The sequence below is a fragment of the Acidovorax sp. IB03 genome (assembly GCF_016406015.1).
GTDB lineage: Bacteria > Pseudomonadota > Gammaproteobacteria > Burkholderiales > Burkholderiaceae_C > Acidovorax > Acidovorax temperans.
Map to the genome: position 1 here is coordinate 1 of NZ_JAEFCH010000002.1, position 225715 is coordinate 225715.

210 protein-coding genes and 1 pseudogene (1 of these 211 cut by a window edge) are annotated in these 225715 nt (G+C 63.7%); 104 read left to right on the top strand and 107 right to left on the bottom strand.

Features of this window, described 5'->3' with window-relative positions:
* The first annotated feature begins 131 nt into the window (after positions 1–131).
* From IHV84_RS01110 to IHV84_RS01120, 3 genes are all read left to right on the top strand, one after another.
* Positions 132–545, top strand: coding sequence for a hypothetical protein (locus IHV84_RS01110; RefSeq protein ID WP_044395477.1), 414 nt, complete (start codon positions 132–134; stop codon positions 543–545).
* A gap of 51 nt (positions 546–596) precedes the next feature.
* Entirely contained in the window at positions 597–1142 is a 546-nt protein-coding gene (locus IHV84_RS01115; RefSeq protein ID WP_198845474.1) for a hemerythrin domain-containing protein, read from the top strand.
* A gap of 187 nt (positions 1143–1329) precedes the next feature.
* The gene (locus IHV84_RS01120; protein ID WP_198845475.1) at positions 1330–2409 is read left to right on the top strand and encodes an AbrB family transcriptional regulator; all 1080 of its coding nucleotides are present in this window, start codon (positions 1330–1332) and stop codon (positions 2407–2409) included.
* Between the two features lie 123 nt (positions 2410–2532).
* On the opposite strand, the gene IHV84_RS01125 is transcribed toward IHV84_RS01120, so the two are convergent.
* From IHV84_RS01125 to IHV84_RS01135, 3 genes are all read right to left on the bottom strand, one after another.
* Positions 2533–2829, bottom strand: a complete 297-nt coding sequence (locus tag IHV84_RS01125; RefSeq protein WP_066699186.1) for a DUF3567 domain-containing protein — start codon at positions 2827–2829, stop codon at positions 2533–2535.
* 192 nt (positions 2830–3021) lie between these two features.
* Entirely contained in the window at positions 3022–4263 is a 1242-nt protein-coding gene (locus IHV84_RS01130) for a DUF3108 domain-containing protein (RefSeq protein ID WP_198845476.1), read from the bottom strand.
* A gap of 46 nt (positions 4264–4309) precedes the next feature.
* Positions 4310–5092 (bottom strand): IclR family transcriptional regulator, encoded by a 783-nt coding sequence (locus IHV84_RS01135; RefSeq protein WP_066693290.1) that lies wholly within the window; start codon positions 5090–5092, stop codon positions 4310–4312.
* A 121-nt stretch (positions 5093–5213) separates the two neighbouring features.
* On the opposite strand from IHV84_RS01135, the gene IHV84_RS01140 reads away from it, so the two are divergent.
* On the top strand, positions 5214–6230 hold the full coding sequence (locus IHV84_RS01140; protein ID WP_066693293.1) for a fumarylacetoacetate hydrolase family protein: 1017 nt from the start codon (positions 5214–5216) through the stop codon (positions 6228–6230).
* Between the two features lie 221 nt (positions 6231–6451).
* On the opposite strand, the gene IHV84_RS01145 is transcribed toward IHV84_RS01140, so the two are convergent.
* Positions 6452–7474, bottom strand: a complete 1023-nt coding sequence (locus IHV84_RS01145; protein ID WP_198845477.1) for a zinc-binding alcohol dehydrogenase family protein — start codon at positions 7472–7474, stop codon at positions 6452–6454.
* 131 nt (positions 7475–7605) lie between these two features.
* On the opposite strand from IHV84_RS01145, the gene IHV84_RS01150 reads away from it, so the two are divergent.
* From IHV84_RS01150 to IHV84_RS01160, 3 genes are all read left to right on the top strand, one after another.
* Positions 7606–8523: a LysR family transcriptional regulator gene (locus tag IHV84_RS01150; protein ID WP_067512313.1), complete on the top strand. Its 918-nt coding sequence runs from the start codon at positions 7606–7608 to the stop codon at positions 8521–8523.
* Positions 8524–8723: 200 nt separating this feature from the next.
* Positions 8724–9887: an iron-containing alcohol dehydrogenase gene (locus tag IHV84_RS01155; RefSeq protein WP_198845478.1), complete on the top strand. Its 1164-nt coding sequence runs from the start codon at positions 8724–8726 to the stop codon at positions 9885–9887.
* Positions 9888–10003: 116 nt separating this feature from the next.
* The gene (locus tag IHV84_RS01160; RefSeq protein WP_198845479.1) at positions 10004–10684 is read left to right on the top strand and encodes a type 1 glutamine amidotransferase domain-containing protein; all 681 of its coding nucleotides are present in this window, start codon (positions 10004–10006) and stop codon (positions 10682–10684) included.
* Positions 10685–10814: 130 nt separating this feature from the next.
* Here IHV84_RS01160 and IHV84_RS01165 read toward each other — a convergent pair whose 3' ends face one another.
* The gene (locus tag IHV84_RS01165; RefSeq protein WP_198845480.1) at positions 10815–12896 is read right to left on the bottom strand and encodes a molybdopterin-dependent oxidoreductase; all 2082 of its coding nucleotides are present in this window, start codon (positions 12894–12896) and stop codon (positions 10815–10817) included.
* Positions 12897–13029: 133 nt separating this feature from the next.
* Here IHV84_RS01165 and IHV84_RS01170 point away from each other — a divergent pair, with 133 nt between their 5' ends.
* Positions 13030–14178 (top strand): ABC transporter substrate-binding protein, encoded by a 1149-nt coding sequence (locus IHV84_RS01170; protein ID WP_198845481.1) that lies wholly within the window; start codon positions 13030–13032, stop codon positions 14176–14178.
* A gap of 101 nt (positions 14179–14279) precedes the next feature.
* On the opposite strand, the gene argE is transcribed toward IHV84_RS01170, so the two are convergent.
* The gene (gene argE, locus IHV84_RS01175) at positions 14280–15437 is read right to left on the bottom strand and encodes an acetylornithine deacetylase (RefSeq protein ID WP_198845482.1); all 1158 of its coding nucleotides are present in this window, start codon (positions 15435–15437) and stop codon (positions 14280–14282) included.
* A gap of 96 nt (positions 15438–15533) precedes the next feature.
* Between argE and IHV84_RS01180 the strand changes: the two genes are divergently transcribed.
* The 3 genes from IHV84_RS01180 to IHV84_RS01190 all read left to right on the top strand — a co-directional run bounded on the left by IHV84_RS01180 (position 15534) and on the right by IHV84_RS01190 (position 18365).
* Positions 15534–16745: a M20 aminoacylase family protein gene (locus tag IHV84_RS01180; RefSeq protein WP_066783268.1), complete on the top strand. Its 1212-nt coding sequence runs from the start codon at positions 15534–15536 to the stop codon at positions 16743–16745.
* A gap of 44 nt (positions 16746–16789) precedes the next feature.
* Positions 16790–17890 (top strand): M14 family metallopeptidase, encoded by a 1101-nt coding sequence (locus tag IHV84_RS01185; RefSeq protein ID WP_198845483.1) that lies wholly within the window; start codon positions 16790–16792, stop codon positions 17888–17890.
* 220 nt (positions 17891–18110) lie between these two features.
* Complete coding sequence (locus IHV84_RS01190) at positions 18111–18365, top strand: acyl-CoA-binding protein (RefSeq protein WP_066783264.1); 255 nt, start codon at positions 18111–18113, stop codon at positions 18363–18365.
* An 80-nt stretch (positions 18366–18445) separates the two neighbouring features.
* Here the strand turns inward: IHV84_RS01190 and IHV84_RS01195 are convergent, their stop codons facing one another.
* The 5 genes from IHV84_RS01195 to IHV84_RS01215 are packed head-to-tail and all read right to left on the bottom strand — an operon-like array spanning position 18446 to position 24994.
* Positions 18446–20815 carry an ATP-dependent DNA helicase gene (locus tag IHV84_RS01195; protein ID WP_198845484.1) on the bottom strand — a complete coding sequence of 790 codons (2370 nt, stop codon included), beginning with the start codon at positions 20813–20815 and terminating at the stop codon, positions 18446–18448.
* Complete coding sequence (locus IHV84_RS01200; RefSeq protein ID WP_233099639.1) at positions 20812–22548, bottom strand: VRR-NUC domain-containing protein; 1737 nt, start codon at positions 22546–22548, stop codon at positions 20812–20814. The genes IHV84_RS01195 and IHV84_RS01200 overlap by 4 nt, the downstream gene beginning before the upstream one ends.
* Before the next feature lie 29 nt (positions 22549–22577).
* Positions 22578–23501, bottom strand: coding sequence for a hydroxymethylglutaryl-CoA lyase (locus IHV84_RS01205; RefSeq protein ID WP_198845485.1), 924 nt, complete (start codon positions 23499–23501; stop codon positions 22578–22580).
* A gap of 10 nt (positions 23502–23511) precedes the next feature.
* Positions 23512–23823: a polyhydroxyalkanoic acid system family protein gene (locus tag IHV84_RS01210; RefSeq protein WP_198845486.1), complete on the bottom strand. Its 312-nt coding sequence runs from the start codon at positions 23821–23823 to the stop codon at positions 23512–23514.
* Complete coding sequence (locus tag IHV84_RS01215) at positions 23816–24994, bottom strand: aminopeptidase (protein WP_198845487.1); 1179 nt, start codon at positions 24992–24994, stop codon at positions 23816–23818. Before IHV84_RS01215 ends, IHV84_RS01210 begins: the two co-directional genes overlap by 8 nt.
* A 96-nt stretch (positions 24995–25090) precedes the next feature.
* Here IHV84_RS01215 and IHV84_RS01220 point away from each other — a divergent pair, with 96 nt between their 5' ends.
* Positions 25091–25759 (top strand): DNA-3-methyladenine glycosylase I, encoded by a 669-nt coding sequence (locus IHV84_RS01220; RefSeq protein WP_198845488.1) that lies wholly within the window; start codon positions 25091–25093, stop codon positions 25757–25759.
* Here IHV84_RS01220 and arsC read toward each other — a convergent pair whose 3' ends face one another.
* The 3 genes from arsC to IHV84_RS01235 form a co-directional block, all read right to left on the bottom strand.
* Positions 25760–26182, bottom strand: a complete 423-nt coding sequence (gene arsC / locus IHV84_RS01225; protein ID WP_198845489.1) for an arsenate reductase (glutaredoxin) — start codon at positions 26180–26182, stop codon at positions 25760–25762.
* 152 nt (positions 26183–26334) lie between these two features.
* Entirely contained in the window at positions 26335–27018 is a 684-nt protein-coding gene (locus tag IHV84_RS01230) for a DUF1045 domain-containing protein (protein ID WP_198845490.1), read from the bottom strand.
* 89 nt (positions 27019–27107) lie between these two features.
* Positions 27108–27596, bottom strand: coding sequence for an Lrp/AsnC family transcriptional regulator (locus IHV84_RS01235; protein WP_233099640.1), 489 nt, complete (start codon positions 27594–27596; stop codon positions 27108–27110).
* A 70-nt stretch (positions 27597–27666) separates the two neighbouring features.
* Here IHV84_RS01235 and IHV84_RS01240 point away from each other — a divergent pair, with 70 nt between their 5' ends.
* Entirely contained in the window at positions 27667–28638 is a 972-nt protein-coding gene (locus IHV84_RS01240; protein ID WP_198845491.1) for an EamA family transporter, read from the top strand.
* A gap of 359 nt (positions 28639–28997) precedes the next feature.
* Positions 28998–29342 (top strand): DUF1840 domain-containing protein, encoded by a 345-nt coding sequence (locus IHV84_RS01245; protein WP_198845492.1) that lies wholly within the window; start codon positions 28998–29000, stop codon positions 29340–29342.
* A gap of 44 nt (positions 29343–29386) precedes the next feature.
* Here the strand turns inward: IHV84_RS01245 and IHV84_RS01250 are convergent, their stop codons facing one another.
* The 9 genes from IHV84_RS01250 to IHV84_RS01290 all read right to left on the bottom strand — a co-directional run bounded on the left by IHV84_RS01250 (position 29387) and on the right by IHV84_RS01290 (position 41180).
* Positions 29387–30388 carry a tripartite tricarboxylate transporter substrate binding protein gene (locus IHV84_RS01250; protein ID WP_233099648.1) on the bottom strand — a complete coding sequence of 334 codons (1002 nt, stop codon included), beginning with the start codon at positions 30386–30388 and terminating at the stop codon, positions 29387–29389.
* Between the two features lie 301 nt (positions 30389–30689).
* Positions 30690–31676 (bottom strand): tripartite tricarboxylate transporter substrate-binding protein, encoded by a 987-nt coding sequence (locus IHV84_RS01255; RefSeq protein ID WP_198845493.1) that lies wholly within the window; start codon positions 31674–31676, stop codon positions 30690–30692.
* A 272-nt stretch (positions 31677–31948) separates the two neighbouring features.
* Positions 31949–33196 carry a phenylacetate--CoA ligase family protein gene (locus IHV84_RS01260; protein ID WP_198845494.1) on the bottom strand — a complete coding sequence of 416 codons (1248 nt, stop codon included), beginning with the start codon at positions 33194–33196 and terminating at the stop codon, positions 31949–31951.
* 229 nt (positions 33197–33425) lie between these two features.
* Positions 33426–34235, bottom strand: coding sequence for an ABC transporter ATP-binding protein (locus tag IHV84_RS01265; protein WP_066691827.1), 810 nt, complete (start codon positions 34233–34235; stop codon positions 33426–33428).
* 227 nt (positions 34236–34462) lie between these two features.
* On the bottom strand, positions 34463–35791 hold the full coding sequence (locus IHV84_RS01270; protein WP_198845495.1) for an ABC transporter substrate-binding protein: 1329 nt from the start codon (positions 35789–35791) through the stop codon (positions 34463–34465).
* Positions 35792–35991: 200 nt separating this feature from the next.
* Positions 35992–37068 carry a branched-chain amino acid ABC transporter permease gene (locus IHV84_RS01275; RefSeq protein ID WP_044395549.1) on the bottom strand — a complete coding sequence of 359 codons (1077 nt, stop codon included), beginning with the start codon at positions 37066–37068 and terminating at the stop codon, positions 35992–35994.
* A gap of 151 nt (positions 37069–37219) precedes the next feature.
* Entirely contained in the window at positions 37220–38149 is a 930-nt protein-coding gene (locus IHV84_RS01280; protein ID WP_044395551.1) for a branched-chain amino acid ABC transporter permease, read from the bottom strand.
* Between the two features lie 279 nt (positions 38150–38428).
* Positions 38429–39214 (bottom strand): ABC transporter ATP-binding protein, encoded by a 786-nt coding sequence (locus IHV84_RS01285; protein ID WP_044395553.1) that lies wholly within the window; start codon positions 39212–39214, stop codon positions 38429–38431.
* 19 nt (positions 39215–39233) lie between these two features.
* Complete coding sequence (locus IHV84_RS01290) at positions 39234–41180, bottom strand: long-chain fatty acid--CoA ligase (protein ID WP_066786646.1); 1947 nt, start codon at positions 41178–41180, stop codon at positions 39234–39236.
* A 218-nt stretch (positions 41181–41398) separates the two neighbouring features.
* On the opposite strand from IHV84_RS01290, the gene IHV84_RS01295 reads away from it, so the two are divergent.
* On the top strand, positions 41399–42133 hold the full coding sequence (locus IHV84_RS01295; protein ID WP_198845496.1) for a Crp/Fnr family transcriptional regulator: 735 nt from the start codon (positions 41399–41401) through the stop codon (positions 42131–42133).
* A gap of 66 nt (positions 42134–42199) precedes the next feature.
* Here the strand turns inward: IHV84_RS01295 and IHV84_RS01300 are convergent, their stop codons facing one another.
* On the bottom strand, positions 42200–43666 hold the full coding sequence (locus IHV84_RS01300; protein WP_198845497.1) for a methyl-accepting chemotaxis protein: 1467 nt from the start codon (positions 43664–43666) through the stop codon (positions 42200–42202).
* A gap of 278 nt (positions 43667–43944) precedes the next feature.
* On the opposite strand from IHV84_RS01300, the gene IHV84_RS01305 reads away from it, so the two are divergent.
* The 7 genes and pseudogenes from IHV84_RS01305 to htpG all read left to right on the top strand — a co-directional run bounded on the left by IHV84_RS01305 (position 43945) and on the right by htpG (position 52260).
* Positions 43945–44718: a DUF4394 domain-containing protein gene (locus IHV84_RS01305; RefSeq protein ID WP_370541154.1), complete on the top strand. Its 774-nt coding sequence runs from the start codon at positions 43945–43947 to the stop codon at positions 44716–44718.
* Entirely contained in the window at positions 44715–44888 is a 174-nt protein-coding gene (locus tag IHV84_RS20705; protein WP_370541155.1) for a hypothetical protein, read from the top strand. Before IHV84_RS01305 ends, IHV84_RS20705 begins: the two co-directional genes overlap by 4 nt.
* A 24-nt stretch (positions 44889–44912) precedes the next feature.
* Complete coding sequence (locus tag IHV84_RS01310; RefSeq protein WP_341274946.1) at positions 44913–45347, top strand: methylamine utilization protein; 435 nt, start codon at positions 44913–44915, stop codon at positions 45345–45347.
* Positions 45344–47678: pseudogene (locus IHV84_RS01315) on the top strand (putative bifunctional diguanylate cyclase/phosphodiesterase). The gene IHV84_RS01310 and the pseudogene IHV84_RS01315 overlap by 4 nt, the downstream one beginning before the upstream one ends.
* Positions 47679–48095: 417 nt before the next feature.
* On the top strand, positions 48096–48896 hold the full coding sequence (locus IHV84_RS01320; RefSeq protein WP_233099650.1) for a pseudouridine synthase: 801 nt from the start codon (positions 48096–48098) through the stop codon (positions 48894–48896).
* 193 nt (positions 48897–49089) lie between these two features.
* The gene (locus tag IHV84_RS01325; protein ID WP_198845499.1) at positions 49090–50025 is read left to right on the top strand and encodes an exopolyphosphatase; all 936 of its coding nucleotides are present in this window, start codon (positions 49090–49092) and stop codon (positions 50023–50025) included.
* Between the two features lie 258 nt (positions 50026–50283).
* The gene (htpG, locus tag IHV84_RS01330; protein ID WP_198845500.1) at positions 50284–52260 is read left to right on the top strand and encodes a molecular chaperone HtpG; all 1977 of its coding nucleotides are present in this window, start codon (positions 50284–50286) and stop codon (positions 52258–52260) included.
* A gap of 145 nt (positions 52261–52405) precedes the next feature.
* Here the strand turns inward: htpG and IHV84_RS01335 are convergent, their stop codons facing one another.
* A complete protein-coding gene (locus IHV84_RS01335; RefSeq protein WP_198845501.1) occupies positions 52406–55291 on the bottom strand; it encodes an ATP-binding protein in 2886 nt (961 codons plus the stop codon).
* A gap of 169 nt (positions 55292–55460) precedes the next feature.
* On the opposite strand from IHV84_RS01335, the gene IHV84_RS20710 reads away from it, so the two are divergent.
* Positions 55461–55655, top strand: coding sequence for an exosortase H-associated membrane protein (locus tag IHV84_RS20710; RefSeq protein ID WP_341239300.1), 195 nt, complete (start codon positions 55461–55463; stop codon positions 55653–55655).
* Here the strand turns inward: IHV84_RS20710 and IHV84_RS01340 are convergent.
* The 8 genes from IHV84_RS01340 to IHV84_RS01375 form a co-directional block, all read right to left on the bottom strand.
* Positions 55577–56359, bottom strand: a complete 783-nt coding sequence (locus IHV84_RS01340) for a response regulator transcription factor (protein WP_198845502.1) — start codon at positions 56357–56359, stop codon at positions 55577–55579. The genes IHV84_RS20710 and IHV84_RS01340 overlap by 79 nt on opposite strands.
* A 254-nt stretch (positions 56360–56613) precedes the next feature.
* On the bottom strand, positions 56614–57669 hold the full coding sequence (locus IHV84_RS01345; protein WP_198845503.1) for a serine/threonine protein kinase: 1056 nt from the start codon (positions 57667–57669) through the stop codon (positions 56614–56616).
* A 49-nt stretch (positions 57670–57718) separates the two neighbouring features.
* Positions 57719–58810 (bottom strand): DUF2855 family protein, encoded by a 1092-nt coding sequence (locus tag IHV84_RS01350; RefSeq protein WP_198845504.1) that lies wholly within the window; start codon positions 58808–58810, stop codon positions 57719–57721.
* 96 nt (positions 58811–58906) lie between these two features.
* Positions 58907–60337: a bifunctional serine/threonine-protein kinase/universal stress protein gene (locus tag IHV84_RS01355; protein ID WP_198845505.1), complete on the bottom strand. Its 1431-nt coding sequence runs from the start codon at positions 60335–60337 to the stop codon at positions 58907–58909.
* Positions 60334–61104: a metallophosphoesterase gene (locus IHV84_RS01360; protein WP_066695658.1), complete on the bottom strand. Its 771-nt coding sequence runs from the start codon at positions 61102–61104 to the stop codon at positions 60334–60336. The genes IHV84_RS01355 and IHV84_RS01360 overlap by 4 nt, the downstream gene beginning before the upstream one ends.
* Positions 61105–61245: 141 nt before the next feature.
* Positions 61246–61662 carry an organic hydroperoxide resistance protein gene (locus IHV84_RS01365; RefSeq protein ID WP_044395577.1) on the bottom strand — a complete coding sequence of 139 codons (417 nt, stop codon included), beginning with the start codon at positions 61660–61662 and terminating at the stop codon, positions 61246–61248.
* 80 nt (positions 61663–61742) lie between these two features.
* Complete coding sequence (locus IHV84_RS01370) at positions 61743–62207, bottom strand: MarR family winged helix-turn-helix transcriptional regulator (protein WP_044395579.1); 465 nt, start codon at positions 62205–62207, stop codon at positions 61743–61745.
* A 273-nt stretch (positions 62208–62480) separates the two neighbouring features.
* Entirely contained in the window at positions 62481–63329 is an 849-nt protein-coding gene (locus IHV84_RS01375) for a 3-hydroxybutyryl-CoA dehydrogenase (protein ID WP_198845506.1), read from the bottom strand.
* A 155-nt stretch (positions 63330–63484) separates the two neighbouring features.
* Here IHV84_RS01375 and IHV84_RS01380 point away from each other — a divergent pair, with 155 nt between their 5' ends.
* Positions 63485–65077 carry a GMC family oxidoreductase gene (locus tag IHV84_RS01380; protein ID WP_198845507.1) on the top strand — a complete coding sequence of 531 codons (1593 nt, stop codon included), beginning with the start codon at positions 63485–63487 and terminating at the stop codon, positions 65075–65077.
* A 15-nt stretch (positions 65078–65092) separates the two neighbouring features.
* Here IHV84_RS01380 and IHV84_RS01385 read toward each other — a convergent pair whose 3' ends face one another.
* Positions 65093–65941, bottom strand: coding sequence for an ABC transporter permease (locus IHV84_RS01385; protein WP_198845508.1), 849 nt, complete (start codon positions 65939–65941; stop codon positions 65093–65095).
* A 154-nt stretch (positions 65942–66095) separates the two neighbouring features.
* Here IHV84_RS01385 and purT point away from each other — a divergent pair, with 154 nt between their 5' ends.
* The gene (purT, locus tag IHV84_RS01390; RefSeq protein ID WP_198845509.1) at positions 66096–67298 is read left to right on the top strand and encodes a formate-dependent phosphoribosylglycinamide formyltransferase; all 1203 of its coding nucleotides are present in this window, start codon (positions 66096–66098) and stop codon (positions 67296–67298) included.
* Between the two features lie 111 nt (positions 67299–67409).
* On the opposite strand, the gene IHV84_RS01395 is transcribed toward purT, so the two are convergent.
* The gene (locus tag IHV84_RS01395) at positions 67410–68375 is read right to left on the bottom strand and encodes an ATP-binding cassette domain-containing protein (RefSeq protein WP_198845510.1); all 966 of its coding nucleotides are present in this window, start codon (positions 68373–68375) and stop codon (positions 67410–67412) included.
* A 197-nt stretch (positions 68376–68572) separates the two neighbouring features.
* Between IHV84_RS01395 and IHV84_RS01400 the strand changes: the two genes are divergently transcribed.
* From IHV84_RS01400 to IHV84_RS01420, 5 genes are all read left to right on the top strand, one after another.
* A complete protein-coding gene (locus IHV84_RS01400) occupies positions 68573–70387 on the top strand; it encodes an alpha/beta hydrolase (RefSeq protein WP_066695599.1) in 1815 nt (604 codons plus the stop codon).
* Positions 70377–70814 carry a hypothetical protein gene (locus tag IHV84_RS01405; RefSeq protein WP_198845511.1) on the top strand — a complete coding sequence of 146 codons (438 nt, stop codon included), beginning with the start codon at positions 70377–70379 and terminating at the stop codon, positions 70812–70814. Before IHV84_RS01400 ends, IHV84_RS01405 begins: the two co-directional genes overlap by 11 nt.
* A gap of 67 nt (positions 70815–70881) precedes the next feature.
* Positions 70882–71661, top strand: coding sequence for an enoyl-ACP reductase FabI (gene fabI / locus IHV84_RS01410; RefSeq protein WP_198845512.1), 780 nt, complete (start codon positions 70882–70884; stop codon positions 71659–71661).
* Positions 71662–71880: 219 nt separating this feature from the next.
* Positions 71881–73317, top strand: coding sequence for a bifunctional enoyl-CoA hydratase/phosphate acetyltransferase (locus tag IHV84_RS01415; protein WP_198845513.1), 1437 nt, complete (start codon positions 71881–71883; stop codon positions 73315–73317).
* Between the two features lie 12 nt (positions 73318–73329).
* On the top strand, positions 73330–74547 hold the full coding sequence (locus IHV84_RS01420) for an acetate/propionate family kinase (protein WP_142082303.1): 1218 nt from the start codon (positions 73330–73332) through the stop codon (positions 74545–74547).
* Positions 74548–74587: 40 nt separating this feature from the next.
* On the opposite strand, the gene IHV84_RS01425 is transcribed toward IHV84_RS01420, so the two are convergent.
* Both IHV84_RS01425 and IHV84_RS01430 read right to left on the bottom strand, forming a co-directional pair.
* Positions 74588–75748, bottom strand: a complete 1161-nt coding sequence (locus tag IHV84_RS01425; RefSeq protein WP_198845514.1) for a GGDEF domain-containing protein — start codon at positions 75746–75748, stop codon at positions 74588–74590.
* Between the two features lie 9 nt (positions 75749–75757).
* Positions 75758–77257, bottom strand: a complete 1500-nt coding sequence (locus IHV84_RS01430) for an AMP nucleosidase (protein ID WP_198845515.1) — start codon at positions 77255–77257, stop codon at positions 75758–75760.
* Between the two features lie 83 nt (positions 77258–77340).
* Between IHV84_RS01430 and IHV84_RS01435 the strand changes: the two genes are divergently transcribed.
* From IHV84_RS01435 to dtd, 4 genes are all read left to right on the top strand, one after another.
* A complete protein-coding gene (locus IHV84_RS01435) occupies positions 77341–78594 on the top strand; it encodes a DUF4010 domain-containing protein (RefSeq protein ID WP_198845516.1) in 1254 nt (417 codons plus the stop codon).
* Between the two features lie 27 nt (positions 78595–78621).
* Positions 78622–80034 carry an ATP-dependent RNA helicase DbpA gene (dbpA, locus tag IHV84_RS01440; protein ID WP_198845517.1) on the top strand — a complete coding sequence of 471 codons (1413 nt, stop codon included), beginning with the start codon at positions 78622–78624 and terminating at the stop codon, positions 80032–80034.
* Between the two features lie 88 nt (positions 80035–80122).
* Positions 80123–81331 carry a YbfB/YjiJ family MFS transporter gene (locus tag IHV84_RS01445; protein ID WP_198845518.1) on the top strand — a complete coding sequence of 403 codons (1209 nt, stop codon included), beginning with the start codon at positions 80123–80125 and terminating at the stop codon, positions 81329–81331.
* A gap of 77 nt (positions 81332–81408) precedes the next feature.
* A complete protein-coding gene (gene dtd, locus IHV84_RS01450) occupies positions 81409–81879 on the top strand; it encodes a D-aminoacyl-tRNA deacylase (RefSeq protein ID WP_198845519.1) in 471 nt (156 codons plus the stop codon).
* A 55-nt stretch (positions 81880–81934) separates the two neighbouring features.
* Here dtd and IHV84_RS01455 read toward each other — a convergent pair whose 3' ends face one another.
* Complete coding sequence (locus IHV84_RS01455) at positions 81935–82909, bottom strand: DEAD/DEAH box helicase family protein (protein ID WP_198845520.1); 975 nt, start codon at positions 82907–82909, stop codon at positions 81935–81937.
* A 43-nt stretch (positions 82910–82952) separates the two neighbouring features.
* Here IHV84_RS01455 and IHV84_RS01460 point away from each other — a divergent pair, with 43 nt between their 5' ends.
* A complete protein-coding gene (locus IHV84_RS01460; RefSeq protein WP_066787173.1) occupies positions 82953–83195 on the top strand; it encodes a ParD-like family protein in 243 nt (80 codons plus the stop codon).
* Positions 83192–83473, top strand: coding sequence for a type II toxin-antitoxin system RelE/ParE family toxin (locus IHV84_RS01465; RefSeq protein WP_066787174.1), 282 nt, complete (start codon positions 83192–83194; stop codon positions 83471–83473). The genes IHV84_RS01460 and IHV84_RS01465 overlap by 4 nt, the downstream gene beginning before the upstream one ends.
* Before the next feature lie 125 nt (positions 83474–83598).
* On the opposite strand, the gene IHV84_RS01470 is transcribed toward IHV84_RS01465, so the two are convergent.
* Both IHV84_RS01470 and IHV84_RS01475 read right to left on the bottom strand, forming a co-directional pair.
* Complete coding sequence (locus IHV84_RS01470) at positions 83599–84138, bottom strand: hypothetical protein (protein ID WP_156445217.1); 540 nt, start codon at positions 84136–84138, stop codon at positions 83599–83601.
* A complete protein-coding gene (locus tag IHV84_RS01475; RefSeq protein WP_066787178.1) occupies positions 84135–84494 on the bottom strand; it encodes a hypothetical protein in 360 nt (119 codons plus the stop codon). The genes IHV84_RS01470 and IHV84_RS01475 overlap by 4 nt, the downstream gene beginning before the upstream one ends.
* A gap of 146 nt (positions 84495–84640) precedes the next feature.
* Between IHV84_RS01475 and IHV84_RS01480 the strand changes: the two genes are divergently transcribed.
* Positions 84641–85066, top strand: coding sequence for a helix-turn-helix domain-containing protein (locus tag IHV84_RS01480; RefSeq protein ID WP_066694963.1), 426 nt, complete (start codon positions 84641–84643; stop codon positions 85064–85066).
* Between the two features lie 72 nt (positions 85067–85138).
* On the opposite strand, the gene IHV84_RS01485 is transcribed toward IHV84_RS01480, so the two are convergent.
* The 8 genes from IHV84_RS01485 to cyoA all read right to left on the bottom strand — a co-directional run bounded on the left by IHV84_RS01485 (position 85139) and on the right by cyoA (position 92879).
* On the bottom strand, positions 85139–85879 hold the full coding sequence (locus IHV84_RS01485) for a sulfite exporter TauE/SafE family protein (RefSeq protein ID WP_198845521.1): 741 nt from the start codon (positions 85877–85879) through the stop codon (positions 85139–85141).
* Between the two features lie 168 nt (positions 85880–86047).
* The gene (locus IHV84_RS01490; protein WP_044395609.1) at positions 86048–86581 is read right to left on the bottom strand and encodes a response regulator transcription factor; all 534 of its coding nucleotides are present in this window, start codon (positions 86579–86581) and stop codon (positions 86048–86050) included.
* Positions 86571–87914, bottom strand: a complete 1344-nt coding sequence (locus IHV84_RS01495) for an ATP-binding protein (protein ID WP_198845522.1) — start codon at positions 87912–87914, stop codon at positions 86571–86573. Before IHV84_RS01495 ends, IHV84_RS01490 begins: the two co-directional genes overlap by 11 nt.
* Entirely contained in the window at positions 87892–88674 is a 783-nt protein-coding gene (locus tag IHV84_RS01500; protein WP_198845614.1) for an SURF1 family protein, read from the bottom strand. Before IHV84_RS01500 ends, IHV84_RS01495 begins: the two co-directional genes overlap by 23 nt.
* 68 nt (positions 88675–88742) lie before the next feature.
* Positions 88743–89180 carry a cytochrome o ubiquinol oxidase subunit IV gene (gene cyoD, locus IHV84_RS01505; protein WP_142082291.1) on the bottom strand — a complete coding sequence of 146 codons (438 nt, stop codon included), beginning with the start codon at positions 89178–89180 and terminating at the stop codon, positions 88743–88745.
* A complete protein-coding gene (gene cyoC / locus IHV84_RS01510; protein ID WP_044395617.1) occupies positions 89181–89816 on the bottom strand; it encodes a cytochrome o ubiquinol oxidase subunit III in 636 nt (211 codons plus the stop codon).
* On the bottom strand, positions 89809–91812 hold the full coding sequence (gene cyoB / locus IHV84_RS01515) for a cytochrome o ubiquinol oxidase subunit I (RefSeq protein ID WP_198845523.1): 2004 nt from the start codon (positions 91810–91812) through the stop codon (positions 89809–89811). Before cyoB ends, cyoC begins: the two co-directional genes overlap by 8 nt.
* 8 nt (positions 91813–91820) lie before the next feature.
* Positions 91821–92879, bottom strand: a complete 1059-nt coding sequence (gene cyoA / locus IHV84_RS01520) for a ubiquinol oxidase subunit II (protein WP_198845524.1) — start codon at positions 92877–92879, stop codon at positions 91821–91823.
* Between the two features lie 276 nt (positions 92880–93155).
* Between cyoA and IHV84_RS01525 the strand changes: the two genes are divergently transcribed.
* Positions 93156–94493 (top strand): MFS transporter, encoded by a 1338-nt coding sequence (locus IHV84_RS01525; protein WP_198845525.1) that lies wholly within the window; start codon positions 93156–93158, stop codon positions 94491–94493.
* A gap of 76 nt (positions 94494–94569) precedes the next feature.
* Here IHV84_RS01525 and ybeY read toward each other — a convergent pair whose 3' ends face one another.
* Entirely contained in the window at positions 94570–95028 is a 459-nt protein-coding gene (ybeY, locus tag IHV84_RS01530) for an rRNA maturation RNase YbeY (protein WP_198845526.1), read from the bottom strand.
* Positions 95029–95088: 60 nt separating this feature from the next.
* Positions 95089–96039: a PhoH family protein gene (locus IHV84_RS01535; RefSeq protein ID WP_066784519.1), complete on the bottom strand. Its 951-nt coding sequence runs from the start codon at positions 96037–96039 to the stop codon at positions 95089–95091.
* A gap of 88 nt (positions 96040–96127) precedes the next feature.
* Between IHV84_RS01535 and ruvA the strand changes: the two genes are divergently transcribed.
* The 6 genes from ruvA to IHV84_RS01565 all read left to right on the top strand — a co-directional run bounded on the left by ruvA (position 96128) and on the right by IHV84_RS01565 (position 103225).
* Positions 96128–96700: a Holliday junction branch migration protein RuvA gene (ruvA, locus tag IHV84_RS01540; protein ID WP_198845527.1), complete on the top strand. Its 573-nt coding sequence runs from the start codon at positions 96128–96130 to the stop codon at positions 96698–96700.
* Positions 96701–96864: 164 nt separating this feature from the next.
* The gene (locus IHV84_RS01545; RefSeq protein WP_198845528.1) at positions 96865–98802 is read left to right on the top strand and encodes a trypsin-like peptidase domain-containing protein; all 1938 of its coding nucleotides are present in this window, start codon (positions 96865–96867) and stop codon (positions 98800–98802) included.
* A gap of 21 nt (positions 98803–98823) precedes the next feature.
* Positions 98824–99882 (top strand): Holliday junction branch migration DNA helicase RuvB, encoded by a 1059-nt coding sequence (gene ruvB / locus IHV84_RS01550; RefSeq protein ID WP_198845529.1) that lies wholly within the window; start codon positions 98824–98826, stop codon positions 99880–99882.
* Entirely contained in the window at positions 99879–101213 is a 1335-nt protein-coding gene (locus IHV84_RS01555; protein WP_233099643.1) for an efflux RND transporter periplasmic adaptor subunit, read from the top strand. The genes ruvB and IHV84_RS01555 overlap by 4 nt, the downstream gene beginning before the upstream one ends.
* A gap of 10 nt (positions 101214–101223) precedes the next feature.
* Entirely contained in the window at positions 101224–102471 is a 1248-nt protein-coding gene (locus tag IHV84_RS01560; RefSeq protein ID WP_198845530.1) for an ABC transporter permease, read from the top strand.
* A gap of 7 nt (positions 102472–102478) precedes the next feature.
* A complete protein-coding gene (locus IHV84_RS01565) occupies positions 102479–103225 on the top strand; it encodes an ABC transporter ATP-binding protein (RefSeq protein WP_198845531.1) in 747 nt (248 codons plus the stop codon).
* 106 nt (positions 103226–103331) lie between these two features.
* On the opposite strand, the gene IHV84_RS01570 is transcribed toward IHV84_RS01565, so the two are convergent.
* Complete coding sequence (locus tag IHV84_RS01570; protein ID WP_198845532.1) at positions 103332–105086, bottom strand: lysoplasmalogenase family protein; 1755 nt, start codon at positions 105084–105086, stop codon at positions 103332–103334.
* Between the two features lie 355 nt (positions 105087–105441).
* On the opposite strand from IHV84_RS01570, the gene IHV84_RS01575 reads away from it, so the two are divergent.
* Both IHV84_RS01575 and IHV84_RS01580 read left to right on the top strand, forming a co-directional pair.
* Positions 105442–106827 carry an ATP-binding cassette domain-containing protein gene (locus tag IHV84_RS01575; protein WP_198845533.1) on the top strand — a complete coding sequence of 462 codons (1386 nt, stop codon included), beginning with the start codon at positions 105442–105444 and terminating at the stop codon, positions 106825–106827.
* A gap of 26 nt (positions 106828–106853) precedes the next feature.
* Complete coding sequence (locus IHV84_RS01580; protein ID WP_044395640.1) at positions 106854–107258, top strand: hypothetical protein; 405 nt, start codon at positions 106854–106856, stop codon at positions 107256–107258.
* A 144-nt stretch (positions 107259–107402) separates the two neighbouring features.
* On the opposite strand, the gene IHV84_RS01585 is transcribed toward IHV84_RS01580, so the two are convergent.
* From IHV84_RS01585 to IHV84_RS01620, 8 genes are all read right to left on the bottom strand, one after another.
* Positions 107403–108572: a DSD1 family PLP-dependent enzyme gene (locus IHV84_RS01585; protein ID WP_198845534.1), complete on the bottom strand. Its 1170-nt coding sequence runs from the start codon at positions 108570–108572 to the stop codon at positions 107403–107405.
* On the bottom strand, positions 108556–109194 hold the full coding sequence (locus tag IHV84_RS01590) for a histidine phosphatase family protein (protein WP_198845535.1): 639 nt from the start codon (positions 109192–109194) through the stop codon (positions 108556–108558). The genes IHV84_RS01585 and IHV84_RS01590 overlap by 17 nt, the downstream gene beginning before the upstream one ends.
* 6 nt (positions 109195–109200) lie before the next feature.
* Positions 109201–109815, bottom strand: a complete 615-nt coding sequence (locus tag IHV84_RS01595) for a DUF4136 domain-containing protein (protein ID WP_370541156.1) — start codon at positions 109813–109815, stop codon at positions 109201–109203.
* A gap of 132 nt (positions 109816–109947) precedes the next feature.
* Positions 109948–110916 (bottom strand): tRNA 2-thiocytidine(32) synthetase TtcA, encoded by a 969-nt coding sequence (gene ttcA / locus IHV84_RS01600; RefSeq protein ID WP_198845536.1) that lies wholly within the window; start codon positions 110914–110916, stop codon positions 109948–109950.
* A gap of 4 nt (positions 110917–110920) precedes the next feature.
* On the bottom strand, positions 110921–111310 hold the full coding sequence (locus IHV84_RS01605; RefSeq protein ID WP_370541162.1) for a dihydroneopterin aldolase: 390 nt from the start codon (positions 111308–111310) through the stop codon (positions 110921–110923).
* A gap of 8 nt (positions 111311–111318) precedes the next feature.
* Complete coding sequence (locus IHV84_RS01610; RefSeq protein ID WP_198845537.1) at positions 111319–111732, bottom strand: dihydroneopterin aldolase; 414 nt, start codon at positions 111730–111732, stop codon at positions 111319–111321.
* Positions 111732–112523 carry an SDR family oxidoreductase gene (locus tag IHV84_RS01615; RefSeq protein ID WP_142082268.1) on the bottom strand — a complete coding sequence of 264 codons (792 nt, stop codon included), beginning with the start codon at positions 112521–112523 and terminating at the stop codon, positions 111732–111734. Before IHV84_RS01615 ends, IHV84_RS01610 begins: the two co-directional genes overlap by 1 nt.
* Positions 112520–113305: a hypothetical protein gene (locus IHV84_RS01620; protein WP_142082266.1), complete on the bottom strand. Its 786-nt coding sequence runs from the start codon at positions 113303–113305 to the stop codon at positions 112520–112522. The genes IHV84_RS01615 and IHV84_RS01620 overlap by 4 nt, the downstream gene beginning before the upstream one ends.
* A gap of 38 nt (positions 113306–113343) precedes the next feature.
* Here IHV84_RS01620 and IHV84_RS01625 point away from each other — a divergent pair, with 38 nt between their 5' ends.
* Positions 113344–114441 carry a class I SAM-dependent methyltransferase gene (locus IHV84_RS01625; RefSeq protein WP_198845538.1) on the top strand — a complete coding sequence of 366 codons (1098 nt, stop codon included), beginning with the start codon at positions 113344–113346 and terminating at the stop codon, positions 114439–114441.
* A gap of 15 nt (positions 114442–114456) precedes the next feature.
* Entirely contained in the window at positions 114457–114651 is a 195-nt protein-coding gene (locus tag IHV84_RS01630; RefSeq protein ID WP_015015883.1) for a DUF2905 domain-containing protein, read from the top strand.
* Between the two features lie 51 nt (positions 114652–114702).
* Here the strand turns inward: IHV84_RS01630 and otsA are convergent, their stop codons facing one another.
* The 3 genes from otsA to otsB are packed head-to-tail and all read right to left on the bottom strand — an operon-like array spanning position 114703 to position 118671.
* Positions 114703–116082: an alpha,alpha-trehalose-phosphate synthase (UDP-forming) gene (gene otsA / locus IHV84_RS01635; RefSeq protein WP_198845539.1), complete on the bottom strand. Its 1380-nt coding sequence runs from the start codon at positions 116080–116082 to the stop codon at positions 114703–114705.
* 49 nt (positions 116083–116131) lie between these two features.
* Complete coding sequence (locus IHV84_RS01640; RefSeq protein ID WP_198845540.1) at positions 116132–117937, bottom strand: glycoside hydrolase family 15 protein; 1806 nt, start codon at positions 117935–117937, stop codon at positions 116132–116134.
* Positions 117934–118671: a trehalose-phosphatase gene (otsB, locus tag IHV84_RS01645; RefSeq protein ID WP_198845541.1), complete on the bottom strand. Its 738-nt coding sequence runs from the start codon at positions 118669–118671 to the stop codon at positions 117934–117936. The genes IHV84_RS01640 and otsB overlap by 4 nt, the downstream gene beginning before the upstream one ends.
* Positions 118672–118859: 188 nt before the next feature.
* Between otsB and trxC the strand changes: the two genes are divergently transcribed.
* The gene (gene trxC / locus IHV84_RS01650; RefSeq protein WP_198845542.1) at positions 118860–119297 is read left to right on the top strand and encodes a thioredoxin TrxC; all 438 of its coding nucleotides are present in this window, start codon (positions 118860–118862) and stop codon (positions 119295–119297) included.
* A gap of 10 nt (positions 119298–119307) precedes the next feature.
* Here the strand turns inward: trxC and IHV84_RS01655 are convergent, their stop codons facing one another.
* Genes IHV84_RS01655 through IHV84_RS01670 form a run of 4 tightly spaced genes read right to left on the bottom strand, consistent with a single transcriptional unit; the run spans position 119308 to position 121704 of the window.
* On the bottom strand, positions 119308–119781 hold the full coding sequence (locus IHV84_RS01655; protein ID WP_198845543.1) for a DoxX family protein: 474 nt from the start codon (positions 119779–119781) through the stop codon (positions 119308–119310).
* A gap of 10 nt (positions 119782–119791) precedes the next feature.
* Positions 119792–120565 carry a DNA-binding domain-containing protein gene (locus IHV84_RS01660; RefSeq protein WP_198845544.1) on the bottom strand — a complete coding sequence of 258 codons (774 nt, stop codon included), beginning with the start codon at positions 120563–120565 and terminating at the stop codon, positions 119792–119794.
* Complete coding sequence (locus tag IHV84_RS01665; protein ID WP_198845545.1) at positions 120556–121407, bottom strand: DUF692 domain-containing protein; 852 nt, start codon at positions 121405–121407, stop codon at positions 120556–120558. Before IHV84_RS01665 ends, IHV84_RS01660 begins: the two co-directional genes overlap by 10 nt.
* A gap of 3 nt (positions 121408–121410) precedes the next feature.
* Positions 121411–121704 carry a DUF2282 domain-containing protein gene (locus IHV84_RS01670; protein WP_198845546.1) on the bottom strand — a complete coding sequence of 98 codons (294 nt, stop codon included), beginning with the start codon at positions 121702–121704 and terminating at the stop codon, positions 121411–121413.
* A 211-nt stretch (positions 121705–121915) separates the two neighbouring features.
* Here IHV84_RS01670 and IHV84_RS01675 point away from each other — a divergent pair, with 211 nt between their 5' ends.
* Together IHV84_RS01675 and IHV84_RS01680 are read left to right on the top strand one after the other, a co-directional pair.
* Positions 121916–122461 carry a sigma-70 family RNA polymerase sigma factor gene (locus IHV84_RS01675; RefSeq protein ID WP_198845547.1) on the top strand — a complete coding sequence of 182 codons (546 nt, stop codon included), beginning with the start codon at positions 121916–121918 and terminating at the stop codon, positions 122459–122461.
* Positions 122458–123099 (top strand): NrsF family protein, encoded by a 642-nt coding sequence (locus IHV84_RS01680; protein ID WP_198845548.1) that lies wholly within the window; start codon positions 122458–122460, stop codon positions 123097–123099. The genes IHV84_RS01675 and IHV84_RS01680 overlap by 4 nt, the downstream gene beginning before the upstream one ends.
* A 20-nt stretch (positions 123100–123119) precedes the next feature.
* Here IHV84_RS01680 and IHV84_RS01685 read toward each other — a convergent pair whose 3' ends face one another.
* On the bottom strand, positions 123120–124391 hold the full coding sequence (locus IHV84_RS01685) for a multifunctional CCA addition/repair protein (RefSeq protein ID WP_198845549.1): 1272 nt from the start codon (positions 124389–124391) through the stop codon (positions 123120–123122).
* Between the two features lie 71 nt (positions 124392–124462).
* Here IHV84_RS01685 and IHV84_RS01690 point away from each other — a divergent pair, with 71 nt between their 5' ends.
* Positions 124463–124918 (top strand): hypothetical protein, encoded by a 456-nt coding sequence (locus IHV84_RS01690; protein ID WP_066785782.1) that lies wholly within the window; start codon positions 124463–124465, stop codon positions 124916–124918.
* Between the two features lie 30 nt (positions 124919–124948).
* Here IHV84_RS01690 and IHV84_RS01695 read toward each other — a convergent pair whose 3' ends face one another.
* Positions 124949–125632, bottom strand: coding sequence for a glutathione S-transferase family protein (locus IHV84_RS01695; RefSeq protein WP_198845550.1), 684 nt, complete (start codon positions 125630–125632; stop codon positions 124949–124951).
* A 357-nt stretch (positions 125633–125989) separates the two neighbouring features.
* On the opposite strand from IHV84_RS01695, the gene IHV84_RS01700 reads away from it, so the two are divergent.
* The gene (locus IHV84_RS01700) at positions 125990–127198 is read left to right on the top strand and encodes a J domain-containing protein (protein WP_198845551.1); all 1209 of its coding nucleotides are present in this window, start codon (positions 125990–125992) and stop codon (positions 127196–127198) included.
* Positions 127199–127224: 26 nt separating this feature from the next.
* Here IHV84_RS01700 and IHV84_RS01705 read toward each other — a convergent pair whose 3' ends face one another.
* Positions 127225–127797, bottom strand: a complete 573-nt coding sequence (locus IHV84_RS01705; RefSeq protein WP_044395672.1) for a 5-formyltetrahydrofolate cyclo-ligase — start codon at positions 127795–127797, stop codon at positions 127225–127227.
* 14 nt (positions 127798–127811) lie between these two features.
* Here IHV84_RS01705 and IHV84_RS01710 point away from each other — a divergent pair, with 14 nt between their 5' ends.
* Positions 127812–129797: a lytic transglycosylase domain-containing protein gene (locus IHV84_RS01710; RefSeq protein WP_198845552.1), complete on the top strand. Its 1986-nt coding sequence runs from the start codon at positions 127812–127814 to the stop codon at positions 129795–129797.
* A 135-nt stretch (positions 129798–129932) separates the two neighbouring features.
* A complete protein-coding gene (locus tag IHV84_RS01715; RefSeq protein WP_198845553.1) occupies positions 129933–130529 on the top strand; it encodes a DUF4124 domain-containing protein in 597 nt (198 codons plus the stop codon).
* 89 nt (positions 130530–130618) lie between these two features.
* Here the strand turns inward: IHV84_RS01715 and IHV84_RS01720 are convergent, their stop codons facing one another.
* Both IHV84_RS01720 and IHV84_RS01725 read right to left on the bottom strand, forming a co-directional pair.
* Positions 130619–131548, bottom strand: coding sequence for an MBL fold metallo-hydrolase (locus IHV84_RS01720; RefSeq protein ID WP_198845554.1), 930 nt, complete (start codon positions 131546–131548; stop codon positions 130619–130621).
* A 102-nt stretch (positions 131549–131650) separates the two neighbouring features.
* Entirely contained in the window at positions 131651–133339 is a 1689-nt protein-coding gene (locus IHV84_RS01725) for an AMP-binding protein (protein ID WP_198845555.1), read from the bottom strand.
* 237 nt (positions 133340–133576) lie between these two features.
* Between IHV84_RS01725 and IHV84_RS01730 the strand changes: the two genes are divergently transcribed.
* Positions 133577–134500: a triacylglycerol lipase gene (locus IHV84_RS01730; RefSeq protein ID WP_198845556.1), complete on the top strand. Its 924-nt coding sequence runs from the start codon at positions 133577–133579 to the stop codon at positions 134498–134500.
* Here the strand turns inward: IHV84_RS01730 and phhA are convergent.
* The 4 genes from phhA to IHV84_RS01750 all read right to left on the bottom strand — a co-directional run bounded on the left by phhA (position 134490) and on the right by IHV84_RS01750 (position 138547).
* Positions 134490–135332, bottom strand: coding sequence for a phenylalanine 4-monooxygenase (gene phhA, locus IHV84_RS01735; RefSeq protein WP_198845557.1), 843 nt, complete (start codon positions 135330–135332; stop codon positions 134490–134492). The two genes, IHV84_RS01730 and phhA, sit on opposite strands and share 11 nt — an antisense overlap.
* A 17-nt stretch (positions 135333–135349) precedes the next feature.
* Positions 135350–136471 (bottom strand): 4-hydroxyphenylpyruvate dioxygenase, encoded by a 1122-nt coding sequence (gene hppD / locus IHV84_RS01740; RefSeq protein WP_198845558.1) that lies wholly within the window; start codon positions 136469–136471, stop codon positions 135350–135352.
* A 164-nt stretch (positions 136472–136635) separates the two neighbouring features.
* Entirely contained in the window at positions 136636–137595 is a 960-nt protein-coding gene (locus IHV84_RS01745; RefSeq protein WP_198845559.1) for a lipase secretion chaperone, read from the bottom strand.
* A gap of 13 nt (positions 137596–137608) precedes the next feature.
* A complete protein-coding gene (locus IHV84_RS01750) occupies positions 137609–138547 on the bottom strand; it encodes a triacylglycerol lipase (protein WP_198845560.1) in 939 nt (312 codons plus the stop codon).
* A gap of 269 nt (positions 138548–138816) precedes the next feature.
* On the opposite strand from IHV84_RS01750, the gene IHV84_RS01755 reads away from it, so the two are divergent.
* The 6 genes from IHV84_RS01755 (at position 138817) to fabB (ending at position 144795) form a co-directional block, all read left to right on the top strand.
* Positions 138817–139299, top strand: a complete 483-nt coding sequence (locus tag IHV84_RS01755; protein ID WP_044395684.1) for an Lrp/AsnC family transcriptional regulator — start codon at positions 138817–138819, stop codon at positions 139297–139299.
* Positions 139300–139529: 230 nt separating this feature from the next.
* Complete coding sequence (locus IHV84_RS01760; RefSeq protein WP_198845561.1) at positions 139530–140261, top strand: GNAT family N-acetyltransferase; 732 nt, start codon at positions 139530–139532, stop codon at positions 140259–140261.
* 117 nt (positions 140262–140378) lie between these two features.
* Entirely contained in the window at positions 140379–141254 is an 876-nt protein-coding gene (locus tag IHV84_RS01765; protein WP_066789118.1) for a transporter associated domain-containing protein, read from the top strand.
* Positions 141255–141319: 65 nt separating this feature from the next.
* Positions 141320–142894 carry an apolipoprotein N-acyltransferase gene (gene lnt / locus IHV84_RS01770; RefSeq protein ID WP_198845617.1) on the top strand — a complete coding sequence of 525 codons (1575 nt, stop codon included), beginning with the start codon at positions 141320–141322 and terminating at the stop codon, positions 142892–142894.
* Positions 142895–143053: 159 nt separating this feature from the next.
* Positions 143054–143575 (top strand): 3-hydroxyacyl-[acyl-carrier-protein] dehydratase FabA, encoded by a 522-nt coding sequence (gene fabA, locus IHV84_RS01775; protein WP_044395689.1) that lies wholly within the window; start codon positions 143054–143056, stop codon positions 143573–143575.
* On the top strand, positions 143572–144795 hold the full coding sequence (gene fabB / locus IHV84_RS01780; protein WP_198845562.1) for a beta-ketoacyl-ACP synthase I: 1224 nt from the start codon (positions 143572–143574) through the stop codon (positions 144793–144795). The genes fabA and fabB overlap by 4 nt, the downstream gene beginning before the upstream one ends.
* 139 nt (positions 144796–144934) lie before the next feature.
* Here the strand turns inward: fabB and IHV84_RS01785 are convergent, their stop codons facing one another.
* The gene (locus tag IHV84_RS01785) at positions 144935–146854 is read right to left on the bottom strand and encodes a choice-of-anchor I family protein (RefSeq protein WP_233099644.1); all 1920 of its coding nucleotides are present in this window, start codon (positions 146852–146854) and stop codon (positions 144935–144937) included.
* A gap of 243 nt (positions 146855–147097) precedes the next feature.
* Between IHV84_RS01785 and glyQ the strand changes: the two genes are divergently transcribed.
* The 6 genes from glyQ (at position 147098) to IHV84_RS01815 (ending at position 153477) form a co-directional block, all read left to right on the top strand.
* Complete coding sequence (gene glyQ, locus IHV84_RS01790; RefSeq protein ID WP_005799952.1) at positions 147098–148003, top strand: glycine--tRNA ligase subunit alpha; 906 nt, start codon at positions 147098–147100, stop codon at positions 148001–148003.
* A 188-nt stretch (positions 148004–148191) separates the two neighbouring features.
* Positions 148192–150345 (top strand): glycine--tRNA ligase subunit beta, encoded by a 2154-nt coding sequence (gene glyS / locus IHV84_RS01795; protein WP_198845563.1) that lies wholly within the window; start codon positions 148192–148194, stop codon positions 150343–150345.
* A gap of 72 nt (positions 150346–150417) precedes the next feature.
* Positions 150418–151008, top strand: coding sequence for a D-glycero-beta-D-manno-heptose 1,7-bisphosphate 7-phosphatase (gmhB, locus tag IHV84_RS01800; protein ID WP_198845564.1), 591 nt, complete (start codon positions 150418–150420; stop codon positions 151006–151008).
* A 66-nt stretch (positions 151009–151074) separates the two neighbouring features.
* Positions 151075–151860 carry a 1-acyl-sn-glycerol-3-phosphate acyltransferase gene (locus tag IHV84_RS01805; RefSeq protein WP_198845565.1) on the top strand — a complete coding sequence of 262 codons (786 nt, stop codon included), beginning with the start codon at positions 151075–151077 and terminating at the stop codon, positions 151858–151860.
* Positions 151861–151977: 117 nt separating this feature from the next.
* On the top strand, positions 151978–152976 hold the full coding sequence (locus IHV84_RS01810; RefSeq protein WP_198845619.1) for a M48 family metallopeptidase: 999 nt from the start codon (positions 151978–151980) through the stop codon (positions 152974–152976).
* Positions 152977–153051: 75 nt separating this feature from the next.
* Positions 153052–153477 (top strand): rhodanese-like domain-containing protein, encoded by a 426-nt coding sequence (locus tag IHV84_RS01815; protein WP_082753246.1) that lies wholly within the window; start codon positions 153052–153054, stop codon positions 153475–153477.
* Positions 153478–153616: 139 nt separating this feature from the next.
* Here IHV84_RS01815 and lysM read toward each other — a convergent pair whose 3' ends face one another.
* Positions 153617–154117, bottom strand: coding sequence for a peptidoglycan-binding protein LysM (gene lysM / locus IHV84_RS01820; protein ID WP_066694149.1), 501 nt, complete (start codon positions 154115–154117; stop codon positions 153617–153619).
* 225 nt (positions 154118–154342) lie between these two features.
* On the opposite strand from lysM, the gene IHV84_RS01825 reads away from it, so the two are divergent.
* On the top strand, positions 154343–155119 hold the full coding sequence (locus tag IHV84_RS01825; protein WP_044395704.1) for a type III pantothenate kinase: 777 nt from the start codon (positions 154343–154345) through the stop codon (positions 155117–155119).
* A 50-nt stretch (positions 155120–155169) separates the two neighbouring features.
* Here the strand turns inward: IHV84_RS01825 and IHV84_RS01830 are convergent, their stop codons facing one another.
* The 3 genes from IHV84_RS01830 to IHV84_RS01840 all read right to left on the bottom strand — a co-directional run bounded on the left by IHV84_RS01830 (position 155170) and on the right by IHV84_RS01840 (position 157368).
* Positions 155170–155949 (bottom strand): M48 family metallopeptidase, encoded by a 780-nt coding sequence (locus IHV84_RS01830; protein ID WP_198845566.1) that lies wholly within the window; start codon positions 155947–155949, stop codon positions 155170–155172.
* Positions 155950–155990: 41 nt separating this feature from the next.
* Positions 155991–156662 (bottom strand): TetR/AcrR family transcriptional regulator, encoded by a 672-nt coding sequence (locus IHV84_RS01835; protein WP_044395707.1) that lies wholly within the window; start codon positions 156660–156662, stop codon positions 155991–155993.
* Between the two features lie 175 nt (positions 156663–156837).
* Positions 156838–157368 carry a phasin family protein gene (locus tag IHV84_RS01840; protein ID WP_370541157.1) on the bottom strand — a complete coding sequence of 177 codons (531 nt, stop codon included), beginning with the start codon at positions 157366–157368 and terminating at the stop codon, positions 156838–156840.
* Positions 157369–157572: 204 nt separating this feature from the next.
* Between IHV84_RS01840 and rfbB the strand changes: the two genes are divergently transcribed.
* The 8 genes from rfbB (at position 157573) to IHV84_RS01880 (ending at position 167122) form a co-directional block, all read left to right on the top strand.
* On the top strand, positions 157573–158655 hold the full coding sequence (rfbB, locus tag IHV84_RS01845; protein ID WP_198845567.1) for a dTDP-glucose 4,6-dehydratase: 1083 nt from the start codon (positions 157573–157575) through the stop codon (positions 158653–158655).
* Positions 158652–159542: a dTDP-4-dehydrorhamnose reductase gene (gene rfbD / locus IHV84_RS01850; protein ID WP_198845568.1), complete on the top strand. Its 891-nt coding sequence runs from the start codon at positions 158652–158654 to the stop codon at positions 159540–159542. The genes rfbB and rfbD overlap by 4 nt, the downstream gene beginning before the upstream one ends.
* A gap of 66 nt (positions 159543–159608) precedes the next feature.
* Entirely contained in the window at positions 159609–160505 is an 897-nt protein-coding gene (gene rfbA / locus IHV84_RS01855; protein WP_198845569.1) for a glucose-1-phosphate thymidylyltransferase RfbA, read from the top strand.
* Positions 160505–161050 (top strand): dTDP-4-dehydrorhamnose 3,5-epimerase, encoded by a 546-nt coding sequence (gene rfbC, locus IHV84_RS01860; RefSeq protein WP_198845570.1) that lies wholly within the window; start codon positions 160505–160507, stop codon positions 161048–161050. The genes rfbA and rfbC overlap by 1 nt, the downstream gene beginning before the upstream one ends.
* Positions 161047–161874, top strand: a complete 828-nt coding sequence (locus IHV84_RS01865) for an ABC transporter permease (RefSeq protein WP_198845571.1) — start codon at positions 161047–161049, stop codon at positions 161872–161874. The genes rfbC and IHV84_RS01865 overlap by 4 nt, the downstream gene beginning before the upstream one ends.
* A complete protein-coding gene (locus tag IHV84_RS01870) occupies positions 161864–163264 on the top strand; it encodes an ABC transporter ATP-binding protein (RefSeq protein ID WP_198845572.1) in 1401 nt (466 codons plus the stop codon). The genes IHV84_RS01865 and IHV84_RS01870 overlap by 11 nt, the downstream gene beginning before the upstream one ends.
* 7 nt (positions 163265–163271) lie before the next feature.
* On the top strand, positions 163272–165857 hold the full coding sequence (locus IHV84_RS01875) for a class I SAM-dependent methyltransferase (protein ID WP_198845573.1): 2586 nt from the start codon (positions 163272–163274) through the stop codon (positions 165855–165857).
* On the top strand, positions 165857–167122 hold the full coding sequence (locus tag IHV84_RS01880; protein ID WP_198845574.1) for a glycosyltransferase: 1266 nt from the start codon (positions 165857–165859) through the stop codon (positions 167120–167122). The genes IHV84_RS01875 and IHV84_RS01880 overlap by 1 nt, the downstream gene beginning before the upstream one ends.
* A 122-nt stretch (positions 167123–167244) precedes the next feature.
* On the opposite strand, the gene IHV84_RS01885 is transcribed toward IHV84_RS01880, so the two are convergent.
* The gene (locus IHV84_RS01885) at positions 167245–168174 is read right to left on the bottom strand and encodes a glycosyltransferase family 2 protein (protein WP_198845575.1); all 930 of its coding nucleotides are present in this window, start codon (positions 168172–168174) and stop codon (positions 167245–167247) included.
* A gap of 801 nt (positions 168175–168975) precedes the next feature.
* On the opposite strand from IHV84_RS01885, the gene IHV84_RS01890 reads away from it, so the two are divergent.
* A complete protein-coding gene (locus IHV84_RS01890) occupies positions 168976–170742 on the top strand; it encodes a hypothetical protein (RefSeq protein ID WP_198845576.1) in 1767 nt (588 codons plus the stop codon).
* Between the two features lie 477 nt (positions 170743–171219).
* On the opposite strand, the gene IHV84_RS01895 is transcribed toward IHV84_RS01890, so the two are convergent.
* The 13 genes from IHV84_RS01895 to IHV84_RS01955 are packed head-to-tail and all read right to left on the bottom strand — an operon-like array spanning position 171220 to position 183784.
* Entirely contained in the window at positions 171220–172356 is a 1137-nt protein-coding gene (locus IHV84_RS01895; RefSeq protein WP_255523440.1) for an acyltransferase, read from the bottom strand.
* Positions 172337–174943, bottom strand: coding sequence for a secretin N-terminal domain-containing protein (locus IHV84_RS01900; RefSeq protein ID WP_370541158.1), 2607 nt, complete (start codon positions 174941–174943; stop codon positions 172337–172339). Before IHV84_RS01900 ends, IHV84_RS01895 begins: the two co-directional genes overlap by 20 nt.
* A 30-nt stretch (positions 174944–174973) precedes the next feature.
* A complete protein-coding gene (locus IHV84_RS01905) occupies positions 174974–175543 on the bottom strand; it encodes a hypothetical protein (protein WP_198845579.1) in 570 nt (189 codons plus the stop codon).
* A gap of 3 nt (positions 175544–175546) precedes the next feature.
* Positions 175547–176197 carry a hypothetical protein gene (locus IHV84_RS01910; RefSeq protein WP_233099645.1) on the bottom strand — a complete coding sequence of 217 codons (651 nt, stop codon included), beginning with the start codon at positions 176195–176197 and terminating at the stop codon, positions 175547–175549.
* Entirely contained in the window at positions 176194–177318 is a 1125-nt protein-coding gene (locus IHV84_RS01915) for a PilN domain-containing protein (RefSeq protein WP_198845581.1), read from the bottom strand. The genes IHV84_RS01910 and IHV84_RS01915 overlap by 4 nt, the downstream gene beginning before the upstream one ends.
* The gene (locus IHV84_RS01920; RefSeq protein ID WP_198845582.1) at positions 177293–178321 is read right to left on the bottom strand and encodes a type II secretion system protein GspK; all 1029 of its coding nucleotides are present in this window, start codon (positions 178319–178321) and stop codon (positions 177293–177295) included. Before IHV84_RS01920 ends, IHV84_RS01915 begins: the two co-directional genes overlap by 26 nt.
* Positions 178318–178959 (bottom strand): type II secretion system protein, encoded by a 642-nt coding sequence (locus tag IHV84_RS01925; protein ID WP_198845583.1) that lies wholly within the window; start codon positions 178957–178959, stop codon positions 178318–178320. The genes IHV84_RS01920 and IHV84_RS01925 overlap by 4 nt, the downstream gene beginning before the upstream one ends.
* Entirely contained in the window at positions 178956–179429 is a 474-nt protein-coding gene (locus IHV84_RS01930) for a prepilin-type N-terminal cleavage/methylation domain-containing protein (RefSeq protein ID WP_198845584.1), read from the bottom strand. Before IHV84_RS01930 ends, IHV84_RS01925 begins: the two co-directional genes overlap by 4 nt.
* The gene (locus IHV84_RS01935) at positions 179426–179878 is read right to left on the bottom strand and encodes a prepilin-type N-terminal cleavage/methylation domain-containing protein (RefSeq protein ID WP_370541159.1); all 453 of its coding nucleotides are present in this window, start codon (positions 179876–179878) and stop codon (positions 179426–179428) included. Before IHV84_RS01935 ends, IHV84_RS01930 begins: the two co-directional genes overlap by 4 nt.
* Entirely contained in the window at positions 179856–180302 is a 447-nt protein-coding gene (gene gspG, locus IHV84_RS01940) for a type II secretion system major pseudopilin GspG (RefSeq protein ID WP_198845586.1), read from the bottom strand. Before gspG ends, IHV84_RS01935 begins: the two co-directional genes overlap by 23 nt.
* A gap of 13 nt (positions 180303–180315) precedes the next feature.
* Complete coding sequence (locus IHV84_RS01945; protein WP_198845587.1) at positions 180316–181563, bottom strand: type II secretion system F family protein; 1248 nt, start codon at positions 181561–181563, stop codon at positions 180316–180318.
* Between the two features lie 8 nt (positions 181564–181571).
* Positions 181572–183281 (bottom strand): GspE/PulE family protein, encoded by a 1710-nt coding sequence (locus IHV84_RS01950; protein ID WP_198845588.1) that lies wholly within the window; start codon positions 183279–183281, stop codon positions 181572–181574.
* Positions 183278–183784: a hypothetical protein gene (locus IHV84_RS01955; protein ID WP_198845589.1), complete on the bottom strand. Its 507-nt coding sequence runs from the start codon at positions 183782–183784 to the stop codon at positions 183278–183280. The genes IHV84_RS01950 and IHV84_RS01955 overlap by 4 nt, the downstream gene beginning before the upstream one ends.
* 642 nt (positions 183785–184426) lie before the next feature.
* Here IHV84_RS01955 and IHV84_RS01960 point away from each other — a divergent pair.
* Positions 184427–185074, top strand: coding sequence for a glycosyl transferase (locus IHV84_RS01960; RefSeq protein WP_370541160.1), 648 nt, complete (start codon positions 184427–184429; stop codon positions 185072–185074).
* Between the two features lie 5 nt (positions 185075–185079).
* Positions 185080–186183, top strand: coding sequence for a glycosyltransferase family 4 protein (locus IHV84_RS01965; protein ID WP_198845591.1), 1104 nt, complete (start codon positions 185080–185082; stop codon positions 186181–186183).
* Between the two features lie 25 nt (positions 186184–186208).
* Here the strand turns inward: IHV84_RS01965 and IHV84_RS01970 are convergent, their stop codons facing one another.
* From IHV84_RS01970 to IHV84_RS01990, 5 genes are all read right to left on the bottom strand, one after another.
* Positions 186209–188041 (bottom strand): nitric oxide reductase activation protein NorD, encoded by a 1833-nt coding sequence (locus IHV84_RS01970; RefSeq protein WP_198845592.1) that lies wholly within the window; start codon positions 188039–188041, stop codon positions 186209–186211.
* Positions 188041–188922, bottom strand: coding sequence for a 4Fe-4S binding protein (locus IHV84_RS01975; RefSeq protein ID WP_233099646.1), 882 nt, complete (start codon positions 188920–188922; stop codon positions 188041–188043). The genes IHV84_RS01970 and IHV84_RS01975 overlap by 1 nt, the downstream gene beginning before the upstream one ends.
* A 115-nt stretch (positions 188923–189037) precedes the next feature.
* On the bottom strand, positions 189038–189880 hold the full coding sequence (locus tag IHV84_RS01980) for a CbbQ/NirQ/NorQ/GpvN family protein (protein ID WP_066783103.1): 843 nt from the start codon (positions 189878–189880) through the stop codon (positions 189038–189040).
* Between the two features lie 2 nt (positions 189881–189882).
* Positions 189883–191313 (bottom strand): cbb3-type cytochrome c oxidase subunit I, encoded by a 1431-nt coding sequence (locus IHV84_RS01985; protein WP_198845594.1) that lies wholly within the window; start codon positions 191311–191313, stop codon positions 189883–189885.
* A gap of 48 nt (positions 191314–191361) precedes the next feature.
* Positions 191362–191787, bottom strand: coding sequence for a cytochrome c (locus IHV84_RS01990; RefSeq protein ID WP_044395751.1), 426 nt, complete (start codon positions 191785–191787; stop codon positions 191362–191364).
* A 232-nt stretch (positions 191788–192019) separates the two neighbouring features.
* On the opposite strand from IHV84_RS01990, the gene IHV84_RS01995 reads away from it, so the two are divergent.
* The 16 genes from IHV84_RS01995 to IHV84_RS02070 all read left to right on the top strand — a co-directional run bounded on the left by IHV84_RS01995 (position 192020) and on the right by IHV84_RS02070 (position 208378).
* Positions 192020–192610, top strand: coding sequence for a cytochrome c oxidase subunit 3 family protein (locus IHV84_RS01995; protein WP_142082188.1), 591 nt, complete (start codon positions 192020–192022; stop codon positions 192608–192610).
* A gap of 22 nt (positions 192611–192632) precedes the next feature.
* The gene (locus IHV84_RS02000) at positions 192633–192905 is read left to right on the top strand and encodes a cytochrome C oxidase subunit IV family protein (protein ID WP_240485268.1); all 273 of its coding nucleotides are present in this window, start codon (positions 192633–192635) and stop codon (positions 192903–192905) included.
* Between the two features lie 164 nt (positions 192906–193069).
* Positions 193070–193960: an acetylglutamate kinase gene (gene argB / locus IHV84_RS02005; RefSeq protein WP_044395884.1), complete on the top strand. Its 891-nt coding sequence runs from the start codon at positions 193070–193072 to the stop codon at positions 193958–193960.
* Between the two features lie 13 nt (positions 193961–193973).
* Entirely contained in the window at positions 193974–194669 is a 696-nt protein-coding gene (locus IHV84_RS02010) for a response regulator transcription factor (protein ID WP_066690180.1), read from the top strand.
* 152 nt (positions 194670–194821) lie between these two features.
* On the top strand, positions 194822–196270 hold the full coding sequence (locus IHV84_RS02015; RefSeq protein ID WP_198845595.1) for a sensor histidine kinase: 1449 nt from the start codon (positions 194822–194824) through the stop codon (positions 196268–196270).
* Between the two features lie 268 nt (positions 196271–196538).
* Entirely contained in the window at positions 196539–197198 is a 660-nt protein-coding gene (gene slmA / locus IHV84_RS02020; RefSeq protein ID WP_142082180.1) for a nucleoid occlusion factor SlmA, read from the top strand.
* A 324-nt stretch (positions 197199–197522) separates the two neighbouring features.
* Positions 197523–198287: a TetR/AcrR family transcriptional regulator gene (locus IHV84_RS02025; protein WP_198845596.1), complete on the top strand. Its 765-nt coding sequence runs from the start codon at positions 197523–197525 to the stop codon at positions 198285–198287.
* A gap of 4 nt (positions 198288–198291) precedes the next feature.
* Positions 198292–200088, top strand: coding sequence for an acyl-CoA dehydrogenase C-terminal domain-containing protein (locus tag IHV84_RS02030; protein ID WP_044395765.1), 1797 nt, complete (start codon positions 198292–198294; stop codon positions 200086–200088).
* Between the two features lie 53 nt (positions 200089–200141).
* Positions 200142–200579, top strand: coding sequence for a DUF2147 domain-containing protein (locus IHV84_RS02035; protein WP_066692984.1), 438 nt, complete (start codon positions 200142–200144; stop codon positions 200577–200579).
* Between the two features lie 66 nt (positions 200580–200645).
* A complete protein-coding gene (locus IHV84_RS02040) occupies positions 200646–203048 on the top strand; it encodes a 3-hydroxyacyl-CoA dehydrogenase/enoyl-CoA hydratase family protein (RefSeq protein ID WP_198845597.1) in 2403 nt (800 codons plus the stop codon).
* A gap of 154 nt (positions 203049–203202) precedes the next feature.
* On the top strand, positions 203203–203715 hold the full coding sequence (locus IHV84_RS02045; RefSeq protein ID WP_198845598.1) for a DUF4442 domain-containing protein: 513 nt from the start codon (positions 203203–203205) through the stop codon (positions 203713–203715).
* Between the two features lie 12 nt (positions 203716–203727).
* Complete coding sequence (locus IHV84_RS02050; RefSeq protein ID WP_198845599.1) at positions 203728–204927, top strand: acetyl-CoA C-acyltransferase; 1200 nt, start codon at positions 203728–203730, stop codon at positions 204925–204927.
* Positions 204928–205236: 309 nt separating this feature from the next.
* Positions 205237–206067, top strand: a complete 831-nt coding sequence (locus IHV84_RS02055) for an acyl-CoA thioesterase II (protein WP_198845600.1) — start codon at positions 205237–205239, stop codon at positions 206065–206067.
* Between the two features lie 45 nt (positions 206068–206112).
* Positions 206113–206889 carry an enoyl-CoA hydratase gene (locus IHV84_RS02060; protein WP_066697239.1) on the top strand — a complete coding sequence of 259 codons (777 nt, stop codon included), beginning with the start codon at positions 206113–206115 and terminating at the stop codon, positions 206887–206889.
* 297 nt (positions 206890–207186) lie between these two features.
* Complete coding sequence (locus IHV84_RS02065) at positions 207187–207675, top strand: thioesterase family protein (protein ID WP_198845601.1); 489 nt, start codon at positions 207187–207189, stop codon at positions 207673–207675.
* A 148-nt stretch (positions 207676–207823) separates the two neighbouring features.
* Positions 207824–208378: a polymer-forming cytoskeletal protein gene (locus IHV84_RS02070; protein ID WP_142082174.1), complete on the top strand. Its 555-nt coding sequence runs from the start codon at positions 207824–207826 to the stop codon at positions 208376–208378.
* A gap of 25 nt (positions 208379–208403) precedes the next feature.
* Here IHV84_RS02070 and IHV84_RS02075 read toward each other — a convergent pair whose 3' ends face one another.
* Positions 208404–208832, bottom strand: a complete 429-nt coding sequence (locus tag IHV84_RS02075) for an acyl-CoA thioesterase (protein WP_044395885.1) — start codon at positions 208830–208832, stop codon at positions 208404–208406.
* Between the two features lie 40 nt (positions 208833–208872).
* Between IHV84_RS02075 and IHV84_RS02080 the strand changes: the two genes are divergently transcribed.
* The 3 genes from IHV84_RS02080 (at position 208873) to IHV84_RS02090 (ending at position 212110) form a co-directional block, all read left to right on the top strand.
* Positions 208873–210699 carry an ABC transporter ATP-binding protein/permease gene (locus IHV84_RS02080; RefSeq protein WP_198845602.1) on the top strand — a complete coding sequence of 609 codons (1827 nt, stop codon included), beginning with the start codon at positions 208873–208875 and terminating at the stop codon, positions 210697–210699.
* Between the two features lie 27 nt (positions 210700–210726).
* Positions 210727–211659 carry a 2-hydroxyacid dehydrogenase gene (locus tag IHV84_RS02085; protein ID WP_198845603.1) on the top strand — a complete coding sequence of 311 codons (933 nt, stop codon included), beginning with the start codon at positions 210727–210729 and terminating at the stop codon, positions 211657–211659.
* Positions 211660–211759: 100 nt separating this feature from the next.
* Positions 211760–212110, top strand: coding sequence for a nucleotide pyrophosphohydrolase (locus IHV84_RS02090; protein WP_370541161.1), 351 nt, complete (start codon positions 211760–211762; stop codon positions 212108–212110).
* A gap of 15 nt (positions 212111–212125) precedes the next feature.
* Here IHV84_RS02090 and dld read toward each other — a convergent pair whose 3' ends face one another.
* The 7 genes from dld to IHV84_RS02125 all read right to left on the bottom strand — a co-directional run bounded on the left by dld (position 212126) and on the right by IHV84_RS02125 (position 220859).
* The gene (dld, locus tag IHV84_RS02095) at positions 212126–213880 is read right to left on the bottom strand and encodes a D-lactate dehydrogenase (protein ID WP_198845604.1); all 1755 of its coding nucleotides are present in this window, start codon (positions 213878–213880) and stop codon (positions 212126–212128) included.
* Positions 213877–215016 carry an FMN-dependent L-lactate dehydrogenase LldD gene (gene lldD, locus IHV84_RS02100; RefSeq protein ID WP_198845605.1) on the bottom strand — a complete coding sequence of 380 codons (1140 nt, stop codon included), beginning with the start codon at positions 215014–215016 and terminating at the stop codon, positions 213877–213879. The genes dld and lldD overlap by 4 nt, the downstream gene beginning before the upstream one ends.
* The gene (lldR, locus tag IHV84_RS02105; protein ID WP_198845606.1) at positions 215013–215798 is read right to left on the bottom strand and encodes a transcriptional regulator LldR; all 786 of its coding nucleotides are present in this window, start codon (positions 215796–215798) and stop codon (positions 215013–215015) included. Before lldR ends, lldD begins: the two co-directional genes overlap by 4 nt.
* A 22-nt stretch (positions 215799–215820) precedes the next feature.
* Positions 215821–217521 carry an L-lactate permease gene (gene lldP, locus IHV84_RS02110; RefSeq protein WP_198845607.1) on the bottom strand — a complete coding sequence of 567 codons (1701 nt, stop codon included), beginning with the start codon at positions 217519–217521 and terminating at the stop codon, positions 215821–215823.
* 447 nt (positions 217522–217968) lie between these two features.
* Positions 217969–219003 (bottom strand): DctP family TRAP transporter solute-binding subunit, encoded by a 1035-nt coding sequence (locus IHV84_RS02115; protein ID WP_198845608.1) that lies wholly within the window; start codon positions 219001–219003, stop codon positions 217969–217971.
* A gap of 27 nt (positions 219004–219030) precedes the next feature.
* Complete coding sequence (locus IHV84_RS02120; RefSeq protein ID WP_142082162.1) at positions 219031–220329, bottom strand: TRAP transporter large permease; 1299 nt, start codon at positions 220327–220329, stop codon at positions 219031–219033.
* On the bottom strand, positions 220326–220859 hold the full coding sequence (locus tag IHV84_RS02125; RefSeq protein WP_044395803.1) for a TRAP transporter small permease: 534 nt from the start codon (positions 220857–220859) through the stop codon (positions 220326–220328). Before IHV84_RS02125 ends, IHV84_RS02120 begins: the two co-directional genes overlap by 4 nt.
* A 390-nt stretch (positions 220860–221249) precedes the next feature.
* Between IHV84_RS02125 and IHV84_RS02130 the strand changes: the two genes are divergently transcribed.
* The 5 genes from IHV84_RS02130 to IHV84_RS02150 form a co-directional block, all read left to right on the top strand.
* Positions 221250–222188: a LysR family transcriptional regulator gene (locus IHV84_RS02130; RefSeq protein ID WP_198845609.1), complete on the top strand. Its 939-nt coding sequence runs from the start codon at positions 221250–221252 to the stop codon at positions 222186–222188.
* 197 nt (positions 222189–222385) lie between these two features.
* Positions 222386–223273, top strand: coding sequence for an amino acid ABC transporter substrate-binding protein (locus IHV84_RS02135; RefSeq protein WP_198845610.1), 888 nt, complete (start codon positions 222386–222388; stop codon positions 223271–223273).
* Positions 223274–223381: 108 nt separating this feature from the next.
* Positions 223382–224281 (top strand): amino acid ABC transporter substrate-binding protein, encoded by a 900-nt coding sequence (locus tag IHV84_RS02140; protein ID WP_066695037.1) that lies wholly within the window; start codon positions 223382–223384, stop codon positions 224279–224281.
* 108 nt (positions 224282–224389) lie between these two features.
* A complete protein-coding gene (locus IHV84_RS02145) occupies positions 224390–225148 on the top strand; it encodes an amino acid ABC transporter permease (protein ID WP_066696305.1) in 759 nt (252 codons plus the stop codon).
* Between the two features lie 2 nt (positions 225149–225150).
* A protein-coding gene (locus tag IHV84_RS02150; RefSeq protein ID WP_044395812.1) for an amino acid ABC transporter permease crosses the window boundary here: on the top strand, positions 225151–225715 show its 5' portion. The gene runs 101 nt beyond the window's last position; the window shows 565 of its 666 coding nt (coding positions 1–565); the start codon lies at positions 225151–225153; its stop codon lies off the right edge, out of view.

Here is a 225715-nt window from a genome sequence, read left to right on the forward strand (position 1 = left end):
CGGGCCACCTTGGATGAATGTGGGCCGCGCGCTGCGCCTAGCAGCCCATCCCCGCAAGACACTTGTGCAACTCCAAAAAGACTTTGAACAGGTTCTAACCCATTGATTGATCGCACTTCAAAAGACTACCCATGGACATCTCCAGCTTTGACGATTTGCTGCATGCCGCGCGGCTGCAACCCGAGCCCCAGCGCCTGCTGTTTGTGTTTGTCGGCGTGGAGCTGCCCGATGACGCCACCCCTGCCCAGCGCGCGCGCTTTGAGCAAGGGCAGGGCGGTGCGCTGGTGCCCCTGATGTGTGTGGACAAGACCCCACAGGAGCTGCCATCGTTTGCCGCCCTGGTGACCGAAGCCCAGCAGTTCACCGCACCGGGGCATGACTGGGTGATGGTGTTTGCTGCCGCCATGTCGGGCACGCTCAACCAGGCCCCCACCAGTGCGGACGCCGAAGCCCCACTGCAACGCATGGTGGATGCGATCAAGCGCGGCGCCATCGAGGCCTTCATTCCGTTTGACCGCCAAGGGCACCCCGTGCGCCTGGGCTGAGTCAGGTCGCGGCATTCATCAGACGACCTGCCACTCCACCTGTTCACCCACATGACCACGTCCGCCGGCTTGCCCGGATTCAACACCCCCGCCGTAGGGTTCGAGCAGCCCTTCGCGATGCTGGAGGCTTGCCACGAGCGCGTTGAGCGCACCCTGACCCTGCTGTCGCGGCTGCGCTCCTACCTGCGCGAGCAGGCGGTGGACGATGCGGCCCGCCAGGCGGCCCGCGACGTGCTGCGTTACTTCGACATTGCTGCGCCCTTGCACCATGAAGACGAAGAACTGCACGTCTTTCCGCTGCTGCTGGAGCGGGGGGCGCCGTCGGTGGTGGCGCTGGTGCGGCAGCTCCAACAAGACCATGTGCACATGGCGGCCGATTGGGCCGCCGCCCGGGGCGCACTGGCGGCTCTCGCCGATGGCAGCGCTGCGGGCCTGAGCGCTCAGGACGAAGCGCTGCTCGAGCAGTTTGCCCAGCGCTACGGCCAGCACATCCAGGCAGAAGAAGGCACCGCCTACCCCAGCGCACAGGCCCTTTTGGGCGAGGGCGACCTGCGCACCATGGGGCTGGAGATGGCGGGCCGCCGCCGCGCTTCGTAAATAATTGCTACTGAATTGATAGCTGGTAGCGCTTTCTTTATAAGCGCTGGAGGCACTTTTGGCTTCAAACAGGCCGTCCACACTCCTTCTTAGGGTGGACGGCTTCGGTTGGCAAGACTGCCTCGCCACCGGCCCCGGCAGCGCGATACTCGGCAGCTTGCTCTTTTCTGCGCTCTTCTTGTCCCCGATGTCTGCGAAATTTCTGCTCCGCGTTGCGGGCACCCTGCTGCTGGCCTGGGCCGCTGCTGCTGCCTGTGTGGCGCTGCACACCCCACTGCCCTGGATGCTGGGTCCCCTGGTTGCCACGTCCGTGCTGTCCATGGCCGGTGCGCCCACCGAAAGCTGGGGGCCGTTGCGCAATGGCGGGCAGTGGGCGATTGGCGCCGCGCTGGGCCTGTACTTCACGCCCGAGGTGTCGGCGCTCGTGGGCAGCCTGTGGTGGGCCATCGTGCTGGGCATTGGGTGGGCGCTGCTGCTGGGCTGGGGCTTTGGTGCGTGGCTCTACCGCCTGCACGCGCCGCGCATGCACGGCGTGCCCGCCCCCATGCTGCGGTCTACCAGCTACTTCGCGGGGGCGATTGGGGCCGCGTCTGAGATGACCCTGCTTTCCGAGCGGGAGAACGCCCGCACCGATCTGGTGGCTGCCAGCCACAGCCTGCGCCTGCTCATCGTCACGATCACCATTCCATTTGCCCTGCAGTGGAGCGGTCTGCAGGGGCTGGACATTCTGACCCCCACCGTGCGCGAGGTGAGCTGGCCGGGCCTTGCGCTGCTGGCCTTGCTGACCGGCGCGGGTGCTTTGGTGATGGACCGCCTGGGCCGCGCGAACCCGTGGTTCATGGGGGCGATGCTGGTGTCCATGGCGGTCACCATGGCGGGGTTGCATCTGTCGGCAGTGCCCCAAGCGGTGGTCAATGCCGCGCAGCTCGTGATCGGCGTGAGTCTGGGCGTGCGCTTTCGCGCGGAATTTCTGCACACGGCGCCGCGCTGGCTGGCGTCAGTGGCCGTAGGCACGTTCGGCTTGATGGGGATTTGCGCAGCGTTTGCCGCCGTACTGGCGTGGGCCACGGGGCTGCCGTGGGTCACGCTGCTGCTGGGCACCTCCCCCGGCGGCATCACCGAGATGGCCATCACGGCCAAGGTGCTTCAGCTGGGCGTGCCCGTGGTCACTGCGTTTCAGGTGTGCCGGCTGATTGCCGTGCTGATGCTGGTGGGGCCGATGTTCCGCAGGATCTACCCGCCAACCGAGGGTGGTTCTGCAATCTGAAAAAAGAACCGCCCTCTTTGACACTGGCGCGCGGCCGTCGCGCAGGACGACAAGCAAGGGCCGCCCCGCAGCAAGGTCGTCGTCCCCCTTGGGGGGGAAGGCGCGCAGCGCCTCAGGGGGGATTCAATGAACCACCACCGGGTTTTGTGCCAGGCCAGCGTACCGGTCCAGCGCGTCTTCCACTTCTTCCTGCGTGGGCGTGTCGCGCTGCCAGGCCAGGATTTGCTGCTGGAACATCTCGGCCCAGGAGCCATCCAGGTACACCTCTTTGCCCGAGCGCTTGTCCACGATTTCAAAGCCGTGGCGCGCCAGTTGGGGGCGGGGTGGCGCTGTGTCGTTGAGCGCCTGGGTTGATGTCTCCACGGCGTCGGGCAGCATGTGGAGCACCACAAAGGATTCAGAGTCGTAGAGCATTTGCATGGTGTTACCCCAGTCGATACCCAGATCAGATTGCAGCGGTTGCGTAGAGTTCAAGGGGGATGCCCCTGAACCTTCTTCCTGGGTCGCAATCAGTATTTCACGAATTCCGCAGGTGCGCGGCCTGGCAGGGCTTTTTTGCAGGGGTGGCGCGCGGGCGCAACAGGCCTTTGAGCAGACTCTCGCAACAGGCTCTCAGGGCGGGCCGCTGCTGCGCAGGCGCAGGTCGGCAAAGTCGCCATTGGCCTGGGTGATCTTGATGCGCACGGGCAGGTAGCCCATGTCCGGGGCCAGCCACAGCTCGGCCTTCTGGTCGTAGTCGCGCCGGGGCAGGCGCTGCAGCTTGAGGGTGGGCAGCGTGCCTGCGGGCAGGTTCAGGGTTTCGGTGGCTTCCACGGTGAAGGTCCAGCGGTCGGCGCCGGTGGCGCTCACGGTGGTCAGCGTCAACTGGGTGCCGGGCACAAAGCGGTCGGGCGTGGCGGCCAGAAGGCCGGCCAGCTGGATGAAAACGCTCAGGCGGTCTTGTGCGCCAGGGCCAATGGCTGCTTCGGGCGTGTTGGCGCTGAAGGTGACGCGGCCGCGCTGGTAGTCGAAATGGGCGGCGCGCTCGCTCCGGTTGCGGTCGCCAAAGCGCTCGGGCTGCAGGCCCTGCGCCGTCACCAGGCCGGTGCTGCGCTGGGTGCGTGAGCCCACCAAGAATGCGCTCACTTCCTGCCGCGCCTCGTAGCGGGCGCCATCGTGCTGCCACACCAGCTCTGCCCGGGCCTGGTAGTCAAACTTTTTGGCTTGCCCCGCCACGTCAAACGCCAGCTTGATAGGCGCAGGCAGGCGCACGGGGGGCGCGGAAGTGCTGGTGCCTTGCCCAGGGGGGCCGCCCGGTGGGGTGATGTCTACGCCCGAGCCATCGGCCACGGGCGAGGGGGGCGGGGCGCTGGCCGCCGCCGCTGGTGCCGCAGCCACCGCTGCGGAAGCCTCTGGCGCAGGCGCTTCGGCAGCGGAAGCGGTGGCGCTGTCCGTCCCCTGTTCTGTGTTGCCCGTCGGCTCGACCACCGCTGGTTCTGCGATGGCCACTTCGGCGGGCTCACTCGGTGCGGGCGCTGGCTCTGTGACTGCAGGGCGCGCGGGCGCTGCCTTGCGCGGTTTGGCGGGCTTGGGCGGTTTGGCGGGCTTGGGCGGTTTGGCGGGCTTGGGCGGTTTGACGGGCTGGGGCGGTTTGACGGGCTGGGGCGGCGCAGCCGCAGGTGGCGCGGCGGCAGGGCTGGGTGATGGCGCGGGGGCTGCCGCTACCGCAGGCGGCGGCGCTGCCACGCTGCGGGTGGTGAACACCTTGCCTGCTGGCGCAGCCGAGCCGTCCCACGCCAGGGGCACGCCTTGCAGCACCAGCCAGTGAACGGCCAGCACCAAGGCGGTCAGGATCCACAGGGTGCGCCGTGGCATCAGCGGGCCCTGGCAGTGCAACGGGCCTGGGGGCAGGCATAGCGGCTCATGCGCTGCCAGCGCCCAGGTCGGTGGAAAGCTGGGCGGCGGCAGCGCGCAGCGGCACCTCGATGGCGCCACCCCATTCCGGGTCGAACGTGGCCACCGAGCCCAGCGTGGTGATGCCCAGCGCCAGATGGCCGCCCGCATCAAACACCGGGGCGCAAAAGGCGACGATGCCGGGCAGCAGCGTGTCCACCACCCGGGCCATGCCGCGCTCGCGCACATCGGCCAGCACATCCTGCGCCTGCTCCAGCGTGGCGGGCAGGTCGGTGCGCCGCAGCTTGGCGGCCTGGGCCAGCTCCTGTTGCAGCAAGGGCGCCACGGCTTCGGGCGGCATGTAGGCAGCAAAGCAGCGCCCGGTGGCGGAAGACAGCAGCGGCATCACATCGCCCAGGCGCAGGTTGGCCGTGACGGCCTGGGGCGATTCCTCCCAGTGCACGATGGTGGGGCCGTGGTTACCCCACACCGCCAGCGCCAGGGTGTGGCCGATCTGCTCCATCCAGCCGGGCACGCGCTCGCGCGCCAGCCGCATGGCATCGAGCCGGGCCAGCGAGGCCAGCCCCAGCTTGAGCGCGGCGGGGCCCAGGTCGTAGCGCGCGGTGCGCGCGTCTTGCGTGACCAGCCCCAGGCGCTGAAAGCTCACCAGGTAGCGGTGGGCCTTGGCCGCGCTCATGCCGGCCGCAGCCGCCACGTCTTTGAGCATGAGCGGCCCGCGCGCGCGGGTCAGCCCTTCCAGCAGGGCAAAACCGACTTCCACCGACTGGATGCCTGCGCGTTCTTTGTCCATGTGCACTAGAATTTGCGAGTTTTGTTTAGTTAAATCAATTTACCAAATCGTAATTTGGCCAGGGCTTCCAGCCATTCGGTTTGGTGCCTTGCCACTCTGAGAGACAAAGGTCCCCGCCACCATGAAACTCGCTACGTACAAAGACGGCTCGCGCGACGGCCAGCTGGTTGTGGTCTCCCGTGATCTGGGAACAGCCCATTATGCGACTGGCATTGCCAGCAAGCTGCAGCAGGTGCTGGACGACTGGAGCTTCCTCTCGCCCCAGTTGCAAGACCTGTATGACCAGCTCAACAGTGGTCGTGCGCGCCACCCCTTCCCGTTCGATCCGGCCCAGTGCATGGCCCCGCTGCCCCGCGCCTACCAGTGGGCCGATGGCTCGGCGTACATCAACCACGTCGAACTGGTGCGAAAAGCGCGCAACTCCGAGGTGCCTGAGAGTTTTTACACCGACCCGCTCATGTACCAGGGCGGCAGCGACGACTTCATTGGCCCCTGCGACCCGGTGGTGGTGCCTAGCGAATCCATGGGTATCGACTTTGAGGCCGAGATCGCCGTCATCACCGGCGACGTGAAGATGGGCGCCACGCCTGAGCAAGCGCTCGAAGGCATCCGCCTGGTGATGATTGCCAACGACGTGAGCCTGCGCAACCTGATTCCGGCCGAGCTGGCCAAGGGCTTTGGCTTCTTCCAGAGCAAGCCCGCCACTGCGTTCAGCCCCGTGGCCGTGACGCTGGACGAGCTGGGCGACGCCTGGGACAAGGGCCGCGTGAACCTCACCGTGCAGTCCACCTGGAACGGCCGCAAGGTCGGCATGTGCGACGCCGGGCCCGAGATGACCTTCCACTTCGGCCAGTTGATTGCCCACATTGCCAAGACGCGCAACGTGCGCGCTGGCTCCATCGTGGGCAGCGGCACCGTCAGCAACAAGGGCGTGGAGCAGAACGGCCGCATGGAATGGCCCAAGGGCTACAGCTGCATTGCCGAAAAGCGCTGCATCGAAACCATCCAGGACGGCAAGCCCACCACCGAGTTCATGAAGTTTGGCGACACCATCCGCATCGAGGTCAAGGGCAAGGATGGCGCCAGCATCTTCGGCGCCATCGACCAGGAAATTGCCGCACCCGGCGCTGCAACCTAAGGTTTGAAGCCAAAAGTGCCTGATTAGCTACTTACCTCAGAAACGCGCAGCAGACTCCAAGGCAGCGGCCCAGTAGTCACCAATGCCTTCAACAGCACCTAGCTGGCGTTGGTTCTGCTCAGTCTGAGATATGTCGCTAATCAGGAAAAAGAGCTTCCAGCGCTTGTCTGTCAAGCGCTGGAAGCTCTTTTTTTAGGAGCAATGACTGGTGGGCACCTTCCTCAGTTCCAACCCTCCAGCACCAGCTTGCCCCGCGCCTTTCCGCTCTCGATGAGTGCATGTGCGCGCTTCAGATTCTCCGCATTGATGGTGCCAAACCGCTGGTCCAGCGTGGTGCGGATCAGTCCGGCGTCCACCAGCTGCGCTACTTCGGTCAGCAGGCGGTGCTGGCCGATCATGTCGTCGGTGCCGAACAGCGCACGGGTGAACATCAGCTCCCAGTGCAGCGACACCGACTTGCGCTTGAGCTTCGTCACGTCGAGCGACACCGGGTCGTCGATCAGCGCGAACTGGCCCTGCGGCGCGATGGCCTCGACGATCTGGTCAAAGTGCGCGTCGCTCTGCGTGAGACTCACGATGATGTCTACCGTAGGGTGGCCGATGCGCGCCAGCTCTTCAGTGAGCGGTTTGCTGTGGTCAATGACGTGGTGCGCGCCCAGGTCGCGCACCCATTGCTGCGTTTCGGGGCGCGATGCGGTGCCGATGATCGTGAGGCTGGTCAGCCGCGCCGCCAGCTGCGTGAGGATGGAGCCCACACCGCCGCTCGCGCCAACGATGAGCAGGGTCTTTTGCGTGGGCTGCTTGCCGGGTGCCACGCGCAGGCGGTCAAACAGCAGCTCCCACGCGGTGATGGTGGTCAGCGGCAGCGCGGCGGCCTCGGCAAAGTCCAGCGACTTTGGCGCGTGGCCCACGATGCGTTCATCCACCAGGTGCAGCTCGCTGTTGGTGCCCTGGCGGGCAATGGAGCCTGCGTACCAGACGCGGTCGCCGGGCTGGAACAGCGTGACATCCGGCCCCACGGCGCGCACGATGCCGCTCGCGTCCCAGCCCAGCACCTTGTAGTCGGGCCCGTCGCCGCTGCGCGAACTGCTTTTGCGCACTTTCGTGTCCACGGGGTTCACCGAGACGGCATGCACTTCCACGAGCAGATCGCGGCCGGTGGCCACCGGGTCGGGCAGGGTGATGTCGAGCAGAGACTCGGGGTGGTCGATGGGGTGGGCGGTTTGGTAGCCAACGGCTTTCATGGGGAGGTCCTGGAGGTAAACAAAGGGTGCTCCAATGATGGGTCTTGCAAAATTGCTTTTAAATAGGTCGATGATTGAATCTATCTTCAATCATTGTTTGTAAATAAACCCCCACGCACCCAAGGCACGCCATGAAAAGCCTGCAAGACCTCGACATCTTTGTGCGCACCGTGGACAGCGGCAGCCTCTCGGCCACGGCCCGTGCGCTGGACCTCACGCCCGCCGCTGCGAGTGCCGCGCTCAAGCGGCTGGAGGCCGAGCTGGGCGTGGCGCTGTTCGTGCGCTCCACGCGCAGCCTGCGGCTCACGCAGGAGGGCGCACTGTTCCTGGAGCACTGCCGCCCCGCGCTGGCGGCGCTGCAGCAGGTGCAAGGCCAGCTGGCAGGCGGGCGCGCCGGTGGCTTGCGCGGCACGCTGCAGCTGGCCGCGCCGTCGGACCTGGGGCGCAATGTGCTGCTGCCCTGGCTCGATGCCTTCCAGGCCGAGCACCCGGGCATCGACATCCGCCTGCAGCTGGCCGACCGCGTGGCCAACGTGTACAGCGAGCCGGTAGACGCTGCCTTCCGCTACGGCAAGCCGCAGGATTCGAGCCTGGTCGCACTGCCGCTGGCCGCTGACCACCGGCGCGTGCTCTGCGCAGCGCCCGCCTACCTGGCAGCGCACGGCATGCCCGACACGCCCCACGCACTGGCCGAGCACCAGGGCCTGTGCTTCATGCTGGGCGAGGACGTGCACGACCGCTGGCGCTTCTGGGATGCCGCAGGCCAGGAGGTGGTGGTGCGCGTGCGCAGCCGCAACGTGGCCAACGATGGCGATGTGGTGCGCCGCTGGGCGGTGCTGGGCCGGGGCATTGCGTACAAGTCGTACTTCGACGCGGCCGATGATCTGGCCGCCGGCCGGCTGGTGCCGCTGTGCCCTGGCTGGACCACCGAGGCCGTACCGCTCTTTCTGGTGGCGCCCAGCCGCCGCCAGTTCACGCCGCTGGTGCGGGCGCTGCGCGACTTCGTGGCCGGGCGCCTGCAGGCGCTCATGGCGCGGGCGCCACGCTGAGCGCTAGCAGCAACCGCATGGGCTGTGCCCGATGTGCCGCACGAGGCTCTGCCAGCAGCAGGGGTAATGCACACGCGACCGGCGCCGCGCACCCGTGCGCCGCACAATCGCGCCCTTGCTGCCGCCACCGAGCGCGGCGCACCCTCTGCGCAGCCCAGTGCCCGGTGCCGCGGCAACGCCATTGACGGAGAAAGACGATCATGCTGAATTTCGACTTCCACAACCCCACCCACATCGTCTTCGGCCAGGGGCGCATTGCCGACCTGGACAAGCAGGTGCCCGCTGCCGCCAAGGTGCTGATCCTGGTGGGCGGCGCGAGTGCTGAAAAAAACGGCACCCTGGCTGAAGTGCGCGCCGCGCTGGGCAGCCGCCAGCACGCCACCTTCACCGGCATTGAGCCCAACCCCAGCTACGAAACCTCCATGCAGGCCGTGGCGCAGATCCGCGAAGGCGGGTTTGACTTTCTGCTGGCCGTGGGCGGCGGCTCGGTCATCGACGCCACCAAGTTCATCGCCGCGGCCGTGCTGTTTGAAGGCGGCGACCCCTGGGCGATTCTGGAAAAGTTTGGCCGCAACGTGCAGCGCGCCATGCCGTTTGGCGCCGTGCTCACGCTGCCCGCCACGGGTTCGGAGATGAACAACGGCAGCGTCATCACCCACCGCGCCAAGGGCGCCAAGCTGCCCTTCAGCAGCGAGCACACCTACCCCGTCTTCTCGGTGCTCGACCCCACCAAAACCTACACCCTGCCGCCCCAGCAGCTGGCCAACGGTGTGGTTGATGCCTTTGTGCACACGGTGGAGCAGTACCTGACTTACCCCGTCAACGCCCTGGTGCAAGACCGCTTTGCCGAAGGCATCCTGCACACGCTGATAGAAGTGGGGCCGCGCCTGCTCACCGCCACCGAGCCCGTGTACGACGACCGCGCCAACCTGATGTGGGCCGCCACCATGGCGCTCAACGGCCTGATTGGCGCGGGCGTGCCGCAAGACTGGGCCACGCACATGATTGGCCACGAGCTGACGGCGCTGCACGGCATTGACCACGCCCGCACCCTCGCCATCGTGCTGCCCGCGCTGCTCAACGAGCGCCGTGGCCCCAAGCGCGCCAAACTGCTGCAGTACGCCGAGCGCGTGTGGGGCATCACCACCGGTAGCGAGGACGAGCGCATCACCGCCGCCATCGAACGCACCCGCGACTTCTTTGAAAGCATGGGCATCCGCACCCGCCTGTCCGGCTACGGCCTGGGCGCAGAGGTGATTGAGAAAGTGATTGCCCAGCTCGAAGCCCACGGCATGGTCAAGCTGGGTGAGCAGCGTGAGATCACGCCTGCGGTCAGCCGCCGCATCCTCGAAGCAGCGCTGTAAGCCAGCGCCGCGATTTGGCGCGCCGCAGTACCCAGCAGCCTTGGTTGGGGGTACTGTGGCGTTTTGGTTTTTTACAACCAGTTTTTAGATTCCCCTGAACAAAGAAAGCGACCCCCATGGCACACATCCTCATGGTTCTGACGTCCCACGACCAACTGGGCAACACCGGCAAAAAGACCGGCTTCTGGCTGGAAGAGTTTGCCGCGCCGTACTACGTGTTCAAAGATGCTGGCGTGCAGATCACGCTGGCATCGCCCCAGGGCGGCCAGCCGCCGCTGGACCCCAAAAGCGATGACGAGAGCGCCCAGACGGACGCGACGCGCCGCTTCAAGGCCGATGCCGAAGCGCAAAAGCAACTGGCCAGCACGGTGCCGCTGTCGAGCGTGAAGGCCGATGCGTTTGACGCCGTGTTCTACCCCGGCGGCCACGGCCCGCTGTGGGACCTGGCGGAAGACGCGCAGTCCATCGCACTCATCGAACAGACCTTTGCCGCTGGCAAACCGCTGGCGCTGGTGTGCCACGCGCCGGGCGTGCTGCGCCACACCAAGGCACCCGATGGAACCCCACTGGTGAAGGGCAAAAAGGTGACGGGCTTTACCAATACCGAAGAAGACGCAGTGCAGTTGACCGACGTGGTGCCCTTCCTGGTGGAAGACATGCTCAAGGCCAACGGCGGCGTGTACTCCAAAGGCCCTGACTGGGCGCCCTATGTGCTGACCGATGGCACGCTGATCACAGGGCAGAACCCCGCCTCGTCCGAGCCGGGCGCCCAGGCGGTGCTGCAGTTGCTGGGGTAACCCCACTGTGCAGAGCTCTCGCCTGCCAGCGGCGTCAGCGCTGGGTTTTTAGCAAAAATGGGCGCCAGCGCTTTATCTAAAAGCGCTGGTAGCTATCAAATCAATAGCATTTCGCAGGCCTGCGTTCTGCTCAGGCTGCGGCGTTTGGGCTGGCTTCCACCTCCACCAGGCAGTCATAAAACGTGGGTGCACGGCCCAGGTCGGTCAGGGCCTGGCTGGTCACCTCGTTCACGTTGGTGCCGTTCAGCCCCAGCTTGCGCCACCAGATGCCCAGGCCGTTCACCACGCCGGGGCGGGCGCGGGTGGACACTTCGGCGTGGCATTCGTAGCTGCCCCGGTCGTTGAACACGCGCACGGTGCTGCCGTCGGCAATGCCGCGTGCGGCGGCGTCGTCGGGGTGCATTTCCAGCAACGGGCGGCCTTCGATGGTGCGCAGGCTTTTGACGTTGACGAAGCTGGAGTTGAGGAAGTTGCGCGCGGGTGGCGAGATCATGGCCAGCGGGTAGCGGGCGTCGGTGCCCTGCAGTTCGTGGTTGGGAACGTGGTCGGGCAGGCCGTCCATGCCTTGCGCGGCCAGCCGGGCGCTGAAGAATTCGCAGCGGCCCGAGGGCGTGGGGAAGTGGCCTTCGGCAAATGGCGCATCGGGCACGCTCAGCGTGGCAAAGCCCTGGCGTTCGAGCAGGGCGTAGTCCACCGCGTTGCCAAAGGCCTGGCGGCACAAGGCCTCGTCGCTGTCGGTAAAGCAGGGGTCGGCAAAGCCCATGCGCGCCGCCAGGTCGCGGAAGATTTGGGCGTTGCTGCGCGCCTCGCCCACGGGGGCAATGGCGGGGCGGTTGAGCATCACGTCGGTGTGGCCGTAGGCCAGGTGCACGTCCCAGTGCTCGAGCTGCGTGGTGGCGGGCAGGATGTAGTCGGCGTAGTCGGCCGTGTCGGTGTGAAAGTGCTCCAGCACCACGGTGAACAGGTCTTCGCGCGCAAAGCCTTGCACCACCTTGCCCGAATCGGGCGCCACGGCCACGGGGTTGCTGTTGTAGACCACCACGGCTTCGACCTTGGGGCCGAAGGTGGGCGAGGCCTCGCGCAGCAGGTCGTCGCCAATGGTGGACATGTTGATGGTGCGCGGTGTGCGCCCGGCCAGCAGGTCTGGGCGGTGCAGCGCGGCGCGATCCACCGGAAACTGGCCCGAGCTGGACAGCAGCAGCCCGCCCGCCCGGTGCCGCCACGCACCGGTGAGCGCGGGCAGGCAGGCCACGGCGCGCACTGCGTTGCCACCGCCGCGCACGCGCTGCATGCCGTAGTTCAGGCGGATAGCGGCGGGCTTGGTGGTGCCGTAGTCGCGGGCCAGTTGGCGGATTTGTTCGACCGGAATGCCGCACACCTCGGCCGCGCGCTCGGGCGGCCATTGCAGGGCGCGGTCACGCAGCTGCTCCCAGCCCAGGGTGTGCTGGGCGATGTAGTCGTGGTCCAGCCAGTCGTTTTGGATCAGTTCGTGCATCAGCGCCAGCGCCAGGGCGGCGTCGGTGCCAGGGCGCAGGGCGATGTGTTCATGGCACTTGTCGGCGGTTTCGCTCTTGCGGGGGTCGATGCACACCAGCTTGGCACCATTGCGCTTGGCCTGCTGGGCGTAGCGCCAGAAGTGCAGGTTGCTGCCAATCGAATTGCTGCCCCAGATGAGGATGAGCTGGGATTCGGCAAAGAACTCCACCTTCATGCCCACCTTGCCGCCCAGCGTCTGCACCAGCGCTTCGCCACCGGCGGACGCGCAGATGGTGCGGTCCAGCAGCGAAGCGCCCAGGCGGTGGAAGAAGCGCCGGTCCATGCTTTCGCCCTGCACCAGGCCCATGGTGCCCGCGTAGCTGTAGGGCAGGATGGCTTCGGGCGCACGGGTGGCAATGGCTTGCAGGCGCTGGGCAATGTCGGCCAGGGCTTCGTCCCAGGTCACGGGCGTGAATTGGCCGCTGCCTTTGGCGCCGCTGCGCTTGAGCGGCGTGAGGATGCGCTCGGGGTGGTAAGTGCGCTCGGTGTACTTGCTCACTTTCGCGCACAGCACGCCATCGGTGTGGGGGTGGTCCGGGTTGCCTTGCACCCGGGTGGCCACGCCGTTTTCCACAGTGGTGACCAGGCCGCAGGTGTCGGGGCAGTCATGCGGGCAGGCGCCGCGAACGCTTAGAACCTGTCCCGGTGTAGGGTTTACGCTAATAGATGCAGACATTTGTTCGTGGCCGTCTGAAAATTCGACTGTAATGATTTGTGGACGCAAGCTCGCGACTTGCCCGCGCTGCAGCAAGGGCCGGTGTGGCGGTTATACGTTGCCCCTGACACAAAACCAACCCTCAACACCCACCATGCAACCCTCCGTTTTGAACCGCAGACAGTTTTCCCTAGGCATTGGCGCTACCGCGCTGGCCGGTTTTGGCGTGGCACGGGCCCAAAGTGAAGGCCGCATTGTGCTGGGACAGTCTGCCGCATTTTCAGGCCCTGCCGCGCAATTGGGTATCCAGTTCAACCAGGGGGCCAAGCTGTTTTTTGACCAGCTCAACGCTGCCGGTGGCGTGGGCAAGCGCATGGTGGAAATCCGCACGCTGGACGATGGCTATGAGCCCGACCGCTGTGCGGAAAACACCCGCAAGCTCATCGCTGACGACGTGTTTGCACTGTTTGGCTATGTGGGCACACCCACCAGCCTGGCGGCAGTGCCCCTGTTCAACCAGGCCAAGGTGCCGTTTTTCGCCCCGTTCACGGGGGCTGAGTCGCTGCGCCAGCCGTTCAACCGGCTGGTGTTCCATGTGCGCGCCTCGTACTACGACGAAACTGCGCTCATCGTGCGCCAACTGGTCAATCTGGGCGTCAAGAAGATTGCCGTGTTCCACCAGAACGATGCCTACGGTAAGGCCGGGCTTGACGGCGTGAACAAGGCGCTGGCCGAGCACAAGCTGCCCCTGGCAGGCGCCGCCACGGTGGAGCGCAACTCGGTGGACGTGGCTGCCGCCGTGGAAAAGCTGGTGGCCGCCAAGCCCGATGCGGTGGTGCAGATTGCCGCCTACGGCGCCAGCGCCGCCTTTGTGCGTGCCGCCCGCAAGGCAGGTTTCGGCGGCACGTTCTACAACGTATCGTTCGTGGGCACGCAGGCGCTGGCCGACGAGCTGGGCAAGGATGGCGCCGGTGTGGTGGTGTCGCAGGTGGTTCCGTCGCCCTACCAGCCCTCGCGCCAGATCACCCGCGAGTTTCTGGATGCCATCAAAAAGGCAGGCGACAAGGTGCAGCCCAACTACTCCAGCATGGAAGGCTTTCTGGCCGCCCGCATCTTCACCGAAGGCCTGCGCCAGGCAGCAGCCAGCGGCAAGATCAGCCGCGACAGCTTCATCTCTGGCATGGAAGGCCTGGGCTCCCAGGTGATTTCGGGCTTCCCGGTATCGTTTGGCCCGAATGACCACACGGCATCCAGCTTTGTGGAGATGTCCATGCTCACCGGCGACGGGCGGGTGAGAACCTGACACGTTGCGCAAGCACTGCAATCACCATTCAAGCCCGGCGCGAAAGTGCCGGGCTTTTTTTTATGTCTGATTTTTTGCCCGATGGTGGGGCAGGTGCGGCGTCAGTCCATGGACTGGGTATTCGCCAGCCCCTGCATGAACGCCTCGCAGCGCCCCAGCTGCTCCAGGGTCACGAACTCGTCGGGCTGGTGGGCTTGCTGGATGCTGCCGGGGCCGCACACCACGGTGGGGATGCCGGCGTTCTTGAACAGCCCGGCTTCGGTACCGAAGGCCACCAGCGTGGTGCCGGCTTCGCCGCTCAGCCGCTGGGCCAGACGGGTGACGGCGTCGTCCTTGCTGCCCAGGAAGCTCGGGATCTCGCAGATGGTCTCAAAGCCAAAACCTGCGTCTGGCGCCACCTTCTTCATCGCGGGCTCCAGCGACTTGGCATAGGCCAGCACCTCGGCTTGCATCTGGGCGGCGTTGGCCGTGGGCAGGTCGCGGAATTCGTAGCGGAATTCAGCGTCGCGCGGCACCACGTTGTCGGCAATGCCACCGTGGAACTGGCCGACGCTGGCGGTGGAAAAGGGCACGTCAAAGCCTTCAAACCGGGGCTCGTGCTGCTCAAAGCCCTCGGCCATGTCGCGCAAGCGACCCACCACGCGGGCCGCCATTTCAATCGCGTTGACGGAGTGCGGGGTCAACGACGAGTGCGCCTCTTTGCCGCGCACGCAGCACTTGTAGCGGTACACCCCCTTGTGGGCAATGGCGGGCACCATGAGCGTGGGCTCACCCACAATGCAGGCCAGGGGCTTGATGCCGGCGTCGCGCAGGTCGGCAATCAGCTCTTTCACACCAAAGCAGCCCACTTCCTCGTCGTAGCTGAAGGCGAAGTGCACCGCGAACGGGGCCTGGCTGTTCAGGAAGGCTTCTGCGTGGGCCAGGGCCAGGCCGATGAAGGCCTTCATGTCGGCACTGCCGCGGCCGTAGAGCTTGCCGTCCTGTACCCGCGCGCTCAACGGGTCCATGCTCCAGTCCTGCCCCGTCCAGGGCACGGTGTCGGTGTGGCCCGAAAGAATGATGCCGCTGGGCTTGCCCTCGCCCAGCGTGGCAAACAGGTTGGCCTTGGTCTTATCGGCGTTGTAGGTGAGGCGGCTTTTCACGCCCAGTTGGGTCAGGGTGTCGCGCACAAAGTGGATCAGCTCCAGGTTCGAGTTCTGGCTGACGGTGTTCATGCGGACCAGGGTTTGTGCAAGTTCGAGGGCGTGGGGTGAGAGCATGGCGTGCCTTGGCTGGGGGCAAAAGAACCGATAAAAACCCGCACTGGCCCCCGTGTTGCTCACGGGCTAGACTGCAGGATCGTAAGGACACATATCATGAACGTTATCGACTCCATCGTCACCCAGGCCGCGGGTATTGCAGCGGTGCGCCGGGACATTCACGCCCACCCCGAGCTGTGCTTTGAAGAAGTACGCACCGCCGATGTGGTGGCGGGCAAGCTCACCGAATGGGGCATTCCCATCCACCGCGGGCTGGGCAAGACGGGTGTGGTGGGCATCGTGCATGGCCGCGACGGCGGTGCCTGCGGGCGTGCCATTGGCCTGCGCGCCGACATGGACGCCCTGCCCATGCAGGAGTTCAACACCTTTGAGCACGCCAGCAAACACCACGGCAAGATGCACGCCTGCGGCCACGATGGCCACACGGCCATGCTGCTGGCAGCGGCGCAGCACTTTGCCAAGCACCGCAACTTTGACGGCACGGTGTACCTCATCTTCCAGCCTGCGGAAGAGGGCGGCGGCGGTGCCCGCGTGATGATTGAAGACGGGCTGTTTGAAAAATTCCCCATGCAGGCCGTGTACGGCATGCACAACTGGCCGGGCATGCCCGCAGGCACCATGGCCGCCAGTGCGGGGCCGGTGATGGCATCGACCAGCGAATTCAAGATCACCGTGCGCGGCAAGGGCGGCCACGCTGCCATGCCCCACATGGGGGTGGACCCGGTGCCGATTGCCTGCCAGATGGTGCAGGCCTTCCAGACCATCATCAGCCGCAACAAGAAGCCGGTGGATGCGGGCGTGATCTCGGTCACCATGATCCACACCGGCGAGGCCACCAACGTGGTGCCCGACAGCTGCGAGTTGCAGGGCACCGTGCGCACCTTCTCTTTCGAGGTGCTCGACCTGATTGAAAAACGCATGCGCCAGGTGGCCGAGCACACCTGCGCCGCGCACGACGCGGTGTGCGACTTTGAATTTGTGCGCAACTACCCGCCCACCATCAACACCCCGGCCGAAGCGCAGTTTGCCCGCAAGGTCATGGCCAGCATCGTGGGCGAAGACCGGGCGCTGGACCAGGAGCCCAGCATGGGCGCGGAAGACTTTGCCTACATGCTGCAGGCCAAACCGGGCGCCTACCTGTTCATTGCCAACGGCGATGGCAGCCACCGCGAAATGGGCCACGGTGGCGGGCCTTGCACGCTGCACAACCCCAGCTACGACTTCAATGACGACCTGATCCCGCTGGGCGGCACGTTCTGGGTGCGGCTGGCCGAAGAATGGCTGGCGGCCCAGGCCAAGGCTGCCTGAGAGACCACCCCACCTGCCCTGCCGTTGACTGAAAGAACCGCTCCATGATTGGTATCCCCGAAGCCTTTTCGCCCACCTACGCGGTAGCCCGCCGGAAGTTTCTGGAGGCCGCCGCCGCAGGCGGGCTGGAGGTGGAGTCTCACACCCATCCGCTGGCTGGGCGTGACGGCGAGGTGCTGGCCATGGACGTGGCTTTGGACGGCCCCCGTGGCGCAGACAAGCTGCTGATGGTGAGCAGCGCCTGCCATGGGGTGGAGGGCTACTGCGGTAGCGGCGTGCAGGTGTTTGCGCTGCACGACACCGAGTGGCGAGCCAAGGCGCGCGATGCCGGCGTGGCGGTGCTCTACATCCATGCGCTCAACCCGTACGGCTTCTCGCACATTCGGCGTGCCACGCACGAAAACGTCGATCTCAACCGCAACTTCCACTCCTTCACCGGGCCTTTGCCGGACAACGCTGCCTACCGCGAGGTAGCTCCCCTGCTGCTGCCCGATGTGTGGCCGCCCAACGCCGCCAACGTGCAGGCCGTGCAAGCGTTTATCGCCGAGCGCGGCGAGTCTGCCTGGCAGGCCGCCATCACCCGCGGGCAGCACGAGTTTGCGCAGGGCTTGTTCTATGGCGGCACCGCACCTACCTGGAGCAACCAGACCCTGCGCCAGGTACTGCGCGAGCACGGTACCCGTGCGCAGCGCCTGGCCTGGATCGATCTGCACACCGGCCTGGGCCCGAGCGGCCTGGGCGAGCGCATCTACGCGGGCAAGGATGATGCCGCCGCCGTGCAGCGCGCCCGCCAGTGGTGGGGCGGCGGCGGTGCCACGCCCGTGACCTCCATCTACGACGGCTCATCCACCTCGGCCTTCCTCACCGGCCTGATGTGGACGGCCATCTACGACGAGTGCCCGCAGGCCGAATACACCGGCATTGCCATGGAATACGGTACCGTGCCTGTCACCGATGTCATCCAGGCCCTGCGCGCCGAGCACTGGCTCAACATCCACCCCGAAGCCCCGGCTGCGCTGGCCGCACAGATCAAGGCCCAGATGCTGGCGGCCTTCTACACCGACACCGATGCGTGGAAGGGCCAGATCATCAGCCAGGCGCGGCAGTCGCTGTTCCAGGCGGTGGATGGTTTGACGGGTTGTTGATAAAAAAGCCCTGCAGCGCTTATCTGGCAAGCGCAATGCGCTATCAAAATATGAGCATTTTGGTGAAGGCCCATGCGTTACTGGCGCAGCCGGGGAGTGTCGTGTGGACGTCGCTCGCCGGCCGCCGCACTGGGCAGTGGCGGGCAGAGGCTCTAAGATGGCGCGGTTCATTTTTTGCGCTTTTTTGCATCCTTTTCCCATCCGATACGGAGACAACTGCATGTCCGACCTGAACGCCGCTTTTGAAGCCGCCGTCGCCAATTCCAAGAACCTGTCCGAGCGCCCCGATAACGCGACCCTGCTCAAGATCTACGCCCTCTACAAGCAAGCCACCGTGGGCGACAACACCGAGAAGAAGCCCAGCTTCTCCGACATGGTGGGCCGCGCCAAGTGGGACGCCTGGGAAAAGCTCAAGGGCACCGCAGCCGATGCCGCCAAGCAGCAGTACATCGACCTGATTACCGAGCTGAGCTGATCGCAGTTTTCAAGGCGCCACCTTCCGTGGTGCCTTGCCCTCCAGCGGCCTGCGGGCCGCTTTGTTTTTGGGGCCGGCGTTTACCCGCCAGGCTGGTGCGGCGAAGCCCGATCCAGTGCCCACCACGCGGGCAGTAGGGCCCGCACTGCGGCGCGGCGGTAGCGGTCGTCGATCAGGAACACCACGCCCTGGTCCTGCTCGGTGCGAATCACCCGGCCCGCCGCCTGCACCACCTTGCGCAGACCCGGAAATAGGTAGGTGTAGTCATACCCCTTGCCCGCGCCAAAGTGCCGGTCCATTGCGCGGCGCATTTCTTCGTTCACCGGGTTGACCTGCGGCAGCCCCAGCGTGGCGATGAAGGCGCCAATGAGCCGGTGGCCGGGCAAGTCCACCCCTTCTGAGAACGCCCCGCCCAGCACGGCAAAGCCAATGCCCTGGCCGCCTTCCTGAAAGCGGTCCAGAAACGCCTGGCGTGCCGCGTCGTCCATGCCCGCGGTTTGCTGCCACTGGGGCACCTCGGGGTGGGCCTGCTGCAGCTGCGCCGCAATGCGCTGCAGGTAGTCAAAGCTGCTGGCAAAGCACAGGTAGTTGCCTGGCAGGCGCGCAAACTGCTCGGCCATCAGGTGGGCGATGGGCACCAGCGACTGCGCCCGGTCGGCAAAGCGGGTGGACAGGTGCCCCACCGTGTGCACCGCCAGCTGCCCGCTGTGAAAGGGCGACTCCACATCCACCCAGCCCGTCTCGGGCGGCAGGCCCAGCAGGTCGCGGTAGAACGCGGGCGGTGTGAGCGTGCCGGAGAACAGCACGCTGCTGTGCGCCGCCGAGTGGCGGGCCGCCAGGTGCGGGGCGGGCACCACGTTGCGAATGCACAGCGTGCTGGAGCGACCCCGGCGCCCGTAGCGCGGCGGGTCCAGCGTCACGTCCAGCAGCGCGTGGCTGCCAAACTGCTCAGCCATGGCGGCAAAGTGCAGCGCGTCCAGGTACAGCGCCAGCACCGGGTCGCCGGGCATCAGGGGCACATCGGTCTGCGCCTCGGCCACAGCGCCAATGGCGCGCTGCAGTGCTTGCACAAAGGCTTCGGGCAGGGCCGGGTGGGCGCAGTACGCGTCCACCTGATCGCGGTGGATGGCGTTCCACTGCCGTTGCAGGGCGTCCAGCGCCTTGCGCACGGGGCCGGTGGCGGCCGCGCGAGCATCGGCCAGCGTGCCCTGGTGCAGCTCGGCGGTGTACATGCGGCGGGCGCGGTCGGGCAGGTTGTGGGCCTCGTCCACCAGCACGCCCACCTTCCAGCCATGCGCCACCGTCAGTGCATACAGCATGGCGGCGCTGTCGTAGAAGTAGTGGTAATCGGCCACCGCCACATCGCACCAGTGCGCCATCTCCTGCGCCAGGTAATAGGGGCAGATGCCGTGCGCAAGCGCCGTGGTGCGCACGGCGGGGCCATCCCACAGGCTGGTGTGCTGCGCCAGGGCCTGGCGCGCGGCAGGCAGCCGGTCGTAAAAGCCCTGTGCCAGCGGGCAGGATTCACCGTGGCAGGCCTTGTCGGGGTGCTCGCAGACCTTGTCGCGTGCCAGCACGTCCAGCACGCGCAGGGGCGGGATGGGGGAGGATGTGCGCAGTTGCTCGTGCACACGGGCCAGGGCATCGAGGGCCAGCGCATGGCCGGTGCCCTTCGCGGTCAGGAAGAACAGTTTGTCCAGCCCCTTGCGCGCGCTGGCCTGCAGCAGCGGGAACAGCGTGCCCAGCGTCTTGCCGATGCCCGTGGGGGCCTGCGCCAGCAGGCAGCGGCCGCCGTCTTCGTTGCCATCCTTGTCGTCCCGGTGGCCAGGCCCCACGTTGCGGTACACGGCCACGGCCAGCTCGCGCTGCCCGGCGCGAAAGCTGCCGTGCGGAAAGGTCAGCGCCGCCAGCGCTGCATCGCGGGCTTGGCGGTGCTGCTGCTCGCTGTGGGCCCAGGCCAGGTAGCGCGCGCACAGCGCCTCAAAGTGCGCCTGTAGATCGGCGGCGGTGTGGGTTTCGACCAGCTCGGTCTCTTGCCCCGTGCCGGTTTGCACGTAGACCAGCGCCACCTGCAGGCGCGTGAGCCCCCGGGCCTGGCACAGCAGGTGGCCGTACACGCGGGCCTGGGCCCAGTGCAGGGCGCGCTGGTGGGGGCGCACCCCGTCGAGCTGGCCCCGGTAGGTCTTGATCTCTTCGAGCTGCTGGCGGTTAGCGTCAAAGCCATCGGCCCGCCCGCGCACCGTGAGCTGCTGGAACAGCCCGCTCAGCGCCACCTCGGCCTCGTAGCCATCGCCCCGGCGGCCTTGCACCAGGCGGTGGCTTTCCATGCCCTCCAGCGCGCTGGGGGCGGGGGTGAAGCGCAGGTCCAGGTCGCCCGTGCGGGCCGTGAAGGCGCAAAGGGCACGCACCGACACTGTCAGCGGAGCCGAGGTTGGAAGGGGTGTGGTCATGCGGCCGCCGTGCCCATGAGGGGCTCCATGCCAGGCGCATCCTGCCAGCGCACATGGCACACGCTGGCGGGCAGGCCATGGGCGTGGCAATACTGCAGCCAGCGGATCTGGTTGTCTTGCAGCTTGTCGCCCGGGCCTTTGACTTCGACCAGTTCGTAGCGCTGTTCGACCGGACGTGTGGGCCAGAACCGCACCAGGTCCGGCAGGCCGCTGCGGTGGGCCACCGGGGCTTGCAGCAGGCGCTCAAAAAACAGTCGCAGGTGCGCGGCGGGAATGCAGTGCAGGGCCAGCTCCAGCAGTGGCTCGCTCAGCGCCCCCCAGAACACATGGGGAGACTGCCGTCCTTGCTTGGTGGCAAACCGCTCCCGGATGAGAGCGCGGTAGCGGCCATCGTTCAGCGCGAGCAGGCATTCGGCAAAGAGGGCTGCGCGGCGCTCCACAAAGTCGGGCGCATTCAGGTCGGCGGGCGCACCCTGGAAGGGGTGGAAGAACGCCCCCGGCAGTGGCGCGAACACGGCGGGCCAGCACAGCAGACCAAACAGGCTGTTGATGAGCGCATTCTCGGTGTAGAACACGGGCGCTTCTTCGGTGTGCCAGTGTTGGCGCAGCGCCCATTCCACCGAGGTAGTGGCGCCTGGGTGGGGCAGGGTGAGCGTCTGGGTGGCCTGCTGTGCAACCGCTTGGCGGGCAGGCTTTTTGGGGCGCGCCACGGCGCCCGCCTGTACCCCGGCAGCGCGCTGCAGGCGCGGCAGCATGCGTGCCAGGCGCTGGCTTTCCTCATCGCTTTCGGGCGCGGCCAGCGCCAGCAGGGCCAGTGCCAGCGCGTCGGCATGGCGGCCCATGCGCTCGTGCACGCGGATGCGCCGGTGCCGTGCGCCGGGGTGCTGGCTGTGGGCATAGGCCTGCTCGGCCAGTGGCCAGTCGGCCGCTTTTTCGCAGGCCTCACCCAGGCGCATCAGCAGTTTGGCGCGGCGGCGTTCCAGCCAGGGGTTGGGGCTGGTGGCTTGCACTGCGGCGGCCAGCAGGGGCGGGCGTTCTGCGCCATCGTCCAGCGCCTGGCGCAGGGCGTGCAGCGCAAGGTAGTGATCCACATCGGCGCGGCATTGAAACGCCCTCGATTGCGCATCAAACGGCACCACTTCGTACTGGAACAGCCCCAGGTCGGCCAGTACGAATTCCGACCAACTTTGGTGCAGGTTGCCAAAGAACATGAGCCGCAGCCGGGTGCACAGCTCCGTCACCTCTTGTGCCACGCGCCACACGGCCTCGGTGCTGGTGGGGTGCCATTGGCGATAGGGTTGGGCGGTGGTGTGGTGCGGTTGCAGGGCTTGCAGCAGCGCGGCCTTGGTTTGCGATTTGGCGGTGGCTTGGTGCGTGCAGGTGGCGGCAAACAACGTCGCCACCTCGCGATGCGTGTGTACCGCAAACAGCTCGGCCAGCGTCATCGGGGCCGTGGCATCGAGCCAGCCCAGGGCCAGCAGCGGCGCGGCGGCGGTGTGGATGTCGCCAATCTCTTCGTACGCCAGCTTGCCCGCGCGAAACCACGGGCCGCGCCGCATCACCAGCCGCACCAGCAACGCCTGCGCGGGCTCGGGCAGTTGCGCAAAGCGGGCGAAGAAGTCCTGCTCCGGCGCGCCCAGCACATCGGCATAGCGGGTGCGCAGCCAGTCGAGCGCACGCACAAAGTTGTGCAGGTAGTACAGGCGGTGCGGGGGCAGGGCGGTGGTGCCCAAAAGGCGGTCTCCGTCGGGGCTTGGCTGGGTCAGGCGGCGGGCTGCCAGCCCTTGGGCAGACCGGCCAGGGGGGTCATGCCGTACAGGGGCTCGTCAGGCAGGCCTGCTTGCAGTGCTTCGCGTGCGGCCATCAGCAGGTTGTAGTCCACGCCGGTGGCGATGCCCATGGCTTCGAACATGAAAACCAGGTCTTCGGTGACGACGTTGCCTGAGGCTCCGGGCGCGTAGGGGCAGCCGCCCAGCCCGCCTTGCGAGGCGTCGAACGTGCGCACACCCACGTCGTAGGCGGCCAGGCAGTTGGCCAGGCCCAGGCCGCGTGTGTTGTGCATGTGGGCCGCGCCCGCCTTGGGGCCCAGTTCGGCACGCAGGCGGGTGAACAGGCGGCGCACCTGGGCCGGGTTGGCCATGCCGGTAGTGTCAGACAGGCCCACCTCGTCCACACCCGCTTCGGCGCATTGCACGGCCAGGCGGATTACGTCGTCCTCGGGCACCGCGCCTTGCAGCGTGCAGCCAAAGGCGGTCGACAGACCCACTTCAATCAGCGCCTGCGGTGCGGTGTCGGCGCGCAGTTGCACCACGGCCTGCAGCTCCTGCACCATGGCGGCGGGTGTTTTGCGCACATTCGCCAGCGAATGCGCCTCGCTGGCCGACACCGGCAGCGTCACCTTGTGCGCCCCGGCCTGCAGGGCGGCCTCGGCCCCACGCAGGTTGGGCGCCAGCGCCATCACGGTGATGTGCGGGTGCCGGGCCACGGCGTGGCGCACCACCTCGGCCACATCGGCCATTTGCGGCAGCAGTTTGGCGGGCACGAAAGAGCCGACCTCGATCTCGCGCAAGCCAGCGGCCACCAGCGCATCGACCCAGCGCAGCTTGTGCGCGGTGGGCATGGTGGTGGCGATGGACTGCAGCCCGTCGCGCGGGCCGACTTCGCTGATGAGGACGCTGGGGGCCATGCTGGGCACGTCAGGCCACCGAAGTGGTGCTGGGCGTGCCCAGCAGCTCGTCGAGCTGGCCGCTGATTTCTGTTTCGATGCGATCCTTGAAGGCACTGAACAGGAAGCCGAGCTTGGCCGTCATGTCGAATTGCTGTGCGTCCACCAGCAGGGTGCCGGTGACGCCTGAACGGGTGAAGCGCAGGGTGTCCTGCGTGTCGCCTTCTTCGTAGGTGCATTCCATGTCGAATTTTTCCTCGGCCTTGCGGGCCCAGGCACGCGCCACTTCGCGGGCGCGGGGCAGGCCCAGGTGGTGGTCGCGTTGGATGTGAAGGTCAGACACCGGGTTTCTCCTTGGATGGGGTCAGAGACTGAGAGGTTTTTGCCAGTGCCCGCAGCGCGGCGTGGCGCTCGGGCTGGGGCAGTTGGGTGAGTTGTCGCACGGCATCATAAAACCGGGGCCAGTCGCGGCCCTCGCGTTCGAACAGGGCTTCAAACGCGGGCACCAGTTCGTCGTACGCCGCCTGGGCTGCAAAGCTGGCATTGTTGGCCTTGGCCACCCAGCGGTCGTAGCCCGCCAGCTGGGTGTGGGGCGTATTGCCGGGCATGGCCGCCAGCCACTGCGTGCGAAGCTGGTCATAGCTGGCCCGAAAACGCTGCATTGCTTCTGATTTGATAGCTGCTAGCGCTTGTGTATCAAGCGCTGCGGCCTGATTTTGTTCATAAATGGCTTGCAACTCGGCGCGGGTGGCGCGGGTCAGGGCGCGCCACTGGGCGCGGCGCTGCTCGCTGGCGGCCAGGGCGGCGCGGGCCTCGGGGGTGCTGTGCTCGGCCATCCAGCGGGCGCTGCCCAGGCGCTCTACCGCCGTGGCAAACGATTCGTTGAACACCGTATCGCCCTGGGCGTACACCACCTGGTGCGCCAGCTCGTGGAACAGCAGGCGCACAAAGTCGCCCTCGGGCCAGCCCACAAAGGTGCTCAGCAGCGGGTCGCCCCCGGCCCAGTTCATGTAGCCCAGCGTGGAGTAGGCGGGCACGCCGTACACATCCACCTCCAGCCCCTGGGCGGCCAGCCGGTCGGCCTCGGCCTGCGCATCGGCTTGGGCAAAGTAGCCCCGGTAGCCAATGCAGCCCGTCACCGGAAAGCACCAGGTGTGCAGCTTGAGGGCATCGGGCGGTGCGGCCACCACGTTCCAAACGGCGGCGGGGCGCTTGAGGTCGGCATAGCGGCGGTAGCTGGCGTTGTCGGGCAGGTGCAGCTCGGCCACCGCAAAGGCGCGGGCGCGCTGGGCCAGCTGCAGGCGCGTGCGCAGGGCGGGTGGGGTGCCCGGCTGGGCGATCCATTCGTCCAGCGGCCGGGCGGCTTGAATGAGCTGTGCGTGGCCGTGAGCCGACTGCCAGTAGTAGCCCAGGGCATCGCGCGTTTGTGCGCAGCCCAGCAGCAGGGCTGGCAGCACCAGCGCGCAGGCCAGTGCGATACAGCGGGAACGGGAAAAGCGAAAACGCGGGCGCATGGTGTCAGAACAGGTGCTAAGGGTACGACATGGCGCGTCCTGGTGGGTGGGCGGGGTTGTCAGCAGCGTGGCGCGGCCCCTTCCTAGAATGGCCGCATGCACGAAGCCCTTTCACCCGACAGCGCGGCCCCCTTGCCCCAGGGCCTTTTTGCGGATGACGCCGCCTGCCCGCGCTGCGCCTGGTGCAAGGCCAGCCCGCTGTACCGCCACTACCACGACCACGAGTGGGGCTTCCCGGTGGCGGACGAGCGGCGTCTGTTTGAAAAAATCTGCCTGGAAGGCTTTCAGTCAGGCCTGAGCTGGCTGACCATCCTGAACAAGCGTGAGGGCTTTCGCGCCGCGTTCGCCCAGTTCGACGCCGAGCAGGTGGCCGCCTTCGATCAGGTCGATGTGGAGCGGCTGGTGCAGGACGCCGCCATCGTGCGCCACCGGGGCAAGATCGAGTCCACCATCCACAACGCCCGCCGCGTGCTGGCGCTGCGCCGCGAGTTCGGTTCCATGGCCCGCTACGTGTGGCAGTACGAGCCCGGCCCTGCCGACCGGCCTGCGGTGCTGACGCTCGAAGCCGCGCGCACGCTCACGTCCACCGCGGCGTCGGTGGCCTTGTCCAAAGACCTGAAAAAGCGCGGCTGGAGCTTTGTAGGCCCCACCACGGTGTATGCCTTCATGCAGGCCATGGGCCTGGTCAATGACCATCTGGAAGGCTGCCACGCCCGAGCCAAGGCGTTGCAGGCGCGCGCCGCCTTTGTCGTGCCGCGCGGTTGATCAGGCCCGCTGACCCTGTGCGTTGACCACCACCTCACCATCTTCCTTGGTGAACGCGCCTTGTTGCGGGGCGGGCAGGATGTCCAGCACCAGCTCGGAAGGGCGGCACAGCCGCGTGCCCAGTGGGGTGACGACGATGGGCCGGTTGATGAGGATGGGGTGCGCCAGCATGGCGTCGATCAGCTGCGCATCGGTCACGCCCGGCGCGCCCAGCTGCAGTTCGGTGAACAGGGCTTCCTTGGTGCGCACGGCGTCGATGACGGGTTGGCCCGTGGCGGCGATCAGCGCCTGCAGCGTGGCGCGATCAGGGGGAGTCTTGAGGTATTCGATGACCAGGGGCTCCGCGCCGCTGTTGCGGATCATGGCCAGGGTGTTGCGCGAGGTGCCGCACTTGGGGTTGTGATAAATCGTGATGTCAGACATGGTGTTGGAGCTGGTACTGATGGGCAGGCCGGGGCAGAAGTGTGCCACTGGTGCCTGCTGCCAGATGGCCGCCCATTGCTGATTGTCCTGCGGCATTCAGCGCAGCGGCGTCGCGCGCCGTCAGAGGCCCGAGCCCTGGGCCAAGCGCGTGCTCAGGAACCCAGCTCCAGGTGGTCGAGCAGCACGAAGTCTGCGCCAGGCGCGGGTTCGGCGAACAAGGCCAGCTGGTTGAACTGGAGTGTGGGCAGGTCCGAGAAGAACTGCTGCGCTGCGTCCAGCACCAGGGCCTGTGTGTTGTCATCGACCAGCGACAACGGCCCCGTGAGCGGCATGTGAAAGCGGAACTCCTCTGCTGCGCGGCGCTGGGCCAGCTCATCGCCAGACGGGCGTGCCGCGAGCGGTTGCAGTTGCGTGACGCAAGCGGCCGCTGCCGCGTTGAGGGCTGCGTTGGCTGGGTGCGATGGCATGGGCACCAGCGCCAGGAAGTCGTCGATGCGCTGCACCTGCATGGGGGGCATGGTGAAAGGCGTCAGGCTGCGCGCTACCTGCTGCACGGCGTGGTGCAGCGTGAGCCAGTCGGTGCCCGGTGCCAGGGCGAAGGGTGCCTTCAGCGTGGCATGCCAGCCATGGCGTCGCGGCGCTGCCGTCAGGCGCTGCAGGTCGGCAGGGGCCACGCCGTGGATGTTCAGTTGCGGCAGGGGCCGCAGTTGTGCCGCACAGCGCCCGAGCCAATGGCTGCCGGCCAGCCAGCCCAGGGTGCCGGGGCTGGGGGCGAAGTACACCGCGTAACGGTGGGCGGTGGTGGCTGCCCGTGGGGTGGTGGATTCAGTGTTCATGGGTGTCCGTGGTGGGTGCCGTGCAACAGCCCGCCTTTCAGGTTCAGAAGCGATGCGGCTTTGCAAGGGGCTGCGCGCCCTCACGCGCTTCAGTCGGCCTTGGCGGCATTCACCCAGGACAGGTCCAGCGGCCGGTCTTCAAATTCGGTGTTGAGCACCACGGTGCTGGTGGTGCGGGCCACACCGGCAATGGCCTTGATTTCGTAGATCACGTCTTCCAGCGCCCGCGCGTGTGTGGTGCGGATCTTGGCCAGGAAGTCGTATTCCCCCGCCACGCTGTGCAGCTCTTCCACCTGCGGCATGGCCCGCAGCCGGGGCGCCACGTCGCGGCAGTGGATGCCGCCGTCGTTCCGGATGGCCACAAACGCCGTGAAGTTCAAACCCACGCGCTCCGGGTCCACGCTGATCGAGAAGCGGCGAATCACGCCCTTGTCCAGCATCTTCTTCACCCGCTCGTGCACCGCTGCGGTGGACAGGCCCACCTCGGCCCCCACATCGGCGTATGAACGTCGGCCATCAGCCCCCAGGGCCGAAATAATTCTGGCGTCGATGTCATCTGTCTGAATATTTGCTTGCATTGGCGCCTGTTTTTGGTAAAAATTCCGAAAACCTCAAGGTTTCCATAAATTATTCGGTAAGGTGAAGAATATGCCGGCAAATTTCAATGTGCAAGCGCGTTCCCGTGGCTCCTGGGCGGTTGCCACGGCCCTGCTGCTGGTTTACGTGGTGTGGGGCACCACGTATTTCGCCACCAGCATCGCCCTGCAGACCATGCCCCCGTTGCTGATGAACGCGGTGCGCTTTCTGTGCGCGGGCGTTGTCATGTTGCTCATTGCCTTGGCGCAGGGCCACGCACTGCCCACGGCGCAGCAGTGGCGCAACTCGGCGCTGGTGGGCGGGCTGATGGTGTTTTTGGCGATGAACTTCATCGGCTTTGCGCAGAAGCTGGGCATTGGCTCGGGCTTGATGGCCACCGTGGTCACCACCATGCCCATGTGGCTAGCGCTGTGGACGCGCTGGGGTGGCGAGCGTGTGCCCCTGACGAGCTGGATCGGCCTGGGCCTGGGCGTGGTGGGCGCGCTGTTGCTGGCGATGGAGGGTGACTTCTCTGCCACCTGGGTGGGCGCATTGCTGGCTTTTGCCGCGCCCCTGTGCTGGAGCCTGGGCTCCTACGCCTCACGCAAGCTCTCCCTGCCCGCACCGGCCATGGCGGCGGCGGCCCAGTGGTTTGTGGGTGGGGCGATGGGGCTGGTGGTGGCGCTGTGCGTGGAGCCTGTGCCCGCGCTGTCGCAGATCAGCGCCAAGTCGTGGGCTGCCTGGCTCTACCTGCTGGTGTTTGGCACCATGGTGGCCCTCAATGCCTACCTGTGGCTGCTGCAAAACACCACGGCCGCGCTGGCGGGCAGCTATTCGTTTGTGAACCCGGCCGTGGCCCTGTTGGTGGGCGTGGCGCTGGGGGGCGAGCTGCTCACCGGCTGGGTGTTTGCGGCCTTGCCGCTGATTGCTGGCGCGCTGGGCTGCATCCTCTACGGGCCCATGGTGCTGGGCTGGTGGCAGCGCCGCGTGCTGCCCCGCCTGCGGGCTGCCTGGGCGCCCACGGGCTGCCAGGAGCAGGGTTGATGCTATTGAAAATATAGCTGCTAGCGCTTGATGGATAAGCCCTAGGGATCCTCTGCACGAATTGAGCGGAAAGTGTGCGCTGCGGATCGGGATGGGCTGCAAGGCGCAAAGCGCAGCAATAGCCGCAGCTATTGCGAGCATTTGCAACGCCGCAGACCGCTCGAGTCCGCAGATGCACACGGCGCGGTGATTCGTGCAGAGGCTCCCTGAAGGCGCTTTTGAATCAAAATTGAATCAGAGTGTATTTGTCTGGCTCCTAGGGCGTTGATCGGTATACGCTGACACGCTCCCGCGCAGAGGCGGTTAAGCTAATGCTTCGGTTGCCTCACCGAGCAACCCGCCATTCGGAGTTCTGCGCCATGTTGTACAAATTCAAATCCCGCGCTGCGGCGGACCTCATCCTGCTGGAGCCGCAAGGCCGGCAAATCCTGGAAATCATCGGCAAGACGCCGGGGCCCACCGGCATCGTGACAGCGGCGCAAATCCCCGCCGCCCTGGCCGCGCTGGAGGCCGCCGTGGCCCGTGACGAAGCCCGCCTGCGCGCTGCCCAGGTGGCCGCTCAGCAAGAGCCGGGTTCTGCCGATGCGAACCCGGCTGAAGACGAGCCCAACGACACCATCCACCTGCGCCAGCGCGCCACGCCTTTCATCGACCTGCTGCGCCGCAGCCAGCAAGAGGGCTGTGACGTGGTGTGGGGGGTGTAGCGGCTGACGCGCCCTGACGCAGAGGGCGGCGTCAGCGCCCAATATCAATCGACCTTTGCGCCGGAGGCTTTCACCACCCCGGCCCATTTCTGGTGTTCGTTGTCGATGTGCCGCGCAAACTCGGCCGGTGTGTTGCCGCCAGGAATGGCGCCCTGGGCCATCAGCCGCTCTTTCACAGCCGGGCTGGCCAGTGCCTTGGCCGTTTCTTGCTGAATGCGGTTGACGATGTCGGCAGGGGTGCCGGCCGGGGCGAGCAGGCCAAACCAGGAACTGGCTTCATAGCCCTTGAGGGCAGGGCCGCCAGCCTGTTCCACCGTGGGCACATCGGGCAATGCGGTAGAGCGCTGGCTGCTGGTCACGGCCAGGGCCACCAGCTTGCCCGCTTTGATTTGCGCCATGGACGAGGGCAGGTTGTCAAACATCACATCGGCATTGCCCGCCACCATGTCCATCAGCGCCGGGCTCGACCCGCGGTAGGGCAGGTGCAGCATGTAAGTGCCAGTCATGCTCTTGAACAGCTCGCCCGCCAGGTGGATGGAGGTGCCGTTGCCGCTGGAGGCCATGTTCAGCTTGCCAGGGTTGGCCTTGGCCGCCTTGATGAAATCCTGCACGTTGGTCACGCCCAGGGCCTTGGCCTTGTCGGGGTTCATCACCATCACGTTGGGCACAGCGGCTACCAGGGTGATGGGGGCGAAGTCCTTGATCGGGTCGTAAGGCAGCTTGGCGTACAGCGCGCGGTTGATGCCGTGCGTGCCCACGGTGCCCATGAGCAGCGTGTAGCCGTCGGCGGGCGACTTGGCCACCACTTCAGCCCCCACGTTGCCGCCCGCGCCCGCGCGGTTGTCCACGATGAACTGCTGCCCAAAAGCGCGGCTCAGCTCGGGCGCCATGGCGCGCGCCAGGATGTCAGTGGTGCCGCCGGGTGCAAACGGCACCACGATGCGCACCGGCTTGGTCGGCCAGCCCGCAGTGCTGGGCGCGGCTTGCGCGTGCGCGTTGCCCGGTGCCAGCAGGGCGGCAGCCGCAGCCAGCGCCATGGCGCCCATGGCCGTGACGGTGAGGCCCAGCGCCAGGGCCTTGCGGCGGCTGCGTGCCTGGCTGCGGGCCAGGATTTGTGCGCGGGAGCTGGCGGGGGTGCGGAAGTGGTGCTGCAATGTCATGGGGCCATTCCTTCTCGAATCGGGGGCGTTGCTTGTGCGCTACCTTGCGCCCTCAGTTCTACGCGCGCGGGTGCTGCAAGGGCAGATGGATTACCCGAACACGCGGCCGCCAACCCATGAAAAAAGCCACCGGGCCGGGAGGCGCGGTGGCTGGTGTGGCTCGGGCAACTCCTGCCCAAGACAGGGCTTAGTCGGCGTAGGTGCCGGCGGCCTTGATCACAGCGCCCCACTTGTCGATTTCAGACTGCACAAACTTCTTGTGCTCGGCAGGCTCGATGCGTTTGTCGGTGGCGACCACGGCACCCAGGCCTTCCTGCTTCTTGATGAACTCAGGGTCCTTCAGCGCGGCCTTGATGGCATCGTTCAGCTTCTTGAGCACGTCAGCCGGTGTGCCCTTGGGGGCGTACACGCCGTGCCAGATGGTCACATTGAAGTCCTTCAAGCCCGACTCGGCCAGTGTGGGCAGGTCTTTGAGCGCAGGCGTGGTGAGGCGCTTGGTGGTGGTCACGGCGTAGGCCTTGACCTTCTTGCCTTCGATCTGGCTGGTGGTGTTGGTGGTCTGGTCGCACAGCAGGTCGATCTGGCCGCCGATCAGGTCAGTAATGGCGGGGGCGGTGCCCTTGTAGGGCACGGGGGTCATGTCCACCTGCAGCGCGCTTTGGAACATCAGGCCGCACAGGTGCGAGGCAGAGCCCTGGCCGGCGTTGCCCAAGTTGATCTTGCCCTTGTTCTGGTTGATCCAGGTGGACAGTTCCTTGTAGTTGTTGGCCGCCATGCTGGGCTTGGCGATCAGCGTCATGGGGACATCGTTGATGATGCCCAGGTATTCAAAGTCGTTCACCACGTTGAAGGCCAGCTTGCGGTACATCGTGGGCATGGTGGACATGCTGATGTGGTTGAGCAGCAAGGTGTAGCCATCGGGCGTGGCGCGTGCAGCCTTGGCGGTGCCGATGGTGCTGCCTGCACCTGCCGCGTTGTCCACCACCACGCTCACACCCAGGGGCTTGCGCAGGGCTTCGGCCAGGTCACGGGCCACGCGGTCTGTGGGGCCACCCGCTGCATAGGGCACGACCAGGGTCACCGTCTTGTCTTTGGACGGGAACTCTTGCGCTTGCGCACCAAAGGCTGTGATAACGGCAGTGGCGGCCAGCGAGAGTTTCAGCAATGTTTTCATGGATGCTCCTTTGATTGACGGCGCGATGATAACGAGGGCGTTTTTTCTGGGTAATGCGGGTTGTACGTAGCCGCCACGCTGTAGTGTCTTTAACGAAAAATAGCTGCGGCGCTTGTGTATCAAGCGCTGGCAGCTATGTATTTGGTAGCGTGTGCACGGGTTATCCCTGACGCAGGCGGGCGTCTGCAGCCCGCCGGGCATCGCTTCAGGTGCCCGGCATTTGTGGCAAATCAACAGCGCTGGCGGGGTATGCGCTGCCGCACCACGCGCAGTCAGCGGTAGCTGCGAGCGTCTTCAATCACCTTGCCATCGTTGGGCAGGGTGCCGGGCGGCACCATTTCCACATCGCCGCGCAGCTTGGTCACTTCGCGAATGGCGTCGCCCAACTGGTGGGCCAGGCCCTCGGCCGTTTCGGTGGTTTCCACCCGCAGCACCATCTGGTCGTTGGCCATTTCACCGCTGACCACCAGCCGCGCGCGCTGTACCTGCGGAAAGCGCTTGGCGATGGCGGCCACCTGACCGGGGTGCACAAACATGCCGCGCACCTTGGTGGTCTGGTCGGCCCGGCCCATCCAGCCCTTGATGCGGGTGTTGGTGCGGCCCGTGGGACACTGGCCGGGTAGCACGGCAGACAGGTCGCCAGTGCCAAAGCGGACGAGCGGGTAGTCGGGGTTGAGCGTGGTGATGACCAGCTCGCCCACCTCGCCCTCGGGCACCGGGTCACCCGTGCCGGGGCGCACGATTTCGACGATGACGCCTTCATCCAGCACCAGGCCTTCGCGGGCCGAGGTTTCATAGGCAATCAGGCCCAGGTCGGCCGTGGCATAGCACTGGTAGCCCGCAATGCCCTGCTGCGCAAACCAGTCACGCAGGCTGGGCGGAAACGCCTCGCCAGAGACCAGGGCCTTGGTCACGCTGGGCAGGGGCACGCCCAGTTCTGCGGCCTTCTCGATGATGATCTTGAGGAAGCTGGGCGTGCCGATGTAGCCCGCCGGTTTCAGCTCGGCCATGGCGTGCACTTGCTGTTCCGTCTGGCCCGTGCCGCCGGGGAACACGGTGCAGCCCAGCGCGTGGGCGCCGGTTTCCATCATCGAGCCCGCAGGCACAAAGTGGTAGCTGAAGCTGTTGTGGATCAGCTCGCCGCGCCGAAAGCCCGCCGCGTAAATGGCCCGCGCCATGCGCCAATAGTCGGGCCGCGTGCCCTCGGGTTCGTAGATGGTGCCGGGGCTGGCAAACACACGCGCCATGCCCGGCCCAAAGTTCAGCGCGCTGAAGCCGCCAAACACATTGGTGGCGCGGCCGGCCTGCTGGCGCTCCAGCAGCTCGTACTTGCGCGTCACGGGCAGCTTGGCCAATGCCTCGCGGCTGGTAACTGCACCAGCATCCACCCCCGCCAGAATGCTGGCGAACGCGGGCGATGCCTTTTGGGCATGTGCGATCTGCTGCGGCAGCGCCGCCATCAAGGCCGCTTCGCGCTCGGCGGGGCTGCGCGTTTCCAGGGCGTCATAAAACGTGCTCATGCCTGGGTTTCCTTGTGAGGTGGTGGTTTTGAATGAAATCGGCCTCTAGCGCTTATCCATAAAGCGCAAGCAGCTATCAAATTAAGAGTAATTTCGTCCAGCGTCTGAAAAGGATGACTGCCCGGGGCGCCCGCGCTGCCGAAGGCCAGCGCACCCGTGGAACTGGCTTTGCCAGGCCACCGGGTGCGTCCCCCTGAGGGGGATGGCGCGCAGCGCCACAGGGGGCATGTCAGGCAAGCCAGCGCTTGCGCCGCTTGTAGCTCTTCACATCCTTGAAGCTCTTGCGCTCGCCGCCGCCCATGCCCAGGTAGAACTCTTTCACGTCCTCGTTGCTGGCCAGGTCGCTCGCGGCGCCGTCCATCACCACGCGGCCACTTTCCATGATGTAGCCGTAGTCCGCGTACTTGAGCGCCATGTTGGTGTTCTGCTCCGCCAGCAAGAAGGTGACCTTCTCCTTGGTGTTCAGGTCTTTGACGATGTTGAACACCTCTTCCACGATCTGCGGGGCCAGGCCCATCGAGGGCTCGTCCAGCAGCACCATGCTGGGGTTGGCCATCAGCGCGCGGCCAATGGCACACATCTGCTGCTCGCCGCCCGAGGTGTAGGCCGCCTGCGAGGTGCGGCGCGTTTTCAGGCGCGGGAAGTAGTTGTAGACCTTCTCCAAGTTGGCCTCGATCTCGCCCTTGCTGGTGCGGGTGTAAGAGCCTGTCATCAGGTTCTCTTCAATCGTCAGGTGGGCAAAGCAGTGACGGCCTTCCATCACCTGCACCACGCCGCGCTTGACCAGATCGGCGGGCGACAGGTTTTCAATCCGCTCGCCGCGCAGCTCGATGCTGCCCTTGGTCACCTCGCCGCGCTCGCCCTTGAGCAGGTTGGAGATGGCCCGCAGCGTGGTCGTCTTGCCCGCACCGTTGCCACCCAGAATGGCCACGATGCTGCCCTCAGCCACCTGCAACGAGACGCCCTTGAGCACCAGGATCACGTGGTTGTAGATGACCTCGATGCCGTTGACGTTGAGAACAATGTTTTTAGAGTCCATGGTGTTGCCTTCGCTGTGCCAATCGAAAAGATTGCGATGCAACCCTTTCGATTGGCGGCTGCCCAGAAAAGCAGCCGCTTCGTCACTGGCCCTTGATACGGTCGCGGCCCAAATACCAGGGCCACCGTGCAAGGGCCGCCCCGCCGCACCGGTGGCGTCCCCCTTCCCGAGTCGCGCTAGCGATTCGAGAGAAGGGGGAAGCGGCAAAGCCGCTCAGGGGGATGTACTTAGCTGTTGCAATCAGCAGGATCGCGTCGTGTCATCTTCTTGTCGGCCAGGTACTTGTCTGCACCGGCCTTGATCATGGGCTTCAGGATCTGCTCGTCAGCCTGGTACCAGTCAGACGAGAAGTTCCACTTCTTGCCGTCCCAGGTGTGCACGCGCGACCAGGTGGAGCCCATGTGGTCTGCGCAGCTGGTGGACAGCGGGCGCATCACATCGTTGAAACCCAGTGCGTCCAGCTTCTTCTGGTCCAGGGCCAGGTTCTCCATGCCCCAGCGCACTTGCTCACCGGTCATGACCTTGCCCTTGCCAAAACGCTCTTGCGCGCGGCGCACGGCTTCCACAGCCAGCATCTGGATGATCACGCCACGTGTGTACAGCACCGAGCCCACTTCGTCCTTGGGCCCCGTGCCCTGGCCCTTGTCGTGCACGTGTTTCAGGATGTCCTGGATCACCTTGGACTGCGTGCCGTAGCCGTTCAGAGCCAGCGCGTTGTAGCCCTTGGCGCCTTCGCCCACGTCACGCACATCGGGCTCGGCACCGGCCCACCACACGCCATACATCTTGTCGCGGGGGTATCCGGTGGCCTGGGCTTCCTTCAGGGCGGTGGAGTTCATCACGCCCCAGCCCCACAGCAGCACGTAGTCAGGGCGGCTTTGGCGCACTTGCAGCCAGGTGGCTTTCTGTTCCACGCCGGGTGCGGTCACGGGCAGCATCTGCAGCTCAAAGCCGTGCATCTTGGCGCGCTCTTGCAGCACCGGGATGGGTTCCTTGCCGAAGGGGCTGTCGTGGTAGACCAGCGCAATCTTCTTGCCCTTGAGCTTGTCCAGCCCGCCGTTGGCCTTGCCCAGATGCTGGATCAGGATGTCAGCGCCCGTCCAGTAGCTGCCCATGAAGGGGAAGTTCCACTTGAATGCCTGGCCGTCCTGCGCCACCGACAGGCCATAGCCCAGCGTCATCAGCGGGATCTTGTCCACGGGGGCCTTCTCGGTCAGCGCGAAGGTGATGCCGGTGGCCTGGGGGTCAAACAGCGTCACGCCGGGGCGGCTCTTGAGGCGTTCGTAGCATTCCACGCCGCGGTCGGTGGCATAGCCGGTTTCGCACTCTTCAAACGTCAGCTTCACGCCGTTGATGCCGCCATCGCGGGCGTTGATCATCTTCAGATAGTCCTGCTTGCCATTGGCCCATGGCACACCGTTCGGCGCGTAGGGCCCCGTGCGGTAGGACAGCAGCGGGAAGAACTGTTCCTTGGCCTGGGCCATGGCGCTGGTGGCCAGCGACGACGCGCCGGCGGCAACCACTGCGGCGGCGATCACGATTTTGGAAAGCTTCATGGATGTCTCCTTTGGATGAATAGGGTGAAGCAAGCACGGGAACAAACTTGGCTACGTTTCAGGGCGCCACCGTAAAAACTGGCGCTACCCAGGCCGGGGCAGCCGAGCAAGGGCCGCCCCGCAGCGAGGGCTGCGTCCTCCCTCCCGCGCGCAGCGCGAGAGAGGGGGAAGGCGCGAAGCGACTCAGGGGGTGTTTCATGTCAGTGCGGGAAGGGCCACAGGCGCAGCTTCTGCTTGGCGGTGGACCACAGCTTGGCCAGGCCGTGGGGCTCCACGATCAGGAACCAGACGATCAAGGCGCCGAAGATCATCAGCTCGGCATGGGACACGCCCGCTGTCGAAATCTCGATACCGAACAGGCCCAGGAAGGCAGGCAGAAACTGGTTGAGCACGATGGGCAGCACCACGATGAAGGCCGCGCCAAAGAACGCACCCATGATGGAGCCCAGCCCGCCGATGATCACCATGAACAGCAGGCGGAAGGACACTTCGACCGAGAAGGCCGCTGGCTCCCACGCACCCAGGTGCACAAAGGCCCACAGCGCGCCGGCCATGCCGACGATGAAGGAGCTGACGGCGAAGGCGCTGAGCTTGGCGTACATGGGGCGGATGCCAATCACGGCGGCGGCCACGTCCATGTCGCGGATAGCCATCCACTCGCGGCCAATCGCACCGCGCACCAGGTTCTTGGCCAGCAGGGCCACCACTACCAGAATAGCCAGGCAGAACACGTACTTGCTGGTGGCGCTGTCAATCGGCATGCCCAGCACTTGCAGGTTGGTCACCGACACCGAGCCCGAGTCGGAGTTGTTGGTGAACCACTTGATGCGCAGGAACATCCAGTCGCTGAAGAACTGCGCCGCCAGCGTGGCCACGGCCAGGTACAGGCCCTTCACACGCAGACTGGGCAGCCCGAACAGAATGCCGAAGAACGTGGCGCACAGCCCGCCCAGGATGAGTGCCGGAATCAGCGGCATGCCGGGGAAGCGCACAAAGAAGTTGTAAGCCCCATAGGCCCCCACGGCCATGAAGGCGCCTGAGCCCAGCGAGATCTGCCCGCAGTAGCCCACCAGGATGTTCACCCCCAGGGCGGCCAGCGCCATGATGACGAAGGGAATCAGGATGGCGCGGAAGATGTAGTCGCTGGCAAACGCAGGCACCACCAGGAAGGCCACCGCGAGGATGAGCCCAATGGCAATGCGGTCCTGCGCAATGGGGAAGATCTGCTGGTCAGCGCGGTAGCTGGTCTTGAACTGGCCGTTTTCGCGGTAGAGCATGGTGTGTCTCCTGTTGTTCTTGTGGTGGGTTAGGCGCGATCAATGATCTTTTGCACGGGGGCGCACCTGCGGTGCCACGCGGAGCCTGCGGCCCCGCTGACAACGCGCGGTGCGCGTTGTGCCTCCTTCGAAAAATTATTGGTCTCGTATTTCATACGCGATCAATAATTTTTTCTCCGAACAAGCCCTGAGGCCTGAAGAGAAGGAACACCAGCGCCAGCACATACGCAAACCAGATCTCGATGCCCCCGCCCACGAACGGACCCAGGTACACCTCCGACAGCTTCTCGCCCACACCGATGATCAGACCGCCGATGATGGCGCCGGGCACCGAAGTCAGGCCGCCCAGAATCACCACGGGCAGGGCGCGCAGGGCCACGGTGGTCAGCGAGAACTGCACCCCGAGCTTGCTGCCCCAGATCATCCCGGCCACCAGGGCCACCACACCGGCCACGCACCACACGATCACCCAGATGCGGTTGAGCGGAATGCCGATGGATTGCGCGGCCTGGTGGTCGTCGGCCACGGCGCGCAGCGCACGGCCGGTGGAAGTCTTCTGGAAGAACACCGACAGCAGGGCCACCAGACCCGCAGCAATGGCGGCGGCAATCACGTCTTCCTTGTTGATCAGGATGCCGCCCTGGAACACGGAGTCCAAGGCGAAGATGGGCTCCTTGGGCATGCCCACGTCGATCTTGTAGATGTCGCTGCCAAACAGTGTCTGGCCCAGGCCTTCGAGGAAGTAGGTAATGCCCAGTGTGGCCATCAGCAGCGTGGCACCTTCCTGGTTGACCAGGTGGCGCAACACCAGCTTTTCAATCAGCCAGGCCACCACGAACATGATGGCGCCTGCAATCACGAAGGCGGCCAGGTTGGCCACGATGGGGTTGTCGATGCCAGTCCACTTCGGAATCCACTCGGCAAAGCGGGCCATGGCCAGCGCTGCGAACAGCACCATGGCGCCCTGGGCAAAGTTGAACACGCCTGAGGCCTTGTAGATCAGCACAAAGCCCAGCGCGACCAGCGAATACAGCATGCCGGCCATCAGGCCGCCGATGAGGGTTTCAAGAAAGAATGCCATGTTGTTGTTCTCAGAGTCTGTTCAAAGTCTTTTCATGGAGTACGTTGCCCAGCAAAGGCAGTGGGTGCAAGGCGCACACCGCAAGCCGCACTGGTGTGCGGCGAGGATGGGCAACGCCGCAGACGCTGCCTTTGCGGGACAACCCGAAGGGCATGGCAACAAACGGCCACGCTCGTTGTTGCCCGCCTTGCCCAGGCCGCCAGCATGTGCCGCGGCGGGCGCCTAGATCGTGTCCGTTTGTTGTCATGCGTACCCCGTGAAAAGGCTTCGAACAGACTCTTAGTGCGATGTGCCCAGATAGGCACTGATCACGTCTTCGTTGTTGCGCACTTCGTCAGGGCTGCCGTCACCGATCTTCTTGCCGTAGTCCAGCACCACCACGCGGTCGCTGATGTCCATCACCACACCCATGTCGTGCTCGATCAGCACGATGGTGGTGCCGAACTCGTCGTTCACGTCCAGGATGAAGCGGCACATGTCCTGCTTCTCTTCCACGTTCATGCCGGCCATGGGCTCGTCGAGCAGCAGCACCTGCGGCTCCATGGCCAGGGCTCGGCCCAGGTCCACGCGCTTTTGCAGGCCGTAGGGCAGCTGGCCCACAGGGGTCTTGCGGAAGGCCTGGATTTCGAGGAAGTCGATGATGTGCTCGACGTATTCACGGTGGCGGATTTCCTCGCGTTCGGCAGGCCCGATGCGCAGCGCCTGCAGCAGCAGGTTGCTTTTGATCTTGAGGTTGCGGCCGGTCATGATGTTGTCGATCACGCTCATGCCCTTGAACAGCGCCAGGTTCTGGAAGGTGCGCCCGATGCCCATCTCGGCCACCTGGCGGCTGTTCATGTGGTCAAACGTCTTGCCCCGGAAGGTGATGGAGCCTTCGGAAGGCGTGTACACCCCGTTGATGCAGTTGAGCATGGAGCTCTTGCCGGCGCCGTTGGGGCCGATGATGGAGCGGATCTCGTGCTCTTTGACGTTGAAGGAGATGTCGGTCAGCGCCTTCACGCCACCGAACCGGAGGCTGATGTTCTTGACGTCGAGGATGACGTCGCCGATCTTTTTGGTGCTCATGGGTTGCTTCCTGGCGCGTTCAGGCGGCGCTCTTGACGGGCGGGAAAGTCTTGGTGTCCATCAGCTTGAGCGTGGCGCTCACGCTGCCGGTGCGGCCGTCTTCAAACTTCACCTGGGTCTCGATGTACTGCTCGGTGCGGCCTGCGTACAGGGCGTCTACCAGTGCAGCGTATTTCTCGGCAATGAAGCCACGGCGGACCTTGTTGGTGCGCGTGAGTTCGCCGTCGTCGGCGTCCAGTTCCTTGTGCAGCACCAGGAAACGGCTCACCTGGCTGCCAGCCAGCAGGGCGTCGTTGGCCAGGTCGGCATTCACCTTTTCAATGCAGTCGCGGATGAGCTCGTACACCTCGGGCTTCTGGGCCAGGTCGGTGTAGCCGGCGTAGGGCAGGTTGCGGCGCTCGGCCCAGTTGCCCACGGCATCGAAGTCGATGTTGACCATGACGCAGACCTTCTCGCGCTTGTCGCCCAGGGCCACCACTTCCTTGATGTGCGGGAAGAACTTGAGCTTGTTCTCCACGTACTTGGGCGCGAACATGGCGCCATCATTGGCGCCGCCCTGGATGCGGCCCACGTCCTTGACGCGGTCGATGATCTTGAGGTGGCCGTGTGCGTCCAGAAAACCGGCATCGCTGGTGTGGTACCAGCCGTCGGCCGTGAGCACTTCGGCCGTGGCGGCCGGGTTCTTGTAGTACTCCTTGAGCAGCCCGGCGGACTTCACCATGATTTCGCCGTTGTCGGCCACCTTGATCTGCACGCCCCGGATGGGCACGCCCACGGTGTCGGCGCGGGCCTGGTTGTCTGGCTGCAGGCACACAAACACGGCGGTTTCGGTGGAGCCGTACAGCTGCTTGAGGTTGATGCCGATGGAGCGGTAGAAGGTGAACAGGTCGGGGCCAATGGCCTCGCCCGCTGTGTAGGCCACCCGCACGCGGGAGAAGCCCAGGTTGTTGCGCAGCGGGCCGTACACCAGCAGGTTACCCAGTGCGTACTTGATCTTGTCGATAGTACTCACGGCTTCGCCGTCCATCAGGGCGGGGCCCACGCGTTTGGCCACACCCATGCAGGCCTCGAACATCTTGCGCTTCAAGGTGCCTGCGTCTTCCATGCGAATCATCACGCTGGTCAGCAGACCTTCAAAAATGCGCGGCGGCGCAAAGTAGTAGGTGGGGCCCACTTCCTTGAGGTCGATGGTGACGGTGCTGGCCGACTCGGGGCAGTTGACCACGTAGCCGCAGGCCAGCCACTGGGCGTAGCTGAAGATGTTCTGGCCAATCCAGGCGGGGGGCAGGTAGGCCAGCACTTCTTCGCTGCTGGTGAGCTTGTCGAACTCGGCGCCCGCTGTGGCGCGGTCGAGCAGCGTGCTGTGGGTGTGCACCACGCCCTTGGGGTTGCCCGTGGTGCCGGATGTGAAGAACATGGCCGCCACATCGTCTGGCTGGGCTTTGGCCACCTCGGCCTTGAACCAGCCGGGGTTCTTGGCCACAAAGGCGCTGCCGGTTTCGATCAGCGAGTCCAGCGCGTCCAGGCCTTCTTCGTTGTAGTTGCGCAGGCCACGGGGGTCGTCGTAGATGATGCGTGCGATCTGCGGGCACTGCTCGCGGATTTCGAGCAACTTGTCCACCTGCTCCTGGTCTTCCACCAGGCAAAAGCGCACTTCGGCATTGTTCAGCGGGAAGATGCATTCGGCGGCTACGGCGTCCTGGTACAGCGGCACCGGAATCGCACCCAGCGACTGGGCTGCCAGCATGGTGGCGTAGAGGCGGGGGCGGTTGGCGCCGATCACCACCATGTGTTCGTGGCGCTGCAATCCGGCCTGGTGCAGCCCGGCTGCCACCTTTTCCACCAGCTGGGCCAAGTCTGCCCAGGTGTGGGTTTGCCAGATGCCATATTCTTTTTCGCGCAGCGCCGGGCTCTGGGGCCTCTGGGTGGCGTGCTGCAACAGCAGCTGGGGAAACGTCGTCTTCATTCCGTGTCCTCTTTGATCGGTATCTGTCCCGGGTGCAACAGACCTTCTCAGCTGCCAGGTGCCGCCGCGAGGTGTTGCTCTGGCATAAATACTAGGACTGGCTTTGACGTTATTTTGTCTTTTGGACGACAATCTACGGGAAACTCCTCATCGGGTTAAACCCTCCCTGTCCCGTGACGTTGCCGGTTTTTGCCGGCTTTTGGGTGACGCTTGCCGGCATGAATCACGATTTGTCTTTGCACCAGCGCCGCCGCGCGCCCACTTCAGAGGAGTTGAAGGGCATTCCATGGCTGGCACAGCTTCAGCCAGCCGCGCGCACGCGCGCTGTGGCCTCCCTGTTGGTGGGCGATGCCCTGCCCGGCGACTTCGTGTGCCGCGTCGGCAGGCCCGTGACGTACTGGTTCGGGGTGGTGGAGGGGCTGCTCAAGATGAGCAGCGACAACGCCCAGGGCCAGACCATGACGTTCACGGGCGTGCCCCCTGGCGGCTGGTTTGGCGAAGGCACTGCCATGAAGCGCGAGCCTTATCGTTACAACATCCAGGCGCTGCGCAAGAGCGTGGTGGCCGGCCTGCCCATTGACACTTTTCACTGGCTGCTCGACCACTCCATTGCGTTCAACCGGTTCGTGATGCACCAGCTCAACGAACGGCTGGGTCAGTTCATTGCCGCGCGCGAGATTGATCGCCTCAACAACCCCGACGTGCGCGTGGCCCGCAGTCTGGCGTCACTGTTCAACCCGGTGCTCTACCCCGGCGTGGGCGAGGTGCTGCGCATCACCCAGCAGGAGTTGGCTTACCTGGTGGGGCTGTCGCGCCAGCGGGTCAATGAAGCGCTGATGGCGCTACAGGCGCAAGGCGCCATTCGTGTGGAGTACGGCGGCGTGCGTGTGCTGGACCTGGCGGCGTTGCAGTCCAGCGTGTTTGTCCGCAGGGCCTCTGCCACTGAGGAGTGAGCGCCGATTGCTCAGATTCCGTGGACCAGGGCCCGTTCGCACTGGCAAAAATAGTGTGAACAGACCCTAGCTACGGGGCAGGGCGATGCGCTGATTCGCTGGCGTCTGGCCTGCAAGGGCCGCTGGGGTAGGTGCCTCCCACGCCCGGGCCTGGGTGTGTTCGCGGGTGAGGCGGAAGGTGTGCACCATCCGCGTCAGGCGCCCCGCCTGGTCCTTGAGGCTTTCGGCGGCGGCAGCGCCTTCCTCCACCAGTGCAGCGTTCTGCTGCGTCATTTCTTCCAGAGACCCCACGGAGTGGCTCACTTCGGTGATGCGCTGGCTTTGCTCCTGCGTGGCGGCGGTGATCTCGGCCATGATGCTGGAGACCTGTCGCACCGATTGCACCAGCTGCGCGATGCTGTCGCCCGCGTGGTTGACGAGCGTGGCGCCCGCCTGGACCTGCTGGGTGCTGTCGTTGATGAGCGCCTTGATCTCGCGCGCCGCGTTGGCCGCACGGCCTGCCAGGCCGCGCACCTCGCTGGCCACCACGGCAAAGCCCCGGCCTTGCTCGCCCGCGCGGGCGGCTTCCACGGCGGCGTTGAGCGCCAGGATGTTGGTCTGGAAAGCAATGCTGTCGATCACGCTGGTGATGTCGGAAATTTTGCGCGAGCTGGCGCTGATGGCGTCCATGGTCTGCACCACCTGTGTCACCACTTCGCCTCCTTCTGCCGCCGCTGTGGAGGCTTTGGCCGCCAGGCCATTGGCCTGGTGGGCGGCTTGCGCGCTTTGTGCCACGGTGCCCGTCAGATCACCTAGTGCCTGGGAGGCGCCTTGCAGGTTGTGAGAAGTCTGCTCGGTGCGGATGCTCAGGTCCTGGTTGCCTGAAGCCACTTCAGAGCTGGCCACCAAAATGGAGTCGGCGGCCTGCCCGATCTCGGCCACCAGACTGCGCAGCCGGTCTTGCATGGTGGCAATCGCTCCCAGCAGCCGGCCGGTTTCGTCGTGGATGCGCACTTCCACTTGCGACGTCAGGTCGCCCCGGGCAATGCGCTCTGCCACCACCACGGCGCGGGCGATCGGTTGGGTGATGCTGGCGGTGATGCGCCAGGCAATCAGCAGGCCCAGTGCCATGGCTGCCACCACCAGCACACCGCCGATCCAGCGTGCACGGCTCTGGATCGCTTCGGCCGAAGCGGCGGCTTCGTCATTGAGCCTGTTTTGCAGCGCAATCAGCTCGCCCAGCTGTTGCCGCCAGATCGATTCAGCGGGTGCGGCGCGGGTCATCAGGTTCAGGCTGGCGGTGACGGTGTCGCCATCGTCCGCTGCCTGCATGGCGCTCTCAATCTCTGGCTTGGCCTTTTGGGCTGCCGCCTGCACCTGCTGCAGCAACGCAGTCTCGGCGGCGCTGGCGCTGGCCGGGGTAATGAGTTGTGCGAGCTGCGCTTCCTGCTTGGCGTATTCCTGCAAGGTCTTTCGCACGGCCTGGATTTGCTCCTGCGCCTGCTTGGGGTCGATTTCGTTGAGCATGGCGCTGGAGCGGCTTAACAAGGTCATCGCCTGCGCTTTCTGCTGTTGGTTTTGGTGCTATGAAAATTGACAGCATAGTTTCCTTGCGCAGTGTGCGCGGACTCAGTGCAACAATGTCCGCTTGTGTTCGGTTCTGTTACATCTTTGGGAGCTGCTCCATGCCTTCGCTGTCTCTGCTTTCACGCTTGCATTTCCGTTGGCAAAGCCCTCTCGGCTGTGCCGCAGTTTTGGCTGCGGCAGCTTTCGCGGCGGGTTGCGCAGCCCCTGCCCAAGAGCCGCTGCAGCTGCGCGAACAAGTCGTTGCGGTGACTGCTGCACATGAGCTGCTGACGTTCAACGCTGCCAGGCCCGACCACATCCTGGAGCGCAGACCGTTGCAGGGCTTGCCGGCGGGTGACAAGCTGGTGGGCATCGACTTTCGCGTGGCGCGGGGTGTGCTGTATGCGCTTGCACAATCAGGGCGCCTTTACACGCTGGAGTTGGGCACAGGCCAGCTCACCCCCGTGGGCGCTGGTACACCGCCCGTGGCGTTGAAAGGCTCGGCGTTTGGCGTGGACTTCAATCCTGCGGCTGACCGGGTGCGGGTGGTGTCGAACCTGGGGCAGAACCTGCGTCTGCACCCTGACACGGGCGCCCAGGTGGATGGCGACAACTTGCGCCCAGGGCTGCAGTCGGACCCCTACCTTCGTTATGCGTGGAGTGATGTGAACCACGCGCGTGCGCCCGAGGTGGTCGCTGCCGCGTACACCTACAACCCCAACGACGGCAAGCTCACCACCAACTACGCCATTGACCGCGCCTTGGGGGTGTTGGTCATGCAGGGATCGCGCGAGGGTGAAACCCCCGTGGTCTCGCCCAACACAGGGCAACTGCGCACCGTGGGCTCCTTGGGCCTGGGGCCGTTGACGGACGCCTCGATGGACATTTCCGACGTGAACAACACCGCCTTGGCGGCCGTGCGAACGGCGGGCAACCCCAAGACGCAGCTGCACCTGATCGACCTGAACACCGGCAAGGCCACGCTGCTGGGGGTGGTGGCTGACGGCAGCCCCCTGGTGGGCATGGCGATTGAGCCATGACGCAGTCTGGTGCTTGCTGGCTGTGGGCCGCGCGCGCCGTGGTCTGCTGGGCTGCCTTCAGCAGTGCAGGCGCATGGGCTGCCAGCGTGCAGGTGGAAGTGGTGGATGAAGCGGGCCGCCCGGTGAATGGTGCCGTGGCGTTTCTGGAGTCTGCGGCCGCCAGTGCCTAGACCAAGCCCCTGGCGGGGGCCGAGATGGCGCAACAGGGCAAGCAGTTTCTGCCGGGGGTACTGGTGGTGCCGGTGGGCACTTCCGTGCATTTCCCGAACCGCGACAGCGTGCGCCACCATGTGTACTCGTTTTCTCCTGCCAAGAAATTCGAGCTCAAGCTCTACACCGGCACGCCCGCCAATCCCGTGGTGTTTGAACGGGCGGGCGTGGTCACCCTGGGTTGCAACATCCACGACCGCATGGTGGGCTGGATTGTGGTGGTGGACACGCCGTACTACGCGCAGGCTGCCGAGGGCGCCGCACAGGTGCAGATCAACGGCGTGCCGGCCGGCAACTACAAGCTGCGCGTCTGGCACCCCCGCATGGCACCGGGCGCTGCCGCCCATGAGCAACCGGTGGCAGTGCCTGCCACCGGCAATGTGCGCGCTGCGGCCAAGCTGGTGGGGTTGGCGCCTTGATGTGGAGGATCCTCGGCCGTAGCCTGATCCTGCGCCTGGTGGGGGTGTCCCTGTTGCTGCTGCTGATCGTGCAGCTGGCCGGGTTTGCCGTGGTGCGCGCCGGCATCGAGCGCAACGCCCGCAGCCAGATTGCGCGCCAGCTCGACGTGGACGAAAACGTGTGGCTGCGCCTGCTGGAGCAAAACGCCGAGCGTCTGCGCCAGGGCTCGGCCCTGCTGGCGGCGGATTACGGGTTTCGGTCTGCGGTTCATTCTGGCGACGAGGAAACCATCCAGTCGGTGCTGGAAAACCATGGAGAGCGCATCGGCGCAGCAGCCACGGCGCTGCTGGATACCGACATGGCCTACCGCGCACTGACGGCTCCGTCGTCCGCCCAGGCCTTCATTCCCACTCTGGGGCAAGTGGCGCCGCAACTGGCGCGCAGCCCCCAGGGCAGCCAGATTGCGGTAGTGGGTGGTGTGCCCTACCAGTTTGTGATGGTGCCCATGCGCGCGCCTGTGCTCATGGGCTGGGTGTTGATGGGCTTTCCGCTCGACCAGGCGCTGGCCGATGAAATGCGCCGTTTGTTGTCGGTGCAGGTGGCGCTGGTGGTGCAAGAGTCCGATGGACGAGTGACTGTGCCTGTGAGCACGCTGTCAGCCACCCTGCGTGACCAGATCGTCGCGCAAGGCGGTCAGGTGGGTGAGATCGATTCGCCCGACGGGGTACTGCTGTCACGCTCCAGCCCTCTGCCCAGTGTCAATGGCCAAGTGCAAGCATTGCTGCTGCGGTCGGTGGACGCGGTGGTGGCGCCCTATCGCCAGTTGCAGCTGTTGCTGGCAATCATTACCGCTGGCGGCGTTTTGCTCTTTGCGCTGGGCAGTGGGCTGATGGCCCAGCGCGTGATCACCCCGTTGCAATCCCTCATGCGCGCCACCCAGCGCCTGTCTCGGGGTGAGTACGACACCCCCATGGAGCACACCCGTAGGCAGGACGAAATCGGCCAGCTGGCGCGTTCGTTCGACCGCATGCGCCTGGACATCGGCGCACAGCAAAAGGAAATCATGCGGCTGGCTTATTGGGACCGGCTGACAGGACTGCCCAACCGCGAGCGCTTTCGCGAAACCCTGGTGCGGGCCCTGGAACCCGGCGCAGGCCAAGCTCCGCCGGTGAGCGTGCTGACGCTGGATCTGGACCGCTTCAAGCATGTGAACGACGTGATGGGTTACGCCTTTGGCGACCGTTTGCTGCAAGCCGTGGCGCAGCGGATGGCTGACCTGGTGACGTCGCCCGACGATATGGTGGCGCGCCTGGGGGGGCAATGAATTTGCCGTGCTGCTGCGGGGCGCCGACGCACCCGGGGCGTATGCGGTGGCCCAGCAGATCCTGACCTCGCTTGAGCAGCCCCTGGCCCTGCAGGACCAGACCGTGGACCTGAGCGCCGGTATCGGCATCGCTTGCTGGCCCGGCGATGCAGAAGACGCCGACATGCTGCTCAGCCGCTCCGAAATCGCCATGTATGCCGCCAAGCGCAAGCTCAGCGGAGCGTTGCGCTACGACGCTGCGATTGATTCGAGCAGCGCCCAGAATCTGTCGCTGCTCACGGAACTGCGCCGTGCGGTGGAACGCAACGAACTGCGGCTGTACCTGCAGCCCAAGGTGCCCCTGCATGGCCAAAGCGGCTGTGCTGCAGAAGCCCTGGTGCGCTGGCAGCATCCGCAGCGCGGCATGGTGCCGCCGATGGAGTTCATTCCCTTTGCCGAGCAAACCGGGTTTGTGCGCCAGCTCACCCTGTGGATGTTTGAGGAAGTGGCGAAATTCCTAGCCCAGCCCGCTCAGCAGAGCCGGGGTTTGCGGGTGTCTGTCAACCTGTCCACGCGCGACCTGCTGGACCCGGATCTCAGCCACAAGCTGGCTACCCTTCTGGATCGCCACGGTGTACTGGCATCGGCGTTTTGCCTGGAGATCACCGAAAGCGCCATCATGGACGATCCCGTCCGCGCCGAAGCCATGCTCAACCGGTTGTCCGAGCAAGGCTTCAAACTGTCTATCGACGACTTTGGCACGGGCTATTCGTCGCTGGCGTACCTCAAGCGGCTGCCGGTGGACGAGCTCAAGATCGACAAGTCGTTTGTGATGGGCATGGAGCAGGGGGAGGACGACGCGATGATCGTGCGCTCCACCATTGATCTGGCCCACAACCTGGGCCTGACCGTGGTGGCCGAAGGCGTGGAGACCGGCGGTATTCTGGAGCGCCTGCGCGCGCTGGCCTGTGACGAAGCCCAGGGTTACCACATCAGCCGGCCCATGCCTGCGCAAGAATTTCTGGCGTGGCAGCAAAGGCAGGGGTAATCTTCGCAACGCCAGATGAGCAGGCGCCGCCCGGCGGCGACAATACGCCCAATGTCTTCATCCAGTTCCCGCCCACCCCAAAGCCCCGCTGGTGCCGCCGCGCCTGCTGAGGGCGCTTCCGCGCGGCCCGTGCTGCGCCGCCCCACCCTCTCGGCCAAGCCAGCACCTGCCGCACCGGCCCCGTCCAGGGCCTCCGCACGGCCTGCCGCAGCAGGCGCGCGACCTGCTGCAGCGCGATCCGAGCGCGCCATCGGCCCCACATCGACCCGTACCTGGTCTGCCGATGCAGGCGGGCGGCCTGCGCCAGCGCTGCCGCAGCGGCCCCCGGCAGCGCGCTCCGCTGCCCCCCGGCCCGCCGCTGCCCCGGGGGCAAGGCCTGCGTCGGTAGGTGGCGATACCTCGCGCTTGAACAAGCGCATGGCCGAGCTGGGTTTGTGCTCGCGCCGCGAGGCCGATGACTGGATTGCCAAAGGCTGGGTCAAAGTCAATGGCGAGGTGGCGCCCATGGGGCTGCAGGTCACCGCCGCAGATCGCATTGAGGTGGACAAAATCGCCCAGGGTTTCCAGGAGCAGCGCGTCACCATCTTGCTGAACAAGCCGATCGGCTATGTCAGCGGGCAGGCCGAGGATGGTCACACGCCCGCCGTGGCGCTGATCAATCCCCGCACCCACTGGCGCGAGGACCCCAGCCGCAACCGCTTCTCTCCGCCGCAGTTGCGGGGGCTGGCGCCTTGCGGGCGGCTCGATATCGACTCGGTGGGCTTGTTGGTGCTGACCCAGGACGGGCGTGTGGCGCGGCAGATCATTGGCGAAGACTCTGAGGTGGACAAGGAATACCTGGTGCGCGTGGTCTACCAGGCACCGGGCCAGGCGGTGCCACGCCACCCCGGCGAGCGCTCTGCGCCGTTGCAGGAAATCGACGAGCGTGACCCTGTCAGCACCAACGTGCAGGCGGTGTTCCCCAAAGAGTTGCTGGAACGCCTGCGCCATGGCCTGAGCCTGGACGGTGAGCCGCTCAAGCCCGCCAAGGTGGAGTGGCAAAACCCCGAGCAGCTGCGCTTTGTCTTGACCGAAGGCAAGAAGCGCCAGATTCGCCGCATGTGCGAGCTGGTGGGGCTCAAGGTGGTGGGGCTCAAGCGCATCCGCATTGGGAGGGTGACGCTGGGCAACCTGCCGGTGGGCCAGTGGCGCTATTTGGGTCCGCACGAGCGGTTTTGATTTTTTCGGCTGCACTGGGTGCGGCACCGGGGGCGTTGCTAGCATGACCGCACCCGCCTGTTCTAAGAGCGGCTAACAAAACTCTTCTGGCGTCGTTGCCGCGTCTTGTCGTACTACGCGTACTGCCTGCGACGCAGTGCCTAGCCAGAACCGCTACGCTGAGTTTTGTTAGCCGCTCTAAGAGGAGATGTCTGTGAGTGAAGAGAAATACCGGTTGGTCACCCGCAGTGACTTCGATGGCCTGGTGTGCGCCGTTTTGCTCAATGAACTGAACCTGATTGACGAGATCACGTTCGTCCACCCCAAGGACATGCAGGATGGCAAGGTTGCCATCACGTCGCGCGACATCACCACCAACCTGCCCTACGTGCCGGGTGCGCACCTGGTGTTCGACCACCACGAGTCGGAAACCGTGCGCAACGCGGGCCGCCGCGATACCAACCACATCATTGAGGCCCATGCCCCATCCGCGGCGCGCGTGGTCTACAACCATTACGGCGGCAAGGCCGCGTTCCCACGCATCACCGAAGAGATGATGGCGGCGGTGGACCAGGCCGACTCGGCCCAGTATTCGCGTGAAGACATCCTCGACCCGCAGGGTTGGGTGCTGCTGAACTACCTCATGGACTCGCGCACCGGCCTGGGCCGTTTCCGCGATTTCCGCATCAGCAACTACGCGCTGATGATGGATTTGATCAAGTACTGCCGCGACCACACCATCGAGCAGATTCTGGAATTGCCCGACGTGCAGGAGCGCGTGGCCCTGTACCGCGAGCACGCCGTCAAGGCCAGGGAGCAACTGGAGCGCTGCGCCATTGAACTGGGCAACCTGGTGGTGCTGGACCTGCGCCAGGAAGAAACCATCTGGGCCACCAACCGGTTCATGATCTACGCGCTGTTCCCCCAGGCCAACATCTCCATCCACGTGATGTGGGGCCTGCAAAAGCAAAACACCGTGCTTGCCACGGGCAAGTCCATCCTCAACCGCAGCAGCAAGACCCATGTGGGCAACCTGATGCTGGAGTTTGGCGGTGGCGGCCACGCCGCTGCGGGCACCTGCCAGGTGGCCAACGAGAAGGCAGACGCCGTCCTCAAGGTGCTGGTCGAGCGCATCAACGCCGACGGCTGAGACGCCTTTGCCCTCAAACGCATAACGTCGTTGGTGCGCCTGGCCGTGCTACAGCACTGTCTGCAGCTTCCCGCCTAGTTATCCGATTGAAGGCAAAACCGTACGCGGAGCGCCACTTGCAGGAGCGGGCTGCTCGCCCCTCTTGAAACCTTCACCCCCGCCCATAAATCACGCCTGCCGGGCTGGCGCGCGTGATTTTTTTGTGCCCCCCCGTTGTGCGATTCCATCCAGAAATTTACCGAGAGAGAGAACCCTCCCATGAGCAAGCAAACCCTGTCGTTCCAGGCAGAAGTGGCCCAACTGCTGCACCTGGTCACCCACTCGCTGTATTCCAACCAGGAAATCTTCCTGCGTGAGCTGATCTCCAACGCCTCGGACGCCTGCGACAAACTGCGCTTTGAGGGCTTGAACAACGCCGCGCTGTTTGAAGACGCCCCCAACCTCGAAGTGCGCGTGAGCTTCGACAAGGCCGCCAAGACGCTGACCATCACCGACAACGGCATCGGCATGAGCCAGCAAGAGGCCATCGACCACCTGGGCACCATCGCCAAGAGCGGCACCAAGGACTTCATGGGCCGTCTCTCAGGCGACCAGAAGGCGGACGCCCAACTCATCGGCCAGTTCGGCGTGGGCTTCTACTCGGGCTTCATCGTGGCCGACAAGATCACCGTCGAATCGCGCCGTGCGGGCCTCAAGCCCGAAGAAGGTGTGCGCTGGACGAGCGGCGGCACGGGCGATTTCGAAGTCGAAACCATCACCCGCGCACAGCGCGGCACCAGCATCATCCTGCACCTGCGCGACGACGCCGAGGAATACCTCAACGCCTGGAAGCTCAAGCAGGTCATTGCCAAATACTCCGACCACATCAGCTTGCCCATCCTGATGGAAAAGGAAGAGTGGAAAGACGGCGAGCTGATCAACCCCAACGACGAAAACGGCGGCCGCCAGCCCGGTGGCATGGTCAAGACCGGTGAGTGGGAAACCGTCAACAAGGCCAGCGCCCTGTGGACGCGCCCCAAGAAAGACATCACCGAAGAACAGTACGCCGAGTTCTACAAGACCATCAGCCACGACCACGAGGCGCCGCTTACCTGGGCGCACAACCGCGTGGAAGGCAACACCGAGTACACGCAGCTGCTGTACATCCCTGCCAAGGCACCGTTTGACCTGTGGAACCGCGACAAGAAGGCGGGCGTGAAGCTGTACGTGAAGCGCGTCTTCATCATGGACGACGCCGAAGCGCTGATGCCCACCTACCTGCGCTTCGTCAAGGGCGTGATCGACTCGGCCGACCTGCCGCTGAACGTGAGCCGCGAGCTGCTGCAGGAAAGCCGCGACGTGCGCTCCATCCGCGAAGGCAGCACCAAGCGCGTGCTGAGCATGCTGGAAGACCTGGCCAAGCACGACAAACATGACGCCCCTGCTGAAGGCGCCGACGGCGTGACCGACGTGGTGAGCGAGGAAGACAAGGCCAAGGAAGGCAAGTACACCAAGTTCTATGCCGAATTTGGCGCGGTGCTGAAGGAAGGCTTGGGCGAAGACTTTGCCAACCGCGAACGCCTGGCCAAGCTGCTGCGTTTTGCCAGCACCACCAGCGACACCGTGAGCGTGTCTTTTGCCGACTACAAGGCGCGCATGAAGGAAGGCCAGGAGGCGATTTACTACATCACCGCCGACACGCTGGCCGCTGCCAAGAACAGCCCGCAGCTCGAAGTCTTCAAGAAGAAGGGCATCGAAGTGCTTTTGATGACCGACCGCGTGGACGAGTGGGCGCTGAACTACCTGCACGAGTTCGACGGCACCCCGCTGCAAAGCGTGGCCAAGGGTGCGGTGGACCTGGGCAAGCTGCAAGACGAGGCGGAGAAGAAGGCTGCCGAAGAGGCTGCCGAAGCCTTCAAGCCCGTGCTGGCCAAGCTGAAGGAAGCGCTCAAGGACAAGGCCGAAGACGTGCGCGTGACGACCCGTCTGGTCGATTCGCCCGCCTGCCTGGTGGTACAGGACGACGGCATGAGCACGCAGCTGGCCCGCATGCTCAAGCAAGCTGGACAACAGGCGCCTGAGACCAAGCCGGTGCTGGAGGTGAATGCCGAGCACCCGCTGGTCAAGAAGCTGGACGGCAGCGTGCACTTCCACGACCTGGCCCACATCCTGTTCGACCAGGCCCTGCTGGCCGAAGGCGGCCTGCCCGAAGACCCCGCAGCTTACGTCAAGCGGGTGAATGCCTTGCTGGCCTGATAACGGTAAAAATGGCTGCTAGCGCTTATGGATAAAGCGCTGGCAGCTATTGAATTGATAGTGTTTTTGGCCTCGGCGGCATGTGATGCCCCGGGGCTTTTTCGTGCCCGTGCAGCGGTGCCTCTGTCGGGCTTGCCGTGCTGGGCTACCCGTCCTGGTGGGAGGCTGGGTTTTCCAAAGCCTGTGCGTGGGCGCGCAGCTGCTCCAGCCCTTGCTGGGCCAGTTGCTGCAACTCGGCAATGCAACGGTCGGTGGCTGCCGCATCCTCGGCCTTGGCGGCGGCTTCCAGCGGGCGGGTCAGCTCACCCAGGGTGGACAGGCCGAAGCTGCCTGCCGTGCCCCCCAGGTCATGCGCTTGGCGGCGCAGGGCTTCCCATTGGCGGGCCTGGGCGGCTTCGGTGATGCGTGCGACGCGCCGTTCGCAGTCCTGAACAAATTGTGCAATCAGCGGCAGCAGCCGTGCCGTGGTGATGGACTCCTGCAAATCCTGCAGCAGCGCCACGTCGAATACTGGTGTCTGCGCTGCAGCGGCTTCTGCGCTGGTCGGGCTGGGTTCCGAGGCTGGTGGGGGCGGTACGGTGCCCACAGCGTGACGGGCCGGTAATGCGCTGGCCGAACGTGCCAGCCAGCGCGACAGCGTCTGCCACAGCGGCGCCTCCAGCAGAGGTTTGGCGATGTGGTCGTTCATGCCGCAGGCGCGGGTGCGCTCCATGTCGGCCGTGGTGGCGTTGGCTGTCATGGCGATGATGGGCAGCGCTTCAAAACGGGGCAGGGCGCGCAGCGCGCGCGTGGCGCTCAGGCCATCCATGACGGGCATCTGCATGTCCATCAGCACAGCTGCGTAGGTGTGGTCGGCTGCGCGGGTCAGCTGGTCCACGGCTTCGGCGCCGTTGCGCGCCCGGTCCACCTGGAGGCCGCCGGCCTCTAGCAAGCCCTGGACGACTTGCAGGTTCACCTCGTTGTCGTCCACCACCAGCACACGCAGCCCTGCGGTCTGGCCCACGCCCAGGGCTGGGGGGCTCAGGGGGTGTTCCAGTCCCTCGTGCGCCCAGTCTTTGGCGGGGGCGCGTTGCAGGCGCGCGGTGAACCAGAAGGTGCTGCCACGGCCCGGTTCGCTGTGCACGCCCGTCTCTCCGCCCATGGCCTGCGCCAGCTGGCGGGCAATCACCAGCCCCAGGCCGGTGCCGCCAAAGCGGCGGGTGATGGAGCTGTCGGCCTGGCGGAAGGGCTCGAACAAGCCTTCCATCTGCTGCGCCGTCATGCCAATGCCGGTGTCTTGCACTTCGCCGCGCAGCAGCAGGTGGTGCCCGTCTTGCTGAACCGCGCGCAGGCGCACCACCACCTCGCCCTGGTGGGTGAACTTGATGGCGTTGTGCACGTAGTTGATGAGGATCTGCGAGAGCCGTTGGGCATCGCCCACGCAATGCTCGGGCACGTTGTCGTCCACATCCATGCGCAGCTGCAGCGATTTGGCCAGCGCCTGGGGGCTGAGCAGATCGGCCAGGGTGCCCATGATCGACGACAGAGAAAACGGTTTGTGTTCCAGCTGCAGGTGGCCGCCGTCGATCTTCGAAAAATCCAGGACGTCGGTGAGGATGCCCAGCAGGTGGCGGCTGGCCCGTCGGATCTGCTCCACGCGCTCGCGCTGCTGTGCGGGCAACTCGTCCTTCAACGCCAGCTGTGCCATGCCCAGAACGGCGTTGAGCGGCGTGCGGATTTCATGGCTCATCACTGCGATGAAGCGGGCGCGCTCCTGTGCTGCCCGTTCTGCCGCCTCTTTGGCGATGGCCATGGCGTGCGTCTGGCTCTTTTGCTCGGTCACGTCCATCCACACGCCGTGAAACAGCACGCTGCCATCCGCCAGCCGCCGCGCGGTGGCAGAGGTTTGCAGCCAGCGCGATGCGCCCTCGTGTTGCACTTCGGTGTCAAAGTCCAGGGGCTCGGGGTTGCGCAGCCGTTCCATGAACGCGGTTTGGATGCGCTGGCGCACTGGCCGAGGCACGGCATAGGCCTCGCCCACTGGCCCGCCGCTGCGCAGCAGCGCCAGCACCCGCAGCCCAGGCATCGCACCGGCCTTGTCGCTCACGAACAGAAACCGGCATTTGCCGTTGGCCTGCAGATGGAGTTGAAACACCACGCCAGGAATCGCGCTGGTCAGGTCCATCAATTGTTCCGAAAGCCTGCGCGCTTCCTCGCTGCGCTGCACTTGCGCCGTGAGCTGGTCCGCGCCCTCCATCGTGTTCTTGAAGACCTGCAACGCACGGGCCATGGTGCCCACCTCGTCGCGTCGGTTCGTGGCGGGAATCACATCGTCGTATTGGTGCTCCGTGAGCCGCTGCATGATGCGCGCCAGCTGGCTCACAGGGCGTGAAATCTGCGTCAGCGCCACATAGGCTGACAGCACCAGAACCCCCGCCAGCGCCGCAATCACAGCCGCTGCAATGCGCCACAGGGTTTTTTCCGTCGCCAGATTTTGCTCGTTCATGAACGCTGAAAATTCGCTGTGCGAGCGGTTGCGAAAGGCGTCGAGGTCTTGCTTCAGTTCCAGCAGGGCTGGCTCAAACGCCTGGTACAGCAAGGTGGTCGCCGCCTCCTTGTACCCTTTGGTGGCCGCATCCAGCACCTGATCGCCTGCATCAAACACCTTCTGCGAGCGCGAGCGCAAACCCATCAATTCGCGGCCCTGGTGCGGCATGCCCTGGGCAATGTCGTTGAGCTCAGTCTCGAACTCCCGCTGCAGGGTGCGCAGCCGTTGTGCGGCTTCGGCCGCCAAGGGGGCGGCGGCGCCCTGGGACGCGCTGTGCGCGGCATGCACCATCCGCTGGGATTCGCCCAGCAGCGTGCCTGTGCGGCCAAAGCTCTGCGCCAGCTCGGACTCCAAGGAGATCAGCGTGCGGTACTGCTCGTCCATCTGGCGCATGTGCACCATGGCGTAGCCGATGATGGCCATCGACACCACGCCCATCAGCCCCAACAGCAAGGTGATCTTGCCCGCCAGGGAGAGGTTGGAGAAGAGCGATTCGCGGGGCATGGGTGAAAGCGGTTCGAAGCGGAGTCTGGCCAGACAGTTGCGTGTGCCGTCTCCAGTCCAAGGCACGCACAGCATGGCTGTGTGCGTTCACGCGAACTGGCCAAAGGTGGCTGCCTTCGTTCACACTCGTGCAGCTTACGATACCCGCAGCGGCGGTGAGCCCTGCCACATGGCAAGCTCACTTACGAGGTCACAGTTTCGGTTTTCTGTGATGTACGGCTACCAGGTGGGCTCTTTGGTGGTGCCCACGCTGGCGCCCATTCTGGTGTGGCTGTGGCTGGACCGTCAGTTCGTGGCCAAGGTGGTGGTGCCTGCCTGGAAGCCCTCGGCGCCGGCCTCGCCATCGGCTGCTGATCCGTCCTGACCTGCGGGCGGTGTCGCGTTGGCGTCCACGGCGTCCAGGCGGTAGCCCATGCCGTAGATGGCGCCCACCACGTAACCGTTGGCAGGGGTGAGTTCCAGCTTGGTGCGCAGGCGCGACATGTGGGTGTCCAGCGAGCGTGAAGGTGCTTCGCTGGTTTCGCCCCACACCACTTCACGCAGGTGGGCGCGCGAGAGCAGGCGACCTGCGTTGCGGAACATGAACAGGGCCAGTTCGTATTCGCGGTTCTTGAGCTCCACGGGCTGGTCGCGCAGCCACAGCGAACGCTTTTCGGGGTCGAACCGGTAGGGGCCGAACACCAGGTTGTCGCTCATGGCCTGGGGGTACGCGCGGCGCAACAGGGCCGTGGCGCGGGCCATCAGCTCACCCATGCGCAAGGGCTTGGTCATGAAGTCATCGGCGCCGCAGGACAGGGCTTCGATCACGTCCTGCTCTTCGCGGCGGCGGGTGACGAACAGGATGGGCAGGTGCCGCCCTGTTGTCTGGCGCACGGCGGAGACCACCTCGGGGCCTTCCATGTCGGGCAGGTGCCAGTCCACGATGAGCAAATCGAAGGTCTCGTGCCGGATGTCCTGCAGCAGCTGGGTGCCTGTCAGGTAGGTGTGGCAGACGTGGCCATGTTGCTCGGTGGTGGCTTTGATCAGCTCCAGCAGGATCGGATCGTCGTCGAGGGCGGCTATTCGCATGGCGTGGTCACAGCGCTGGGGCGCACTTTGGAGGGGTCAAAGAAAACCTTCTGATGTTGCCTCAGAACCGACGCCTGGTCGAATTTCTGACAATCGTTTGCACTCGTTGAAAAACGAAGTCAACAATTGCACCACCGAAGTATCATTTGTGCGCTATTGTAAGAGCTTTGTTAAAAGTTAACAATCATATTTGCCATATATGGCAAATATTTTGAGATCACATTCGCAGTTCCATCCCCCTCTTTCGGGTGTCTTCAGGCGTAAAGCGGCTCTTCGCCCATGGCTTCGATCTGCTCGTGCAGCATGTCCACCTGGCCGCGCCAGTAGTCGCTGCTGCCAAACCAGGGGAAATTGACGGGAAACACCGGGTCTTGCCAGCGCCGCGCGAGCCATGCGCTGTAGTGGATGAGGCGCAGCGTGCGCAGGGGCTCGATGAGCGCCAGCTCGCGGCGGTCAAAGCTGCGAAATTGCTCGTAGCCCTCCAGCAGCGCGCTGAGCTGCTGGGTGCGCTGGCTGCGGTCGCCCGACAGCAGCATCCACAGGTCTTGCACGGCGGGGCCCATGCGGGCGTCGTCCAGGTCCACAAAATGGGGTCCGCCGCCGGGCTGGTCGGTAGGCGTCCAGAGGATGTTGCCGGGGTGGCAGTCGCCGTGCAGGCGGATCTGGCGCGCCTGGTTTAAGCCAAATTGGCCTCCATCGCCCGTGGATAAAGCGCTGCTAGCTATCAATTTAAGAGCGTTCTCGCAGGCGCCTTGCCAGGCCGATTGCATGTCCAGCGGAATGATCTCGTGGGCCAGCAGCCAGTCGCGTGAGTCAGCACCAAAGGTCTGCACGGTAAGCGCCGGGCGGTACGCAAACGGCTGCGCGGCCCCCACGGTGTGGATGCGCGCCAGAAAGCGGCCAATCCACTCCAGCACCTCAAAGTCGTCCAGCTCGGGCCCGCGCCCGCCGCGCCAGGGGCTGACCGAGAAGGCAAAACCGCCATGCGTGTGCAGCGTGCTGCCGCTCAGCACCAGGGGGCCTACGGCGGGCACCTCGGCAGCGGTCAGTTCAGCGGCAAAGGCGTGTTCTTCCAGAATCTGGGCCTGGCTCCATCGCTCGGGGCGGTAAAACTTGGCCACCACGCGCTGGCCGTCTTCCAGCGTGACCTGGTACACCCGGTTTTCGTACGACGACAGCGCCATCAGTCGCCCGTCACCGTACAGCCCCACGCTGGCCAGTGCGTCCAGCACCACATCGGGCGTCAGGGCGGCAAAAGGGTGTTGGGCGTTGGCGGCGGTGTTCGTCGCAGTGTCGTTGTGGGCGTGCATGGAGCGATTGTCGTCGCTGCCTGCCTGGAACAGGCGCTCAATCGGGTGATTACGCCAGCAGACTGGCCATATGCCCAATGCGCGGGCTGCCCTGGCCGCCCAGCACTTGCAGGTACACCGCCTGCGTTGCGGCACTGCCTTGGTGGTGCTGCACCACCAGCCAGGGCTGCGGCGGGGCCTGCACTGCGGTGCTGAACTGTTGCCAGGCCTGCACCAGCCGGTCGTTCAGGCCCTGGGCGCCCCAGTCTGCGTTGCGTTTTTTGACCTGTGCCGGGGCAAAGAACATGGTGGGTCGGGGGCCGGGCAGCTGGCCAGCACCGCCCAGGTCCTGCACATGGCTGGCACCCACGGCGCAGCTGTAGGCCAGCCCCGTCAAATGCCGGTGGACGCGCTCGCGCAGCGCCACGCTGCCGGCAAAGTCCACGTACACGCTGGCCGGTTGGGCGGGCAGCTGCTCCAGTTCTTCGTAGGCCAGCACCCGGTGGTAGCAGCCCAGGCTTTCGCAAAACGCGCGGTTGGTGGCGGAGGTAAGCCCCACCACCTGGATGCCTGGGCGCTTGGCCAGCTCAAATGCCGTGCCGTAGGCCGTCTTGCTGGATGCGCTGGACAGCAGCACGGTGCTGGCGCCAAAGAACTGCTGGTCGGCCAGAAAGTCATCAATGAGCCACGAAGTGATGAACAGCGGCCGCAGCAGGGCCTGGATGTCTTCATTGAAGGGCTGGTAGAACGGGTCGGTGTTCGTGCGCAGGTAGTGGTTGTAGACCGCATGCAGCCCCGCGCGGTGCGGTGCGCCATCGCTGAAACCAGTGGTGCTCACGCGGTGTGGGGCCAGCACGGCATGGGTGGCCATGGGCCAGTAGCCATACAGGTGTTCGCCCACCGGTATGTCCGGGTGCCGCGACGCTTGCACCGTGCCAAAGCCCCACACCGGAATGATCCCCCAGCCCGCTTCACCCGAGGGGAAGAACTGCCAGTACTGCAGCATCTCGCCCATGGCCGCGTAGGTGATGTTGTTGCTGGTGAGGGCGAACCGGTCCACCTGGACGCGGATCTCGCCGTCTTGCAGCGCTGAATCAGCTGTGGTGCGCACAGCGGTGTCGGCCAGCTGGTTCTGGCGCACGAGAAGGGTGGTGGTGCTCATGCCCGCACGCTAAGGCAAAGGCGGCGCCGGCTCAAGTACCAGGCGCCGCGTTGGCGACAGGCCGCCGCGCGGCCGCCCCGTTCTTGGAACCGGTGCTCAGCTGGCACCCGCCAGGCGCGCAAACGGCAGCGACTGCTTGACGAGGATGACGGTGCAGGGCGCGTCGCGCGCCACGCGCATGGGCACGGTGGCGATGAAGCGCTGGGTTTGCAGCCCATGGGTGGCTGCGCCCAGGATCATCATGTTGACGTGGTTGCCCTCTGCGTAGCGCACCAGGGCGTGGGCCACGTCGGTGGATTCGAGTACGTGGTAGCTCACCGGGTGCTCGGTCAGGTCCAGCGGTTGCGCCCACTGGCGCAGGCGGGCGTGGTGCAGGCGGTGCAGGGCGGTTTCGCTGCGGGTGCTGTCGCTGGTGCTGCTGGCCGAGGGCGACAGCACCGTGACGCAGGCCAGCCGCGCCCCGGGCCGGATGCCGAGTGAGCGCGCCACCGCTTCGCGCAGCGAGTACAGCGTGGCGTCCGTCACATCGCTGTGGGGCACGGCCACCATGACGATAGGGGTCTCCTCGATCTGCCGCGAAGGCAGCGGGCTGGGCTGGTAGTGCATGCCCGCCGCCCGCAGCCAGCGCTTGAAGTGAGTGCGAAACGGCGTGCCCTGGGTGCGGTGCCCTCGCTCGGTGATGCGCACCTGGGTGGGGTGGGCCAGGTCCAGGGCCAGGTGGGCGGCCGAGGGGTAGCGGCGCGCGGCTTCGGGCTCCAGGCAGCGCAGGATGATTTCCTGCAGCCACGGGGCCAGGTCGGGCCGGTGCTTGCGCGGCGGGGCCGGCGCCATCCACAGGCGCTGGCGTAGACCGCCCGTGGTGGTGGGGGCGCCAAACGGCAGCTCGCCCGTGGCCAGCTCGTACAGCATCACGCCAATGGCGAAGATGTCGCTGCGCGGGTCGCCGCGCACGCCCACCACTTGCTCGGGCGCCATCCACGCGGGCGAGCCCACGGCCTTGCGCTGCTCTTCGGCCAGCAGGTCGGGGAAGTGCGCGTGCCACGACAGGCCAAAGTCCAGCAGCACGGCATGGTTCTCGTGCGTGAAGAGCACGTTGCCGGGCTTGAGGTCGAGGTGGCAGGCGTTTTGCTGGTGCAGGCTGTGCACCGCGTGGGCCAGGGCGGTGCCCAGGCGGGCGATGAGTTCTTCGTCGGGCCGCTCGCTCGCGTCCAGCCAGTGCTGCAGGGTGTGGCCCTGCAGGTATTCCATGGTGATGTAGGGCAGCCGGTGCAGGTCGCCCGCGGCCACAAAGCGCGGCACGTGTGGCCCGGTGAGTGCGGGCAGTATTTGCAGCTCCACCTCAAAGCCCACGATGTTCTCGGCCCCGTCGCCCGCGGTCATGCGCGGGATCTTCATGGCCATGGGAAAGCCAGGGTCGGGCGCGCCGCTGGCGTACTCCACCCGGTAGATATGGGCCATGCCCCCTGCGTGGATGCAGTCGCGCACCACAAAGCCGTCCACCACGGCGCCGGGTTCCAGCAGTTTCATCGGCCTACCTCCAGGCGGTGCGCAAAGCTTGCGGGCAAGGCGCCGCCCGTGGCGAGGATGGCGGCCGCTGCATCGGCTACGGCATAGGGCACCCGCTCAAAGCGCAGATGCCAGTGGTCGGTGTCCAGCAGCGCGTACATGGCGCGCGGGTCGCCGTCGCGCGGCTGGCCGACCGAGCCCACCGTGCCCACCCACTGCCGGTGGGGCGGCACCGGCACGGGCACCCCGGCCGTGGGGGTGAAGCGCATCAGCCCCCGCCCGGTGCCCCGGTAGTACAGCGTTTGCTGGTGCACATGGCCGCAAAAGACATGCTTCACGCCCGGGTGCTTGGTGGCGGCTTCCAGGCATTCGGCGGCCACGATTTCGTTGTCTACATAGCGCCAGTTTTCGGGCGCTTCGGCGCTGGCGTGTACCAGCAGCACCCCGCCTACCTGGGCGGTGAGGGGCAAGTGGGCCAGAAAGCTGCGCTGCTCGGGGCTGAGTTGTTCGTGCGTCCACAGCGCGCCCTGTGCGGCCATGCTGTGGGCGCCCTTGTCGGTTCCTGCGGGGGGCTGCACGGCAAAGGCGTCGTGGTTGCCGCCAATCACCGTGTAACCGGCAGCGACCAAGTCCATGGCCTGCTGCACCACGTAGGCCGGGTCGGCGCCATAGCCCACCAGGTCGCCCAGCAGGGCAAAGTGATCGGCGCCATGCGCGCGGGCGTGCTGCAGGCAGGCGTCCAGCGCCTGGCGGTTGGAGTGGATGTCTGACAAAAGGGCCAGTTTCATGGTGTTCTCCCCATGTCTGCATCATGCCCCAGGGCGAAGGGGCGCCGTCTACGGTTTTCTCCGGGGGCACCCCAAAAAGCACACCGCCGGTGCTCCCTGGGCGGGGGCACCGGCGGTGTGGGGTGGGCAGAGCCCGGGGCGTTACACCAGCGTGATGGTCACGTCGATGTTGCCGCGGGTGGCGTTGGAGTAGGGGCAGACCTGGTGGGCTGCGTCCACCAGGGCCTGGGCGGCGGCGCGGTCCATGCCGGGCAGGCTCACGGCAAGCCGGGCGGCGATGCCGTAGCCCTGGCCGACCTTGCCCAGGTCCACGCTGGCGTCGATCGAGAGGTCAGCAGGCAGGCTGATCTTTTGCATGCCGGCCACGGCCTTCATGGCGCCGATGAAGCAGGCGGAGTAGCCCGCAGCGAACAGTTGTTCGGGGTTGGTGCCGGTGCCTGCGGTGCCGGGGGGCGAGAGCTTCACGTCCAGACGGCCGTCATCGGTGCGCGATGCGCCGTCGCGGCCGCCAGTGGTGTGGGCGTTGGCGGTGTAGAGAACTTGGTCGAGCTTGGCCATGGTGTCTTCCTTTGAGGTGATGCCCGCAGCGCGGGACGGTGGTGAGAATCAGTGATGCAGGAGCAACGTAGGCAGGCGGCTCAGCGCTGGCTGAGCCGTTCGCGCAGGGTTTTGAGCTGGCTGGTCAGCGCCACCAGCTCGGGCAGGGTGCACTGGCTGCTTTCCAGCACGCAGTGCGGAATGCGCTCTGCCTGGTCGCGCAGGCCCAGCCCCTGGGGCGTGAGGGCGATGCGCACCCGGCGCTCGTCCTGCGCATCGCGGGCGCGGCGAATGTGGCCGCTGGCCTCCAGCCGCTTGAGCAGCGGGGTGAGCGTGCCCGAGTCCAGGTACAAGCGCTCGCCCAGTTCCGAGACGGTGATGCCTTCCTGCTCCCACAACACCAGCATGACGAGGTACTGCGGGTAGGTCAGCCCGATGTCGTCCAGCAGGGGCTTGTACAGCTTGGTCATGGCCAGCGATGCGGAATACAGCGCAAAGCAGACCTGGTTGTCCAGCCGCAAGGCGGCGGGGCTGGGGCTGTTTTCGGAGGTGGGCGTGCGGGGCATGGGTTGAATTATTGTGTTCAATTAAATTGCGTACAATTTAATTGACGAATGCCTGCACTGCTGGCATGGGATTGCCGCTGCTTCCGAAGGGAGTTGTAAATGCTATGAAAAACGTAGCTGGTAGCGCTTGCTGAGAAGCCGCTAGAGGCTGTTTTCGTCTAAATATTCCAAGGGCTGCATCGGTGCCGCGCCCAAAAAAATGGCGGCCCGCAGGCCGCCAAGGGGCGCAGCACGGTTGCGCTGCGCGTGGGGGAAGAGGTGCGAGGGCGCCGCTCAGTACGTGTAAACGCCCTGGCCCGTCTTGCGGCCCAGGCGGCCGGCGGCCACCATTTCCTTGAGCAGCGGGCAGGGGCGGTACTTGCTGTCGCCAAACTCGGTCAGGTACACATCCATCACGGCCAGGCACACGTCCAGGCCAATCATGTCGGCCAGCGCCAGCGGGCCAATCGGCTGGTTGCAGCCCAGCTTCATGCCGGCATCGATGTCCTCGGGGGTGGCCAGGCCTTCGGCCAGCACGAAGAAGGCTTCGTTGATCATGGGCACCAGAATGCGGTTGACCACAAAGCCCGGCGCGTTCTTCACGGTGATGGGGCTCTTGCCCAGGGCCTCGGCCAGGGCCTTCACGGCGTCGTGCGTGGCGTCGCTGGTCTGCAGGCCGCGAATGATTTCCACCAGCGCCATCATCGGCACGGGGTTGAAGAAGTGCATGCCGATGAAGCGGTCGGCGCGGCTGGTGGCGGCGGCCAGCTTGGTGATGGAGATGGACGAGGTGTTCGAAGCCACGATCACCTCAGGCGCCACGATGGCATCCACCTGCTTCAAGATCTTGAGCTTGAGCTCGTAGTTCTCGGTGGCAGCCTCAATGACCAGTTGCGCGGCCTTCAGGTCGTCGTAGCTGGTCGATGTCTTGATGCGCGCCAGGGCCGCAGCCTTGTCGGCTTCGCTGATCTTTTCCTTCTTGATCAGGCGGTCCAGGCTGCCCGCCACCGTGGCCAGGCCCTTTTGCACGGCCGCGTCCGAAATATCCACCATCACCACACTGATGCCCGACACCGCACAAGCCTGTGCAATGCCATTGCCCATGGTGCCCGCGCCGATGATGCCAACCGTTTGAATCGTCATAAAAAGAGCTTTCTTCCAAGTGAAACAGACGCCTGCATGGTAAGGGACGCGGCGGTGCGGGCCGTTGGAACCTCGGGAAAGTTCCTGAGTAAAAAGCACGGCCGTTCGGTTATCTTGCAGGTGGCCACTGTGCTTGGCCGGGGGAAGATGTAAACATGTTCGACTACATCGTGGTGGGCGGGGGCTCGGCCGGGGCCGTGCTGGCAGGGCGTTTGACGGAGGACCCCGCCGTGCGGGTGTCCCTGCTGGAAGCCGGACCGGCCGACCGCAGCGTGCTGATCCACTGCCCCGCAGGGCTGGCCGCCATGGCGCGGCTGGAGCTCAACAGCTGGCGCCAGAGCACGGTACCGCAACCGGGGCTCAACGGCCGGCGCGGCTACCAGCCCCGGGGCAAAGTGCTGGGCGGCAGCAGCTCGGTCAACGCCATGATTTACGTGCGTGGCCAACCGGCCGACTACGACCACTGGGCCGCCCAGGGCAACCCCGGCTGGGGCTGGGCCGATGTGCTGCCCTACTTTGTGCGTGCCGAACACAACGAAAGCATCAGCGGCCCCTTGCACGGGCAGGGCGGGCCCTTCAACGTGGCCGACCTGCGCTCGCCGCACCGCGTGAGCCAGAGCTTTGTGCACGCCGGGGTGCAGGCGGGCTACCCGCACAACCTGGACTTCAACGGGCCAGACCAGGAAGGCGTGGGCCTGTACCAGGTCACCCACAAGAATGGGGAACGCCACAGCACCGCCAAGGGCTACCTCACGCCGCACCTGGGCCGGCCTAACCTGCAGGTCATCACCGGCGCGCAGGCCACGCGGGTGCTGATGGAGGGCCGCCGTGCGGTGGGCGTGCAATACCGCCAGGGTGGGCAGCTCAAGGAAGTGCGCGCCGCGCGCGAAGTGCTGCTCAGCGCCGGGGCGCTACTGTCGCCCCAGCTGCTGATGCTCTCAGGCATTGGCCCCGGCGCGCAGTTGCAGCAGCACGGCATTGCCGTGGTGCACGATTTGCCTGGCGTGGGCGAGCACCTGCACGACCACCCCGACGTGGTGCTGCTGTATGACGCGCCACACCTCAAGGACCTGTTCGGCGTGTCGGCCGAGGCGGCGGTGCGCATTGCGCGCGGTGTGATGGACTGGCGCCGCGCCCGCACCGGCATGCTCACCACCAACTACGCAGAGGCGGGTGGTTTCATCCGCAGCAGCGCGGCCGAGTCTGCGCCGGATTTGCAGCTGCATTTCGTCATCGGCAAGCTGGTGGACCATGGCCGCAAAACCGCGCTGGGCCACGGCTATTCATCGCATGTGTGCCTGCTGCAGCCGCGCAGCCGGGGGCGGGTGGCCCTGGCCAGTGCGGACCCCATGGCCCTGCCGCTGGTAGACCCGAACTTCCTGGCCGATGAGGACGACCTGCAGCGCATGGTGCGCGGGGTGCGCCGCATGCGCGACATCCTGTCGCAACCGGCCCTGGCCGACCTGGGCGGCAAGGAGCTGCCCGTGTCTGCAAGTGCGCAGACGGATGCCGAGATTGCCCAGTTCATCCGCAGCCATGCCGATTCCATCTACCACCCCGTGGGCAGCTGCCGCATGGGCCCTGGGCCCATGGACGTGGTGGATGCGCAGCTGCGTGTGCACGGCGTGCAGGGGCTGCGGGTGGTGGACGCCTCCGTCATGCCGCGCATCATCAGCGGCAACACCAACGCCCCCACGGTGATGGTGGCCGAAAAGGCGGTGGACTTGCTGCGCGCCAGCGCCGCCTGAGGTTATGGGGCTGCTTCAGCCGCGAAAGCGCCGCCGCGTCAGCGCCAGTGCCAGCCAGAAGGCCACCACCGTGGTGGCTGCCAGCACAACGCCGTGGCGCAGCGGCTGCTGGGGCCACTGGTCCATGAACAGGGGGCGCACCAGCTCCACCGCATTGGTCAGCGGCAGCCAGTCCGAGATCGCGCGCACCAGCGGCGGCAGCTGCTCGCGCGGGAAGAACACGCCCGACAAAAACATCATGGGCGTGAGCACCAGCGTGAAGTAGTACGTGAAAAAGTCGTACCCCTTGGCCAGCGCATTGAAGATGAGGGCAATGCTGGAGAACATGATGCCCACGAACAGCAGCACCGGCCACGCCACCAGCAACTTGGGGCTGTGGCTGATGCCCAGGGCCAGCATCACCCCCAGGATGGCCGTGACGGTGAACAGCGCCTTGAACGCGGCCCACAGCATCTCGGCCAGCACCACATCGTCGAGCGTGACGGGCGCGTTCATGATGCCGTCCCAGGTCTTTTGCACATGCATGCGCGAAAACGCCGAGTACAGCGCCTCAAAGCTGGCCGCGTTCATCGCGCTCATGCAGATCGAGCCGCTGGCCAAAAACAGGATGTAGGGCACCTTGGCATCTGAGCCCGCGCCGCCCACGCTCACCTGCCCCACCAGCGCGCCCATGCCGTAGCCAAAGGCCACCAGCCACATCAGCGGCTCGGCAATGTTGCCCACCAGGCTGGGAATGGCCAGCTTGCGCCACACCAGCAGGTTGCGCAAAAACACCGGCCACCAGCGGGCCGACAACGCAGGCGGGCGCCAGACCGAAGCCGGTGCGGGTGGGCGGGGGCGCAAGGCGCTGGGCGTGGTACTCATGGGGCTATTGTGCGGCGTGCGGTAGAGCCTGTGGATGCGCTCCTGCGAGAGGCGCAGCAGGTTCTCAGGCTTTGCGCAGCAGGCAAAATCCTGGCCGACCCTGTTCAGCATCGTCTTGACCCCGTTTCACATCCACCGTTTGAAGGCCCTGCCCATGACCACCCTCGGAACCCCTCTGTCCCCCCATGCCACCAAAGTCATGCTGCTCGGCTCGGGAGAGCTGGGCAAGGAAGTGCTGATCGCGCTGCAGCGCCTGGGCGTGGAAACCATTGCGGTAGACCGCTACGACAACGCTCCCGGCCAGCAAGTGGCCCACCACGCACGCACTATCACCATGAGCGACCCGGCCCAGCTCAAGGCGCTGATCGAAGCCGAGCGCCCGCATCTGGTGGTGCCCGAGATCGAAGCCATTGCCACCCCCATGCTCGAAGAGCTGGAAGCCGCTGGCACCGTGCGCGTGATCCCCACCGCCCGCGCCGCCCGCCTGACCATGGACCGCGAGGGCATCCGCGTGCTGGCCGCTGAAACGCTGGGCCTGCCCACCAGCCCGTACAAGTTCTGCAATTCGCTAGCGGAGTTGCAGGCTGCGATTCATTCAGGCATCGGCTACCCCTGCATCGTCAAGCCCGTGATGAGCAGCTCGGGCAAGGGCCAGAGCAAGATCGACGGCCCGGCCGATGTGCAAAAGGCCTGGGACTACGCCATGGCCGGTGGCCGCGTGAGCCACGGCCGCGTCATTGTCGAAGGCTTCATCGACTTTGACTACGAAATCACCCAGCTCACCGTGCGTTCGGTCGGCGCCGATGGCCAGATCGTCACCAGCTTCTGCGACCCCATCGGTCATGTGCAGGTGAGCGGCGACTACGTGGAAAGCTGGCAGCCCCACCCCATGCACCCTGCGGCGCTGGAGAAATCGCGCCAGATTGCCAAGGCCGTCACCGACAACCTGGGTGGCCAGGGCCTCTTCGGCGTGGAGCTGTTCGTCAAGGGTGAGCAGGTCTGGTTCAGCGAAGTCAGCCCCCGCCCGCACGACACGGGTCTGGTCACGCTGTGCACCCAGCACCAGAGCGAGTTCGAGTTGCATGCCCGCGCCATCCTGGGCCTGCCCGTGGACGCCAGCCTGCGCAACCCCGGCGCCAGCGCTGTGATCTATGGCGGCATGGAAGCCCAAGGCGTTGTGTTTGACGGCGTGGACGAGGCCCTGCGCGTGCCCGGCACCGACCTGCGCCTGTTCGGCAAACCCGAGAGCTTTGCCAAGCGCCGCATGGGCGTGGCCCTGGCGCGTGCGGCGGATGTGGAAACAGCGCGCAGCAACGCCAAGCTGGCGGCTGGCAAGGTCAAGCCGCGCAAGGCTTGAGGCTGCGTTTTTAAGTGAAATGGGCCGCTAGCGCTTATTCAGTAAGCGCTGGCAGCTATCATTTTTGATGGCTTGGGTGGATGCGCGGACACCTGACGCCACGCTGGCGCCTCACTCCCGAATCTGCCGTCCCGTCAGCTTGAGGAACAAGTCTTCCAGGTTGGCAGGGCGGTGCAGCGTCCGCAGGTGGCCATGCTGGCCCAGCGCCTGCAACAGGGGCTGGGCGTTCTGCGTGTAGAAGAACACCGTCTCGCCGCTGATCTCCACGCGGGCGGCCAGGGCACGCAGGTTCGCGTCTTCGGCCAGCGCCACGGCGCCCACGCCGAAGACTTCGACCACATCGCTTTCCAGGTGCTGGGCGATCAGCTCGCGTGGCTTGCCTTCGGCGATTTTTTTGCCGTGGTCCAGCACCAGCAGGCGCGAGCACAGGCGCTCGGCCTCGTCCATGAAGTGGGTGGTCAGCAAGATGGAAGTGCCTTGCTGCAGCAGCAGTTGCAGGCGCTCCCACATCAGGTGGCGGGCCTGCGGGTCGAGGCCGGTGGTGGGTTCGTCCAGCAGCAGCAGGCGCGGGCGGTTGACGAGGGCGCGGGCCAGCGACAGGCGCCGCTTCATCCCGCCCGACAGTTCACCGGGCTTGGCATGGGCCTTGTGCGTAAGTGCGGCAAATTCCAGCAACTGAGGCGCCCGTTCGTCCATGACGCGTGGCGCCAGTCCGAAATAGCGACCGAACACGCGCAGGTTTTCCAGGCAGGTGAAGTCGGGGTCGAGCGAGTCGAACTGCGTCACCACGCCGATCTCGGCCTTGATGGCCAGGGCGTCGCGCGGCATCTGCAGCAGAGGGCCGCCGCCAGCGGGCTGGTAATGGATGCTGCCGCCGTCGGGTGCCGTGAGGCCCAGGCACATGCGGATGGTGGTTGTCTTGCCCGCGCCGTTGGGGCCGATGACGCCCAGGCATTCTCCGGGTGCCATGGAGAACGACACGTCGTTGACCACGGCGGCCTCGCCATAGCGCTTGCTCAGGTGACGGACCTCGAACAGGGAAGCGACCAGGGAAGGATGTGTGGTGGGGGTGTCCATGAAGCAATTGTGGATGAAATTGGCAATTGGAGCCCTGGATGAAAGCGCCAAAAGCTATAAATTCAATAGCATTCGGATGGGAGGGCGGGGTGCATTGACGGGCATCAAAGTCTATTAAATTGCCTTACTAATTGAATGGATGCTTCTGTCAATCCGGGCATACTATGAGTTGGTAACAAAAGTGCGAAAGGGCACGCATGGATAAGCAAGCTTCCCCGGGTTCACCGTACGAGCGGCAGCGCCAGACCGCCAAGGCGCTGGACGAAACCGTTCAGGCCCAGATGGCACGCGTCAACATGGGGCTCTCGCCCGTGTCCACGGCGCTGGCAGCGGCCGACTGGGCCATGCACCTGGCGCTCTCGCCCGGGCGGCAGATGGTGCTGGGGCAGCGTGCCCTGGCGTTGGCGCAGCAGGCCTGGCTGGCGTCGGCGCGACCGGCGACCGATGATGAAGGTGCCACCCCGTCCGAGAAAGATGCACGCTTTCGCGACGAAAGCTGGCAGCACTGGCCCTTCAATGCCCTGAAGGAGGGCTTCAAGGCCAGCGATGCCTGGTGGCGTGAGGCGGCCCAGGTCGATGGCATGACGCGCCACCATCAGCATGTGGTGGACTTCTTCACCCGGCAGGCGCTCGATGCGCTGTCGCCCTCGAACTGGCCGTTCACGAATGCCGAGGCGCAGCAACGGGCGCGCGAGACCGGCGGGCAGAGCCTGCTGAGCGGGTTCCAGCACTTCACCGAAGATCTGAAAAAGCACCACGGCGCCCGGTCCGATGCCGACCCGCAAACGCTGGAGCCTCTCACCTTCGAGGTGGGCAAGGACGTGGCCGTCACGCCGGGCAAGGTGGTGTTCCGCAACCACCTGATCGAGCTGATCCAGTACGCGCCCACCACCGACAAGGTTTACCCGGAGCCGTTGCTCATCGTGCCCTCGTGCATCATGAAGTACTACATCCTGGACCTGTCGCCCGCCAATTCCATGGTCCGCTATCTGGTGGCCCAGGGCTACACGGTGTTCATCGTTTCGTGGCGCAACCCCGATGCTTCCGACCGCGACCTGGGCATGCAGGACTACCTGCGCCTGGGCGTGATGGAGGCCATGGCGGCGGTCAAGGAGCGCACGAAGGCGCCGCGCATCCACGCGCTGGGCTACTGCCTGGGCGGCACCTTCCTGGCCATGGTGGCCGCAGCCCTGGGACACAAGAGCCGCGCAACGCAGGGCAAGGGCCAGGCGCGCGAACACGCCGCCTTCCCGCCCCACATGCCCGAGCTGGCCTCGGTCACGCTGCTGGCGGCGCAAACCGACTTCAGCGAACCGGGCGAGATGGGCGTCTTCATCGACGACGACCAGATTCAGGCGCTGCGCCAGGACATGGAGCGCAAGGGCTATTTCTCGGGCAAGGCCATGGCGGGCTCGTTCCAGTTCCTCAACTCGCGCGATCTGGTCTGGTCGCGCAACACGCGCCGATACCTGCTGGGCCAGGACGAGGTGGATTTCGACCTCATGAGCTGGAACGCCGACCTCACGCGCCTGCCCGCGCGCATGCATTCCGAATACCTGTCTTCGCTGTTCCTCAACAACGCCCTGGCCGCAGGCCAGTACCGCGTGGGCGGCGTGGGAGTGGCGCTGATGGATATCCATGCGCCCATGCTGGTGGTGGGCACTACACGCGACCATGTTTCGCCCTGGCGTTCGGTCTACAAGATCCATCTGCAGACCGACACGCATGTCACCTTCGTTCTGGCGGCGGGAGGACACAACGCCGGCATCGTCTCCGAGCCTGGCCGCGCCCGGCGCAGCTACCAGATTGCCGCCACCGAAGACGGCCAGGGCTGGACAGGCCCGGAAGAGTGGGAGGCCCATGCACCGGTGCGTGAGGGTTCCTGGTGGGAGGCCATGGACGCCTGGCTCAAGGAACGTTCGGGCAAGCCCGTGGCGCCGCCTGCCATGGACCCGGCGCATGTGTTGTGCGATGCCCCTGGTGAATACGTCATGGTGCGCTATGCCGACTGACGGCCCGGAAGTCGATGGTCCGGTGGCCGACCAGCTGCGCCGCATGAGCGCCTTGGTGCGCGAGCTGAGCGCACGCATCGCCCGTCTGGCCACCAGCCTGGGCGTGGACCTGGAAAACGAGGCCGAGCTGGAGCGGGTGTTGCACATCGATGCCGGGCGCGTACCGCAGCCCGACCGCCGGGTCACGCCCGACCGGCGCACCGCAACCCGAAACGGCATGAGCCCGGACCGTCGCAAGGCCCACCTGCGTGAAGAGTTGCGTGGCCTGCTGGTGCTGCGCTACGGCGTGGCCCGCAGCTATGTGGACCGCGTGGGTGTGGATGCCACGCGCCACATCCTGGTGTCTGCGCAAGAGCAGCTCGTGCGCGAAGGCTTCAAGCCTGGCGCGGACGGCGCCAACCTCAAGCGCCTGTTCGATCAGAACTGATCCCCGCGCATGGGCCCGGTGTGTCTGCGGCCCCGCGCTTTTTCTTGTTTTCCGGAATTTCCAACGCATGACGAAAAAACCCAACGCATTCAACCTGGCGGGCAAAAAGGGCCTGATCCTGGGACTGGCCAACGAAAACAGCATTGCCTGGGGCTGCACCGAGCTGGCCCATCAGATGGGCGCCGAGCTGGTGGTGTCCTGCCTCAACGAAAAGGCGCGCAGCTTCGTCGAGCCGCTGACCGGGCCGCTGGGCGTGGACCTGGTGGGCTGCAACGTCGAGCAGGACGGCGAGCTCGAAGCGCTGGTGGCGCATGCGGTGCAGCGCCTGGGACGGCTGGATTTCGTGATCCATTCGATCGCATGGGCGCCGCTGGAAGACCTGCACGGCCAGGTGATCGACAGTTCGCGCAAGGGCTTCTCGCGCGCCATGGAGGTGTCATGCCACTCCTTTGCCGAACTGGCCAAGCTGTGCGTGCCGCACATGTCGGCGGGCGGCAGCCTGCTGAGCATGACCTACCTGGGCGCCGAAGAAGCCGTGCCGCACTATGGCTTGATGGGGCCGGTGAAGGCTGCGCTCGAATCCATGGTGCGCTACATGGCGCTGGAACTGGGGCCCCAGGGCATCCGCGTACACGCTGTCTCGCCCGGCCCCATACTGACACGGGCGGCCTCGGGCATTGCCAGTTTCGACGAACTGATGGCCAATGCCATGCTCAAGGCGCCGCTCAAGCGCCTGGTCACGCTGGAGGAAATCGCCCAGCTCAGCGCCTTCCTGTGCTGCGATGCGTCTTCCGGCATGACCGGCCAGACTATTTATGTGGATGGCGGCTGTCACGCAGTGGCCTAGGATGCAGTACACCCCCCTGCGTCGCTTCGCGCCTTCCCCCCGCTCTCGCCTCGCTGTGCGAGGCGGGCAGGGGGACGCCACCAGCGCCCTCACAGCGGAATACTGGCGGCCCTTGCGCGGTGGCTGCTGGCCTGGGTCGCCCCCGTTTTCAACGCCGGGTCATCTGGTTGAATTCTCATCTGCATGCATCCGCTCTGTTTTTTTAAGGATTTCCGCAACATGAACATGGCACCGAACACCGAATGGCTGGAAAACGTCACCTACGACGAACTCTCCGTGGGCCAGAGCGCGCGCCTGCTGCGCACCCTGACGCAGGCCGATATCCAGGCTTTCGCTGCTGTCTCGGGGGACACCAACCCGGCCCACCTGAACCACGAATACGCCAACGACACGCTGTTCCACGGCGTCATTGCCCATGGCATGTGGGGTGGCGCGCTGATTTCGGCGCTGCTGGGCACCCAGTTCCCCGGCCCGGGAACCATCTACCTGGAGCAGGTGCTGCACTTCACCAAGCCGGTGCGCATTGGCGACACGCTTACCGTGACGGTGACCGTGACGAGCAAGGACGATGAAAAGAAGCGCATCGAACTCGACTGCGCGGTGCTCAACCAGAAGGGCCAGAGCGTGCTGCACGGCACGGCCCGCGTGCTGCCACCCACCACCAAGGTGCGGATCCCCAAGGTCAATGCGCCGCAGATCCAGCTGTTCGACCCCGGGGCGCGGTTCAAGGAGCTGCTGTCGCTGGCCGACGGCATGCCCGCCGTGCGCTGCGCCGTGGTGCACCCGTGCGACGTGGGCTCGCTCAGCGGCGCCATGGATTCCGCGCACTACGGCCTGATCATTCCGGTGCTTATCGGCCCCGAGGCGCGCATCCGTGCGGTGGCCTCTGAAGCAGGCATCAACCTCGACGGGGTGGAGATCCACTCGGTCGAACACAGCCACGCGGCGGCGGAGCTGGCGGCCGCCATGGCGGCGCGCCGCGAGGTCGAGGTGCTGATGAAAGGCAGCCTGCACACCGACGAGATGATCAAGGCCGTGCTGGCCCAGCCCGCGCTGCGCACAGGGCGGCGCATGTCGCATGTGTTCCGCTTTGACGTGCCGCTCTACCCCAAGCCCTTGCTCATCACCGATGCCGCGCTGAACATCCGCCCCAGCCTGGCGGAGAAGCAGGACATCATCCAGAACGCGATCGACTTCGCGCGCATCCTCGGCGTGGAGACCCCGAAGGTGGCCATTCTCTCGGCGGTGGAGACCGTGAGCCCCAACATCCCGTCCACGCTGGACGCCGCCGCCCTGTGCAAGATGGCCGACCGGGGCCAGATCAAGGGGGGGTTGCTTGATGGCCCGCTGGCCTTCGACAACGCCATCTCGGCCCAGGCCGCCGAGATCAAGCACATCGAGTCGCGCGTGGCGGGTGACGCCGACATCCTGGCCGTGCCCGACCTGGAGAGCGGCAACATGCTCGCCAAACAGCTGGAATACCTGGCGGGGGCCTCGGGCTCGGGCATCGTGCTCGGCGCGCGCGTGCCGATCGCGCTCACCAGCCGCGCCGACGGCCCCACGACCCGCGTTTCGTCGGCCCTGCTGGCCACGCTGGCGGCCTACGACGCGCGCCGCCAGCGCCAGCTGCAGGCAGCGGCGCAGTCCAACGCCTGAGAGGTGGCGGTCATGGCCATTCTTGCCGTCAACGCGGGCTCGTCCTCGCTCAAGTTCTCCCTGCACCCGCTGCGGCTCGGGCAGGTGCAGCCGAATGTGCTCAGCGGCAACATCGAAGGCCTGGAGCCCGGTGGCCAGCCCGAGATGGCCTGGACCTTTGCCGGCCAGCCGCGCCGCGAGGCGGTGAGCGGCCCGGGCGAGACGCCTTTTGTGCAGGCCCTGGCCCGCCTGCGCGAACTGCTGGCAGGCCTGGAGGGCGCGCCCCCCATCACGGCCGTGGCGCACCGCGTGGTGCATGGCGGCGAGGATTTTCGCGATAGCGTGCTTGTCACCGATGCGGTGCTCGAACGCCTGGCGCGCCTCAACTCCCTGGCGCCGCTGCACCAGCCGCACAACCTGGCGGGTATCCGTTCGTTCCGCCAGGCCTTTCCGGCGCTGCCGCAGGTGGCCTGTTTCGACACGGCTTTCCACGCCGGCCTGTCCGAGGTGGCCAGCGCTTTTGCCCTGCCGACCGCTCTGACCGAACAGGGTGTTCGGCGCTATGGCTTCCATGGCCTGTCGTACCACTACATCATGGACACGCTGCAGGAGCGCTCGCCGCGCGCGCAGGGACGCGTGCTCATGGCCCACCTGGGCAACGGCGCCAGCCTGTGCGCGGCCCGGGCCGGGCGCAGCGTGGCCACCACCATGGGTTTTTCGGCGCTTGACGGTCTGATGATGGGCACGCGCAGCGGCACGCTCGACGCGGGTGTGCTGCTCTACCTGATGGAGCAGGGCTGGGACCATGACCGCATCCAGAAGCTGCTCTACAAGCAGAGCGGCCTGCTCGGCGTCTCGGGCATCTCGGCCGACATGCGCCGCCTGCGTGCCGACGGCAGCGCGGCGGCGCAGCGCGCCATCGACCAGTTCATCTACCGCGTGGTGCGCGAGTCGGGCGCCATGGCGGCCAGCATGGGCGGGCTGGATGTGCTGGCCTTCAGCGGCGGCATCGGCGAGAACGATGCTGCCCTGCGCACCCAGGTGTGCGACCAGCTCGGCTGGATGGGGGTGCGCATGGACGCAGCGCGCAATGCCGGTGTGCCGGGTGACGCGGCCCATGCGATCCATGCCGAGGGCAGTGCCGTGGAGGTCTGGGTCGTTCCGACCGACGAGGGCCGCGTGGCCGCACGCGAGGCGGCCCGCCTGCTGCACCCGGCTGACGATGCCGGTGCGATGGAAAACAATCGATAAAAGTGGCTATGTCGATTGCTGGTCAAGCGCTGATAGCTATTTAATTCATAGCATCTTGGGTCGCACTGTGCAGGCGGCCGCGCCCGTCGGTCTTGGCCTCGTAGAGTGCCCTGTCGGCCCGTGCCAGCAGTGGCTGAATGCTGGTGTCATCAGGCCGCAGCACGGCCAAGCCAGCGCTGAAATCGATCTCCAGGCCCAGTTCGGCAGGGGCCGCCTGCCGCAGGCGCTGGCGCAGCCGCTGGTCGAGCGGCGCGCCGGCCGATGCGTCGCTGTGCAGCAGTAGGCAGAACTCCTCGCCGCCCAGGCGCGCGGCCAGGTCGCCGTCGCGGCGCGTTTCCTTGAGCAGGCGGCTGAACAGTTGCAGAGCGCGGTCGCCCACCTCATGGCCATGGGTGTCGTTCACCTGCTTGAAATGGTCCAGATCGAGCATGAGGGCGGTGGGCGGCAGGTCATGGCGCCGGGCGTGCGCCAGCATGGCCTGGGCGCGCTTCTCGAAGCCACGCCGGTTGGGCAGGCTGGTCAGTGCGTCGGTCACGGCGAGTTCGCGCAGCTTGATCTCGGCTTCGTCGCGCCAGGCCACCAGCATGGCGATGGTGTTGAGCACCACCGTCACGCAGGCGCCCAATGCAAAGGCCAGGTTGACCGGATGGGGTGTGCGAAAGCTGGGGTACTGGTCGGTGAAGGCACCCACGATGCCACGTGCCAGAGTCAGGCCCGCCATGGTCAGCATGCTGACGAAAATCAATCTGCGCCAGCCCGTCTCTGCGGGCCGCTGGGGTTGCAGCGTGGCGCGTGCCACCAATAGCGTGACCGCAGCCAGCAGGGTGTTGGCCCAGCCCACGCGGATGGCATAGCTGCCGAAGCTCGAAAAATAGCCCAGCGGCGTGGCCACCACGAGCACCAGCAGCAGGCGCGGCCAGGGCCGGGGGCCCAGCCATCCGGCGAGCGCACGGTAGTTCATCCACTGCGCCGCCGACCCGCAGCCGATGGAGACCGTGGACAGGATGCGGTCGGCCAGTGTGGCAGGAACGTAGGTGGATGCGATGATGGCCGCCCAGGCCAGGGCCTGCAACAGCAGGCTGGCCTGCACGTAGCGGGCGGATGCGCTGATGTTCCGACCCATGATGAGCGGCAGCGATGCCGAGATCATGAACAGGCTGATGGCCGTGGTGGCCAGCAGGGTCAGAAAATCCAGCTGCATGGCTCTGGATTATTGGAAAGCCACCTCGGCAAAGCTGCGCAGCTTGCGGCTGTGCAGGCGGGCCATGCCTTCGGCGCGCAGCATTTCCAGCGCGCGGATGCCGATGCGCAGGTGCTGGTCCACGCGCTCGCGGTAAAAGTGGTTGGCCATGCCGGGCAGCTTGATCTCGCCGTGCAGGGGCTTGTCGCTCACGCACAGCAGGGTGCCGTAGGGCACGCGAAAGCGAAAGCCGTTGGCCGCGATGGTGGCGCTTTCCATGTCCAGCGCCACGGCGCGGCTTTGGCTGAAGCGGCGCTGGGGCTGGTTGTCGGGCAGCAATTCCCAGTTGCGGTTGTCGGTGCTGGCCACGGTGCCGGTGCGCATGATGCGCTTGAGGTCGGCACCGCTCACGCCAGTCACGCCTGCCACGGCGGATTCAAGGGCGAGCTGAATCTCGGCCAGCGCGGGGATGGGCACCCACAGCGGCAGTTCTTCGTCCAGCACATGGTCTTCGCGCACATAGCCGTGGGCCAGCACGTAGTCGCCCAGCTGCTGGCTGTTGCGCAGGCCCGCGCAGTGGCCCAGCATGATCCAGGCGTGCGGGCGCAGCACGGCGATGTGGTCGGTGATGTTCTTGGCGTTGGCCGGGCCCACGCCGATGTTGACCATGGTGATGCCGCTGTGGTCGGCGCGCACCAGGTGGTAGGCGGGCATTTGCGGCAGGCGCGGGGGCGGGGCTCCCAGTTCGTCGCCGGGCTCGGCGCTCAACCCCACACGGCGCGTCACCACGTTGCCGGGTTCGATGAAGGCGATGTATTCGCTGTCAGGCTTGGCCATTTCTTCATGGCCCAGGCGCACGAATTCGTCGATATAGAACTGGTAGTTGGTGAACAGCACAAAGTTCTGGAACGCGCGCGGCGAGGTGCCGGTGTAGTGGCGCAGGCGGTGCAGCGAATAGTCCACGCGCGGTGCGGTGAACAGCGACAGGGGCTGCGCCTCGCCGGGCTTGGGCTCCCAGGTGCCGTTGGCAATGCCGTCGTCCATGGCGGCCAGGTCGGGCAGGTCGAACACGTCGCGCATCAGCGTGCGGCGCTCGACGCTCATCTGGCCTTCCACATGGTCGTGTTCGCTGAACGAGAAGTGCACCGGGATGGGCTGGTGGCTGGTGCCCACTTCCAGTTCCACGCCATGGTTGTGCAGCAGCAGCTGGAATTGCTCCAGGTAGTACGCGTGGTACAGGTCGGGGCGCGTCAGCGTGGTCTCGAACCGGCCGGGCCCGGCCACAAAGCCATAGGCCAGCAGGGCCACGTCGGGGTGGGGCTTGGCGCGGGCCACGGTGTCCGTCTGGATGCGCACATAGGGGTAGCACGCGCGTACGCGGCTGGGCAGGGTTTCGCCCGCCACAAAGCGCTGCATGTGGTCGCGTAGCAGACCGATCTGGTGGTTGTAGATGTGGTGCACCTGGGCCAGGGCCGATTCGGCCGTGGTGTGGCGGGTGGGGGCGATGAAAGCAGAGGATGTGGGGGCCATGGCGCTATTGTCCACAAGCTTTCTGACAGGCCGTAACAAGCTGCCAGAATGGCGAAAGGCACCCGCGGGGTGCAGGAGCGGGCATGCAGGATTTGCAGGGTTTTTATGCCGCGCTGGCCGTGCTGGCCAGTGCTTTGGGCTGTGGGTTGCTGATGGGCATTGAGCGCGAACGCCGCAAGGGCAGCGGGCCACACCGCGCCTTGGCAGGGGTGCGCTCGTTCACGCTGGCCAGCCTGTCGGGGGCGGCAGCGGCGCTGTCGGGTTCGGTGGCCCTGCTGGGGGCTGGTGCCGCGTTTGTGGCCGCGCTGGGCGTGGTGGCCTATGCCCGCGACCGCTCGGAAAACCCTGGTGTTGCCACCGAAATCGCCCTGCTGCTGGCCTACCTGATTGGCGTGCTGTGCGCCAGTGACCGCCTGCTGGCCGCCGCCCTGGCCGTGATGGTGACGGGCCTGCTGGCGCTGCGGGCGCCCCTGCACGAATTTTCAAACCACTGGCTGCAGCCAGGCGAGGTGCGCAGCGGCCTGGTGCTGGCGGCGCTGGTGCTGCTGGTGTTCCCGCTGGTGCCCAACCAGCCGCTCATGCAGGGGCTGCTGAACCCGCAGGTGGTGTTCCGCCTGGTGATCGTGCTGCTGGTGATCCAGTCGCTGGCGCACGTGGCGCGGCGGCTGATGCAGGCACGCCAGGCCGTGGTGCTGTCGGCCCTGGCTTCCGGGTTTGTTTCCAGCACGGCCACCATTGCCAGCCTGGGCATGGACGTGCGCGCTGGCAAGGCGCCCGCCCGCGCGCAGGCTGCGGGGGCGGTGCTGTCTTGTGTGGCCACGGCGCTGCATGTGCTGGTGGTGGCGGCCACGGTGCAGCCGCATTGGCTGGCGCACCTGGCGCTGCCTGCGTTGGCTGGGGCCGGGGTGGCGGCCATTTGGGGCTTGTGGCTGCTGTGGGGTGCGGCCGACCAGTCCACCGCCAAAGCGCCGCTGCAGGCCGATGCGCCCATGTTCAAACTGCGCGACGTGGTTTTGATCACCCTGCTGCTCACCGGCATTCAGGTGGGCGTGGCATGGCTGGAGCGCACCCAGGGCAACGCCGGGATGATGGCAGGCGCCTTGCTGGCCGCGCTGGCCGATGTGCACGCTGCCGCTGCGGCGGTGCTGATGCACGCCCTGCCCACCGAGCCCGAGGCCGTGGGCGTGGAACGCGCCTTGATGGCGGCGCTGCTGGTGCACGCGGTGAGCAAAAGCGTGGTGGCCTGGGTGAGCGGCGGCGGCGCTTACGCGCTGGCGGTGGCGCCGGGGGTGCTGGCGCACACGCTGGCATTCGTGGGGGTGCTGGTACTGGTCTGAAAAGCGTGGGGCCGGATAATCGGCCCCATGACCTCCAAAGAAAACCAAGCCAGCACGGACTTCAGCACGCTGGCGCTGAGCCCTGCCACGTTGGCGAACCTGCAGCAGCTGGGCTACACCACGATGACCCCGATCCAGGCGGCCAGCCTGCCCCCTGCGCTGCTGGGCAAAGACCTCATCGCCCAGGCCAGCACCGGCAGCGGCAAAACCGCCGCGTTTGCCCTGGCCCTGCTGGCCAACCTCAACCCCCGCCGCTTTGCGGTGCAGGCCCTGGTGCTGTGCCCCACGCGTGAACTGGCCGACCAGGTGACTGCCGAGATCCGCCGCCTGGCGCGGGCCGAAGAAAACATCAAGGTCGTGACCCTGTGCGGTGGCGTGCCGCTGCGCGGGCAGATGCTGAGCCTGGAGCACGGCGCACACATCGTGGTGGGCACACCCGGCCGCGTGATGGACCACCTGGAGCGCCAGCACCTCACACTCGAAGCGCTCAACACCCTGGTGCTGGACGAAGCCGACCGCATGCTGGACATGGGCTTCTTCGACGACATCGTGACCGTGGCGCGCCAGTGCCCCAAGGAGCGGCAGACCCTGCTGTTCTCGGCCACCTACCCCTTGGCAATAGCCAAGCTCAGCGCCCAGTTCATGAAGCAGCCCGTGCAGATCACGGTGCAGGCCCAGCATGCCGAGGGCAAGATTGAGCAGCGCTGGTACGAGGTGAAGAACAGCGAGCGCCTGCACGTGGTGTCGCAGCTGCTCAACCACTTCCGCCCCGAATCATCCATCGCGTTTTGCAACACCAAGCAGCAGTGCCGCGACCTGGTAGGCGTGCTGCAAGCCCAGGGCTTCAGCGCGCTGGCGCTGTACGGCGAGCTGGAACAGCGCGAGCGCGACCAGGTGCTGGTGCAGTTTGCGAACCGCAGCTGCTCGGTGCTGGTGGCCACCGATGTGGCCGCGCGCGGGCTGGACATTGCCAACCTGGCCGCCGTCATCAACGTGGACGTGACGCCCGACCCCGAAGTCCACATCCACCGCATTGGCCGCACCGGCCGGGGCGATGCGCAAGGCCTGGCGCTGAACCTGGTCAGCATGGACGAGATGGGCTATGTGGGCAAGATCGAGGTGCTGCAAGGCCGCGAATCCACCTGGTTCCCTCTGGCCGACTTGAAGCCCACGGGCAACGGCCCGCTGGTGCCCCCCATGGCCACCATCCAGATCGTGGGTGGGCGCAAGGAAAAAATTCGCGCCGGCGACGTGCTGGGCGCGCTGACGGGCGACATGGGCTACACCCGCGAGCAGGTGGGCAAGATCAACGTGAACGACTTCTCCACCTATGTGGCGGTGGACCGCGCCATTGCCGCGCAGGCCGCGGCGCGCCTGAACAGCGGCCGCGTCAAGGGCAAGAGCGTGAAGGCGCGGTTGATCGAGGACGAGCGCGGCTGACATCTCTGGCGACCGGCGCAGTCGTGGCGTTGACAGCTGCCCCGCCCGGTGGTCGCTACCATCGTCGCTCCTGAACCGTGGAGCCCGCATGCACGCCCCTCTTGCGATCAAGCAACCCGCACGCTGGCGTGTCATCGTGGCGGGCATTTGTGCGCTCATCCTCACGGTGGGGCTGGCGCGCTTTGCCTACACGCCCATGCTGCCCATCATGCGCGAGCAGGCGGGCCTCACGCACTGGGCGGCGGGGTGGCTGGCCACCGTCAACTATGCCGGCTACATGGCGGGCACCTTGCTCGCAGCCTCTATCAACGACCTGGGGCGCAAGTACCTGATCTACCGCTGCGGCCTGGTGATTGCCATGGTCAGCACGGCGGCGATGGGCTGGACAGACAGCGTGCCCGTCTGGTCCGTGCTGCGGTTTGTGGCGGGGTTTTCCAGCACGGCGGGGCTGCTGCTGGCGTCGGGCCTGGTACTCAACTGGCTGATTCGGCAGGGGCACCGGCCGCAGCTGGGGCTGCACTTTGTGGGGCTCGGCTTGGGCATCGCCGTCTCTGGCGTGGCGGTGGCGGCCCTGGTGCAAGGCTTGCCGTGGGACCGCCAGTGGCTGGGCCTCGGGTTGCTCGGCATCGCCTTTTTTGGGCCCGCATGGCTTTGGATGCCGCCGCCAGTGCCCGTGCAGCCTGCAGCCGCTCAGGCTGCATCCACATCCACCACACCGCCCCGGCGCTGGATGTGGCTGCTCATCGCCGCCTACTTTTGCGCAGGCTTTGGCTTTGCCATGGGCGCCACGTACACGGTGGCCATCCTGGTCAAGCTGCCTTTGCTGGCCGACAAGGGCGGGTGGGTGTGGGTGATTGTGGGGCTGGCGGCAGCGCCGTCGTGCTTCCTGTGGGACCGCGTGGCGGATGCAGTGGGGCAGGTCCGCGCGCTGATGATGGCTTTTGGCTTGCAGATGGTTTCCGTCCTCATGCCCATCGCCACCGACCACGCTTGGCTCAACGTGGGCGGTGCCATGCTGTTTGGGGCCACCTTTGTGGGCATCGTCAGCCTCACGCTCACCCTGATCGGGCGCTGCTTTCCGGCCAACCCGGCCAAGGCCATGGCGCGGATGACTCTCAGCTACGGCGTGGCCCAGATCATTGCGCCCGCCATGGCGGGGTACATCGCCACGGCCAGTGGCAGTTACCACGGGGCTCTGGTGGTCACGGCGCTGGTCATGGGCTGCGGTGTGGTGGCGTTGCAGGCACTGATCCATGAAGAAAAGCGTGCAGCCCACCAGGCGGCTGGCGCCCGTTGAGGGCGAATGCCGCCTGCGGTGCCTTCTCGCTGGCGGCACAATCGCACGCTCTACCTTGATGGACAAAGAGGCTTTTCTTGATCGCTGTATTGCAACGGGTGCGACAAGCCCGCGTGGAAGTGGACGGTGCCGTGGTGGGCACCATTGGCCCTGGTTTGCTGGTGCTGGTGTGCGCCGAGCGGGGTGACACCGAGGCCGAGGCCGACAAACTGCTGGCCAAAATTCTCAAGCTGCGCATCTTCAGCGACGACGCGGGCAAGATGAACCGCAGCGTGCAGGATCTGGACGGGCAGGGCGCCTGTGGCGGCCTGCTGCTGGTAAGCCAGTTCACCCTGGCGGCAGATACCACCGGCGGCAACCGCCCCAGCTTCACCCAGGCCGCAGCGCCCGACGAGGGCCGCAGGCTGTACGACTACGCCGTGGCCCAGGCCCGCAAGCTGCACCCCGAGGTGGCTACCGGCCAGTTTGCGGCCGACATGCAGGTGCACCTGGTCAACGATGGGCCGGTGACCATTCCGATGCGGATCGCGCCAGCGGCCACGGTTTAGTATCAAATTGATAGCTGCTAGCGCTTGCCGGATAAGCGCTGGAGCCTGATTTTTCTCAAATCAAGCTGGTTTGCAACGATGCGTTGGCTAAAGGCCGCAGTCGCGCATTGTCCAGCAGCTCTGCCAGCCGCGCGCCCTTGGCCTGCCACTCATAAACCACGTTTTCTGCCAGCAATACGTAGTGCCATGGCGGGCCGCCGCGCTGCTCGGGTGTGAGGGCGTTGATGCGCTCACACCACGCCAGCGCGGCCTTGAGCTTGCGCTGCACGTTGGGGTGCGCGGTTTGCTGCTGGGCTTTGGTCTCCGCCAGGTACACCGCATCCGCCGTGCGCACCAAAAAGTCGGGCGAGTAGAACGCGGGCAAGCCGTCTTCCTTCACATAGCGCAGCCGGGCAAAGGTGTGGCGGTTGTCGTGTATAAAGGCAAACACCGCATCACGGTGCTCCTCGGGCATAAACAGATCGGCAAACTTGAACACATCGGAAGTGCTGAAGTCCCGCGAACTGGTGTCCGCTACCAGCTTCCCGCAAAAGGCGTCCAACAGTCGCTCGTACGCAATCAGCCCCGGCGTCACCACCATGAACAGGCGGGTAAAGCGCGCATCGTCCCGCCCCTCGGCCAGGGCGGCGTTTTTGTTCAGCAGCTGCCAGATCAACAGCGCCTGCAATACCCAGGTTTTACCCGTGCCGGTGGCCATCTTGAAGCAGTACTTGGGGTGCGCGTGTTTGGCCGCCGACACCTCCGCCACCCGGTTCCCCGCCAGCAGCGCATCGGGCGCTACATGTTGGTACAAGGCCAGCAGCGTGGCCGCACCCAGCACCTTGTGCGCCACAATGGCATTCAGGATGGCTTGCTTTTGCCTGGCATGAAAATTCAGCCTGCTGCGCGCCGCCACCATGTCTTCGCCAAACCACCACCACCGCAGCAGCTCGGCGGCGCCATGTTCAAGCCCCAGCGCCAGCGCGTTGGTGCGGGTGGTAAGGCGGCGGAGAGGGCCAGGGGAAATTCGTTGTTCAAAGCCATGCGGCAATCCGGGTCTGCCTACAATTGTGGTAATTCAAGAAAGGAATGCAATGTCCACCATTTCTGTTCGCATCGACGAGGCCCTGGTTGATGCTGCCCGCGCCGCCGCGAAGGCGGAATTTCGCACTGTGCAGGGGCAGGTCGAGTTCTGGGCCAAGGTGGGCCGGGCCGCGCTGGACAACCCCGATCTGCCCGCCTCCTTCATTGCCGAAAGCCTGATGGGCCTGGCCGAGCCCCGCGAAGACGCCACACCCTTCGTGCCGCGCAGCACCGTCGCCGGGCGCCCCGCATGAGCTGGGAAGTGCGCCAAACCCGGCGCTTTGCCCGCACCTACAAGAAGCTGACCAACGCCACGCTGATTGCCGACACCGACGCGGCGGTGGCCACCGTGGCGCAAGACCCCGATGTAGGTGAGCGCAAAAAAGGCGACCTGGCGCAACTGTGGGTGCACAAGTTCCGCAGCAACGGCCAGCTATACCTGTTGGGCTACACGCGCGAAGACGCTGTGCAGCTGGTTTATCTGGAAGCGCTGGGACCACACGAGAATTTCTATCGGGATGTGAAGCGCTGACACTTATTCACCAGTCTTCACGCAGCATCATCCACCATGGTCACCATTTCGGTTTCAAAGCCAAATACATCCACCATGTGCAGCGCGTCGGCATCGTTGGCGGTGTTGCCCGGTGGCTCTGTCAATCAATCGGTCTTCATCATGAGCAGGTCATTGATGAGGAGCTCGATGTTCTTTTTGATGGATCCCTCGGTCGCAAGGCGCACCCGAGTGGCACCCAAGGGCGAGTCGGAAAAACCAGCGGTAAACGGTGCGCGGATCAGCCGTGAGTACACCTCTTTGCCGGTTTTGGTATCGACGACGGTGTATTTGATGGATGACGTCACGGTCATGTCAAAACCAAAAGCAGGCTGTTCCAGTTGGTTCAGGTCAGCCGTCAGCCGGTATTTGCTGGCAGACAGTACGCGCTCGAAAACACCGGCGTTTGCCAAAGAGTCCTCCAGCGCGCTGCGGAAGGCGTCGCTGGCCACCTGTGAAACCCACAGCGGATTGGTTTCCCGGCCGCCTGTTACATCGGCTACGGCAATGGCGTTTTTCAAAGCGGCGGGCGCTGTGCGTTGGGTGGTGTAGACGCTCATGTTGCTGACCGCTGCGGGCGTGGCGCAGCCTGCCAGCAAGGCCAGCAGCACCGTGCTGGCTACCAAGTGAGGGATTCTTTTCGTCATGCTGCGCATTTCTTGGTGGTGGATGTCGCCTCGATCGCGTCGTATTCACCCTTCAGCCGTGACAGTTCCGCCTCTTGCTGCTTGGTGCCGCCCAGCGCGAAGAGCGCAGGCCAAAAAAGAATCATGCCGACGCCAGCGATCGCTTTGTCGTTGCTGGCAGCTTCATCCAACCGGCCAGTGAGTTGGTTGACGCGACCGCTGATGCGCATGGACTCTGCGCGCAGTTGATCGCAGTCGTAGTTGGCGTACTGCATGGGTGATACATAGCTGGATGCAACATCTTTGCCCGCCGTGGCGCAGGCGGTCAGGATGCCGCTGGCGACCAGAGCGGCGATGGATTTGCTGAAACGAATCATGAGAACTCTCCGGGGAAAACAGGTGACTGCCTTGGCTTGCGAAGGGCGGTAGTGCTTCTTTTTTCAATCGTTTAGACAACAAACGATTGAATTAATAGTACAACAAAGAGTTCAATGCAAATTCAACCGAAATTTAACGTTTCGGCATGGACCAGAAGTTGGAATTTGCCGAACGCCTGCAAGCCGCCATGCGCGCCGCAGGGCTGGAGCCGCGCCCGGCGGTGCTGCTCAATTTGTTCAATGCCAACTATTGGGGGCGGTCAGTGACTTTTCAGGCCGTGTCGCGTTGGTTGCGCGGTGAGTCCATTCCAGCACAAGACAAGTTGATCGTGTTGGCCCAGGTGCTCAAGGTCGAGCCGGAGGTGCTGCGCTTTGGCGGCACGGTGCGCAAGTCGGTGCGGGAGCACCACCAGCGCTGGCAAGAGGGCGTGGGCTATCTGGAGCGTGAGACGTTTGACGCGTTTTTGCAGCTGCCCGCCCCGCAGCGCAAGCTGATCCGTGAGGTGATTTTGACGTTTGCCAAAGTGCATTCGCCAGATGCGAGCGCGCCCGCTGACCAGGCGGGCGATTGATGGAACTTCAAATTTGATAGCTGCCTGCGCTTGCCAGATAAGCGCTAGAGCCTGATTTGGTTTGTAGCCTACTCACTGCCGCCAGAAGAACAGCCCGGCCATCACCAGCCCTGTGACCACGATGCCAGCACGCAGCCAGGGGGCGGGAATGCGCCGTGCTACGCGCGCGCCGCCGTAGCCGCCTGCGGTGGCGGCCACCATCATCATCAGCGCTTGGGGCCACTGCACCACGCCGCCTGCGGCGTAGATGACCACGGCAATGGCCGTGAGCAGGGCCGAGACCCAGTTCTTCAAGCCGTTCATGGCGTTGAGCTGCGTTTGCCCCAGCAGCCCGAACAAGGCCAGCAGCAAGATGCCCAGCCCGCCGTTGAAATAGCCGCCATAGGCCGCCACCGCCAACACGCCCACGGTGGCTTTGGCGGTAGACGGCTTTCCGCCCGCCAGCATGGAGCGCAGTTGCGGACCGAAGGCAAACATCGCCGTGGCTGCCAGCAGCAGCCAGGGCACCACGCGGCGGAAGGTGGCATCCGGCGTGATGAGCAACAGCGCCGCGCCCGCCGCACCGCCTATGAGCGACAGCACCACCAGCAGCCGCATCGACAGCCCCGGTGGCGGAGCCGTGTCTTCACGAAAGCCCCAGGCGCCGGCGATGTAGCCGGGCAGCAGGGCCACGGTGCCGGTGGCATTGGCCACCACGGGCGGCACGCCGGTGAAGACCAGGGCGGGCAGGGTGAGGAAGCTGCCGCCTCCGGCCACAGCATTGAGTGCACCGGCCACAAACGCGGCAGCCAGCAACAGGGCGCTATCGAACATGTCTTCTCCAGGGGCAGATGGGCGGTGGCGCTGCTTTGGCGCCAGATGGCTGGATCTTAGGAGAGTTGCCACCCGCCCCGGGCCTTGAGGCGGCGCAGCGGGCGTAAAGGTGTTTTGCTCAAAAAGGTGGGGATGCGGCCGGGTGCGCAGCGCCTTTTGAGCGGCTTCTTACACCCGCTGTTTGCCCAGCTTGCGGCTGAGGGTGCGACGGTGCATGCCCAGGCGGCGCGCGGCTTCAGAGATGTTGAAGTCGCTCTCGGCCAGCACTTCGTGGATGCGCTCCCATTCCAGGGTCTTGATGGAGCTGGAGCGGTTGGTCAGCTCTACCTCGGTGTTGCCTTCCTGCAGGGCAAAAGCGGCTTCGATGTCGTCGGTGTTGGACGGCTTGGCCAGGTAATGCCCCGCGCCGAGCTTGATGGCTTCCACCGCCGTGGCAATGCTGGCAAAGCCGGTCAGCACCACGATGCGCATTTGCGGGCTGTGCGCGTGCAAGGCGCGTACGCAGGCCAGGCCGTTGGCTTCGCCCTTGAGCTTGAGGTCTACCACCGCGTACTGCGGCGTGTGCACGGCCAGCAGTTCTTCCATGCGGGCGATGCCCTCGGCGTGCAGCACCTGATACCCGCGCCGCTCGAACGAGCGCGCCAGCGTGCGGGCAAACGCTTCGTCGTCTTCCACGATCAGCAGCAGGCGGTCAGTGTCCATGGTCTTCCGAGTCGGTGTCTTGCAGGGTGATGGCAGCCAGCGAAAGCGTGATGGTGACTTCGGCGCCGCCTTCGGGGCGGTTGCGTGCCACCACGCTGCCGCCCAGGGTGCGCGCCACGTTCATCGACAGGAACAGCCCCAGGCCGCCCCCCGGCCGCCCCTTGGTGGACTGGTAGGGCGTACCGATGTGGCGCAGCACGGCGGCCGAAAAGCCGGGGCCCCGGTCGGTGACCACGATTCGCAACGCATCGGCATCGCACTGCGCCTGCAAGCGCACCCAGTGCGGCGATGCATCCCGGGCATTGTCCAGCACATTGAAAACCATTTGCTCCAGGGTGGCATCGGCCACCATGGGGCTGTCGCCTTCCAGCAGGTTGTCGTAGACGAAGGTGTCCACCGAGCGCGTGGCGCGCCAGTCTTGCACCAGGGTGTCCAGAAACTGGCGCACGGTGGTCTGGCTCGACGATTCGCCGCGCGCCTCGCCGGCAGACAGCAGGATGCCGCTGACGATGGTCTTGCAGCGCTTGACCTGGGCTTCCATCTCGGCAATTTCTTCCTGCAGCACCGGGTCCTGCGTCAGCGCGGGGATGCGCTTCCAGTCGCCCAGGATCACGGCCAGGGTGGCCAGCGGCGTGCCCAGTTCATGCGCGGCGCCCGATGCCAGCAGCCCCATGCGCACGATGTGTTCTTCTTCTGCCGCGCGCTGGCGCACGGCGGCCAGGCGGACATCGCGCCGGCGCAGGTTGTGGCTGATGCGGGTGATGAACACCACCACCAAAATGGCGTTGAGCATGAAGCACACCAGTAGGCCCAGCACGTAGGGGCTGGCCCAGCCGTCATGCACATTGGTGGCCAGGGGCAGGGGCTGGCTGTGTTGCGCCAGCAGCACCACGCAGGCCGATGCCACCACCACGATGGACCAGATGTAGCCACCGCGCAGCAGCATGGCCCCCACGGCAATCTGCAGCAGGTACAGGAACACGAAGGGGTTGCCGATGCCGCCACTCAGGTACAACTGGGCGGTGAGGGCGGCCACGTCGATCAGCAGGCCGATGAACAGCTCCACATCGTGCACGCCCCGGCGCGTGCGCCAGCGCAGCAGGCTGGCAATGTTGAACACCACCATGCCGGCCACGATGGACAGCATGGCCTGCAAAGGCAGCGGCAGGCCCAGGCTGTAGTGGGTGGCCTGGATGGTGAGCAGCTGCCCCACCACGGCAATCCAGCGCAGCTGGATGAGCTGGTGCAGGTTGCGCAGCCCGGCCGAGGTGTTGGCCGAGCTGGCTCTGCTCACGGGCTGCTGGAGGGCTTTAGAGAATGTGCTGCGGTTCATGGGTGGTGTGGCTGCGATAGGCCGCACGCAGCCTGGATTCATAGCGTGCCACAACCACCGCAGCCCCCACCACCATCAGTGCCAATCCAAACCAGGTCAGCGCATACACCAGGTGGCTGTTGGAAAAGCGCACCACCGTCAGCCCCTCGCGCGGCCAGGGGCCGCTTTGCGCCGGGGGCAGGTCGGCCGACGCGGGGGCTTTGAGCGAAGGCAGGCCCGCGTCCACAAAGAAAGGCGCTGGGCGTGCCAGCTGCAGCGCCTGCGCAATGGCCGCTACATCGCGCGAATGCCAGCGCTGCTGCGCAGGGTCGTTGCTGCGCAGAAAGCCGCCGCCGGGCTCGCTCATGCGCAGCAGGCCCACCACGGTGGCGGGTGTGCTGGCAGATGTATCGGCACCTGCTCCGCCTTGCCAGCGCGCGCGTTGGTCCTGGGGCACAAACCCGCGGTTGACCAGCACCTGGGTGCCCTCGCTGGTTTGCAGCGGGGTCAGCACCCAATAACCGGCGCCGAGGGCTGTGGTGGCCTGGGTGAGCACGGTCTTGTCGGCCAGCCACTGGCCTTGCAGGCGCACGGGCTGGTATTCATATGCCGCAGCCGTCACTTCAGGCCATTGCACAGGCGGGGGTAAGGGCTGGGGCGGGGCCTTCAGGCGCTGGTCCACGCGCTCGATGAGGTCGAGCTTCCAGGACAGGCGTTGCACCTGCCATGCGCCCAGCGCCACAAAGCCCAGAAAAAGGGCGATGCCCACCGCAGTGAGCATCGCCAGGATCAGCGGGGAATGCGGGCGCCGGGGCAGCGCTGCAGCGTGTGCCACGGCCACCTCCCGCGTCAGGGCGCCGTGTGGTGGGTGCCGCCAGCGGCAGGGGCCTGCTGCCCGGCGGGGGCGATCTGCGGATGGTCGGGCATCATGTTCGCGTTCATGTGGAACATGACCCACAGCGTGCCCGCAATCGCGATGGCCACGAACACCACGGTGAAGATGGTGGACAGCATGGTCCAGCCGCCTTCGATCTTGCCGTTCATGTGCAGGAAGTACACCATGTGCACCACGATCTGCACGACGGCAAAGGCGCCCAGCACCAGCACGGCGGTGTTGCGGTCGGCAATCACCTTGGCCATGACCAGCCAGAACGGAATGGCTGTGAGGATGATGGACAGGATGAAGCCCGTCATGTACCCCGACAGCGTGCTGTGCGGGCCGTCGTCGTGGTGGTCGTCATGCCCGCCGTGGCCGTGGGCTGCGTGGGTTGTGTGTTGTGCGCTCATTTACAGCACCCCCATCAGGTACACAAAAGTGAAAACGCCGATCCAGACCACGTCCAGAAAGTGCCAGAACATCGACAGGCACATGAGGCGACGGTTGTTCTCGGGGATCAGGCCGTGCTGCTTGATTTGAATCATCAGCACCACCAGCCAGATCAGACCGAAGGTGACGTGCAGCCCGTGCGTGCCCACCAGCGTGAAGAAGGCCGACAGGAAGGCGCTGCGCTGGGGCGTGGCGCCCTGGTGGATCAGGTGGTAGAACTCGTACAGCTCCAGGCCCAGGAAGCACAGGCCGAACAGGCCGGTGATGGCCAGCCACAGCAGGGTGCCGTTCACATCCTTTTGCTGCTTGCGCAGCATGGCAAAGCCGAAGGTGATGGACGACAGCAGCAGGAAGGCCGTGTTGATGGCCACCAGCGTCAGGTCAAACAGCTGCGCGCCGGTGGGGCCTGCCGCGTAGCTGCGGCCCAGTACGCCATAGGTGGCAAACAGGGCGGCAAAGATGAGGCAGTCGCTCATCAGGTACAGCCAGAAGCCCAGGGCCGTGCCGTTTTCGGGATGGGGCTCGTGCGCGAGGTGGTACTCGCGCGGGGCCAGGGCGCCTGCGGCGGCGCCAGCGTTAAGGCGAAGTTCAGACATGGCGTGCCAGTTGGAGTGTGCGGGCTTCTTCGGTGGCCTTCACTTCGGAGGCCGGGATGTAGAAGTCACGCTTGTAGTTGAACGTGTGGATGATGGAAGCCAGCAACAGCGCTGCGAACGACGCGCCCGCCAGCAGCCACATGTGCCAGATCAGTGCGAAGCCGAACACCAGTGAAAGGCCCGAGATCACGACACCTGCGCCGGTGTTGGCAGGCATGTGGATGGGCTGGAAGCCGGTGAGCGGACGCTGGTAGCCGTGCTTCTTCATGTCCCACCAGGCGTCAATTTCGTGCACCACGGGGGTGAAAGCGAAGTTGTAGGCAGGTGGAGGCGACGAAGTGGCCCATTCCAGCGTGCGGCCGTCCCAGGGGTCGCCGGTCACGTCCCGCAACTGGTCGCGTTTGAGGTAGCTGACCAGCAGCTGCATCAGGAAGCAGCCAATGCCGGCCGCGATCAGGCCTGCGCCGATGGCGGCGATGATGAACCAGATCTGCAGGGACTGGTCTTCAAAGTGGCTGACGCGGCGGGTAACGCCCATCAGGCCCAGCACATACAGCGGCGTGAATGCGACCCAGAAGCCCACCACCCACAGCCAGAAGGAGCGCACGCCCCAGGTGCGGTCGAGCTTGTAGCCGAAGGCCTTGGGGAACCAGTAGCTGATGCCGGCGAACATGGCAAACACCACGCCGCCAATGATCACGTTGTGGAAGTGGGCGATCAGGAACAGGCTGTTGTGCAGCACGAAGTCGGCTGGTGGCACGGCCAGCAGCACACCGGTCATGCCGCCGATGGCGAACGTCACCATGAAGGCCACGGTCCACATCATGGGCAGCTCAAAGCGGATGCGGCCCTTGTACATGGTGAACAGCCAGTTGAAGATCTTCGCCCCCGTGGGGATGGAGATGATCATGGTGGTGATGCCGAAGAAGGTGTTCACGCTCGCCCCCGAACCCATCGTGAAGAAGTGGTGCAGCCACACCAGGTACGACAGGATGGTGATACACACCGTGGCGTACACCATGGAGGTGTAGCCGAACAGGCGTTTGCGGCAGAAGGTGGCCACCACTTCGGAGAACACGCCGAACGCGGGCAGCACCAGGATGTACACCTCAGGGTGGCCCCAGATCCAGATCAGGTTCACGTAGAGCATGGGGTTGCCGCCCAGCTCGTTGGTGAAGAAGTTGGTGCCCACGTAGCGGTCCAGCGACATCAGCACCAGAGCGGCCGTCAGCACGGGGAAGGAGGCCACGATCAGCGCGTTGGTGCACAGGGCAGTCCAGGTGAAGACGGGCATCTTCATCAGGTTCATGCCGGGCGCGCGCATCTTGATGATGGTGACGATCAGGTTGATGCCCGAAAGCGTGGTGCCCACCCCGGCAATCTGCAGTGCCCAGATGTAGTAGTCCAGCCCCGTGCTGGCGCTTTGCGAGCCCAGGTTGGACAGTGCCAGCCAGCCGGAGGTGGAGAACTCACCCAGGAACAGGGACACCATCACCAGCACGGCGCCAGCGGTGGTCATCCAGAAGCTGAAGTTGTTCAGGAACGGGAACGACACGTCGCGCGCACCGATCTGCAGCGGCACGAGGTAGTTCATCAGGCCGGTGACCAGCGGCATCGCCACGAAGAAGATCATGATCACGCCGTGGGCGGTGAAGATCTGGTCGTAGTGGTGCGGCGGCAGGTAGCCCATGTTGTCGCCAAAGGCCATGGCCTGCTGCAGGCGCATCATCACGGCGTCGGCAAAGCCGCGCAGCAGCATCACCAGGCCCAGGATCATGTACATGATCCCGATCTTTTTGTGGTCGATGCTGCAGATCCAGTCGCGCCAGAGGGTGCCCCACAGGCGGAACTTGGTGATCAGCGCCATCACGGCGATGCCGCCCAGCACGACGGCAATGAAGGTCCACAGCACGATGGGCTCGTGCGCCATGGGCACGGCGTCCCAGCTCAGGCGGCCCAGTGCCCAGTGGGCAGGAGTTGCGTTTTCAGGGGTCATAGCGAGGCTCATTGACGGATGCCGGCGCCGGAGGTTTGCGCCGGTGCATTGCGGGTTTCAAGCGCGGCCACCACTTGGGCGGCGTTCTGTGCGGTGCACACGTCCTGGGGCAGGTTCAGGCCGGCTGCGCGCATGTAGGCCTCACCACCCAGGGAGTCGATGGCCATCATGTGGTGCATGCACATCTTTCCGTCCTCCACGCAGCGGTTGAGCACCTTGTCGTACAGGCCTTCTTCCACCGAGGCAAAGCGCTGCACGGGGTCGCGCTCGCTGGGCTTGGCCAGGTTCAGGTAGGTGGCCTTGTCCAGGGGCTTGCCTTCGGCCTTGGCTTTTTGCACCCACTGGGCGAAGTCTTCATTGCTCAGGCCATGGAACTTGAACGTCATGCCCGAGAAGCCGGCGCCGCTGTAGTGCGACGACATGCCGTTGAACACGCCTGGCTTGTTGATCACCGCGTTCAGCTCGGTCTGCATGCCGGGCATGGCGTAGATCATGCCGGCCAGGTCAGGCACGTAAAACGCATTCATGGTGGACGTGGCCGTCAGCTTGAACAGGATGGGGCGGTCCACCGGCGCGGCCAGCTCGTTCACCGTGGCAATGCCTTGCTCGGGGTAGAAGAACAGCCACTTCCAGTCCATGGCGACTACCTGCACTTCCATGGGCTTCACGTCGGCTGGCAGCGGGCGCTGTGCGTCGATGCGGTCCAGGGGGCGGTAGGGGTCCAGCTTGTGGGTGCCGATCCAGGTGAGCGCACCCAGGGCGATGATGATCATCAGGGGCACAGTCCAGATCACCAGCTCCAGCGTGGTGGAGTGGTGCCACTCGGGGTCGTACTCGGCTTCGGTATTGCTCTGGCGGTATTTCCAGGCAAAAAACAGCGTGAGTGCGATCACCGGCACGATGATGATGAGCATCAGCAAGGTGGCGGTAATGACCATCTGGCCCTGCTGGGCGGCAATGTCACCAGCCGGGTTCAGGACAACGGCCTTGCTGCAACCGGCCAGGCCGGTTGTCAGTGCGATCGCTGCCAGCCCGGCGGGCCTGCGGAGGTTTTGGGTGTTCAACATGCGAAGAGCGCGACAAAGGCGCGTTTAGGTGTAAACGCGAATGACTGAGGGTTCGCAATGTAGTACGGCTAGCGAATTTGTCGATTGGACATTTTGTCCAACATCAAAGGCGCCCGACTGTTTTTCACTCTTTCGCAGGAATCTTGATCTGCCGCAGTGCCGAGAACGACATGCGCAATCAGGGTTTTCCTACGCGCAGCCTAGCGAAACCTCACTTGTGGCGCGGCAGGGTGGCGTGTAGAACGGAGCCGTATCACTTGCTTGAGGAGCGTCAATATGTACAGCCCAGGTTCTGCGGCACTGCCTGTTCCAGGCTTTGAAAGTTCGGTCTCCCTCGCACGTGCCCACACCGACGAGGACGTCACCCCTGGTGAGATCGCGGTGGGGGTCATCATTGGGCGTTCGTCTGAATATTTCGACTTTTTTGTCTTTGGTATCGCCAGCGTGCTGGTGTTTCCCTCGCTGCTCTTCCCGTTTATGTCGCGGCTTGACGGCACGTTGATGGCATTTGCCATCTTTGCGCTGGCTTTTGTGGCCCGCCCGGTGGGCACGGCCATTTCCATGGCAGTGCAGCGGCGCTGGGGCCGGGGCACCAAGCTCACGCTGGCGTTGTTCCTGCTGGGCGCTTGCACGGCGGGCATGGCGTTTTTGCCCAGCTATGCCTCGGTGGGCAGCACGGCCATCGTGGCGCTGGTCATCTTGCGCATTGGCCAGGGGCTGGCGCTGGGCGGCACCTGGGACGGCCTGCCCTCGCTGCTGGCCATGAGTGCACCCCAGGAGCGGCGCGGTTGGTTTGCCATGATCGGGCAGCTGGGCGCGCCAGTGGGCTTTGTGCTGGCTGCCAGCTTGTTTGCCTACCTGTACGGCAGCCTGAGCACGGCAGAGTTTCTGGACTGGGGCTGGCGCTATCCCTTCTTCGTGGCCTTTGCCATCAACGTGGTGGCGCTGTTTGCCCGCCTGCGTCTGGTGGTGGGCCAGTCGTACGCCGAGCTGCTGCAGCAGCGTGAGCTGCAACCCGTGAGCGTGAGCCAGGTGGTGCGCGATGAAGGCGGCAATGTGCTGATTGGCGCGTTTGCCGCGCTGGCCAGCTTTGCGCTGTTTCACCTGGCCACGGTGTTCCCGCTGTCATGGATCGTCATGTATTCCGAACAGTCCATTACCGAGGTGCTGAGCGTGCAGATCGTCGGTGCCTTCCTGGCGGCGGGGGCGATCATGCTGTCGGGCTGGCTGGCCGACCGCATCGGGCGGCGCAATCTGCTGGGCGCGATGGCAGTGTTGATCGGCTTGTTCAGCTTTGCGGCGCCCTGGCTGCTGGGCGCCGGGTCTGCGGGCAACAACGTGTTCCTGCTGGTAGGTTTTGTGCTGCTGGGGTTGTCGTACGGGCAGGCCTCGGGCACCGTCACTGCCAATTTCTCGGCCCAATACCGCTACACGGGCGCAGCCTTGTCGGCCGACTTGGCCTGGCTGCTGGGCGCAGGTTTTGCGCCGCTGGTGGCGCTGGGGCTGTCGGCCAAGTTTGGTCTGGGCGCCGTGTCGGTGTACCTGCTGTCGGGGGCGGTGTGCACTTTGGCGGCGTTGCGCATCAACCGGTGGATTGAGCGGCGCGAGTCTTGAAAAGTGCCGTCACCCATCGCCTCTGGCGCGGTGGGTGACGGGCGATGGGCCTATTCTTTGGGCCTTGAGTTTCGGGTTACTTGGCGTACGGGTCCGCAAACCCCAGCTCTTGCATGATGGCGGTTTCGTAAGACTCCATCTCGTCCGCGTCTTCCGCACTGGTTTCATGGTCCCACCCCTGGGCGTGCAAGGTGCCGTGCACCAGCAGGTGGGCGTAGTGCTCTTCCAGGCTCTTGTTCTGATCCTCCGCCTCGCGCGCCACCACGGGCGCGCACAGCACCAGGTCGGCCGTCACCACGGGTTCCTGCGTGTAGTCGAAGGTGAGCACGTTGGTGGCGTAGTCTTTCTTGCGGTATTCGCGGTTGAGCTGCTGCCCTTCCTCGGTGCCCACAATGCGCACGGTGATTTCCGCGTCGCTCGACAAGGCGTGGCGAATCCAGCGCGTGACCTTGTGGCGCGGCAGCACAGCGCGGTGTTCCGCCACGCCATCAAACTTGCCAAATTGCAGGGACAGCGAGAGTTGGTTCAGAGTCATATTGGCACCTGGCGCTTATCCAATAAGCGCAAGCAGCTATCAAATTAATAGTAAAAATAATCAACTACGCGCTGCCAGGGCCCGGCGGGGCGCATCGTACGCATCCACAATGCGCGCCACCAGCGGGTGGCGCACCACGTCGGCGCTGGTGAAGCGGGTGATGGCAATGCCCTTGACGCGCTTGAGCACGCGCTCGGCGTCGATCAGGCCGCTCATGGCACCCTTGGGCAGGTCGATCTGGCTTACGTCGCCTGTGACCACCGCGCGCGAGCCAAAGCCGATGCGGGTCAGGAACATCTTCATCTGTTCGGGCGTGGTGTTTTGCGCCTCGTCCAGGATCACAAAGGCGTTGTTCAGCGTGCGCCCGCGCATGAAAGCCAGCGGGGCAATTTCAATGGCGTTGCGCTCAAACGCCTTTTGCACCTTGTCGTGGCCCATCAATTCATACAGGGCGTCGTACAGCGGGCGCAGGTAGGGGTCCACCTTCTGTGCCAGGTCGCCCGGCAAAAAGCCCAGGCGCTCGCCGGCCTCCACCGCCGGGCGCGTCAGCACAATGCGCTGCACCGAGCTGCGCTCCAGGGCATCCACGGCGCTGGCCACTGCCAGATAGGTCTTGCCCGTGCCCGCGGGGCCAATGCCAAAGGTGATGTCGTGGGTGGCAATGTTCTGCAGGTACAGGCTCTGGGTGGCAGTGCGCCCGCGCAGGTCGGCCCGGCGGGTGCTCAGCACGATGGCGTCCTCGGGCGCGTCCAGCAGGTCGCTGTCGCCGGCCAGCATCAGCTGCAGGTGGTCTTCCGGGATGGGGCGCTCGGCAATTTCGTACAGCGCCTGCAGCAGCTCCATCGCCTGCGTGGCCTTGGCCTTGGGGCCGTCCACCTTGAACTGCTCGTGCCGGTGGGCAATGCCCACGCCCAAGGCCACCTCGATGGTGCGCAGGTGCGCGTCCGCCGGGCCACACAGGTGGGTCAGGCGGGTGTTGTTGTGCGGGAGGAAGGTGTGGCGCAGGATCACGCTGATAATTCCAGTCGGCAAAAAAGCCAATGACGGCAAAAACGAGGGCGCCACCCGCATCGGGATGCGGCGGCGCCAAAGGACTCCAATGATAGGCAAATTGACCGGCACCCTGCTAGAGAAGAATCCCCCCGAGGTGCTGCTGGACTGCCACGGCGTGGGTTACGAGGTGAATGTGCCCATGAGCACGTTCTACAACCTGCCCGCCGTGGGCGAGCGCGTCAGCCTGCTCACGCAGTTCATCGTGCGCGAGGACGCTCAACTGCTCTACGGTTTTGCCACGGCCCCGGAGCGCCAGGCATTCCGCGAGCTGATCAAGATCTCCGGCGTGGGCCCGCGCACGGCGCTGTCCATTCTGTCGGGCATGGGCGTCGCTGACCTGGCCCAGGCCATCACCCTGCAGGAAGCCGGCCGCCTGGTGAAGGTGCCCGGAATCGGCAAAAAGACCGCTGAGCGCCTGCTGCTCGAACTGAAAGGCAAGCTCGGTGCCGACATCGGCGCCCCCACCCACGCCGCCAGCGATGCGCAGGCGGACATCCTGCAGGCACTGTTGGCGCTAGGCTACAACGACAAAGAAGCTGCCGCAGCCCTCAAGGCATTGCCCGCCGATGTGGGGGTGAGTGACGGGATCAAGCTGGCGCTGAAGGCCCTGGCACGCTGATAATTGTTGCCCGGGGCGCTTCAACAGTGGATCGGTGTGCATGCATCGTTGCCGATATCAGGCCAGCGAAATACGTGGCCTAGCGATTCGCGAAGCGCATCCCCGGAAGTGGTCCAGGCGGCGGCCAGGATGCTCCACGGTAAGTTTTGAACCAAGGAACTTCAATGACAAAAATTTCAATCAAACGCTGGGCGGGAGCCCTGACCGCCGCGGCAGCATTGCTGGCCGGTTGCGGTGGGGGAGAGAGCAGCGAAGTGGCTACAACAGCCAAGACCGACGCGATCACAGCCGTGGAAGGCCGTATGTTGCCTGAAACGGCGGTGCAGGATGTGTCCCCTGTGAAGTCACGCAGCGTGACTGCCGCCCCCAAGGCTGCACGGGTCAGTCTGGGCGAACTGTCGATGGCCAAGGTTGAAATGTCGGCCCCCGGCACACCGCGCTTGGTAGGCCAGGCGCGTGATGTGCAGGCCACCAAGTCTGCGGCAGCCATGCAGTCTCTGTGGCAATGGAAAAACACCGCCGTGGGTGGCAAGGTGGCTGCGATCAGCTTCAATGCCGAAGGTGCTTATGGACTGCGGTTGGGTGTACTGGTTAAACAGTTGCCAGGTAGCGCTACTGTGCGTGTTTACACCCAATCTGCTCCAGACAAAGTGTTCCAGATCTCTGGGCAAGCCATTCTGCAATTGATCGAACGCAATCAGGCAGCAGGCGACCAGAGTGACGCTGCTCGCACCTGGTGGACCCCCGATACAGGGGAGGGCGAGGCTACCTTGGAAGTGGAACTGCCACCCGGGGTCGCCGCAAGCGCGCTGGACATTGCAGTGCCTCAGCTGTCGCACATTTTTGAGAATCTCTCCCTGCCCACGGCTCAGGAGTACCAGGAGCAAGTCGAGGCGGCGAAGATCAATGAATCGGCCTCCTGTAACCTGGACGCTACCTGTTACAGCAACAACGCTCAGGAGCGTAATTCTGTGGCTCGGATGTTGTTCACCCAGGGTGGGGGCTCTTACCTGTGCACAGGTACGTTGATGAACGATACACAAACTTCGTTCAAGCCGTACTTTCTGACAGCGAACCATTGTTTCTCCACGCAAACCGTGGCGTCCACTCTGGAAACACGTTGGTTCTATCGTTCACCCACATGCAATAGCGGTACTTTGCAGGCCTCGAGCGTTCGCCGGACGGGTGGCGCGCAGTTGTTGTACGCAAGCGGCAATACGGATACGGCCTTCATGCTCCTCAATGACACGCCACCCACAGGGGTTTGGTTTGCGGGTTGGAGTGCGAATACGGTTGCCTCCGGTACATCTGTCGTTGGATTGCACCATCCCAGCGGCGACTTGCTCAAGATCAGCTTCGGTACGATCAATGGCCAATCGAATTGCCAACCCACGACAGGTGGTGGCTTCCAGTGCAGTGGTACGTCTGGTAATTACTACCGCGTGACTTGGAGTCAAGGCACAACCGAGGGTGGTAGCAGTGGATCCGCAATATTCCGTGATGGTTATGTGGTGGGTACCCTGTACGGAGGAGGCGCGACTTGCACAAATCGGTCAGCCTCTGACTTCTATGGCCGTTTTGACGTTGCGTTTAATGCAGCCATTAAAACGTGGCTAAACCCTGCAACTACTCCAGCGCCCACACCGGCTGGTGGCCGCGCGGCGGTATACCGCTTCTACAACACAATCACGGGCACGCATTTCTTTACCGTGAGTGCCGCAGAACGCGACTTCATTATTCGGACTTATCCACAGTTCAACTACGAAAACGTGGCGTTTTACGCTTATGCGGACGCGGCTAATGGCCGGAGTCCTATCTTCCGCTTTTACAACAACGCCACGGGTACGCATTTCTTCTCCGCGAGCGTTGCCGAGCGGGACTTCGTAATCGCTACTTATCCCCAGTTCCAATACGAAAACATCAGCTGGTATGGGCAGGCTACTAGTGGTTCTGGCACCTCGCCTATTTATCGTTTCTACAACCCGACCAGTGGGGCGCATTTCTACACTATCAGCGCAGCAGAGCGGGATTTCGTGATCCAAACATACAAGGACTTCCAGTATGAAGGCCCTATGTACTACGCTTGGACCACAGCCCAGTAAGCGTCCCCTGCCGCTCTTTGCATGACCATCCACACCGACGAATTCGCCCCGCCACCAGCCAAGCGCGTGGTTTCAGCCGCGCCTGTCTCGCCGCAGGAAGAGGCGCTGGAGCGGGCGCTGCGTCCCAAGCTGCTGCAGGAGTACGTCGGGCAGGCCAAGGCGCGGGAGCAGTTGGAGATCTTCATCGGTGCCGCCCGCAAGCGGGGCGAGGCGCTGGACCATGTGCTCTTGTTCGGCCCGCCCGGGCTGGGCAAGACCACGCTCAGCCACATCATTGCGGCCGAGTTGGGGGTGAACTTGCGGCAGACCAGCGGGCCGGTGCTGGAAAAGCCCAAGGACCTGGCCGCCCTGCTCACCAATTTGGAAAAGAACGACGTTCTTTTCATTGATGAGATCCACCGCCTCTCGCCCGTGGTCGAGGAAATCCTCTACCCCGCGCTGGAGGACTACCAGATCGACATCATGATCGGTGAGGGCCCGGCGGCGCGCAGTATCAAGCTGGATCTGCAGCCGTTCACGCTGGTGGGTGCCACCACGCGGGCGGGCATGCTCACCAACCCGCTGCGCGACCGCTTTGGCATCGTGGCGCGGCTGGAGTTTTATACGGCCGACGAGCTGGCCAGCATCGTCCAGCGCAGTGCGGGGCTGCTCAATGCGCCCATGGACGAGGAGGGCGGTTTTGAAATCGCCCGCCGCTCGCGCGGCACACCGCGCATTGCCAACCGGCTGCTGCGCCGGGTGCGCGACTATGCCGAAGTCAAGGGCGACGGTCGCATCACCAAATCCATTGCCGACAAGGCACTGGCTATGCTGGATGTGGACCCGCAAGGGTTTGACGTGATGGACCGCAAGCTGCTCGAAGCCGTGATCCACCGTTTTGACGGCGGCCCAGTGGGGCTGGACAACATCGCAGCCAGCATTGGGGAAGAGGCAGGCACCATTGAGGATGTGATTGAGCCCTACCTCATCCAGCAGGGCTACCTGCAGCGCACGCCCCGTGGCCGCATCGCCACGCTGGCGGCGTTCCGCCACCTGGGGGTGGCGCCACCGCAAGCGGCCGGTGGGCTGTTTTCTGAATGAGCAAAAACGCAGCAACTGGCAGCCAGGGTGGTCGGGTGAATCGACGCTGGCTGGCATGGGCGCTGGGCGCTGCCGTCTTGCTGGCGGCGGTTGCCATGGGCGCAGCCACACTGCGCGGCCCGCAGGTTGATGCCCTGGTGGTTCCATCGGCGCCGCTGGTGCGCACGCTACAGTTTTCAGCGCGTGTGGCCACGTTGTCGCGGGTGGAGGTGGGCAGCACCGTCACCGGCCGTGTGGCCCAGGTGCGGGTAACGGAGGGAGCCGCCGTGCGCCAGGGCGATGTGCTGGTGCAGCTCGAATCCGACGAATTGCGCGCGGCTTTGACCCAGGCTGTGGCTTCAGAACGCCAGGCAAAGGCGCGGCTGGAAGGCCTTCGCAGCACGGGCCGCACTGCCGCGCAGGCAGCCCGGGCGCAGGCCGATGCCTCGCTGCAAGCCGCCAGCGCCAGCTTGGCGCGGGTGCAGCAGTTGGTGACCGAGGGGTTTTACAGCCCGGCGCAGCTTGACGAGGCACGCCGTGCGGTGGACGTGGCGCGGGCGCAGCATCTCAGCGCGCAAGCGCAACTGCAAGCCAACGCCGACGCGGGCACTGAGGTAGCCCAGGCCCAGGCCGAGTTAGCGCTAGCCCAGGCGGCCACGGTGGCTGCACAGGCCCGCCTGGCACAAGCCACGCTGGTGGCCCCCGCCGATGCGCGCGTGCTGGTGTGTGAGGTGGAGCCTGGGCAGATCGTGCAGCCGGGCAAGGCCTTGCTCAGCCTGGCGCTGGCCGGGCCCACGCAGCTGGTGGCCCAGGTGGATGAACGCTTTCTGGAGCAACTGCAACTGGGCCAGCCGGCCTGGGTGGTGGCCGATGCCTTTGCGGGGCAGCGCTTTGCGGCCCGCGTGCTGTCCATCGCGCCGGCGGTGGATGCGCAGCGCGGCGCCATTGAGGTGAAGTTTTCGATTGAGCAGACACCTGCCTTTTTGCGCGAAGACATGACCTTGTCGGTGGAGGTGGAGACCGCCCGACGCGAGCGCACCCTGGTGCTGCCCCAGGCCGCTTTGCGCGGCCCGGCCGGTGGCGATCAAGCCAGCGTGCTGGTGCTGCAGGATGGGCGCGCCCAGGTACGCAACGTGCGGCTGGGCCTGCGCACGCTGGATGCGGTGGAGGTGCTTGACGGCCTGAAGGAAGGCGACATGGTGCTGCGCGGCAACGCGAGCTTGCAGGAAGGTCAACGCGTGCGTGCCCGCACGGCGCCATGGACCACTGCTTCGTCCGCGCCCACTCCGGCGGCCCAAGGCAATCAGGGCGGTGGCGCGGGCCCTGCGTTGACCGGCACCATGGGCCGTTGAGCCTGCCGCCATGTGGATCTGGCCTGGTTTCGAGTTCCGCGTGGCGCTGCGCTTCTTGCGCGAGGGGCGCATGCAGACCGTGCTCATCATCGTGGGCGTGGCTGCGGGCGTAGCGGTCATTGCCTATATCTCGGCGCTCATCAGCGGCTTGCAGGCCAACACCCTGGCCAAAACACTGGGTGCGCAGGCGCACGTCACGCTGCGCGCGCCGGACGATCTGGTCACCCCGGCCGCCCCGGCCGCCCCGGCGGCGCCGGATACTGCCGCGTTGACCGAAACCCAGCCGCGCGCGCAGCGCTTGCGTTCCGTAGCCAACTGGCAGGCGCTGGTGCCGCTGCTGGAAGGGTTGCCTGCCGTGGCTGGGGTTTCGCCCATGGTGTCGGGCTCGGGCCTGGCGCTGCGCGGCGAGGCATCGCAGGCGATTGCCCTCATGGGCGTGGACCTCGACCGTTATGACCGCGTGGTGGGCCTGCGCTCCAAGGTCGTCAGCGGCAGTGCGCGGCTGGCGCCAGGGGAGGCAGTGATAGGCCGCGAGCTGGCGCAGGACCTGGGGGTGCGCGTGGGCGACCGCCTCACGGTGCAGACGGGCAGTGTGAGTGGCTCGGTGAGCGATTCGGTGCGCGTGACCGCACTGGTGGACCTGGGCGTGAAAGACCTGAACCGGCGCACCGTGATCGTGCCGCTGCGTGCCGCGCAAAGCCTGCTGGCGCTGCCCGGTGGCGCCACCCAGCTGGACCTGACCCTCAAGGACGTTTGGGTGGCCCAAACCCTGGCGCGAGAGCTGCAAAGCCAGTTCCCCTACAAGATCGAGAGCTGGCAAGAGAGCAATGCCCAGCTGGTGTCGGCGCTCAACGCGCAGTCCATCAGCACCTCCATCATCCGGGGCGTGGTGCTGGCGGTGGTGGTGCTGGGCATTGCCAGTGTGCTGGTGGTGTCGGTGGTGCAAAAGGGCCGCGAGATCGGCATTTTGCGCGCCATGGGCGCCACGCGGGGCCAGGTGCTGCGGGTGTTTCTGGTGCAGGGCGCTGTGGTGGGGGCGCTGGGCTCGGTGCTCGGTCTGCTGCTGGCGGTGGCGCTGATCTGGGTGTTCACCCACTTCGTGCGCGGCTCGGATGGCCTGCCGCTGTTTTCAATTGCGTTGCCGCTGCCCATGGCGCTGCAGATCGCGCTGATTGCCTCGGTGTGCGGCGTGCTGGCGGCTGTGGCCCCGGCGCGGCGCGCGGCGGCGTTGGACCCGGCGCAAGCCATCCGCATGTGAGGCCTGGATGAACACTGCGGATGCTGCAGTACCTCCTGAGCTGATTGCGCTCGACGCCGTGCGCAAAAGCTACAACCTGGGCCGCCCCAGCGAGGCCGAGGTACTGCACGGTATCGACCTGCAGGTGCGCCGGGGCGAATTCATCGCGCTGATGGGGCCCTCGGGCTCGGGCAAGAGCACCTTGCTCAACATCCTGGGCTTGCTGGAGCGCATGACCTCGGGCAGCTTTCGGCTGGATGGCGAAGAAGTGCGGGGCCTGGACGATGCGGCCCTGACTTTGCGCCGCCGTAGCACGCTGGGCTTTGTGTTTCAGTTCCACCATCTGCTGCCCGCGTTCTCGGCGCTGGAGAACGTCACGTTGCCCGCCCTCATGGCCGAAGGCCGCGTCAGCCGCGCGCACCTGGACCATGCCCGCAGCCTGCTGGACGCCGTGGGCCTGGCCCAGGCCATGAACAAGCGCCCGGCCGAGCTGTCAGGCGGCATGCAGCAGCGCGTGGCCATTGCGCGCGCGCTGGTCATGAACCCGCCGCTGGTGCTGGCCGACGAGCCCACGGGCAACCTTGACACGGTTTCTTCTGCTGAAGTGTTTGCCCTGCTGCGCCGCATTCACGCCGAGCGGGGCACGAGCTTTGTGGTCGTCACACACGACCCGCGCCTGGCCGCGCGCTGCGACCGGCTGGTGGAGCTGATTGACGGCCGCATTGCGCGCGATGAGGCCATCACCGCGGGTGTGGAGCCGGCACCGCACGGGTGAGTTAGATAGGGTGGATGCTATTAAGTTGATAGCTGCTTGCGCTTTCCAGAAGAGCGCTAGAGCCTGATTTGGTTGAAAATTGCTTGGCGCCGCGAGCAGGGAAGCCTCAGGTGCCGGCTGTTGCCGTGTCGGGCGCCTCGCGCGCCAGCCAGCCGCTGACGATCAGCACCTGCGCTGCGTAGTACGTGGAAAGCACCCACACCGGGGCCCATGGCAGGGGCGTCACAAACCGGTCGGTTGCCAGCAAGGCGTCGCTCAGCATGAAGCACCCCGCCCCCAGCGCCACCCGCAGTGCGGGCCCGTTGCGCAGCACGGTCGCCCGGCCCATGGCCTGCGCGGCCATCAGCGCAATCACCAGCACATAGGCCGCCACTTGCACGCGCAGGGCCGGTGGCAGGCCTCCCGTCCATAAAAAGGCGTACATGCCCACGCCAATACCCAAGGTGGCGGCCAGCGCCCCCCGGTGCGGAAACCATGCCTGCCCGCGTTTGAACAGCGCGACATAGAACAGGTGCGCCACCAGAAAACTCACCAGGCCAGGGATGAAAAAGCCCTGGAACATGAGGAACACATCCCCCGCCAGCGATCCAGCCAACGCTGCAGCCAGCAGAAGCGAGGTTTTTGAATCAAATAGGCCTCTGGCGCTTGTTGAGTAAGCGCTAGCAGCTACTAAAAAAAGAGCAAAAATCATCGTCAGTGGCTTGAAAAGCCAGTGCCATTCGGTAAACCCCAGCGCGCTGGTGGCGGTGGCCAATGCAGCGCTTTGCAGCACCAGTGCCATCAGCATGCCGATGCGCCCCTGCATCACCGCGCCCAAAGCCCATTGCCCCACCAGCAGCACCGCAAACCAGATGGCGTTGTGCGCCAGTGGTGCGGTGTCGGCCTGCCATAAAAAGGCGCCCACCCCCGTGAGCAGCACCGCAAACTGCACCAGCGCAAACCACTGCACCGCGCGCGACATGGGCGGATGAAAGATCTGCATCTGCGCCATGCTGAAGGCGGGTTTGGGAAAACGCTCCGCCACATCGGCAGGCCGCCAGCCCGGCGGCTTGATCCAGACCTTGAACTTGTCTGCCCAGTGGCGCGCATGCCAGCTGTCGTGCGCGAGCCCGGCGTACACCTGGGCATTGGCCCACAGTGGGTCCCAACTGTTCAGTAGACCGCGGGTGCCATACACGCACTTCTCGTGCTCGTCTTCGTCCTTGAAAGTGCCAAAGAGTCGATCCCACAGGATCAGGATGCCCCCGTAGTTCTTGTCCAGATACGCATCGTTCACCGCGTGGTGCACGCGGTGGTTGCTGGGGCTGCAGAACCAGCGGTCGAACCAGCCGAGCTTGCCCACCTGCTCGGTGTGCACCCAGAACTGGTAGAGCAGATCGACGAGCGCCACCACACCAAACACCAGCGGCGGCACGCCCGCCAGCGCCATGGGCACATAAAAGACCCAGCCCAGCAGCGCGCCAGAACTGGTCTGGCGCAGCGCGGTGCTGAGGTTGTAGTCTTGGCTCTGGTGGTGCACCGCGTGCGCGGCCCACAGCACGGCCGACTCGTGCCCCATGCGGTGCAGCCAGTAGTAGCAAAAGTCGTAGAACAGCAGCGCCAGCAGCCAGCCGGGCAGGCTGGTCCAGAAGGCATCGTTGCGCCACAGCGCCACGTGTTCGAACACGGCGGTGTAGATGCCGATGCGCAAGAGATGCGTGAACGCCGCACTGGTCTGGCTGAGCATGCCGAGGCTGATGCTGCTGACCGCATCCGCCAGCCGGTAGGTGTTGCGCTGGCGCCGCCAGCCCACGGCCAGCTCGATGGCGATGAGCAGCAAGAAGACAGGCGTGGCGAGGACGATGATCTGGCTGGGGCTCATGGAGGACACCAAAAATGTCCGCCAATTGTTTCCCCGATCAGGTCAGCGCGCCTCTGGCATCAACCCTGATGATCCGCTCCACCGTGCGTTGGACGCGCAACCGGGTCGCTGTTCGTGCGCCAAGGCCGGTGGGCGTGTTCGTTCAGTTGGGTGAAAGCTGCCCATGCCACAATCTGCATCAAATCGCGAAGGATGATGCCGAAAGAGGAGTTCACCGGCCCTTACCACTCCGTAAAATAGAAATCTCCGCTGGCCCCTCTCGGGTGGCCTTTTTGTTCTTTGGTCAGTGCAAGCTGACCTGTTTTCTGTCGGCCGACTTTGGCCGCGGACAGGCACAATACCTCCCATAAGAAACATGAACAGCAGCACGCACTGCCTCAGGGCAGCGGGTTTTGGCGCGGCTTTTGGCGCCAAGGTGGTTCTCGCCGACATTGACCTGACTTTGCCGCGCGGCAGCATCACTGTGCTGCTGGGGCCGTCGGGCTCTGGCAAGTCCACGCTGCTGCATGCCATGTCTGGGCGGTATGCCGGCCATCCGCGCTTCACCGAATGGGGCAGCGTGGAGTACGAAGGAAAGCCGTTGGGTGAGGGCAACCGTCCCCGCCTGGTGCAACAAAACGCCCAGCTCATGGCAGCCACCGTTTTTCATGCCTTGGCCGACCCAGTGCGTGAACGGCTGAGCCGCTCGCCCGCCGAGGTGCGGGCCTGGTGCACTGAACTGGTCCAGCGCATGGGCGTGCCCGAACTGGCAGCCCTGTTCGACCAGTCCACGCTGGAGCTGACGCCCTTGCTGCAAAGGGCTGTGGCCATCCTGCGCGAAGCCGTGACCGAGCCAGCGCTTTTGATGGTGGACGAGCCCACGGCCGATCTCTCGGACTACGACGCCTATGTGTTGCTGGAACTGCTGCGTGAAGTGGCTCGCACCAGCACGCTGCTGGTGGTGCTGCACAACCAGAAACATGCCGCGAGCCTGGCCGACCGCATGGCGCTGCTGGCAGGCGGGCGGGTGCAAGAGGCGCGTGGCATGGAAGAGTTTCTGTCTTCACCCATGTCCGCAGCGGGCCAGCAGTTTGTGCGTACGGGCAGCTGCGCCGTACCCGCGCCTGACGCTGACCCGGCCATGCTGGCCGAGGGCGTGGCGCCGCCGCCGGACCTGGGTCATCTGCCCGCCCGTGTGCTCACCGCACTGTCTGGCACATCGGCCGGTGCCCAGTGGCCCACGAAAGGTCACGGGGCTGAAACCCGAAGCGCGGCTGCGGCTTCCACCGCTGGTGCGCCCCTTGGCTTTGTGTGGCTGGAGCCCGGCCGACTTGCGGGCACCCCCCTGCCTGGGGCCGTGAACGACATGGACCATGACCTGGCAGCGCTCAAACGCGTGGGCATCAGCCACTTGATCACTCTGACCGAGCGCGATCTGCCGCAGGACGCGCTCAAGCGCCATGGCCTGGCCAATCTGCACCTGCCTATCCGTGACCACGAAGCCCCCAGCCTGGGGCAAATCCAGATGTTGCTCAAGCGCATGGAAACGCTCATGGCGCAGGGTGAGGTGCTGGCCGTCCATTGCCTGGCGGGGCGCGGGCGCACGGGCACGGTGCTGGCCGCGTGGTGGATTCGCGAAGGGCTGACCGCGCAGGAAGCCCTGCGCCGCGTGCGCCTGCTGGACGCGCACTATGTACAAAGTGCCGAGCAGGAGGCATTTCTGCAGCGCTATGAGGACGTCATCCTCCAAAAGATTGTGTAAACGGTAACCAAAGAAGGAAAACAGCAATGAGTTTTGAAGTAGCACTGAGCAATGCAGCCGCCTCTGTTCCGGAGTGCGTGGCGGCCGGATATGTGGATGTCGCGTCGGGCATGCTGTTGTCCCTGAAAACGGTGGACTCACACCCTCAGCAGGTCATTGATCTGCTGGCCGCCGCCACGGCCGACATGTTCAATGGCCCCAACGTGAGCATGATTGAGCGCATGTTCAAGAAAGCGCGTGGGCTGGAGGACGACGGTTTCCACTATTTCCAGGAAATCATCGTCAACAGCGAGAACCTGATTCACGTCTTCCTGCGCGGCAAGACCAACCCCGAATACGTGGCCGTTTTCGTCTGTCGCAAGACAGCCAACCTGGGCATGGCATTGACCAAGGCGCGCCTGGCGATGCCAGCCCTGGAAGCAGCGTTTTAAGAGCGACTCACCAAACTCCCCTGGCGTCGTTGTCCGGCCCCGTCGTACTGCTTGTACTGCTTGTGCTGTCTGCGGCGGTACACCTGGCCAGGACCGCTTCGCTGGGTTTTGTGAGCCGCTCCAAGCCCGTCCAGCGGGTGTGCCCTAGCTCAGGGCGCCGCGTGCATCCACCCGGATGATCCGCTCCACCACGCCTTGCGCCAGCCCACCCCGCACCCCGATCATGAAGTCGTGCAGGTTCACCGTCGGGTCGCAATGGCCTGGCACCAGCCACAGCATGCGGCCCAGAGCGGGCAGGCGGGCCTTGTCGCCCTCGGCATACAGGATGCCGTGCTCGTCACCCCCATTGGCGTAGCGGAGCGCCCGGTCTGCGGGCAGGTTTGCCACGGTGGGCAGGCCCGAGTCGATGGCGTGGCTCTTGTGGCCCGCGTCGCACACGGCATGGGTGCCGCGCACCGAAATCACCTGGGTTTTGACGAACAGGGCGTGCTCGAATGCGGGCTGCGCGGGGTCGCGTTCGTTGCGGGCGTAGTCGGCGTCCATGAAAAGGAACGACCCCGCCTGCAGCTCGCCATACACCCCGCTGGCCGCTTCGTTCACCAGCGTGCCGGTGCCAGAGCCCGTGACCAGCGGCACGGGCACCCCTGCGGCCTCGATGAGGTCGCGCGTGTGCGCAGCTTGCTGCACGGTGCGCGCAATGGCCTCGCGCCGTTCGGCGGCGCTGGCAAAGTGCTGGGCGCGGCCATGGTAAGCCTGCAACCCGGCAAAGCGCAGCCGTGGGTGGCGGGCCACGGCCGGTGCCAGCGCCACGGCGGCCTCGCCCGGCGGTACGCCGCAGCGGCCCTGGCCTACGTCAATCTCTACCAGCACATCCATGCCCGCGTCGCTGCCAGACTGCGCCATCGCTTCGGCCAGGCGCTCGATGCCCTCCGCGCTGTCCACCGCCACGCCCAGGCGGCCGCCCCGGCTGGCAAGGGCCGTGGCCAGCCGCGCCGCGCGGTGCAGCTTGGGCATGGCAATCACTTCGTTGGTGATGGTGATGTCCAGCACGCCGCCAGCGGCCAGGGCTTCAGCTTCGGACACTTTTTGCACGCATACGCCCTGTGCCCCGGCCTGCTGCAGCAACAAGGCCAGCTCGGCGCTTTTGTGCATCTTGGCGTGGGGCCGCCAGCGCACCTGGTGCTTGCGGGCGAATTCGGCCATGCGCTGGATGTTGCGGTCCATGGCGTCCAGGTCCACCACCAGGGCGGGGGTGTCGATCAGGTCTACCCGCTGGCCGATGAGGGCGGCGAGGGCGTCAGGCGTGGTTTTCATCGCGTACGGCGTTGTCCAGGTGCTGTGTGTCGGCCCAGCCCACCAGGCTGAGACCATCGGGTGTCCAGAGCAGGCGGTTGATGGCAGCGTTGCCCAGCTGCCAGGTGCGCGGGGCTTGAATGTCCTGTCGGGTGGCGGCGCGATACAGCACGTCCAGCACGCCGCCGTGGGCCACCAGCACGATCTGCCCGCCCACATGCTGGGCTGCCAGGGCGTGGGTGGTGGTGGTGATGCGTTCGCGCAGCGCGATCAGCGATTCGCCGCCCTCGGGCGCAAAGGCGGGGTCGCGCTTGCGCCAGCGGTAGGCTTGCTCCGGCTCTTTGGCTTCCAGCTCTTCAAAGGTATGGCCTTGCAGCACGCCAAAGCTGCGTTCACGCAGGCCCTGGTGGGCGGCCAGCGGCGCCTGTGTGGTTTCTGCGATGGCCTGGGCCGTGACCCAGGCGCGTTGCAGGTCACTGCTGTAGATGGCGTCGATGGGCTCATCGGCCAGTGCCAGCGCCGCCTGGCGGGCTTGCCACAGGCCCACGTCGTTCAGCGGAATGTCCAGATGGCCCTGGAGGCGGCTGTCCACGTTCCAGGCGGTTTCTCCGTGGCGGATGGCGATGATGCGGGTGGCGTCCATGCAATGTCAGGGCTGGGTCGGTAAGGGAATGCGCACCTGGCGCGGGCCTTGGGGTGGCTGGGGAAAGCCGTTGAGCGCGGCGTCGAACAGCACGCCGTACACCGCGGGGTCAGACACCCACACGTCTTCGTGCACGGCCGAGGTTTCGTAAACCACTTCCTGCGTGCGCGCATCGCGCATCACAATGCTGACCACGCGCCGGTGCAGCGGGGCGGGGGCGCCCACCTGCCACAGGCCGCTCATGCCCCAGCCGCCACGCCCGCCGTACCAGCCCCAGCCGCCAAACGCCCAGGGCGGGTGGTCATCAAACGGGTCGCGGCGCGGTGTGAAGCCCGCCTGCGCGCCCAGTTGCACCACCCATTGGCCGGTTTCATCATTGCGCTGCAGCCCGGCGCGCGCCAGGGCTTGCTCGGCCAGCGCCAGGATGGGGTCGAACGAGGGTGTTTGCTGCGAGGGCAGGCGCTCCAGCCGGTACGTCATGGGCTGCTGGGCGGTGGCTGCGGCGGGCAGTCTGGAAAAGCTGCGTACATCGCCTTCCACCACGCGGTGGGTGGCGCACCCGGCCAGCACGGCCGCCATGCCCAGCAGCACGGCACATTTCTTCCATTGCAAAGTCATCATGGCAAGTCTCCTGAAGCGGTTGCGGTGGATGGCTGCAGTGGTGCAGCGCGCTGGCTGGGGTGGCCTTCAGGGGGAACGGCCGCCTGGCTATAGATTCAAGCAGTCAGAGCGTGAAGCTGGGTCAAAGATTCCTCAACCGATCTGCACCACCTGCACGCCGGGCAGCGTGGGCGCGGGCGCAAACTCTTCCTTGTCAAACGCCTTGTCTCCGTTTTCGTCGGCCACGCCGGTGGCACGGGCGTTCTTGAAGTCGTACAGGCTGCCGTCCAGCAGGTGCGAAGGCACCACGTTCTGCAGGGCGTTGAACATGTTTTCGATGCGGCCGGGGAAGCGCTTTTCCCACTCGCGCAGCATCTCGCCCACCTGCTTGCGCTGCAGGTTCTCCTGGCTGCCGCACAGGTTGCACGGGATGATGGGAAAGTTGCGGTGCGCGGCCCAGCGGGCGGTGTCTTTCTCGGCCACATAGGCCAGAGGGCGGATCACCACATGCTTGCCGTCGTCGCTGACCAGCTTGGGCGGCATGCTCTTCATCTTGCCGCCGAAGAACATGTTGAGCAGCAGCGTTTGCAGGATGTCGTCGCGGTGGTGGCCCAGGGCGATCTTGGTGCAGCCCAGCTCATCGGCCACGCGGTACAGAATGCCCCGGCGCAGGCGGCTGCACAGGCTGCAGGTGGTCTTGCCCTCGGGGATCAGCTTCTTGACGATGCTGTAGGTGTCTTCGTTCTCGATGTGGAAGGGCACGCCGGTGCTGGCCAGGTATTCGGGCAGCACATGCTCAGGAAAGCCCGGCTGCTTCTGGTCCAGGTTCACGGCCACCAGGTCAAAGTGGATGGGCGCGCGGGCCTTGAGCTTGAGCAGGATGTCGAGCAGCGCATAGCTGTCTTTGCCGCCGGACATGCACACCATCACCTTGTCGCCTTCTTCAATCATGTTGAAGTCGACGATGGCCTTGCCCACCTCGCGGCACAGGCGCTTTTCCAGCTTGTGGGTTTCGCGTTCGATTTTCAGGCGGGCTGCGTTGGCCGTGGGCTCTTGCGGTGCTTCGGCTTCGTCGGTCCAGCCGGTGGTGGTGGGATGGGGGTTGTTGATCACTGCATTCATAGGTTTACCACTGCCCCGTTTCCATGCGAATCGCCACTTCGCAGTCGTCAAAAATTTCCAGCTTCGCAATCTTCACGCGCACGCCCAGCACGCCGGGCAACTGCATCAGGCGGTTGGCCAGCTTGCCGATCAGGCTCTCGAGCAGGTTCACGTGCTCGGCGGTGCATTCGTCGATGATGATCTGGCGCACGCGGCGGTAGTCCAGCACGTGGCTGATGTCGTCGTCGCGCGGGGCCAGGGGCTGCACGCCCAGGCTCAGTTCGGCATCGACCTGGATCGGCTGGGGATCGATTTTTTCGTGCTCAAGGATGCCCAGGTTGGCATCAAAGCGCAAACCGGTCAGCGTCAGGGTTTGAAGACCTGCACGTGGGGGGATGTTCTGGGTTGGGGTGATCACGTTTGTCACCAGGGTTTGATGGTTACCCGTTCTACCCCCACTGACGTGCAGTCGGGGTAGACATCGGGCTTTCGGGTGGAAACACGCACGGCATGAATCTCTTGCCGCTGGAGCAATGCATCACAAATCCCATCACAAAGGGTTTCTTGTAATTCGTGATGCCGCTCGCCGACGCATTCAAAAATCGTTTTCCGGACAAAGTCGTAATCGACGGTTTCCGAGATGTCGTCTTGGGTGGCAGGGGCCAGTTCGAGCTTCACGCACAGATCCACATCAAACCAGATGCGCTGTGGTGCGGTACGTTCAAAGTCGTGTACACCAATGCGAACCATCACCTCATGCTGGCGCAGGCTCAGTGCACGGCAATCTGTGGCCAGTCGTGGGTCTATGGCTCCAAAGGCCAGAAGAATGGAGTTCATTAATGGGCAGCCTCTTCGATGGCCCACATCACATCCCTGCTCAATGGAATGAGGTGCTGGCCGTTGTCTGTTCTGAGTGTGCAGCCATTGATGCTGGGGTTTTGTGCCATGAATAGCGCCCCTTGGGCCACATCTGCGGGGTCAATGCGTTTTTGAACTAGGTTAACCAAGCTGGCTTTGTCGAAATTGGTCTGGGTTTGTGGGCCACTGAGATACATCAGTCCTGGCGAGAGTCCACACACCCTGACTGTGGGAGCCAGTGCCTGCGCCTGCAGCGCCACGCTGCGCTCCAGCGCCAGCTTGCTGACGGTGTAGGAGAAATAATCGGGATTCAGGTTGTGCACTTTCTGATCCAGCACATGGATTACGCAATGTGTCCCGTGGGCAACGCCAGATCCTTGGCGCACTCGGTTGTAGAGGGCATTGGCCAAAAGCAGCGGAGTTACCGTGTTGACCTGGAAGTGCCTTTGCAGTCCCTCGGCGGTTGCCGAGGGTGCGTCATCCGCCTCGAAAATCGAAGCGTTGTTGACGATGCACTGCGGAGGCTGTCCAGTGAGCTGCACGCACTGATCCATCAGCAGCTCTGCCGCATTGTCTTGGGCAAGATCCATGTCCACCAGCAGGCAGTCTGCTCCAGCATCTTGCACTTCCTGTCGGGTTTTCTGTGCGCTGTCTTTCGATGTGCGGTAGTGGCACAGAACGCTCCAGCCCGCTTTGGCGAAAGCCAGGGCGATTTCTCGGCCAAGCCGGTGGGCGCCCCCGGTGATCAAAACCCAGTTTTTATTGTTCATGTGAGTTTTGCAATGGGTGCAGCTGTAGAGGGTGGGGTTGTTTCCTGTGCTTCAAGGATGCCGCGTACAAAAAAACCCAGATCCTGTGTAAAGTAGAGTTTTTCCATGGGGCGCAGCAAGAAATCATCAGGAAGAGCACGGAAGAAAAGCAGGGCTCTGCCGCCATCTTCGCCGCCGTACTCTGCCAACTCGGAGTTCAAGCGGTAGCCCTCTGCTTGGGCCCCGGCAATCACATGCTGGTAGGCCGAAAGTGCCGGATTTTTATCCAGCGGCCCTGCAGGTTGGATGGCGTCAGGCAGGCTGAACATCACATTCACCTTGCGCACATTCAACTCTACGCTGAACCGCAGTGGAGACTTGAGTGAATTATGTCCTTGCTGTGCGGTCAGTGTGTAGGTCGCTCTGCATCCCGTGCGCAGAAGTGGTGTGAGCTGGAGCTTTCGTGACTGGCAGGCAATTTCTTGTACTTGCTGAGGAATGAGCTTATCGAGAATGGTATGGGTAATGTTGGCAAGGCGTTTTTCGCTGCGTTGACCAAACACCAGCCCGATCACAATAAGGCTGACAGGCAGCGCTACGGTGAGCAGGCTGATGGCTGCTGTCATGGACTCTTTGTCCCGGTTGAAGACGGCCCATACCACCAACCCGAGGCCGCCCAGCATGACGGCGAGAAATACAATGACCAGAACTCCACGCGCCCACAAGGGCAGCGCCAAAGACTGTAACCAACGCACGACCTCAGACGAGGGCTGTGCGCTAGAAGGGTTGGATGAATCGCTCATGTGGTGTGCATAGAGGGCGTTTTGTCGGCGGGCGAATTATGACTGTCCTCACTGAAGAACTTGCTGAACACATTGCCCAGGCCATTGCCGCCGAGGGCGGATGGCTGGGTTTTGACCGCTTCATGGCCTTGGCCCTGTACACGCCCGGCCTGGGCTACTACGCCAACGACTCCACCAAATTCGGCGCCATGCCCGAGTCGGGCAGCGATTTTGTGACCGCCCCTGAACTCACGCCCTTGTTCGGCCAGACGCTGGCCGTGCAGGTGGACGAGGCCCTGCAGCGCACCGGTACCGACGAAGTTTGGGAGTTTGGTGCGGGCTCGGGCGCGCTGGCGCTGCAGTTGCTGGATGCCCTGGGCGACCGGGTGCAGCGTTACACCATCGTCGATCTCTCGGGCAGCCTGCGCGCGCGCCAGCAGGCCAAGCTGCTCGCCCACGCCCACAAGCTGCGCTGGGTGGATGCCCTGCCCGAAAAGTTCAGTGGCGTGGTGGTGGGCAATGAAGTGCTGGACGCCATGCCCGTGCAATTGCTGGCGCGCCATGGCGGCCAGCAGGGCGGTGTGTGGCATGAGCGCGGTGTGGTGGTGGCCGAAGACGGCAGTTTTGCCTGGGCCGACCGCCCCACGGCCCTGCGCCCGCCCGTCGACATTGAAGGCCCGCAGGACTACCTGACCGAAATCCACGCCCAGGGCGAAGGCTTCATACGCATGCTGGCCGACCGACTGGAGCGGGGTGCGGCCTTTTTGCTGGACTACGGCTTTGGCGAAGACGAGTACTACCACCCCCAGCGCCACATGGGCACGGTGATGTGCCACCAGGGCCACCTGGCCGATGGGGACCCGCTGGTGGACGTGGGGCGTAAAGACATCACCGCCCACGTCAACTTCACCGCCATGGCCCTGGCCGCGCAAGAGGCTGGTATGCAGGTGCTGGGCTACACCACCCAGGCGCACTTTCTCATCAACTGCGGTTTGCTATCAAAAATGGAGCTGCTCACGCAAGCAGAGCGGGCGACAGCGGCCAAATTGATCATGGAGCACGAAATGGGCGAGCTGTTCAAGGTGCTGGCCCTGGGCGCGGGCGATGCGTGGGAGCCCGTGGGGTTTGCGCGCGGAGACCGGTCGCACCGGCTTTGACCGCGTAGGCACCCCATGCTCCGCTGGCTCATCGTCATCTTCCTCGCGCTGGTGTTCATCAACGGCCTGTCGCCGCTGCTGCAGCGCCTGGGGTTGGGCCGCCTGCCGGGCGATTTCAAGTTCAAGCTGTTTGGGCGCGACTGGTTCATTCCGCTGGCCAGCACCGTGCTGCTCAGCTTTGTGGTCAGCCTGATTGCCAAGTGGGTGTGAGCGGGGTTGCAGGCGAGGCCTGAGCGCCCTCTGTGACGGGTGTCAATGGCTTCAGTCCGCAGCGGCCTGCAGCGCATCCATGAATGCCTTGCGCCACCAGTGCACGTCGTGTTCCTGGATGCGCGCCATGAGCTTCTGGTGGCGCGCCTGCCGCTCGGCCAGCGGCATCTGCAGCGCCTGCTGGATGCTGTCGGCCATTCCCTGGGGGTCGTAGGGGTTCACCAGCAGCGCTTCTTTCAATTGCTCGGCCGCACCGGCAAAGCGTGACAGCACCAGCACGCCGGGGTTGTCCGGGTCTTGCGCCACCACGTATTCCTTGGCCACCAGGTTCATGCCGTCGCGCAGCGGTGTGACCAGCCCCACGGCGGCGGCGCGGCACAGGCCCGGCACACGTTTGCGCGCCACCATGCGGTGGATATAGCGCACGGGCATCCAGTCCAGCTCGCCATAGTCGCCGTTGACCGAGCCGCACAGGCCCTCCAGCTCCTGGCGCAGGTCGGCGTAGGCGTGCACATCGTCGCGGCTGGGCGAGGCGATCATGATCATCGTCGCGCTGCCCCGGTTTTCGGGGTAGCGGTCGAGCAGCTCGCGAAACGCGCGCACCCGGTGCGGGATGCCCTTGGAGTAGTCGAGCCGGTCAATGCCCAGCAGCAGGCGCCTGCGCGAATACTCGTCGCGCATGTTCTCGTAGGTCTCCACCGCGTCGGGGGCGTGCGTGAGGCGCGTGAACTCGTCCACGTCGATGCCGATGGGAAAGGACTGCACCACCACCGTGGCCCCAAACGCGCGCACGCGCTTTTCGTCCACCGCTTCGGCGCCGCCTTCGTTGCGCACATAGCGCGTGAAATGCGCCACATCGGCCTCGCTCTGCAGGCCCACCAGGTCGTACGCAAACAGCGACCGCATCAGCCATTCGTGCTGCGGGATGGCTGCCATGATGAGCGGCGGCGGCATGGGGATGTGCAAAAAGAACCCGATGCGCTGCTTGCAGCCCATGGCGCGCAGTTCGGCGGCCAGCGGAATCAGGTGGTAGTCGTGCACCCAGATCACATCGTCGTCGCGCAGCAGCGGCAGCAGCTTGCGCGCAAACATCTGGTTCACGCGCCGGTAGCCCGCGATGTAGCTGGCGTTGAAGTCGGCCAGGTCCAGCCGGTAATGGAACACCGGCCACAGCACGCTGTTGCTGTAGCCGTGGTAGTAGTTGTCGTGGTCTTCGCGGCACAGGTCCACGGTGGCCAGGGTGACGGCGCCGGCCTGGCGGGTGTGCAGTTCGCCCTCGCCGGGTGTGCCGCCTTCCACCACCGTGCCGCTCCAGCCAAACCAGAGGCCTCCGGTCTGGTTGAGCGCTTCACCCAGGGCCACAGCCAGGCCCCCGGCGGCGGGTTTGCGTGGATCGGCAAGGCGATTGGAGATGACGACAAGACGGCTCATGGGGGCCATCATCCGTGCAGACCGCCCCCGGCCGCTGTCGGACAGCGCCTCAAATCACGCTGTCCCAGGGCGCCGACAGGCGCACGGCGGCGTTGATCACGCCCACCATGGAATAGGTCTGCGGGAAGTTGCCCCACATCTCGCGGGTGTCGGGGTGGGTGTCTTCCGACAGCAGGCCCAGCGGGTTGCGGGCGGCCAGCATGGTTTCGAAGATGGCCCGCGCCTCGGCCTTCCGGCCAATGCGCGCCAGCGCGTCGATGCGCCAGAAGGTGCAGATGTTGAAGGCCGTTTCGGGCTTGCCGAAATCGTCGGCCGCTTCATAGCGCCGCATATAGGGGCCATCGCACAGGCTCTTTTCCATGGCCTCCACGGTGCTCACAAAACGCGGGTCCTTAGGGTCGATGAGGCCCACCTCGGCCATCAGCAGCACGCTGGCATCCAGCTCATGCCCGCCAAAACTCTCGGCAAACGCCTGGCGTTCTTCGCACCACGACTTGTCGAGAATCTCGGCGCGCATGCGGTCGGCATGCTGCTGCCAGTGGCGGGCGCGGTCGGCCAGTTGCAGCGTGGCGGCGATCTTGGCCAGCCGGTCGCAGGCGGCCCAGCTCATCAGGGCCGACGAGGTGTGCACCCGGGCGCGCGTGCGCAGCTCCCACATGCCCGCATCGGGCTGGCCGTACACACGCACGGCGTTGTCGCCCACCTGTTCCAGCCGCTTGAATTCGGCCAGGCCCGCGCGGTGCAGCAGGCGGTGGTCGTGGAAGGCCTGGGCCGCGCCCAGCACGATGTTGCCGTACACGTCGTGCTGAAAATGCTCGGCCGCCTGGTTGCCCACGCGCACCGGGCCCATGCCCCGGTAGCCTGCCAGCTGGGGCACAAAACGCTCGGGCAGGTCTTTCTCCAGCCCAATGCCATACAGCGGCTGGATGTGGCCGTCGCCGCCTTCAACCACCACGTTGCTCAGCCAGCGCAGGTAGTCCTCCATCGTGCCCACCTCGGAGATGCTGTTGAGCGCGCGCACCACAAAAAACGCATCGCGCAGCCAGCAGTAGCGGTAGTCCCAGTTGCGGCCGCTGTGGGCGGACTCGGGGATGCTGGTCGTCATGGCGGCCACGATGGCGCCGGTTTCCTCGTACAGCGACAGCTTGAGCGTGATGGCTGCGCGGATCACCGCGTCCTGCCACTCCAGCGGAATGGCCAGCGCGCGGCTCCAGCTGCGCCAGTAGGCCGTGGTCTCCTGCTCGAAGTGGCGGGCGGTGTCGGCAATGCCGTCCACCAGCGTCTCGTCCGCGCCCAGCAAGAAGTTGTGTTCGCGGTTGAGCACAAACGCCTGGCCCGACAGCACATGCGACACCGGCGCATCGGTGGACAGGCGCAGCGTCATGCCCTCGCCCACATAGCGGATGTGGTTGCTGCCGCGCGTGATCTCGGGCGTGGTCTGGCCCCAGTCGTAGCGCACCTTGAGCGCCACCCGGATGCGCGGCGCGCCCTGGATGGGCCGCACCCGGCGCACCAGCGTCATGGGCCGGAAGTAGCGCGAGCGACTGTAAAAGCGCGGCGCAAAGTCGGTGATCTCGATGCCATGTCCCGCCTTGTCGAACAACTGCGTGCGCAGGATGGCGGTGTTGGGCTCATACCACTGGTGGGCCGATGCCAGGTCTTCCAGCTCGATCGCAAAGTGGCTGCCCTCGTCGCCAGGCTGCAGCAGGGCGTTGAACACCGGGTCGCCATCAAAGCGCGGCAGGCAGCACCACACCATGCGGGCGTGGTCGTCGATGAGTGCGCTGATGGCGCAGTTGCCGATCATCCCGAGGTTGAGTGAGCCCGCTTGGGGCTGTGTGGCGGCGGTGTTCATCGTTCGCGCTCCAGCGTTGTGCGTGCAGACGACAACCAGCCCCGCAGCGCGGCCGATGTCATGCAGCGGTGTTGTGCCATGGTGGGCCCTTCGCCCACCTTGATGCCCCAGCCGCCGAGTGCCTGGACGGCGGCAAAGCCGGCCTCGTCGGTAACGTCATCGCCCACAAAGACCGGCGTGCGGCCCGCAAAGGGTGGCTGCGTCATGAAGTCGATGATGGCCTGGCCCTTGTGAACGCCACGGGGTTTCACTTCAAAGACGCATTTGCCGCGCAGCAGTTCCACACCGTCCACCTCCCGCATGGCTTGCACCAGCGTGTCGTGGCACAGGGATTCGAGGTGGGGCGCCAGGCGGTAGTGCAGGGCGACGCTCACGCGTTTGGTCTCCACCAGCAGACCGGGGTGGCGCGCTGCCAGGGCCTGTGCGGCCTGCAGTACAGGCTCCAGGGCGGGTGGTGCGGTGGCGGGCACCGAAGTGTCGAAGAGGCGGTATTGGGCCCCATGTTCGCTCGCCAGCGGCAGGCGCAGCGGCGCCAGAAATCCGTCGATGTCGGCCTCCGGCCTGCCGGTCACGATGGCCAGCGCGCCACCCAGCTGGGTGTGCAGCGATGACAGCGTGCGGATCAGGCCCGATGCGATGCGCACCGCTTCGGGGCGTGGCGCCAGCTCGGTGAGCGTGCCATCGAAATCCAGAAAAAGCGCATGGGCAGTTGTCAGTGTGGGGAGCAGCTGCATGCGCCAAACCATAGCAGACGCTGCAATGCAGGCACGGCCACCAGGGGGATTCAGGGCTGGTAAACGCGCGCAAGGTGTGCGACCGGTTGCAACTGGGGTGGCCGCAGATGGCAACGCATACTCTTGAAACAGCGCACCTGCGGCGCCATGTGATCAGCAAGCTTTTTGCCCCTAACCCTTGCCGCGCCATGACCGAAGCCCTGCACATCGTCTGCCCCCATTGCCACACCACCAACCGCGTGCAGAGCACCGACCTGGGCAGCGCGCCCGATTGCGGCCAATGCCATCAGCCCCTGTTTGCGGGGGCGCCGCTGGAGCTGGATGCGACCAGCTTTGACAAGCATGTGGCGCGCAGCCATATCCCGGTGCTGGTGGACTTCTGGGCCCCGTGGTGTGGTCCCTGCCGACAGATGGCGCCCGCCTTTGCGCAGGCCGCCCGCGAGCTGGAACCCAGAGTGCGCCTGGCCAAGCTCAACACCGAAGACCACCAGGCCATTGCGGCGCGCTATGCCATCCGCAGCATCCCGACCATGATCCTGTTCCAGCAAGGGCGTGAGGTGGCGCGCATTTCGGGCGCGCTGGGGGCGGCAGACATCGTGCGCTGGGTGCGTACCACCGCAGGTTGACGCGCAGCGGTCAGCGGATTCCCAGCACGCGGTCCAGCGATACGCTGCCAGCGCCGCGCCCCACCAGGTACAGCATCAGCCCCGCCCATGACAGGTGGGTGGGCCATGCATCCGGGTAGACAAATATCTGGATCACCACCGTCATGCCCAGCAGCGCCAGCGCCGACAGGCGTGTGAAGAGGCCCAGCACCAGCAGCACCGGAAACAGGTGCTCGGCCACGGTGGCCGTCTGCGCTGCCAGCTCGGGCGGCAGCAAGGGCAGCTTGTATTCGTCGCGGAACAGCGCGTAGGCGCTGTCGGAGATGGTGAACCAGCCTTCGACCTTGGTGCGTGCCGACATCCAGAAGATGCCTGCCATGGCCACCCGGTTGACCAGCGCCAGCAGGCTGTGCGGGGTGAGCCAGGTGGCGGTGTCGGCCAGGCGCGCCAAGAGCAAGCGTGGGCCTTTGTCAGGTGCCGCGGGGAAGTGTGTGCTGGTGGTCATGAAGGGCTCCTCAGCCTGTGCGTGAATCGGTGGGTAAATCGGTGGGTATCAAGGCGCCTGCGTCCAGCAAGGTGCTGATCAGGGCGGCGAAGTCGGCGGTGGGTTCGACATTCAGGGCCGAAGTGGCGGCGGCCTCCAGCGTGTGGCCTTGGGCGCAGGCGTCCAGAAAGGCCACCCCAGCGCGCGACAGGGGGCGCCACACCACCTCGGCATGCGGCCGCGTGAGCAAGGCGCCATCGCCTGTCCACTCCAGTGCCTCATGGTGATGCAGACCTTCACGGTGGCTTTGCCACAGGGCATAGGCCGGATGTTCGTCGCACCAGGCCCAGCGCGCGGCGGGGTGGGGGCGCAGTGCGGCTTGGGGCAAGGTGTCAGGGGTCTGGTGTGCCAGCCAGTGGCGGTCTACGGCGGTGGCATCTGCCGCCAGATGGCATTCGGTCCAGCAGCGGTCCAGGCGCGCCACGGCGCTCAGGTAGGGCAGCTCGGCCGCCGGGGCAAACCCGGCCAGAAAGTCTGCAAACCCCGCGCCATAGCTCACCAGCAGGCCGTTACGCGGCGGCTGGGCGCGGGCGAACACTGCTGCAGCGGCGCGGAACCAGTCGTCACCCACCAGCTGACCCACCGTGGGGTAGTTGGCCTGCAGCGCATCGATGCAGCCCTTGAGCACGGTGTTGCGGTACACGGCAAAGCCCGGTTGGGACTCCAGTGCGGACAGCCAGGGTGCATGGGCCGCCGGGCCGAGCAGCGCGGCAGAGAAGCCGTCCTGGAAGGTGCTCAGCTGCATGGAGCATCCTCGGGCTGCACGGCTGTGAGCGCACTGTGGGCTTGGTCGCGTTCGGTCAGCAACTCGCTGAACACGGGCAGGTTGTCATCGCGTTCGATGAGGGTGGGCACGGGGCCGGTGCGTGCGATCACCTGCGCGTACAGTGCCCACACGGCGGGCGCCACGGGCGCATCGTGGCTGTCGATGAGCAGCGCATCGCCATGCACCGGGTCCGCATGGTGGCCCGCCAGGTGGATCTCTGCCACGGCGTGCAGGGGGAAGGCGTCGAGGTAGGCCCGCGCGTCAAAGCCCAGGTTGTTGGCGCTGATGTACACGTTGTTCACGTCCAGCAGCAGGGCGCAGCCGGTGCGCCGCACCAGCTCGGCCAAAAAATCGGTCTCCAGCCAGTCGTGGCCGTCAATGTGCAGGTAGTGCGTGGGGTTCTCGATGGCGATGGGGCGTTGCAGCACGTCTTGCGTGCGGGCGATGTTGTCTGCAATGCGCAGCAAGGCGGCCTGCGTGCGCGGAAACGGCAGCAGGTCGGGCAGGTACTGCCCGCGCCAGGTGGACCAGGCCAGGTGCTCTGAAATGATGGCGGGCTCCAGCCGCCTTGCGAGGGCCGCCACCCGCGCCAGATGGGCCGCGTCGGGCGGCGCATCAGCCGCGAGCGACAGCGACACGCCATGCAGGGCCACGGGGTGGCGCGCGCGGATGGCTTCGAGCCAAGCCAGGCGCGGGCCGCCGTCGGCCAGGTAGTTTTCGGGGTGCACCTCCCACCACAGGCCGGGGGCGCTGCAGCCCAGTGCCTCGTCGTAGTGCTGGGGCTTGAGGCCCAGGCCAGCGGTGAGACGGTGCGGGGCCATGGATCAGTCCTTGATGGGGGTGAGCGAGCCCATGCCCTTGGGGGTCTTGATCGTGGTGCAGGTGCCTGCGGGCACAAACTTCCAGGCGTTGCCCTGGTAGTCCACCTTGGACGTGCCTGCGCAGGTGGTGCCAGGGCCTGCGGCGCAGTCGTTCTTGCCGGCCATCGAGACGCCGTAGCACTTCTCCATGGCGGGTTTGGCGCCGTCCATGGGGGCGGCGCTGGTTTGGGCCATGGCGGCGCCAGAGGTCAGGGCCACAAGGGCGAGGGCGCCGAGGCTGAGGGTGCGGGTGGTCATGGTGCGGTTCTCCAAGGGTTGATAAAGGTTGAATCCGACCGGGTGACAGCACAGCGGTTGCGTTGCGTGGCCCGATCAGTGTTGTAATTCGCGCTGTGCAGCCAGCGGGTTACAGCGCTGCGCAAAAAAATGGGGCGGCATGCTCTACAAAATTTTTGCACGGCCTGTAACCCATTCGTCCCGGCATCCGAATTGCCTTCAGGGAGACACCATGGAGATAGTGGAAGAGCGCCTGCGAGGCTTGTTGCTGCAAGGGCTGGATGCCGATGCAGCCGCCTACCAGCGCTTTCTCAAGGAGTTGAGCGCCCACCTGCGCGCCTTCTTGCGCCGCCGTCTGGCGCAGCGGCCCGATGAGGTGGAAGACCTTGTGCAGGAGACGCTGCTGGCCGTGCACAACCAGCGCCACACGTACCGGCCCGAGATGCCGGTGACGGCCTGGGCGCACGCGATTGCGCGCTACAAGCTCATCGACTGGCTGCGCTCGCATGCCGTGAAGGAGGGCCGCAACGACCCGCTGGACGATGCCGACGAGTTGTTTGCCACCAGCGACAGCGAGGCCGCCGAAGCTCGGCGGGACCTGGGGCAGCTTTTGCGCACGCTGCCAGACAAGCAGCGGCTGCCCATTGAGTATGTGAAGCTGGAAGGGTTGTCGGTGGTCGAGACGGCGCGCCTCACGGGGCTCTCGGAGTCGGCCGTCAAAGTCGGCGTGCACCGGGGGCTCAAGGCCCTGGCCGCCAAGATCAGGGGGATGGCATGAAAACCGATGATTGGATTGCGATGTTGGCCACTGGGGCCCAGCCTGTGCCTGCCCATGCGCTGGAGCGGCGCTTGTTTGCCGCGCTGGTGGCGGGTGGGGCTGGCGCCGCGACGTTGATGCTGCTGGTGTTTGGCCTGCGGCCCGAGCTTGCGCAGATGGCCGCGTTGCCCATGTTCTGGGGCAAGCTCGGGTTTGCTGCAGCCCTGGCCTTGCCTGCGGGCTGGGCGCTGCTGCGGCTGGCGCGCCCCGGTGCGGACTGGCGGCGCGTGCTGCGGTGGGTGGCACTGCCGGTGGCCCTGGTCTGGGCCCTGGCGGGGTGGGCGCTGCTGCAATCACCTGAGGCAGACCGCTGGGGCCAGGTGCTGGGCAGCACTTGGCGCAGTTGCCCTTTCAACATCGCCCTGTTGTCTGTGCCCATGTGGATTGCCTGCTTTGGGGTTCTGCGCCGTGCGGCTCCAACCCGCTTGGCCTGGGCGGGGGCTGGTGCGGGGTTACTGGCCGGTGCCGTGGGGGCCTTGGTGTACGCAGTGCACTGCCCTGAGATGGCGCTGCCCTTTGTGGCGGTGTGGTACGTCGCGGGCATGATGATCCCCACCGCGCTGGGGGGCCTGCTGGGGCCGCGTCTGCTGCGCTGGTAGGGCCCGCGCCCCTTGGGTCATCAGGCGCTGTCGGTTCCCGAATCAGGCGTTGCGCTGCGGTGCAGCCACTGCGCTACGGCTTCGATGCGTGCCTGGTGGATGAGCTGGCCTACCTGCGGGCCCACCAGGCCGTGGGCGGCGGCGTGGGCCGCAATGTCACGAGTGACCACACTTTGCACGGCGGCCAGCACCCCCAGCAGGCGTGGGCGCTGCGGGTAGGCGGCTTCTTCAAACCCCAGGCGGCCTCGCGCATCGCATTCGCAGGCCAGCAGCACATCGGCAAAGCGCTCGGGCTTGCGGATGGCGTCACAGCGCTCCAGCAGGCGCACCAGTGCTGCTGCGCTCAGGTCGCCGCTGCGGTGGATGTTGCCGTGCTCGCGCGCCACCACGTCGGCGGTTTCGCGGCAATCCACGGGCACGCGCAGGCGCTCGGCCACGCCGCGCAGCAGTTTGGCGCTGCGCTCCTCATGGCCGATGTGCCGTGGCAGCACATGCTGCGGAGTGGTGCCCTTGCCAAAGTCGTGCGCCAGGCAGGCAAAGCGAACCACCAGCGGCGCGTTCAGCCGGGCGGCCATGTCCAGCACCATCATCAGGTGCACGCCGGTGTCCACCTCGGGGTGGTGCAGGGGGGGCTGGGGCACGCCCCACAGGCGCGCCACTTCGGGCAGCAGCACCTGCAGCGCCCCGCATTCGCGCAGCACCTCGAACATGCGCGAGGGCTTTGCTTCCATCAGGCCGCGCGCCAGTTCCTGCCACACGCGCTCGGGCACCAGGTGGTCCACCTCGCCGTGCTCCACCATCTCGCGCATCAGCTGCATGGTTTCAGGGGCCACGGTGAAGTCGGTAAAACGCGCCGCGAAGCGGGCCACGCGCAGGATGCGCACCGGGTCTTCGCGGAACGAGTCGGTCACATGCCGCAGCAGCCGGGCCTGCAGGTCTTGCACGCCGTGGTATGGGTCAAATAGCACGGTAGCGCCCGTTGAATCAGCGCTGCTAGCTATGGAATTGATAGTGAGGTCTCGCCGGGAGAGGTCTTCTTCCAGTGTGACGTTGGGCGAGCTCTCCACCACAAAGCCCCGGTAGCCCCGCCCGCTCTTGCGCTCGGTGCGGGCCAGCGCGTATTCCTCGCGCGTTTCGGGGTGCAGAAACACCGGAAAATCGCGGCCCACGGGCAAATAGCCCAGTTCCAGCATCTGCTCGGGCGTGGCACCCACCACCACCCAGTCGTGGTCATTGACGGGGCGGCCCAAAAGGCGGTCACGCACCGCGCCGCCAACCATGTAAATTTGCATGGGACCGAGTTTATAGAGCTGGGCCCACCCTGCTGCCGTTGTGTGTAGCGCCTTTATCGTTCTGTCTGCTCATGTCCATCGCTTCTTCCCTCACCATCGCCCAGCCCAACCCCGACGGCAGCCTGCCCGTGCCCGCAGCGCCTGACGCTGCCGCCAACGCCGCTGCCGAGGCACTGCAGCGCGAGGCGCAATTGGAAGCGCTGCAGGCCCAGGTGGCGCAGTTGCAGGAAATCCTGGCCAAGCCGCTGACCGAGATCCTGGCCGAGCACGACAAGGCCAAGGAGGCCGCCGCCGCGTGGGATTCTTTCGGGGCGATGTGGATGCTGTCGCAGCGCGCCATGCGCCGCGTGGCGATGGATTTGGCGGCCCAGCAGGGCGTGAGCGAGCAAGAGGTGGTGGCCCGCGCCCTGGCCTATGCCAACCAGGTGCTCAATGTCGAAGACGAAGACCTGGGCGGCACCGTGGCCCCGGCACAGTTGGCGCACATTGCGCGGCACAAGGCGTTCTTGCGCAAGCAGTTTCGGTAAGGCCGAACTGCAGGGCGCATACCCCGGACTTCAGCGCCCCAGCCGGTAGGGTTCCTCAAAGTCCAGAAAGTCTTTTTCCGCCAGCGCTTCGTCGATCCAGGCCTTGACTCCAGGCAACTCGCGCACGCGCTGTACGTAGGCGGCGATGTGCGGTGGCATGGGCAAAGCGTAGGTGTGCAGACGCATGCACACGGGGGCAAAGTAGGCGTCGGCCACGGTGAACTGGCCGAACAGCATGGGCCCGCCGTGCTCCTGCAGCAGTGCGCCCCACATCTCCACCAGGCGCTGCACGTCGGCGCGTACGCCGGGCTGGTCGCGCCAGATCAGGGCGCCGGTGTCGGGCAGGAGGGCCTCGATGTTCATGGGGCAGTGGCTGCGCAGGGCGGTGAAGCCGCTGTGCATCTCGGCGCAGACGCTGCGCGCGCGGGCACGGGCTTTTGCGTCGGCTGGCCACAGCTGCCGGTCGGGCCAGGTTTCGGCCACGTATTCGGCAATGGCCAGCGTGTCCCACACCACCAGGTCGCCGTCCACCAGCACGGGCACCTTCGCGGTGGGGCTCACGGCGCCGATGGTGCGCTTGAACTCTGATTGCGCGTCAAAGCTGTCAAAGCGCACGCGCACTTCTTCAAAGACGATGCCCGCCTGCTTGAGCAGCACCCAGGGGCGCATGGACCAGGACGAGTAGTTCTTGTTGCCGATGTAGAGCTTGAGCATGGGGTTCCTGTCAATCATTCCAGATGGAGCGCGTAGCAATGGATCCGGCCTGAGCTGCTTGACCCGTTCACTGAACGCAGTCGGTGTGCCGCGCACAGGTCGAAAAGCTCCACCTGAACGGATATTTCAAGTTCAAAGAGGCCGACTCGATGACCATGCTAGCGCAGTCTTTAGGTTGGCAGGGCTTGCCACTGATGATCATTTGCGCGGCCATTGATGCGCCCTCCGCATGGGCTTCCCACCGATCCCGGCTGGCGCCGGGTGTCGTCCGGCTGCTGTGTGGTTTTACACTACGCAGCATCGCCTGCCGCGCCTTGTCTAGGGCGTGGTTCCGCTCCCTCTTTGCAAATGACCATAATGGATTCTTCCCAGGCAGATTTTTTTGGCGACGGACAGTCCCCGTCTACGCACCATTCCCCTTCCACGCCGGAGGCCAGTCGTCTCAAGGTGTTGCCGCGTGGACGTGAAAAGCTCAGTCCCGCGCAACAGCGGTTCAATAAATTGCTGGCCCGCGTGGAAAACCTGGGCCGCCAGTTGCGGGACCTGCAGCAGTTGGCTGACAAGCTGCGGCCCCCTCATTTGGCGCGGATGGCGGAGCTAAAGCGCAAGATGGACGAGGCGCGCCGCGAGATGCTGGTGTTTCTGCACCAGCGTTTGCAGCGCAAAGGCTTGACGGCTGCGCAACAGAAAGCGATGCGCGAAATTTTGCAAAGCCTGTTGCCATCGAGCGGCCCCGTGGATGAGTCCGACCCTGAGTTGGCCGAACTGTGCTCTATCTATGCACCACCGCCTCTCGAAGACGACTTGGGTGACCAGGCCAATATGGTGCGTGAGCAGATGCTGGATATGGCTCAGAGCGTGTTGGGCAAAAACTTGGACCGGGAGGCGTTCAAGGGCATCGATTCGCCGGAAGAGTTGATGGAAGCGCTGATTCAGCAAGTGCATACCTTTCAGGAGGCAGAGGATGCGCGGCAGGCCGCGCGCCGCTCTCGCCGTCCTCCATCGGCCCGTCAGCTCAAGGCCCAGGAGCAGGCCCAGGATGCCAAGGCCGCGTTGCGCTCCATTTACCGCCAGCTCGCCAGCGCACTGCACCCCGACCGCGAGCCTGACCCGGTGGAGCGCGAGCGCAAGAGCGCGTTGATGAGCCAGGCCAACGCAGCGTATGAGCGGGGTGACCTGACGGCGCTGTTGCAGTTGCAATTGCAGGCCGAGCAGGTGGACGAGGCTCATATTGCCCAAATGGCTGACGACAAGCTGGCCGCTTTGTCGCTGCTACTCAAGGATCAGGTTAAAACGCTGGAAGGCGAATTGGGAGACGCAGAGATGCGCCTGAGCGTTGAGTTGGGCATACCCGTGGGCGCCCGGATGAAGGAGGCACTGCTCACGCGCCTGCTGCAGGAAGAGCAAGAGGAGCTGGCCCATGTCGTGTCGCAGATGCGGGACGACTTGGTGCGGGTGCGTGACGACGCACAGCTCAAGCTCTGGCTGCGTGAGCAGGCGGCACTGGCCCGCGAACAGGAGCGGGAGGAGGCCTTTTTGGCGCGCCTGGGCGGCGGGTTTTTCTGACCCGCCCTCCCAGATCCCGGGGGGGATCACACGGGCCAGACCACGCCGTTGTCGTTCAGGATGGCGTCCAGCGGCAGGTCGAACTCTTCGGGCTCGAATTCGTCCAGGTAGCCGTTGGTAAAACCCAGCCCCACGGTGAAGGGCTTGGGCTGCAGCGTGGCCAGGGTGCGGTCGTAAAAGCCGCCGCCGTAGCCCAGGCGGTAGCCGCCAGCGGCGTAGCCCACGCAGGGCACAAACAGCAGCGTGGGCACGATCATTTCGGTGTCTTTGGGCTTGGGGATGCCGTAGGCGTCGGGCTCCATGGGGCAGCCGGGGTACCAGGCGTGGAAGGTGAGCGTTTTGTGCTCCTTGTTCACCACCGGCAGACCGATGCGGCGGCGCAGGGGCTCGTCCAGCAACTCGCCGTCTTCCTTCCAGCGGTGCAGGGCTGGCAGGGGGTCGAATTCGCCCTTGATGGGCCAGTAGGCGCCGATCACGGTGTCGGGCCGGTTGACCAGCCAGATGCGCATCACCTGTTGTAACAAATCGGCCCGATGTAGGCGATCGGGCAGGTTGAGGCGTTCTTCAATCAATGCGCGCCGAAGGGCTGCTTTGTCCATCAGATAATTCCCCCATGCAATTGCTCAGAGCGATTTTGACACCCCTTGTGGCCGCCGCTGTGCTGGCCACTGCAGCGCCCCTTGTCCAGGCGCAAAACCGTGGCGACGACACCTTGCTGGAAATGCACCAGGCCTTCCGCAAGGGCGACCGCAAGAAGCTCGAACAGCTGCTGCCCGCCGCACGCGGCCACGCCCTGGAGCCCTGGGCGGCTTACTGGGAGCTGAAACTGCGCCTGGGCGAGGCCAGCCCGGCAGAAATCCAGGCCTTTTTGAAGCGCTACGCCGGCACCTACCAGGAAGACCGCCTGCGCAACGACTGGTTGCTGCTGTTGGGCCAGCGCCGCGACTGGTCGCAGTTTGCCGAGCAGCACCCCAGCTACCGCATGTCGGACGACAAGGAAGTGCGCTGCTACGCGCTGCTGATCGAGACCCTGAAAGGCACTGCCCCAGCCACGGCCGCCGACGAGGTGCGCCGCAACTGGTATGCCCAGCGCGACAGCGATGACGGTTGCACCCATGCGGCGGGCGAGCTGTACAGCTACAAGCAGCTCACGGCCCACGATGTCTGGCGCAAGGCGCGCCTGGCGGTCGAAGCCAACCGCGTGCGCTCGGCACGCGCAGCGGTGGAAATCGTCTCGCCTGAATCTTCGGCCCAGGTGAAGGAATTGATGGATTCCCCCACCAAGTACCTGCAGGCCCGCGCCACGGCGCGCGGCAAGGTGCGCCAGGAGCTGGTGACGCTGGCACTCATCAAGCTGGCGCAGGGCGATGCGGACAACGCCGCTACGCAGCTCGACAGCAAATGGAGCGTGCACCTCTCGCCCGAAGAGCGCAACTGGGTGTGGGGCGTGATTGGCAAGCAGGCGGCGCAGCGCCTGTCGTCTGATGCCGTCACCTACTTTGGCAACGTGACCAAGGACAGCGATCTGAACGACGACCTGCTGGGCTGGAAGGCCCGCGCGGCCCTGCGTGCTGGCCAGTGGAAGGTGGTGCGCAAGGCCGTGGAAGCCATGGGCGACGATGCCCGCCGGGACAGCACCTGGGTGTATTGGCATGCCAAGGCGGTGCTCAATGGCAAGCCCAGCGATGCCGAGCGTGCCGAAGCCCGCCAGGCGCTGGAAAGCATTGCCAGCCCCAAGGGCTTTTACGAGCAGCTGGCCCTGGAAGAGCTGGGGCAGCGCGTGGTGGTGCCCCCAGCGCCTGCGCCCCTCACAGCCGAGGAAAAGGCCGCCGCCCGCGCCAACCCCGCGCTCAACCGCGCGCTGTATGCCATCTTGCTGGGCATTCGCGGCGAAGGCGTGCGCGAGTGGAACTACGCCACCAACCTGCATACCCCCGGCGGCATGAGCGAGCGTGAACTGCTGGCCGCAGCCGACTTTGCCTGCCAGCGCGAGGTGTGGGACCGCTGCATCAACACCAGCGAACGCACCAAGACAGTGATCGACGTGAACCAGCGCTTCCCCATGCCGTTTCGCAATACGGTGGTCGAGCGCGCCCAGGGCATTGGCCTGGACCCCGCCTATGTTTACGGCCTGATCCGGCAGGAAAGCCGCTTCATCATGGATGCACGCTCGCATGTCGGCGCCTCTGGCCTGATGCAGGTGATGCCCGCCACAGCGCGCTGGACGGCCAAGAAGATTGGCCTGACCGGCTTCACGCCCGACCAGATCTCGGACCGCGACACCAACATCACCATCGGCACCGCTTACCTCAAGCTGGCGCTGGACGACTTTGCGGGCTCCATGCCCCTGGCTGCTGCCGCCTACAACGCCGGCCCCGGCCGCCCCCGCAACTGGCGCAACGGCCCGGTGCTGGACGCCGCCATCTGGGCCGAAAACGTGCCCTTTGCAGAAACGCGCGACTACGTGAAGAAGGTGCTGGCCAACACCACCAACTACGCTGCGTTGCTCACCGGCCAGCCGCAGTCGCTGCGCAGCCGCCTGGGCACCGTGGGGCCACGCGATGCAGCGTCTCCCGTGGTGAACGCCGACTTGCCCTGAGAGGCCAGCGGCGGGCGCGGAATGGGTTGCGGGCACTGACCGTGCCCAGTGTGAGTTTGCTATAAAAAGAGAAGCTGCTGGCGCTTGCTGCATAAGCGCTAGAGGCATATTTGATTCATAAAGAGGGAGGGCGCCATGGCGCGAGGGAAGCTGGCGGTTTGGGCCGCTGTGTTGGTGTGGTCGGTGGGTTTGCAAGCGCAGCCCGTGTACAAGTGGGTGGATGCCAACGGCAAGACGCATTACGGCTCGCAGCCTCCGGCGGACAAGGACGATGCCGCCCCGATGAAGCTGCAGGGCACCAATGGCACCACCACGGGCAGTGCGTCGGGCCCCGCTGGTTCAGGGGGCGGAAAGAGCACTTCAACCAAAGGGGTGGAGTACAACGCCGACGGCACCAAGAAGATTCCTGAGGGCGTCAAAGACATGGCCGAAGGGCTGCGCAAGTCGCTCGGCACGGTCGATAGCAAGCAGGTGCCCATGAACTGCGCCGTGGCGGTGAGCAACATCCACTACCAGGCTGACCTGATGCTGGAGGTGGGCCAGAAAAACGTGCGCGATGGCTACATGACCCAGGCGGCCTTCGACACCACGGCCCCCAAGATCCGCGAGGCCAAGGGCAAATACAGCGTGGGCGACTGCCAGTCGTCCAGCGGCAACAAGAAGTCGTTTTACCAGTGCATGTCCAGCAGCAACAACCACGTGACGGGCTGCAACCGCCAGTTCAAGCACTGAGCCAGAAGGCCCCTGGCCAAACCTCCGCCCAATCAGCCTGCCTTCGCGCGGGCTTTTTTGCGCTTGCCGCAGCGGCCTGGGGCAGCCGTTCAGGCGTTGTGCAGCGCCTCGCCCTGGCGCACGGCGGCGCCGGAGCGTTCCAGGTCCGCCACCAGGCTGTGGAGCCATTGCGCCTTGGGCTGGTCGGCAAAGTGGGCCTGGTGCAGCAGGCCGAAGTAGGGTGTGCCATTGGCCCACTGCTGTAGTGCGGGCACGGTGGTGTGCTGCAGCTCCAGCAACTTGTACTTGAGCAGCACCTTGGCGGCATACAGCGCGTGTTTGCCGGGGCTGCGCACAAAGCCTTCCAGGCGCTTGCGCGCTGTGGCCAGGGCGCGGGGTGCATCGGTAAACACCGGCCCGTGGCCGGGGATTACGGTGCGCGGAGCCAGCCTCTCGATCACGTCCAGCGTGGCGGCCACTTCGTCGAAAGCGGCTGTGCCCTCGATTTCCGGAAACACCACGCCGAAGCCGTTCTCCCACAGGGCGTCGGCAGAGATCAGGGTGGCGCTGGCGGGCTCAAACAGCACCACCGAATGCGGGTCGTGCCCGGGCGCTGCATGCACCTCCCAAGCCAGCCCCGCCAAGGGCACCGTGGTGCCCGGCTGCAAGGGCGCATCGGCGCGAAAGCGGGGGCAGTCCTGGCCCGTGGGGGTGTAGCTCAGTGCGCTGGCGTCCCACTGCTCTACCAGCGCCATCTGGCCTGGCGGGATGTGGGTGGTGGCGCCGGGCCAGGCCGCCTGCAGCGCGGCGTTGCCACCGCAGTGGTCGCTGTGCAGGTGGGTGTTGAAGATGCGCTGAAGTGGCTGCGCGCCCAGCAGCCCTTGCACCAGGGCTAGGGTTTGTTCGCTGTGGGTGCAGTAGCCGGTGTCTACCACTGCGGCCCCCTCAGGGCCAATGCAGACCACGTTGTTGGCCGAGAGCCAGCCGCGCTCCAGCACGGTGATGCCGGGGGGCAGTGGGGCGGGAGGGAATGCAGTCATGGGGGCGGTAGGCAGGACAATGGCAACGGCTTCAGCGTACCGCACAGCGGGGCTGCGTGGGGCCTCCAAAACCCGTGATGGTCTTGTGGCCCTCGCCCGCGTTCAGGCAGTGGGGTTGCGCAACTCCCGCCGCAAGATTTTGCCCACGTTGGTCTTGGGCAGATCGTCGCGGAATTCGATGTACTTGGGGCGCTTGTAGCCGGTGAGGTTTTCGTGGCAGAACGCTGCCACGTCGTCCTCGGTCAGGGCGGGGTCGTTCTTGATGATGAACACCTTGATGGCCTCGCCCTGCTTCTCGTCGGGCACGCCAATGGCTGCGCATTCCACCACGCCAGGGCACAGGCTGATGACCTGCTCCAGCTCGTTGGGGAACACGTTGAAGCCGCTCACCAGAATCATGTCCTTCTTGCGGTCGATGATGCGGGTGTAGCCCTGCGCATCCATGATGCCGATGTCGCCCGTGCGCATGAACCCGTCGGCCGTGAAAGCCTTGGCGTTTTCTTCGGGTTGGTTGTAGTAACCCGTCATCACGTTGGGGCCACGGATGCAGATCTCGCCCGACTCGCCCTGGGGCAGGCTGTTGCCTGCATCGTCTTTGATGGCGATATCAATGCCCGGCAGGGGCAGGCCGATGGAGCCGGTGAACTCGGTATTGGTGACCGGGTTGTTGGTGCCGATGGCGCAGGTCTCGCTCATGCCCCAGCCTTCGATCATGGTGCTGCCTGTGACCTTCTGCCACTGCTTGGCCGTGCCTTCGCTGGCGGCCATCCCCCCGGCCTGCGACACGCACAGGTGCGAGAAGTCCAGTGCGCGGAACTGGGCGTTTTGCAGCAGCGCATTGAACAGCGTGTTCACGGCGGGCAGCATGTGGAAGGGGCGTTTTTTCAGCTCGGCCACAAACTTGGGGATGTCCCGCGGGTTGGGAATCAGCGTGAGGCTGGAGCCCTGGCGGATGGCCAGCAAGCACAGCGTCAGCGCGAAGATGTGGTACAGCGGCAGCGCGGCGATGCTGTTGGCCTTGGTCACATCGCCGATCTTGGCGAGGGCGGGGGTGAACCAGGCCTCGGCCTGCAAGGTGGCTGCCACGATGTTGCGGTGGGTGAGCACCGCGCCCTTGGACAGGCCCGTGGTGCCGCCGGTGTATTGCAAAAAGGCAATCGAATCGAGCGTGGCGGTGCTGGGCGCGAGGGTGCGCCGCTCGCCCAGGGCCAGGGCCTTCTTGAAGGAGACCACCTTGCGCCCGTTGGTCAGGGGCAGCTCGTACGCGGGCACCATCTTGGCCAGGTGGCGCACGGCGAAGGTGATCCATTTGCCAAACCAGAAGCCCAGCAGGTCGCCCATCGATGCCATCACCACATGCTGCACGTTGGTGTGGTCCACCACATCGGCCAGGGTGTGGGCAAAGTTCTCAAGAATGACGATGGCGGTAGCGCCCGAGTCCTTGAGCTGGTGCTCCAGTTCACGGGCGGTGTACAGCGGGTTCACGTTCACACAGGTGTAGCCTGCGCGCAGCACGGCCGCCATGGTCACGCCAAACTGCGGAATGTTGGGCAGCATGATGGCCACACGCGCACCGGGCTGCAGGCCCAGGCCTTGCAGGTAGGCGCCCAGTGCGCCTGACAGCCGTTCCAGCTCGCCGTAGTTCATCCACCGGTCCATGCAGACCGAGAACGGGCTTTTTGCGTGTTTGCGGAAGGACTCTTCCAGCAGGTGGGCCACAGAGCGGTACTGCTCGGGGTTGACGTCGTGCGGTACGCCCGGGGGGTAGCTCTTGAGCCAGATCTTTTCCATGCGCTTTCCTTGTGCTCGCCAGTGGGTGGATAGACAGATAAAACAGCTTCGGTCCCATTCTGGAGCGTGGAGGGCGCCAGGGGTTATCGGGCTTGTCCTAGGGTGCGAGGCATATCCGTCTCAAAGGCGACAGAAAAGCCCACAAACACAGGGGGCGGCGGGCACAGGCCTTCGTGCAAACTCAGGGGCTTCGGCTTGAATAGTCCTTTGTCTCATCGGGTCTTGTGCCCCCTTCTCATGATCGCGCGCCTTCAGACAACTTTCCTGCTCTTTGCGGTGCTATACGGCGCTGCCTGTTTGGTGTGTTGGTGGCCGCAGCAGCCCCTGTGGGCGGTGCTGATGGCGCTGCTGCCGCTGTGGGGGCTGGCGGCGGTGCTGGCTGTCGAGCTGGTGCTGATGCAGCGCCTCAACCGGCGCGATGCAGTGCCTTTGGCCACCGCAGCGCAGCTGCTTCGGGCTTGGTGGTATGAGGTGGGTGCGGCCCTGTTGATTTTTGGCTGGCGCCAGCCTTTGTGGTGGCGCAGTCCGCCCGACTGGTTGCCCGAGCAGCCTACCGGGCGCAGGGGCGTGGTGCTGGTGCATGGCCTGATGTGCAACCGGGGCGTGTGGCTGCATTGGCTCGGACATCTGCGCGCTGCAGGCCATGCGCATGTGGCCGTGAATCTGGAGCCCGTGCTGGGCTCAATTGATGGGTATGCCAAAGCCATTGATGAAGCGGTGCAGCGGGTGACCGAGGCCACCGGCCTGCCACCCGTGCTGGTCTGCCACAGCATGGGCGGCTTGGCCGCCCGGGCCTGGCTGCGCGCCTATGCGGCTGACGCGCGCGTGCACCGTGTGCTGACGCTGGGAACGCCACACACAGGCACTTGGCTGGCCCGCTTCAGCCACACAGAAAATGGCCGCCAGATGCGGATGAACAGTGCCTGGTTGCAGGCGCTCAAGGCCCAGGAGCCGCCCGGCCGGGCGAAGCTGTTTGTGTGCTGGTATTCCAACTGCGACAACATCGTGTTCCCCGCCACGGTGGCGGCTTTGCCAGGGGCGCAGCACCGGCTGGTGACCGGCGTGGCCCATGTGCAAATGGTGCTGGACCCCCTGGTGGTGCAGGCGTGCCTGCGGGAGCTGGAAGCCCCCGTGTCTGAGCTGCCTGCGCTTACGCGGTGAGCGCTTCCTCGCGCTCGTTCGCTGCAAACTCGGGCTGGCCTTTCAGCGCCTGGTAGATGGGCGAGAAGTCTGCCGCCGTCATGTCGAACAGCTGCTGGAAGCTGTCGATCACAAAGTAGGTTTGCTGGAACGTGTCGATCTTGTAGCGGGTGCGCATGGTGCGCGCCAACTGCAGCGGCAGGCGTTGCGGCTCGGGGCTCTGCACAGAGTACGGCAGTTCGCCCGACGAACTGAGGATGCCCGCACCATAGGCCCGCAGCCCTTCGCTTTCGCGAATCAGGCCGAACTCGATGGTGTACCAGTACAGCCGCGAGAGCATTTCGCAAGCGCCCAGCCCATGCGCCTTGAGACCGCCCTGGCCATAGCGTTGCACATAGTCTGCGAACACCGGGTTGAACAGCAACGGCACGTGCCCGAACAGGTCGTGGAAGATGTCGGGCTCGACGATGTAGTCGAACTCCTGCGGCGTGCGAATCCAGTCGGTGACCGGAAACTTGCGGTTGGCCAGCAAGGTGAAAAACGGCACCTCGGGGATCAGCCCTGGCACGGCCACCAGCTCCCAGCGGGTGGCTCGGTAGAGCCGCTCGTTCACTTCCTCGAAGCGCGGAATCCTGTCGCGCTCACCCAGGGAGGGCAGGGCGTCGATGAACGCCTGGCTTGCCAGGCCCGGCAGCAGCCGGCTCTGGCGCTCGTACAGGCGCCGGTAGGTGTCGTGGTCGGCCTCGGTGTAGGCCGCGTAGTTCTGAGCGCAGGTGTAGTCAGCGCCCGCGCGGGCATAGTCGCCGCGCGGTGGGCGCTCGCTGGCGCCGTAGACAACGGGTTCAACGGCCATGGTGCCTCCGTTCGGGGTCAGGCCTTGTCGGCGGCAAGCACGCCACGGCGGATCTGGTCGCGCTCCAGCGACTCGAACAGCGCCTTGAAGTTGCCCTCGCCAAAACCGTCGCGGTAGTCGCCTTCGCGCTGGATGAATTCAAAGAACACCGGGCCCAGCATGGGCGTGGAGAAGATCTGCAGCAGCAGGCGGGGCGTGCCGTCAGCGGTGGTGCCGTCCAGCAAGATGCCGCGCGACTGCAGCTCCGGCACAGGCTGGCCGTGGCCGGGCAGGCGGGTGTCCAGCATTTCGTAGTACACGTCGTTGGGGGCGGTGGCCAGTGGCACACCCGCCATGCCCAGCTTGTCCACCACGTCCAGCAGGTTGTCGCAGATCAGCGCGATGTGCTGAATGCCTTCGCCGTTGAACTGCATCAAAAATTCTTCGATCTGGCCGCCGCCCTGCTTGGACTCTTCGTTCAGCGGGATGCGGATCTTGCCGTCAGGCGCCGTCATGGCCTTGGACGTCAGACCGGTGTATTCGCCCTGGATGTCGAAGTAGCGGATCTCGCGGAAGTTGAACAGCTTCTCGTAGAAGTTGGCCCAGAAGCCCATGCGACCGCGGTACACGTTGTGCGTGAGGTGGTCGATTTCATTCAGGCCATGGCCCACGGGGCGGCGGTCCACGCCTTCGATGAATTCAAAGTCGATGTCGTAGATGGACTTGCCGTCTTCAAAGCGGTCGATCAGATACAGCGGCGCGCCACCAATGCCCTTGATGGCGGGCAGGCGCAGCTCCATGGGGCCGGTGGGGATCTCGATGGGCTGGGCGCCCAGTTCCAGCGCGCGGTTGTAGGCCTTGTGCGCATCCTTCACGCGGAAGGCCAGGCCGCAGGCCGAGGGGCCATGCTCGGCGCCGAAGTAAGCCGCCTGGCTGTGGGGCTCGCGGTTCAGGATGAAGTTGATGCCGTTCTGGCGGTACAGCACCACGTCCTTGGAGCGGTGCTTGGCCACCAGCGTGAAGCCCAGCTTTTCAAACACGGCTTCCAGCACACCGGGCTGGGGCGAGGTGAACTCGACGAACTCGAAGCCCATCAGGCCCATGGGGTTGTCCCACGCGGCGGTTTCTTTCAGGGCTTTGGCGGGCAGGGCGGCGTTCATGGTGTCTCCAAAAAATTGATGAATGTCACGCACTGTAGGCGCGCCATTCGTCACGATTTCGGCGTTCTGGGCGCGGATTGTTTGTGTGAATGCATGAATATTGCGCGCGATCAATGCGGCGCGCAGTGTTTTGCGATGGTGCTGTATTTTGCGATTGTGCAATGTCAGCGCTGTGATTGCCGCAGCGCCAAGGCCGCTTCCAGCCGCAGTTGTTCCTGGGGGGTGAACAGCCTTTCGCGCAGTGCCTGCATCTGGCCGGGGTCATGGGCCTTGGCAGCGGCGTAGTCGTCCAGCTTCTGGTTCCAGGCGCGCTCTTCATGGTCCAGGCGCGCCAGGGCCTTTGCGGCGTCGGTGCCGTAAGTGGCGCTGCGCAGCTGGTAGCGGGTGCGATCGTCCACGCCGCGCGCTTCAAAGTCTTGCGTTTGTACCGCGGCGCCCAGGTGGGCCACGGCATGGGCGCGGTCTGCCCGCTGCTCTGGCGGCAGTTCTGCCTCGGCGTCTTTGAGTGCGCGGGCTTTTTCTTCTGCGGTGAGCCCTGTGTTGTGCTGGATTTCCAGGCGTGCCAGGGTGTAACGGTCCAGCGCTGATTCGCGCGCAAACAGGGCCTCGTGTTCTTCCGGGGCGAAGTAGCGCTCGCGCAGACGCTCGCGTGCATTCAGGCTGTTGCGCAGCGCCGTGGGGTCGTCCGGCCTGGGGGCTTTCAGCGTGCCCAGGGCCACGCGGTAGTCCACGTAGCGCTCCGCCAGGGCCAGCGCCCGGGTGGCCAGATCGGCGCCAAAGTGTTTGCGCACCAGCTGGCTGAGCCGGAGCTTGAGCTCTTCGGGTGTGGTGGCGTCGCCCGCGTCCAGCAGCATGGCTTCGATCTGGTAGCGCAGGTCCGGGGTGAGGAAGGGGTCGGCTGCGGTGTGTGGGTCCACCGGCAAACGGGTCGTCGTCTGCGGTACGCCGCTCGCGCTCGCGCTCGGTGCGGTGGCCGCGCGAGTCAACGCGCTTCCGCCACTTGGCAAGCCAGGCGGCGGGTCGGCCCGCCCCGCCAGCCAAAGAACGATCAGCGCTGCGGCCAGCGCGGCGCCCCCGCCCGCCACGGCAGAGATGCGCGCACGCCAGGGTGAGGGTGGGGTCATGCGCGCATGCCCTTCACAAACCCGCTTTTTGCAGGCGGTTGGCGTGCTGGCGGTACAGCGTGACAGGGTCTGCAGAGAACCAGTCTCGTAGCCCCACCATCTGGTTTACTTCGTCCAGATGGTTCTGGCGGTAGTCGCCCAAATGCTTGCCCAGGCGGGACGAGCACGCCGACACCAGCCCGTCATTGGCCTCACCAAACGTCCAGCCCAGGGTGACCAGAAAGGCGTCGCTGGGGTCGAGCAGGTTGGTGGCCGTTTTGGTGCCGGTCCATGAGTAATAGCGCACGCCGCTGACCAGTTCAGCACCGTTGCCGCAGTCCGCCGGGATGCCTTGAGGAAATTTCTGGTTGAACTTGGCGGAGCCTTGGGTGGTGAGGGAATCCAGCGCTGCGGTGGGCATCTGTGGCAAGCCTGTGCCGCCAGAGAGCAGATTGATCATGCCGACCAGCGCGGTGGCGGCGGTGTTCGCTACCGTTTCGCTGACCGACCCTGCAGGCGCCACGCCGCGCACGATGTCTGCCACGCGAGAGCCCCGGTTCACGCCTGCCACCGAGGTGGCCGATGCCACGAGCTGGGGCGCCACGCCCGCCACATAGCGAATGGTGGGGCCGCCATGCGAGTGGCCGATCAGGTTGACCTTGCTGGCCCCCGACAGGGCCAGGATGTTTTTCACCTGGGCCAGCAACTGCTCGCCCCGCACCTCGGTGCTGTTGGCTGCGGACACCTGCGCCACATACACCTTGGCGCCGCTTTGGCGAAGCGCATCGGGAATGCCATAGAAGTAGTCGATGCCCAGCACCGAGTCAAAACCGAAAAGCCCGTGCACCAGCACGATGGGATGCCGGGTGGCGGTGTACCCGGTCTGCGCCTGGGCTGGTGGGCCCACAAGCAGCAGGGCGGTGGGCACCGCGATGGCCAGGCTCTTGATGAAGCGTCCAAAGATTCCAGTCATGGTTGTCTCCGTTGTGATGTTGTTTGACGCCACCCACACCTTCCGGCAGAGCCTCCGCTCCCTCTCCGCCAGCCAGGCATTGAGCAGTTCTGCAGTGCCTGGGCGTCGAACCTGCTTCCAATCGCGCAAGGCTGCAATTGCAAAAAAGAACGGGCGTTCATTTTTGCGAGAGCCATTGTTCTGGCGCCGCCCGCTCCCCACCATCAGGACATACCCGTGAAGAGAAAACACCTGCGTTTAGGTGCTTTTCGTTCATAAAATCTTGCGCCATGACCACCCCAGACGCACTCGACAAGCTCGACAAGGCCATCTTGCGATGCCTGCAAAAGAACGGCCGTGAGACTTATGACGTGATCGGTGCGGCCATTGGGCTGTCGCCCAGCGCGGTGCTGCGCCGCGTCAAGCGGCTGGAGGAAGCGGGTGTGATCGACCGTTACGTGGCGCTCGTCAAGCCCGAAGCCGTGGGACTGGGGCTCATTGCTTACTTGAACGTGCGCCTGGAAAAGCACACCGAGAGCCACAAGCGCAACCCCATGGACGTGTTCCGCGCCAGCGTGCAGACCTGGCCAGAGGTGGTGGAATGCTCTTCGCTCACGGGCGAGATGGATTACCTGCTGCGCGTGGTGGTGGCCGACATGGCCCACTACAGCCGTTTCATCATGGACACCTTGCTCAAGCATCCCAGCGTGCAGGATTGCAAAACCAGCTTTGTGCTGGACAGCGTGAAGGCCACGACGGCGCTGCCTGTGTGATGGATCGGTGCGCAAAGTCACGGGACTTCGCCACCCCTGTCTGCGCCGCTGGGGCGTAGAGAAAACCCTGTCTTGAAAGTGGGTGTCTGGGCCGTTAAGGTGCTTCGGCTGCTGTGGCAGCACCCGATCAGTGGCAAAGTCCGCTGGCGGCCAAGCGTCCTGGGTGGGTTTTTTGCTGCGTTGCAACAAAGTGCTGGAAATTATCAGGGAAAACCCTTAAAGTTCAGCCCATGATCGCTACCAAAGCCCTGCTCAAGGCATCCTGGCACGCCAGCACTGGCATGCTGCGCACCCGTAACAGTCATTCTTTGAAGGAGGCAGCTATGCCTTCCACGCCCCTGATGGTCCCCATTCGCTCTCTGGGCCCGTCTTACCGCGAGCGCATCACCGCCCATTTGCTCAAGCTGGAGCCCGCTGACCGCTACCTGCGCTTTGGCTATGCCGCCAATGACGAGCAGATCCGCCGCTATGCAGAGCAGCTCGACTTCAGCCGCGACGAAATCTTCGGCATCTACAACCGCCGCCTGGAGCTGATTGCCATGGCTCACCTGGCGTTTTCCGAGCACCCTGAGCACAAGCACTGCGCCGAGTTCGGCGTCTCGGTGCTCAAGCAGGCCCGTGGCCGTGGTTTCGGCAACCGCCTGTTCGAGCGTGCTGTCATGCACGCCCGCAACGCTGGTGTGAACATGGTCTTCATCCACGCGCTGTCTGAAAACACGGCCATGCTGAAGATTGCGCGCAACGCTGGCGCCACGGTGCACCGCGATGGCTCCGAGTCGGAGGCGTACCTGCAGATTCCCCCGGCCAACTTCGACACCCGCATGACCGAAATGGTGGAGCAACAGTTCGCCGAGGTGGACTACCAGGTCAAGAAGCAGGCCAAGCAGTTCTGGGACTTCCTGGCCGGCGTGCAAGAAGTGCGCCGTGGCGTGCAGCACGCGCGCCACCAGTCGGCAGAGTAAGCCGGCACAGCCCCCGCCCGGTACTGCAGTGGTGCATTGCCGGGCGTTGTCTTGTCAAGACAATCCGCTATCCTTGGGCCCTGTCCACCACAACTGCAAGTCCTGCAATCCACGACAGTGTCCGATCCACACCCCGATCGTTTGCCTGAAAAAGAAGACAAGCGCAGCTTTCTGCAAAAAGTGGCCGAGTTCATTCACCCCGGCCCCGACTCTGCGGAAGAACTCATCGAAACCCTGGCGGAAGCCGAAGACAACCAGGTAATCGGCGCTGACTCGCGCGTGATGATCGAGCGCGTGATTCGCATGGCCGACATGACCGCTGGCGATGTCATGGTGGCATCCCCGCGCATGGACATGATCGACATCGATGAGACGCCCCATGCACTGCTGCGTTCGGTGATTGATGCCGGCCACTCGCGCTTTCCGGTGTTCCAGGGGGAGCGCGAAAACATCATCGGCATCCTGATGGCCAAGGACCTGCTCAAGCTGCAGCGGTCCCCAGATCTCCACATCCGCACGCTGATCCGGCCTGCCGTGTTTGTGCCCGAGAGCAAGGGCCTGAACGATCTGTTGCGTGAATTCCGAGGCAACCGCAACCACCTGGCCATCGTGATCGACGAGTTTGGTCGCGTGGCGGGCCTGGTCACCATCGAGGACGTGCTCGAACAGATCGTGGGTGAAATCGAAGACGAGTTCGACATTGCCGAAGACTCGGGCGACATTTTTGGCTTGGCCGACAAGACCTACCGCGTGAGCGGCGACACACCCATCGATCGGGTCTCCGAAGCATTCGGGGTGCCCATCCAAGGCAGTGCGCCGGGCGAGGACTTTGACACCATCGGCGGGCTCATCGCGCATGAAATGGGCCGGGTGCCCAAGCGTGGCGAGCATCTGCAGTTGTGCGGGCTGCACTTTGTCGTGCTCCACACCAAAGGCGGCGCGGTGCGCTGGTTCAAGGTGTCGCGGGTGGACGACAGCGTCCCTGCCAACTGATGGGGGCCGCTCTGTACCCGCGTTCGCACGCACCCGCATGGGGGGGCTGGGCGCGCATCGGCGCTATGGGCGTGGCAGCCCTGACGGGCTTGGCGCAAGCCGCCTCGCTGGCACTGCCGGGCACCGGGCAGCCTGTGTGGTGGCTCCAATGCGTGTCGATGGTGGTGCTGGCGGGCTTGCTGCACCGGCTGCGGCCGACCTGGCGGCAAGGCGCCTTGCTGGGGTTTGCCTTTGCGTTGGCCTGGCTGTGCGGCACCTTCTGGTGGCTGTTCATTTCATTGCACACCTATGGCGGTTTGGCTGCGCCGCTGGCTGTGGCAGCCGTGGTGGCGCTTGCGGCGTTTCTGGCCATCTACTATGCCTTTGCTTTAGGGCTTTTTAGCCTGCTAGCGCCCGCCAATAAAGCGCTGGCAGCTATGCTTTTTGCAGCATTGTGGCTGCTGGCCGAGTTGCTGCGCGGCACCTGGTTCACCGGCTTCCCGTGGGGCGCGGGGGGCTATGCCCACGTGCAGGGGCCCCTGTCATCCCTGCCGCGGGTGGTGGGGGTGTATGGCGTGGGCGCGATTTCGGCGGGGCTGGCCATGGCGCTGGTGCAGTGCCGCTGGCGCGATCTGCGCCACTGGCGCACCTGGGTCGTAGCACTGGTGCTGCTGGGGGCAGGTGGTTTTGCCTGGGTGCAACGCCATTGCGCGGTAGAGCTGTGCCACACCCCGGCGCAGGCGGCGAAGGCGCCGCTGAAGCTGGCGCTGCTGCAGGGCAATATTCCTCAAGACGAAAAATTTGAACAGGGCAGCGGCGTGCCGCTGGCGCTGGCCTGGTATGCCGAGCAGTTGCGCAGCGAAACCGCTTCGCTCGTGGTGGCGCCTGAAACCGCCATTCCGCTGCTGCCCCAGCAGTTGATTCCCGGCTACCTGGAGGGGCTGCAGGCCCGCTACACCCAGGGCGATCAAGCGGCCCTGCTCGGCATACCGCTGGGCAATGCGCGCGAGGGCTACACCAATTCGGTGCTGGGCTGGCGCCCGGCTGCGGGGGCGGCGCCCGAGCCAGCCTACGTCTATCACAAGCACCATCTGGTGCCATTTGGCGAATTCATCCCGCCGCTGTTCAAGTGGTTCACCGAAATGCTGAACATTCCGCTGGGCGACTTCAACCGGGGCACGCTGGGGCAGCCCTCGTTCGAGTGGCAGGGGCAACGCATTGCACCCAACATCTGCTACGAAGACTTGTTTGGCGAGGAACTGGCCGCACGGTTTTCCGACCCCGCCCAGGCACCCACCGTGCTGGTGAACTTCAGCAACATTGGCTGGTTTGGCAACACCCTGGCGGTGGACCAGCACCTGCAAATCAGCCGCATGCGCGCCCTGGAGCTGGAGCGGCCCATGGTTCGCGCCACCAACACAGGGGCCACCGTCATCATTGACCACCGTGGGGTGGTCACGCATGCGCTGGAGCGCTTCAGTCGGGGTGTTTTGCGCGGCGAAGTGCACGGGCGCGGGCTGGGGGTGTCTGGCGACGCGGGCATCACGCCCTTTGCCTGGTGGGCTTCGCGCTGGGGGCTGTGGCCGCTGTGGCTGCTTGCTGGCCTCGGTGTGGCGGCCGGCTGGCTGGGCAGGCGCCGCCGCACGCAGGCTCAGGCTTGATGCAGGTCACGCTGGCACGGGGAGCCCAACCAGCAATGAGGGTGTATACGCGCCAGTGACCACGCTTACCTTGGATAATAGGGGCCCGCAACCAGGGGCTACGGTTGCACGAACGATGATTTGAGGCGGCCAAGCCGCCGTTCTGGAGCACGACTGAAAATGGCAGATTCCTTTTCCTATGAACAACTGATCGCCTCGGGTGAGGGACGGCTGTTCAACGCCGACAGCGGGCGTCTGCCGCTGCCACCCATGCTGATGTTCGATCGCATCACGCACATCGACAGCGATGGGGGCGCACACGGCTTGGGAAAAATCCGCGCTGAACTGGACGTCAAGCCCGACCTGTGGTTTTTCGCCTGCCACTTCCAGGGCGACCCCGTCATGCCCGGCTGTCTGGGCCTGGATGCCATGTGGCAGCTCATCGGTTTTTACCTGACCTGGCTGCAATTGCCCGGCCGTGGCCGCGCGCTGGGCGCGGGCGAAGTCAAGTTCACAGGCGAAGTCGGCCCCGACGTGAAGCTGGTGACGTACGAAATCGACATCAAGCGCGTCATCAAGCGCAAGTTGGTCATGGCCATTGGCGATGCCCGTTTGCTGGCCGATGGCAAGGAAATTTATGTCGCCAACGACCTGCGTGTAGGTTTGTTCAAACGTGAGGAAGACGGCAAGGACGCAGCATGACCAGAAAGCGCGTAGTCATCACCGGCGCGGGCATCGTCTCGTGCATTGGCAACGATCTGGCCACCGTGGAAGCCTCGCTGCGTGCGGGCAAGAGCGGTATCAAGGCCGTGGAAAAGTTCAAGGAACTGGGTCTGCGCAGCCAGGTGGGCGGCGCGCCTGAGATCGACATCGAAGCGCGCATTGACCGCAAGCAGCTGCGCTTCATGGGCGACGCGGCCGCCTACGCTCAGATCGCGCTGGAAGACGCGATCCAGCAGGCGGGCCTCACGCCCGAGCAAGTCAGCCACCCCCGCACTGGCCTCATCATGGGTTCGGGCGGCGGCTCGCCTGCCAACCAGATCGAAGCGGCCGATACGCTGCGCGACAAGGGCATCCGCCGTGTCGGGCCCTACCAGGTCACGCGCTGCATGAGCTCCACGGTGTCCGCCTGCCTGGCCACCAACTTCAAGGTCAAGGGCATCAACTACTCCATCACCTCGGCTTGCTCCACCTCGGCGCACTGCATTGGCGCGGCAGCCCAGCAGATCGCCTGGGGCATGCAGGACGTGATGTTTGCTGGCGGTGGTGAAGAGCTGAGCTGGGGCATGTCGCTGCTGTTTGACGGCATGGGTGCCATGTCCAGCAAGTACAACGAAACGCCCGAGAAAGCCTCGCGCGCCTACGACGCGAACCGCGATGGCTTCGTGATCGCCGGTGGTGGCGGTGCCGTGGTGCTGGAGAGCCTGGAGCACGCGCTGGCGCGCGGTGCCAACATCCTGGCCGAAGTGGTGGGCTTTGGTGCCACCAGCGATGGCGAAGACATGGTGGCCCCCTCGGGCGACGGCGCCGTCGCCTGTATGCAGCAGGCCATGGAAGGGCTCGACACCCCCATCGACTACATCAACACGCACGGCACTTCCACACCAGTGGGAGACATGCAGGAAGTGCGCGCCATGCGTGCGCTGTTTGGCGACAAGGTGCCGCCGTTCTCGTCCACCAAATCGCTCACCGGCCACTCGCTGGGCGCCACGGGTGTGCAAGAGGCGATCTACTGCACGATCATGCTGAACAAGGGCTTCATCGCCGGCTCGGCCAATGTGGAAACGCCCGACCCCGCGTTGGGCGACATGCCCTTGGTGACGCAGACGCGCGATGCGCAGCTGAACACGGTGCTGTCCAACAGCTTCGGTTTTGGTGGCACCAACGCCAGCCTGGTGCTGCGCCGCTGGACTGGCGCCTGACGGACGGGGCGCTTTCCCGCAGCCCCAGGTAGACTGATAAAAAAGGGCGTTGGCTTTTAAAGCCAACGCCCTTTTTTTTGGACTGCATCGGGGGAGCCCTGGCGCGCAGTGCATGCGCCGCGCCAGGGTTCATCGGCGGTCAGTACGCCAGGTTGAGCTGGAAGATCGCGGTGCTGCCGCTGACTTCATTGCCCACCAGCAGCAGGGGCTTGCCATTGGGCGAATCCTTGGCGGGTACGAAGGCCAAGCCTTCGGGGCCCAGATCGCCCACCTTGTCCAGTGCGGGCGGGGTGGCGGCGCCAAATGCAGTTGTCCAGTTTTCGCGGGTGTTGATGTAGTCCACGCGCTTGGGTGTCTTGGCATCGGTGATGTCGAACACCAGCACGCCGCCCATGCGCTCCAGTCCCACGAAGGCAAACGTCTTGCTGCCGATGGTGCCCACAGCCAGGCCTTCTGGCTCTGGTCCCTTGGCAGAGCTGCGTGCATCCAGCGCAGCGGTGGCGTCATGGCCGCTGTTGAAGTAGGTCTTGCAGGCGATGTCGCGCTTGGCACCCAGCTTGCACTCGTCGCTGGCCAGGAACTGCTCGATCGCAGCGCCCGAATCCCACACCTGCTTGCCCTGGGCATTCCAGATGGAGATGGAGCGGCCGCCGTATGCATAGAGCTTGTCGTACATCAGGCGATTGCCTGCGGGGTCTACCTGTCCAGCTGCGTTGTACCACTTGGGGCTGCCGTCGGCGTTGGTCTGGTAGCCCTGGGTCCAGGTCACCTTGAGGCGGCCGAGCTTGTCGTCGTCGCGGCAGGTCTTGGGGTCGCCGGCCACGGCGCCGCACCAGGCGAAGTTGGCTGGGTTGAGCAGTGCGCCGCCGTTGCCCTTGGCCAGGGCGATCAAGTGGGCGGGCAGGTCATCGTCAGCACGGCGCAGGAAGCCGTCCTTGTGCACCAGGTGCTTGACGCGCCACTCTTCCACGAAGCCCTTGGTCACATCGCCAGGGCCTTTGGCGCCGTTGCCAAAATAGGCTGGCGTGCCTTCGCCCCAAGCGCGGGCGTCGCCCTCGTTGGCGCTGACCAGGTAGGTCTGGCCGTCGCCCGCCTGGTAGGCGGCAATGGCGTCGGGCTGGTACATGCCCAGCACGTTGGGGGCGGTGGTGATGTTGATCACGGGGCTCTTGCCGTCGCTGTCGGCAAAGTCTAGGGCGTTGGCGGCCACGCCGTGGTCCTTGTAGCCCAGTGCCACGATGTCGGTGACGGCGGCCTTGGCGATGTCCACGATGGCCAGGGCGTTGTTCTCTTGCAGGGTCACCCAGGCGGTCTTGCCATCGGCCGATACGGCAATGTATTCGGGCTCCAGATCCTGTGCCACCGTGGCGCGGCCCTTGCCGTCTGCTGTGGGGCCAAACAGGCGCACTCCCTTGGCCATCAGCTCAGCGGCGCGGCTGTTGAAGGCTTTAAAGTCGGCGGTGCGCACCACGGGCGCGCCGGGGTTGCTCACATCCACCATGCTGATGGAGCCTTCGGGGTCAACCTGGTAGTCATCGCTGGGCTCGGCTTCGTTGGCGACCAAGATGGTCTTGCCATCGGGCGTGAAGGTCAGCATGTCGGGCAGTGCACCGACGGGGGCGGAGCCTAGCAGCTTCAGGTCTGCGGCCTGGTAGATGGCGATGCGGCCAGCATCGGTCTTGGGCTTGGCCTGAATGGCGATGGCCACCAGCCCGTTCTTTACGGCCACGCTGTTGACTTCGCCGTTGGTCAGTACGGCTGCGCCGTTGACTTCCCCGACTTTCTTGGGGTTCTTGGGGTCGCTCAGATCCAGCACATCCAGCTTGCCTGACTGTGCATTGACCACGAAAGCGCGCTTGGAGGCTGCATCAAAAGCAGGAATTTCTGCCGCACTCTTGAGGAACTGCCCGGCAGAGTAGCCGCCAATTTTTTCGAGCTGCAGCGAGGCGGGGGTGCGTTCGGGCTCATCGTCGCTACCGCCACAGGCGGCAAGGGCGGCCACGGCCAGCAGGGAGATACCGAAAAGCTTGCGGTGAGAGGCGTTCAACAGAGGATTCATGTGGGGTAGTTGCTGGTGAGAGGGGCAAAACAGATCACGCTGGATTGAATGTCACCTCCATGACGGTTTTGTGAATGTCATGGTGTGGCCTAAGGTGGCCTGCATCTCTGGTGTGCAGTGCGTGCCCTGGAGGCTGTTCCCCCGTCCGGGTGCGATGGGCGCCGTAAAATCGACGTTTGCGCAGTGCAAACTGCCCTCGATTCACCGGCGCAGGCTCCGCCTGCGGTAAGTCAGACACCATCCATGCTCACCTTCCAACAAATCATCCTGAAGCTGCAGTCTTACTGGGACGCCCAGGGCTGCGCCCTTTTGCAGCCCTACGACATGGAAGTGGGCGCAGGCACCTCGCACACCGCCACCTTCCTGCGCGCCATTGGCCCCGAGCCCTGGAAGGCCGCCTATGTGCAGCCCAGCCGCCGCCCCAAAGACGGCCGTTATGGCGAGAACCCCAACCGCCTGCAGCACTACTACCAGTACCAGGTGGTGCTCAAGCCCGCACCGGCCAACATCCTGGAGCTGTACCTGGGCAGCCTCGAAGCCCTGGGCTTTGACCTCAAGAAGAACGACATCCGCTTTGTGGAAGACGACTGGGAAAACCCCACGCTCGGCGCCTGGGGTCTGGGCTGGGAAGTCTGGCTCAACGGCATGGAAGTGACCCAGTTCACCTACTTCCAGCAAGTGGGCGGCATTGACTGCAAACCCGCCACCGGCGAGATCACCTATGGCCTGGAGCGCCTGGCCATGTACCTGCAGGGCGTTGACAACGTCTACAACCTGCAGTGGACCGATACCCTCAAGTACGGCGACGTGTACCATCAGAACGAGGTGGAGCAGTCCACCTACAACTTCGAGCACTCCGACGCCGACTTCCTGTTCACCGCGTTCAACGCGCACGAAAAGCAGGCCAAGTACCTGATGGAGCAACAACTGGCGCTGCCTGCGTATGAGCAAGTGCTCAAGGCCGCGCACAGCTTCAACCTGCTGGACGCCCGCGGCGCCATCAGCGTGACCGAGCGCGCTGCCTACATCGGCCGCATCCGCAACCTGGCCCGCGCGGTGGCGCAAAGCTACTACGAGAGCCGCGAACGCCTGGGCTTCCCCATGGCGCCGCGCGAGTGGGTGGAGCAGATGCCCAAGAAGGCTGCTTGAAGTGAACACCCCCCTGAGCCGCTGCGCGTCTTCCCCCCGCTCTCGCATTGCCAGGCAATGCGGGCAGGGGGACGCAGCCAGCGCGGCGGGGCGGCCCTGGCGCGGCTGCTTGCGCATGGGGCACGCCAGTTTTCAGGCATCGCTTGCGTAGCGGATGCCGTATTGAATGACGGAATAGAGCCGACAACATGACAACCCAAAACCTACTCGTCGAACTGTTTGTGGAAGAGCTGCCTCCCAAGGCGCTCCAGAAACTGGGCGATGCCTTCGCCACTGTGCTGGGCGACCAGCTCAAGACCCAGGGTCTGGCCAGCGCCGCCTCTGTGGTCACACCGTTCGCCTCGCCCCGCCGCCTGGCCGCCCATGTGACCGCCGTGGCCGACAAGGCGGCCGACAAGGCTGTGCAGCAAAAGCTGATGCCCGTGACCGTGGGCCTGGACAAGGACGGCAATGCCACCCCTGCGCTGCTGAAAAAGCTGCAAGCGCTGGGTGCGGATGTGTCCAACCCCGCAGCCGCCGTGGCCGCCTTGAAGCGCGCCCAGGACGGCAAGGCCGAAGCCCTGTTCTACGACAGCGTGGTGCCCGGCGCGACGCTGCAGGCCGGTTTGCAAAAGGCCTTGGACGAAGCCATCGCCAAGCTCCCCATCCCCAAGGTGATGAGCTACCAGCTCGAAACCGATTGCGGCATGGACAACTTTTTGCCCGGCTGGACCAGCGTGAACTTTGTGCGCCCCGCCCACGGCCTGGTGGCGCTGCACGGCAGCACCGTGGTGCCCGTGAAGGCGCTGGGCCTCACCGCAGGCAACAGCACGCAAGGCCACCGCTTTGAAGCGGCCGTGTCGCCCGTGGTGCTGGCAGACGCCGACAGCTACGCCGCTACGCTGCAAAAAGACGGTGCCGTGATCGCCAGCTTTGCCGAGCGCAAGGCTGAAATCGCCCGCCAGCTGGCCGCGGCCGCCGCCAAAGTGGGCAACGGTGCCCGCCCCATTGAAGACGATGCCCTGCTCGACGAAGTGACCGCGCTGGTCGAGCGCCCCAACGTCGTCATCTGCCAGTTTGAAGAGCAGTTCCTGGGCGTGCCACAAGAGTGCCTGATCCTCACGATGAAGGCCAACCAGAAGTACTTCCCGCTGCTGGACGCTGCAGGCAAGCTGACCAACAAGTTCCTGGTGGTGAGCAACATCAGCCCCGAGGACACCAGCTTTGTGACCGGCGGCAACGAGCGCGTGGTGCGCCCCCGTCTGGCCGATGCGAAATTCTTCTTTGACCAGGACCGCAAGAAAACCCTGGCCTCGCGCGTCGAAGGCCTGGGCAAGGTCGTTTACCACAACAAGCTGGGCACGCAGGGCGAGCGCGTGGAGCGCGTGCGCGCCATTGCCAAAGCCATCGCACAGCAGCTGGGCGACGCTCAATTGGTGGCAGACGCGGACCAAGCCGCTTTGCTGGCCAAGACCGACCTCGTGACCGACATGGTGGGCGAGTTCCCTGAGCTGCAAGGCATCATGGGCGGCTACTACGCCCTGAACGACGGCCTGGGCGAGACCGTGGCAAACGCGATCGAAGACCACTACAAGCCCCGCTTTGCGGGCGATGCGCTGCCCCGCAACACCGCAGGCGTGGTGGTGGCCCTGGCCGACAAGCTCGAAACCCTGGTCGGCATGTTCGGCATTGGCAACCTGCCCACCGGCGACCGCGATCCGTTCGCGCTGCGCCGCCATGCGCTGGGCGTGATCCGCATGCTGGTCGAAAAGGACTTGCCGCTGAACTTGAGCGCATTGCTGGCCGGTGCCGTGCCTGCCTTTGGCGACAAGATCACCGATGCCTCGGCGCAGCTCGCCGATTTCATCTACGACCGCCTCGCAGGCAGCCTGCGCGAGCAAGGCTACAGCGCGCAGGAAGTGGACGCCGTGCTGGCCCTGCGCCCACAGCGCCTGGCCCTGGTGCAAAAGCAGCTGGCGGCCGTGCGTGCCTTTGCCGCGCTGCCCGAAGCCCCTGCGCTGGCCGCTGCCAACAAGCGCGTGGGCAACATCCTGAAAAAGGCCGAAGTGGAAGGCCCCGTGGACGCACACGTGAACCCCGCGCTGCTGCAAGAGCAGGCCGAGAAGGATTTGTTCGCCGCCTTGCAGCGCTTTGTGCCCGAGGCCAATGCGCAGTTTGATGCGGGCGACTACACCGCCAGCCTGCAGACCCTGGCCGTGCTGCGCGCGCCGGTGGATGCGTTCTTTGACGACGTGATGGTGAACGCCGAGCAACTGGATCTGCGCCTGAACCGCCAGGGCCTGCTCAAGAGCCTGCACGAAGCCATGAACCGCGTGGCCGACCTGTCGCGCCTGGCCGCTTGAGGCCCTGCGGCCTGATGTGCATTTGGTGGCTCTGGTAGGCTGGTGCTGGTGACCTCGCAACGGAAGCAACCCATGAAACTCGCCATCCTCGACCGTGACGGCCTGCTCAACGCCTTGGGCGATGACTACATCACCTCGGCGGACGACTGGGTGCCTGTGCCGGGCGCGCTGGAGGCCCTTGCACGGCTGGACCACGCGGGCTGGCATGTGGTGGTGGCCACCAACCAGCCCGGGCTGGGCCGGGGCTTGCTGGATGTGGTGGCCCTTAACGCCATCCACACCAAAATGCACCGGCAGATGGCGGCGGTGGGCGGGCGCATCGACGCCGTCTTCTACTGCCCCCACACCGCCGAAGAGGAATGCAGCTGCCGCAAGCCCGCCCCGGGCCTGCTGGAGCAGATTTGCGAGCGCTATGGCGTGGAGCCGCACGATGTGCTGGTGGTGGGCAACTGCCAGGCGCACCTGCAAGCGGGGGCCGCCCTGGGGGCCAAGTTGCACCTGGTGTGCACCGGCCATGCCGCCGGGCTGCAGCCGGGGCAGGCGCTGCCCGAGGGCTGGCCTGCGGGCATTCAGGTGCATGCCAGCCTGGCGCAATGGGTAGAGCAACTGTTGCCCGCAACGCCGCAGTCGCAGCCTGTTCCGGCACCGTCGGCGGTGGGTTGATACTATAAAAAATATAGCTGCTGGCGCTTGTATATAGGGCGCTGGAGGCCAGAAAGACTGAAAACTATGGCGCTGATCCGTTCCATCATCCACATGCTGTGGATGGCCATCACCGTGGTGCCCTACACCCTGGCCATCGTGCTGGGTTCGTTGTTCGGGATGCGCGGCACGTCGCTGTACCGCATTGCCCGCGCCTGGCTGTCGATTTGTGTGCACAGCGCTCGTCCGCTGCTGGGCATCCAGTACCGCGTCACCGGCATGGAGCACCTGCCCCAGGGCGAGAAAAGCGGTGCGGTGTTGCTGTGCAAGCACCAGTCCACGTACGAGACGTTTTTGATGCCAGCCATCATGCCGCACCCCCTGGCCTACGTGTTCAAGAAAGAGCTGCTGTACGTGCCGTTCTTTGGCTGGTCCATCGGGCGGCTGGACATGATCCACATCGACCGCAGCTTGCGCGCCAAGGCGTTCAACAAGGTGGTGCAGCAGGGCAAGGCGCTGCTGGCCAAGGGCACCTGGGTCATCATGTTCCCCGAAGGCACGCGTGTGGAGCGGGGGCAGAAGGGCCAGTACAAGAACGGCGGCACCCGGCTGGCCATCGACACCGGCGTGCCGGTGATTCCGATTGCCGTCACATCGGCCAAGGTGTGGCCACGCAAGGCCTTCATCAAAAAGCCGGGCGTGGTGGATGTGTCCATTGGCCCCGCCATTGCCTCGGCCGGCCGCCAGCCCGACGAGCTGATGCGCGAGGTGGAAGCGTGGATCGAGGCTGAAATGCGCCGCCTCGACCCCGAAGCCTATCCCGCAGAGCCCCAGCCCCTGGCCGCGCCCGCACAGGGCGGCAGCGCCGACTGATCTCGCTTCACGCAACCCTGCCATGCGCCAGCACCCCGCACAACGCCACCCGCCGGTGCCCGCCGTTGACGGCCCCAGCGCATGGCGTGGCCCGCGCGTGGCGGCTGGCAGCCTGTGATGAAGCGCCTGGTGCAGTTGGCCCTGGATTTTTTTGACGCCTCGGCAGGGGCGCGTGGCACAGCGCAAGCGCCCGCCGCTTCGCCTGCCCACCCGCGCAGCGGCACTCAGCCCAGCGTGCCTGGCCCCTCGGGTTTGAAGCAAAAAGTGCCTGCAAGGCGCACCCGCAAAGCGCCGCCAGCTCCTGAAAAAATAGCAAACTCTGCACCGCCCACGGCGCCACTGCCAACGCTATTGGCCCCTGCTGAATTCCGCCACCCCCAGGCCAACCGCGAGGTGCTGCTGGGCGACGCCCTGGTGGCCTATGCCCTGCACCGCTCGCGCCGCCGCACCATTGGTTTCACCGTGGGTGCGGATGGCCTGGCCGTGCGCGCCCCCAGCTGGGTGGCCCTGTCGGCCGTGGACACCGTGCTGCGCGAACGCAGCGCCTGGGTGATGACCAAGCTGGTGCAGGCGCGCGAGCGCCAGCAGCGCCTGGAAAGCGGCCGCATTGTGTGGGCCGATGGCGTGCAGCTGCCTTACCTGGGCCAGCCCCTGCAGGTGGTGCTGGATGCCACGCAAAGCCGCAGCGGCCGGGGCGGGGCCCTGCATGCTGCCGCGCCCGACACCCCGGCGCGGCTGGTGATTGGCCTGCCGGCAGATGCCAGCGCCACGCAGATCCGCGATGCCGTGCTGGCCTGGCTGATGCGCGATGCGCGCCGCCACTTCACCGAGCGGCTGGACCATTTCGCGCCGCTGCTGGGTGTGCAGTGGACGAGCCTGCGCCTGTCCAGCGCCGAAACCCGCTGGGGCAGCGCCAAGGCCGATGGCTCCATTCGCCTGAACTGGCGCCTGCTGCACTACCGCCCCGCCGTCATCGACTACGTGGTGGCGCACGAACTGGCCCACCTGCGCGTGATGGACCACAGCCCGCGCTTTTGGAACACCGTGGCCACCGTGGTGCCCGACTATGCCGCGCTGCGCAACCAGCTGCGTGAAGAGCCCGCGCCCCTGTGGTGATGGCGCGCTGCCGCAGCCACACCGCTTTTCAAGAACAAGCCCGACTGAACCGACCGAATGGAAAGGATTGCACCCATGACCTCATCTGCTACCCCCACCGTGATCCCCGCCGAAGGCTACGCCGGCGACGTCACCCCCCAGCAAGCCTGGCAGTGGGTGCAGGAAGGCAAGGCCGTGCTGGTGGATGTGCGCAGTTCGGCCGAAATGGAATGGGTGGGCCGCGTGCCCGGCGCTGCCGCCGTGCCCTGGAAGCAATGGCCCGGCATGGCCATGAACCCCGACTTTGATGCCCAGCTGCGCGCCGCCGTGCCCGCCGGGCAAAGCGCCGTGCTGCTGTGCCGCAGCGGCGTGCGCTCCATTGCCGCCGCCAAGCGCGCCACCGAGCTGGGGCTTACCGCCTACAACATTCTGGAAGGCTTTGAGGGCGACCCGGACGACAACGGCCAGCGCGGCAAAAAGGGCGGCTGGCGCTTTCGTGGCCTGCCCTGGCGGCAGGGCTGATCGCCCGGCCTGAGGCGGCGCCCCTGCAGGGGCTTGGCACTCTGGCATCGGCCAAAGATGAAATGAGTGCTCCTAAAAAAAGAGCTGCCAGCGCTTGTGTATCAAGCGCTGGCAGCTCTTTTTGCTTAAAAAATACCGCTCACTGCGCCAGGGGTGGAATGCGCAGCTTCTGGCCAGGGTAGATCTTGTCGGGGTGGCTCAGCATGGGTTTGTTCGCCTCGAAAATCACGGGGTACTTGTTGGCGTCGCCGTAGTACTTCTTGGCAATGGCCGACAGGGTGTCGCCGCGCACCACGTCGTGGTACTGGGCTTCAGGCGAGGGGGCCGACACGGCCATCAGGTTGTCCACGTCTTTCACACTGGCCACGTTGCCGCAGCACAGGGTGACTTTTTCCTTGGCTTCCTGCGTGGGGGCCTGGCCTTGAACCACCACCTTGCCGCTGGCGCCGTCAAACGCCACCTGCACGCCCTGCACCCCCAGGTTTTGAGACGCGATATAGGCCTCAATGGCGCGCGCAGCCTTGTCGTTCAGGTCTTGCAAGGGGGCCGGGTTGCTGGCCGCTTGCGCCGCTGCGGCCTCCACCTCTTTGCCGCCAAACAGCTTTTCACCCGCTTCTTTGATAAAACTGAAAAGACCCATGAGATACCTCCTAGTGCAGCCAACATTGGAAAGGCCACTGTAGACCGAATGTGCGACAAAAGGGTGTAGGCCAAGCGCGCATGAAAATTGTTGGCAATCACACGGTGCGGCTTGCAGCTTGCCCTGGCCTGCCGTGGCGGCCGGTCGCTCGGCGGGTGACAGTGCCTGTATCGTTGTGTATCCCCTGTTCAGGGGGGCTTGGCAAAACTCGGGATAATCCGCGCCATGACATTTTTGGCCATCGACGTCGGCAACACCCGTCTCAAATGGGCGTTGTACGACGCTCACCGCCCCGGCGCAGCGCTCATCGCGCATGGTGCCGAGTTCCTCGACCACATCGACCGCCTGGCCGAAAGCAGCTGGGCCCAATTGCCTGTGCCCACGCGCATGCTGGGCTGCGTGGTGGCAGGGGACGCTGCCAAGCGCCGGGTGCAGGAGCAGATGGAGCAAATGGTGCGCTGGGATGTGGAGCCGCAATGGGTGGTGTCGTCGGCCGAAGAGGCGGGGCTTACCAACGGCTACGACCACCCTTCGCGCCTGGGGTCAGACCGCTGGGTGGCGATGGTGGGCGCGCGCCACCATGTGCTGGCCCGGGGCCCGGCACGGCCCCTGGTGGTGGTGATGGTGGGCACCGCCGTGACGGTGGAATGCATTGATGTGGACGGCAAGTTCCTGGGCGGCCTCATCCTGCCGGGCCACGGCATCATGCTGCGCGCACTGGAGACCGGCACCGCTGGCCTGCATGTGCCCACGGGCGAGGTGCGCCCCTTTCCCACCAACACCAGTGATGCCCTGACCAGCGGCGGCACCTACGCCATTGCCGGCGCGGTGGAGCGCATGTACCAGCACCTGCTGCAGCACAGCGGCCAGGAGCCCGCCTGCATCATGACGGGCGGCGCGGGCTGGAAGATGGCGCCCAGCATGACCCGGCCTTTCGAGCTGGTGGACAACCTGATTTTTGACGGCCTGCTCGAAATCGCCTCGCGCCGCTTTGGCGCCTGAGCGGGTCAGCGGCAGGTAGCCGCTGGTAGCCGCTGGGGCGTGAGGCTTGCTCAGCTTTCCTCGTGCAGCTCGGCCCGTGCCATGGCCACGTGCAGCTCTTCCATCGCGTCCATCGGCTGGCAGGCTGCGGCGCGTTCATACAGCGCGGTGGCTTCGTCAATGCGTTCGTCGCCTTCGAGCATGACCAGGGCGTTGGCGTAGTCCACCATGCCAATGGCCGAGCCGGGTTGCAAGGCCAGCGCTTCTTCAAACAGCTGCAGGCAGACTTCTTTCTTGGCGCCATAGGTCATGCCGCCCACCATCGCCCCCACTTTGTCGATGACTTCTGCGTGGAAGGTGCCCAGCGCAATGCGCGCTTCCACATGCCGGGGCGACAGGGCAATGGCTTTTTCCAGCGATTCTTTCACCTGCTGGCCGAGCCCCTGCGCCAGGGCCTTGGCCACGCTGATGCCCTGGCAGTAGCGGCCCAGGGCGTAGGCGTTCCAGTACCAGGCGTTGGCGTGCTGCGCGTTGGCGGCAGCCTGTGCCTGGGCACGCTCGGCAATCTGCATGAACAGCCCGAGCCGCGTTTGCTCGCGCGGCTCCAGGTAGGTGGCGTACACCGCCGTGGCCTTGTTGGCAGCCGTGATGCCCGCGCCGCCTGCGGCCAGGCCTGCTTCTACCGCTTTTTGAAACTCGCCGTTATGGAACAGCACCCAGGCGTGCAGCACGGCGGGGTCCTGGGGCAGGGGCTCCGCGTCTCCCAGGTGCAGCTGGCTCCATTGTTGCTGCACACGGGTGGTATCCCAGGCGTAGTCGCCTGCGTGGGGGAAGGGGGTCCAAGGTGCCATGGGTGTCTCCGTCATGTTGTTGTTGATCGTGTGGTGGCGAGTCAGCCCGCCGGTGGGGCATAGGCCTGCGCCAGGGCTTGCAAGTGGGCACGCTGCGTGGCTTCCAGGTAGGGCTCCAGCAGGTTGAGCACGTGCCGCGCGCCGCGCAGCAGGGCATGGTGGGCGTTGCCGGGCTCCAGCGCATGGCGCGGGTCGCGCACGTATTCGTAGCTGAGCCAGTAGGTCAGTACCACCACCATGCTGGTGGCGGTGGTGGGCAAGGCCGCACGGGTCTCTGGGCCGGGCAGCAGCGCCTGTGCTTGCTGCATGCCTTCGAGCATGGTGTGCACGGCCTTTTCCTTGCGGTGCAGCACAGCCTGGAAATGGGTTTCCAGGCGGCGGTTTTTGGACAGCAGGTCGTTGAGGTCGCGGTACAGAAACCGGTATTCCCAGATCAGCTCGAACAGGGTGTGCAGGAAGAACCAGGCGTCTTCCACGTTGTGCACGCTGTCGCTGGCCTGCAGCAGCCCATTCAGGGCCTCTTCGTACTGGTCAAACAGGGTGTTGATCAGCGCGTCTTTGGCCGGGTAGTGGTAGTACAGATTGCCGGGGCTGATGCCCAGCTCGGCAGAAATGGCGGTGGTGGACACATTGGGCTCGCCGAACCGGTTGAACAGGTCCAGTGTCACTTCCAGAATGCGTTGCGCCGTGCGGCGTGGCGCTTTCTTAGCCATGGGAGTTGCCCTTTTCGCGCTGAGTGGGATGCGTCTGTGCCCACCACTCTAACGCAGCCCCATTTGCTGCGATGCAGCATTCATCGCAGCAATGCTTGGGGGTTTCCCGGCCAGTGTCGGCTTGGCTGCGTGCGGGCCTTGCGCGCTGGGCTTCGCGCAAGGCCGGGGCAGACGCCTACTTGGCGGCAGGCTTGCGGGCGCGGGGTGCAGCCTTTTTGGCGGGTGTGGGGGGCGTTGGCTTGCCCGCAGTTTTGCCTGCGGCCTTGGCGGTACGCGCTGCCGGGGCCTTGCGGCTTTTGGCCAATTCCTGGGTCAGCGCATCAATGCGCTCGTTCAGCGCCTGCAGGTCGCGTGCGGTGGGGATGCCCAGCCGGCCCAGGGCCTTGGCCACGCGGTCTTCAAAAATGGTTTCCAGCTTGTCCCACTGACCGGCAGCACGCGAGCCCATCTCTGTGGCTGCGCTGGTCATGCGCTGGGCGGCTTCGGTGATTTTTTCCTCTGCCACCGTCTGGGTCTTGCGCTGCATGTTCACGCCTTCCTTGACCAGCGCCTCAAACACCTTGCCGCCCTCGGCTTGCGCCTTGGAAAACGCCCCCAGCCCGGCCAGCCAGATCTGCTGGGCCGATTCCTTTACGGCGTCGCTGAACGGAACGGCGCCGGATGCCATGTCTTCGGGACCGAAGGGGAAAGACTTCTTGGTTGCCATGTAGAGCCTCCTGTGGCGGTTGGTGAACAAACACATTCCACTGTACGGCGGGTTGGGGCGCATGGGTTAGGGGCGTGTGCCTAGAAAGCGGCCGATATAGCGGTGCCGGGTGGCGCACCCTGGCACAAATACTGTTACAGGCCCGGGGCCAAGGATGGGATAATCGCCAGCTTCGCCTGCAGGCGTATCAACACTGCCCATCTTATGATTTTGGTAACTGGCGGCGCCGGCTTCATTGGCGCCAACTTCGTGCTCGACTGGATTGCCAACGGCGACGAGCCCGTGGTCAACCTCGACAAGCTCACCTACGCTGGCAACCTGCACAACCTCGATAGCGTGCAGGGCAACCCCCGCCACATCTTCGTGCAGGGCGACATTGGCGACACCGCCTTGCTTACGCGCCTGCTGGCCGAGCACCAGCCCCGTGCCATCGTCAACTTCGCCGCCGAATCACATGTGGACCGCTCCATCCACGGCCCCGAAGACTTCATCCAGACCAACGTCGTCGGCACTTTCAGGCTTTTGGAGGCTGCAAGGCAATACTGGCAAGCGCTGCCAGCTATCAAAAAAGAAGCGTTCCGCTTCCTGCACGTCTCCACCGACGAGGTCTATGGCACCCTCTCAGCTACCGACCCCGCCTTCAGCGAAGACAACCGCTACGAGCCCAACAGCCCGTACTCGGCCAGCAAGGCTGCATCCGATCACCTGGTGCGCGCCTGGCACCACACCTACGGCCTGCCCGTGCTCACCACCAACTGCAGCAACAACTACGGCCCGCTGCACTTCCCGGAAAAGCTCATCCCCCTCATGATCGTCAACGCCCTGGCAGGCAAAAACCTGCCCGTGTACGGCGACGGCATGCAGGTGCGTGATTGGCTGTACGTGCGCGACCACTGCAGCGCCATCCGCCGCGTGCTCGAAGCCGGGCGCCTGGGTGAGACCTACAACGTGGGCGGTTGGAACGAAAAGCCCAACATCGAGATCGTCAACACCGTGTGCGCCCTGCTCGACGAGCTGCGCCCCCGCGCCGACGGCCAGAGCTACAAAACGCAGATCACCTACGTCACCGACCGTCCTGGCCACGACCGCCGCTACGCCATCGATGCCCGCAAGATCGAGCGCGAGCTGGGCTGGAAGCCTGCCGAGACCTTTGACACCGGCATCCGCAAGACCGTGCAGTGGTATCTGGACAACCCCGAGTGGGTGGCGCAGGTGCAATCGGGCGCCTACCGAGAATGGGTGCAAAAGCAATACCAGGCCGACCCAGCCGCAAAGGCCGTGGCATGAACATCCTGCTCTTCGGTAAAGGCGGCCAAGTGGGCTGGGAGCTGCAACGCAGCCTGGCCGTGCTGGGCCACGTCACGGCGCTGGACCACGACAGTACGGACCATTGCGGCGACTTTGCCAACCCCGAAGGCGTTGCCGCCACGGTGCGCGCCCTGCGCCCTGACGTCATCGTCAACGCCGCCGCGCACACCGCTGTAGACAAGGCCGAGAGCGAGCCCGAACTGGCCCGCCTGCTCAACGCCACCACCCCCGGCGTGCTCGCCCGCGAGGCCGCCGCCCTGGGCGCCTGGCTGGTGCACTACAGCACCGACTACGTGTTCGACGGCAGCGGCACCCGCCCCTGGGTCGAGACCGACACCCCCGCGCCCCTGAGCGTGTACGGCCGCACCAAGCTCGAAGGCGAACAACTCGTCCAGCAATCGGGCGCCAAGCACCTCATCCTGCGCACCAGCTGGGTGTACGCCGCACGCGGCGGCAACTTTGCCAAGACCATGCTGCGCCTGGCGCAAGAGCGCGAGCGCCTCACCGTCATCGACGACCAATGGGGTGCCCCCACCGGTGCCGAGTTGCTGGCCGACGTGACCGCCCACGCCATTCGCCACCTGCAGCAACGCCCGCAAGACGCGGGCCTGTACCACCTGGTGGCGGGCGGCGAAGTCACCTGGAACGGCTACGCGAAATTCGTGATTGAGCACGCCAGTAAAGCGCAGTCAGCTATAAAAATAATAGCAAAAGAAATTGCACCCGTGCCCACAAGCGCCTTCCCCACCCCCGCCGTCCGCCCGCACAACTCGCGCTTGAATACGACCAAGCTGCAAACCACCTTCGGCCTGACCTTGCCGCACTGGCAAACCGGTGTCGAACGCATGCTGACCGAAATCCTATAAGCCCATCCGGACAGCGGCGCCCCTTGCGCCCTGCACCGATGGGCTGGCCCCTTGAGGACTTGCCCCATGACCCCACCCACCTCCCAGCGCAAAGGCATCATCCTGGCCGGCGGCTCTGGCACGCGCCTGCACCCGGCCACCCTGGCCATCAGCAAGCAACTGCTGCCGGTGTACGACAAGCCCATGATCTACTACCCGCTCAGCACCCTCATGCTGGCGGGCATCCGCGACATCCTCATCATCAGCACCCCTCAAGACACGCCGCGCTTTGAACAACTGCTGGGCGACGGCAGCCAATGGGGCCTGAACCTGCAATACGCCGTGCAAGCCAGCCCCGACGGCCTGGCCCAGGCCTTTGTGATCGGTGAGCAATTCGTCGGCAACTCCCCCTCAGCCCTGGTGCTGGGCGACAACATCTTCTACGGCCACGACTTCCACGAACTGCTGGGCAACGCCATGCAGCGCGAACAAGGCGCCAGCGTCTTTGCCTACCACGTGCACGACCCCGAGCGCTACGGCGTGGCCGAATTCGATGCCCAGGGCAAAGTGCTGAGCCTCGAAGAAAAGCCCCAGGCCCCCAAGTCCAGCTACGCCGTCACCGGCCTGTACTTCTATGACAACCAGGTCGTAGACCTGGCCAAGAGCCTGAAACCCTCCGCACGCGGCGAATACGAAATCACCGACCTGAACCGCCTGTATCTCGAGCAAGGCCAGCTCAACGTCGAAATCATGGGCCGGGGCTACGCTTGGCTCGACACCGGCACCCACGAAAGCCTGCTCGAAGCGGGGCAGTTCATCGCCACGCTGGAGCACCGCCAGGGCCTCAAGATTGCCTGTCCGGAAGAGATTGCGTGGCGCTATGGGTGGATTGATGCGGCTCAGCTGGAGAAGCTGGCCAAGCCGCTTGCCAAGAACGGGTATGGGCAGTACCTGCAACGAATCCTGAAAGAGACGGTGTACTGATGAAAGCAACGCGACTGGCCATTCCTGAAGTGGTGCTGATTGAACCCAAAGTGTTTGGCGACGCTCGAGGCTTTTTCTTTGAAAGCTTCAACCAGAAGGCCTTTAACGAGGCCACGGGCACCAATCACCAGTTCGTGCAGGACAACCACAGCCGCAGTGCCAAGGGTGTGCTGCGTGGTTTGCATTACCAGATCCAGCAGCCCCAGGGCAAACTTGTGCGGGTGGTGCGAGGCGCGGTGATTGATGTCGCAGTGGACATCCGCAAAAGCTCTCCCACTTTTGGTCAGTGGGTGGCTGAGGAATTGAGCGAGGACAACCACCGTCAGCTTTGGGTGCCCCCCGGTTTTGCGCATGGGTTTGTGGTGCTCAGTGACATCGCCGAGTTTTTGTACAAAACCACTGACTACTATGCGCCGCAATTTGAGCGCTGCATTGCGTGGAATGACCCGGATCTGGCGATTGATTGGCGACTGGGCGGTGTTACCCCGTTGCTCTCAGCCAAAGACGCAGTGGGTTTACCCTTGGCTCAGGCAGAGCTTCCATGAATCCCCACGCGACAGCATCAGCCTCCCCCGTGGGGGCTGTGCGTTCCCTTTGGGCAAACCGGCAATTGATTGCTCGCATGGGTCAGCGCGAAATCATCGGACGCTACAAGGGCTCGGCGATGGGGCTCGCGTGGTCATTCATCACGCCACTGTTCATGTTGGCGATCTACACCTTCGTGTTTTCCGTAGTGTTTCAGGCGCGCTGGGGAACGAGTGAGGAGTCCAAGACCCAGTTCGCTGTGGTGCTGTTTGCCGGGTTGATTGTTCACACGCTGTTTTCCGATGTCATCAATCGGGCGCCACAGCTGGTGCTTGGTAACGTCAACTATGTCAAGAAGGTTGTGTTTCCCTTGGAAATCCTGCCGGTAGTACAGCTGTTGTCCGCCACGTTCCATGCTCTGGTCAGTGTGGTGGTGCTCATCGCGGCCCAGTTGGTTTTTCAAGGCAGCTTGCCGATCACCGCACTGCTGCTGCCTGTGGTGTTGCTACCGTTTTTGTTGTTGACGCTGGGGCTTGCCTGGTGGTTGGCATCCTTGGGTGTGTTTGTGCGCGATGTGGGGCAGACCATCAGCTTGGTCACTTCCGTGATGTTGTTCATGTCCCCCGTGTTTTTTCCGGTGCAATCTCTGCCACCTGATTTGCAACCCTGGATGCACCTCAATCCTTTGACTTTTGTGATCGAGCAAGTGCGTGAGGTCGTGGTGTGGGGGCGATTGCCTGATTGGCAAGGTTTGGCTGTTTACAGTATTGCCTCCATAGCTACCGCTTGGCTGGGGTTCGCCTGGTTTCAGAAAACACGCAAGGGGTTTGCAGATGTCCTATGAACCCCAGGCGCTGAACTCGGACAACGATACGGTCATACAAGTCCAAGGCCTGCAGAAGTGCTTTCAGATTTATAACTCCCCAGGCCAGCGACTACGGCAGTTTTTGCAGCCTCGCGTGCAGCGTTGGTTGGGCCGGGACGTACAACGCTATTACCGGGAGTTCTGGGCCTTGCGCGATGTCTCGTTTGAAATTCGCAAAGGCCAGACTGTAGGCATCATTGGTCGAAACGGCTCGGGTAAATCCACCCTGTTGCAGATGATCTGTGGCACCCTGCATCCCACAGCAGGGCATGTGGAAGTGCGTGGCCGTGTGGCTGCGCTGTTGGAGTTGGGTTCAGGCTTCAATCCAGAGTTCACCGGCCGCGAGAATGTCTTTTTCAATGCGGGTGTCCTTGGCCAGAGCGAAGAGCGCACGCGCGAAAAATTTGCCGATATCGAAGCTTTTGCTGACATCGGTGAATTCATGGATCAGCCGGTCAAAACCTACTCCAGCGGCATGTTGGTGCGCTTGGCATTTGCTGTGATTGCGCATGTGGATGCGGACATCCTGGTCATCGACGAGGCACTCGCTGTGGGGGATGCCTTCTTTACCCAGAAGTGCATGCGCTTTTTGCGCAGTTTCATGCAGCAGGGCACGGTGCTTTTCGTCAGCCATGACACCGCAGCGGTGAAAAGCCTGTGCGATAAGGTGATCTGGATAGAAAAGGGCCAACTCGTTGAGAGTGGTCCGGCCAAGGAAGTTTGTGATTTGTATCTGCAGGCTTTCTACGAGGAGCAGCAAGGCAAGAGTGCCGAGCCCGTGGTTCGCCCATCAGGCGCACGCCTTGACGCTACCGACTTGCCTTTTCATGATCAGCGCCGCGACTTTCTGAACGCCAGCCCTTTGCGCAATGACATCCGGGTGTTCGAGTTCCAGCCAGACTCCGCATCATTTGGTGAACGAGGCGGGGAGATTGCCAATGTGCAGTTTCTGGACAGGCAGGGCCGCCCTTTGAATTGGGTGGTAGGAGGAGAATCGGTCAGCCTGAAGGTGGAAGCCATTTGCCATCGGCCTCTGCGCTCTCCGATCATCGGGTTTTATGTGAACGACCGAACAGGGCAGGCGCTTTTTGGTGACAACACCTATCTGGCCTACCTGGGTACTGCTCCCGCTTGCCGTGCTGGTGAAACGGTCTGTGCCACCTTTTCATTCGAAATGCCTCGAATGCCCGTGGGTGACTACACAATCACCGTCGCGCTTGCTGACGGAACGCAACAAGAGCATGTGCAACACCACTGGATGCACGATGCGCTCCAGTTCAAATCAGAATCAACCAGTGCATCTGCCGGGCTGGTCGGTATCCCGATGCGCCGGATTTCTCTAGACGTTTTGCCAGCCAACTTGCCGTAGGCTGGGAATGGCCTTGAATGTTGCGCGACTCTATGTCTTACAAAAAATGAACAATACAGATTTGGCCGTTTCACTGGTAGAGCCACGGCGTTTGGTGCTGCCCAACCCTTGGGCGGGGCACATTCCTTTTGCCGCGTGGCTTATCCACCAAATCAAACCCAGAGTGTTGGTCGAGCTGGGTACGCACACAGGCAATTCCTACTGTGCCTTCTGTCAGTCCATCGAAGAGGCGTCTTCTCCAACCAAGGCCTACGCGGTAGATACATGGCAGGGCGATGAGCATGCTGGTCGCTACGACGACAGCGTCTACGAGCAGTTGCGCGCATACCATGACCCCTTGTACGGCAGCTTTTCCACGCTGCTCAGAAAAACCTTCGATCAGGCCTTGGAAGACTTTGCTCCTGGAAGTGTCGATTTATTGCACATTGATGGTTTGCACACCTACGAGGCAGTCAAACATGATTTCGAAACATGGTTGCCGAAGCTGTCTGACCGTGGTGTAGTACTTTTTCATGACACCTGCGTCCATCGTGATGATTTCGGTGTTCATCGGCTTTGGCAAGAGCTGGCGCAGCAATACCCAGGCTTTAACTTCACGCACTCCAACGGTTTGGGCGTTCTGCTGGTGGGAACGGACAGGCACCCCAGTCTGGCTTCCATGGCAGAGCAGGCGGGCAATTCCCACTGGGAGGTGATGCGCAAACTATTTGCTCGGTTGGGTGCTGAGTTCGAATTACGCTTAACCAACCAGTTTCTTTCCGATCGGTGTGAACACCTGACGCAGGCCATTGACGACAGAGACGCGACATCTTTGAAGCTGTACGCCACGATTGAGGACGCGCAAAAAGAGACTTTGAACCTGCATCAGGTGATCAGCGCAAGAGAATCGGCCCTGAGAGACCTTCACCGGGCCGCCGCGGAAAACGAGGCAGCGCAACAGCAACATTTCTTGCAGGTACAAGAATCGCAACAGGCCGTGATTGAGTCTCAGCGAGCGTCTATTCATTCGCTGCGCGTGGAGCTGGATGGGATGTTGCAGTCAAAGTCCTGGCGACTCACCCGACCATTGCGAGGTTTTCGCCGCGTCTTGGGGCGCCTGGTGGCGAAGACCAGGGCGTCTCGCCCCAAGCGGGCGCTGGACATGCTGCGCGAACAATTAAGGCGGCACGGCCCCATTGGGGTGCTCCGGCGTACTCCGTACTACTGGCGTCAGTTGCGTGCACGCCCTGGCTTGCTGCTGGGGCAGGGCGTGCTGTCTCACGCGCCCGAGTTCCTTCACGCTAACAGCATGAAACGGGAGTTGCGCCTGCACCCTGAGTTGCTGCAGTCCCCCCCGCTGCATTCTGATGTCGGCATTTCGGTGGTCATTCCGACCTTGAACGCGGGGCGAGAATTTGGGTGGCTTCTTCAGAAGCTGTTTGCTCAAAAAGGCATAGGCCGCATTGAAGTCGTTGTGGTGGACTCAGGCTCGAAAGATGGCACGGTGAGTACCGCTAAAAATGCGGGCTGTGTGGTGGTGGAAATATTGCCATCAGAGTTCTCCCACAGCTATGCCCGCAATCGCGGGGCTGACGCTGCCAGTGGCGACTATCTTCTGTTCATGGTTCAAGACGCCTACCCCATCGGCGACCGTTGGATGGCGGGCATGGTCCAGTTTCTTCGTGACCATGCAGAAGACAAAGTGGTGGCCGCATCGTGTGCTGAGTACAGCCGCAGCGACAGCGATGTCATGTATGACTCCATGATTCATACGCACTACCAATTCCTCGGTTGCTTGGATTACGACCGTATTGGAGAGTTGCGCGATTCTGGACATGCATCGTTGCGCTCCCAGGGGCAGTTGAGCGATGTCTCCTGCATGATCGGGCGTGATGTATTCCAGCAGTATCGCTACCGCGGCGACTATGCCGAGGACTTGGACCTCGGCATTCGGCTGATCCAGGACGGCTACCGCGTGGCAATGCTCGCCTCCGTCAAGGTAATTCACTCGCACAACCGGCCTGCGTACTACTACCTTAAGCGGTCGTTTGTCGACGTGGTCTTTCTGGTTGGTTTGTTTCCTGATTTTGAATATCCCCGTATCCACTCCCAGCGTGGGTTGTGCGCGGGTGTGCTTTCGATCGCGGTGCATTTGTCGCGGTGGCTGGCTGCGCCCCTGCCTGCAGAAGGCCAAAGCGTGGCAACCACGCTGCGCGAATGGAGTGATGAATGGCGTCGCCAGTTTGCACGCATCGAACCCCAGGGAGAGTTGCAGTTGGGTGACTCTCGTCTTGACGCCTGGCTGCAGCAGTTCCGTCAGCAGCAGTTGAATTTGCCGGGGCAGCGGCTCAGTGCAGATGAATCCAAAGAGGCACAGCGGTTCTTGGACGCATTTTTGGGGCGCCTGGACCACTTTGCCCACTTTGCCGGGCAAACCTACGGTCCTTCTTCTGACGTATTGATGAACGAGTTGCGCCAGGGCATCGTCAAGATCTATGCGTCGGCAGCAGGTTCTGCGCTGGCCTTCATGTATTTGGATGTGAAGGCCAAGCACTGCGAGGGCGATGCTGCAGCGGCCCAATCTATCTACACTGATCTGAAGGCAGGCGTTTGATGCGCATCGTTTTTGTTCTCCACCAGTTCTATCCAGAGTTTTCTGGCGGTACCGAGCGCGTGGTTCTCAACCTCGCCCGTTGTGCTCAGCGGGCTGGTCACTACGTGCATGTATTGGCGTGCACCATGCGCGACCCAGCCCCTGCGGGCAAGTCTTCGGGCGCATTGGCCGGCGCGCATCACGAGGTATATCAGGGGGTGCCAGTCACGCTCATTCCCCGATCGCTCCTGCCCGCATCTGGCGACTTGGGTTTTGATGTGGCCCCTGCGATGGTGGAACAGGTACGCGACTGGATGCGTGCAGAACGCTTTGAGCTGGTTCATGTGTTTCATACCCTGCGCATGGCATCTGCCCTGCTGGCCGCCCAGCAGTGCGGTCTGCCTTATGCGGTCACACTGACAGACTTCTTTGTCGGCTGCTATCGCATCAATGCAATCAACGCCCAGGGCCAACCTTGCTCTGGCCCCGACGAGGGCAGGAGCTGTGTGCGTGACTGTCTGGTTCCCGAATGGACTGAACCCGCCTTGTTACAGCGACATCAACTCGCCAAGGCCTTGCTGCAAGGGGCGATAGAGCGCGTAGTGCCCTCGGAATATGTGGCTGAATTTTTCAGGGCAGCCTTCCCTGAGCTTCCTTGGCGGGTGATTCCGCACGGCATTGATTTTCTGGCGCTGATGGGCAATGGACAGAGTGTTGTCCACGCTCATGAAGATCTTGCGCCAGAGGCGCCCATCACGCTGGGGTACGTGGGTGCGATCGTTGCGCAAAAGGGCCTGCATATATTGTTGCAGGCGCTGCAGCGTGTGCCATCTGAACGTCTGCGGTTGCGGGTGGTCGGCGGCTTTTACGGCGATCCAGTGCACCAACAAGACATTCGCAACATGATGGCAGCAGATTCCCGGGTGGAGTGGGTGGGGCAGGTGCCTCCGGGCGACGTCGCTGCGGTGCTAAAGCAGGTCGATCTCTTGTGCCTTCCTTCCGTAGTGCCTGAGTCATTTTCCCTGGTATTGCACGAAGCGGCAGTCCTGGGTGTCCCCGCACTCGTCTCAGACCTGGGGGCGCCTCCGGCAAAGATTAAGGCCCACGGAGGGGGGCGCGTTGTGGCTGCGGGTGACGTGAATGCCTGGGCGCAGGCCCTCACAGAAATCCTTGAGATGCCCGACACATTGCCATCATGGCGAACCGGTATGCGCCTGCCTTACCGAGTGGAAGAAGAGGCTTTTTTCTACGAATCCTTGTACCGCCAAGCCGTGGTTCCCCACTAAGGTATCAGCCAACACGCCTTTGAGCAGGTTCTTAGCGAAGCCGCCTGGGCAGCGCGTTCCATTGCGTGCACTGCAGGCACACGGCATGACAGAGCAACGACACCCAGGGTGTGCAAGCCGCTCTAAACCAAACCCAATAGCACGGCCAGCCAAAAAGCCCACTGCGCCGATCTGCGTTGGCGAGCGAGCCCCGCACGCAGGGCGTGGTTGAGACGTTGTACACCGCAAGTGCTGTGCCTTGCCGCGGCAAATGATCTGGCAATACCCTTGCTTTCAGCCGTGAGCAAGGGAGCCAGATCCCGCAGCGCACCTTCTGTCGCATCGCCCCACGCGCGGTAACCTCCCTTCATCAATCTACCCAACCGCTGAGCGCGCTGCAGCAAACCCTTGCGTGCGCCCACTACGTTCGCTGAGTGCTGGCGGTAAAGCAGGCACGGGTGCGGGTCAAAATGCACCTTACCTCCGCAGGCTGTCGCAGCCAGGTAGGCACTCCAGTCGTGCAGCACCATGTTGTCAGCGGCAATCCGCTTCATTGCCTGCAAGAGCGGCACATTCAGCACCATGGTGTTGCCGCTGGCGATGTTTTCCACCAACGCGTTGCACAAGGTGAGTGGGCGCCGAGGCCGAGGCGATAAATACAAGGGTCGCAACTGGGCGTCAGTCACCTGTGTTCGGGCGCAATAGAGGTTGGCCGTAGCAGGGCCTGACTGGTGTGTGTGCCAGTGCACGGCACGCTCCAGCTTGTCGCTCAGCCACACGTCGTCCTGGTCGCAAAACGCAAACAAATCGTGATCGGTGCGGGGTTGTACTGCCTGTAGCAACGCCCAAAAGTTCCGAGCAGCCCCACCCCCCTGTCCCTCAAGCAGAGTGGTTCGATCAGGGTGCCTGTGGGCAAATGCTTGCAAGATATTCCGCGTAGCATCGGTAGATCCATCATCTCTGGCCCAAAGATGCCAGTGACAAAAAGTCTGTTGCTCAATGGAGTGCAACTGCTCTGGCAGGTGCTCCGCCCCCTGGTAGGTGGCCAGCAGGATGTGGGTGGTGGTGTTCACTGACAAGCCTTCAAACAGTATTCTCGTTTTGCCTTCCGTTGGGCCTGGGGCAACAAAAACGCGAAAGAGGCTTTCTGATCCATGGGTACGTGACGTTTTTCAGCTTCGATAGGCTCGCAGGTGGCCTGGGTTGCTCGCACAGCGCCTTGTAAGACACAGCTACTTTGGTGTTAGTACTTGCTCTGGCAAGCGTGACGCTGCCTGGTCATCCAGGCGGTGCCTCTAGGTAGGGGCGTTGCCTCTGCTAGTCAGCGTTCCCTCACTGCGTGTACCTCAAAGCACCGGGCACTGGCTTGCATACATGTCGATGTCATGTTAGCAACGCAAAAAATGCAACAGTGTCCCGCGCCGGTCTCCCCGAGGCTTGGAGCGCTTGGCGATGCCCGCGAATTGTATGAAGGCTGCGAAGTGCCGGGGTTGTTCTCAGTCTGCGTCGCTCGATGCGCAATGGAAAGCAAGGCAGCAATGGCCATTCCCCATCTGTGCGCACTCTGTAGCAGTCAGGCGTTACCCGATGGGTGAGAGGCTTTCTGGAGGGCCGCATCAACAGGCTTGCCACGGCCATGCACCTTGTTGGAGGACAAAGTTCCGTCGCGTGTGTGAGAAAGTTGCAAAAAAGAAACAGGGCGTCGCTCTTTTGTCTTGGCTGCGGGGGCGTCTGAGCGCAAACCGTCTCTATAATGGGTTCACCGTGGGGGGGTAGTTTGCGCTATGCTCCTTCCGGATTTCAGGCAAGCTGGGGTGTACTCTGGCGAGGACCCGAAAGCTGAACTAGTTCTTACTTTTTAACGAGGTTTTTTCATGAAACTTACCAAAGTCGCTTTTGCAATCGCCAGCGTCCTGGCCGTTGCAGCCGGTACGGCCAATGCAGGCAACTTCCAGACCAACTCCACTTCCGTTGCCCGTGAAGTGATCGTTGGTGACGCGCAAGCTATCGTTTCCCCACAGGTGAGCTATTCGTTTACTGGTCCTGTGCGCAATCCTGCCCAAGCTACCTATTTTCAGATCCAGTTGAAGCTGTCGGACGGTGAGTGGGTTGTTCCTGCTGGTGTTGGTTTTCCAGGTAACGCCACCTTGGCTGACGGTGGTAACGTGGCGTTGGTGGCTTTGGACGGCACGACTATCGCAAGCGCATGGGGTGTTCTGCTGGACCCTACCGATGCGAAGACGCTGTACGCCACCTTCCAAATCCCCGCTGGCGTGGGTGTGAACAATGCACGTGTGGTCTGGAATGCTGCTGCGAATGGCGCATTGGCTACTGCAGCCGTTAGCCCTGCCCCTGCAAACTTGCTGAAGATTCGGAAGCTGAAGACGTTGGTCGGAACCATTGCTGAATGCGACCAGAACATCAAGCAACTGACAGGCTCTGTCAAGCAGTTCCCCAACATCACTGACCCCACTTATCGCGCAACCGATGCTGACGTGAGCCCTGCTTCGGAACACGTGGCTCCTGGCAATCAGAACTCCGGTCCTATCCTGTCGTTCCCTGTCAATCTGAATCTCAGCAGCACTGCTGCGACTACTCCTGCGCAAGATTACAACAACGGTGCTACGTTGTTTGATGCAGCCGTCGGTACTGTTACGGCCTCCGGTAAAACCGCCAACATTGGTACCGTCACTTACACCAAGCTAGCGAACGGCTACGACACCGATTTGGCGAATGTTTATGGCTCTGTCGCTGCCACAGTACCAGCTACCGCAGTTTCGGCTGCTGGCGTTCCAGAACTGAAGGACTACTCTGTCACTCTGACAGGTAACTTCGCTTCTACCGCCAAATTCTGGCTGTCGTCTGCTGCTTGCGCTGACGCGGGCTATGCAACAGGTACTGCTCCAGTGAACGGTGTGGTGACTGTGAAGAACTCCACTGCCGCCAACTTGGCAGTTGGTTCCGTTCTGAATGTTTGCTACGGCGTGGATGGCCTCGCCTCGATTCCTTCTACAGGAATCGATGCCAAGCTGGTGCTCAATAAGGCTCCTGATGGAGCGGGTGATGTTGCAGTTCGTTTCGAAGAGCAGCCTAACAGCTGCAAGGGTTCCTTTGCTGTAGGCAGCGGTATCCAGATCGACGTGCGTAACTACGCTAGCTACGCCACTTTCGGTGCCGAGGGTGCAGCCACTTCCCTGCGTATCATCAACAACAGCGAAACCGCAACGGCTGACCTGTTTGCTCAGATGATTTATGCAGACGGCCGCTACGGTGCTTGGGGCTCCATTGGTACCCTGTCTCCTCGTCAGACTCTGAACATCAGCAACAAGGAGCTGGAAGCCAAGCTGGTCAATGCACCAGCTGCATCCAACCCATTTGGTGCTCAATCGGTGTACACCCGTGCTGACGGCAACGCAGTGGTCGCCAATACCCAAGGTAAGTTCGGTGATCGCGTGCGTATCGTCTCTACCACAGGTACGACAATCCGTGTGCAGAGCTACATGGTGGTTGGTTCCTCTGTGATCGACACGTCTAACGCGCAAGGCGTGGACTTCGAAAGCCTGAAGGCTGGTCGCGTGCCTACAGGCCAGAACGATGCACAGCCTATCTCGCAAGACGCTATCCGCGGCCTGGCGAAGTAATCGGTTTTCCGCTTACGTCTCAAAAGGGAGCTTCGGCTCCCTTTTTTTATAGTGATAACGGAATGTGGCTTTCGGGTGTAACGGTCGAACTTTGCTCAACACCAGCAGGACAACGCATCAGACACAGAGACCGTTTGTGCACGAGTGTGCTGGCGCTGATGGGGGTCGCTTGGGAGGTAATTGGCGTTCGAAGGCCAAGGCTACGGAGATACTGCCTAAGCGTGCGCTTCCGGCAAGTTCGCTTGCTGTCGAAGTTTTTAATACTTGAAGTTATGCAAGTGCGGCATGTGCATCAGCCAACCGCACCGGAATGGCTGGAAAGCTGGCCGCTCTACAGCTTAGAGTAAAGTGAAGCGCAGCATTGAACACCTATGTGCTACTTCAAAGCCCCGGGTAAACCTGCTGTGCACAAGAGGAGTGGGCGAGATTGGGAGGGGTATGGCGAGTGCTGTAGTCTCGCATACTGGCTGTTCTAGCTTAAGCCGTATGCCGGTAGCGCCATGCCAAGCGTTTGCGTAGCGGGAGCTCAACCGCCACAAAGCTGACCCATGCCGCCATAGCCGCCAGGCCGCTAGCCAATCCCATGGCATAGGCTACGGGGATATCAGCTTCAAGTGCTTTTGCTTCGGCCACCCGAAAAAGAGGATAGTGCCAAAGATAAAGTCCATAGGAAATTTTGCCAACAGCCACCAGTGGCGGCCAAGCCAAAATGGCGGAGCACAGTCCAGAGGGCGCCAGTACGAGCGACCACACCAGTAAGGTAGCTGTGACGGCTATTGCCATGTAGCCCCACGGGAACATGAGTGAATTGTGCCACTCAAGGCTACTCATTCCTAGAAGCAATAAGGCTAGTGCCATCATCCCTGTGTAAGACACAGCACGTGAGTGAGAAACTAGGTGCGAGGGCAACGGCACATTGTCCAGTCGCTCGGGTCGGCGTGTATGAAGCCAGCTGGCTAGCGCGCAGCCGCAAAGTAAGGCCATGGCACGCGTGTCCAGCCCGTTGTATAGACGGACAGGTTTAGCACCCGCAGTGTGTAGCCACAGCATCCATAGCATGCCGGCCAGTGTACCTGCCAGCGCCAGCGCTAAAACGCTCCAGCGACGGGTAGCATATCTACCCATAGCGGCCAACAGCAAAGCCCAGAGTAGGTAGAATTGCTCTTCGATGCCCAGTGACCAAGCATGGCCGAGATAATCTGGCGGATACCAATCCAATGCGCGGGCCCAGTGAGTCATGGCCAGCAGTACGATGCTCACATCGCGCGTCACTGTACTGCCAGGGCCCGGAATCCATCCAGCAATCCAGCCCAAGATGTAAGTCAGCAGCAACAACAATAGTGCGGGCTGCAACCGCAATAGCCGACGCATAAAAAAACGGCCCCAACGTATGTGGCCTGACTGGTGCAACTCTTGCATGAGCTGGCTAGTGATCAAAAAACCGCTCAATACAAAAAAAATGTCCACCCCGGCAAAGCCACCCACTACCTGCGGAACCTGTGCGTGAAAAAGCATCACGGCTAAGACGGCCAAGCCTCTCAGTCCATCGAGTGCAGGCCAGTAGCGCCCAGTGGGCGCCAGGATTGGTGGCTGTTTAGCGCTTGCGGGTGGCATCGAGAATCTCACGAATGAGATCGGGATCTTCCACAAGGGTAGCGCCGCCAGGCAGATTAACTCCGTTGATGCTGGCTGGTGCAGGTTTACTCACTGGGACACCAGGCGCCGATGGCGTACCTTGCGCGTTGGCTGCTCCAGAAGTGGTTTGTCCAGGCGCTGCTTTGTTGCTGGGTATCGGCATTTCTGTTGTGGCTGTCCGATCAGTCAAGTTGATCATTCGCTCTTGGAGGGGCGGCTGTGCTGTCGTATTAGGCGCTACCGCGGCTGGTGCCTGTGCTGGCACCATGCCATCGGGTGTCGGTGGAGCTGCAGTCTGTTCGGGGTCGGCCGCTTTGGTGTCTGATGTCGAGGGAGGGGGTGTCAGCGAGGTCTGCTGTGGTAGAGGGCGCCGTGCATCACGGCTGGCTTTGACCCGGTCCCGTACGCTTTGGGCCCATGTACCGAGCGTAGCTTGGTAGGCATCGGTAGCTGCCTCAGCTTCGCCGCTGTCATTGATGATGTAAGGGGTGATGAGAATCACCAGTTCGGTGCGGGAGCGTGTTTGTCCCGATTTTTTGAATAGATGACCTACGCCGGGAATGTCTTTCAGACCGGGTACTCCGCTATCACTGTCGGTGGCATTTTCGGAAATCAGGCCGCCGAGCATGACGGTGGCGCCGTCGCGCATACTGAGCTTCGTTTCAATTGAGCGCTTGCGAATGGTGGGGGAAGTGGTAACACCGGTTGTGGTGGGCTCGGCGCTACTGACTTCCTGGTTCACTTCAAGATCGATGCGGTCGCCTGCGTGAATAACGGGTCGTACGCGCAGCAACACACCAGTGTTACGGTACTGAATGGTTTGTGGCACCACATTGGTGGTGCCAGTGAGCACACCATTGTTGGTGGTCACTCCCTGGCTAGTGACGGTGGGGACTTCCTGGCCCACGTTGATGCTAGCTGACTCCCCGTTGCGAGTCATGATTTTTGGGTTAGAGATGACGCGAGAGTCGCTGTTGCTCGCAAGCGCTGAAATGGCTAATTGACGCAAGGGATTACCTCCCAGCAGGGCATTGACGGAAAGCCCAGTACCGCTTGCCTGCGCGTTGTAGGTGGTACCACTGAGTCGAAGAGCTTGTGCCCCAGAACCCATCTGATCCAGTTGCCAGCTAAAGCCTAGGCTGTTGTCGTCGGCTAGTGCGACTTCAGCAACCAGCACATCGATTAGCGCTGATTTAACTGGACGATCCAGTTCGGACAACAGCGAAAGCCATTGGCGGTAATCTTCTTGGCTGCCGCCCTGGAAGATGAGGGAGTTCGTGGCATTGTTGACTACTACGCGGCGCTGGCGGTTGGCTGATGCAGCTGCCGGAGGAGGTGTTCCGCCAACAGCGGCGCTGGTCGTCATTGTGGCGGGCGTGGCGCTGCCTCCACTGATAAGGTCGTTCAGCGCCTTGGCCAGCTCTTGCGCATCTGAATTACGTACTGGATAAGTGAAGTAAGCGCTACCGGCTTGCACGGCTGTGATTTGATCCAGTTCTTTAACCCATTCGAGCGCATGGGTCAATGCTTCACTAGAGGTGGAGAAGGCGACGACGCTATTTACGGTTGGGAGTGCGATGAGTGTGATGGGGTCGCCAGTGCCGGGTTGGTTGGCCACGCTGTAACCTTCAGCCCGCAGGATTTCCGACAATCGACGGGTGAATTCTTCTGCACCCCAAAAACGAGGCGAAATTCGGACACTGTTTTGACCCCTGAGACTAGGCTGATCAAAGACCTGAATCAGTTCCAGTGTTACTTGAACATCATCGGGTTGACCACTGACCATGAGTCCACCTTGGCTGTCAATCTCGAGTTTGACTTTATCTCCCACCATCATTTTCAATGTGGCCAGAAAAAGTTGCGGGCGTACAGCTTCTGTTTCGATGTAGTGAAACACAGGCCGCAGCGGCAGCGGCACTGTGGGCTGCGCCCGGCCGCGGCGCACAAGTGGCAGTGTGCTGGCGGTGGAGGTAGAAGGGACCATACGTAGTACCCCACCGAAGTCTTGCACCGCGACCCCATAACTTTTCAGCAGCTGGCCGGCAACTTCGGTCAACCGTGCCGCCGTCATGGGTTTCGGAGTACGAAAGGTGATTAGGTCAGTGCGGTCACGTACTGCCGCGTCCATAGAGTAATTGAGTTGCAGGATGCCGCCATAAATGGCCTGGATAAAGGCCGGTATGCTCATTTGCTCAATAGATACAGTGAGATCGCCTACCTCATCACTGGCTTTCGTAGGGGGCTGCAATGGGCGGAGGTTGCCAGCAATCAGAGGCGGCATTTTTGGGCCTGCTGTGATCTGTGTCTGTTTTGGTGCGCCAGGTGCTTGTGCCCCTAGCACACCAGACGTGCGGTTTTCACCGTTACCGTCAAATACGATTGGTGCAGGTACCGAAAGTGGCTTGCTGGCACAACCTGCCAAAGTGAGGCAGGCCAGAGCTACGATATGGAGGGAAGGGCTTTGAAACATCTTGGTGAACACTAAAATCAGCAGCATGAGCCGCCAATGCAGCCCATGCTGCTCAGCGGGCGATGCCGCTTGCTTGTGGGAAGAACGCGGTTTCACACCGCCGTGGTCTCTGTGTGACGGCTCTTGTTAATCTTGCCGCACGGACACCCCTACGATTTTTTTGTCAGGTGTGACAACACCAATGGCATTGTCTCGTACCCAGGCAAGCTTCCCCCCTCCAGGCAAGGAGTCGCCGATTTTAAGGAATCTGGGTTGTTTTTCTCCATCGAATTGAACGATGACCTGCGTTTTGTCGCCTCTTTGAACAACGCCGGTGATGTACCAATTTGGCCGTGTCAGCGGCGTAGCTCTCACTTTCCATCCTTGGTTGGCGTTCGCCTCCCACAACCGCTCGATCGCATTGGCAGGGGGGGGGCCGCCGGGTACGATCTCTGCGGAGCTGATGCCCTCCTTCTGTGATGTTCCCTTGGCAGCGGCCGCCGCGACATCTTGCTGCGATAGCGGCGGGCTCATGCTTCGGATGGCGCGGGGCAAGGGTATTTGGGGCCCCTTATTTTCCGTACCGTCAGATCCTTGTTTTGCCACAACTGCGTCTGCTGAAACCGAAGGTGCAGCAGACCCTAGCCAAGATCCTAAGACGATGGCTATCCCTACCAAGGCCGCAGCAATGACAGAATTTCCTGTGATTTTCATCATGCTCTATCGTGCTGCTGGTGTATCTAAAGCTCTGCGCTGGGCTGCTTGCCGCAGAGCCTGTGAGACTCCCGCATCGATTCCGTAAACCTTGACGAGTATCTCGGCGCGACCACTGCGAACGGTAAAGCGCTCAATTCTTCGGAGAGTTGAGCCTTCTTCCAGCACGGTGAGTAGCTGCATGAGCCGGGGGCCTAAGTTGGTAGAAATTTTGACACTGGTCGTGATCAAGCCAGGTAAGTCTTTTGTGTCCTGCGGTGTGTTCAACCCCCCCCCACTGCGAATCGTTGGTGGGGGCTGTGTCGGGCTTGTGTTGCCAGTGCTCGCGGTAGCGGTTTCCCCCATCGCCGCGACTTGACATGGCGCTTCAACTTGCTGGCACAAGTCAGCAAGGCTTTCCATGGCTTCCGCACGAAATACACCTGGCCGGGTAACTTCCGGTAACCTGTCCAGCCAGGCGACCTGCGCAATGAGAGCCTCCTCCGCAACCCGCTGCCAGTTCACAGATGTCATGGCACTTTGTTCGCGAGATTTGAGCTGCTCTAGTCGCTCCCTTTCTGGTCGAAGCTTCTCAGATGCGTCTCTCCAGTCCAATGCAACTGACCAAAAACCAATGAGCGCGGCGATCCACAAGAGATTACGCATAGAGGCTGTCATTGAGCATCTCTTTCTGTCTTGTCTGTTAACGGCGACGCCTTGGCATCCAGGCGCAGTGCGAATTTGAACCCGTTACCACCGACGACATCCACAAAACGCACGTCATAAAACCATGGGTGCGATTCGATGCTGGAGATGATGTACGTTAGGCGGGGTGCGTTACCGGTAGTGGATACCACAGTCATCTGTAAAGTGGCGGGGGACAGTTCCAACTCCCTCACGACCAGACCTTGGGGAGCGAGTATTTCCGCCAACTCTGCCAGGATGCCGTGAGTGGTCAGAGGAGGTGAGAGCTGTTGCGCAGCATCAATCCAACGCAGTGTCTGCATTGCGTTTTGTTTGGCCAGGCGCAAAGGCTCGAGTTCCGCCAACATCCGATCTTGGGACTCGATGCCTGTTTGTATCGCAGCTTGCTGGGATTCCTTCTGGAAATAATAAAAGCTGCCCCAGCCTGCCAGCACGGCGCTGGAGGCTGTGAGCAATACTGGAACGGCTTTGGCAAGGGCCACACCGGGGGCTTTGTGCGCGGGAGGGGTCAGGTTGCTCGCCCAACGCGTTGGACTGTATTCGCTGGTGGTAGGTGTGGAGGCCAACGTTGGAGGCCAGCCATAAGTTGCAAGCTCGGGAGACTCTGCCAACAAGTTCTCCCAGATCTCGGGAGTTGGCACTTCTGCAAACCACAGAGTGTGGACCAAATGGGAACCCTGGCGCAGTTGCGCCTCTACCCCGCCAGATGCGGATTGCCTGAGCCAGGCTAGGTGCGAGACGTTGCTGCTGTAGATACTGTGGGCAAATGTGTTCGTAAGCTGCTTGTCGGGGTGCTTTTCTTGAAAAATGCGCTCCAACTCTGCATCCCATGTCCAAAGGTGAAGCCATGTCCCCTGCTTGATTGCACACATGCCATGCTGGGTGAATGGGCTGAGTGCCTGGGCTTGAAGCCTTGCAAAGTTGGACAGTTTGAGGCGTGGAATACCCTTGCAGCTGACTCTGTGATAAACGCACAGCTTCCTTGGGACTACCATGTGCACGCTTTGCAGCGTGGCTGGGAGCCAGCGCGGCGCCTGCCTGCCAAGTAGCAGATCAGGGCCGTCGGTATTAAAAAGGTAGACTTCGTGAAGCATCGCTTGGCTGTTGATTGACTGGCTGTTGTGGCCAAGAGAGGGGCTGAATTTTATCAACCGGCTGTAGTTCTGCGCTGAAGACTGGATTGAGCACGCTCCATGGCCGATCTTCTCCGTCTGCGCTGAGAGCCAATGTGTATCTCAATATCCATGGACCTCGCACGTGTCTGTGCGTCACTTTGAGTATGTTTTGGACCTGTGCAGATGCACCAAAAGGTCCGCTCGTTCCTAGAAGCTCGTTGGCATTTGACACTCGTGCGGCCAAGTTCTCGGTATCTGCTCTCTGCGTGACGATGTCACGGACCATTTCTTCATTTAAACCGGCTGCCTTGAGTACCGGAGCAGGCGCCGTTGCCAGATTAACATTGCTACCGAACATCGATGATTCTCCATATATCGTCCAGCTTTTGTCACAAGCGTTTTGCTCAAGTAGCCGACGATACTGACTCCAGCCATAGACATTCCATATTTCATCTTCCGAGAGAAGAGGGCTATTACGTGGAAGGGGAAGCCGTTTTGCAGAATAGGTATCTTGTTCTGCACCGTTGAGGCGCTGTAGATTGTCAGTGTCTACATAATCCAAGAGGGCATCAATGAGATAAGGTGTTGTTTCAGCGGGTATCCCGCATCCTGTCAAAAAGTTGCTTAATATATCCCTGTTGCCAAGATTGAGGTTGATAAGTCCTCCATTATCTTGCACGGAGATTATAGTTTTGGTGTCGATTTTGTATGGAGTGTTATCTGCCCTGACTGAGTAGGCCCCGTCAAAAAAATCAGAAGATCTTGGCCTGCTGGCTGATAGCCAGTACTGTGCATTGGCTCGTGCGGAAAGCGCACTCTGGACAAAATCGGTGCGTTCTCTCAACTGCGCCACTCTCTCCGCAGAGGCTTGCGTTGTATCTGCTATCAAGGCAACGACTATGGAAAGTCCAGCCATTAGCCACAATACAGCGGCAAGGGCAAACCCATGCGATGTATTTTTTTTGGGGAGGCTCTTGGTCACTGTGATTCCAATCCGAATGCTTGGGTAAGAGATCGGTTGGCTGGACTGAGGGGGCCTTCATACGCAGCCATTCGCATTAAATTGCGCCGCCCGTCTGTCGATTTCACGGCTACAGCAGATGGCATAGGACGGAGGCTGTTTGTGCCGTCTGGTGGCCAGTGAGTGTGTTCTGCTGCAAGGTGATCTACAAAGCGGAACTCCACCCGACCCTCAAAACGTGCCAATCTAATGGGCTGTATTTGCTCGTTTCCCAGGGTGGTTGGGGGGACAAGTAATAAATCGCTGAACTGCTCGGAATCTTTGGATGGCTTGAGGACCAGCTTGAATGGATGTGCTATTCCAGGTTGGTTTTCTGGCACGGCTAATGACACCGCTTCTATGCTTTCATGGCTGCCTTTGAATGCCTTTTCTCTCGTCGGGTCAATAACCATGTTCCCAACTAAATCGTAGAGTGCCCTCGATTGAGACCATCGTGCAGGAAATCCATTGCTTTGCTCGGAGCTGATTCTGAGTATTTGGGAAATCTGATTGAAAGCCCCGGAAAGAATCGCGACAGTAAAGCTTAAGATAACTACCGTCACTAGCAACTCGATCAGAGTGAGCCCCTTTGATTTTTGCTTGGATTGAGGCTTTTTCATTGCACAGGTGCGCCAAAGATGCTTGTGCTGCCACCACTGACTTGGCGATATCCTGCAAGCTGCATTTTGAATTGCCCCCATTTTTGGCTCTCTGATTCACGAGTTAACTGAACATCTAGTTCATACAACGACACCTCGTACTTTGCGGGGTTGCCGAGTGCTGTCATGGTTCTTGAGGGGCCCTTGATGAGTGAAGAAGTCCAGGAAATTTTGTAACCCCTCATATCCACAGTATCAATAGGCCTCTCTTGTGGATTTATTGATCTTAGATAATCCATGGCCTCGTTCTGTGCTATGAGGAAGGATTCTTCGGTTTTAATTTTGTTCAGCGCGATCAGGCTCTGGTCTAGCCAGGTGAATGCAACCGAGGCTCCGATACTAAGTATGACTAGCGCGGCTAGTACCTCAAGAAGACTGATTCCTTTCTGTGAATTTTTTTGGGGAAAGGTTGAAGTGGATAAATCACTCATGAAGGTGCGCGCTCGGTTGCCTGTACTGAGATGTCGCAGTTTTCTGAATTGATGAAAAGAGAGATCGTTGTTTTTTTCGATGATTCGAATTTGATAATTCCTCGCTCACATGAACCAAACGCTCTCACCCTTAAAACTTGGTTCTCTGCTAGCCGCCATCCTGTGGGCAATTCGATTGCAGGCTTTCCATCGGGAAGTGTTTGATTGAGCGTACTGTTATCAATGTCTACGTTGATGCCCATCAGAGCGGAGCGTGCGTACAGTTTTTGCAATAATGTTGCTAACTCTGCAGCTTTGGCCCGCTCTTCAGTGTTGTTAAACCAACGTTCGAAATTGGGCAAAACCACCGCCGATAGAAGTGCAAGCAGTACAAGGACTGCCATCATTTCTATTAATGTAAACCCTCTGAGGATAGAGTTGCGCGTTTTATTTTGCCATGATATCGGCATTCAATCCCTCGCCGTCTGGTTTTCCATCTGCTCCGAGTGAGATGACGGCAAAAGCCTTTCCGTTAGGGCCGGGCGTAACTATTTTGTAGGGGTTATTCCAGGGGTCAACTGGAATTTGACCTTCCAAATAGGGACCTTTCCAGGTTGCTTTGACGTTTGTGTCTTCGGGTTCTTTTGTGAGCCACTGAAGAGCGGTTTCGCCTTCTGGTAATGTTCCAATATCGAGGCGCATGATTTGAAGTGCGCTCTCAATCATCTTGATTTGAACTTGAGCCGTTTGTACCTTGCTGGAGTCAACTTTTCCAAAAATTCTTGGGCCTACCAATCCGGCAAGAAGGCCAATAATTACCATGACTACTAGCATCTCCAGTAGTGTAAATCCTAAATTTTTAGATCTTGCAAGATGGCGTTTAAGGTGTGTCATGGTCAGTGTTTAATTAAATTACATTGGTTAGACTGGTGATGGCCAGCATTACGCTAATCATAATGCCGCCAAGCAGAACAGATACCAGAAGAATCGTGACAGGCTCCAAGAGAATGAGGAACTGTTTCATACTTTGCTGCGCATAAGTTCTGTGCATCTGTGCTAGCGAGGCCGTGGTGTGCGCGAGCTTGCCCGATTGTTCTCCGACGCGTATGAGATTAAGGCCTACAGCATCCAAAAAATGGTGTGCCTGCATGGATCCCGCTAAAGATTGCCCCGCCTTCACATCTCTACAAATGAGCTCAGCTTTATGTCTCCAGCTTCTGCCGGATAAAGAATTTTCAGAGTGCCGCAGTGCTTCTAGCAACGGGACATGATGCTCCAGGAGTACTGCGAACATACTTCCCCAGCGAGCAAGTTCAACATGGCTGATCCATTTTCCCAGGATGGGGAGATTGCTTGATATCTCCCATAGTTGATCTCTTATTTTTTGCTTGGAGATGATGAAAAAAAATCCACCAGCAGCCAAGGCAAAGCTGACGGCCGCCAAAATTTTGTTGTTCACCAGCCATAATCCGCTTTGCAAAACCCAGCGAGAGAAAATGGGTATATCGGCCTTCGGGTTTGTGAGAATGTTGGCAAATTTTGGCACTACAAAAATGAAAACAACAAGTGTAGCCAGAAGACCGCTAGCGATCAGCACCATCGGATAGGTTAGGGCGTTCCGTGTCTCTCTGCGAAAGGATGCGTCTGCTTCCATTTGTTGCGATGCTGATTGAATCGAAGCTCCTAATTTCCCTGTTTCTTCCCCGGCACGAACTAGTTCGTGAACGTAGGCTGGTAATTTGAGCCCGCTTTCTTTCAGGGAAGACGCTAGGCTCAAGCCAGAGCGGAGGTTCTTATAAGTCGCATGCAGGGAGGCTCCAATTGGACGAGTCTCGTGTCCTTGGGCAATGTTGAGTAATGCGTCGGCTAGTGGAATGCCCGCGTTTAACAGTGTTGATAATTCTTGAACACAAATTAAAAGCTCTTCTTGAGAGATATTTTTATGATTTTGCTCTTGGCTTCCGCTTGGGGTGAAAGAAGTTTTTGAAGAATTTGCAGCTCCTGTTGCTGAATTGGAGGTAATTGCCTCGAGTGAGAAAACAGTCAAGCCTTTTTTTGAGAGAACTTGTAGTGCATTATCTGTTGTTGGAGCTTCTAAAGTTCCTCGGCTTTGCTTTCCTTCAGCGCTAAGAGCTTGATACTTGAATAGTGGCATGGCTGAATTTATCCAATGGACATCACTTCATGCATGGTTGTAATTCCGCTGCACACTTTCAGCAAGCCATCTTGGTTCATTGAGCGAATGCCTTTTTCTCTTAGTTTTTGAATAATTTCTGTTTCGCTTGTTTTTGCAAGGATCTCTTGTCTTATTGTGTCGTCGACGTCGAAGAGTTCGTACACGGCAATTCGCCCCAGATAGCCAGTATGGAGGCAGGATTCGCAGCCTATTGGCTTTTGTGGGTGTAAGCTGAGCAGATTTTGTTGATTGATTTTTTGACTATTCCACTCGTTGAGCGCATCCTCTAAAAGAGTTTTTTGTGCGATATCTATGTCATCATGCGGTTGACTGCAGTGAGGGCAAATGCGCCTAACCAGTCGTTGTGCCATGATGCCTCTCAAACTGGATGCGAGAAGGAAGCGTTCAACTCCCATGTCGCTTAATCTGGTGATTGCGCCAGCTGCACTGTTCGTGTGAAGTGTGGAAAATACAAGGTGCCCTGTAAGTGCTGATTGCACCGCAATTGCAGCTGTTTCTTGGTCGCGAATCTCGCCGATCAAAATAACGTCAGGATCGTGTCTCAATATGGATCTTAGTGCGGAGGCAAACGTATATCCAATTTCGGAATTGACTTGGAGTTGTGTAATGCCTGCTAATTTGTACTCAACGGGGTCTTCGATGGTTATTATCTTTTTTAAACCATCGTTTCCTAGGTCTAAGGCCGTGTAGAGTGTCGTTGTTTTTCCTGAGCCGGTTGGGCCAGTCACAAGAATAATTCCATTAGGGGTTTCAATCCATTTTTGAAATTTTATGCTGTGATCGGGGAGCATGCCAAGATCGCCCAAGTCATAGTTGGGGCGGTCTTGTCTTAGTAGGCGCATTACAACTGACTCGCCGTTTGTGCCGGGCAATATAGAGACTCGGACATCAAAAACTTCCCCGTGTATTCTGGCTGTCAATCTTCCATCTTGTGGCAGGCGCCTTTCGGAAATGTCTAACTGAGCAAGTATTTTTATTCGGCAGATGGTTGCATCAAATTTTTCATCGCTAAATTTTTGAAGTTCCCGCATAACTCCATCAACTCTGACTCTGGCAGCAAAATAATATTCTCCTGGCTCAATGTGAATATCTGATGCTCTGCGCGTGACAGCTTGACTGAGGAGGCTGTTCACTAGCTCAACAATTGGGCCTTCCTCTGCCAATTCTCTCAAGTGAGCAAGATCTCCGGTGGAATTAAGGTTTTTGTTACCATGCGCCTTAACTGCCGAGAGAATATTTTCTATATCTGTGGGTCTTGCAATGCTCCAGATTAGTTCTTTGCTCAATTCACTTGATTTGCTTTGAAAGAGCTCTTTGGTGCTTCTGCTAGGCATGTCACATGTACAGCAGTGGATGTCTTTTTCTGATGTCCATGTAACGATTCTTTGGGACTCAAGCCAGCTTGTTTTAATGCGTAGGTACTCAGAGGTTTTTGATATGTCTTGCTCGAGCGCTGAAAGCTCCTCAAACCTGACAAGTGGCCACCCGGTATATGCGGCCAGAGCATCGGTAAGTGCCTGCTCAGCAACCATTCCAGTCCTGCTGGCAATTGCTGCAGCCGATTCTTGTTTCTGGTATGTGAGGCTATGTAATTGTTGTGCTCCTTTTTCGTCAACCAGTCCTCTGGCTTGAAGAAAATCAATAAACCGTTGCTTTTGTGGGGGCTGGGGATTCATTTTTTTGCCACTCCTGTCGGCGTGCCGATTTTTATTTCTCGTTGAAGCCCGTAGTATTTTCCGTTGGAGCGAGCCACCAGCAGAATAGATTGGGTTTTTATGAGGTTCAAGAGCAGTGTTATTTCAGGGAGGCTATTCTGTGTAAGGAATACTGACGCAAGCAAGCTGCTGCCCGCTTCAGGCTGTTGGCCGAGGCTCAGAAGCCAAATACCATCAGTATTTGGCATGGTGCTTGTAATTTTTATGCGAGTTGCCCCTGGTGCTGCTATGTCTGGAAATTCCAGCAATATGTCGTTGCCGCTTTCAAGGGCGTTAAAGTTGGTGGGTGGGCGCAATGTGGATAAAAATTCATCAACCTTTTTTGCTGAGGCCCCGCTGGGAAGCGTGATGTTGGATTTTTGTGGCTGTGCGGCAGGTTGATTTTGTGCGTGCGCGCAAGTGCTAATTGTTAGTGCGAAAAACAAAATGAATGAGCACCAGTTTTTTTGATTTGATTTAGTCATTTTTACATTGTGGCACTGGCAGTTTTGATGGTTTTAGGAGTGGAATGGGTCTTGTTTGTCTGCGGATCATCCTTTGGCATGCACATTCCCCGCTTCTGCTAACCTATGAACCCTCAGATGCTTCAATCGATGAGTGTGTAGTGAACGTAATAGACGTCATTTGCCTTGGCAAGTGCGTGGTGTTGGTGCTGTTGGGCCTTGCTCAAGATCACTGGCTCATGGATTGGCCAGTGCTCTTGCGTGAGGATTGATGAGTGCATCATGTGGAGTGGCCGGAGAATAGCCCCGCATCAAGATGACCGCGCTGCTGCGGCAATGGACGGTTGTCTGTGGCTCATCGCGTTGTGATCCAGTGTTTGCCTTGGGCTCAATGCCGAAGTTCATGTATTTTCCCCTATTGGCTCTGCGATTGGTCTTATCCACAAAGGTTCCTGGTGAAGGGGCGTCCTTGGGCGCCTGTAAGTTTGTTGTTGATGTCAAGGCCGGACTATGATTTGTGACTCTCGGGCCTCTAAAGCGGCGCGTCCTCAGAACGATGTCGTTATTTCCATAGTCAGCCATGGCCATGGCCGAATGATTGCGCATCTGCTGTCAGATCTCGCTTCGCAGTGCGCTGGTCAAGATTGTTCAATCAGTAGGGTCGTGGTGACACTCAACATCCCCGAGCCCTTGCCGCGACTGACTGGTTGGCCGTTTAAGGTTGAATTGGTGCATAACAAAAAGCCACGAGGATTTGGTGCGAACCACAACAGTGCGTTGGCAGCATCCAGCGAGTCATTTCTGTGTGTGTTGAACCCAGACATTCGGTTTCTTCCAGGCGAGCATGTGATTCATACGCTCATTGAAACCGCAGGCAGGCAAGAGGTGGGTATTGCTTATCCAATGCAAGTGGATGAGGCTTGTGCCCCTCAGGATTGCGAGAGGGCCATACCCACACCATGGGCGCTTTTTCTGCGCTATACGGGTTCAAAACGCGTGGAACAGGTAGATTGGGTCAATGCAGCATGTCTTGTGCTTCGTCGTAACGTATGGGAGCAGCTCGCTGGCTTTGACGAAGGCTACTTTATGTACTGTGAAGATGTGGACTTATCTTTGCGTGTGCGTTTGGCGGGCCTGACGATACAACGTGCGGAAGTCAAGGTGTGTCACGCGGGGCAAAGAGATAGCCGCAAAAGTTTGAAACATTTTCGGTGGCATGTCGCTAGTCTGCTTCGACTGTGGAGCTCTCCAGTTTTTTACAAGGCCAGCCGATTGTTACAGCCTATTCCTGATGGCCGGCATAGGATCTAACCGTAATGATCTGGATATCTTTGATCGCTTTCTTTGTTTCAATGATCACAGCTGCGGCTGTAGTGCGCTGGGCGCGCGCCCATGCACTGAATTATGGTGCGGGGATGCCTCAGCGTTTTCACTTGGGTAACGTGCCTCGCTTGGGGGGCTTAGCGGTTTTGCTTGGGCTGGGCAGTAGCTGGTTACTGGGTTGGGTGCAGGCAGAGTGGGGGGACCCAGGCTCACTGAAGCTAGGCTCTTCATTGATTTTCTGGTGGCTGGCTATATTGCTACCCGCTGCACTGGGTGGAATTGTCGAAGACATGACTCAGCGCTTGGCAGTTCGGTATCGCCTTTTTCTAACTGCTCTGTCTAGTTCTGTTGCAGTGTGGGGGCTTGGACTTACCTTGCCACGGCTCGGATTACCTTGGCTTGACGTAATTTTGGTGTGGGTGCCTTGGCTGGGCTTGGTGATTGTTCTATTGGCAGTGGCAGGTCTTCCGCATGCTTTCAATATTATCGATGGCTACAACGGCTTGGCCGGCATGGTGGCTGTTATTGTCTGCTTGGCTTTGGCGCACGTGGCCCTACAAGTGGGAGACCGGGCACTGGCGGCGCTGTTGGTATCCACTGCAGCGGCTACAGCGGGCTTTCTGGTATGGAACTATCCACGCGGCATGCTGTTTGCGGGGGACGGCGGCGCTTATATCTGGGGTGTGGTGATTGCGTTGGCCAGCATCTCCCTAGTGCAGCGCAACGCTGAGGTGTCACCGTGGTTCCCCATGCTGCTGCTGATTTACCCTGTATGGGAAACGATTTTTTCCATTTACCGCAAGGCGGTGCGTGGCGTATCTCCCGGCGTGGCTGATGCTTTGCACTTCCATCAACTCATCTATCGCCGCATTGTCCGAGGCGTTTTTCACGATGACGAGTCCCGCCGGGTGTTGATGCGCAACAACCGCACCTCGCCGTACCTCTGGGGATTCACGCTGTTGACCGTGGTGCCCGCGGTGCTGTTCTGGAACAACACGTGGTTGCTGATGGGCTTTTGCTGTCTGTTCGTGATCAGCTACGTGTCTGCGTACCTGGCCATCGTGCGCTTCAAGGTGCCCTCCTGGCTACGCCATTGAAAGCGTTTTACGGGGCCACCGTTGGTTATCTGGTGAGTGTGGTCCAGGCCTGCGTGAGGTGTTTGACCAGATCCTGAGGGCGGTGCACCAGCGCATAGCCTTGTGCCCCAAACAGCATGGGCAGGTACTGGTGGGCTTCGTGGTCAATGGTGACGCAAAATGGAATCAGCCCTGCGGCCCGTGCTTCCTGAATGGCGTGGCGGGTGTCTTCCAAGCCGTAACGTCCTTCGTACACATCAATGTCATTGGGCTTGCCATCCGTCAGCACCAGCAGCAGGCGCTGGCGCTCAGGGCGGGCCGATAGCCGTTGGGTGGCATCGCGCAGCGCTGCGCCCATGCGGGTGTAGAAGCCGGGTTTCAAGGCGCCAATGCGGGTGTGTATCGCGTCGCTCCAAGGTTCATGGAAGCCCTTGATGTGCTGGATGCGCACATGCTGTCTGCGCACGGAGCTGAACCCCAAAATCTCAAAAGCGTCGCCCGTGCCTGACAGTGCAGAGCCAAAAACGTACAGAGCTTCGCGAATGACATCAATCACGCGGGCATTTGACGTTGCGTAAGCGTCCGTGGACAGCGAAAGATCCGCCAGCAGCAGGGTCGCCAAGCTCCGTTCCGTTCGTTGACGATGGGCGTACACCGGAGGCGTGTCGCTGTGGATGTTGCCGCCGCAGGCTTCGCTTTGGAAGCGTACCCATGCATCGATATCGATCTCGTCTCCACTGACCTGGGCTTTATGCCAGCGTGGTGCTGCTTGCAATATCTCCAGACGTCGGCGCACGCGGCGTGCCGTGGCTTGCAGATGCGCTGGGGGGCGATAGGGTTCTCCGGTGCGGGCCACCACGCACTGCAGCGCGCAGTAGTCGGGCCGCAGTTCGTTGCGGCGCCAGTCCCATTCTGGGGTTTTGGTCCCCGGCCCCAAGGGCAGATCGTCCGCGCTGGCGCTGGGCAAATCCAGGTCAAAGCGTACGCGAGATGCAGTGGTTTGTTCCGACCGGGCCAGTGACAAGGTGTCCATGTCGTTGGCTGCGGCCGAAGCGTTGTCATCCGCAGAGTCGTCCGTGCCGCGATCCAGGCGTACCAGTTCACTCCAGCTCGTCAGAGAGTCCGTCTTGGCGGCCAGAAGCATGGCGTTGCGCGATGGCTGGTGCTTGACATTGCGAGCGCGGCGGCGGTGCGCATCCAGAGGGGAGGGGGCGGGCTCTTCTTCCGATGTGCCGTTGGATGGTGTGGGCGTGGCGGCTGGCTCTGCTCCTCCCCCCGTTTCGCAGGCGTTCAGCCACAGCCACACGGGCGCGACTTCGCGCGGAGTCACGAACAAGGCCGTGTGTTCTTCCCCGCGCAGGGCAGCCTGTACTGCTGCTTCCCAGGGGACATCCTTGGCGCGCAGGCTGCTGAGCAGAGGGCGCTGTGCCAAGTGCGCAGCCGTCAATCGGTGGTGGCGTTCACGTAGCCCTGCGAACCGCTGCAGTGCGCGTGCGGTAGCGGCACGGTTATCGGCAATCCAGTCGCCCGTAGGTTCAAAAACAGAGGCCAGTGCAGCAAGCCAGAGGTACAGGTCGCGGTTCAACTCTACAGAGTCGAATACGCTGATGACGGGGGGCAGCGCGAGTGTCTGTGCATCCAGTTCCGGCATGGCGCTGCGCAGGCCCGAGCCTGCCACTTTTTGAAGCCAATGCCGTGGGCCACCGTGACGGCTGGCCGCTACTGGTGTCACTCGCACGGCTGCGTCGCCCCCGCCTGCACGGTAAAGCAGCGATATGCTGCGCTGCATGTCTTTCAGGGCCACTTGCACATGGGTGCGCTGCGGCTCTGCCAGATGGGTGATGGCGCGGTGCCACCATTGGCCAATCCACTCTTCCATCAAGAGGCTCCATCGCGCCGTTGGCGCAGCGTTTCTTTCACGGCATCCAGTCCAATCTTCCACTCCAGGGTGGGCGTGCGTCCTTGCTGCCCTTGGGTGGCATCGCAGGCAGTGAGGCACTGGCCACACTGCACGCAAGAAAACATCATGCGCTTGATATTGCGCGGATGCAGGCGCATGGGGCATCCGTGGTCGCAGGCGCTGCCACGGGGGCTGTCGCAAGTACGGCATTCACGGGCCCGGTCTCTGGCGAACGAGACGACCATGCCCTTGGGGTTGGCCATCCAGGCCAGGCTTTGAAACAGGCCCACCGCGCAGCCAAATCGGCAAAACAGGTGCCGCGCCAGGGTGAACTCCAGCGTGAAGACCAGTGTGCCTATCGCCAGAAACCGCATCTGGTTGGAGGTGAGCGTGCCGTGCCAGAGGTTGCCCCAGATTTCGGCTGGGGGCAGCAGGTAAGTGAGCAGGGTGATTGCCCAGGCAAAGCCACAGACGAGGCAGGCGGTCAGAAAAAGAGGCCACCAGCGCGCGTTGGGTTGGCGTGTGGCGTGGGGGGTGGGGGAGTTGTCCCAGATGCTGAACTTGCCCGTTGCGCGGTGCAGCAGGTCGTTCAGAGTTTCCACCATCGAAAAGTGGGGGCACAGCCAGCCGCAATACAAGCGACCATAGCGGTAGGCAATGCCCAGGAAGATGGCGATCAAACCCAGGGCGGGCAGAAAGCCGCGCCAAAGAATGGCCCAGCCCGTCTGCACTGCCGTGGCTTCACCGCGCAGGAAGGCATCAATGCCCAAAGACCAGCGCATGCCAAGAACCCACAACTGCGTTTCGTTGAGATCGAAGCGCAAAAGGTTCAGGGCTGGCGCCAACAAGAAGAGCGCCATGAAAGAGCCTTGCAGCCACCTTCTGCGGCGCTGAAGGGGAATCCCGCTCCACAGCGCATGCAGTCCGGCAGGCGCTGTGTGGCACTCCGTGGGAGTGCCGCCGGGAGGCTCGGTTTCAGTCCTCATCACCCACCACCGCACGCACCACCTCATCCAGTGCGAGGACGGTGTCCAGGTCATCGCTCAGCGCATCTACGACAGCGGCACGGCAGGCCTGGCGCAAGCCCATTCCGGCAGAAGCCAGCCGGGCTGCCATGACCAGCAGGCGGGTGCTGGCAGTCTCTTCCAGGTCGTGATCCGTCAGCCTGCGCAGCGCTTGGGCCAGTTGCACCAGCCGCGCCGCCACGGCGGGTGACGCGCGTCCCTCTTTTTCAAGAATGCTGCGCTCCACGGCGGGGGCAGGGTAGTTCAGCGTCAGCGCGGTGAAGCGCTGGCGTGTGCTGGGCTTCAGCCCCTTGAGCAGGTTTTGATAGCCTGGGTTGTAGGAGATGACCAGCATGAATTCTGGCGGCGCCTTGAGCTGCTCACCCGTACGCTCGATGGGCAGAATGCGCCGGTCGTCTGCCAGCGGATGCAGCACCACCGTGGTGTCCTTGCGGGCCTCCACCACCTCGTCCAGATAGACGATGGCGCCCTCGCGCACAGCCCGTGTGAGCGGGCCATCCGCCCACACGGTGCTGCCGTTGCCAATCAGGTGACGCCCCACCAGGTCGGCGGCGCTCAGATCATCGTGGCATGACACGGTGATCAAAGGCCGCCCCAGGCGCGCCGCCATGTGCTCGACGAACCGCGTTTTACCGCAGCCTGTAGGGCCCTTGATGAGCAGAGGCAGCTGCTGTGCGTGGCACTGTGCAAACAGGGCGCACTCGTCGCCTTGCTCCGCATAGAACGGCAGGCTGCTGCTTGCAGCTTGGGCTGCCGTGGCGGCTTCGCGCTGGAGGGTGGGGGTCGTCGTCATGGTCAGGCCCGTTGCAAGCGTGTGCTCACGCCAAGGGACAGGCCTTCTTCATCTGCGGCAGGGCCGATAAAGAAGCTGCTCAGGTAGGCCAGCAGGCCCAGCAGGAACATCACGCCGCCTGCCACACGCACCCAGTAGAAGAACACCAGCTGGTCTTGCGTGGCCATGAAAGGCATGGCACCGGTGGTGGGCATGCGTTGCAGCCACACTTGCAGGATGCCAGCGCCGCTCAGGGCCAGCACCATCACGGCCATACCAATGCTCATGATCCAGAAGCTCCACATTTCCACACGCTGTGCACGCAGGGGGTTGGCTTCACGGCCACGCAGAATGGGCATGGCGTAGCTGATGATGGCAAGCACCACCAGAACGTAGGCGCCGTAGAAGGCCAGGTGTCCGTGGGCTGCGGTAACTTGCGAGCCGTGGGTGTAATAGTTGACGGTGCTGAGGGTGTGGATGAAGCCCCACACGCCAGCGCCCAGGAAGCCGATCACTGCAGTGCCCACTGCCCACAGCACAGCGGCCTGGTTGGGGTGTTCACGGCGGCGGCGTTGCACCATGTTGAAGGCGAACAGCGTCATCATGAAGAAGGGGATGGGCTCCATGGCTGAGAACACGCTACCCACCCAGTGCCAGTAGCCTGGCAGACCGATGAAGTAGAAGTGGTGGCCTGTGCCCAGAATGCCGGTGATCAGCGCGAAGGCCACGATCATGTACATCCACTTGTCGATCACTTCACGGTCCACGCCAGTGGTCTTGACCAGCACGAAGGCCAGCAAAGAGGCCATGATCAGCTCCCAGGTGCCTTCCACCCAGAGGTGCACCACAAACCACCAGTACATCTTGTCGCGCACCAGGTTGCTGGGGTTCACAAAGCTGAACAGGAACATCAGCGCCAAACCCCACAGGCCCATGAGCAGCACCATGGAGATGGCGGTCTTGCGGCCCTTGAGCACGGTCATGCTGATGTTGAAGAGGAAGCCCAGCGCCACCACCACAATGCCGAGCTTGGTCGGCAGGGGTTGCTCCAGGAACTCCCGGCCCATGGTGGCCAGCAGGTCGTTGCCCGTCATTTCGGCCAGCTTGGCGTAAGGCACTAGCAGGTAGCCGAGGATGGTGGCGGCGCCAGCTGCCAGGAAGACCCAGAACAGCACTTTGGCGAACAAGGGGCTGTACAGCTCGGTCTCGCTCTCTTCGGGCACCATGTAATAGGCAGCGCCCATGAAGCCGAACAGCAGCCACACAATCAGCAGGTTGGTGTGAACCATGCGGGCGATGTTGAAGGGGATCGCCGGGAACAAGAAGTCACCGATGACGTATTGGAGGCCCAGCGACAGACCGAAGACGATCTGGCCAGTGAACAGGCCCAGTGCGGCAATGAAGTAGAGCTTGGCTACCGCCTGCGACTGGTATTTGATGGTTGCGGGTTGCATAGGATGATCCTGAAGGGTTGGATATGACATCGCGTGAGGCGCAGGCGCTCACCCTTCGATGTTGGGAGGCCACTTCTCGGTGTTGATGCCGTTCGACCAGCGCAGGAACTCCACGAGATCGTTCAGTTGATCGTCGGTGAAGTTGAACTGCGGCATCTGACGGCGACCGGGGGTATTCGTCGGCATGGCCTTGATCCATCCCTTGATGAAGTCGGGGCCGCGGCGCTCATACACATTGCCCAGCTCTGGGGCGAAGTAGGCGCCTTCGCCCAGCAGCGTGTGGCAGCCGATGCAGTTGCGCGTTTCCCAGAGGTGCTTGCCGCGCACGACGGCCGGGGTCAATTCCGCGGATTTGGATCGCTCGGGAATCTTGGTTTCGGTGTGAAAGATCAGCGCCGCAAAAAGTAGTACGAAGAACGTGGTGCCTCCGTAGAAGATGTTGCGCGCCATCTGGCTGGTGAAGCCTTGGCTCATGGTGGGTTACCTCTCTGTAGTGGGACGAGGGATACGGTACTGATCTCTCACAGGTCCGGGGTTGATTTCTCTCAATAAGATTCATTTTGTGTGAATCTTTGTTTATCATACCCACACTCGAACGCCAAATCCAGCCTCTGTTACTTCTTCAAAGTGGCTGGCTGGCGCGTCACCTAGCGGTTTACGCACCTTCTGTTGCGCAGAAGCGTGACCCATCCATGGGGAGTTCCCGGTGCCATCCATTCCATTGCCGCACGCTCCAGAGTCCGCGCCGCGCTTGCGCGGCGACCTGGGGGTGTGGCTGATCATCCTGGCCGAGTTGTTGACCTTCGGCATCTTCTTTGTGTCGTACGCGTTTGCGCGCAGCCGCGATGTGGCGGGCTTCAACGCAGCGCAGGCCACGCTCGACCTGCATTCCGGCGCGTTCAACACCGTGCTGCTGATCACGGGCAGCTGGTGCGTGGCCCGTGCCGTGCAGGCGGTGCGTAGCGATGCGCGCCGCGCCGGCCTGCGCTGGTTGCTGGCTGCGATGGCTTGCGGAGCAGGCTTTGGCGTGGTGAAGCTGGCTGAATACGCGGCCAAGCTGAACCAGGGCATCGACCTGACTTCCAACACCTTCTACACGCTGTATTTGATGCTCACCGCATTCCACTTCCTGCACGTGGTGGTGGCCATGCTGGCGCTGGGCTACCTGGCGCTGCGCTTGCAACGCGGCGCCTACGGCAGCCACGACAGCCATGCCATGGAGACCGGCGCTGCGTTCTGGCACATGGTCGATTTGCTGTGGATCGTGCTGTTTCCGCTGGTCTATGTATTGCGCTGAGATGGCTGCGAAGGAGAAAGCTGTGCACGAAACCCGCTGGTTGAATGCTGCCTGGGTGCTGCTGTTGGCCGCCACCGCCATCACCTATGTTCTGGGGGAGATGGGCCTCGTGTCGCAAGCAGGAGGCTGGTTCCTGGCAGGTCTGGGTGTCTTGACTGTGGTCAAGGGCGTCGTAGTCATCCAGGTGTTTTTGGAGATGCGCCATGCCCCCGCGCTGTGGCGCTGGCTGCTGCTGGGGTGGCTGGCGTTGGTGATCGCTCTGGTAGCGCTGGCCTACCTGTTGGGGCGGACGTGAGGTTCTCGGACGAAGCCCCTGCCGCCGCATAGATTTGCTGGCGATTTTTGGGGCGCTGGCCAGATCAGCCCCTGGGTGGATGGGCTTGCGCGCGCCAGCCTTCCGGGCGGGCGTGAATGCGGCACAATTTGCGCCTCATTGTTTTCACCGGATGGCACGCCTCCATGACCGACCTTCTTTCGATTGCCCCCCGCGACAAGGCTGAAATTCTGGCCCAGGCGCTGCCCTACATTCGCAAGTTCCATGGCAAGACCATGGTCATCAAGTACGGCGGCAACGCCATGACCGACCCCGCCCTGCAGGCCGACTTTGCCGAAGACGTGGTGCTGCTCAAGCTGGTGGGCATGAACCCGGTGGTGGTGCACGGCGGCGGCCCGCAGATCGAAACGGCCCTCAACCGACTGGGCAAGAAGGGCCAGTTCATCCAGGGCATGCGCGTGACCGATGCCGAAACCATGGAAGTGGTGGAATGGGTGCTGGCCGGTGAAGTGCAGCAAGACATCGTGGGCCTGATCAACCAGGCTGGCGGCAAGGCCGTGGGCCTGACCGGGCGTGACGGCGGCATGATCCGCGCGCGCAAGCTCAAGATGGTGGACAGCAAAGACCCCAACATCGAACACGATGTGGGCCAGGTTGGCGACATTGTCTCCATCGACCCCAGCGTGGTGAAGGCGCTGCAGGACGACGCCTTCATCCCCGTTATCAGCCCCATTGGCTTTGGCGAAAACAACGAGAGCTACAACATCAACGCCGACGTGGTGGCCAGCAAGCTGGCCGAAGTGCTCAAGGCCGAGAAGCTGATGCTGCTCACAAACACCCCCGGCGTGCTCGACAAGGCCGGCAACCTGCTGACCGACCTGACAGCCCGCCGCATCGACGAGCTGTTTGCCGACGGCACCATCTCGGGCGGCATGTTGCCCAAGATTGCGGGCGCGCTGGACGCCGCCAAGGCCGGTGTGAACGCCGTGCACATCATTGATGGCCGCGTGCCGCACGCCATGCTGCTCGAAATTCTGACCGAGCAGGCCTACGGCACCATGATCCGGTCGCACTGAGCGCGGACGCACCATGCGCCTGCTTCTGGTCGAAGACGATGTGATGGTGGCCAGCGGCATCAAGCTGGGGCTCACCGATGCGGGCTATGCCGTGGACTGGGTGGGCAGCGGCGAGCGGGCTGAGGATGTGCTGCGCAACGAATCGTTCGATGCCGCCATCATCGACATTGGCCTGCCGGGCATGGATGGGCTGGAGCTGACCCGGCGCCTGCGCCGCCCCGACATGCCCAGCCGAAGCATGCCGGTGCTTATCCTGACCGCGCGCGATGCCCTGCATGACCGGGTGCAGGGGCTGGACCTGGGGGCTGACGACTACATGGTCAAGCCCTTCGAGCTGCCCGAACTGCTCGCACGCCTGCGTGCGCTGCTGCGGCGCTCACAGGCCTCCACCACGGCGGTGCTCAGCTTTGGACCGCTGGAGCTGGACACCGCAGGCCGCCGTGCCTGCGCCCGCGTGGACGGGGTGGAGCACGTCATTGAGCTCGGGCCGCGCGAATGGACGGTGCTGGAGTACCTGCTCATCCACGCCCCCAAGCCCGCCAGCAAAGACAAGCTCTTGCAGGCCTTGACGGGCTGGGACAAGGAAATCACGCCCAACGCGGTGGAGGTGTATGTCTCGCGCCTGCGCGGCAAGCTGGAGCCGCACGGCGTGGCACTGCGCTCCATCCGGGGCTTTGGCTACCGGCTGGAACTGGCGCAGCAGGCCTGAAGCCGAGGAGGACTGCCCATGCCAGCACACCGTGAAGCCTGTTCGTGTCGGCATGGTGGCGCAGCGCTTCACGGCCGCTGCGTTCCTTGAGTGGACGTCGCCATATGTATGCCCACAGGCCAAGCCCCGCACCTCTCCTTGGTTTGACCGGTATGACCTCTGACTTGCGCAACCGCCTGCTGTTGCTGCTGGTGCTGCCGCTGTGCGTGCTGGCCCTGGTGGGCGTGTGGATGGACTACCGCTCGGCCGACGACGCAGCCAGCCGGCACGACCAGCGCCTGCTGCGCCTGCTCCCGGCGCTGGCCGACTCGGTGGTGGCGCCCTCCATTCATGAACATGGCGCGCCCCTGCTGCTGCTGGCTCCGCCGGTGGAAGATTTTCTGCGCCAGAACGCCGGGTTCGCGGGCTACAGCGTGCGTGACGCCGATGGCCAGTTGCTGCTGGGGGATGAGTGGGTGGATGGCGTGGTCCCCACCACCGCGCAGCCTGAATTCCATAGCCTGGAATATGGCGGCGTGACGTACCGGGTGGCGGTGCAGCGCGGGCGCACCGGGGCTGGGGAGCTGGTGGTGGCGATTGCCGATGGCTCAGACCCTCGCCAGCAATGGGCTCAGCAGCTGCTCTTGCGGGTGCTGCTGCCCAACCTGGTGCTGGTGGCTGCCGCCGCGCTGGCCATCCACTGGGCCGTGGGCCGGGCTTTCAAGCCTTTGGTGGACTTGGCCGAGGCGGTCGAGCACCGTTCGCCGCGCGATCTCAGCCCCATCGACGAAAGCGCCTCGCCCACCGAGGTGCGTCCACTGGTGCATTCGCTCAACCGCCTGTTTGCCCTGGTCAACGCGCAGGCAGAGGGGCAGCGCCGGTTTGTGGCCGACGCAGCCCACCAGTTGCGAACGCCGCTGGCAGGCCTGCAGGCACAGGTGGAAGCCTGGGCGATGATGGCCAAGGCGGCTGGGGCAGTGCAGGGTGATTCTGGTAATTTAGATAAAAAACTGCCTCTAGCGCCCGCCCATAAAGCGCAAGGCGCTATTGTTTTAGGAGTCGAGCAGATTGAGAAGCTGCGCAATGCCACCCGTCGCACTTCGCAGCTGGCGCACCAGTTGCTGGCCTTGTCGCGGGCCGATGAGCGCAGCATGGACGCGCAGCCGCTGCAACGCGTGGATCTGAAAGACCTGTGCGAGACGCTGCTGGAGAACTTCCTCGATGCTGCCACTGGCAAGGGTCTGGATCTGGGGCTGGAAGTGCAGCCGGTGCACGTCACTGGCCATGGCTGGCTGCTGCGGGAGTTGATGTCCAACCTGGTGGACAACGCCATCAAATACACCCCGGCGGGTGGGGTGGTCACCATGCGCTGCGGGCAGCGGCTGGTGCCATCGGGGGCATTGCGGGTGTACCTGGAAGTGGAAGACGACGGCCCGGGCGTGCCCGAGAGTGAGCGCTCCCGCGTTATGCAGCGGTTTTACCGCGTGCCCGGCGCGGTGGGCGAGGGCACGGGTTTGGGCTTGGCCATTGCCGACGAAATCAGCCGGGTGCACCGTGCAACGCTCACGCTGGACACGGGAGCGCATGGCCGAGGCCTGCGCGTGACGGTGCTTTTCCCCTAGTCATCGTGACCCAGCCGGAGTGCGGCTGTGGTGTACCGTCTGGCTGTGGGGGCTGCGCGCAGTCTCGCCGTCAAGGGCTGCGTTTGCAAACCATTTGCAAACCGACGGCGAACGGGTGTGCGAGAATCATTTGCACACAGGATTTACGCCCTGCCGCGCGCTTGAAGGTGCCCGGGTGTTCTTCCAGCCTACCGTGCTACCGGTCGCACTCCACCAGCCCGGGGCTCCGTCTACTTGGCCTGTGGGTCTTTCTCTTTGTTGTTTGCGCATGTCTGATACCTCGTCTCTGATTGAACCTGCCGACTCCGTTGACGCTGAAGAAGCGCCAGCGGCCCGCAAGCGGCCCAAGCCGGGCGAGCGGCGCGTGCAGATCCTGCAAGCGCTGGCGGCCATGCTGGAACAACCCGGCGCCGAGCGCATCACCACGGCCGCACTGGCTGCGCGCCTGTCGGTGAGCGAAGCGGCGCTGTATCGCCACTTCGCCAGCAAGGCGCAGATGTTCGAAGGGCTCATTGACTTCATCGAGCAATCCGTGTTCACGCTGGTGCAGCAGATCACCGGGCGTGACGTGCCTGCCCCCGACCAGCCTGCAGAAGTAGGGCTGCGCCAGGCCAGCCGCATCATTGCGCTGCTGCTGCAGTTTGGCGAACGCAACCCCGGCATGGTGCGGGTGATGGTGGGTGATGCGCTGGTGTTTGAGCATGAACGCCTGCAGCAGCGCATGAACCAGTTCTTTGACCGCATCGAGTCCACCCTGCGCCAATGCCTGCGCGCCAGCGGTTCAGAAACGCCCACCGTGCACGCCCAGGTGCAGGCCAGCGTGTTGACCTCGTTCGCGCTGGGACGCCTGCAACGTTTTGCGCGCTCGGGCTTTCGCCGCAACCCGACCGAGCACCTCGACGCCAGCCTGGCGCTGATGCTGCATTGATGGGCTTGCGTTAGATAGGGCGCAGCGCCCCGTCTGCCTTTCCTTCCAAGCCCCACGCTCACCGGTGTGGAGCTTTTTTTGTTGGGCGAGACCTGGGTGGGTGGCTCCGTGCTGGCGTTTTCCCTGCTGCACCGGGCGGGTGGGCGGCATAAACTGGTCACTGGGTTGACACGCGCCCCTGCGCGCGGCCCCGTTCGCGCTTCGGTGTCACGCAGGTGGCTGCAGAACAACAGGCTTTGGGTGTTACCTCTTTTTTTTGAGGGGGCTTTCGCCGAAGATCAAAAATGCTGCAAAATAGAACGAACGTTCGTTTTATTTGCACGCATGCCCGCCAAATCTGATTCTTCCGCTCCACGCGCCCCCCGCACCCGTGCCACCACTGGCCGGGCCATGCAAAAGGGCCCGCAGACCAAGGCGGCCATCGTTGAAGCCGCCCTGGGCCTGGCCACGCACATTGGTCTGGAGGGGTTGTCGATTGGCGCGTTGGCAGACATTACCGGCATGAGCAAGTCGGGCGTATTCGCCCACTTTGGCTCGCGTGAAGAGCTGCAGATTTCCGTCATCCGCGAATATCACACGCGCTTCGAGCAAGAAGTTTTCTACCCCGCCATGTCTTCGCCCCGCGGCATCGCGCGTTTGAGCGCGATGTTCGACAACTGGATGAAGCGCACCTCCATCGAAATCGACTCGGGCTGCATCTACATCAGCGGCGCTGTGGAGTTTGACGACCGCACCGGCCCTGTGCGCGATGCGCTGGCCAGCTCGGTCATGACCTGGCACGCCGCCATGCGCCGCGCCATCGAGCAGTGCAAGGACTGCGGCGAACTGCGTGCGGACACCAACGAAGAGCAGATGCTGTTCGAGATCCACGGCCTCATCCTGGCGCTGCACTACGAAGCCCGTTTCCTGCAAAACCCGGGCTCCATCGAACGGGCCGTGATGGGTTTTCAAAACATTCTTGCGCGCTACCGCACCGAAGGTGCAGCAGCGCGGGCGGCACCGTCCGCCAAAGCCGCCCCGGCGGCACACCGACCTGCCGCTGCGCGGCGCAAAGTTTCCGTTTCAACGACCACCCCCTCCAAGGAGTAAACCGATGCCTACCTACACGCCGCCCCTGCGCGACATGCAATTCGTGATGCATGAAGTCTTCAAGGTCACCGATGAATTCAAGGCCATGCCCCAGCATGCCGAGGTGGATGTGGACACCATCAACGCCGTCATCGAAGAGGCGGGCAAGTTCGCGTCTGAAGTGATCTTCCCGCTGAACATCAGCGGCGACACCGAAGGCTGCGTGCTGGACAAGGCCACCCACGAGGTCAAGACCCCCACGGGCTTCAAGGAAGCCTATGACAAGTACGTCGAAGGCGGCTGGGCGGCGCTGAGCTGCGACCCTGCCTATGGCGGCCAGGGCCTGCCCTTTGTGCTGAACCAGTGCCTGTACGAGATGATGAACTCGGCCAACCAGGCCTGGACCATGTACCCCGGCCTGAGCCACGGCGCCTACGAAGCCCTGCATGCGCATGGCACCGATGAGCAAAAGAAGCTGTACCTGCCCAAGCTGACCAGCGGCGAGTGGACTGGCACCATGTGCCTGACCGAACCCCACTGCGGTACCGACCTGGGCCTGCTGCGCACCAAGGCCGAACCCCAGGCAGACGGCACCTACAAGCTCACCGGCAACAAGATTTTCATCAGCGCTGGCGAGCACAGCATGGCTTCCAACATCGTGCACCTGGTGCTGGCACGTTTGCCCGATGCGCCCAAGGGCAGCAAGGGCATCAGCCTGTTTGTGGTGCCCAAGTTCAAGGTGAATGCTGATGGCAGCCTGGGCGAGCGCAACCCCATTTACTGCACGGGCCTGGAGCACAAGATGGGCATCCACGGCAACGCCACGGCACAGATCGCCATCGACGGCGCCATCGGCACCCTGGTGGGCCAGCCCAACAAGGGCCTGGCTGCCATGTTCGTGATGATGAACGCCGCCCGCCTGGGCGTGGGCAACCAGTCGCTGGGCCTGACCGAAGTGGCTTTCCAGAACGCGCTGGCCTACGCCAAGGACCGCATCCAGATGCGCTCGCTCAGCGGCACCAAGGCCAAGGACAAGGAAGCCGATCCCATCATCGTGCACCCTGACGTGCGCAAGATGCTGCTCACCGCCAAGGCCTACGCCGAAGGCGCCCGCGCGCTGCAGATCTACTGCACGCTGCTGCTGGACAAGGTGCACAGCCACCCCGACGAAAAGGTGCGTGCCGAGTCTGAAGAACTCGTGGCCCTGCTGACCCCCATCGTCAAGGCCTTCATCACCGACAACGGGCACATCGCTACCAACCACTGCATGCAGGTCTTTGGTGGCCACGGCTTCATCAAGGAATGGGGCATGGAGCAGTACGTGCGCGACAACCGCATCAACATGATCTACGAAGGCACGAACACCGTGCAGTCGCTGGACCTGCTGGGCCGCAAGATCCTGGGCAACAACGGCGCCACGCTGAAAAAGCTGGGCAAGCTGATTGGCAAGCTGGTGGAAGAAGAGGGCGTGAACGAGAAGATGGCCGAGTTCATCAACCCGATCGCGATGCTGGGCGACCAGATGACCAAGTTCACCACCGAAATCGGCTTCAAGGGCATGCAAAATCCCGATGAAGTGGGCGCTGCCGCTGTGGACTACCTGCGCGTGGCCGGCCACCTGGTGTTCGGCTACCTGTTTGCCCGCATGGCCCAGGTCGCCCTGCGCGAAATTGCCGCTGGCAACACCGACCCCTTCTATGGTGCCAAGCTGCAAACCGCACGCTTTTACTTTGCCAAGCTGTTCCCTGAAACCGCCACGCTGATGCGCACCGCCCGTGCCGGCAGCAAGGTGCTGATGGACACGGACCTGGCCCTGGCCTGATCCGACGCCCTGCATGCACGGTGAATTTCAAGCATTTTTGCCCTGGAGCGCTTATGTATAAAGCGGTAGCAGCTATTATTTTGGTAGCAATTGGGGCTCCGGCCTGGGCCCAGATGACCCCTGAGGGCCTGTGGCGCAACGTGGACGACAAGACGGGCGAAGCCAAGGCCGAAATCCGCATCCGTGACACGGGTGCGGGTGGGTTGCTGGGGGTGCTGGAAAAGCGCCTGTCCAAGGACGCCAAACCGGACGATGTGTGCAAGGAATGCACCGATGACCGCAAGGACAAGCCGGTGCTGGGCCTGGAAATCATCCGTGGCGCCAAGAAGGCCGACGGCAAGGACGTGTGGGAAGGCGGCAAGATTCTCGACCCCGAGAACGGCCGCAACTACACGCTGCGCCTCACGCCCATCGAGGGCGGCAAGAAGCTGGAAGTGCGTGGCTCCATCGGCCCCTTCGGTCGCACGCAGACCTGGATCCGCATCCAGTAACCCCCATTCCCGTGGCCGCGCGCACCCCAGCGGGGTGACGCCGCGCCCCAACAAGGAACCCAACCCATGTCCCGATTCCAAGTGAAAAAAGTCGCCGTGCTCGGCGCAGGCGTGATGGGCGCGCAGATTGCCGCCCACCTCGTCAACGTGAAGGTGCCCGTGGTGCTGTTCGACCTGCCTGCGAAGGAAGGCCCGAAGAACGGCATCGTCACCAAGGCCGTCGAAGGCCTGAAAAAGCTCAAGCCTTCGCCCCTGGGTGTGGCTGATGATGCAGCGCTGATCCAGCAGGCCAATTACGAAGAGCACATGCACCTGCTCAAGGAATGCGACCTCGTGATCGAGGCCATTGCCGAGCGCATGGACTGGAAGCTCGACCTGTACACCAAGATCGCTCCCCACGTGGCCAAGCACGCCATCCTGGCGTCCAACACCTCGGGCCTGTCGATCACCAAACTGTCTGAAGTGCTGCCCGAGAGCATCAAGCCTCGCTTTTGCGGCATCCACTTCTTCAACCCCCCGCGCTATATGACGCTGGTGGAGTTGATCAACACCCCCACCACGCAGCCCGAAGTGCTCGACCAGCTCGAAGCCTTCGTCACCAGCGGCTTGGGCAAGGGCGTGGTGCGCGCGCACGATACCCCCAACTTCGTGGCCAACCGCGTGGGTATCGCCGGCATGCTGTCCACGATGAAAGAGGTGGAGAACTTTGGCCTGACCTACGACGTGGTGGACGACCTCACGGGCAAGAAGCTGGGCCGTGCATCGAGCGGCACCTTCCGCACCGCCGACGTGGTGGGCCTGGACACCATGGCCCACGTCATCAAGACGCTGCAGGACAACCTGAGCCTGGAGACCGATCCCTTCTACGAAAGCTTTGGCACGCCCGCCGTGCTGAAAAAGCTGCTGGAGCTGGGCCACCTGGGCCAGAAGACCAAGGCAGGCTTCTTCAAGAAGGTCGGCCGCGACGTGATGCGCTTCGAGCTCGAAAGCGAAGAGTACGTGCCTGCTGGTCAGAAGGCCGACGAGGTGTACGCCCGCATGCTCAAGAAGCCCGCCGCTGAACGCCTGCGCCTGCTGCGCAACGCCGAAGGTGCGCCCGGCCAGTTCCTGTGGGCCATTCTGCGCAACAGCTTCCATTACGCCGCCGTGCACCTTTCAACAATAGCCGACAACGCTCGCGACGTGGACCAGGCCATGCGCTGGGGCTTCGGCATGAAGCAGGGCCCCTTCGAGCTGTGGCAAGAAGCGGGCTGGCTCGAAGTGGCGAAGATGATCCAGGAAGACATCGACGCTGGCAAAGCGCTGTGCAAGGCACCGCTGCCCGATTGGGTCTTCAAGGGCCCCGTGGCCGAGGCCGGTGGCGTGCACACCGCGCAAGGCTCGTGGAGCGCGTCGCGCGGCCAATTCGTGCCACGCCGCCAGCTGCCCGTGTACGAACGCCAGATCTTCCCCGAGGCGCTGCTGGGCGAAACCAGCCTGCCCGACTGGCGCACCGCTGGCACCACCATTGCCGAATCGAAAGCCCTGCGCACCTGGACGCTGGACGGCAAGGTTCTGATTGCCAGCATCAAGAACAAGATGCACGCCATCAGCCCCGAGGTGATGGAAGGTCTGGCTGAAGCCCTGGAGCTGGCCGAGCGCGAATACGACGGCATGGTGATCTGGTCGGGCGATGCGCCCTTCAGCGTGGGCGCCGACCTGGAAGCCACCATGCCCGCCTTTGCCGTGGGCGGCCCCGACGCGGTGGAAAGCATCGAGCAGGAGCTGCAGAACCTGATGATGCGCATCCGCTACGCGCAGGTTCCCGTGGTGGCTGCCATCCACGGCATGGCGCTGGGCGGCGGCTGTGAACTGGCCGTGTATTCGGCCAAGCGTGTGGCGCACATGGAAAGCTACATCGGCCTGGTCGAAGTGGGGGTGGGCCTGGTGCCCGGCGCCGGCGGCCTGACCTACATCGCCCGCCGCGCGGCCGAGAACATGGCGGCCTCGACGAGCAAGGACATCCTGCCCTTCCTGACCGAAGGCTTCACCGCCGCCGCCATGGCCAAGGTGGGCACTAGCGCGCTCGAATCGCGCAAGCTGGGCTACCTGCTGGACAGCGACGTCATCGTTCCGCACAAGGACGAGCTGCTGTTCGTCGCCATCAACGAAGCCAAGTCCATGGCTGCCAGTGGCTGGCGTGCCCCGCACAAGCGTCTGTTCCCCGTGGCGGGCCGCAGCGGCCTGGCCACCATCAAGGCGCAGCTGGTGAACATGCGCGACGGCGGCTTCATCAGCGCCTATGACTTCAAGATCGGCGCCATGATTGCCGAGGTGGTCTGTGGCGGCGATGTGGATGCGGGTTCGATGGTGAGCGAGGAATACCTGCTCACGCTGGAGCGCAAGGTGTTCTGCCACCTGATCGCCCAGCCCAAGACGCACGAGCGCATCCTGGGCATGCTGTCTACGGGCAAGCCTGTCCGGAATTGATGATGCACCCCCTGAGTCGCTTCGCGCCTTCCCCCTCTCCTGCGGGAGGGGGACGCACCCTGTGGCCTGGCAAAGCCAGCTCCACGGGTGCACTGGGCTGGGCCGCGCCAGTGTTCGGCAATGTGAGCTGTGTGCAGTGCGATGGGTATCTGGCATGAGCGCGTTGCAAGCCCCTAACAAACTCCAGCGCTCGCTGATGCGCCTGGACGAAGCACCCGCCTTCATGCGGGGCTTTGTGCAGAACATCATCTTGCGCCGGGCCGTGCCCTTCACCGGCACGGCCGGGGTGAAGTTCGTGTCGCTCACGCCTGAGCGGGTCGAAGTGCATCTTGCCAACGAGCATCGCGTGCAGAACCACATCGGCGGCGTGCACGCCTCGGCCATGAACCTGCTGGCCGAAACGGCCACCGGCATGGTCGTGGGCATGAACGTGCGCGATGACTGCCTGCCGCTGGCCAAGGAGCTTTCCATGGCGTTCAAGAAGCGCGCCACGGGCGGCCTGAAGGCCGTGGCCACGCTCACTGCCGAGCAACGCGCAGCCATGCAGACCAGCGACAAGGGCGAGGTGCAGGTAGCGGTCACGGTGACCGACGAAGCCGGTGTGGAGCCGGTCGAATGTGTATTTACGTGGGCCTGGGTTCCTTCCAGCCGCCCCCCCAAGAATTGAAGGAGTTTCACCATGGCTCAAAAACAAGTCCAGGACGCCTACATCGTCGCTGCCACGCGCACGCCCATCGGGCGCTCGGGCCGCGGCTATTTCAAGAACACCCGGCCTGACGATCTGCTGGTCGCCGCCGTCAAGAGCGCCATGCTGCAGGTGCCCACGCTGGACCCCAAGGCGATTGAAGACGCCATCATTGGCTGCTCTTTCCCTGAAGGCGAGCAAGGCATGAACATGGCCCGCATTGCGATGGGCCTGGCGTTTGACCACCCTGTGGGCGGCGTGACGGTGAACCGTTTCTGCGCATCGGGCATCACCGCGCTGCAGATGGCCGCCGACCGCATCCGCGTGGGCGAGGCCGACGTGCTGATCGCCGGTGGCGCCGAGTCCATGAGCCTGGTGCCCATGGGCGGCAACAAGCCCTCGTTCAACGCCGAGATTTTTGCCAAGGACGAGAACGTAGGCATCGCCTACGGCATGGGCCTGACGGCAGAAAAGGTCGCCCAGCAGTGGAAGGTGAGCCGCGAAATGCAGGACGCGTTCGCCCTCGAATCCCACCAGCGCGCCATCAAGGCGCAAAAGGCCGGTGAGTTCACCGACGAAATCACGCCCATCGAAATCGTGGAACGCTCGCCCAATCTCGCCACCGGCGAAGTGGTGGAAAAGCGCCGCACCGTGAGCCTGGACGAAGGCCCTCGCCCCGACACATCGCTCGAAGGCCTGGCCAAGCTCAAGCCCGTGTTTGCTGCACGCGGCAGCGTCACGGCGGGCAACAGCTCGCAGACCAGCGATGGCGCGGGCGCCCTCATCGTGGCCAGCGAAAAGGCCGTGAAGCAGTTTGGCCTGACGCCCCTGGCGCGATTTGTGAGCTACGCCGCGCGCGGCGTGCCACCCGAGATCATGGGCATTGGTCCCATCGAAGCCATTCCGGCGGCCCTGCGTTATGCGGGTCTCAAGAGCGATGACATCGGCTGGTATGAGTTGAACGAAGCGTTCGCGGCGCAGTCGCTGGCGGTGATCAATACGCTGGGTCTTAACCCTGCCAACGTGAACCCGATGGGTGGCGCGATTGCATTGGGGCACCCGCTGGGCGCTACCGGAGCCATCCGTGCGGCGACGGTGGTGCATGCGCTGCGCCGGCACAAGCTGAAGTACGGCATGGTCACGATGTGTGTAGGTACAGGACAAGGCGCCGCCGGCATCATCGAAGCCCTGTAGTTGGCTGGCTACTGCGCGACTTTCATGCGTCGTTGGGCGGTGCTCGCAATCCTCACGTACCGCAAGTACGTTCCGGTTGCTGCGCTCCGTCCGCCTAGCCTGAAAGTCGCTCGCTACGCCCTTGAGGGTGGGGTGTGAAGGCAGGGGCAACGCCCTGCCTGTTTTTGTTTTCCATTCAAGCCGGTACAGATCGGTTTAGCGCGAGGAGACATATTTGGCTCACTTCGGCAAATCGGTGTCAGACGGTGCGCGGTGGCTGCAGTCTCCGTGACGACGCCCTGGCGTTTGGTTTCGCGGCACACTAGCGGCATGACTTCATCCATCCATCCTTTGGACGAGGCGCTTGCGCTGACGTCTTCCGCGCCCGGGCAGTTCACGGGCCAGACCCACCCCGGCTACTGGAACATGGTGGGGCCATTCGGCGGCGTGACTGCGGCCACGCTGCTGCAGGCCGTGATGCAGCACCCTGACCGGCTGGGCGACCCCTTGTCGCTCACCGTCAATTACGCGGGGGCGCTCACGGCGGGGGCCTTTACCGTGCAGGCCACGCCCGTGCGCACCAACCGGTCCACCCAGCACTGGACTTTGACCATCCTGCAGGCCGATGCCGAAGGCGCGCCCGTGGTGACCACCACGGCCACGGCCGTGACCGCCGTGCGCCGCGACACCTGGAGCGCGGGCGATGTGCCCATGCCCGCCGTGCCCGGCCCCACGGCCCACCCGGCCATCGAACACGGGCCCGAAGCCATGGAGTGGCTGAACCGCTATGAAATGCGCCCCATCACCGGCGCACTGCCGCGCGCCTGGGATGGCAGTGGCGACCACAGCCTGACCCAGCTGTGGATGCGCGACGCACCGGCACGGCCGCTGGACTTTTGCGCGCTGTCTGCGCTGGCTGACCTGTTCTTCCCCCGCGTGTGGTTGCGCCGTGCGCACCGCGTGCCCGCAGGCACGGTGTCCATCACCGTGTACTTCCATGCCAGCGCAGAGCAACTGGCGCAAACCGGCACCGGCTACCTGCTGGGCCAGGCGCGCGGGCAGGAGTTCCGCAACGGGTTTTTTGACCAGACCGTGCAGCTGTGGAACGAAGCCGGCACCATGCTGGCCACCAGCCACCAGATCGTTTACTACAAGGAGTGAGCGCACCGCCGTGCGCTGCTACGTTCCTCATTCACCCCTTTGACCATGACCGAAACCACCAAAGACATCCTCGTCCACACCGAAGCCGGCGTGACCACCATCACCTTCAACCGGGTGGACAAGAAAAACTCCATCACCACCACGATGTATGCCGCCATGGCCGACGCCCTGGCCGCCGCAGAGCAGGACGCGAGCGTGCGCGTGGTGGTGTTCCAGGGCGATGTAGCCATCTTCAGTGCGGGCAATGACATCGGCGACTTTTTGCAGCAGCCCCCTGCCACGCAGGATTCGCCCGTGTTCCGCTTCCTGCACCGCCTGGCCGCCTTCCCCAAGCCCGTGATCGCCTCGGTGTGCGGCCCGGCGGTGGGCATTGGCACCACCATGCTGTTCCACTGCGATCTGGTCTACGCGGGCGACAACGCGGCGTTCTCCATGCCCTTCGTCAACCTGGGCCTGTGCCCTGAAGCCGCATCCAGCCTGCTGGTGCCGCAAATGCTGGGCTACCACCGCGCCGCCGAAGCGCTGTTGCTGGGCGAGCCCTTCTTTGCCGAAGCTGCCCTGGAAGTGGGCCTGGTCAACCGCGTGTTGCCACCCACCGAATGCAACGGCGTGGCGCAAGCCCAGGCCAAGAAGCTGGCAGCCAAGCCCCTGTCTTCGCTGATCGAGACCAAGCGCCTGATGAAAAAGCACCAACTGCCCCAGATTGCGGCCGTGATGGCCGAAGAAGGCGCCAGCTTTGGCCGCATGCTGCGCGAGCCCGCCGCCCGCGAAGCATTTGGCGCGTTTATGGAAAAGAGACACCCAGACTTCAGCAAAGTCTGAAGTCTGGTGCTGGCGCAGCCAGTACGCACTGCGAAGCAGGGCGGTGGATCTTTCGCTAGAAAAGACATCCAGACTTCAGCAAGGTCTGAAGTCTGGAGCTGGCGCAGCCAGCACGCACTGCGCAGCAGGGCGGAAGTGTTTCGCCAAAAGACATCCTGATTTCAGCAAGGTCTGAAGGCTGCTACTGATGTCCGTGATTTAAGCGAAATTGGCTTCCGGCGCTTTATTGACAAGCGCTGGCAGCTATCAAAAGCATAGTAATGATGGCGGGTGGCCCGCCGCGCCTCAAGGGTTTTTATGTCCGCTTCGTCTGCTTCCGCTGCCGCCATCGTGTTCGAGCCCGAGTTCCTCGCCGGGCTCACCACCATCTTTGAAGAGAAGATCGTCTTCAACCAGCTGCTGGGGCTCAAGGTCACCAGCATTGCCCCGCAACAGGTGGTGGCGCGCATCGACATGCGGCCGGAGCTGGTGGGCCACTATGCCTACAACCGCATCCACGGCGGTGTGATCAGTGCCGGGCTGGATGCCATGGGTGGCCTGGCCGTGATGGCCGCCATTGGCGCCAAGCACATGAGCGAGCCACCTGAGCAGCGCCTGCACCGCTTTGCCAAACTGGGCACTATCGACCTGCGCATTGACTACCTGCGCCCCGGCATTGGCCGCCACTTCGAGCTGCGGGCCGAGGTGCTGCGCCTGGGCTCGCGCGTGGCCACCACGCGCATGGAATTCTTTGGCCCTGATGGGCAGCTCATGTCGGCCGGGGCGGCGGCTTATATCGTTTCGTAAGTTGTGCTGCGCCGCAGGCGGTGGGCGTGTGGTCCTGCAAGCCTTGCAAGCGCATGCTACGAACGAACCGTTTGGTTACTGCTTTTGCGAAAGATGGCAACTTTTGCAGGCATGAAAACCTAGGATGCATCCTTTTCAAGGAGATCTGATGGCCGTGCAAAACCCCTTCTTTGGCAAACGCGAACCCGAACCCTTCCAGCGCCACACTCCCCCTGCCAACGGTTTGAACACGCTCGCCTCGGGCTCCGCCCCCGCGGTGGCCGCACCAGCGGGCGGCCTCACGGGGCAGAAGCCACAGGCTTCTTCGGTAGGCGACAGCTCGGGCAGCAAGCTCACGGTGGGCCCCAACATCAAGCTCAAGGGCGTGGAGATCACCGACTGCGACACGCTGGTAGTGGAAGGCACGGTAGAAGCCACCATGGATTCGCGCGTGATCCATATCTCGGAAAACGGCGCATTCAAGGGCTCGGCAGAGATCGACATTGCCGAGATCCATGGCGAATTCAACGGCACCCTCACCGTGCGCCATAAGCTGGTGATCTACAGCACGGGCAAGGTCAACGGCAAGATCCGCTACGGCAAGCTGGTGGTGGAAGAGGGCGGGCAGCTGGCGGGCGAGATCGAAGCCGGTATTGGCGCTGGCGCGCGCGCATCGGCTGCGCCTGCGGTGGTGCGCGCAGAGCCCGCTGCCATGGCGGCCTGAGGGCTCAGAAAACCGCCTGGGGCTTTCAGCCCTGGGCAGGCGCCTGCGGCTTGGGCAGCGGGCGCGGGCGCCCATTGGCGTCTATGGCCACATAGGTCAGCGTGGCCTCGGTCACCTTCACATAGCGGCCCTGGTCTGAAAAGCGCTCGGCATACACCTCGACCTGCACGGTGACCGAGGTGTTACCCACGCGCGTGATGTGCGAGAAGAACGACAGGATGTCGCCCACGCGCACCGGCTGCTTGAAAATGAATTCATTGACCGCCACGGTCGCCATGCGGCCCTGCACGTAGCGCGCGGGCAGGACCGATCCGGCCAGGTCCACCTGGGCCATCACCCAGCCGCCAAAAATATCGCCGTTGGCGTTGCAGTCGCCAGGCATGGGAATGACTTTGAGCACCAGTTCGTGCTCGGAGGGCAATGCGGCGGGTGGCGGGCTGAAAGAGGCAGACATGGGCACAATCACTAGATAACAACAATCAGGATTGTCCCCCATGCGCCAACGCGGTGAATCCGGCCCTCCACATTCCCCATCGTCCCCTCCATCCGAGCAGCGATCCCGCACCGACTGGCTGACCCTGCAGCGCCTGTTGCCCTATCTGTGGCAGTACAAGTGGCGCGTGGTGGCTGCCATCGCCTTCATGGTGGCCGCCAAGCTGGCCAACGTGGGCGTGCCCCTGCTGCTCAAGACCCTGGTCGATGCCATGAGCTTCAAGCCGGGCGATCCGGCCGCCATGCTGGTCGTGCCCGTGGGCCTGCTGGTGGCCTACGGCGCGCTGCGCCTGTCCACTTCCGTGTTCAACGAGTTGCGCGAGCTGGTCTTTGCCAAGGCCACGCAAGGGGCGGCGCGCTCGATTGCGCTGCAGACCTTTGAGCACCTGCACGCGCTGAGCCTGCGCTTTCACCTGGAGCGGCAAACGGGTGGCATGACGCGCGACATCGAGCGCGGGGTGCGCGGCATTGAGTCGCTGATCTCGTTCTCGCTGTTCAATGTGTTTGCCACGCTCATTGAGGTGGTGCTGGTGCTCAGCGTGCTGGCCGTGAAGTTTGAGGCCTGGTTTGCCTGGATCACACTCACCGCGCTGGTGCTGTACATCGTCTACACCGTGCTGGTGACCGAGTGGCGCACCAAGTTCCGCCGCGAAGCCAACGAGTTCGACTCGGCCGCGCACACCAAGGCGGTGGATTCGCTGCTGAACTACGAGACGGTGAAGTACTTCAACAACGAAGGCTTCGAGGCCCGCCGCTACGACGAAAGCCTGGAGCGCCTGCGCCGCGCGCGGCTCAAGAGCCAGACCACGCTGTCCATGCTCAACGCGGGCCAGCAGCTCATCATTGCCGTGGGGCTGGTGGCCATGCTGTGGCGCGCCACGCAGGGCGTGGTCGATGGGCGCATGACGCTGGGTGACTTGGTGATGGTCAACGCCTTCATGATCCAGCTCTACATCCCACTCAACTTCCTCGGCGTGATTTACCGCGAGATCAAGCAGAGCCTGACGGACCTGGACAAGATGTTCGTGCTGATGGACAAGGAGCGCGAGGTGGCCGACGCGCCCGGCGCGCAGCCGCTGCAGGGGCTGGACCAGCCCACCGTGCGGTTTGATGACGTGCACTTTGCCTACGACCCTGCGCGCCCCATTCTGCAAGGCGTGAGCTTTGAAATCCCCGCGGGCAAGACGGTGGCGGTGGTGGGGCCCTCGGGCTCGGGCAAGTCCACGCTGGCGCGGCTGCTGTTTCGCTTCTACGACATCCAGCAGGGCCGCATCACCATCGCCGGGCAGGAGATTCGCAGCGTGACGCAGGCCAGCGTGCGCCAGGCGATTGGCATCGTGCCGCAGGACACGGTGCTCTTCAACGACACCGTGGCCTACAACATTGCCTACGGCCGCACGGGCGCCACGCAGCAAGAGGTGGAGGCCGCCGCTCGCGCCGCGCGCATCCATGATTTCATCGCCGCCACGCCCAAGGGCTACGCCACCATGGTGGGCGAACGGGGGCTCAAGCTTTCGGGCGGTGAAAAGCAGCGCGTGGCCATTGCGCGCACGCTGCTCAAGAACCCGCCCATCCTTATCTTCGACGAGGCCACCAGCGCGCTGGACTCTGCCAACGAGCGCGCCATCCAGGCCGAGCTGCAAAGCGCTGCGCAAAACAAGACCACGCTGCTCATTGCCCACCGCCTCTCCACGGTGGTGGACGCGCACGAGATTCTGGTGATGGATGCGGGCCGCATCATCGAGCGCGGCACGCATGCACAGCTGCTGGCCCTCAATGGCCGTTACGCCAGCATGTGGGCGTTGCAGCAAAGTGATGGCACCGCCTGATTCCACTGTTTTAGAACGTTAAAAACCATGAAGCCTGTCCTGCTTGCCCTCACTTTCCTGTCGGAAGAACACCGTGCCCAGATGGCCGAGGTGTTTGAAGTCATCTACGCGGCCGATGCACCATCGGCCGCAGCCGCCATTGCCGAGCACGGCCCGCGCGTGCGGGTAGCGCTCACCATTGGGGCCATTGGCCTGTCGCCAGCGCAGATCGACGCGCTGCCTGCCCTCACGCTGATCTGCGTGCTGGGCGCAGGCTACGAGAACGTGGCGGTGGATTACGCCAAAGCGCGCGGCATGGTGGTGGCTACCGGTGCGGGCACCAACGACGACTGTGTGGCCGACCACACCTGGGGCCTGCTGATTGCGGCGCAGCGCCGCATCCTGCCGCTGGACAAGGCCACGCGGGCCGGTGTGTGGCGCACGGCGCTGCCGCTGCCCCCCAACGTGTCGCACAAGCGCCTGGGCATCATCGGCCTGGGCACCGTCGGCAAGAAGATTGCGCAGCGCGCGCTGGGCTTCGAGATGGAGGTGGGCTACCACAACCGCAGCGCCCGCACCGATGTGCCTTACCGCTACTTTGCCGATGTGGCAGCGCTGGCCGAGTGGGCGGACTTTCTCGTCATCGCCACGCCCGGCGGCGCTGCTACCCGGCATCTGGTGAACGCTGCCGTGCTGAACGCGCTGGGCCCGCGCGGCGTGGTGGTCAACATTGCACGCGGCAGCGTGATCGACACCGCCGCCCTGGCCGCCGCGCTGCGCGAAGGCCGCCTTGCCGCAGCGGGGCTGGACGTGTACGAGAGCGAACCTGCGCCCCCGGCCGAGCTGCTGGACCTGGACAACGTGGTGCTCACACCCCATGTGGCGGGCTGGTCGCCCGAAGCGGTGCAGAACTCGGTGGACCGCTTCATGGAAAACGCCCGCCGCCACCTGGCGGGCGAGGCACCTGTGACGCCGCTATGAGCATCAAATTGGCCTCTAGCGCTTATGGGGTAGGCGCAAGTAGCTATCAAATACATAGCGTATTGGGCTTGCCTTGCTTTGACTGCGCAAGGGGTGCAGCATGACGCTGGATGTGGCCGACCTGCAGCAGCGCCTGCGCGCCTTTGCCGTTGCCCGCCAATGGCAGCCGTACCACACGCCCAAGAACCTGGCCATGGCGCTGATGGTGGAGGCGGCCGAGCTGCAGGAGCTGTTCCAGTGGCTCACGCCCGAGGAATCGCAACAGTTTACCGCCGACCCCGCGCAGAAGGAACGCGTGGGTGAAGAGATGGCCGATGTGCTGCTCTACCTGCTGCAGCTGGCCGACCACACCGGCGTGGACTTGCGCGACGCGGTGGAGCGCAAGCTGGTGAAGAACGCCATCAAGCACCCTGCACCGCCCGCTGGCCCGACTTCGGCCGATGGACCATAGCTGGGCTGCGCGCGTTCAGGCGTTTTCGGAATACCCCTTGGGCCAGCCGCCGCTGGCATGGTTGCACTCTTGCCAGTCGCGCCCGCGTGGAGTGTGGCCGATGCCGGGGTTGAACGTGTTGGTCGGGTCCAGCGACTGGTAGAAGCCCGCCAGCGCGGGCTTGGCCACGTAGAGGTGGCCTACGTTGTGCTCGGCGGGGTATTCGGCGCGGCGCTCGTCCAGCAGCTCCCACATGCGGTGCTCCATGGCCAGCGGGTCCACGCCCTTCTTCACGATGTAGTCCTGGTGGAACACATGGCAGAAGAAGTGGCCGTAGTAGAGCTTGTGCACCACATCGCGCTCCACGTCCTGCGGCAGTTGCTCCACCCATTCGCGGTCGTTGCGGCGCAGGGCAATGTCGAGCGCCACGATGTCTTCGACCTCGCTGCGGTGCACCTCACGGTAGCGAATGGCCGCGCCTGCGATGGCAAAGCGGTGCAGGAAGGCTTTGCGGCCCTCGTCGGCATCGCACTCGAACCAGGCGCCCTGGGTGCTGTTCGCAAAGTGCTCGGTCAGGAAGGCGCGGGTGGCTTCCACCTGGTCGTTCGATACGCGCACCAGCAGGTGGTGCTCGTACAGGTCGCGCCACTGGCGCACGCGCCGAGGCAGGTGGCTGGGCAGCAGACGGGTCAGCGCCTGGATGGCGTGGTCCACAAAGCCGCGCATGCCCAGGCGTTCAAAGAACCCATCGAACCGGCTCTTGACTGCAAAGGCCGCAGGCACGCGGGCCGTGCCAAAGTGGTTGATGAGCAGGAAGGTGTCCTTGCCGTACTTCTCGCCAATGTCAAACGCCGTGCGGTGGATGTATTCACCGGCAATGGGCGGGCGGGGCAGGGCGGTGAGCAGGTGGCGGCGCACGGCGGTGAGGTCATCGGGCGTGTTGCTGCCGATGTAGAACACCGTGCTGGGTTCTTTGGGGAAGGTGTCCAGCCGCACGGCAAACAGGCACACCTTGCCTGCGGAACCCGAGGCCTCGAACAGGCGGGACGGGTCGGCATTGAAGCGGGCGGGGGTGTCGGCATCCACGGCACGCACGTCCTGGGCGTAGCGGGAATCGGAGGCGACCCGGCCGGTGTCGCGCTGGATGTCGGCTTCGGCATAGTCGCCGCTTTGCAGGCGTGTCAGGATTTCTTCGGGCGTGTCACCCAGGGCGATGCCCAGGTGGTTCACCAGCTCCAGCGTGCCGTCGTCCTTCACGCGGGCATACAGGGCCAGTTCGGTGTACGCCGGGCCGCGGCGCACCAGTGCACCGCCCGAGTTGTTGCAGATGCCGCCCAGCACCGACGCGCCGATACACGACGAGCCGATGACCGAGTGCGGCTCGCGCCCCAGCGGGGCCAGCGTCTGCTCCAGCTTGTCCAGGGTGGCACCGGGCAGGCACACCACCTGATCGCCCCCGGCAATCACCTGCACACCGGTGATGCGCAGTGTGTTCACCAGCACGATCTCGCGGTCGTAGTCGGCTCCGTCGGGGGTGGAGCCGCCCGTCAGGCCCGTGTTGGCCGCCTGCATGATGACGATGCGGCCCGCCGCCACAGCGGCCTGCAGCACCTTCCACTGCTCCAGCAGCGTGCCGGGGCGCACCACGGCCAGCACCGGGCCTTCGCCTGTGCGGTGGCCTTTGCGAAAGCGCCGGGTGGCCTGGTCGTCGGTCAGCACATGGGCAGCACCCACGGCGTCACGCAATTGCGCCAGCAAAGCCTCGCGGCTGATTTGCGGGACCACGCTCATGCTTCGCGCGCAAGCAAATCAGTGGAGATGTCGGCCACCTTGGCCACGCTGGTCAGCGTCATGGCCACGCGCATCTCTTTTTCCAGCAGCTCCAGCAGGTGCTTGACGCCCGCCTCGCCCGCTGCGGCCAGCGCGTAGATGTAGGCGCGGCCGATCATGGCGCAGTCGGCGCCCAGGGCCAGGGCGCGCACCACGTCCAGCCCGTTGCGGATGCCGGAGTCGGCCAGGATCTTGATCTGGCCCTTCACTGCGTCGGCAATGGCGGGCAGGGCGCGGGCCGAAGACAGCACGCCGTCGAGCTGGCGGCCGCCGTGGTTGGAGACGATGATGCCGTCCGCGCCAAAGCGCACGGCGTCCTTGGCGTCTTCAGGGTCGAGGATGCCCTTGATGACCATGGGGCCCTTCCAGAAGGCGCGGATCCACTCCAGGTCTTTCCAGGAAATGGATGGGTCGAAGTTGGCCCCCAGGTAGCCCATGTAGTCCGCCAGGCCTGTGGGGCTGCCCCGGTAGGCCGAGATGTTGCCCAGGTCGTGCGGGCGACCCAGCAGGCCCACGTCCACCGCCCAGCGTGGGTGCGTCATGGCCTGCCAGTAGCGGCGCAGCGGGGCGTTGGGGCCGCTCATGCCCGAATGCGCGTCGCGGTAGCGGGCGCCGGGCACGGGCATGTCCACCGTGAACACCAGGGTGGTGCAGCCGGCGGCCTGGGCGCGCTCCAGCGCGTTCTGCATGAAGCCCCGGTCTTTCAGCACGTAGAGCTGGAACCACATGGGGCGCTGGATTTTGGGCGCCACTTCTTCAATGGGGCAGACCGACACGCTGGACATGGTGAACGGAATGCCGTGTTTGTCAGCCGCGCGCGCGGCCTGCACCTCGCCGCGGCGGCGGTACATGCCGGTCAGGCCCACGGGCGAGAGGGCGACGGGGATGCTGAGCTTTTCGCCAAACAGTTCGATGCTGGTGTCCAGCTGGCTCATGTCCTTGAGCACGCGCTGGCGCAGCGCCACGGCGGCGAAGTCGTCCACGTTGCGGCGCAGCGTTTGCTCGGCATAGGCGCCGCCGTCGATGTAGTGGAACAGGAAGGGGGGGAGAAACTGTTGCGCTGCTGCGCGGTAGTCGGCGCTGGAGGAGATGATCATGGTGGTGGCTGTTTCAGGTCTTGGGGGGCTAGATCCAGGGGCAGGCGCATGGAACGTTCGCGCCGTGCGCGGTCTTCGTCCATGCGCTGGATGGTGGTGCGCACATGCTCCAGGTGCTCGCCAATGCATTCGCGTGCGTGCTGCGGGTCGCCGTCCAGAATCGCCTGCATCAGCGCCTGGTGCTGCGCCGTGAGGGCTTGCAGCGTGATGGGCGCGCTCAGGCGGAACATGTCGTGGCGGTTGCGCTCCACGGTGGAGAGCACCACGGTGAACAGGCTCTGCATCACCTGCACCAGCACCAGGTTGTGCGAGGCTTCGGCAATGGCCAGGTGGAACTGCGCGTCGGCGCGCGCAGCCAGCTCGGCGTGGCCGCTTTGCTGGTGCTGCAGCATCACTTCAAAGCAGCGCTGGATATGGGCTTTGTCTTGCGCCGTGGCGCGCTGTGCGGCCAGCCAGGCGGTGCTGGTTTCGAGGGCATGGCGCGTCTCCAGCACGTCGTAGCGGTAGTGCGGGTCGGATTCGATCAGGCCCGCCAGCGGCACCATGGCTTCCTGCAGCCACTCTGCGGGCTTGTGGATCTGCTGCACATAGGTGCCATCGCCGCGCCGGGCCGAGAGCACGCCCTGGCTGGTGAGCTTCTGGATGGCTTCGCGCACCGAGGTGCGCGACACCCCCAGCTCCTCCGCCAGTTGCCGTTCTGCGGGCAGCTTTTGTCCGGGCTGCAGTCCGCGGTCTTGCACGAGGGCAAGCAGTTTTTCGACAACGTGATCGGCCAGGCGCATGGGGGCTCTCGGATTCAGGGTTTCAATGACCCGGAATCATCCACGTAAACACATAGGCCTGCAGCGTGCAGATGATGCCGATGATGGCGGCGAACACCAGACTGTGCTTGACGGTGAAGCGGAACAGGTCCGATTCCTTGCCCGCCAGGCCCACAGCCGCGCAGGCAATGGCGATGGACTGGGGCGAGATCATCTTGCCGGTGACGCCACCCGTGGTGTTGGCCGCTACGGTGAGCACGGGCGACAGGCCCAGTTGGTTGGCCGTGGTGGCCTGCAGCGCGCCAAACAAGGCGTTGGCCGAGGTGTCCGAGCCCGTGAGGAACACACCAATCCAGCCCAGGAAGGGCGAGAAGAACACAAACGCCTGGCCCGTGTGGGCCAGCGCCAGGGCCAGCGTGGCCGACAGGCCGGAGTAGTTGGCCACGAAGGCAAAGGCCAGCACCATGCCGATGGAGTAGATGGGGATGACCAGCTCGCGCACCGTCTCGCCCAGCGTGGCCACGGCCTTGGCGGGCGAGAAGCGGGCAAAGGCGATGGTCAGGATGGCGGCAATCAGGATGGCCGTGCCAGTGGCGGCCAGCCAGTTGAAGGTGTACACCGCGCCGTAAGGTGTGGCCTGCGCGACCACCGGGGGCATCTTGGCGACCAGCTTGTCGAGCATGGGCACGGGGATGTTGATGATGGTGGAAGCCAGCGGGCCGCCGGCAGCAAACAATGCCTTGAAGGGCTTGAGGCTCCACAGCGTGACCATGGCGGTCAGGATGATGAAGGGCGACCAGGCCTTGAGGATGGCGCCTGCGGTAAGTGGGGCAGCGGCACCGGCTTGGGGCTTGGCTGCAGCGGGTGCGTTCGTGCCGGTGGTCTGGCTGGTCGTGCTTTCTGCCGTATCAAAACGGAAGATGCGCTTGGGTTGCCACACCTTGAGGAAGGCTGTGAGCGCAATCAGCGAGACGATGGCCGAGGTGATGTCGGGCAGCTCAGGGCCAATGTAGTTGGCGGTGAGGAACTGCACCACGGCGAACGAGCCGCCACCCACCAGCACGGCAGGCCAGGTCTCCTTCACGCCGCGCCAGCCGTCCATGATCGCCATGATCCAGAACAGCACCAGGATGGTCATGAAGGGCAACTGGCGCCCGGCCATCTGGCCGATGAGGAAGGGGTCGATGCCCGACACCTGGCCCGCCACGATGACCGGAATGCCCATGGCGCCAAACGCCACGGGGGCGGTGTTGGCGATCAGGCACAAACCGGCGGCGTACAGCGGCTTGAAGCCCAGCCCCACCAGCAGCGCAGCGGTGATGGCCACGGGGGCGCCAAAGCCAGCCGCGCCTTCCAGGAAGGCGCCGAAGCAAAAGCCCACCAGGATGAGCTGCAGGCGCTGGTCGTGCGTGACGGACAGGATGGAGCTGCGGATCACATCAAACTGCCCGGTCTTGACCGACAGCTTGTACAGAAACACCGCCGCCACAATGATCCAGGCGATGGGCCACAGGCCGTAGAAGAAGCCATACACGGCCGAGGCCAGCGCGGCGCTCACGGGCATTTTGTAGAACAGCAGCGCCACGCCCAGTGCCAGCAGCACCGTGACGGTGCCCGCCTGGTAGCCCTTGAGCCGCAGCTTGGTCAGGGCCAGAAAGAAAAAGACGATGGGAATGAGGGCTACGAGCGCGGACAGCCAGATGTTCCCGGCCGGGTCGTAGTTTTGCTGCCAGAGGGTTTGCATAACGAAGACAAAGACATTGAAACGCAGACAGGGGCCCAGGGCCCATGGCTTTCTTCACCGCAGTGGACGCGCCGGCCAGGCGGCGTGGTCTCCTGAGGCTCGCGTTGCGGGTCGGCGGGCGACCTGTGCTGCGGGCCTGTCTGAAAGGGGCAGGTGGCGCCTTGCTTTCTTAGGTAGACATTGGCCTAAATTGGTGTGACCAAAAAACGCTTATCCGTGCGAATTGGCGAGATTTTGGGTCTTTCTAGGAGTTATGCCTGATAGGGTTAATACTGATTTATGGTCTTTACAGCTTTATTTATTTATTGGTACTACCAATTTTGAATTGGTAGGTTGCGTTGTCTCAGTCGGGCTTCTGCCCAGTTGGGGGCAGGGTTTTAGGCATAAAAAAAGCTTCTAGCGCTTGCTGTACAAGCGCTAGAAGCTATGGTTTTAGGAGCGTTGCGTTTACTTGCGTGCGGCAATTGCCTTTTCAGCGGCGGTCACCAGGTCGGCGCCGATCTGGTTCTTCCACTTGTCGTACACGGGGCGGGTGGCCTTGACGAAGGCTTCGCGCTCGGCGGCCGACAGCTGGGTCACGGTCACGCCGTTGGCAGCGATTTCCTTGAGCAGCGGCTTGTCCGCCTCGACCATGCCTTTGCGGGCGATGGCGATTTCTTCCTTGCCGGCGTCAATGGCGGCTTGCTTCACGATCTCGCGGTCGGCGGGTGTCCAGCTGTTCCAGATGTCCTTGTTCACCACAAAGATCAGCGGGTCGTTCACGTAGCCCCACATGGTGATGTGCTTCTGGGCCACGGTGTGCAGCTTGGCGGCTTGGTACACGGCAATGGGGTTCTCCTGGCCGTCCACAGCGCCACTGGCGAATGCGGGTTGGGCATCGGCCCAGCTCATCTGCGTGGGGTTGGCGCCCAGGGCGGTGAAGGTGTCCAGGAACAGGGGCGAGCCCACCACGCGGATCTTCAGGCCCTTGAGGTCGGCGGGCGACTTGATCGCGACCTTGGAGTTGGAGATTTCGCGGTAGCCGTTTTCGCCCCAGGCCAGCGGCACCACGCCAGCCTTGTCGAGCGTGGCGAAGATTTGCTTGCCCACGTCGCCCTGCGTCACCGCGTCCACGGCTGCGTAGTCGGGGAACAGGAAGGGCAGCGAGAACAGGTTGAGCTGCTTGACCTGGGGCGACCAGTTGATGGTGGAGCCCACGGCCATGTCGATCACGCCTTGGCGCAGCGCGCTGAACTCGCGCGTCTGGTCGCCCTGAATCAGCGACACGCCGGGGTACAGCTTGATGTTGATGCGGCCATTGGTGCGCTCGCGCACTTTGTTGGCCCACAGCTCGCCGCCCTTGCCCCAGGGGAAGGCGGTGCCCAGCACCAGCGACATGCGGTATTCGCTCTTGTACGCGGTTTGCGCCAGGGCAGCAGGGGCGGTGAAGGCGAGGGCGGCAGCGGCAGCCACGGCAGAGGTCAGGAAGGTACGCAGTTTCATCGGGTCAGTCTCCTTGTTAGAAATCAATCAGTAGCCCATTTTGGCGGGCAGCCACAGGGCGAGTTGGGGGAAAGCGATCACGGCCACCATCACCAGGAACATGGCCAGCAGCATCCAGCCGACCCAGCGCACGGTGGACTCCATGCGCACGCCGGCGATGCGGCACGACACCATCAGGTTCACGGCCAGGGGCGGGGTGAACTGGCCCAGCGCGACCTTGAGGGTGAGGATGACGCCGAACCAGACAGGGTCCCAGTGGTAGTGCTGCATGATGGGCAAGAGCAGCGGCACAAAGATCAGGAAGATCGAGATGCCATCGAGGAACATGCCCACGGTGATGAGCAGCACGATGAGCAGCGCCAGCACGCCGTATTCGCCCAGGCCCGAGTTCACGATGGCCTTGGCCACGGGGTCGATCACGCCGAGGGTAGACAGCGAATAGGCAAAGATGCCCGCCAGCGACACGACGATGAGGATCACCGCCGACAGCTCGCCCGACTCGCGCAGGATGGGGAACAGGTCGCGCACCTTGATAGTGCGGTGGATCACCATGCCCACGAACAGGCCGTAGAACACGGCCACCACGGCGGCTTCCGTCGGTGTGAACCAGCCAGCGCGCATGCCGCCCAGAATCAGCACCGGAGCGGCCAGGCCCCAGGTGGCTTCGCGCAGGCTCTTCCAGAACGGCGGGCGGGGCATGGTGGCCTCGAGCGCGCCCATCTTGTGTTTGCGCGCCATCCACACGGCGGGCACGATGAGCGCCACACCGGCCAGGATGCCGGGGATCATGCCGGCCGCAAACAGCGCGGGCACCGAGGCGCCGGGCACCAGCACCGAATAGATGATGAAGGCGACGGACGGTGGGATCAGGATGTCGGTGGCGGCGGCTGCCCCCACCACGCTGGCCGAGAACGAGGGCGGGTAGCCCGCACGCGACATGGCCGCGATCATCACGCCGCCCACGGCGGCCGCATTGGCGGGGCCGGAGCCCGAGATGCCGCCCAGGAACATGGCCACGGCAATGGCGACCAGTGGCAGCATGCCGGGGCCACGGCCGACCATCGCCACGGCAAAGTTCACGAGGCGCAGGGCCACGCCCGAGCGGTCAAAAATCGAGCCGACCAGCACGAACATCGGGATGGCCAGCAGCGGGTATTTGCCCAGGCCAGCGTAGAAGTTCTGCGGCACAGCCAGCAGGCCAAACCACTGGCTGTCGGCATTGGCCAGTGCGATGGCGGCGGCACCCGCCAGGCCCAGCGCGGCGCCAATCGGCACGCCCACAAACATCAGGCCCAAAAAGGCCACAAAGAGCAGCGTGGCGATCATGCTTGGGGCTCCTGTGAGTGAGCATCAGAGGCATCGACCTTGCTGCGGCTGCGGCGGATGAACAGGCCCACGGCGCGCAGCGTGATGAGGGCCGAGAACACGGGCAGCCAGATCGAATACCACCACTGCGGCACGCCGATGCCGGGCGAGGTCTCGCCAAAACGGTAGTCGTCCCACACCACGCGCACGCTGAGCACGGCAATCACGCCAAATAGCACAGCCACGGTGGCCGCACCCAGCATGGACAGCCGCTTGCTTCGCAGGGCAGAGCCGCCCTCGGCAAAATACTCGATGCGGATGTGCTGGTCGCGCGCGACAGCGGCAGAGCCTGCAATGAGCGCCAGGGCAATCATCAGGAAAACGGAGATTTCTTCCGTCCAGGCGAACGACGAATTGGTGAAGTAGCGCACCAGCACATTGGCAAAGGTGATGAGCGCCAGGGCCGCCATGACGATGACGGTGAGCCAGTCTTCAAACTGCAGTGAGCGGGGCTCCTGCTCGGACGGGCTGGGGGGAGGGGTGGAGGACATGGAGAGCGGGTGCGGAAAAACGGAACAGGTTTCAGAACCTGTTCAGAGTCTCTTTGCTGGCTTCAACGCAACCCTGTGGGCGAGTGCCTCGCCGCCCGATCTGCTGCAGGCCATGCTGGGTGCGCAACAGCGCCGACAAGCGTGCGGGGCGATGGAGCGCATTCCAAGCCTTGCCCTCATTGCGGCAAGCCCTGGCAGCAGCACCAAAAAGACTTTGAACAGGTTCTCAATGTCGATGCCCCGAGGATGTTGTGCAACCCAAGGCAGGGCGTGGGCGCGTGGTTGAAGCCCCCGTTACATTATGCGACGCTTGAAGCGCCACCCATTCCGCAGGGCCTGTCGGCCGGGTTGCGTGCGCAAGGTTCCAGTCAGGCGCGGATAATGTTGCCGATGGAAACCAAGTGGTTAGAAGATTTCGTCAGCCTTGCGGAAACCCGCAGCTTCAGCCGTTCAGCCCAGCTGCGGCATGTGACACAGCCCGCGTTCTCGCGGCGCATCCAGGCCCTGGAAGCCTGGGCGGGCACTGATCTGGTGGACCGCAGTTCGTACCCCACGCGCCTCACGCCCGCGGGCAAGACGCTGTACGACCAGGCGCTGGAAATGCTGCAGGCACTGCAAAACACGCGCGCCATGCTGCGCGGACACACCAGCGCCGGCAAGGACATGATCGAGTTTGCCGTGCCGCACACACTGGCGTTCACGTTCTTCCCGGCCTGGGTGTCGAGCCTGCACGAAAAATTCGGGCCCTTCAAAAGCCGCCTGATTGCGCTGAATGTGCACGACGCCGTGATGCGGCTGGTGGAGGGCGGCTGCGATCTGCTCATTGCCTACCACCACTCATCCCAGCCCTTTCAGCTGGATGCCAACCGCTACGAAATGGTCAGCCTGGGGCAGGAAGTGCTGTCGCCCTACAGCAAGCCCGACGCCGATGGCGAGCCGCTGTTCCGCCTGCCGGGCCGCGCCGGGCAGCCACTGCCCTACCTGGGCTATGCGCCGGGGGCCTACCTGGGGCGGGTCACGGAGCTGATCCTGAAAGAGTCCCGCACGCCCATTCATCTGGAGCGGGTGTACGAAACCGACATGGCCGAAGGCCTGAAAGCCATGGCGCTGGAAGGGCATGGCGTGGCCTTTCTGCCCCACAGTGCGGTGAAAAAGGAACTGCGCTCCAAGCGCCTGGTAAGTGCTGCACCCGCCGATACCGAGGGCTTGCAGATGATCATGGATGTGCGCGCCTACCGTGAAAAGCCTGCGGGCAAGGAGTCTGCCAAAGGCACGGCCCAAGCCCTCTGGGCCTACCTGCAAACGCAGGCTGGCCCATGCCTAGGGTAAATACGGACATAAAAGTTTTGCATAACAGGGCGCGCAATCAGCATTGGTGTTTCACCAAACTGAAACGTACAGTTCGCGCCGTGCGCTGAACGCCTGCCGCCCCGCTCAAGTGATGGGCAGGAGGCTTGCGGCGGCGACAGGCGCGCGATGGCACGAAGTTTGCAAACCACTTTTTAGTTCACTCACCGAGGCTTGGCATGAAAAAACAGCATTGGGGATTGGCATGGTGCCTTGCGGCCCTGTGCTGCGTGCCTGCCGCGACGGCCGCCACGGTGCTGGAGCGCATCAGCGCCGGGGGCAAGCTGGTGATTGCACACCGTGAATCTGCCGTGCCGTTTTCGTACGTGGCGTCGGGCAAGCCCGTGGGCTATGCGGTAGACCTGTGCCTGCGCCTGGCCGAAGTGGTGCGCAAGAAGACGGGCGCCAAGGACATGGCGGTGGAGTTCGTCATGGTCTCCCCCGCCAACCGCATCGAAATGATCGAGCAGGGCAAGGCCGATCTGGAATGCGGCTCCACCACCAACAATGCCGAGCGCCGCCAGAAGGTGGCTTTCACGGTGCCCCACTTCATCACGGGCGCACGCTTGTTGACCAAGGCCTCCAGCTCCATTGATCGCCTCGAAGACTTGCAGGGCAAAATCCTCGCTTCGACGCAAGGCACCACGCCCCTCAAGGCTGTGACGCAAGCCAATCGCGAGCGCCTGATGGGTATCAAGATCGTGGAGGCGCCAGACCATGCCCGTGGCGTGGAAATGGTCGAGAAGGGTGAGGCCGATGCGTTTTTGATGGACGATGTGCTCCTGTACGGTCTGGCAGCTGCTCGCCCAGACCCGAAAGCACTCAAGGTGGTGGGCCGATTCGTCACCACCGAGCCCTTGGCCATCATGCTGCCCAAGAACGACCCCGAATTTAAAAAGCTGGTGGACGAAGAAATGAAACGTCTGATCACCAGCCGCGAGATCTATCCGATTTACGATAAGTGGTTTGCCCAACCTATCCCACCCCACAACAAGCCGTTGAACATACCGGTCAGCTATTTACTCAGGGACTTCTGGAAATACCCTACCGACCAGGTTCCGTTCTGAATAAGATGACCGCCCACGGCTTATTGCTGGAAGCACTTGCCTCGCCGGCACGATTGGCATGCAAGCGCGCTTCCGATTCTCTCTGTCCTATCCACTAAGGAGACCTCTATGAAAAAGCATTTGTTGGCTATTGCCGTCACCGCCTTGGCTGCTGGCAGCGTGTTTGCTCAGGCGAACGACACGCTGGCCAAAATCAAGGCCTCCGGTAGCGTAACCCTCGGAGTGCGTGAGTCCTCCGGCTTGTCCTACACCCTGGGCAACGGCAAGTACGTGGGCTTCCACACCGAGATGGCTGAAGTCATCCTTGCCGATATCCAGAAGCAACTGGGCTTGCCCAAGCTGGACATCAAGTACCAGCCCGTCACCTCGCAAAACCGCGTGCCCCTGGTGACCAACGGCACGGTGGACCTGGAGTGCGGCTCCACCACCAACAACGCCGCCCGCCAGAAGGACGTGGCGTTTGCCGTGACCACCTATGTGGAAGAAGTGCGCATTGCCACCAAGGCCAACTCGAGCATCAATTCCATCAAGGACCTGAACGGCAAGACCGTGGCCACCACCACCGGCACGACCTCGGTGCAGACCCTGCGCAAGCACGAACGTGCTGGCGGCATCGACTTCAAGGAAGTGTTCGGCAAGGACCACGCTGACAGCTTCCTGATGCTGGAAACCGGCCGTGCCGACGCATTCGTGATGGACGGCTCCATCCTGGCGGCCAACATCTCCAAGTCCAAGAACCCTGCCGACTACAAGATCGTGGGCGAAGTGCTGAGCGTCGAACCCATCGCCTGCATGCTGCGCAAGGACGACCCCGCCTTCAAGAAGGCTGTGGACGACTCTATCAAGCGCCAGATCAAGGACGGCTCGCTGGCCAAGCTGTACGACAAGTGGTTCATGCAGCCCGTGCCTCCAGCCAACGTGAAGATCGGCCTGCCTTTGTCTGAAGCCACCAAGGCTGCCTGGGCCAACCCCAACGACAAGCCCATGGAAGACTACGCCAAGAAGTAATTCCTGGATCACTTGCGCCCCTTCGAACAGTGGGTTTGAAGGGGCGTTTTTTGTTGGGCCTCCCAGCGGTGGCGCCAACGCAATATCAAATAACTAAGGGGTGATCCTATGAGTTGGGATTGGCAGGTGTTCTGCCAGGACACCATTGAACGGGAAGTGGTGCAAGGCTGCTTTGGCAAAGGCGGCGACATCACTTACCTGGACTGGATGCTGTCGGCCTGGGGGTGGACGGTGTCTGTATCGCTGCTGGCTTTGTTGCTGGCGTTGGTCATTGGCTCGCTGATTGGCACGTTGCGCACGTTGCCCAACAGCCCCATCGTGACACGGCTGGGCAACGCGTGGGTGGAGCTGTTCCGCAACATACCGTTGCTGGTGCAAATTTTCTTGTGGTACCACGTGGTGCCGACCCTGGTGCCAGCCATGAAGGGCGTGCCGGGGTTTGTGCTGGTGGTGTTTGCCTTGGGCTTTTTTACCTCGGCGCGTATTGCCGAGCAGGTGCGCTCGGGCATCCAGGCGTTGCCACGCGGCCAGCGCTATGCAGGCATGGCCATGGGGTTCACCACGTTCCAGACGTACCGCTATGTGCTGCTGCCGATGGCGTTTCGCATCATCGTGCCGCCGCTGACCAGCGAGACGATGAACATCTTCAAGAACTCGTCGGTGGCGTTTGCCGTTTCGGTGGCTGAGCTCACGATGTTTGCCATGCAGGCGCAGGAAGAAACCTCGCGCGGCATTGAGGTCTACCTCGCGGTGACCGGGCTTTATATCGTGTCGGCCTTCGCCATCAACCGCATCATGGCCTTCATTGAAAAGCGCGTGCGCATCCCCGGCATGGTGGTGGCAGGCGGAGCGGGCGGAGGTCACTGAACATGAATCTCGACTTTTCCTTCTACAACTGGGACCTGATCTCCAACTTCGTCCTGAAGGGGCTGTACTTCAGCCTGATGCTCACCCTGGTCGCCACCATTGGCGGCGTGCTGTTTGGCACGGTGCTGGCGCTGATGCGCCTGTCGGGCCGCAAATGGCTGGATGTGCCCGCCACCATTTACGTCAACGGCATGCGCAGCATTCCGCTGGTCATGGTGATTCTGTGGTTCTTCCTGCTGATGCCTGCCATCATCGGTCGCCCCATTGGTGCTGAGTTGTCGGCGGTGGTCACCTTCATCGCGTTTGAGGCCGCGTACTTCAGCGAAATCATGCGCGCGGGTATCCAGTCCATTCCGCGTGGGCAGGTGTATGCCGGGCAGGCGCTGGGCATGACCTACAGCCAGAACATGAAGCTGGTGGTGCTGCCCCAGGCCTTCCGCAACATGCTGCCTGTGCTGCTGACCCAGACCATCATCCTGTTCCAGGACACCTCGCTGGTGTATGCGATTGGCGCCTACGACATGCTCAAGGGCTTTGAAGTGGCGGGCAAGAACTTTGGCCGACCCA

Coding starts and splice junctions, on each gene's coding strand:
- IHV84_RS01110 (WP_044395477.1), top strand. CDS start 132: ATGGACATCTCCAGCTTTGACGATTTGCTGCATGCCGCGCGGCTGCAA.
- IHV84_RS01115 (WP_198845474.1), top strand. CDS start 597: ATGACCACGTCCGCCGGCTTGCCCGGATTCAACACCCCCGCCGTAGGG.
- IHV84_RS01120 (WP_198845475.1), top strand. CDS start 1,330: ATGTCTGCGAAATTTCTGCTCCGCGTTGCGGGCACCCTGCTGCTGGCC.
- IHV84_RS01125 (WP_066699186.1), bottom strand. CDS start 2,829: ATGCAAATGCTCTACGACTCTGAATCCTTTGTGGTGCTCCACATGCTG.
- IHV84_RS01130 (WP_198845476.1), bottom strand. CDS start 4,263: ATGCCACGGCGCACCCTGTGGATCCTGACCGCCTTGGTGCTGGCCGTT.
- IHV84_RS01135 (WP_066693290.1), bottom strand. CDS start 5,092: ATGGACAAAGAACGCGCAGGCATCCAGTCGGTGGAAGTCGGTTTTGCC.
- IHV84_RS01140 (WP_066693293.1), top strand. CDS start 5,214: ATGAAACTCGCTACGTACAAAGACGGCTCGCGCGACGGCCAGCTGGTT.
- IHV84_RS01145 (WP_198845477.1), bottom strand. CDS start 7,474: ATGAAAGCCGTTGGCTACCAAACCGCCCACCCCATCGACCACCCCGAG.
- IHV84_RS01150 (WP_067512313.1), top strand. CDS start 7,606: ATGAAAAGCCTGCAAGACCTCGACATCTTTGTGCGCACCGTGGACAGC.
- IHV84_RS01155 (WP_198845478.1), top strand. CDS start 8,724: ATGCTGAATTTCGACTTCCACAACCCCACCCACATCGTCTTCGGCCAG.
- IHV84_RS01160 (WP_198845479.1), top strand. CDS start 10,004: ATGGCACACATCCTCATGGTTCTGACGTCCCACGACCAACTGGGCAAC.
- IHV84_RS01165 (WP_198845480.1), bottom strand. CDS start 12,896: ATGTCTGCATCTATTAGCGTAAACCCTACACCGGGACAGGTTCTAAGC.
- IHV84_RS01170 (WP_198845481.1), top strand. CDS start 13,030: ATGCAACCCTCCGTTTTGAACCGCAGACAGTTTTCCCTAGGCATTGGC.
- argE (WP_198845482.1), bottom strand. CDS start 15,437: ATGCTCTCACCCCACGCCCTCGAACTTGCACAAACCCTGGTCCGCATG.
- IHV84_RS01180 (WP_066783268.1), top strand. CDS start 15,534: ATGAACGTTATCGACTCCATCGTCACCCAGGCCGCGGGTATTGCAGCG.
- IHV84_RS01185 (WP_198845483.1), top strand. CDS start 16,790: ATGATTGGTATCCCCGAAGCCTTTTCGCCCACCTACGCGGTAGCCCGC.
- IHV84_RS01190 (WP_066783264.1), top strand. CDS start 18,111: ATGTCCGACCTGAACGCCGCTTTTGAAGCCGCCGTCGCCAATTCCAAG.
- IHV84_RS01195 (WP_198845484.1), bottom strand. CDS start 20,815: ATGACCACACCCCTTCCAACCTCGGCTCCGCTGACAGTGTCGGTGCGT.
- IHV84_RS01205 (WP_198845485.1), bottom strand. CDS start 23,501: ATGGCCCCCAGCGTCCTCATCAGCGAAGTCGGCCCGCGCGACGGGCTG.
- IHV84_RS01215 (WP_198845487.1), bottom strand. CDS start 24,994: ATGCGCCCGCGTTTTCGCTTTTCCCGTTCCCGCTGTATCGCACTGGCC.
- IHV84_RS01220 (WP_198845488.1), top strand. CDS start 25,091: ATGCACGAAGCCCTTTCACCCGACAGCGCGGCCCCCTTGCCCCAGGGC.
- arsC (WP_198845489.1), bottom strand. CDS start 26,182: ATGTCTGACATCACGATTTATCACAACCCCAAGTGCGGCACCTCGCGC.
- IHV84_RS01230 (WP_198845490.1), bottom strand. CDS start 27,018: ATGAACACTGAATCCACCACCCCACGGGCAGCCACCACCGCCCACCGT.
- IHV84_RS01235 (WP_233099640.1), bottom strand. CDS start 27,596: ATGCAAGCAAATATTCAGACAGATGACATCGACGCCAGAATTATTTCG.
- IHV84_RS01240 (WP_198845491.1), top strand. CDS start 27,667: ATGCCGGCAAATTTCAATGTGCAAGCGCGTTCCCGTGGCTCCTGGGCG.
- IHV84_RS01245 (WP_198845492.1), top strand. CDS start 28,998: ATGTTGTACAAATTCAAATCCCGCGCTGCGGCGGACCTCATCCTGCTG.
- IHV84_RS01250 (WP_233099648.1), bottom strand. CDS start 30,388: ATGGGCGCCATGGCGCTGGCTGCGGCTGCCGCCCTGCTGGCACCGGGC.
- IHV84_RS01255 (WP_198845493.1), bottom strand. CDS start 31,676: ATGAAAACATTGCTGAAACTCTCGCTGGCCGCCACTGCCGTTATCACA.
- IHV84_RS01260 (WP_198845494.1), bottom strand. CDS start 33,196: ATGAGCACGTTTTATGACGCCCTGGAAACGCGCAGCCCCGCCGAGCGC.
- IHV84_RS01265 (WP_066691827.1), bottom strand. CDS start 34,235: ATGGACTCTAAAAACATTGTTCTCAACGTCAACGGCATCGAGGTCATC.
- IHV84_RS01270 (WP_198845495.1), bottom strand. CDS start 35,791: ATGAAGCTTTCCAAAATCGTGATCGCCGCCGCAGTGGTTGCCGCCGGC.
- IHV84_RS01275 (WP_044395549.1), bottom strand. CDS start 37,068: ATGCTCTACCGCGAAAACGGCCAGTTCAAGACCAGCTACCGCGCTGAC.
- IHV84_RS01280 (WP_044395551.1), bottom strand. CDS start 38,149: ATGGCATTCTTTCTTGAAACCCTCATCGGCGGCCTGATGGCCGGCATG.
- IHV84_RS01285 (WP_044395553.1), bottom strand. CDS start 39,214: ATGAGCACCAAAAAGATCGGCGACGTCATCCTCGACGTCAAGAACATC.
- IHV84_RS01290 (WP_066786646.1), bottom strand. CDS start 41,180: ATGAAGACGACGTTTCCCCAGCTGCTGTTGCAGCACGCCACCCAGAGG.
- IHV84_RS01295 (WP_198845496.1), top strand. CDS start 41,399: ATGAATCACGATTTGTCTTTGCACCAGCGCCGCCGCGCGCCCACTTCA.
- IHV84_RS01300 (WP_198845497.1), bottom strand. CDS start 43,666: ATGACCTTGTTAAGCCGCTCCAGCGCCATGCTCAACGAAATCGACCCC.
- IHV84_RS20705 (WP_370541155.1), top strand. CDS start 44,715: ATGACGCAGTCTGGTGCTTGCTGGCTGTGGGCCGCGCGCGCCGTGGTC.
- IHV84_RS01310 (WP_341274946.1), top strand. CDS start 44,913: ATGGCGCAACAGGGCAAGCAGTTTCTGCCGGGGGTACTGGTGGTGCCG.
- IHV84_RS01320 (WP_233099650.1), top strand. CDS start 48,096: ATGGCCGAGCTGGGTTTGTGCTCGCGCCGCGAGGCCGATGACTGGATT.
- htpG (WP_198845500.1), top strand. CDS start 50,284: ATGAGCAAGCAAACCCTGTCGTTCCAGGCAGAAGTGGCCCAACTGCTG.
- IHV84_RS01335 (WP_198845501.1), bottom strand. CDS start 55,291: ATGCCCCGCGAATCGCTCTTCTCCAACCTCTCCCTGGCGGGCAAGATC.
- IHV84_RS20710 (WP_341239300.1), top strand. CDS start 55,461: ATGGCAAGCTCACTTACGAGGTCACAGTTTCGGTTTTCTGTGATGTAC.
- IHV84_RS01340 (WP_198845502.1), bottom strand. CDS start 56,359: ATGCGAATAGCCGCCCTCGACGACGATCCGATCCTGCTGGAGCTGATC.
- IHV84_RS01345 (WP_198845503.1), bottom strand. CDS start 57,669: ATGCACGCCCACAACGACACTGCGACGAACACCGCCGCCAACGCCCAA.
- IHV84_RS01350 (WP_198845504.1), bottom strand. CDS start 58,810: ATGAGCACCACCACCCTTCTCGTGCGCCAGAACCAGCTGGCCGACACC.
- IHV84_RS01355 (WP_198845505.1), bottom strand. CDS start 60,337: ATGAAACTGCTGGAACCCGGCGCCGTGGTGGACGGCTTTGTGGTGCGC.
- IHV84_RS01360 (WP_066695658.1), bottom strand. CDS start 61,104: ATGAAACTGGCCCTTTTGTCAGACATCCACTCCAACCGCCAGGCGCTG.
- IHV84_RS01365 (WP_044395577.1), bottom strand. CDS start 61,662: ATGGCCAAGCTCGACCAAGTTCTCTACACCGCCAACGCCCACACCACT.
- IHV84_RS01370 (WP_044395579.1), bottom strand. CDS start 62,207: ATGCCCCGCACGCCCACCTCCGAAAACAGCCCCAGCCCCGCCGCCTTG.
- IHV84_RS01375 (WP_198845506.1), bottom strand. CDS start 63,329: ATGACGATTCAAACGGTTGGCATCATCGGCGCGGGCACCATGGGCAAT.
- IHV84_RS01380 (WP_198845507.1), top strand. CDS start 63,485: ATGTTCGACTACATCGTGGTGGGCGGGGGCTCGGCCGGGGCCGTGCTG.
- IHV84_RS01385 (WP_198845508.1), bottom strand. CDS start 65,941: ATGAGTACCACGCCCAGCGCCTTGCGCCCCCGCCCACCCGCACCGGCT.
- purT (WP_198845509.1), top strand. CDS start 66,096: ATGACCACCCTCGGAACCCCTCTGTCCCCCCATGCCACCAAAGTCATG.
- IHV84_RS01395 (WP_198845510.1), bottom strand. CDS start 68,375: ATGGACACCCCCACCACACATCCTTCCCTGGTCGCTTCCCTGTTCGAG.
- IHV84_RS01400 (WP_066695599.1), top strand. CDS start 68,573: ATGGATAAGCAAGCTTCCCCGGGTTCACCGTACGAGCGGCAGCGCCAG.
- IHV84_RS01405 (WP_198845511.1), top strand. CDS start 70,377: ATGCCGACTGACGGCCCGGAAGTCGATGGTCCGGTGGCCGACCAGCTG.
- fabI (WP_198845512.1), top strand. CDS start 70,882: ATGACGAAAAAACCCAACGCATTCAACCTGGCGGGCAAAAAGGGCCTG.
- IHV84_RS01415 (WP_198845513.1), top strand. CDS start 71,881: ATGAACATGGCACCGAACACCGAATGGCTGGAAAACGTCACCTACGAC.
- IHV84_RS01420 (WP_142082303.1), top strand. CDS start 73,330: ATGGCCATTCTTGCCGTCAACGCGGGCTCGTCCTCGCTCAAGTTCTCC.
- IHV84_RS01425 (WP_198845514.1), bottom strand. CDS start 75,748: ATGCAGCTGGATTTTCTGACCCTGCTGGCCACCACGGCCATCAGCCTG.
- IHV84_RS01430 (WP_198845515.1), bottom strand. CDS start 77,257: ATGGCCCCCACATCCTCTGCTTTCATCGCCCCCACCCGCCACACCACG.
- IHV84_RS01435 (WP_198845516.1), top strand. CDS start 77,341: ATGCAGGATTTGCAGGGTTTTTATGCCGCGCTGGCCGTGCTGGCCAGT.
- dbpA (WP_198845517.1), top strand. CDS start 78,622: ATGACCTCCAAAGAAAACCAAGCCAGCACGGACTTCAGCACGCTGGCG.
- IHV84_RS01445 (WP_198845518.1), top strand. CDS start 80,123: ATGCACGCCCCTCTTGCGATCAAGCAACCCGCACGCTGGCGTGTCATC.
- IHV84_RS01460 (WP_066787173.1), top strand. CDS start 82,953: ATGTCCACCATTTCTGTTCGCATCGACGAGGCCCTGGTTGATGCTGCC.
- IHV84_RS01465 (WP_066787174.1), top strand. CDS start 83,192: ATGAGCTGGGAAGTGCGCCAAACCCGGCGCTTTGCCCGCACCTACAAG.
- IHV84_RS01470 (WP_156445217.1), bottom strand. CDS start 84,138: ATGACGAAAAGAATCCCTCACTTGGTAGCCAGCACGGTGCTGCTGGCC.
- IHV84_RS01475 (WP_066787178.1), bottom strand. CDS start 84,494: ATGATTCGTTTCAGCAAATCCATCGCCGCTCTGGTCGCCAGCGGCATC.
- IHV84_RS01480 (WP_066694963.1), top strand. CDS start 84,641: ATGGACCAGAAGTTGGAATTTGCCGAACGCCTGCAAGCCGCCATGCGC.
- IHV84_RS01485 (WP_198845521.1), bottom strand. CDS start 85,879: ATGTTCGATAGCGCCCTGTTGCTGGCTGCCGCGTTTGTGGCCGGTGCA.
- IHV84_RS01490 (WP_044395609.1), bottom strand. CDS start 86,581: ATGGACACTGACCGCCTGCTGCTGATCGTGGAAGACGACGAAGCGTTT.
- IHV84_RS01495 (WP_198845522.1), bottom strand. CDS start 87,914: ATGAACCGCAGCACATTCTCTAAAGCCCTCCAGCAGCCCGTGAGCAGA.
- IHV84_RS01500 (WP_198845614.1), bottom strand. CDS start 88,674: ATGCTCACTGCGGTGGGCATCGCCCTTTTTCTGGGCTTTGTGGCGCTG.
- cyoD (WP_142082291.1), bottom strand. CDS start 89,180: ATGAGCGCACAACACACAACCCACGCAGCCCACGGCCACGGCGGGCAT.
- cyoC (WP_044395617.1), bottom strand. CDS start 89,816: ATGTCTGAACTTCGCCTTAACGCTGGCGCCGCCGCAGGCGCCCTGGCC.
- cyoB (WP_198845523.1), bottom strand. CDS start 91,812: ATGACCCCTGAAAACGCAACTCCTGCCCACTGGGCACTGGGCCGCCTG.
- cyoA (WP_198845524.1), bottom strand. CDS start 92,879: ATGTTGAACACCCAAAACCTCCGCAGGCCCGCCGGGCTGGCAGCGATC.
- IHV84_RS01525 (WP_198845525.1), top strand. CDS start 93,156: ATGTACAGCCCAGGTTCTGCGGCACTGCCTGTTCCAGGCTTTGAAAGT.
- ybeY (WP_198845526.1), bottom strand. CDS start 95,028: ATGACTCTGAACCAACTCTCGCTGTCCCTGCAATTTGGCAAGTTTGAT.
- ruvA (WP_198845527.1), top strand. CDS start 96,128: ATGATAGGCAAATTGACCGGCACCCTGCTAGAGAAGAATCCCCCCGAG.
- IHV84_RS01545 (WP_198845528.1), top strand. CDS start 96,865: ATGACAAAAATTTCAATCAAACGCTGGGCGGGAGCCCTGACCGCCGCG.
- ruvB (WP_198845529.1), top strand. CDS start 98,824: ATGACCATCCACACCGACGAATTCGCCCCGCCACCAGCCAAGCGCGTG.
- IHV84_RS01555 (WP_233099643.1), top strand. CDS start 99,879: ATGAGCAAAAACGCAGCAACTGGCAGCCAGGGTGGTCGGGTGAATCGA.
- IHV84_RS01560 (WP_198845530.1), top strand. CDS start 101,224: ATGTGGATCTGGCCTGGTTTCGAGTTCCGCGTGGCGCTGCGCTTCTTG.
- IHV84_RS01565 (WP_198845531.1), top strand. CDS start 102,479: ATGAACACTGCGGATGCTGCAGTACCTCCTGAGCTGATTGCGCTCGAC.
- IHV84_RS01570 (WP_198845532.1), bottom strand. CDS start 105,086: ATGAGCCCCAGCCAGATCATCGTCCTCGCCACGCCTGTCTTCTTGCTG.
- IHV84_RS01575 (WP_198845533.1), top strand. CDS start 105,442: ATGAACAGCAGCACGCACTGCCTCAGGGCAGCGGGTTTTGGCGCGGCT.
- IHV84_RS01580 (WP_044395640.1), top strand. CDS start 106,854: ATGAGTTTTGAAGTAGCACTGAGCAATGCAGCCGCCTCTGTTCCGGAG.
- IHV84_RS01585 (WP_198845534.1), bottom strand. CDS start 108,572: ATGAAAACCACGCCTGACGCCCTCGCCGCCCTCATCGGCCAGCGGGTA.
- IHV84_RS01590 (WP_198845535.1), bottom strand. CDS start 109,194: ATGGACGCCACCCGCATCATCGCCATCCGCCACGGAGAAACCGCCTGG.
- IHV84_RS01595 (WP_370541156.1), bottom strand. CDS start 109,815: ATGATGACTTTGCAATGGAAGAAATGTGCCGTGCTGCTGGGCATGGCG.
- ttcA (WP_198845536.1), bottom strand. CDS start 110,916: ATGAATGCAGTGATCAACAACCCCCATCCCACCACCACCGGCTGGACC.
- IHV84_RS01610 (WP_198845537.1), bottom strand. CDS start 111,732: ATGAACTCCATTCTTCTGGCCTTTGGAGCCATAGACCCACGACTGGCC.
- IHV84_RS01615 (WP_142082268.1), bottom strand. CDS start 112,523: ATGAACAATAAAAACTGGGTTTTGATCACCGGGGGCGCCCACCGGCTT.
- IHV84_RS01620 (WP_142082266.1), bottom strand. CDS start 113,305: ATGAGCGATTCATCCAACCCTTCTAGCGCACAGCCCTCGTCTGAGGTC.
- IHV84_RS01625 (WP_198845538.1), top strand. CDS start 113,344: ATGACTGTCCTCACTGAAGAACTTGCTGAACACATTGCCCAGGCCATT.
- IHV84_RS01630 (WP_015015883.1), top strand. CDS start 114,457: ATGCTCCGCTGGCTCATCGTCATCTTCCTCGCGCTGGTGTTCATCAAC.
- otsA (WP_198845539.1), bottom strand. CDS start 116,082: ATGAGCCGTCTTGTCGTCATCTCCAATCGCCTTGCCGATCCACGCAAA.
- IHV84_RS01640 (WP_198845540.1), bottom strand. CDS start 117,937: ATGAACACCGCCGCCACACAGCCCCAAGCGGGCTCACTCAACCTCGGG.
- otsB (WP_198845541.1), bottom strand. CDS start 118,671: ATGCAGCTGCTCCCCACACTGACAACTGCCCATGCGCTTTTTCTGGAT.
- trxC (WP_198845542.1), top strand. CDS start 118,860: ATGACCGAAGCCCTGCACATCGTCTGCCCCCATTGCCACACCACCAAC.
- IHV84_RS01655 (WP_198845543.1), bottom strand. CDS start 119,781: ATGACCACCAGCACACACTTCCCCGCGGCACCTGACAAAGGCCCACGC.
- IHV84_RS01660 (WP_198845544.1), bottom strand. CDS start 120,565: ATGCAGCTGAGCACCTTCCAGGACGGCTTCTCTGCCGCGCTGCTCGGC.
- IHV84_RS01665 (WP_198845545.1), bottom strand. CDS start 121,407: ATGGCCCCGCACCGTCTCACCGCTGGCCTGGGCCTCAAGCCCCAGCAC.
- IHV84_RS01670 (WP_198845546.1), bottom strand. CDS start 121,704: ATGACCACCCGCACCCTCAGCCTCGGCGCCCTCGCCCTTGTGGCCCTG.
- IHV84_RS01675 (WP_198845547.1), top strand. CDS start 121,916: ATGGAGATAGTGGAAGAGCGCCTGCGAGGCTTGTTGCTGCAAGGGCTG.
- IHV84_RS01680 (WP_198845548.1), top strand. CDS start 122,458: ATGAAAACCGATGATTGGATTGCGATGTTGGCCACTGGGGCCCAGCCT.
- IHV84_RS01685 (WP_198845549.1), bottom strand. CDS start 124,391: ATGCAAATTTACATGGTTGGCGGCGCGGTGCGTGACCGCCTTTTGGGC.
- IHV84_RS01690 (WP_066785782.1), top strand. CDS start 124,463: ATGTCCATCGCTTCTTCCCTCACCATCGCCCAGCCCAACCCCGACGGC.
- IHV84_RS01695 (WP_198845550.1), bottom strand. CDS start 125,632: ATGCTCAAGCTCTACATCGGCAACAAGAACTACTCGTCCTGGTCCATG.
- IHV84_RS01700 (WP_198845551.1), top strand. CDS start 125,990: ATGGATTCTTCCCAGGCAGATTTTTTTGGCGACGGACAGTCCCCGTCT.
- IHV84_RS01705 (WP_044395672.1), bottom strand. CDS start 127,797: ATGGACAAAGCAGCCCTTCGGCGCGCATTGATTGAAGAACGCCTCAAC.
- IHV84_RS01710 (WP_198845552.1), top strand. CDS start 127,812: ATGCAATTGCTCAGAGCGATTTTGACACCCCTTGTGGCCGCCGCTGTG.
- IHV84_RS01715 (WP_198845553.1), top strand. CDS start 129,933: ATGGCGCGAGGGAAGCTGGCGGTTTGGGCCGCTGTGTTGGTGTGGTCG.
- IHV84_RS01720 (WP_198845554.1), bottom strand. CDS start 131,548: ATGACTGCATTCCCTCCCGCCCCACTGCCCCCCGGCATCACCGTGCTG.
- IHV84_RS01725 (WP_198845555.1), bottom strand. CDS start 133,339: ATGGAAAAGATCTGGCTCAAGAGCTACCCCCCGGGCGTACCGCACGAC.
- IHV84_RS01730 (WP_198845556.1), top strand. CDS start 133,577: ATGATCGCGCGCCTTCAGACAACTTTCCTGCTCTTTGCGGTGCTATAC.
- phhA (WP_198845557.1), bottom strand. CDS start 135,332: ATGGCCGTTGAACCCGTTGTCTACGGCGCCAGCGAGCGCCCACCGCGC.
- hppD (WP_198845558.1), bottom strand. CDS start 136,471: ATGAACGCCGCCCTGCCCGCCAAAGCCCTGAAAGAAACCGCCGCGTGG.
- IHV84_RS01745 (WP_198845559.1), bottom strand. CDS start 137,595: ATGACCCCACCCTCACCCTGGCGTGCGCGCATCTCTGCCGTGGCGGGC.
- IHV84_RS01750 (WP_198845560.1), bottom strand. CDS start 138,547: ATGACTGGAATCTTTGGACGCTTCATCAAGAGCCTGGCCATCGCGGTG.
- IHV84_RS01755 (WP_044395684.1), top strand. CDS start 138,817: ATGACCACCCCAGACGCACTCGACAAGCTCGACAAGGCCATCTTGCGA.
- IHV84_RS01760 (WP_198845561.1), top strand. CDS start 139,530: ATGATCGCTACCAAAGCCCTGCTCAAGGCATCCTGGCACGCCAGCACT.
- lnt (WP_198845617.1), top strand. CDS start 141,320: ATGGGCGTGGCAGCCCTGACGGGCTTGGCGCAAGCCGCCTCGCTGGCA.
- fabA (WP_044395689.1), top strand. CDS start 143,054: ATGGCAGATTCCTTTTCCTATGAACAACTGATCGCCTCGGGTGAGGGA.
- fabB (WP_198845562.1), top strand. CDS start 143,572: ATGACCAGAAAGCGCGTAGTCATCACCGGCGCGGGCATCGTCTCGTGC.
- IHV84_RS01785 (WP_233099644.1), bottom strand. CDS start 146,854: ATGAATCCTCTGTTGAACGCCTCTCACCGCAAGCTTTTCGGTATCTCC.
- glyQ (WP_005799952.1), top strand. CDS start 147,098: ATGCTCACCTTCCAACAAATCATCCTGAAGCTGCAGTCTTACTGGGAC.
- glyS (WP_198845563.1), top strand. CDS start 148,192: ATGACAACCCAAAACCTACTCGTCGAACTGTTTGTGGAAGAGCTGCCT.
- gmhB (WP_198845564.1), top strand. CDS start 150,418: ATGAAACTCGCCATCCTCGACCGTGACGGCCTGCTCAACGCCTTGGGC.
- IHV84_RS01805 (WP_198845565.1), top strand. CDS start 151,075: ATGGCGCTGATCCGTTCCATCATCCACATGCTGTGGATGGCCATCACC.
- IHV84_RS01810 (WP_198845619.1), top strand. CDS start 151,978: ATGAAGCGCCTGGTGCAGTTGGCCCTGGATTTTTTTGACGCCTCGGCA.
- IHV84_RS01815 (WP_082753246.1), top strand. CDS start 153,052: ATGACCTCATCTGCTACCCCCACCGTGATCCCCGCCGAAGGCTACGCC.
- lysM (WP_066694149.1), bottom strand. CDS start 154,117: ATGGGTCTTTTCAGTTTTATCAAAGAAGCGGGTGAAAAGCTGTTTGGC.
- IHV84_RS01825 (WP_044395704.1), top strand. CDS start 154,343: ATGACATTTTTGGCCATCGACGTCGGCAACACCCGTCTCAAATGGGCG.
- IHV84_RS01830 (WP_198845566.1), bottom strand. CDS start 155,949: ATGGCACCTTGGACCCCCTTCCCCCACGCAGGCGACTACGCCTGGGAT.
- IHV84_RS01835 (WP_044395707.1), bottom strand. CDS start 156,662: ATGGCTAAGAAAGCGCCACGCCGCACGGCGCAACGCATTCTGGAAGTG.
- IHV84_RS01840 (WP_370541157.1), bottom strand. CDS start 157,368: ATGGCAACCAAGAAGTCTTTCCCCTTCGGTCCCGAAGACATGGCATCC.
- rfbB (WP_198845567.1), top strand. CDS start 157,573: ATGATTTTGGTAACTGGCGGCGCCGGCTTCATTGGCGCCAACTTCGTG.
- rfbD (WP_198845568.1), top strand. CDS start 158,652: ATGAACATCCTGCTCTTCGGTAAAGGCGGCCAAGTGGGCTGGGAGCTG.
- rfbA (WP_198845569.1), top strand. CDS start 159,609: ATGACCCCACCCACCTCCCAGCGCAAAGGCATCATCCTGGCCGGCGGC.
- rfbC (WP_198845570.1), top strand. CDS start 160,505: ATGAAAGCAACGCGACTGGCCATTCCTGAAGTGGTGCTGATTGAACCC.
- IHV84_RS01865 (WP_198845571.1), top strand. CDS start 161,047: ATGAATCCCCACGCGACAGCATCAGCCTCCCCCGTGGGGGCTGTGCGT.
- IHV84_RS01870 (WP_198845572.1), top strand. CDS start 161,864: ATGTCCTATGAACCCCAGGCGCTGAACTCGGACAACGATACGGTCATA.
- IHV84_RS01875 (WP_198845573.1), top strand. CDS start 163,272: ATGGCCTTGAATGTTGCGCGACTCTATGTCTTACAAAAAATGAACAAT.
- IHV84_RS01880 (WP_198845574.1), top strand. CDS start 165,857: ATGCGCATCGTTTTTGTTCTCCACCAGTTCTATCCAGAGTTTTCTGGC.
- IHV84_RS01890 (WP_198845576.1), top strand. CDS start 168,976: ATGAAACTTACCAAAGTCGCTTTTGCAATCGCCAGCGTCCTGGCCGTT.
- IHV84_RS01895 (WP_255523440.1), bottom strand. CDS start 172,356: ATGCCACCCGCAAGCGCTAAACAGCCACCAATCCTGGCGCCCACTGGG.
- IHV84_RS01905 (WP_198845579.1), bottom strand. CDS start 175,543: ATGATGAAAATCACAGGAAATTCTGTCATTGCTGCGGCCTTGGTAGGG.
- IHV84_RS01910 (WP_233099645.1), bottom strand. CDS start 176,197: ATGACAGCCTCTATGCGTAATCTCTTGTGGATCGCCGCGCTCATTGGT.
- IHV84_RS01915 (WP_198845581.1), bottom strand. CDS start 177,318: ATGCTTCACGAAGTCTACCTTTTTAATACCGACGGCCCTGATCTGCTA.
- IHV84_RS01925 (WP_198845583.1), bottom strand. CDS start 178,959: ATGAAAAAGCCTCAATCCAAGCAAAAATCAAAGGGGCTCACTCTGATC.
- IHV84_RS01930 (WP_198845584.1), bottom strand. CDS start 179,429: ATGAGTGATTTATCCACTTCAACCTTTCCCCAAAAAAATTCACAGAAA.
- IHV84_RS01935 (WP_370541159.1), bottom strand. CDS start 179,878: ATGCCGATATCATGGCAAAATAAAACGCGCAACTCTATCCTCAGAGGG.
- gspG (WP_198845586.1), bottom strand. CDS start 180,302: ATGACACACCTTAAACGCCATCTTGCAAGATCTAAAAATTTAGGATTT.
- IHV84_RS01945 (WP_198845587.1), bottom strand. CDS start 181,563: ATGCCACTATTCAAGTATCAAGCTCTTAGCGCTGAAGGAAAGCAAAGC.
- IHV84_RS01950 (WP_198845588.1), bottom strand. CDS start 183,281: ATGAATCCCCAGCCCCCACAAAAGCAACGGTTTATTGATTTTCTTCAA.
- IHV84_RS01955 (WP_198845589.1), bottom strand. CDS start 183,784: ATGACTAAATCAAATCAAAAAAACTGGTGCTCATTCATTTTGTTTTTC.
- IHV84_RS01965 (WP_198845591.1), top strand. CDS start 185,080: ATGATCTGGATATCTTTGATCGCTTTCTTTGTTTCAATGATCACAGCT.
- IHV84_RS01970 (WP_198845592.1), bottom strand. CDS start 188,041: ATGGAAGAGTGGATTGGCCAATGGTGGCACCGCGCCATCACCCATCTG.
- IHV84_RS01975 (WP_233099646.1), bottom strand. CDS start 188,922: ATGGCGCTCTTCTTGTTGGCGCCAGCCCTGAACCTTTTGCGCTTCGAT.
- IHV84_RS01980 (WP_066783103.1), bottom strand. CDS start 189,880: ATGACGACGACCCCCACCCTCCAGCGCGAAGCCGCCACGGCAGCCCAA.
- IHV84_RS01985 (WP_198845594.1), bottom strand. CDS start 191,313: ATGCAACCCGCAACCATCAAATACCAGTCGCAGGCGGTAGCCAAGCTC.
- IHV84_RS01990 (WP_044395751.1), bottom strand. CDS start 191,787: ATGAGCCAAGGCTTCACCAGCCAGATGGCGCGCAACATCTTCTACGGA.
- argB (WP_044395884.1), top strand. CDS start 193,070: ATGACCGACCTTCTTTCGATTGCCCCCCGCGACAAGGCTGAAATTCTG.
- IHV84_RS02010 (WP_066690180.1), top strand. CDS start 193,974: ATGCGCCTGCTTCTGGTCGAAGACGATGTGATGGTGGCCAGCGGCATC.
- IHV84_RS02015 (WP_198845595.1), top strand. CDS start 194,822: ATGACCTCTGACTTGCGCAACCGCCTGCTGTTGCTGCTGGTGCTGCCG.
- slmA (WP_142082180.1), top strand. CDS start 196,539: ATGTCTGATACCTCGTCTCTGATTGAACCTGCCGACTCCGTTGACGCT.
- IHV84_RS02025 (WP_198845596.1), top strand. CDS start 197,523: ATGCCCGCCAAATCTGATTCTTCCGCTCCACGCGCCCCCCGCACCCGT.
- IHV84_RS02030 (WP_044395765.1), top strand. CDS start 198,292: ATGCCTACCTACACGCCGCCCCTGCGCGACATGCAATTCGTGATGCAT.
- IHV84_RS02035 (WP_066692984.1), top strand. CDS start 200,142: ATGTATAAAGCGGTAGCAGCTATTATTTTGGTAGCAATTGGGGCTCCG.
- IHV84_RS02040 (WP_198845597.1), top strand. CDS start 200,646: ATGTCCCGATTCCAAGTGAAAAAAGTCGCCGTGCTCGGCGCAGGCGTG.
- IHV84_RS02045 (WP_198845598.1), top strand. CDS start 203,203: ATGAGCGCGTTGCAAGCCCCTAACAAACTCCAGCGCTCGCTGATGCGC.
- IHV84_RS02050 (WP_198845599.1), top strand. CDS start 203,728: ATGGCTCAAAAACAAGTCCAGGACGCCTACATCGTCGCTGCCACGCGC.
- IHV84_RS02055 (WP_198845600.1), top strand. CDS start 205,237: ATGACTTCATCCATCCATCCTTTGGACGAGGCGCTTGCGCTGACGTCT.
- IHV84_RS02060 (WP_066697239.1), top strand. CDS start 206,113: ATGACCGAAACCACCAAAGACATCCTCGTCCACACCGAAGCCGGCGTG.
- IHV84_RS02065 (WP_198845601.1), top strand. CDS start 207,187: ATGTCCGCTTCGTCTGCTTCCGCTGCCGCCATCGTGTTCGAGCCCGAG.
- IHV84_RS02070 (WP_142082174.1), top strand. CDS start 207,824: ATGGCCGTGCAAAACCCCTTCTTTGGCAAACGCGAACCCGAACCCTTC.
- IHV84_RS02075 (WP_044395885.1), bottom strand. CDS start 208,832: ATGTCTGCCTCTTTCAGCCCGCCACCCGCCGCATTGCCCTCCGAGCAC.
- IHV84_RS02080 (WP_198845602.1), top strand. CDS start 208,873: ATGCGCCAACGCGGTGAATCCGGCCCTCCACATTCCCCATCGTCCCCT.
- IHV84_RS02085 (WP_198845603.1), top strand. CDS start 210,727: ATGAAGCCTGTCCTGCTTGCCCTCACTTTCCTGTCGGAAGAACACCGT.
- IHV84_RS02090 (WP_370541161.1), top strand. CDS start 211,760: ATGACGCTGGATGTGGCCGACCTGCAGCAGCGCCTGCGCGCCTTTGCC.
- dld (WP_198845604.1), bottom strand. CDS start 213,880: ATGAGCGTGGTCCCGCAAATCAGCCGCGAGGCTTTGCTGGCGCAATTG.
- lldD (WP_198845605.1), bottom strand. CDS start 215,016: ATGATCATCTCCTCCAGCGCCGACTACCGCGCAGCAGCGCAACAGTTT.
- lldR (WP_198845606.1), bottom strand. CDS start 215,798: ATGCGCCTGGCCGATCACGTTGTCGAAAAACTGCTTGCCCTCGTGCAA.
- lldP (WP_198845607.1), bottom strand. CDS start 217,521: ATGCAAACCCTCTGGCAGCAAAACTACGACCCGGCCGGGAACATCTGG.
- IHV84_RS02115 (WP_198845608.1), bottom strand. CDS start 219,003: ATGAAACTGCGTACCTTCCTGACCTCTGCCGTGGCTGCCGCTGCCGCC.
- IHV84_RS02120 (WP_142082162.1), bottom strand. CDS start 220,329: ATGATCGCCACGCTGCTCTTTGTGGCCTTTTTGGGCCTGATGTTTGTG.
- IHV84_RS02125 (WP_044395803.1), bottom strand. CDS start 220,859: ATGTCCTCCACCCCTCCCCCCAGCCCGTCCGAGCAGGAGCCCCGCTCA.
- IHV84_RS02130 (WP_198845609.1), top strand. CDS start 221,250: ATGGAAACCAAGTGGTTAGAAGATTTCGTCAGCCTTGCGGAAACCCGC.
- IHV84_RS02135 (WP_198845610.1), top strand. CDS start 222,386: ATGAAAAAACAGCATTGGGGATTGGCATGGTGCCTTGCGGCCCTGTGC.
- IHV84_RS02140 (WP_066695037.1), top strand. CDS start 223,382: ATGAAAAAGCATTTGTTGGCTATTGCCGTCACCGCCTTGGCTGCTGGC.
- IHV84_RS02145 (WP_066696305.1), top strand. CDS start 224,390: ATGAGTTGGGATTGGCAGGTGTTCTGCCAGGACACCATTGAACGGGAA.